The following is a 208085-nucleotide window of genomic DNA, read 5'->3' as shown; positions in this document are numbered from 1 at the left end:
GCCGTCGCTCACGCGCTCAACAATCGGCCCCGCAAGATCCTCGGCTGGAGGACGCCGGCTGAGGTCTTCGAGGAGCAGCTACGCTCCCTTCAACAACCCGGTGTTGCATCGACCGGTTGAACCTGCCTTGTACCCACCTGGATATGTCCGGGTGGGTACAGCTGCTAACCCGGCGTTACAGCGGGGCTGGGCGGGCCAGCAATCGTCCACAACAGCCCCGCCTCCGCGCCTGTCCACAGGCGAGTGCTGTGCCGCGGCCCGTGCGTCGGTGACCACCTCGATGCTCGGCTGGCATGTACTTGCCGACCGTCTCCCTCATGGACTCCCAGCACGGACTCATTGCCGCGCGCCAGCTGCGTGCGGCCGGCCTGACGGCCAACGACGTCCGCAGCCTCCTTCGTGCCGGCAGCCTCCGCCGGATCCGACATGGCGTGTACGTCGACAGCGACGCCTGGGCGGCCCTGGACGAATACCGCCAGCGTCCGGTCATGCGCATCCGCGCGGCCGCGATGACGCTCGCGTCGCCGACGTACGCGTTCAGCCACGACTCGTCGGCGATCGTGCTCGGAATGGGTGCCCCGGACCCGCGCACGGCGCTGGTCCACGTCAGTCGGCCCAAGGTGCACGGCGACGCCGTCCGAGCGGGGGTGAAGCACCACCTCGCGCCTTACGCAGCCACGGACACCCTGACCATCGATGGTCTGGTCGTGCTCGACCGCGCGCGGACGGCTCTCGACATGGTCCGTGAGCACGGACGGGCCCACGGGCTCGCGGCCTGCGACTCCGCGCTCCGGGCGGGGGTGTCACGGTCGGCGCTGCTCGAGGTGCTGTCGACGATGGGCTGCTGGCCGCACAGCCGGTGCATGCGGTGGTGCATCGAGCACGCCGACCGCCGCGCCGAGAGCTACCTCGAGTCCTTGGTGCGCGACTTCGTGCTGGAGCTGGGCATCGGCCGGCCCGAGCTCCAGTTCGGGCTGACCGACGGGCACACCACGGCGTTCGCCGACCTCTGCGTCAGACGGCACTTCTTCGAGGCCGACGGACTGTTCAAGTACCCGCTCGGCAATCCCAGCGGAAAGGAGCCCGATGCTGTCCTGGCGGAGGAGAAGCGTCGGCACGACTTCCTGACCGGCTTCAAGCTGGGCGGCTCGCGGCTGACGTACGTCGACCTGTTCAGCGGGCGTCGGGCGGCGCTCGCGCGGGCGGCTCGCGAGTACGCCGACACGTGCGCGCGCTTCGGAACGAACGTCGACGACCTCGCGCCCTACCGAGTGCACCGGCGCTGACCGCCCGTTGTAACGCCGGGTTGGTGCTTATACCCACCTGGATATATCTGAGTGGGTACAGCACCTAACCCGGCGTTACAGCGGAGCCGGCGCCCGGACCGGACCGAAGCCCGCAGAGCCGACGCCCCGCCGCGTGTCGTCCCCGGCCCCACCGCCGGGGCGGGTTAGCGTGGGCACACGAACACGTGTTCGGACGGACTGACGGGACGAGGTGGGACAGCGTGCGGGTGCTCGGCATCGACCCCGGTCTCACCCGGTGCGGCGTGGGCGTCGTCGACGGCAGCGTCGGGCGCCCCCTGACGATGGTCGACGTGGGCGTCATCCGCACCAGCTCCAGCCTCCCGATCGCGGAGCGGCTGGTCAGCATCGAGCGCGGCCTCGACGCGTGGATCGAGGAGCACCGCCCCGACGCGGTGGCGGTCGAGCGTGTCTTCGCCCGCTCCGACGTCAGCACCATCATGGGCACCGCCCAGGCCAGCGGCATCGCCCTCGTGGTCGCCGCACGGCGCGGACTGCCCATCGCGCTGCACACCCCCAGCGAGGTCAAGGCCGCCGTGTCCGGCAACGGCCGCGCTGACAAGGCGCAGGTCGGCGCGATGGTGGTGCGCATCCTGCGCCTGACCGAGCTCCCCAAGCCCGCCGACGCCGCCGACGCACTGGCCCTGGCCATCACCCACGTGTGGCGCGGCGGTGCGCAGTCCCGCCTCGACGCCGCCGTGGCCGCCAACCGACGACCTGTGAGGACCCGATGATCGCCTTCGTCCGCGGCGAGGTCGCCGCCGTCACGCTCAACAGCGCCGTGCTCGAGGTCGGCGGTGTCGGCCTCGAGCTGATGTGCACCCCCGGCACCCTCGCCACGCTGCGGGTGGGCCGGCAGGCCACGCTGCCCACGAGCATGGTGGTCCGCGAGGACAGCCTGACCGTCTTCGGCTTCCTCGACGACGACGAGAAGCAGGTCTTCGAGATCGTGCAGACCGCCTCCGGGGTCGGGCCGAAGGTCGCCCAGGCGATCGTCGCGGTCATGAGCCCCGACGACGTACGCCGTGCCATCACGACCGAGGACGTCAAGGCGCTCACCCGGGTCCCCGGCATCGGCCAGAAGGGCGCCCAGCGCATCATCCTCGAGCTGAAGGACCGCATCGGTCCTCCCGTCGGCGTCCATCCCTCGCCCGCCGCTCACCCGGCTGGCGCGCCGTGGCGCGACCAGGTCCAGCAGGGTCTCGTCGGCCTCGGCTGGTCGGCGAAGGAGTCCGAGAAGGCTGTCGAGGCCGTCGCGCCCGACGCGGGGGAGATGCCCGACGTCGGCGCCCTCCTGCGCGCCGCGTTGCGCACGCTGAGCAAGGCGTGAGGACCCCGCGCCGATGAACTGGGACGACACCGACGAGGACACCTACGACGACGTCGCGCTGAGCCAGGCCGAGATCGGCCACCTCCAGCGGCTCACCGACGCCGATGCCGACGGCGACGAGCGTGCCGTCGAGGCGGCGCTGCGTCCGAAGACCCTGGACGAGGTCGTCGGGCAGGTCCGCGTACGCGACCAGCTCGGGCTCGTCCTCGAGGCGGCCCGCCGCCGTGGCCGGGCGCCCGACCACGTCCTGCTCTCCGGTCCGCCGGGACTCGGGAAGACGACGCTCGCGATGATCATCGCCGCCGAGATGAGCACCCCGCTGCGCCTCACCAGCGGTCCGGCCATCACCCACGCCGGCGACCTGGCCGCCATCCTGTCGGGGCTCAACGAGGGCGACGTGCTCTTCGTCGACGAGATCCACCGGATGTCGCGCCCGGCCGAGGAGATGCTCTACATGGCCATGGAGGACTACCGGGTCGACGTGATCATCGGCAAGGGCCCCGGCGCCACCGCGATCCCGCTGGAGATCCCGCCCTTCACCCTGGTCGGCGCCACCACGCGCGCGGGCCTGCTGCCGGGCCCGCTGCGCGACCGCTTCGGCTTCACCGCCCACCTCGAGTTCTACGAGCCCCACGAGCTCGACCAGATCGTGCACCGCTCGGCCGGGCTGCTCGGCGTGCACCTCACCGTCGACGGCTCCAGCGAGATCGCCTCCCGCTCGCGCGGCACGCCGCGCATCGCCAACCGGCTGCTGCGCCGGGTCCGCGACTACGCCCAGGTCCGCGCCGACGGCGTGCTCACCCTCCCCGTGGCGCAGGCGGCGCTCGAGCTCTTCGAGGTCGACGAGTCGGGGCTCGACCGCCTCGACCGCGCCGTCCTCGACGTGCTGTGCCGCCGCTTCGGCGGGGGACCGGTCGGCATCTCGACCCTCGCCGTCGCCGTCGGCGAGGAGCGCGAGACCGTCGAGGAGGTGGCCGAGCCGTTCCTGGTCCGCAGTGGCCTGCTCGCCCGTACGCCCCGCGGACGCGTCGCGACGCCCGCGGCGTGGCACCACCTCGGGCTCACGCCGCCCGCGATGCCCACGGTCGACTCCACGCTGTTCGACGACGTGTGAGGCCCCGGGTGGGCGCCGCGTAGACTCCACGCGCTCCGTCCCCCACTCCTCAGGAGAGCCCCGACCGTGAACGACATCGCCGCCCTCATCCCCCTGGTGGCCATCCTCGCCCTCTTCTGGTTCATGGTGGTCCGCCCGCAGCAGCGCCGTCAGAAGGAGGTCGTGCGCCTGCAGGAGAGCATCCAGGTCGGGCAGCGCGTGATGATGTCGTCCGGCATCTTCGGCACCGTCGTGTCCCTCACGGATGACCGGGCCCACCTCGAGATCACCAACGGCACGACCATCGAGATCGCGCGCGCCGCGATCGCCAAGGTCGACCAGCCCGTGGCCGTCGAGCCGGGCGAGCCCGGCGATGCCTGACCGGCGTACGGCCCAGGAGGCGCTGGAGCGCCTCACCGTCGACGTGCCGGACTGGCCCGAGAAGGGCGTGACGTTCAAGGACATCACCCCGGTCCTGGCCGACCACCACGCCTTCTCCGCGATCATCACCGCGCTCGCCGCGGCCGGTCGTGACGACCACGGCAACGTCGTGGTCGACAAGGTCGTGGGCATGGAGGCCCGCGGCTTCATCCTCGCCGCGCCCGTCGCGCTCGCGCTCGGCATCGGCTTCGTCCCGGTCCGCAAGGCCGGCAAGCTGCCGCGCGAGGCCCACGCGGTCTCCTACTCGCTGGAGTACGGCGAGGCGATCCTCGAGGTCCACCGAGACGCCATCGGCGCGGGGGAGCGGGTGCTCATGGTCGACGACGTGCTCGCCACCGGCGGCACCGTCGAGGCCACCCGCCAGCTCATCGAGGCCTGCGGCGGCGTCGCCACCGGCGCCTCGGTGCTGATGGAGCTGTCCTTCCTCGACCCGCGCGCGGTCACCGGCGACCTCCCGATCTCCACCCTGCTGACCGTCTGAGGGCGCTCACGGGGGTCGTCGGCGCACGGCTGCGCCACGGGGCTCACTAGACTGGGGTGATGGCCGAGGAGCAGGTGCCCACGCAGGAGCCGAAGGCGCCCCTGACAGCGCGCAGCATGCGTGCGCGCCTGGCCCGCGTCGGCACCAAGCCGCCCTCGTCGAACCCGGTCCTGGAGCCGCTCTTCCGCGCCGTGCGCGCCAACCACCCGAAGGCCGACCTCGCGCTCCTCGAGCGCGCCTACGCGGTCGCCGACAAGTGGCACACCGGCCAGATGCGCAAGAGCGGCGACCCCTACATCACCCACCCGCTCGCGGTCACCACGATCCTCGCCGACATCGGCATGACCGAGCCGACCCTGGTCGCCGCGCTGCTGCACGACACGGTGGAGGACACCCCCTACACGCTCGACGCGCTGCGGGCCGACTTCGGCGACGAGGTCGCCGTGCTGGTCGACGGCGTGACCAAGCTCGACAAGGTGCAGTACGGCGCCTCGGCGCAGGCCGAGACGATCCGCAAGATGATCGTGGCGATGTCGCGCGACATCCGGGTGCTGGTCATCAAGCTCGCCGACCGCCTGCACAACATGCGGACGCTCCGCTACGTCCCGGCGGCCTCGCAGGAGCGCTCCTCGCGCGAGACCCTCGACATCTACGCCCCCCTCGCGCACCGCCTCGGCATGAACACGCTGAAGTGGGAGCTGGAGGACCTCGCCTTCGCCACGCTGCACCCGAAGATCTACGACGAGATCGTGCGGATGGTCGCCGAGCGGGCGCCGTCGCGCGACCAGTTCCTCACCGAGGTGGTCGAGGACATCGAGGAGGACCTCAAGAGCGCGCGCATCACCGCGAAGGTCACCGGTCGCCCGAAGCACTACTACTCGATCTACCAGAAGATGATCGTGGGCGGTCGCGACTTCTCCGACATCTACGACCTGGTCGGCATCCGGATCCTCGTCGAGGAGGACCGCGACTGCTACAGCGCTCTCGGCGTGATCCACTCGCGGTGGAACCCCGTGCTGGGGCGCTTCAAGGACTACGTCGCGATGCCGAAGTTCAACATGTACCAGTCGCTCCACACCACGGTGATCGGCCCGCAGGGCAAGCCGGTCGAGGTGCAGATCCGCACCTTCGCCCAGCACCGTCGCGCGGAGTACGGCGTCGCGGCGCACTGGAAGTACAAGGAGAACTCCAAGGCCGGCGTCGACACCGACCGCCTCGGCGACAAGGACGACCTCACCTGGCTGCGCCAGCTCCTCGACTGGCAGAGCGAGGTCGAGGACCCGGGCGAGTTCCTGGAGTCCCTGCGCTTCGAGATGAACCAGCAGCAGGTCTACGTCTTCACCCCGCGCGGCGACGTCATCCCGCTGCCGATGGGCGCCACCCCCGTCGACTTCGCGTACGCCGTCCACACCGAGGTCGGCCACCACACGATCGGCTCGCGGGTCAACGGCCGCCTCGTGCCGCTGGAGTCGACCCTCGACAACGGCGACGTGGTCGAGGTCTTCACCTCCAAGGCCCCGACGGCCGGCCCGTCGCGCGACTGGCTCAACTTCGTGCAGTCACCGCGCGCCCGCTCCAAGATCCGCCAGTGGTTCACCAAGGAGCGGCGCGAGGAGGCGATCGATCACGGCAAGGACCAGATCGCCAAGCTCATGCGCAAGGAGGGCCTGCCCCTCACCCGCCTGATGACCCACGACGTCCTGGCGTTGGTGGCCGAGCACTTCCACCACGCGGACGTCTCCGCGCTCTACGCCGCTGTCGGGGAGGGCAACCTCAGCGCCCAGGCCGTCGTACGCCGCGTCATCGACCTGCACGGTGGCGACGACGGCGCGGCCGAGGACATGTCCGAGGCCGTCACGATCACCGGCCGCTCGCGCGCCAAGCGCGCCCCGACCGACTCGGGCGTCATCGTCCCCGGTGTCGACGACCTCTGGGTCAAGCTCGCCAAGTGCTGCACCCCGGTGCCGCCCGACCCGATCCTGGGGTTCGTGACCAAGGGCGGGGGAGTGTCGGTGCACCGCCGCGACTGCACCAACGCCTCGAGCCTGCTGGGCCAGCCCGAGCGGGTGCTGGAGGTCGAGTGGGCGCCGACGTCGCAGTCGACCTTCCTGGTCAACATCCAGGTCGAGGCGCTCGACCGGGCGCGGCTGCTCTCCGACATCACGATGGCGCTGTCCGACGCCCACGTGAACATCCTCAGCGCCACCCTCTCGACCACCCGCGACCGGGTGGCCAAGAGCCGGTTCTCCTTCGAGATGGCCGACGCCGCCCACCTCGATGGCGTGCTGCGTGCCGTACGCGCCGTGCCGGGCGTGTTCGACGCCTACCGCGTCACGAGCTGACCTGCTCAGCCGAAGTCGGCGGCCGCCTTGCGCGCCATGTCGAGGAAGGCCTGCTTGTTGGCGAGCTCGGACTCGAGGTCCTTGGCACGCTTGGTGTCGCCGGCGGCGGAGGCCTTGTCGAGCTTGGCCTGCGTGTCCGCGATGCCCGCCTCGAGCTTGCCGATCATGTCGTCGGCGCGCGCGGACTTCTCGGGGTCGCTGCGGCTCCACTGCTCGTCCTCGACCGCACGGATGGCCTGCTCGACCTTGCGCATGCGGCCCTCGAGGTCCTTCATCCGGTCGCGCGGCACCTTGCCGGCGGCGTCCCAGCGGTCGGCGAGGTCGCGGAAGGCCTTCTTGGTGGCCTCGAGGTCCGTGACGGGGACGAGCTTCTCGGCCTCGACCAGGATCTCCTCCTTGACCACGGCGTTGGCGGCGAACTCCTCGTCGAGCGCGGCGTTGGTCGCGTCGCGGGCACCGAAGAACGTGTCCTGCGCGCCACGGAAGCGCTGCCAGAGCTGGTCGTCGACCTCGCGGGGGGCGGGGCCGGCGGCCTTCCACTCGCGCATCAGGTCGCGGTACTTGCCGGCCGTGGGACCCCACTCGGTGGAGCCCGACAGCGCCTCGGCCTCCTTGACCAGCCGCTCCTTGATGACCCGCGCGGAGTCGCGGCGCTCGTGCTCCTCGGCGAAGTGCGCCTTGCGGTGGCGGGTGTAGGTCGTGCGGGCGGTGGAGAAGCGGCGCCACAGCGCGTCGTCGGTGGCGCGGTCGAGGCGGGGGAGCTCCTTCCACGTCGCGAGCAGGTCGCGCAGGCGGTTGGCGCCGTTGCGCCAGTCGGTGCCGGCGGCGAGCTTCTCGGCCTCCGCGACCAGCTTCTCCTTCTCCGCCTTGGACTCCGCGGCCTTCTGCGCGCGCTCCTCCTTGCGGGCGGCGCGCTGCACGGCGATCACCGGGCCGAGCGCGTCGAGCCGCGCGGCGAGGGAGACGAGGTCACCGACCGCGTGGGCGTCGACGACCTGCTCGCGCAGCGACTTCACCGACGACGCGGCCTCCTCGGGGGCCAGGCGGCCCGACGCGACGCGCTGCTCGAGGAGGTGGACCTTGCCCTCGAGCTCGTCGAAGCGCTTGGTGAAGAACTCCAGTGCTTCCTCGGGCGTGCCGGCCTCGTAGGAGCCGACGGAGCGCTCCCCGTCGGCGGTGCGGACATAGACGGTGCCGTCCTCGGCCACCCGACCCCAAGGCATCTCAGCGGGGGCCGAATCGTCTCGGGACTGCTTGTCGGCGCTCATGGTCGCCCATCGTAGTCATGGCCCGCAGCGGCCTCGGTAGGCTTCCCACCCGAGGCGGGCACCACCACGCCCCACCGACCACCGACACGCGAGACAAGCAAGGACTGACGCCCGTGTTCATCGCCGGCTTCCCCGCCGGGCCCTGGGGGACCAACTGCTACGTCGTGGCGACGGGTCCCGGGTCCGAGTGCGTCGTCATCGACCCTGGCATGGACGCCGCCGAGGGCGTCGCCCAGGTGGTGCGCGAGCACAACCTCAAGCCCGTCAGTGTGCTGGTCACCCACGGCCACGTCGACCACATGTGGTGCGTCGCGCCCGTCGCCGGCACGTACGACGCCACCGCCTGGGTCCACCCGGCCGACCGCCACCTGCTCAGCGACCCGATGGCGGGGATGAGCCCCGAGACCACCCAGATGCTGCTCGGCGGCGACTACTCGTGGGCCGAGCCCGACGACGTACGCGAGCTCGCCGACCTCGCCGAGCTCGAGCTGGCCGGCCTGAGGTTCGTCGTCGACCACACCCCGGGCCACACCGAGGGCTCGGTGACCTTCCGCTCGCCGTACGCCCAGCAGGACGTCTCCGAGGTGATGTTCTCCGGCGACCTGCTGTTCGCCGGCTCCATCGGTCGCACCGACCTGCCCGGCGGCGACCACGCCACGATGCTGCGCAGCCTCGCCGACAAGGTGCTGCCGCTGGCCGACGACATCGTGGTGCTGCCAGGCCACGGTGAGCAGACCTCGATCGGGCGCGAGCGCGCCACGAACCCCTATCTCCAGGACCTGTGATGAGCAAGATCAGCCCGCTGAGCGGGTTCCCCGAGCTGCTGCCTGCGCAGCGTGCCGTCGAGCGCGAGGTCATCGCGTCGGTCTCGCGCACCTTCGAGCTGCACGGCTTCGCCAACATCGAGACGCGTGTCGTCGAGCCGATCGAGCGGCTGGCCAAGGGCGGCGAGGTCGACAAGGAGATCTACGTCCTCCAGCGCATCGCGGCGGAGCCCGACGCGAAGGCCGACCTCGGCCTCCACTTCGACCTCACCGTCCCCTTCGCGCGCTACGTCCTCGAGCACGCCGGTCACCTCCAGTTCCCGTTCCGGCGCTTCCAGGTGCAGCCGGCCTGGCGCGGGGAGCGTCCGCAGGAGGGCCGCTACCGCCAGTTCACCCAGGCCGACGTCGACATCGTCGGGCGCGACGAGCTGCCCTTCCACCACGACGTCGAGGTGATGTCGGTGATGGTCGACGCGCTCGGCCGGCTGCCGATCCCGCGGGTGTCCTTCCAGTTCAACAACCGCAAGCTCATCCAGGGCTTCTACCGCGGCCTGGGCATCGACGACGTCACCGAGGCGATCCGCGTCATCGACAAGCTCGACAAGCTCCCCGAGGCCGAGGTCGCCAAGCTGCTCGTCGAGCGCGTCGGCACCACGCCCGAGCAGGCGCAGCGGTGCCTGGAGCTGGCCACCATCCGCGTGCAGGACACCTCGTTCGTCGAGCAGGTCCGCGCGCTCGGGGTGAGCGACGAGCTGCTCGACCAGGGCCTCGACGAGCTCGCCGCCGTGGTGGAGGGCTGCCGCGCAGTGGCGGGTGACCGCGTCGGCGTGGAGGCCAACCTGCGCATCGCGCGCGGCCTGGACTACTACACCGGCACCGTCGTCGAGATCTTCATGGAGGGCTACGAGCGCCTGAAGTCCGTCGGCGGGGGAGGGCGCTACGACGCGCTCGCCAGCGACGGGCGTACGACCTATCCCGGCGTCGGCGTCTCCTTCGGCGTCTCGCGCACCCTCATCCCGCTCCTCACCGACGGCGTGCTGTCCGGCAGCCGACCGGTGCCGAGCGCCGTGCTCGTCGCGCTCAACACCGAGGACGACCGCGCCGCCAGCACCGCGGTGGCCGCCGCACTGCGCGCCCGCGACATCGCCTGCGAGGTCGCCCCGGAGCCGGCGAGGTTCGGCAAGCAGATCCGCTTCGCCGAGAGGCGCGGCATCCCCTTCGTCTGGTTCGTCCAGGCGGACGGGACGAACCAGGTCAAGGACATCCGCTCCGGTGAGCAGGTCGACGCCGACCCCGCCACCTGGGCCCCGCCGGAGGCAGACCTCCGGCCGACCATCAACACAGTCAGCACATCTGAGGAGACCCCCAAGTGATCCGCACCCATGACGCCGGCGCCCTGACGCTGCCTGCGCACGTCGGCCAGACCGTCACGCTCGCCGGGTGGGTGGCGCGCCGTCGCGACCACGGCGGCGTGGCGTTCATCGACCTGCGCGACGCATCCGGTGTCGTCCAGGTCGTCATCCGCGACCCCGAGGTGGCGCACCCGCTCCGCAGCGAGTTCTGCCTGAAGGTGACGGGCGAGGTGGTCGAGCGCTCCGAGGGCAACATCAATCCGCAGCTGGCCACCGGGCACTACGAGGTCGTCGCCACCGACGTCGAGGTCCTGTCCACGTCCGAGCCGCTGCCCTTCCCGATCGACGACGCGTCCGGCCACAAGGGCGGCGAGGTCGGCGAGGAGGCCCGGCTCAAGCACCGCTACCTCGACCTGCGCCGCTCCGGCCCGAACGCCGCCCTGCGCCTGCGCAGCAAGATCAACAAGGCTGCGCGCGACGTGCTCGACGCCCGCGACTTCGTCGAGGTGGAGACGCCCACGCTCACCCGCTCCACCCCCGAGGGCGCCCGCGACTTCCTCGTGCCCGCGCGCCTGGCGCCCGGCAGCTGGTACGCCCTGCCGCAGAGCCCGCAGCTGTTCAAGCAGCTGCTGATGGTCGGCGGCATGGAGCGCTACTACCAGATCGCGCGCTGCTACCGCGACGAGGACTTCCGCGCCGACCGCCAGCCCGAGTTCACCCAGCTCGACATCGAGATGAGCTTCGTGGACCAGGAGGACGTCATCACGCTGATGGAGGACGTCCTGGAGGCCATGTGGGCCCAGGCCGGCCACACCATCGAGCGGCCGCTGCCGCGGATGACGTACGCCGACGCGATGGCGAGGTTCGGCTCCGACAAGCCCGACCTCCGGATGGGCCTCGAGCTCGTCGATTGCACCGACTACTTCAAGGAAACCACCTTCCGGGTCTTCCAGGCCCCCTACGTCGGTGCGGTCGTCATGCCCGGCGGCGGCAGCCAGCCGCGTCGCCAGTTCGACGCCTGGCAGGACTGGGCCAAGCAGCGCGGGGCCAAGGGCCTGGCGTACGTCACCGTCGCCGAGGACGGCGAGCTCGGCGGGCCGGTGGCCAAGAACCTCACCGACGCCGAGCGCGACGGCCTCGCCGCCCACGTGGGCGCCCAGCCGGGCGACTGCATCTTCTTCGCCGCCGGTCCGGCCAAGAGCAGCCGTGCGCTGCTCGGCGCCGCCCGCCTCGAGATCGGCCGCCGTGGCGACATGCTCGACGACTCGGTCTTCGCCTTCACGTGGGTCGTCGACGCGCCGCTGTTCGAGCCGAGCTCCGACGCGGTCGCCAGCGGTGACGTCGCGGTGGGGGCGGGCGCGTGGACCGCGGTCCACCACGCCTTCACCAGCCCCAAGCCCGAGTTCGTCGACACCTTCGACACCGATCCCGGCAGCGCGCTGGCCTACGCCTACGACATCGTCTGCAACGGCAACGAGCTCGGCGGCGGGTCCATCCGTATCCACCGCGGTGACATCCAGAAGCGTGTCTTCTCGGTGATGGGCCTGGGGGAGGAGGAGGCGCAGGAGAAGTTCGGCTTCCTGCTCGACGCCTTCAAGTTCGGTGCCCCGCCGCACGGCGGCATCGCCGTGGGCATGGACCGCATCGTGGCGCTGCTCGCGGGCACGGACTCGATCCGCGACGTCATCGCCTTCCCCAAGTCGGGCGGCGGCTACGACCCGCTCACCGCCGCTCCCGCGCCCATCACGCCCGAGCAGCGCAAGGAGGCCGGCGTGGACGCCACGCCGGAGAAGGACGAGTCGGAGAAGGACGAGCCGGAGAAGGACGGGTCCGACCCGGCCTGACAGCCACGCCCGCGCACCGCACCACCACGACGGCGCCCGCGCCGACCGCCACCGCGGTCGGGGCGGGCGCCGTCGGCGTACGGGGTCGAACGCCACAAGGACGAGCGTCGCGGCCACCGCTGGTGACAGGTTCTTCCGTGCACGCGCTCCACTGGCGCAGGTTTCACCGCGCGGCGGGGGTGAACGCGTCGTAACTGGATCGTTACCCGTCGGTGATCGTCCATGCGGTGCGGGTCACATAGAGTCCCGTTTCGGCGCTGGCCTCGGGGGACCCCCGGAGCGCGCCGGGACAGTCCCGAACCAGATGGGGAGAGCATGTCGGCAGACACCGCAGGGCCGGAGACGCTGGGCTCGTTGAGCAACGAGCCCGCGCCGCAGGATCCCAACAGCGAGCAGGCGAAGGAGATCGCCGGCAAGTCGCCGCTGCGGATCGCGCTGGGTCGTCTGGCCCGCGACAAGGTCGCCGTGGTCTGCGCGCTGGTGGTGCTCTTCTTCATCATCTGCGCCGTCTTCGCCGGCACGATCAGCAACCTCTTCGGGGTCAGCCTCGACACGCCGCTGGCCAGCGAGCGCGTCGACGGCCTCAACAACAACCTGCCGAAGCCCGAGATGGGCCCGCCCAACGGCCCCTTCACGTGGGACCACCCGATGGGCGTGGCGCCGCGCACCGGCCAGGACAACATGGCCTACTGGCTCTACGGCTGCCGCGTGTCGCTCACGATCGCGACCACGGCGGCGATCATCGCCTCGATCGTGGGCGTCGTCGTCGGGCTGCTCAGCGGCTTCCTCGGCGGCAAGGTCGACAAGGTCCTGTCGTTCTTCATCGACATGTTCCTCACCATCCCCTTCCTGCTCGCCGCGCTGACGCTGGCGCCGATCCTCAACGAGCGGTTCAACACGGCCGACAACTACGCGACGATCCAGAAGTTCAGCCTCGTGGTGGTGCTGTCGGTGTTCGGCTGGATGGGCACCGCGCGACTCATCCGCGGCGAGGTGCTCTCGCTGCGTGAGCGCGAGTTCGTCCAGGCGGCCCGCGTGATGGGCATGCCCACCTCGCGCATCCTCTTCAAGGAGCTGCTGCCCAACCTGGCGGCGCCCATCATCATCAGCGTCTCGCTGATGCTCCCCGCGTTCGTCGCCCTCGAGGCGGGCCTTGCCTTCCTCGGCATCGGCGTGACCGACGGCGTGTCGTGGGGCCAGATGATCCTCGACGCGGCGACCCCGGTCTACTTCCGCGACTACCCCCAGTACCTGTGGCAGCCGATGATCGGTGTCGTTGCCCTGGTGCTCTCCCTCAACCTCCTGGGTGACGCGATCCGCGACGCCCTCGACCCCAAGACCCGACGCTGAGCACTCCTCGGTCAAGGTCGCAGCACGTCGCCGGAGACGCCGTCCTCGGTGAGAACAAAAAGGAAAGGCTGGACAGCATGAAGCGGAACAAGCCGCTCGCGCTCGTCGCTGGCGCCGCTCTTCTGACCCTCGCTGCCTGTGGCGGCGGTTCGTCGGAGAACGGTGATGGCGATGGAGGCACGGACCGAGAGATCGGCGCACAGGAGGGAGGGACCAAGGACGCTGAGCGTCAGGGCCCCGCTCCCGAGGTCGAGGGCGCAGCCGCCGGAGGCACCATCACGGTGTACCTCCCCGGCGACCCGGGCCCCGACTCGCTGGACCCCACCGGTGGTTGGTCCGTCACGGGCAACTCCATCCAGCAGGCGCTCACGAGCCGTTCGCTGACCCAGTACTCGCGTGACGAGGAGGGCCAGCCCGTCCTGGTTCCCGACCTCGCCACCGACCTGGGCACCCCCAACGAGGACTTCACCGAGTGGACCTTCACGATCCGTGAGGACGCCACGTGGGAGGACGGCAAGCCCGTCACCGCCGAAGAGGTCGCGTTCGGCATCTGCCGCTCGCTCGACTCCGAGGCGTTCCCGTCCGGTCCCGGCACCGAGTACTCCAAGACGTACTTCGCCGGCGCCGCTGACTACGAGGGTCCCTACACCGGCAAGGACCCCAACTGCGAGAACTACGACGGCATCACCGTCGAGGGCCAGGACATCACCATCGCGATGGAGACGCCCTTCCCGGACATGGACTACTGGGGCTCCTTCATGGCCATGGGCCCGGCCCCGCTCGGCAACGCCTCCAAGCCGCCGAACTACGGCAACCAGCCGCTGTCCAACGGCCCCTACAAGATCGCTCCCGGTGGCTACAAGCCCAACGAGGAGCTGCGCCTGGTGAAGAACGAGCAGTGGGCGGCTGAGTCCGACCCGGCCCGTCACCAGTACGCCGACGAGTGGGTCTTCAAGTTCAACCAGGACCAGGCCAAGGTCGACGAGATCATGCTCTCGGACAACTCCGACAGCCAGACCGCCGTCGCGACCTCGCTCGGTTCGGGCAACTACAACGACGCCAACTCGCAGCTCGGCGAGCGCCTCGTGCAGCAGACGTCGCAGTGTGTCTCCACGCTGACGCCTGACTACAACAAGATCAAGGAGATCGAGGTCCGCAAGGCCCTCGCCTACGCCTACCCCTACGAGGACGTGTGGATCTCGGGCGGTGAGGTTCCGGGCGTGACCCGTGACTACGCCAACTCGATCATGCCCCCCGGCATGGCGGGCAAGAAGGACTTCCAGGTCGACGGGGAGCAGATCAAGTACGACCCCGAGAAGTCGAAGGAGCTCCTGGCCGAGGCCGGCTACGGTGACAAGCCCTACGAGATCACCATGGTCTACTACGAGGTCGACCCGCTCGCCAAGGACGCCCAGGACCAGATCACCAAGGGCTTCGAGGCCGGTGGCTTCTCCGTCAAGGCCATCCCGGTCCAGGAGTCGCCGTACAACATCTGGCTCGACCCCGACAACAAGGTCAACAAGCAGCTCAACATGCGTGGCGTCAACTGGTGCTCGGACTGGCCCGCCGGTTCGACCATGCTCCCGCCGCTGCTGAAGGGTGGCGCTGTCTACAACACCGCCGGCTTCGACGAGGCCTCGATCAACGACGAGATGGACTCCATCGCGACGCTGCCCCTCGAGGACCAGGCTGCTGCCTGGGGCGACCTGGACGAGAAGATCATGACGGAGTACTTCCCGATCATCCCGACCGCGTTCCGCAACGACCTGTTCGTCTTCGGCACCAAGATCGGCAACCCGACGGGCGATGGCTCGATCGGTGCGCCGAACTACAAGGACCTGTTCGTCATGCAGTGATCCTGGTGCTCCTGTCCGGGTCCGTGACCCGGTCCTGGGGGCACCGCCCAGCAACAAGTAGCAACCACTGACGGGTGGGGGCTCCCGAACCCGGGAGCCCCCACTCGCCAGCCCGGACCCAAGTAGGCTCTCCTGCCTCGGGGGGTCCGACTCATCCACCATCCCCGGAGAGTGATCTGCGATGTTCGCGTATGTCGTGAAGCGGCTGATCTCGGGAGTCCTCGTCGTGGCCTTGGTCTCGATGGCGATCTTCCTGTTGTTCTGGTACGGCCCTTCAAGTCCCGCCCAGACCGTGTGCGACCGAGAGACCAGCAACCGATGCGGTGACCGCATCGAGATCTACGAGCGCACCCTCGGCTACGACAACCCCGTCTACGAGGAGTACGGCAAGTTCGTCCAGGGCGTCTTCGTCGGCCGCACGATCACCGTCGCCTCCAACGAGTACGAGTGCACCGCACCGTGCCTCGGCCTGAGCTTCGTCACCAAGCAGCCCGTGAAGGAGGCGCTGGTCGATCGCATCCCGGCCACCTTCTCCGTGGCCATCGGTGGCGCTTTCCTCTACCTCCTCTTCGGCATCCCCATCGGCGTGGCAGCAGCGCGACGCCGCGGGACGCTGGCCGACAAGGCCCTTGTCTCGAGTTTCCTGTTCATCAGCTCGATCCCCTACTACCTCTTCGCGCTGCTGACCTGGCTCTACCTCACGATCACCTTCGAGATCCCGTTCTTCAGCAACACCGGCTACTTCTCGCCGATCACCGAGGGCCCGTGGGCGTGGTTCAGCGGCCTGTTCCTGGCCTGGGTCGCGCTCGGCATCTTCGGCTGCACCCAGTACACCCGTTTCACCCGTGGCGCGATGGTCGAGGCGCTCAGCGAGGACTACATCCGCACCGCCAAGTCCAAGGGCCTGCCGACGCGCACCATCGTCTACAAGCACGGGCTTCGCGCGGCGCTGGTGCCGGTCGTCACGATCTTCGGCATCGACTTCGGCACCCTGCTCGCCGGCACGATCTTCACCGAGCGGATCTTCGAGATCCAGGGCATCGGCTGGTGGAGCCTGCAGGCCGTGCAGAACAGGGACCTTCCGGTGGTCATGGCGACCGCTCTCTTCAGCGCCGTCGTCCTGATCATCTCCAACCTGCTCGTGGACATCGTCTACAGCGTGCTCGACCCGAGGGTGAGGCTTTCGTGACCAGCGTTCCCATGACCCAGTCCTCCATGAGCGAGGGCTCGGCGAGCGAGGGTCCCCTCCTCGTGGTCGAGGACCTCAAGGTGACGTTCCCGACCGAGGACGGTCCGGTGACCGCCGTCAGCGGCCTGTCCTACTCGGTCGAGCGGGGCAAGACCCTCGGCATCGTCGGCGAGTCCGGCTCGGGCAAGTCCGTCTCGAGCATGGCCGTGATGGGCCTGCACGACGCGAAGTCCGCGCAGATCTCCGGGTCTATCCGGGTCGGCGGCACCGAGCTCGTGGGCCTCAACGAGTCGAAGATGCGCGCCCTGCGCGGCAACTCGATGGCCATGATCTTCCAGGACGCCCTTGCCGCGCTGCACCCGTTCTACAAGATCGGCAAGCAGCTCGAGGAGGCCTACCTCGTCCACCACTCGAGCGCGTCGAAGCGCGACGCCCGCCGCAAGGCGATCGAGATGCTGGACCGGGTCGGCATCCCGCAGCCGGACCGCCGCGTCGACGACTACCCGCACCAGTTCTCCGGCGGCATGCGCCAGCGCGCGATGATCGCGATGGGTCTCATCAACGACCCGGCGCTGCTGATCGCCGACGAGCCGACGACGGCGCTCGACGTGACCGTCCAGGCCCAGATCCTCGACCTGCTCCAGGACCTCCAGCGCGAGTTCAACTCCGCGGTCATCATCATCACCCACGACCTCGGCGTCATCGCCGAGATGGCCGACGACGTGCTCGTGATGTACGCCGGTCGCTGCGTGGAGTACGGCACGGTGAAGCAGATCCTCACCGCGCCCGAGATGCCCTACACGTGGGGCCTGCTCTCGAGCGTGCCCGACGTGCTCGCGTCCACCGACGCGCGCCTGATCCCCATCCCGGGCAACCCGCCGAGCCTGCTGCGTCCGCCGTCGGGCTGCTCGTTCCACCCTCGCTGCGTGCACTCCGACAAGGTCCCCGGTGACCTGTGCAGCACCGAGCTGCCCCCGCTGCTGCCGGCGAGCGTCGGCGCGGCCCATCTCCGGCGCTGCCACCTCGCCGACCCCAGCGCGGTCTACCAGTCCGAGGTGCTGCCCGAGATCGCCCCCGACCTGGTCGAGGAGACCCGATGACCCAGGACCCCAACGCCGACGCCCAGGTCGCCCCGACCGAGGTCGGTGCCAACGCCGCTGAGTCCGGCGAGCGCCAGCTCACCCCCGAGGCGAGCGACGCCTACGCCTCCCACGAGGTCCCGGGGGACCGCCCCCACTCGGTCGCTGAGCTGGGCCACGCGGCCTCGAGGCTCGACCCCGACGCACCTGCCGTGCTGACGGTCGACAACCTCAAGATGTACTTCCCGGTCCGCTCCTCGGGCGTCGTACGCCGCACCATCGGCCACGTGCAGGCCGTGGACGGCATCTCCTTCGAGGTGCCCAAGGGCGGCTCGCTGGGCCTGGTCGGCGAGTCCGGCTGCGGCAAGTCGACGACCGGTCGCCTCATCACCCGGCTCTACAAGCCGACCGGCGGCTCGATGATGTTCGAGGGCAACGACCTGGCCAAGCTCTCCAACAAGGAGATGAAGCCGCTGCGCCGTGACGTGCAGATGATCTTCCAGGACCCCTACACCTCGCTGAACCCGCGCCACACCGTCGGCACGATCGTGGGTGCGCCCCTCGAGGTGCACAAGATCGTCCCGAAGAACCAGGTGCTCTCGCGCGTCCAGGAGCTGCTGGAGGTCGTGGGCCTCAACCCCGAGCACTACAACCGCTATCCCAACGAGTTCTCCGGCGGCCAGCGCCAGCGCATCGGCATCGCCCGCGCGCTGACGCTGAACCCGAAGGTGCTCGTCGCGGACGAGCCGGTCTCGGCGCTCGACGTCTCGATCCAGGCGCAGGTCGTCAACCTGCTCCAGGACATCCAGCGCGAGTTCGACGTGGCGTTCCTCTTCATCGCCCACGACCTGGCCATCGTGCGTCACTTCTGCCCCGAGATCGCCGTGATGTACCTCGGCAAGATCGTGGAGATCGGTGACCGCGAGACGATCTACAGCCGCCCGCACCACCCCTACACCCAGGCGCTGCTCTCCGCGGTCCCCGACGTGAAGCAGGCGGCAGTGGGCGGTCGTCGCGAGCGCATCCGCCTGGAGGGCGACGTGCCGAGCCCGATCAACCCGCCGTCCGGCTGCCGGTTCCGCACCCGCTGCCAGTTCGCCCAGGAGATCTGCGCGAAGGTCGAGCCGCCGCTGCTGCAGATCGGCAAGCGCCACAAGGTCGCCTGCCACTTCGCCGGCGAGCTCGGTGCCCACCCGGCCACCCCGGTCACGACCGAGCTGCTCGGTGTCGACGACCAGGGCAGCCCGGTCCCGGGCGCCACGCCCAGCAACACGCAGCTGACCATCCCGGGCTACGAGAAGACCTGGTACGACCTGCACACCAAGCAGACGACCGGCGTCTGAGCCCACCTGCCGTGCCGCGCGCGGCACGGGGGATACTCACCGACGTGGACGGCTTGTTCGAGATTCCGGGCGCGGGGCAACCCGCGCCCGGATCCATGTCCGGAGCCGGCACGCCGGGGGCCGGATCGCTGGGCGCCAACACGTTCGCGTCTGCCCCGCTCGCGGTGCGGATGCGTCCGCGCACCATCGACGAGCTCGTCGGTCAGCAGCAGCTGCGTGCCGCCGGCTCCCCGCTGCGACGCCTCATCGAGGGCGACCAGTCGATGTCGCTGCTGCTGTGGGGGCCGCCGGGGACGGGCAAGACCACGATCGCCGCCATCGTGAGCCAGCAGACGCGCCGACGCTTCGTCGAGGTGTCCGCGGTCGCGGCCGGCGTCAAGGAGGTCCGTGCCGCCATCGACGGCGCCCGGGCCGAGCTGGTCCGCAGCGGCCAGGAGACCGTGCTCTTCGTCGACGAGGTGCACCGCTTCACCAAGGCCCAGCAGGACGCCCTCCTGCCGGGCGTGGAGAACCGCTGGGTGACGCTCATCGCGGCGACCACCGAGAACCCGTTCTTCTCCGTCATCAGTCCGCTGCTCTCGCGCAGCCTGCTGCTGCGCCTGCAGTCGCTGACCGACGACGACGTCGCGGAGGTCATCGGCCAGGCGCTGGAGGACGAGCGCGGGCTGGCCGGTGAGACCGGTCTCGACGAGGAGGCCCGCGCGCACCTCGTACGCCTCGCGGGTGGCGACGCGCGCCGGGCCCTGACCTACCTCGAGGCCGCGGCCGGGGCGGCGGCGAGCAACGGCCTCGACACCATCGACCTCGCCACCGCCGAGACCGCGGTCGACCAGGCCGCGGTGCGCTACGACCGTCAGGGCGACCAGCACTACGACGTGATCTCGGCCTTCATCAAGTCGATCCGCGGCTCGGACCCGGACGCGGCGCTGCACTACCTGGCCCGGATGATCGAGGCGGGGGAGGACCCCCGCTTCATCGCCCGCCGGCTCGTGGTGCACGCCAGCGAGGACATCGGGCTCGCCGACCCGACCGCGCTCCAGGCGGCGGTCGCGGCCGCGCAGGCGGTGCAGCTCATCGGGATGCCGGAGGCCAGGATCAACCTGGCCCAGGCGACCATCCACCTCGCGATCGCGCCCAAGTCCAACGCCGTCATCGCCGCGATCGACGCCGCCATCTCCGACGTGAAGGCCGGCAAGATTGGCCAGGTGCCACCGCACCTGCGTGACGCCCACTACGGCGGTGCGAAGGACCTGGGGCACGGCAAGGGCTACGCCTACCCCCACGACGAGCCGTTCGGTGTCGTCGAGCAGCAGTACCTCCCCGACGTGCTGGCCGACGCGACCTACTATTCACCCACCAGCCTCGGCGCGGAGTCCGCGGTCCGCGAGCGCTGGGAGCGCGTACGCCGCATCGTTCGCGGCTCGTGAGGGAACAGGGGGAGGCATGAGAGCGTCGCGGACCCTTGCGTGTGCGCTCGGTGCTGCCGTGGTGGCGCTGGCCGCCTGCAGCGGTGGAGTGTCCCGACCGGGCACGCCCCCCATCGGCGGCGGCAAGGCCCGGTCCCAGATCCCGTTCTCCGGCGGTTCGAAGGACTTCGGCCGCCAGGGCCCGGCCGCCCCGGTCGAGGGCGCGACGCCGGGCGGCACGATCACCGTCCACCTGCCGGGTGCGCCCGGCCCCGACTCCCTCGACCCGACGGCCGGCTGGTCGGTCGTCGGCAACGCGATCCAGCAGGCGCTGGTCAGCCGGTCACTGACCCAGTACGCCCGCGACGCGGACGGCAACCCGGTCCTGGTGCCGGACCTCGCAACGGATCTCGGCTCGCACAACGAGGACTACACCGAGTGGACCTTCACGATCCGTGACGACGCGACCTGGCAGGACGGCTCGCCCGTCACGCCCGCGGAGGTCGCCTTCGGGATCTGCCGCTCGCTCGACGTGGAGCAGTTCCCTGCCGGACCGGGCGCCCAGTACTCCCGCACCTACTTCGCCGGGGGGAGCGATTACGACGGCCCCTACACCGGGAACGACCCCGGCTGCGACGACTACGACGCCATCACCGTGGAAGGCCAGGACGTCACCATCGAGATGGAGCAGCCCTTCCCCGACATGGACTACTGGGGTGCCGTGATGGCGATGGGCCCCGCGCCGCTCGGCGACGCTGCGGATCCGATCGCCTACAGCCAGCAGCCGATGGCCACCGGCCCCTACCTGGTCGAGAGCTGGTCACCGGACGAGGAGCTGGTGCTGGTGCGCAACGACGCCTGGGACGCCCGCTCTGACCCGGCCCGCCACCAGTACCCCGACCGCTGGGTCTTCAAGTTCAACGCGGACCAGACCATGGTCGACGAGATGATGCTCTCCGGCACCTCCGAGAGCAGGACCTCGCTGGCCACGTCCCTCGGCCCCGGTCGCTACACCGAGGCCGACGCCGTGCTCGGTGAGCGCCTGGTGCAGCAGAGCTCCCCGTGCGTCACCACCCTGGCGCCCGACTACTCGAAGATCGAGGAGATCGAGGTCCGCAAGGCTCTTGCCTACGCCTATCCCTACGAGGACGTGTGGATCGCGGACGGTGAGGTCCCCGGCGTGACCCGCGACTATGCGAGCTCGGTGATGCCGCCGGGCATGGTCGGGCGGCACGTCTTCCAGGTGGACGGCGAGCAGATCACCTACGACCCGGCTCGCTCGCGCGCGCTGCTCTCCGACGCCGGCCACGGCGACGAGCCCTACCCGATCACGATGATCTACTACGAGCTCGACCCGCAGGCGCGGGACGCGCAGGACCAGATCACCAAGGGCCTCGAGGCCGGCGGCTTCGAGGTCAGGGCCTTCCCGGTGCAGGAATCTCCCTACAACACCTGGCTCAACCCCGACGACGAGCTCAACCAGCGGCTCAACGTCCGCGGTGTGAACTTCTGCCCGGCCTGGCCGGCCGGCGCGGCGCTGCTGCCGGCCCTGCTGGAGGGCGGCGCGGTCTTCAACACCGCCGGCTTCGACGAGCCCGAGGTGGACGAGGCGATGGACCGGCTCGCGACGCTCCCGATCGGGGAGCAGCCCGAGGCGTGGGGCGAGCTCGACGAGCAGGTCATGACCGACTACTTCCCGATCATCCCCACGGCCTACGTCAACAAGCTCTTCGTCTTCGGCGCCGACATCGGCAACCCCACGGGTGACGGCTCGATGGGCACCCCGAACTACAAGGACCTCTACGTCGTGCAGTGACTCTCGCGCCTTCTATAGGGTGTCCCGGTGACGACGGAGCAGGTGTGGATCATCGCGGCAGGCGCCGTGGCGCTCGTGGCGCTCGCCCTGTCGGCGCTCGCCCTGTCGGCACTCGCGCTCCGTCGCGCACGCCGCGCGGAGTCGCAGGCCGCGGCCCTCGCCGTACGCGTGGCGGTGCTGGAGTCGCCGGTCACTGCCGCGCCGCAGCCGGTGGTCGACGACGCCCCGGCCACCTTCGTGATCACCGGCATGGGCGCCGACGAGGCGCCGGCCGTCGAGGTGCCCGTCGCGCGACCGGTGGACGGGCGGCTGTTCGCCGACATCGTCGCGCGCGAGAGCGTCGTGATGGCCGCGTCGTGGACCCACGGCCTGCGTCGCGCCCTGTCCCCGGCGAGCCGCAACCGCATCCGTTTCGAGGTGCGCCAGGAGACCCGGCGCGCCACCCGGCAGCGCCGCGCCGAGACCAAGCAGGCGCTGCGCGAGTTCCGGGCGCGCGAGCGTGCGGACCTGGGGCGCGACCTGAACCGGGATGTCGGGGAGGACGTCGCCTGATGGGTCGCCCACTCTGGTTCGTGGCCGGGGCGGGAGTCGGCGTGTACGCCGCCGCCCGCGCCCGCCGTGCCGCCGAGGCGCTGACCGCCGACGGCCTGCGCGACCGCGTGCGCGGCTGGCAGGTCGGTGCCCGGCTCTTCGCCGAGGAGGTCCAGCAGGGCCGCGCCGAGCGGGAAACCGAGTTGCGCGAGCAGCTCGGCCTGCGGCCTCATGGCATCCCCGAGCTCACACGTGGTGGCGAGGCCCCTCCGGCTCGCACCTCACCCACCGATGCACCCAAGGAGAACGAGAACTGATGGACACCGCCGAGATCCGCCGCCGCTTCCTCGCGCACTTCGAGGCCGCCGGACACGCCGTGGTGCCCTCCGCCTCGCTGCTCGCCGACGACCCCAACCTGCTCTTCGTGCCGGCCGGCATGGTGCCCTTCAAGCCCTACTTCCTGGGCCAGGAGACGCCGCCGTGGCCGCGCGCCACCAGCGTCCAGAAGTGCGTGCGCACCCCCGACATCGAGGACGTCGGCAAGACCACCCGCCACGGCACGTTCTTCGAGATGTGCGGCAACTTCTCCTTCGGCGACTACTTCAAGGAAGGCGCCATCGAGCTCGCGTGGGAACTGCTGACCAAGTCGGTCGACGACGGCGGCTTCGGGCTCGACGAGTCGCGGCTCTATCCCTCGGTCCTCGTCGGCGACGAGGAGGCCATCGGCCACTGGATGAAGGCCACCGGGCTGCCGCGCGAGCGGATCGTCCAGCTGGGCAACAAGGAGAACTACTGGTCGATGGGCGTGCCCGGTCCCGGCGGGCCGTGCTCGGAGATCCTCTACGACCGCGGCCCCGAGTGGGGCCCGGACTTCGACGTCACGACCCTCGGCCCGGACATGCCCTTCGAGCTCGAGGACCGCCTGCTGGAGATCTGGAACCTGGTCTTCATGCAGGACGAGCTCTCCGCGGTGCGCTCGAAGGAGGACTTCGACGTCGCCGGCTCGCTGCCGAAGAAGAACATCGACACCGGCATGGGCCTGGACCGGGTCGCGTTCCTGCTCCAGGGCAAGAACAACATGTACGAGATCGACGTGATGTACCCCGTGATCGAGAAGGCCGAGCAGCTCACCGGCCGCCGCTACGGCGCCGACCCCGAGGACGACGTACGGTTCCGCGTCGTCGCCGACCACGTGCGCTCCTCGATGATGCTCATCGGCGACGGCGTCACCCCCGGCAACGACGGCCGCGGCTACGTCCTGCGCCGCCTGCTGCGTCGCGCGGTGCGCTCGATGCGCCTGCTCGGCTGCGAGGACCGGGTGCTCCCCGAGCTGATGCCGGTCTCGCGCGACCGGATGGGGGAGACCTACGACAACCTCATCAGCGACTGGCCGCGCATCTCGCAGGTGGCCTTCGCCGAGGAGGACGCCTTCCGCAAGACCCTCCAGGCCGGCACCCAGATCTTCGACGTCGCCGCCTCCGAGGTGAAGCAGACCGGCGGCTCCACGCTGTCCGGCGAGCGTGCCTTCGCCCTGCACGACACCTACGGCTTCCCGATCGACCTCACGCTGGAGATGGCGGCCGAGCAGGGCCTGCAGGTCGACGAGCAGGGCTTCCGCGGCCTGATGGCCGAGCAGCGCGAGCGGGCCAAGGCCGACGCGCGCGCCAAGAAGGGCGCCCACGGCGACACGGGCGTCTACCGCGGCGTCTTCGACGAGCACGGCCCCACCGAGTGGCTGGCCTACGAGACGCTCGAGACCGAGTCGCGCCCGCTGGCCCTCCTGAGCGGTGGCGCGTCCGTCCCGCGGCTGGCCGAGGGGGAGGTCGGCGAGCTCGTGCTCGACCGCACCCCCTTCTACGCCGAGTCCGGCGGCCAGGCCGCCGACGCCGGCACGATCGTCTTCGACGGCGGCCGCCTCGAGGTCCTCGACGTTCAGCGCCCGATCAAGGGCCTCGTCGTGCACCAGGTGCGGGTGCTCGAGGGAGAGCTCGAGGCCAGCCGCGAGGTGCACGCCCGCGTCGACCCGGAGTGGCGTACGGGCGCGCGCCAGGCGCACTCCGGCACCCACGTCGTGCACGCCGCCCTGCGCGAGGTGCTCGGCCCCACGGCGCTGCAGTCCGGCTCCTACAACCGCCCCGGCTACCTCCGCCTCGACTTCGGGTGGACCCAGGCGCTGACGCCCGCGCAGGTCCGCGACGTCGAGACGGTCTCGCAGCAGGCGCTGCGCGCCGACCTCGCGGTCGCGTGGGACTACATGACGCTCGAGCAGGCCAAGGAGTGGGGCGCGATCGCCCTCTTCGGCGAGACCTACGACAACACCAAGGTGCGCGTCGTCGAGATCGGCGGCCCCTGGTCGCGCGAGCTCTGCGGTGGCACGCACGTCGACCACTCCTCGCAGATCGGCACGGTCGTGGTGACCGGCGAGACCAGCGTCGGCTCGGGCAACCGCCGCATCGAGGCGCTGACCGGGGTCGAGGGCTTCGGCTACCTCGCCCGCGAGCGCGACGTGGTCGCCCAGCTCACCGGCCTGCTCAAGACGCAGCCCGACGACCTGGTCAGCCGCGTCCAGGGGCTCACCGAGCGCCTGAAGAACGCCGAGAAGGAGCTGGAGAAGGCGCGCCTGGCCCAGCTGCTCGGTGCCAGCGCCGACCTGGCCGCCGGTGCGACGCAGGTCGGCCCGGTCCGGCTGGTGGCCCACCGTGCCGACGGCGCGGGCGGCGGCGACGTACGCAACCTGGCGATGGACGTGCGTGGACGCCTGCCGCAGGGTGAGCCCGGCGTCGTGGTGATCATCGGACAGGCCGACGGCAAGGTGTCCGTGGTGGCCGCGACCAACGACGAGGCGCGTGCCCGTGGGCTCTCGGCCGGCGAGCTGGTCCGCGCTGTCGGCCCGCTGCTCGGTGGCAAGGGCGGCGGCAAGGACGACGTGGCGCAGGGCGGCGGCACCGACGCCTCCCGCATCGACGAGGCGCTCGCGCTCGTCGCGCGCGAGGTCGACTCGTTGGCGCAGGCCTGAGGGTGCGGTTCGGGGTGCGGCTCGGCATCGACCCGGGGGACGCCCGGATCGGGGTGGCGAGCAGCGACCCCTCCGGCTTCCTGGCGACGCCCGTCGAGACCGTGCGCGCCGGCAGGGGCGACGTACGCCGGATCGCGCAGCTCGTCACCGAGCTCGAGGCCGTCGAGGTCGTCATCGGCCTGCCCCGCTCGCTCAACGGCACGGAGGGTCCCGCGGCCGACAAGGCGCGCGACCTCGCCCGTCGGGTCGCGCGCCGAGTTGCACCCGTCCCTGTCAGACTGTGTGATGAACGCCTGACCACGGTCTCGGCCGAGTCGATCCTGCGCGAGCAGGGACGGCGTGGCGCCAAGCGACGCGCCGTGGTGGACCAGGCAGCAGCGGTGCTGATCCTGCAGACGGCGCTCGACACCGAGCGCATCGGCGGGCAGGCGCCTGGAGAGATCGTCGAGGTGACTGATGAGTGAGCACGAGTCCGAGCAGGACGTGCTGAGTGACGACGACTACGAGTACGTCCCGGGCGGGCGGCGCCGCAAGGGCCGTGGCGCGAAGGGGTGCATCGCGGTCCTCGTCGCGCTGGCAGTGCTCGTCGGAGGCTTCTACTTCGGCCTGACCAAGGGCGTCTCGTGGGTGGCCGACCAGTTCCAGGGCCCCGAGGACTACCCCGGCCCCGGCACCGGCTCGATCGAGTTCACCGTCAACGAGGGTGACGTGGTGGCCGAGATCGGTCGCAACCTCAAGGAGGAGGGCGTCACCGCCTCGGTGCAGGCGTTCATCGACGCCGCCGCGGGCGAGCCCGCCTCCAGCGGCATCCAGGTCGGCGACTACGAGCTCCAGAAGGAGATGAAGGCCGCCGACGCGCTCGAGGTCCTCATCGACCCGGACAACATGATCAGCTTCCCCACGGTGACCATCCCCGAGGGCCTGCGACTCGTCGACATCGTCTCGACGCTCGCCGAGAACACCGACATCCCCGAGGCCGCGTGGAACCGCGCCCTCCAGCAGCCCGACAAGCTCGGCCTGCCCGACTACGCCGAGGGCAACGCCGAGGGCTACCTCTTCCCGGCGACGTACGAGATCAAGCCCGGGCAGCGGCCGGTGCGGATCCTCAAGATGATGGTCGACCGCTGGCGCGAGGCCGCCGACCAGGCCGGCCTGGAGGAGAAGGCCGCCGAGCTCGGCAAGACCCCGGGCGAGCTGATGATCATCGCCTCGCTCATCGAGGCCGAGGGCCGCGGCGACGACATGCCCAAGATCGCGCGGGTCATCTACAACCGCCTCGACGGTCCCGGCGACAAGGGCGGCACCAACGGCACGCTCGGCATCGACGCCTCCAACGCCTACGGCCTCGGCCTGTCCGGCACCACGGCGCTGACCACCGAGCAGCTCGCGGTCGACACCCCCTACGACACCCGTCGCCGCGCGGGCCTGCCGCCCACGCCGATCGAGGCGCCGGGTGACGACGCCATCGAGGCGGCGGCCAACCCGGCTGACGGCCCCTGGTACTACTACGTGACGGTCAACCTGGAGACGGGCGAGACGAAGTTCTACGAGGACTACGACGACTTCCTCGTGGGTCGCGACGAGTACCGCGCCTACTGCGAGACCTCCGACCGGTGCTGAGGCCGGGGCCGAGGCAGAGGTGAGCGGCGGCTCTCCTGCGGGCCGGCGCTGCGGCGTGCTGGGCGACCCGATCGCCCACTCGCTCTCGCCGGTCCTGCACCGGGCGGCGTACGCCGAGCTCGGCCTGGACTGGTCCTACGACGCGCACCGGGTGCCGTCGGGCGGGCTGGGGTCCTTCCTCGCCGGGCTCGACGACACGTGGCGCGGCCTGTCGCTGACGATGCCGCTCAAGCGGGAGGCGGTGCCGCTGGTCGACCGGCTCACCGACCGCGCGCGGTGCGCGGGTGCGGTCAACACGCTCCTGCTCGAGCCGGGTGGCGAGCTCGTCGGGGACAACACCGACCTGCCCGGCGCGGCTGCCGCGGTCCGGGAGCGTACGTCGGACCCGCTGGCCTCCGCGGTCGTCCTGGGCGGGGGAGCCACGGCGGCCTCGGTCGGCCTGGCGCTCGCGGACCTCGGGGTGCGGACGATCGACCTGCTCGTGCGCGACGTCACGCGCGCCGGTGACACGGTCGAGGTGCTGCGCTCGCACGCCGCCGACGTCGACGTACGCACCGGGGTGCTGCACGCGTCGGAGGCGCTGGCGGCCGACATCGTGGTCTCCACGATCCCCGCGGCCGCGCAGGTGCCCGGGCTGCTGCACCGCGTCGCCGGGGTGCCGGTGGTCTTCGAGGCGCTCTACGACCCGTGGCCCACGCCGCTCGCTGCCGCCGCGCTCGCCTCGGGCCGGGTGCTCGTGGGCGGGCTGGACCTGCTGGTGCACCAGGCGGCGCTGCAGCACGAGCTCTTCACCGGCGGACCGGCTCCTCTGGACGTGATGCGGGAGGCCGGTCGCGCCGCCCTCGAGGCGCGGAGCCACGGGTGAGCGACGTCGTGCTGGCGGCCGTGCTCGCCGCGCTGGTCGCCGGGCTGGGCGGACTGCTGGTGCCGACGCTGATCGCCCGCGTGCCGGAGCCGAAGCCCAAGCCGGAGTCGGAGTCGGGACCCGAGGATTCTTCAGAGGCCGAGCCTCCGAAGACGGCGTACGCCGACATCGCCGCGCGGCCGGGGCTGGGGTGGCGCAGCGCTGCTGTCTCCGCGGCCACGGGTGCGCTGCTGGGCGCCGCGGTCGGCCTCGACTGGTCGCTGATGTGGCTGGTGCCGCTGACCCCGGTGGCGGTCGCGCTGTCGGTCGTCGACTGGCACACGCGGCTGCTGCCGCGCGTCGTCGTGGTGCCCGCGACCCTCGCCGCGCTCGTCGTGGTGACCGCGGTCGGGCTGGCCACCGACCAGCGCGAGGCGCTGGTGCGGGCGTTGTGGGCGATGGTCGCGGTGCGGTCGTTCTTCTGGGTGCTGTGGGCGGTGCGGTCCGCCGGCATGGGCTTCGGCGACGTCCGCCTCGGTGCGCCCGTCGGGCTGGTGCTCGGCTGGGTCGGCTGGGGAGCGGTGGCGATCGGCGTGTGGACCAGCTTCGTCGCCTTCGTCGTCCCCGCCCTCGCGCTTGCCCTCTGGCGACGCGACCGACTGATGCTCAAGAAGTCGTTCCCGTTCGGCCCGTTCATGGTGATCGGCGCGCTGGTGGGTCTCGTCTGGGGGACTGCGCTCGCTGGGCGCATCTGGGGCTGAGAGACTGGGGCCATGCTCCGATGGCTCACAGCAGGCGAGTCCCACGGTCCCTCGTTGGTGGCGATCCTCGAGGGGCTTCCCGCCCATGTCCGCGTCACGACCGACGACCTCGCCGACTCACTGGCCCGGCGCCGTCTCGGCTACGGCCGCGGCGCTCGGATGAAGTTCGAGCAGGACCAGATCCGCGTGCTGGGCGGCGTCCGGCACGGCGAGACCCAGGGCGGCCCGGTGGCCATCGAGGTGGGGAACACCGAGTGGCCGAAGTGGGAGAAGGTCATGTCGGCCGACCCGGTCGACCCGGTGGAGCTCGAGGCGCTGGCCCGCAACGCGCCGCTGACCCGCCCGCGCCCCGGTCACGCCGACCTCGCCGGGATGCAGAAGTACGACTTCGACGAGGCTCGCCCGATCCTCGAGCGGGCATCGGCTCGTGAGACCGCGGCGCGCGTCGCGCTTGGCCGGGTGGCCTCCAACTTCCTCGAGCAGGCCACCGGCGCGCGGATCGTCTCGCACGTGGTGTCCCTCGGCGGCGTCAAGGCGCCTGCGGGCGTCGTACCCGCTGCTGACGACGTCGAGCGGCTCGACGCCGACGAGGTCCGCTGCCTCGACACCGAGGCGAGCGCCGCGATGGTCGCCCGCATCGACCAGGCCCACAAGGACGGCGACACCCTCGGTGGCGTCGTCGAGGTCGTCGTCCACGGCCTGCCGCCGGGTCTCGGCTCGCACGTCCACTGGGACCGGCGCCTCGACTCCCGCCTCGCCGGTGCCCTGATGGGGATCCAGGCGATCAAGGGCGTCGAGGTCGGCGACGGCTTCGAGCTCGCCGACACCCCGGGCTCGCTCGCCCACGACGAGATCGTCCCGACCGACGAGGGCCTGCGCCGCACCACGGGTCGCGCCGGCGGCACCGAGGGCGGCATGACGACCGGTGAGGTGCTCCGCGTGCGCGCGGCGATGAAGCCGATCGCCACCGTGCCGAAGGCACTGGCGACCGTCGACGTCGCGACCGGAGAGGCAGCAGTCGCGCACCACCAGCGCTCAGACGTCTGCGCGGTCCCGGCCGCCGGAATCGTCGCCGAGGCGATGGTCGCGCTGGTGCTCGCCGACGCCGTCGTCGAGAAGTTCGGCGGCGACTCCGTGGCCGAGACGAAGCGCAACGTCGAGTCCTACCTCGACACCCTGCGGTTCCGCTGATGCCGCCCCGCGTGGTGCTGGTCGGGCCGATGGGTGCCGGCAAGACGACGGTGGCAGGCCTGCTCGGTGACGCCTGGGGCGTCCCAGTGCGTGATACCGACGCCGACATCGAGGCCACCACCGGTCGCGAGATCTCCGACATCTTCGTGGAGTCGGGGGAGGACGCCTTCCGTGAGCTCGAGGCGGCGGCGGTCGCCGCGGCGGTCGCCGAGCACGACGGCGTGCTGGCCCTCGGCGGCGGAGCGGTGCTGCGCGCGGAGACGCGCGACCTGCTCGCCGACGTGCCCGTGGTCTTCCTGCGCGTCGGGCTCTCCGACGCGGTCAAGCGAGTCGGCATCGGTGTGGGCCGCCCGCTCCTGCTCGGCAACGTCCGCTCGCGGATCAAGGTGCTGCTCGACGAGCGCACCCCGGTCTACGAGTCGGTCGCCACCCACGTCGTCGACACCGACGGCCGCACCCCCGACGCGGTCGCGGCCGCCATCCGGGAGCTGCTGGCATGAGCGACACGGTCATCCACGTCGGCGGCGCCTCGCCCTACGACGTCGTCATCGGCCACGGGATCACCGGTCGCCTGCCCTCGATCCTCGGCGACTCGGTCGAGCGCGTGGCCGTGCTCTACGCCGGCACGCTCGGGGCGTTGGTCGACCCGATCGTCGACGCCCTCGTCGAGCACTACGACGTCCTCGCGCTGGGGCTCCCGGAGGGGGAGCGCGCCAAGACCGCGCCCGTCGCCTCCGACTGCTGGGAGGCGCTCGGCGAGTCCGGCTTCACGCGCAGCGACGCCGTGGTGACGATCGGCGGCGGGGCGACCACCGACCTCGGCGGCTTCGTGGCCGCCTCCTGGCTGCGCGGCGTACGCGTCGTGCACGTGCCCACGACACTGCTCGCCATGGTCGACGCCGCCGTCGGCGGCAAGACCGGCATCAACACCGGCGCCGGCAAGAACCTCGTCGGCGCCTTCCACGAGCCCGCCGGCGTGCTCTGCGACCTGTCGCTGCTGGAGTCGCTGCCGCGCGAGGAGCTCGTCGCCGGCCTGGGCGAGGTCGTCAAGTGCGGCTTCATCGCCGACCCCGCGATCCTCGACCTCGTGGAGCGCACCGATCCCGCGGCGCTGACCCACGACTCGGCCGAGCTGCGCGAGCTCGTGGAGCGTGCGGTCCGCGTCAAGGTGGACGTCGTGGTCGACGACCTGAAGGAACAGGGCGGCTCGGACGGTCATCCCGGTCGCGAGGTGCTCAACTACGGCCACACCCTCGCGCACGCCATCGAGCGCACCAGCGACTACTCCGTACGCCACGGCGAGGCCGTAGCGATCGGCTGCGTGTTCGTCGCCGAGCTCGCCGCCCGGGCCGGATCCCTCGACCCGGCGCTGGTCGAGCGGCACCGCGCCGCGTTGTCGCGGGTCGGGCTGCCGACGACGTACGACGCCGCGTCCTTCGATGACCTGCACGCCGCGATGAAGGTCGACAAGAAGGCGCGGGGCTCGCAGCTGCGCTTCGTCGTGCTGGACGACCTCGCCTCCCCGCGGATCCTCGCGGGGCCCGGCGAGGACGACCTGCGGGCGGCGTACGCCGCGCTATCGTCCGCCGGGTGACGGACACCTCGGGGGACGACGACACGACGGTCAGCGAGTCTGGCGGCACCATGACCCGTCTCATCGGCGGCGCAGCCGCGATCCGGCCGGTCGACCTCGAGGTGCTCGAGTCGCACCGGCTGCCCGGCACCGAGGGTTGGCCGGACGCCGGGCAGGGCCCGTTCCTCGAGCCCGGGGATGTCGTGCTGTGGCGCTACGGCCACGGCATCGACCCGATGCGGGTGGTGCGCGACGACGCGCGCGGGCTGGTGGCGTGGCTCGCCGAGGGCACCGAGCAGGTCGCCATGGCGCCCGTCGACGGACGCTCGCTGCGCGAGGTCCCGCTGGCCGAGCGCTTCGGCGTCGAGCGCGGTCCGGTCTTGCGTCGCTGGAACGGCACTGGCGTGCTGCGGATCGCGCCGAGCGGCCGGCCCTGGTCGGTCTGGGTGTTCACCGAGGGCGACGGCACCTTCGCGGGGCACTACGTGAACCTCGAGCTCACCCACCGTCGCCGCGGCGACGTGACTGCGACGCGCGACCTGGTGCTCGACCTGTGGCTCGAGCCGTCCGGCGAGCTGTGGCTCAAGGACGCCGACGAGCTCGAGGCGGCGGTCGGCTCCGGCCACTGCTCGTCCGCGACGGCGGCCGAGGTGCACGCCGCCGCGGAGTGGGCCCGGGCCGAGCTGGTCGGCGGTGCCCACTGGGCGCTGGACGAGGAGTGGCGCTCGTGGCAGTCGCCCGCGGACTGGACCGTGCCTTCGCTCCCGGACACCGCGGACGTGCGAGCAGCGCGGAGCCGTACGCTCTCGTCATGACGCGTGTGCTCGTCCTCAACGGACCCAACCTGGGTCGTCTCGGCCGCCGGCAGCCGGAGATATACGGCTCGACCACCCACGCCGAGCTCGCCCACCAGTGCGTCGAGTGGGGACGTGCGCTCGGCCTCGAGGTCGAGGTGCGCCAGACCAACCACGAGGGCGAGCTGCTCGACTGGCTCAACGCCGCCGCCGACGACCTGACCCCGGTGGTGCTCAACGCGGGCGCGTGGACGCACTACTCGCTCGCACTCTGGGACGCCTGCGCGCAGCTGGAGGCACCCCTCGTCGAGGTCCACATCTCCGACCCCAAGCAACGTGCCGAGGAGTTCCGCCACACCTCGGTGGTCGAGCCCCACGCGGCGGTCACGATCGCGGGGCAGGGGATCGACGGCTACCGCCAGGCGCTGGAGCACCTCGCCGCCTCGTGACCCGCATGGCACGATCGGGGACGTGGACGCACCGGTCGAGGTCAGCGCGATGGCGATCAACGTGGTCATCCCCGAGGACCTGCGCTGGCGCGACACCCGCCGCGACGAGGAGTTCGAGCTCCAGTCGCTGACCATCCGGATGCTGCCGGACGGCTCGCTCGCCGCGAAGGCCTACGGCCGCCCCGTCGCCGGCGGTCGCGGCGCCTACGTCTCCTTCCCGGTCCCGGACCGGCCCGAGCTCGCGGGGCTCATCGCGGCTGCGGCCGACCAGGCCGGCCGGCGGTGGAGCGCGCACGGCTGACGCTGTGCTTGGATCGGCCGGTGCTGCCCTTCCGCCAGGTCGATGTGTTCAGCGCCGAGCCGTGGCTCGGCAACCCGCTCGCGGTCGTCCACGACGCCGACGGCGTGGATGATGCGCAGATGGCGCACTTCGCGCGCTGGACGAACCTGTCCGAGACGACGTTCCTCTGCGCGCCGACCGACGACCGCGCCGACTACCGGGTCCGGATCTGGACGCCCACCGGTGAGCTGCCGTTCGCCGGTCACCCGACGATCGGCAGCGCGCACGCCTGGCTCGAGGCCGGGGGAGTGCCGCAGGGCGAAGTCGTCGTGCAGGAGTGCGGCGCCGGCCTCGTCGACGTACGCCGCTCGCCGCGGCTCGGCTTCGCGGCACCCCCGCTGCGCCGCTCGGGGTCGGTGGACACCGATCTGCGCGCCCGGATCGTGCGCGCGCTCGACATCGCGGATGCTGACGTGCAGGACATGGCGTGGATCGACAACGGGCCCGGCTGGGTCGGCGTCGACCTCGGGACGGCGCAGTCCGTCCTCGACGTGGTGCCCGACATCGCCGCCTTCACCGACCTCAAGGTGACGGTCCTCGGACGCTGGGACGCCGCGCGAGCGGCGGACCTCGGCGCGGACGTCGAGGTGCGGGCGTTCTACGCCGACGGCCGTGACTTCGGTGAGGACCCGGTCACGGGCAGCGCCAACGCCGGCCTGGGCCAGTGGCTCACCGGCACCGGCGCGCTGCCGTCGGCGTACACCTCCCGCCAGGGCTCGGTGATCGGCCGCGAGGGCCGCGTGCGGATCGAGGCCGACGGCGACCAGGTCTGGGTCTCCGGGGACGCCGTCACGCGGGTCGTGGGCGAGGTCGACCTCGATTGAGCGTGTCCGCTCGGCGAACCTCGCCGCCCGGGTGAGGACAGGGAGCACCCGGGCGCCCATCATGGACCCATGACAGGTGGTGTCACCGAGCTGATGCTCCGCTCGCCGATCGTGCTGGCGGCGTCCGAGCCGCTGGACGAGGTGCGGAGGGTCTTCGACAGCTCCCACGTGCACATGGTGCTGCTCACCGGCACGGGGCGCGTCGGCGAGCGGCTCCTCGGCACCCTCGTGCGCGACGACCTGCCGCCCGCCGGGTCCGGGTCCGACGCACCGGGCTCGGCTCTCGCGCACGCGCGGGTCGAGGGCCGCACGGTGAACGCCTCACGGGCGTCGGAGGACGCACGGCGGGCGATGCAGGCTGCGGGTGAGAGGCGGCTCGCCGTCGTGGACGACGACGGGCGGCTGCTCGGCCTGCTGTGCCTCAAGCGGAGCGGGGACGGCTTCTGCACCGACTCCGGCGTGGCGTCACGCCGTGCGGCGCGCCTGGTGCGCTGAGGGCGGAGCTCGCCGTCCTGGCGGGACTCACGACCCGGGCAGGGCACCCCTGACCGCGTCCGCCACCCTGGCGAGGGCTCCTCGCCCGTCCCCGCCGCCGGCCCAGACCGGATCCTGGGGCATCGGACCCATGGCGTCCGACTGCTCGGGACCGGTCGACGCGGGCACGAGCGAGCGCCGCAGCGCCTCGTCCACCCCCACGAGCACGTGACCGTCGGGGAGCAGCGCCAGGAAGGCGTCGTCGGCTGCGACCATGTCGTGCTGCAGGCTCTCCACCAGCGCTCCGACGGTGGGACGTGGCACATCGGTGAGGCTGCCCACCAACGTCCCGACGAGTGCTGTCGGGAGCAGCGGCACGGTGAGCTGCGTGCGGTCGAGACCCGCGTGCGCCGTGTACCTCTCGAGGAGCTCGCCGTAGCGCAGGCGGGCCGGTCCGCCGACGTCGAAGTGCCGTGAGGGCCCGGTGTGGTCGAGTGCTCCGACGAGGGCCTCCAGCGCGTCCACGACCGCCACCGGCTGCACCAGTGAGTCCATCCACCGGGGGACGGTGTGCACGGGCATCCGTTCGCTGACCTGACGGATGATCTCGAACGACGTCGACCCGCTGCCGATGAGCACGGCTGCGCGCAGCACGACGACCGTGTCGGCTGCGCCCTCGAGGATCTGCTCCACCTCCCGGCGGGAGGTGATGTGCTCCGACAGCTCGTCGTCCGGGACATCGGGGACGATGCCGGAGAGGTAGACGACCCGGTCCACCGCTGCCGCGCGCGCCGCAGCGGCGACGTTGCGGGCCGCCTTGCGGTCGGTCTCGGCGAAGTCGTCGCCACCCATCCCGTGGATGAGGTAGTAGACCGCGTCGACGTCCTGGCAGGCGGCTGCGACCTGCTCGGGATCGAGCACGTCCATCACCACGGTCTCGACGCGACCTGCCCACCACGGGGCGTCGCGCCCCGGGTCACTGGTGGTCGTGCGGACCGTGTGACCTCGGTCGAGGAGCAGGGGCACGAGGCGTCCGCCGACGTAGCCGGTGGCTCCCGTGACGAGGATCCTCACAGAGAGGACAGCCAGTCGTCGATCGGCACGTCGCCCTTGCCGAAGACGAGCGTCGTGCGCGAGGCACGGTCGTCGGCCAGCACGGCGGCCGCGACCTGGGCGACCAGCTCACGCGGCGACTCGTCGCCGTCGCGCGAGCTCGCGGCCGGGTTGACGCGTCCGTCGGCCGGGTCGTCGGTGAGCGCGCCGGGGCCCAGGACCGTCCACCCGAGCTCGGTGCCGCGCAGGTGCTCGTCGGCGGCGATCTTGGCGTCCTGGTAGCGACGGAACGAGTCGTCCTCGGGCACGAGGTGCTCGACCGACGCGCCGGAGAAGGACACCATCACGTAGCGCTTCACGCCGGCGGCGACCGCAGCGTCCATCGAGCGGATCGCGGCGTCACGGTCCACGGCGTCGGTGCGCTCGGGGCTGCCGCCACCGGCGCCGGCGGACCAGACGACGCCGTCCTGGCCGGACAGCAGCTCAGTGAGGGCTGCGGTGTCAGCGTCCTCGAGCGAGGAGACGACCGCGGTCGCACCGGTGGCCTCGACGTCGGAGACGTGGTCGGGGTTGCGGATGACCGAGGTGACCTCGTGTCCGGCCTCGACGAGCAGGGGAGCGAGCAGGAGGGCCACCTTGCCGTGGCCGCCGAAGATCGTGATGCGCATGGTGGCGACGCTAGCGCGGCTACGGTGAGCCGGTGCAGACCTCGACCCACGGCCTCACCCTTGGTGAGCGTGAGGTGCGCAAGGTGTTCGTCGCCGACCACCAGCTCCAGGCCGAGCGGGAGTGGGCCTGCCTCACGCTCCTCGCCGAGCACGCGCCCGGCCTCGCACCGCGGCCCCTGCGCCGCGAGGACGGTGGGACGCCGGTCATCGTGATGGAGCGGATCCCCGGCGACCCGCTCGCGCCACGACCGCTGACGCCCGTCCAGACGCAGGCGCTCGGCGCCGCGCTGCGCCGGCTGTACGACGTACCGGTGCAGGCGGTGACGGATGCGGGCATCGGCCCGCGGAGGTACGGCGCTGCCGAGCACCCGCGGGTCCTGGTCGAGTGGCTGGCGGACGACCACGACCTCCGGGAGTGCCGCGACCCGGGGCTGGTGGCCGATGCGCTCGACGCCGCACGGGCGTTCGTCGCCGACCCGCCGGTGCCGGAGCCGCGGCTCACCGCGCTCGGGATCGCCGACCTCAACCCGGCCAACGTGCTCTGGGACGGGCGCGACGTACGGCTCGTCGACTTCGAGGACGGCGGCCTCAGCGACCCGGCGTACGAGCTCGCCGACCACGTCGAGCACCTCGGCAGCCGCCTGCCGGGGGTGTACGACGCCCGCGCACTGGCCGACGCGGTCGGGATCGACGCCGAGGACCGCGAGCGGATGGGGGCCTACCGCCCGCTCTTCGCCGCGTTCTGGCTGGCGATGCTCCTCCCGGGCAACGGCGGGTGGCGGCGCAACCCACCGGGCACGACGGAGGCGCAGGCCGAGCATTTCATGGCTCTCGTCGGCCACCACTAGACTGGCGCGTCGGCGCCGACCGCCCAGCGGAGGGTGCCTACTCATCTTTGACAACTCGACGGAGGCGGAACACAGCATGGCAAGCACCAACGACCTCAAGAACGGCATGGTCCTCAAGATCGAGGGCCAGCTCTGGGCCGTCGTCGAGTTCCAGCACGTGAAGCCCGGCAAGGGCCCGGCCTTCGTGCGCACCAAGCTCCGCAACGTGGAGTCGGGCAAGAACGTCGACAAGACCTTCAACGCCGGCACCAAGGTCGAGACGGCCAACGTCGACAAGCGGACCATGCAGTACCTCTACAACGACGGCTCGTCCTACGTCTTCATGGACACCAGCACCTACGAGCAGCTCGAGGTCGCGCCCGAGATCGTGGGCGACGCCAAGAACTTCATGCTGGAGAACCAGGAGGCGATCGTCGCCACCAACGAGGGCCGCGTGCTCTTCATCGAGCTGCCGGCCTCGGTCGAGCTGCTCATCGCCGAGACCGAGCCGGGCCTGCAGGGCGACCGCTCCACCGGCGGCACCAAGCCCGCCACGCTCGAGACCGGCCACCAGATCGCCGTGCCGCTCTTCATCACCTCCGGCGAGAAGGTCAAGGTCGACACCCGCGACTCGTCCTACCTCGGCCGCGTCAAGGGCTGAGCGCACCACGTGGCTGCCCGTTCGAAGGCGCGCAAGCGCGCGCTGGACATCCTGTTCGCCTCCGAGCTCCGCTCCGAGGACCCCGTCGTCGCGCTCGAGCGCGCCATCGAGGCCGGTGAGGGCCCGACCAACGCCTACACCGGCACGCTGGTGCGTGGCGTGGTCGAGCACCTCGAGCGCATCGACGAGGTGCTGAGCACCTACAGCAAGGGCTGGACCCTCGCGCGGATGCCCGCGGTCGACCGCAACGTGCTGCGCATCGGCGTCTACGAGCTGCTGTGGGGCGACGCCGACGTCCCCGACACCGTCGCGGTGAGCGAGGCGCTGCACCTCGTGCAGGACCTCTCCACCGACGACTCGCCGGCCTTCGTCAACGGCCTGCTCGGCTCGATCCAGCGCGACCGCTCCACCCTGGTCTGACCCACCCCACCCCCACGGGCGACACCGCTCGCGGTCCCGTCCCCGGCGGGTCTAGGTTGGCGTCATGAACGCCGCCGCAGACACCGCCGACTCCGTGCACCGCAGCGGCTGGCTCGACCACGCGATCCGCGCCGGCCTCGTGGCGTACGGCGTCGTCCACCTGCTGGTCGCCCTCCTCGCCGTGCAGCTCGCCTTCGGCGGGAAGCAGGAGGACGCGTCCAACAGCGGCGCCCTGCACTACCTCGCCGAGCAGCCGTTCGGCGAGGTGCTGGTGTGGGGGGTCGCGGTCGGGATGCTCCTCCTGGTCGTCTGGCGGCTCCTGGAGTTCGCCTTCGGCTACCCGGAGGAGTCCGACGACACGAAGCGCTGGCGCAAGCGGGCGACGTCGCTCGGCAAGGCGGTCATCTACGGCGCGCTGGGCTGGAGCGCGGTCAAGGTGGCCATCGGCGACGGGTCCAAGGGTGGCACCGACGGCACGACGGCCAAGATCATGCAGCTGCCCGGCGGTCAGCTGATCGTCGGCGCGATCGGCCTGGCGATCATCGGCTACGGCATCTCGCTCATCGTCCGCGGCTGGACCGAGAAGTTCCGCGAGCACCTCGACGCACAGGGGCAGTCCGGCCAGGACGGCTCGGCCTACGTCACGCTCGGCAAGGTCGGCTACATCGCCAAGGGCGTGGCTCTCGGCGTCATCGGCGGCCTCTTCGGATACGCCGCGATCACCCATCGCGCCAAGGAGTCCGGCGGTCTCGACCAGGCGCTGCAGACCGTGCTCGAGCAGCCCTTCGGTCCGGTCATGCTGACGGCCATCGGCCTCGGCATCGGGGCGTACGGCCTGTTCTGCTTCGCGCGCGCCAGGCACCTCTCGCGCTGAGGTCGTCCGCTCTCAGCGGGGCGGGGCCGACGCGACCGCGAGTGCGGTGGTGACCATGTGGTCGCGGACCTGCTGGGCGGTGACCCGGCTGATGCGGGGTACGCCGGGCGCGTCCTCGGACACGAGCATGGCCACGCGGCCGAGCTGGAGGGTCCCGAGGCCGCTGGCGTAGAGCATGTTGGCCAGCAGCCGCGGGTCGTCGACGCGGAAGTCGCCGCTGGCGGCCCCGGCCTCGATGGTGCGGGTCAGCACCGACAGGCAGCCGTTGATCGCCTGGCCGAGGCGGAACATCGCGCTCTCGCTGACCTCCTCGAGGAGGTCGCCGCCGGGGCGCCGCATGATCGCCTGCGCGCAGTCGACGAAGGCGGGGTGGGCCAGGCCGTAGTCGACGAATGCCTCCACCAGCGCCTCGAGCTGGGCGCGGGGCTCGTCCGTCGAGGCGGCGCCCTGCTCGAGCGCGACGCGCAGCTCGTCGAGGTACTCCACCAGCGTGAGGCTGAAGAGCTCCTCCTTGCCGGTGAAGTGGCGGTAGATGATGGCCCGGTTGATGCCGACGGCCTTGGCGATGTCCTCGATCTGGGCGTCGCGGACGCCTCGCTCGTCGAAGAGACCGCGGGTCGCGGAGATGATCTCGGCCTCGCGCACCCGGCGCCGCGCCGCAGCGGTGCCGCTGCGTCCGGTGGTCGGCGGGGCGGACGGCTCGGAGGTCATGGGGGTCAGTCTAGGGAGCGGGGTGACTGCGCCCTCCCGGGCACGCGTCAGGTGGCGATGTGGGCGCGGACCTGCTCGATCGTGTCCGCCTCGGTCGCTGCCTTGTCGTCGCGGTAGCGGATCACCCGTGCGAAGCGGAGCGCGACGCCACCGGGGTAACGGGTGGAGCGCTGGAGGCCGTCGAAGGCGATCTCGACGACCTGCTCGGGCCGGACGTGGACGACGTAGGAGCTGCGGTCGACCGGTGAGGTGGCCAGCTCGGTGAAGCGCTCGGTCTGCCAGGCGAGCATCTCGTCGGTCATGCCCTTGAAGGTCTTGCCCAGCATCACGAACCCGGACGGCGTGGAGTCGTCGCGGGCACCCAGGTGGATGTTGGAGAGCCAGCCCTCGCGCCGCCCCGACCCCCACTCGACCGCCAGCACGACGAGGTCGAGGGTGTGGACCGGCTTGACCTTCACCCAGGCCGAGCCGCGACGCCCGGCGGCGTACGGCGCCGACAGGTCCTTGAGCACGACGCCCTCGTGGCCCGCGGCGACGGTCTCCGTGGCGAAGGCGTCGGCCTCGCCGGGGTCGGAGGTGACGAGGCGGCGCACGCGGTGCTGCTCGGGCACCAGCGCGTCGAGGGCGGCGAGGCGCTCGTGCCCGGGGGAGTCGAGCAGGTCGCGGCCGTCGACGTGGAGCAGGTCGAAGAAGTGCGGGGTGACGGCGACGCCGGTGTCCTGGGCGGTGCGGCTCGCGGTGTCCTGGAAGGCCATCGGCCGCCCGTCGTCGGTCAGCGCGAGCGCCTCGCCGTCGAGGACGAAGCGCTCGGCGGGCAGCGACCGGGCGACCTCGACGACCTCGGGCAGCCGTCCCGTTATGTCGTCGAGGCTGCGGGTCACCACGACCACGTCGTCGCCGTCGCGGTGCACCTGGATGCGGATGCCGTCGAGCTTGGCGTCGATCGCGACCTCGGTGGTGCCGTCGGGGGAGAGGCCGGCCATCGCCGCGGCGACGTCGGGGGCGCTGGAGGCGAGCATCGGCATGATCGGTCGCCCCACCTCCAGGCCGATCTCGGCCAGGGCCTCCTCGCCCGCGAACGCCGCCCCGGCCGCTGCGACCGTGCTGCCGGCGAGCATCGCGGCGCGGCGTACGGCTGTGAGCGGGACGCCGGCGACCTGCGCGACCGCCTCCTGGGTGACGGCGTCGAGTGCGCCCTGACGGACGTTGCCGGTGACGACGGCGCGCAGCCATGCCTGCTCCGGCGCGGTGGCGCGCCCGAAGAGCGCGGTGACCGCGTCGCGTCTGGCCTGCTGGGAGCCCGGCCCGGCGAGGGTCGACATCGCCTCGAAGGCCTCGTGCACCTCGAGCACGGACAGCGACGGCTCGTCGGCCGGCGTCGGGAGGTCGGTGAGGCCCCGGTGTCCCAGACCCGTACGCCGCTGGCGCAGCGCACCGCCGAGGTAGGACACGACCACCTCGAGCTCGGCAGGCTCCACGCGGGCGAGCGTCTCGGCGAGGGCAGCGACCTTGGCCTTGCGGGAACGGGTGGCAGCCACCGACGTGGACGTGGCGACGAGCTCGGCGAGCAGCATGGACCCATCCTGCCGCCCGGCACCGACAGTCCGGTGCCTCCCAACGGGCAGGATGGGGGCGTGACCGACCCTGAGCTCTACGTCCCGCGCTTCAACGTGATGGACCCCGACGACGTACGCCCCTTCGTCTCGGCGGTCGCGACTGCGCAGCTTGTCACCGTCGGCGCCGACGGCCTGCCCGATGCGACTTTCCTCCCGGTGCTGTGGGAGGGCGACCGGCTCGTCGGCCACCTGGCCCGCGCGAACGCCCACTGGCGGCGCATCGTGGACGGCTCGCCGGCGCTGGCGATCGTGACGGGGCCGGACACCTACGTCTCGCCGAGCTGGTATGCCACGAAGGCCGAGCACGGCAAGGTCGTCCCGACGTGGAACTACTCCGTGGTCCACCTGCGCGGCAGCGTCGTCGTGCACGACGACCCCGCGTGGGTGCGCGACCTGGTGACCCGGTTGACCGACCACCACGAGCAGCCGCGCGTCGAGCCGTGGGCGGTCAGCGACGCCCCGGACGACTACGTCACGAAGAACCTGCGTCCAATCGTCGGCGTCGAGCTCGTCGTCTCATCGGTCGAGGCGAAGGCGAAGCTCAGCCAGAACCGCTCCGACGAGGACCGCGCCGGCGTCGCCCGCGGACTGGCTGCGGACGGGCGGGACCCGTCGGGACTGGTCGAGCAGTGAAGCCGGGCCGCGTCCGCGAACGCTTCACCGGCCGGATCGCCGGGGTGGGCAGCACCAGCGGTGTCTGCGTCGTCGTCGGTCGTTGGGACGACTCGCCCTGGGGCGCCTTCGCCGACGTGATGGTCGAGGACGCCTCCGGGCATCGGGTGCTCCTGGCTCCGGACGAGCGGGTGCGCGACTTCGTGACCGCGACCTACTCCTTCGACGAGCACGTCATCGAGCCGGTTTCTGTGGAGGACACCGCCGACGGCTGGCAGGTGTCGACCCCGTCGCTCTCGCTGCGCCTGGAGGTCGGAGGCCGTACGCCGCTGGGCGCGGCGCTCGGCCTCGTGCCTGCACGTGTCGCGACGGCGCCCGCGTGGTGCACGGTGATCGATCCTGTCGCGCGCGTGGTGATGCGTGGGGTGCGGACGCGGGGGACGGCCGGCAACAACCGGAGGGAGTGGTACGGCGCGACTTCGGTGCGGGCCGTCGTTGGAATTGCGGGGGAGTGGCGTGGCGCTGGTCTCGGGTCGCTTGCACCCGTGGACCCGCCGTGCCGGTTCGGGTTCTCGTCGACGCCTGCCCGGCCGTCGGTGACCTCTGTGGTGACGACGGTCGAGCGGTAGGGCAGTTCGCCGCCTGCCGGCGCGCCCTGAAACGGCCCCAACTGACAAGTTGTACGGCGGCATGTGTCGTGTGGGCGGATGGCGTGAGCCCACAGCCGCCGACGCAAATCCATGATTCGGCACAGGCGGATCGCAACGCTCGAGACTGAACTTCTAAACCTCGATGGCCAGCAGGTCTGAGAGCGCGGCGTCCACCTCGGCGGTGTAGGAGGGCTCGAAGCCGAACAGCCCGAAGTGACCGGCGATGCTGTGCAGCATTCTGAGTTCGGCGCCCGGGATCATCTCCTGCTCGGGGATGCAGTCGCGGGGTGGGAAGAACATGTCCTGCTCGATCGGCATCACGAACGTCTTGGCGGTGATGCTGCCGAGCGCAGCTGCGAGGTCCCCGTTGGTGTTGCGCGCCACGTCCCCGCGTTGCCACTTCCAGCCCATCGACAGCAGCGCGTTGGGGTCCATCATGCCGAAGATGAGCGCGGTGAAGTTCTGCTGGAACTCCTCGAACGTCTCCCACCCGACGCCTTCCACCAAGGGAGTGATGTCCCTCCAGAACTCCGTCTTCCAGAAGTCCGTGGTCAGTCCCATGACCGCCCAGATGTCGGCATGGCGCCGCAACCCAGCAGCCACGTCGGTATTCGCGGCGTACTCCCCACCGTTCCAGGCAGGATCTGACGTGATCGCGTCCATCAAGGTCTGGGTGTAGAGGAAGTCGTGCGGCAGGTTCTGGGCCGTACCTGCGATGGGAGCTGCACGCAGCACCTTGTCGGGGAACCGAACCGCCCACTCGTAGGTCTGCTGAGCGCCCATGGAACCGCCCACTACAAGCGCAAGTCGTTCGATGCCGAAGTGTTCGCGCAGCAGTTGCTCCTGTGCGCGGACGTCGTCGCCGATGCGCACATGAGGGAACTTCGACATCGCGATCGATGGGTCCTCGGTGTTGTGCGGTGAAGTCGAAAGGCCATTGCCGATCTGATTGATGACCGCGATGAAGTACTTGTCGGGGTCCAGGGCCCGCCCCGAACCGATGTAGACCTGCTCCCAGGTGGCATGGGTCCCTGAGAACCACGTCGGAATGCAGATTGCGTTGGACTTGTCCTCGTTGAGGGTGCCGTACGTCGCCACAGCCAACCGAAGATCCTCGATCACCCCACCCTCTTCCAACTCGAAGCGGCCGATCGAGATCAGCTCGTAGGCTCCCTGGCCCTCGGGTGTGTAGAAGTCGTTCTGCAGCGGCATGAGATTCTCCTTGTAGTCAGGTGCCAAGCCGACGGGCCGGTCGCGTCCAAGATCGCGGTGATGAAGGGGCCGCCGCGTGACCCAATTGCACTGTAGGCAGTGCGCGCGCCAGGTGCTAGGCCCTCCTCCTCGGTGTGGGGTCGGTGATGCCCGGCGGCCGCGAGGCGATACCTATTGAGGGGCCATGGGCGCCAAGAGCTCTCGCGGGTTGGTGAGTGGGGTCTCGTCACATGGTGCGTCAAACCGCCGCTTGTCGGGGACAACCGGATCTGGTACCCCTCTGTGTCAAGGAGCGGCTGGAGTGAGGGTCTTCCGACCGGCTGGTCGTCGGCGTAGCGTCGGCTGCGCGGGTCCGGGAAGTGGCTGATCCGAAGTGTCGATGAGCGGGTGCGAGTCGGCCGCGCTGGATTGAAGAGTCGCCCCGCAGTGCCCTCCCGGACCCGCTCCATCCCGCAGCTGGGCGTCCGCGACGAGCTGGCGGTAGACGACGTCGGACAGACGTCGCTTGAGGCACCGCAGTGCTTCCATCGGGGTCTTGCCCGCGGCGAGCTTGCGCCGGTAGTAGGCGCGGCCCTCGGTGTCGTGGCGGATCTGCACGACCGCGGCGACGTGAAGGACGTGGTTCATCCGCCGGTTCCCAGCCCGCGACAAGCGGTGGCGGGTCTGCTCCCCCGAGGAGGCGTCCAGGGGTGCGGTCCCGGTCCAGGACGCAAACCGGTTGCGGTCGGCGAACCGGGCCACGTCACCGACGTCGGCCAGGACCCGCGCAGCGCCGGCTGGTCCGACGCCGTAGAGGTCCATCAACGTTGAACCGCGTTCGACGACTGCTGCCTTCAGTTCGGCCTTGATCTTCTTCAGCTTCGCGTCGACCGCGACCAGGTCGGTGATCTCCTCGGCTGCCATCCGACGGCGGGTCTTGCCGGCGATGTCTCGGGGCCGCACTGTTGCGAGCATGGTCTTGGCCTGGGTGGCTGACAGGTCGCGTTTGCGCTGGCCAGGCAGCAGTTCGCTCAGTAGACGTTGCAGCCGGTTGACGGTCTGGACCCGTTGGTGGGCGAGCTCGTCGCGGCGGTCGGTGAGCATCCGCAGCGCTTCGAGCTCACCGTCATCGGCCACCACCCGCAACCCTTCGGTGCGCACGGCGACAGCCGCGATGGAGTGGGCGTCCAGCGCGTCGGTCTTACGGTTGTGGCCGGTGTCGAAGAGCCGCACCCGCGCCGCGAGCTTCGCTGGGACGTCGACCACGTGTTCGCCGGCGGCGACCAGACGTTGGGCCAGCGGCCGGCCGACGCCGTTGGCTCCCTCGACAGCCCAGAGGCGCTCAGGCCACTGCTTCACATACCGGCGCATTTCGGCGTAACCGGTGTTGGTGGTGTCGAACCGACCTGTGCCGAGCAGCTGCTCGTGGGTGTCGACGACCTCGTTCGTCACCGACATCTTGTGGGGATCGACCCCGATGATCACGCCCTTCTTCGTGTTGCTCATCTGCTCACCTCGTCTTGTGGCTGGTGCCAATGGACGACGAGGTGGGCATTGCTACTACGAGCTGGGCAAACCCCTCTGGAGCCACTCCTCGTCACGGTGGTCGGCAGGTCGCAGTCCAGATGAGAGCCACACCGCAGATGGTGGGCAGCCGATAAGAGAGCGTCCCGCCGATCACCTAGATCGAAGTCTGGCCAGACCCCGATCCTGCGGGAAGTCTCTTAGTAGCCGAGATGCGGATGGTCCTCAGCCCAGTTGCCTCGTAGTCGGCTACTTCGTAACACCCCGCGTCATGTGGCGGATCGCTTTAACGTCCCGACGCTCCAGCACGACCGAAGCCCGCGTGTCGGTAGCGCTGAAGGCTTCATCGGACTGCAACGATCCCGGTGCGGCGAAACTCGTGGCACCAACCGACGGTTAGTCCACTAAAGCCGCAGACCATCTGAACTTCGGCAAAGAAGGACCACTACGCATGGGTTGGCTCAGATCTGCATTCGCGACGCTCGTAGCCGTCTTCGCTGCGGTCACCGGAACCGTCGTAACACCCTCGAACTCCTGTGATGCGCCATCGGCACGTTGCGGGCACTCACGAGGAGCAACCGTGCTCATGGACACGCGGACCGGTGAGGTCCTGAGTCGGTACTTGACTGGAACGAGCAAAGCCGTCTACATCCGCATGGACACGAGGACGGGCGAGGTTCTGCGGTAGGTAGGTCACGAGTAACGCGTCACCCGCCACACCGCGAACATCAGGCTTCCGGCGAAGACTCGGCGCACTGGGCGATCGGTGGGCCAACTTCGGATGCGTGTCCTGACTTGCCGCGTTGAGGGCGGCTACGCTCGCCCGGATCGGCCGCGATGTGGCAGGCCGTGGGTGCCTGGGCATAGCGCTGTCTACTCGTTGACCGTGGACGGACCAGCGGTCGCGGACTCGGTCGCGGCCGGGGCCTGCGGCCAGTAACTAGGCACGGTGATGGTGTCGAAGATGTCCGCAGCGTCGGACCGCCAGCGCACTTCGGTGGCGAGGACGTACAGGGTGCGGTTGTCGTAGGACCAGGCCGTCATGACGGGGCTACTGGCTGTGCATCGACCCGAATACGTGCTGGTGCCCGGCGTGTCGTGCGTAACCTCGACGAACTGCGGGTCGTCGGCTTGGCAGGTACTCATCAGGTCGGCTACGACGTCCAGTCCGTTCTCCAGCGCCGTCTGCGGGTCATTCGCGACGGCCATGAGGACGGGGCAACTGGTGCCGGGTTCGGTGGCATCGCCGACGCATACCTGGCTCACAGATGGCCGGTTGAGAACCGCCCAGCCGGGCGGAAGGTCGAACTCTGCTCCGTTGAGGTTCTCCGCGTTGAACGGGACGTCGGTGGCTACCTGATCGGGATTGCGATTGTTTATGGGTCCAACCACGGCATAGACGATGGCGATGGACACCAAGGCGGCGGCAGCGCCTGAGGCACGGCGGACCCGTGTGCGCCGGTTGCCACGTGCGCGGACCTCGTGCGGAGTGAGCAGGTCGTGCTCCCAGCGCGTGTCGCGGGCACTCTCTAGCAGGTCAAGATCGTTCATGTGGTTGCCCCTCCTAGAGCAAACGCTTCACGCAGCGCATCGCGGCCCCGAGAGAGGTGGGACTTGACCGTCCCTTCGGGCATACCAAGGAGCGCCGAGACATCCCGCACAGGCATGTCCTCGAAGTAGTGCAGGACCAGGACATCGCGTTGCGCTGGGGTCAACTTGGCCAACGCTTGGTGCAGGTGCAGTAACTCATCCGGCGGGCGGATGTGCTCGCGTGACCTCGCCTCCAGGCCCAGCCGCGCTGCGGCTTCTCGCAGGGTGCGCCGCCAATCCCGAATGGCTAGCCTCCACGCCACCGTGGTCACCCACCCCACCGGATCGTCATTCTCCAACCGATCCCACCTGCGCCAGGCCCGCACGAATGCTTCCTGCACGGAGTCCTCCGCACGTGTGGCGTCGCCTGTGCGCAGGTAGATGTTGCGCACCAGTCTCGGGGCCCGCGCGGCGTAGAAGGCATCGAAACTCTCTGAGTTGCTCATATCCCTCCTGCCGTTGGTAGACCCTCTGCCCACTTATAGCCCCACGGGGGCCGCCCAGGTTGCAATCAGCATCAACAATGAAGCCAGCATCACCGCCGGTTCCGTGTGGCGCGAGACGTCCGGATCTGCCGCGACGAGTGCGTCTTATCGCTGCTGAAGGGCTGCGATCGCACGTCACCTCGCGGTGAGGGCTCGCACCGACGCACCCGCTCAGCACGGCGGAGGTCCGTGGAGTCATGCCCGCCGTCCGCACGCTCCCGGGACGGTCGCTGGCGCGTGAGGTGTAGCCCACATCTCGTCCCGACATGCGCGTAGCGCCAAGGGGTACGGGGGAGCAGCACTCAGGCTCGAGACAACGGGCCGGCACGTTCGAGAACCACCGGAGACACGCATGTCGACCATCCCCACGCCCCCGCTCCACCCGACCGACTGCTCTGGCACGGTGGACCGGTGACCCCGGTGTACGTCCGCTCGATCGGACACCTGATGGGCATGGTCAGCGCGGCGGTGCTCCACGCGGCGACGTCGGTGCTCCCGGCAGGCCGCCGGAGTCTCTGATGTTCCTCTTCTTCAGCAACCGCCTCGGCTGTGCCGGCTCGCTGCTCGTCTCGCTGGCCATCACCGCGCTCGTGCTGCTGATCTTCTTCGTCCTTTGACGGCTGGGCGGCCTCAGTCGTCAAGGCCCCGCATCGTCTCCACGAGCGCGTCGCGGGCGAGCAGGTGCGGGGGAGGAGGCAGCTCCTCGAGTCCGAACCACTTCATGCCGTCGTGCTCCTCCGGAGCGACGTTCGCCGGCGTCCCGTGCCAGTCGCGCACCAGCCAGGCGCTCAGGACGGCGGGCTCGCCTGCGGAGCCCACGCTCAGGCGGCACAGGTGGGACGCAGACGACGTGTCGACCCGGACACCCAGCTCCTCGTGCAGCTCGCGGGCGAGCGCCTCGAGCTCTGACTCGCCGGCCTCGACGAGGCCCCCGGGCAGGTCCCACACGTCGGGATTGGCATGCTTGTCCGGCCGACGGTGGACGAGCAGGACCTGGCCCTTCCGGACCAGCGCTCCCACGACGACTTCAGGCACCGGACCACCCAAGCACAGACAGCCCGCGAACGAATTACACGATTGATCTTCACTCATCGGCGTGGCGGCCTTGACTTCTGGCCCATACGATCACTCAGTGCAACAACTGCCTCACGAGTCACAGCCGTCACAGAGCGCCCCCGCAGGACGGGCCGCGCTCGCCTCCGTCGTACGCCGTGCCAGCCGCACTGCCGGCCTGCTCACGGCGCTGGTGGCGCTCCTCGTGGTGGCCCTCCCGACGACCACCGCGAAGATCAACCTGGTCACGTCGACGTACCTCTGCTCCGGCTACGCCGGGTGCCAGGACGCCGGCTACGGGCACGCGGGCTACCGCCAGGCGTCGTCGACGATGTTCTGGCGGATGTACGCCGGGCACAACTGCACCAACTACGTCGCCTACCGGCTGATCCAGTCCGGCATGCCCGACGTCCGCCCCTGGTCGGGCAGCGGCAACGCCTCGAACTGGGGCGTGGCGATGGCTCCCATCACCGACCAGACCCCGACCGTCGGGTCCGTCGCCTGGTACAAGCCGAACGTGACTCCGGCTGGCGGGAGCGGGCACGTCGCCTACGTCGAGCAGGTCATCTCCGACACCGAGATCATCGTCTCGGAGGACTACTGGGGCGGCGACTTCTACTGGCGCCGCATCACCAAGACCGGCGGCGGCTGGCCCTCGGGCTTCATCCACTTCAACGACCGCGTGGTCGCACCGACCACGGCTCCTGCCATCGTCGGGTCCCCGGCGGTCGGCGCACCGCTCGAGGTCGCGACCGGCGCGTGGACGCCCACGCCCAGCAGCGTCGCCATCCGGTGGCTCGCCGACGGTGCGGCCATCCCCGGCGCCACCACCCCGTCCTACGTGCCCACGCCCGACGTGAAGGGCAAGACCCTCACTGCCGAGGTGACCGCCGAGCTGAGCGGCTACACCGCCGGCCGGGCGAGCCTCGCGACCGCTCCCGTCGCACCGGGCGTCTTCCAGCCCACGGCGCAGCCGACGATCCAGGGTGTGCCGGAGGTCGGCCAGACGCTGAGCCTGACGCCCCCGTCGTGGGCGCCGCAGCCCAAGAAGGTCGCGACGCAGTGGTACGCCAACGGTGCACCCCTCGACGGCGCCACTGGGGCCTCGCTCGTCCTCACCCGTGACCACATCGACAAGCGCATCAGCGCGCGCACCATCGCCAGCGCGAGCGGCTACAAAAAGTCGCGGGCCACCGCGGTCGAGACCGGTCCGGTCCTCGCCAAGCCGGTGCAGATCACCAGCCCGTCCCGCGTGAAGGGGACGGCGACCGTCGGCAGCAAGCTCACCGTCCGTGCCGGGAGCGTCAAGCCCACCGACGCGACGGCCACCTACAGATGGCTCCGGGACGGCGTGCGCATCGCGAAGACGACGAGGCCGACCTACACGGTCCGCAAGGCCGACGTCGGTCGCAACCTGTCGGTCGAGATCACCCTGTCGCGACGCAACTTCCGCAGCACCACCGAGACCGTCGCCGTGCCGATGGTCACGACGACCCCCACCCTCAAGGTGCGCGCCGACGCCTCGCGCAAGCGTGTCGCCGTGGACGTCCGCGTGCGCGCCGTGGGTGCGCCCCGCCTCGACGGCACGATGACCGTCAGCGTGGGCAAGCGCACCGTGGAGGTCCAGGTCGTCGCAGGCAAGGCACGCGCCGTGCTGCGCGGGCTCCGTCCCGGCACGAAGCCGGTGGTCGTGCGCTACGCCGGGACCGAGGTCGTACGAGCAGCCGTCGACCGCTCCACCGTCACGGTGCCGAAGCGTCGCTGACCTCGCTGGACCCGGGCCCCGCCAGGTCCGTGTCTAGGCTGGATCCATGCGATACCGACTGCTGGGCAAGAGTGGCTGTGCTGTCTCCGAGCTGTGCCTCGGCACGATGACGTTCGGCGCCGAGACCGACGAGGCGGGCTCCCACGAGCAGCTCGACCTGTTCGTCGAGGCCGGCGGCACGCTCGTCGACACGGCTGATGTCTACTCCGCCGGGGTGTCGGAGGAGATCATCGGTCGCTGGCTCGCCGACCGCCCCGCCGACGTCACCGAGTCCGTCGTGCTCGCCACGAAGGGCAGGTTCGCCACCGACTCCCGCCCCAACGGCAACGGGCTGTCCGCGCGGCACCTCACCCGCGCGCTCGACGCGTCGCTCGGCCGCCTCGGGGTGGACACGGTCGACCTCTACCAGGTCCATGCCTTCGACCCGCACACGCCGATGGAGGAGACACTCCGCACGCTCGACGGGTTCGTCCGGGCCGGCAAGATCCGCTACTACGGCCTGTCCAACTTCACCGGCTGGCAGCTCACCAAGGCGGTGCTGACCGCCCGCGCCCTCGGCCTGCGCGAGCCGGTGACGCTCCAGCCGCAGTACAGCCTGATCGTCCGCGAGATCGAGTGGGAGGTCGTGCCGGCCGCTCTCGACGCCGGGATGGGCCTGCTGCCCTGGAGCCCGCTGGGCGGCGGCTGGCTGTCGGGGAAGTACACCCGCGACCAGCGCCCCACCGGCGAGACCCGGCTGGGGGAGGACCCGGGCCGCGGGATGGAGGCGTACGACCGTCGCGGCAGCGACCGCACCTGGCGGATCATCGACGCCGTCGAGCGTGTCTCCACCGATCGTGGCATCTCGATGGCCGAGGTCGCGCTCGCGTGGGTCAACAACCGCCCGGCCGTGGTGTCCACGATCCTCGGCGCGCGCACGACCGAGCAGCTCGCCGCCAACCTGAAGGCCGCTGACCTGGAGCTCACGGTTGAGGAGCAGGCGAGCCTCGACGAGGCCAGCGACCTCGCCGCGACCGACTACCCCTACGGCGAGCTCGGCATCGAGCAGCGCAGCCGCGAGCTCGCCGGCGGCTGATCCGCCCATTCCCGATCGCGACGGTGTGACTCCTCACCCCGTCGGGCCCTTGTGATGCCCGAGCACGACCGTACGTTCGGACAGGGGAGCACGCCCGTCCCCGCCCCGTTCGAGAGGAGTCACCATGAGCGACTACCAGGTCGTCAACCCGTCCACCGGTGAGGTCGAGAAGGAGTTCCCCACCGCCACCGACGCCGAGGTGCAGGACGCGCTCGCGCGCAGCCACGCGGCGTACGGCGAGTGGCGCACCACCACCCTGGACGAGCGCGCGACGATCCTGCGCAAGGTCGCCGACCTCTACGACGAGCGCGCCGACGAGCTCGCGGCGATCATCGCCCGCGAGATGGGCAAGCCGCTCCGCGAGGGCAAGGGCGAGCTCAAGCTCGTCTCCTCGATCTTCCGCTACTACGCCGACCAAGGCGCCGCGCTGCTGGCCGACACCCCGCTGGACCCCGCCATGGGCGGCAACGCGGTCGTGCGCAAGGAAGCGATCGGCCCGCTGCTCGGGATCATGCCGTGGAACTTCCCCTACTACCAGGTGGCCCGCTTCGCCGCGCCCAACCTGATGGTCGGCAACACCATCCTGCTCAAGCACGCGCCCCAGTGCCCCGAGTCGGCGCTCGCGATCGTGCAGGTCTTCGCCGACGCCGGACTGCCGGCCGACGCCTACATCAACCTCTTCGCCACCAACGACCAGTCGGCCGACATGATCGCCGACCCGCGCGTGGTGGGCGTCTCGGTCACCGGCTCCGAGCGGGCCGGCTCCGCCGTCGCCGAGGTCGCCGGTCGCCACCTCAAGAAGGTCGTCCTCGAGCTCGGCGGCTCCGACCCCTTCATCCTGCTCGACGCCGACGACCTCGGCGCCGCGGTGAAGTCCGCCGTCCGCGGCCGGATGGGCAACGCCGGCCAGGCGTGCAACGGCGCCAAGCGGATGATCGTCGTGGACGGGCTGTACGACGACTTCGTCGAGCAGTTCACCGCCGCGATGTCCGGTCTGAAGCCCGGCGACCCCTTCGACACCACCACCGGATTTGGTCCGCTGTCGTCGGAGCAGGCCGCGTCGAACCTGCTCGAGCAGGTCGAGGACGCCGTCTCGAAGGGCGCGACGCTCCGCACCGGCGGCAAGCGCCTCGACCGTCCGGGCGCCTTCGTCGAGGCCACCGTGCTCACCGACGTCACCCCCGAGATGCGCGCCTACAGCGAGGAGCTCTTCGGTCCCGCGGCCGTCGTCTACCGAGTCAAGGACGCTGCCGAGGCCGTCGCGCTGGCCAACGACTCGTCCTTCGGGCTGGGCGGGGTGGTCTGGAGCTCCGACACCGAGCAGGCGCAGCAGGTCGCCGACCAGCTCGACACCGGCATGGTGTGGATCAACAGCGCCCAGGGCTCGGCCGCCGACCTCCCGTTCGGCGGCACGAAGCGCTCCGGCGTCGGTCGTGAGCTCGGCCCCTACGGCATCGACGAGTTCGTCAACAAGAAGCTGATCTACACACCCGCTCGCTGAGCACGGGTTGACCGGGGTCGCGCTGCGTGAGGTCACTCACACGGCGCGACCCCGGCAGCCGTGGACGGGCAAGGTCGATTCGACACTCGCGCGCGCACCGTGTTCTGGTGGAGCCACCGCAGCCGCCCCCTCGACGACGAGGCGCCTCCCTTCGCGAGGCGAGCGCTGGCCGTGGTCCCGGCGCCCGAGACGGCGCCGTGTCCGAGCGCCCCGGAGGCGTACCCCCGATCATGTGAGGTCCGAAGCACGTGCGTGCCACCACCACACCTGCCCTGTTCGCCCGCTCCCGCGGCGTCGCCGCCACCATCGCCGCGTCCGCGCTCGCGCTGACCCTCGTCCCCGGCAGCGCGTCCGCCGCCTCGAGTGCTGAGCCGGTCGACGTACGCCTCAAGGTCGCCGACGCGGCCCCCGTCGAGGTCGCCTTCACGCCCCGGGCGTGGCCCGGCGAGCTCCTCGAGGCCTACGGCGTCCCCGCCGACGGCAACGACCTGGTCGACGTCGTGCGCGACGGCCGCGAGGTCTCGGGCAAGCGCAAGCGCCTGCGCCAGGGTGACGTCGTACGCGTCACCGACGTGGTCAAGGAGCGCAAGACCAAGCGCACCAAGGTCCGTCGCGGCACCGTCGAGGTCTTCACCACGAAGCTGAAGCCCGGCGTCCGCAAGGTCGTGCGCGAGGGCCGTCCCGGTGTCCGCAAGGTCGTCGCGATGAAGACGCTGCACAACGGCGAGCCGGTGAAGTACCGCGTGGTGAAGAAGAAGATGCTCCGCGACCCGCGTCCGCGCCGCGTCCTCGTCGGGCGCAAGGCGTACGCCGTCGCCGGCGCCGACGGCCTCAACTGGGGCGCGCTGGCCAACTGCGAGTCGGGTGGCAACCCGCGTGCGGTGAACCCGGCCGGCTACTACGGGCTCTACCAGTTCGACCTCGGCACGTGGCGCAGCGTGGGCGGCTCCGGCCTCCCGACCGCCGCGTCGGCCGGCGAGCAGACCTTCCGCGCGAAGCTGCTCTACAAGCAGCGCGGCCGCTCGCCGTGGCCCACCTGCGGTCGGCTCCTCTGACCCGGACCGATCACTCGGCGCCGGGGAATCCCTGCTGGCGCCACGCCTCGTAGGTCACCACGGCTGCGGAGTTCGACAGGTTGAGTGACCTGCGGCCCGCCAGCATCGGGATCCGGAGCCGATCGGTGACCCGGGGGTGCGCCAGCACCTCGTCCGGGAGTCCGGTCGGCTCCGGCCCGAAGAGCAGCACGTCGCCGGGCTCGAAGGCCACGTCGGTGTGCCAGCGCGTCGCGTGCGCGGTGAACGCGAAGACCCGCGAGCCCGCCAGCGCCTCGCTCGCGAGCGCCGTGTCGAGGTCGGGATGGACCACCACCGACGCGAGGTCGTGGTAGTCCAGCCCGGCGCGCCTGAGCTGCGGCTCGGACAGGTCGAAGCCCAGCGGCTCGACCAGGTGCAGGGTCGCTCCGGTCCCGGCCACCATGCGGATCGCGTTGCCCGTGTTGGGCGGGATCCGGGGCTCGAGGAACATCACGTGGAACACGGCGTCAACCTAGCCGCCGACCCGGTGGCCGGGCGGCCGGGGGAGTGGTCCACACTTGTCACCTGTGGGCTCGCAAGGGCCGGTCCTGCGGACGTGGTGTAGTTGCAGCACGGCTCCCTTCCAGGGAGATGGTCGAGGTTCAAATCCTCGCGTCCGCTCCACTTCTTCCTCCTCAGCAGGCCGCGCCTAGGCTCGGGGCATGACTGAGCAGACGATGGCGGGCCGTACGGTCCTGGTGACCGGGGCGAGCGACGGGATCGGCGCCGAGGCGGCACGCGTGCTGGCGGCGCGGGGCGCGACGGTGCACGTCACCGGCCGCTCCCTCGACAAGCTGCGGCCGGTCGCGCAGGCCGTCGGCACCGAGCCCCTGATCGCCGACTTCTCCCGCCTCGACGACGTACGCCGCTTGGCCGAGCAGGTCACCGAGCGCGTCGGCACGCTGGACGTGCTGATGAACAACGCCGGCGGCACCTTCTCCCCGTCGCGCCTGACCGCGGACGGCCACGAGCCGAACTTCCAGGTCAACCACCTCGCGCCCTTCCTGCTCACCAACCTCCTCCACCCGAAGCTCGCCGCCGCAGGTGGCTCTCTCGTGGTGAACACCTCCAGCATCGCCAACCTGCTGGGCAAGGTCGTGCTCGACGACCTCGACTACGAGCACCGCAAGGCGCGCGAGTTCCCGGCCTACGGCACCGGCAAGCTGATGAACATCGTCTTCACCCGTGGTGCGTCGGCCCGCTGGTCCGGCGACGGCATCGTCTCGGTCGCCGTCCACCCCGGGCCGGTGGGGAGCTCCTTCGGTCGCGACTCGCGGGTCGTCGGGCTGCTCTACCGCACGCCGCTGAAGCGCTTCGCCACGATCAGCGTCCCCGAGGGTGCGGCGCCGCTGGTCGCGCTCGCCGAGCGCGGGGCCGACCGGGACCTCGACGGCCGCTACTTCAGCCGCTTCACCCCCGACGGTCGGGAGAACAAGCAGGCGAGCGACCGCGCGATCATCGACGGGCTGTGGGAGCGGTCCGCCGCACTCGCCGGGCTCGGCTGAGCCCCGCCCTCAGAGCGCGCGGGCGCGCAGCATCCGCAGCACCAGCTCGGAGCGCTCGGTGAGCGAGCCGACCACGACCGGCGCCGCCTCGGCGGCCGCCACCTCGCGGGCCCGCGCGACCCACGCCTCGTCGACGGCGTACACCGGGAAGAGGCTGGCGGTCAGGGCGAGGCCCGGGATCATCCCGCCCTCGTGCAGGGTCGGGACGGCCTCGAGGTAACGCGCGGCGTAGGGCGCCAGCACGTCGTCCTGGCCGGGGCGCCAGAACGCGGCCGCCACGGTGCGCGCGGCCTGGATGGGCACGGTGCGCCCCACCACGGCGGTCCACGCCTCCTCCTTGGCCTCGGCCGACGGCGAGCTGGCGCGTACGGCGAGGGCGCGGACCCACGCGTCGGGGTCGGGGTCCCGCTCCTGCAGCGCCTGCACGGCGTCGGCGTCCACCTCGCCGAGCTCGGCCCGGCGCTCGAGGACGTACCACTGCAGGTCGAGGTCGTCGCCGGCCAGCTCGCGCACGGCGGCGAGGTCGTCCGCGCCGGTCGCGGTGCCCGCCAGCGCGCGCAGGGCCGCCTGCCGGGACACTCCGGCATCGACCATCTGGCGCGCGGTGGCGGCGACCTGCGCCTCGAGGCCGGCGCGCTCGGACTCCGGTGCCCATCCCTGGGCGGCGTAGAGGGCGAGCTCGAGGCAGGGCTCAGCCACCGTCTCGACGGTCTCGACCCGGAGCACGTCGGTGAGCGCGCCCACCGCCTCGGCCGCCGTGGCGGCGCCGTTGCAGAGCATGTCCCACACGGTGGCCATCGCCACGGCCCGGGCCAGGGTCGTGGGCAGGCCGGAGGGGTGGCTGACCAGCACCTCGCGCCCGGCGGCGTCGGGTCGGGTGGTGGCGAAGGTGGTGTCGTCGTGGTTGACGAGGTAGAGGTCGGCGTCGGGCAGGCCCTCGACCGGGGTGCGCTCGACCGCCACCTCCACGCGGACCGAGCCGACCTCCTCGAGCGTCTCCCCGGAGCGGCGGTAGGCGCCCACGCCCACCACCTGCGGGTGCGGTGTACCGTGCGCGCCGAGCGCGGTGAGCACGAGCCCGTCGTCGGTCTGCTCGATGCCGAGCCGGTCGACACCGGCGGTCTCCAGCCAGGCCGTACGCCACGGCTGGAGGTCGCGGCCGCTGGCCCGCTCGAGCGCCCCGACGAGGTCGTCGAGGGTGGTGTTGCCCCACGCGTGCTCGGCGAAGTAGGCACTCATGCCGACGCAGAAGGTGTCCTCGCCGACGAAGTGCATGAGCTGCTTGAGCACCGCCGCGCCCTTGGGATAGGTGATGGAGTCGAAGATCGACTCCGCGTCCGCGACGGTCGGCACGGGCTGGCGGATCGGGTGCGAGGCCGGGCCCTGGTCGGCGAGGTAGGCGTTGAGCTTGTCGCCGACGAGGTTGTTGGCGGCGGTGTCGCCGTAGGTGGTGGCGCGCTCGGCGGCCCACATGCAGGCGAACTCGGCGAAGGCCTCGTTGAGCCAGAGGTCGTCCCACCAGCGCATCGTGACGATGTTGCCGAACCACATGTGCGCCATCTCGTGCAGCAGCACGTTGGCGAACACCTGCCACTCGGCGGTGGTGGGCTCGTGGCGGCGCAGGATGCTGTCGGACCACGTGACGCAGCCGTAGTTCTCCATCGCCCCGCCGAACTCGGGCAGGAACACCTGGTCGTAGGACCGCTGGGGGAAGGGCATGCCGAAGCGGTCACCGAAGAACTCCAGACCCTGCGCGGTGAGGGTGAAGAGCTGCTCGGCGTCGCGCTCCAGCGCCGAGGCGAGCGTCTGGCGGGCGTAGAGGCCGAGGTCGTAGCCACCGGCGTCCTGTCGCACCTCGACGAACGGCCCGCCCACCACGACCGGGTTGTACGTCGACAGCGCCGGGGTCGGCTCGAACGTCCATCGCCGGCCACCGTCGACGTCCTCGACCAGCGGGTCGCCGGAGTTGCTCACGACGGTCCACGCGGCCGGCGCGGTGACGGTGAAGGCGTGCGGCGCCTTGAGGTCGGGCTGGTCGAAGCAGGCCCAGACGTAGCGCGCCTCGTCGGGCTCGAACGAGGTCCACAGGTAGACGTTGTCGTCGCCGGGGTCGACCGCGCGGTGGACACCGCGACCGTGCTGGGTGTCGCGCTGGACGGTGGCGATGACCAGCTCGTTGTCCTCGGCGAGCCCGTCGAGTCCGATCCGGCCCTCCTGCGGCTCGGGCAGCGGCTGGCCGTTGAGCGTGGCCGACTCGACCTCGGCGCAGCAGTCGACGAACGTCGACGCGCCCGCGGTGGCCGTGAAGCGGATCGTGCTGACCGCGCGGAAGTCAGGGCCCTCGACCAGGCCGGTGAGGTCGATCGCGATGTCGTAGGAGGTGACCGACAGGAGGGCCGCGCGCTCGACGGCCTCCTCCTGCCGAAGGCTGCGGACGGGCACGGGGTGGTCCTCACTCGAGGGCGGGCGGTGCGTACGACGCCCGAGGCGAGCGACGTGTGCAGCCTAGGCCGACACCGCCCGGCACGCGCAGGGCCGCGACCTGATTGCCCCCAATTGGGTGGGCGGACGCAGCCGGCGCCTCACTGCCCGATGCGCGTGCGGACCTCGTACAGCTCGGGGAAGAACGTGAGCGAGAGCGCGCGGCGGAGGAAGTCCACGCCCGACGACCCACCGGTGCCGACCTTGTGCCCGATCACCCGCTGCACGACCTGGAGGTGGCGGAAGCGCCACTGCTGGAAGGCGTCCTCGATGTCGACGAGCTCCTCGCAGGTCTCGTAGACGCCCCAGTGCTCGGCGGGCGCGGCGTAGACAGAGGCGAAGACCTCGACGAGGTCGGGGTCGGTCGTGTGCGGCTGCGTCCAGTCACGGTCCAGCAGCCGCTGCGGGACGGCGTACCCCTGCCTGGCCAGGTGGGCGAGGAACTCGTCGTAGAGCGACGGCTCGTGCAGCAGCTCGTCGAGCGCGGCGCGCGCGCCCTCGTCGTGGGAGAAGACGTCGACCATGTCGGCGTTCTTGTTGCCGAGCAGGAACTCGACCTCGCGGTACTGCGCGGACTGGAAGCCCGAGCTGGTGGCGAGGAACGGGCGGATCTCGGCGTACTCGCTCGGGGTCAGCGTCGCCAGCACCGACCACTGGTCGGTGAGCGTGTGCTGGATGTGCTTGATCCGCGCCATCCGCTTGAGGGCGGGGGACAGGTCGTCGGAGCGCAGCAAGGCGCGGGCCGAGCGCAACTCGTGGATCATCAGCTTGAGCCACAGCTCGCTGGTCTGGTGCTGCACGATGAAGAGCAGCTCGTCGTGCTGCTGGGGGTCCGACAGGGGCTGCTGGGCGGAGAGCAGGACGTCGAGCCGCAGGTAGTCGCCGTAGGACATCGAGCGCGAGAAGTCCTTCTCGATGCCGTCCTCGAGGTCGCGCCTGTTCGGTGATTCACCCATGGGCGGCAACCTATCCTTCGTCGCGGTCGGTGGCCTCGTCTACCGTCGACGCCATGCCCCCCGCCGAGCCCGAGCGCACCCGCACCTGGGTGCCGGACTGGCCGTGCTCTCCTGCGCAGGTGCTGCGACCGCAGCGTCGCGGCGCGGGCGACCCGACCCAGCGCCACGAGGACTCGGGACGGGTCTGGCGCGCCATGCGTACGCCGACCGGGCTGGCGACGCTGGCGATCCTGCCGCGCCCCTCGACGGGCGACGTCCTCGGCCGGGCGTGGGGACCGGGCGCCGACTGGGCGCTCGAGTCGATGCCGGGCCTGCTCGGCGCCGACGACGACCCGACCGGGTTCGAGGCGCACCACCACCCCGAGGTCGCAGCCGGCTGGCGCAGCCACCAGCACTGGCGCATCGGCCGCACCGGCCTGGTCATGGAGTCGCTGGTGCCGTCGATCCTCGAGCAGAAGGTGACCGGCAAGCAGGCCTTCGGCTCCTTCCGCGAGCTCGTACGCCGCCACGGCGAGCCCGCGCCGGGCCCCGTCGCGGCCCTGCGGCTGATGGTGCAGCCGACGCCGGCGACGATCGCCGCGATCCCGTCGTGGGAGTGGCTGCGGCTCGGCGTCCAGCCCGCCCAGTCCCGCACCCTCGTCACTGCGTGCCGGCTCTCGTCGTCGCTGGAGCGGATCACCGAGGTGTCGGTCGAGGAGGCCGACAAGCGGCTGCGCTCCGTGCGCGGCATCGGCGTGTGGACCAGCGCGGAGGTGCGTCAGCGGGCTCTCGGCGACCCCGACGCGGTGAGCTTCGGTGACTACCACCTCGCCAACTGGATCGGCTGGACGCTCGTGGGCCACGACATCACCGACGACGAGATGGCCGAGCTCCTCGAGCCCTACCGCCCCCACCGCGGCCGGGCGGCTGCGATGGCGATGGCCGGCGGTCAGCAACGACCCCGCCGCGGGCCGCGGATGAGCGTCCCGACGCACCTGCCGACGAGGTGAGGCGGAGTGCGGTCATCTTGGTGCGTTTGCCGCACCACGGTGACCGCACAGTCGTCCTGGCGTGGGCGTCCCGGACCTCGTGGCCCCAGATGGCTACCTCAATGTGCGACCACCTGCACCAGCAGCACGTCGGAGACTCATCGACCATGCTCGACCTGCACAAGTCGAGTTCACGTTCCGCATGCCCATCGACCGGAGGACGATCGTGCCCATCTTCCACACGCTGAGCCGACGGGAGGCCCAGTCCTACCTGGACCAGTTCCTGGCAGAGATGCCGGCCGGTGCAGCGCGGTTGGCGGAGACTCTCCAGGACCAGGGCGCCGACTCCGCTCTCGTCAGCGACTTCGCCCCCTCATCCCTCAGCAACGTCTGGGTTGCGGTCGCGCCCTTGTTCTCTTGGCAGGACCTCTATCAACCTGCGAATCCTCCGGAGCGCTGGTCGCCGGCGGCCCCGGTGGAAGGCCTCGGTGACCTGAGCGCGCTGCCGTCGTGGTTCACCACCTCGACGGGCTACGGGCTGGAACACTTCTCTCCGCACACTCTGTGGCTCATCGACGGCGTGGCGCGACACCTCGGCAACGTGCTCGCCCACACCAACGGATGGGTGTGGAAAGTCGGAAGCGGTCGATCCGGAGACGTGTTCCACAACCAGCCCGTCATCGCGGGGCCCCTGAACGAGCACAGCCCCCTGATGTCAACGGCCGTCATCGTGAGTCGTCACCTCAAGGGCGGCGAAGGTCGGGACACGCTGCTGGAGACCTACGAGAACTGGGTCGATCCGCCGCCAGTCGCATAGGCCGGCCCAGCGGCCCACGACCGGAAGGTTGCGGCATCCGGGGGTGCCAACAGGGACACACCTGTTCAGAGCAGCGGGCGCAGCGGCGCCAGGAAGCTCTCGGTGAACTTCCTGTTGAGGTCGCGCGCCTCCCACTCGTGGAGCGTGAGCTCGAGGCAGTTGCCCTCGTCGGTGAGGAAGACCCGCTCCATCACCGCGGCGAAGTCCGGGTCGATGACCTCGATGTTGATCTCGTAGTTGCCCTGCAGGCTGAGCCGGTCGATGTTGGCCGTGCCGACCGTGGCCCAGCTGCCGTCGATGGTGGCGGTCTTGGCGTGCACCATCGCGTCCTTGAAGCGCAGGATGCGCGCACCCGACGCGAGGAGCTGGCCGTAGTAGCCGCGCGAGATCCAGTCCGCCACGATGTGGTTGGACTTCAGCGGCAGCAGGATGCGTACGTCGACCCCGCGGCGCGCCGCGTCGGTCAGCGCGTCGACGAAGTCCTGGTCGGGCAGGAAGTAGGCGGTGGTCAGCCAGATGTTGCGGCTGGCGCGGTTGATCGCCTCGAGGTACATGCTGCGGATCGGGAAGTTCCACTGCCGCGGGCTGTTGCGGTGGATGCGGATCTGCGGGTCCCAGTGCGAGGCCGTCTCCAGCAGGAGCGGGCGCTCGCTGCGGCGCAGGCGGTGCCGGCGGTTGAGGTTCCAGAAGTCGGCGAAGGCACGCTTGAGGTCCCACACGCCCGGGCCGGTGATCCGCACGTGCGTGTCGCGCCACTCGGTGGCGTACGCCGAGCCGATGTTGTAGCCGCCGAGGAAGGCGACCTCCTCGTCGACGACCAGCATCTTGCGGTGGTTGCGGCCGTAGTGGCGCAGGTCCCAGAAGCGCAGGCCGGCGGTCCAGACGGGGTAGCGCAGCACCTTCAGCGAGGGGGAGAACCGCTTGAAGGCGGGGGAGACGACCATGTTGGCGAAGCCGTCGTAGATGCAGTGGACGTCGACGCCCCGGTCAGCGGCGGCGGTGAGGGCGGTCTTGAACTTCCACCCGATCTCGTCGCCCTTCCAGATGTAGGTCTCGAAGAGGATCTGCTTCTTCGCCCCGTCGATCGCGGCGAGCATGTCGTCGTAGAGGTCGCGCCCGAAGGTGTAGGTCGTGATGAGCCCGTCGCCGACCGGCACCGTCTCCGGGCCGGTCACGGGGAACGGCTTCGGCTTCTTGCCGCGGCGGCGGTAGGAGTCGACCAGCGACAGCGCGACGGCCAGCCCGACCTGCAGTCCGAGGAGGCCGAGCAGGGTCCGCCGCGCGGTGGTCAACAAGCGGGCGACGGTCACGCGGACAATCTAGCCACGGAGTCCACTCCAGCACCTGCACGACGCGGTCGGCACGGTGAAGCCATGCGTCCGGGTGGTCACCCTCGACCGATGGCGCTGAGCCGCTGGGTCAGCGCTTCTTCGGGAAGAGCGGAGCATCCATCCGGGCCGCGGCCCGGGGGGAGAGCAGTACGGCGACGTTGAGCCCGGCGAGCGCAAGCCACATCACGCCGATCCACCGGTCGCCGGCTGACAGCGACCACACGCCGAGCAGGGCCCACCCGCAGGACACGAAGATCGTCCACTGGCGCCGGGTGGCGCCCGCCGCCTCGTCCTTCGGGTCCTCCATGGCTCCAGCCTAGGGCTCAGGCCAGCCCGAGAGCGGCGTATCGCGCCACGTCGCACGGCTGGTCCGAGAAGACCCGGAAGAGCGCTGCCCGCAGCATCGCCTGCCGCCGGACACCGGCCCGCCAGTCGTCGAGCGCGTCGTCGGGGGCGCCGAACCAGAGCACGGCGTCGAGGACGCAGACCGCTTCCGCCCACAGCGGCGAGCGCCACGCGGGGGACAGGTCGATGACGAACGGGGTGAGCGACGCGTCGAGGAGCAGGTTGCCGGCGAGGTCCGCGTGGACGAGCTGCTCGCGGCCGAGGTCGGTGGCATCCAGTCCGGCGACCAGCGCAGCGACGAGGTCGTGGTGTCCCGGCTCGGGTCGCAGGCCGGTTGCCCGGAGCGCCGCGTCGCCGTCGTGGGCCAGGCGCTCGGCGACCGCCCACTGGTCGGTGCGGGCGTCGAGGTCGTCCGGTCGCTCCGCCACCGCGACGGCCAGACGCGCGTGGAGGAGGTGGGCGGTGGCCCGCAGCGTTGCGAGGTCGTGGCACGGCATCGTGCCGGGCTCGAAGCGGGTGGCTGCCCAGCCGTCGATGACGATCCTCCCGTCGCGGGCTGGGACGGGCAGGGCCAGTCGGAGCGAGCGTGGGAACTCCTGGTCGAGCCGGACCGCGAGTCGCGCCTGGGCGAACGCCAGCCAGCCGAGCTGGGTCGCGTCACGGTCGGGGGAGAGCACGAGGTCCCCGGCCCGCCAGCTGGTGCCCTGCCCACCCGCGAGAGGCTCGAGGACACCGTCGGCCACGAAGAGGTCGAGCACGTGGTCCGGTGGCCGCATGGCAGCGAGGGTAGTGCTCGGCGTCCGTTGTCGGTGGCGGCCCGTAGGCTCGACGCATGCGTCCAGTCACCGATCTCCAGCGCCGGGTGGCCCCCTTCAAGGTGGTCTCCGACTACGAGCCCTCCGGCGACCAGCCGGCGGCGATCAAGGAGATCGTCGAGCGGATCAACGGCGGCGAGCAGGACGTCGTGCTGCTCGGCGCGACCGGCACCGGCAAGACCGCGACGGTGGCGTGGGTGGCCGAGCAGGTCCAGCGCCCGGTGCTGGTGCTCCAGCCCAACAAGACCCTCGCCGCCCAGTTCGCCAACGAGCTGCGGCAGCTCTTCCCGGAGAACGCAGTCGAGTACTTCGTCTCCTACTACGACTACTACCAGCCCGAGGCCTACGTCCCCCAGACCGACACCTACATCGAGAAGGACTCCTCCATCAACGAGGAGGTCGAGCGGCTGCGCCACAGCGCGACCAACAGCCTGCTGACCCGTCGCGACACCATCGTGGTCTCGACGGTGTCCTGCATCTACGGCCTCGGCACCCCGCAGGAGTACGTCGACCGGATGCTGCGCCTCAAGGTCGGTGAGGAGCACGACCGCGACTCGGTGCTGCGCCGCCTGGTGGAGATCCAGTACACGCGCAACGACATGTCCTTCACCCGCGGCACCTTCCGCGTGCGCGGCGACACCCTCGAGATCTTCCCGGTCTACGAGGAGCTGGCGGTCCGCGTCGAGTTCTTCGGCGACGAGATCGAGCGGCTGATGACGCTCCACCCGATCACCGGCGAGGTGATCTCCGAGGACACCGAGCTCCACGTCTTCCCCGCCACCCACTACGTCGCCGGCCCGGAGCGCATGGAGAAGGCGATCACGGGCATCGAGCTCGAGCTCGCTGACCAGCTCGCGACCTTCGAGAAGCAGGGCAAGCTGCTCGAGGCCCAGCGGCTGCGGATGCGCACCACCTACGACGTCGAGATGATGCGCCAGGTCGGCTCGTGCTCGGGCATCGAGAACTACTCGATGCACATGGACGGCCGCAAGCCCGGCAGCGCGCCCAACACCCTTCTCGACTACTTCCCCGAGGACTTCGTGCTCGTCGTCGACGAGTCCCACGTCGCGGTGCCGCAGATCGGCGGGATGTACGAAGGCGACATGTCGCGCAAGCGCAACCTCGTCGACCACGGCTTCCGCCTGCCCAGCGCGATGGACAACCGGCCTCTGCGGTGGGAGGAGTTCCTCGAGCGGATCGGCCAGACGATCTACCTCTCCGCGACCCCCGGCAACTACGAGCTCGACCGGGTGGGCGGCATCGACGGCACGGTGCAGCAGATCATCCGCCCGACCGGCCTGATCGACCCCGAGGTCGTCGTCAAGCCGACCAAGGGCCAGATCGACGACCTGATCCACGAGATCCGCACCCGCGCCGACAAGAACGAGCGCGTCCTGGTCACCACGCTGACCAAGAAGATGTCCGAGGACCTCACCGACTACCTCCTCGACGCCGGCATCCGCACCCGCTACCTCCACTCCGAGGTCGACACGCTGCGCCGCATCGAGCTGCTCCGCGAGCTGCGCATGGGCGAGTACGACGTCCTGGTCGGCATCAACCTGCTCCGCGAGGGCCTCGACCTCCCCGAGGTGTCGCTGGTCGCGATCCTCGACGCCGACAAGGAGGGCTTCCTGCGCTCCGACAAGTCGCTCATCCAGACCATCGGTCGCGCAGCGCGCAACGTGTCGGGCCAGGTCCACATGTACGCCGACAAGATCACGCCCTCGATGGAGAACGCGATCGGCGAGACCAACCGTCGTCGCGCGATCCAGGTCGCCTACAACACCGAGCGCGGGATCGACCCCCAGCCGCTGCGCAAGAAGATCGCCGACATCACCGAGATGCTCGCCCGCGAGGACGAGAACACCGAGGAGCTGCTCCGCACCTGGGCCGACGTCGGCCAGAAGGGTCGCGCCGGGGGAGTGAAGGCCGGGAAGTCGCCGACGCCCGCCCTGTCGCGGATCCACGCGGAGGCCCCCGACACCGCCGGCATCCCCAGCAGCGACCTCGCCGAGCTGATCCAGGGCCTGACCGACCAGATGAAGACCGCGGCCGCCGAGCTGCAGTTCGAGGTGGCCGCACGCCTGCGCGACGAGATCAGCGACTTGAAGAAGGAGCTCCGCCAGATGATGGAGGCGACGAAGTGAACGCCCAGCACGCACGCTGGCTGCGTTCTCGTGCAGTGAGTCGCGGCTAGAGGTCGTCCTCGCGGCGCTTGAGCTCCTTGCGCTCCTTCTTCTCGATGCGCTTCACGTGCTCCTCGACGATGTCGCGCTTGTTCACGACGACCCGCGCGAGGTTCATCAGGGCGAAGCCCATGGGGAACAGCGGCCAGGGGAACTCGCCCCACATGGTGACGGCCCAGATGGTCCAGAGCAGCGCGGACAGCCCGATCAGCCCCAGCAGCGCCTCCCGACGGTCGGCCTCCCACTTCCGGACGGCCTGCTGCTGGAGGTCGACACTCCCTGCCCGCGGCGCCCGTGCGACGGGCAGGTCCTCGACGAGGGGCACCAGGTCGCCGAGCGTGCGGCTGGAGAGCGCGGCCTCGGTGCGCTCGTCGTACTCGGCGCGGGTGAGGCGTCCCTCGGCGAAGGCGTCGGCGAGGACGCCCTCGATCACGGCGCGGTCGCGGTCCGAGGCCCGGATCGGGGCGTTGTCGGGGCGGCGCGGGTCGTGGTCGAACTGGCTCCACACCTCGATGCCCGGCACTCCTCCAGCATAGGGACAGCCCACCCGGTCGGGCGGTCGTGTGGTGCCGCTGTCGCACGAAGTGGCTAGGTTCGGGTCATGAGCACCTCCATCGACCTCGGTCGCCCCGTCTCCGGCGACGTCATCGACCTGATCCTCGACGACCACCGGCGCTTCGAGGCGCTGCTGCGCGACCTGCGCGACAGCACCTCCGACCGCGACGCCGTGCGCCGCGCGCTGGCCGCGCTCCACGTCGCGCACGCCGAGGCCGAGGAGCAGCACGTCTACCCCAAGCTGCGCCGCAAGGACGCGATCACCGAGCACGAGGCGGAGCACGGCGAGGAGGAGCACGCCGAGGGCCACGAGGCGATGCTGGCCGTGCTGGAGCTCAAGGGCACCGACACCCAGGCCTTCGACGACGCCGTCGAGGAGCTCGCCAAGGTGCTCAACCACCACCTCACCGAGGAGGAGCTCACCATCCTCAACCCCGCCCGCGAGGAGGTCGGCGAGCAGGTGCGTGCCGAGCTCGGCACCGCCTTTGCCACCGAGCGCAACAAGCAGCTCGACGCCGACTGCGGCTCGATCGACAACGTCCGCCGCATCGTCGCCGCCGCCGAGCGCGAGGGCCTTCTCGACGACGAGGACGACGACTCCGAGGAGTGAGCCCTCAGCGCTGACGCAGGATCGTCAGCCCGACCATGCGCGAGACCACCATCGCGATGTAGAACACCCCGGTCATCATCTCGACCATGACGATCGACCTGGCCTGCGCGCCCACGGCGACGATGTCCGAGAGCCCTACGCTCGTCAGGACCGAGAAGGACAGGTAGAGCAGCTCGAACCAGCTCTGGTCCGAGCCGGACGGACTGGAGAACGAGTCCGGCCACAGCACCTGCACGACGGAGTAGGCGTAGGCGAAGGCCCACGCCACGACGGTGAAGGCCGCGCCCGTGGCGTAGTACTCGTCGGTGGTCACCTTGTCGTCGTGAAACAGGTAGCGCAGCATCGCGTACGAGACGTAGACGTAGAACGGCGCGTGGAGCAGTCCGGAGACGAGCACGACTGCGTCGTTGTCGGGGAAGACCGGCTCGACGAGCGTCAGCACCATGGCCGGGGCCCCGAGGAACAGGACGACGCGGCTCGCTGACGGCGTACGCCGCACGGCAAGGACGGCGGCGCCCACCGCGAGCATGCCGATGGTCCCGAGTCCGGCCCGGCCCACCACCGAGTCGTCGAGGAACGGCCACAGCAGCACCTGGAGGAGCTGGGCGCCCAGCAGCAAGGCGGACGGGTGCGTGCCCAGTTGTCCCAGTGGTCGCTTCACGAGGAGGGAGTCTAGGCACGCAGATGTGCACCGTCGCGGCGCTCGGCTGGGCTAGGTTCGGCTCGTGGTGGGACGAGCAACTGGGCGAGCGGATCGCTGGGTGGTCGGTGGCCTGACCGTCGTCCTCGTCGGGCTGCTGGTGGCCATCGGCCTGGTCTGGTCGTCGCGGGGCGACGTCGATGCCGGGCTCTCGGCCGCCCAGCGCGAGGTCTCCGCGGCCGCGCGCGCCGAGGCGGTCGCTTTTCTCACCGTCGACCACGAGGACATGGACGCCGTCGTCGACGCCGTGCTCGCCGGCGCGACGGGCGACTTCGCCGAGCAGTACGCCGCCCAGCGCGACACGCTCGTCAGCGAGGCCGAGCGCACCGAGGCCACCTCGACCGGCGAGGTCGTGGCCCTCGGGGTCGGCGACCTCGACGACGACTCCGCGACCGTCCTCGTCGCGGCCAACAGCACCGTGACGAACAGCGGCACCGGAGCCGAGGGGCAGGTGCGCTACTACCGCCTGCGCCTGGACCTGGTGCGCGAGGACGGGCGCTGGCTGACCAGCGCGGTGGAGTTCGTCCGATGAGCGCGGTCAGGCGCGCGGGCGTCGTGCTGACAATCCTGGTGGTCGCTGCTGCGGTCGCCCTCGTCTGGCTGGTGCGTGAGGGGAGTCCCGACACGACGTCGGTCACCTCCGCCGAGGCCGGCGATGCGACCGTCGCCTCGCAGGCCGTGAAGCAGGAGGTCCGGGCGGTCGCCGCGGAGGCCGCCGCCTGGGCCTACAGCTACTCCTGGGACACCCTCGCCGAGGACAAGGCACAGGCGCGCGCGCTGATGACCGCCGCGATGCAGACCCGTTACGACCGCACGATGGCCGGCACCGGCACCACCGGCCGGCGCGACCGGACGGTCGTCTCCGCGGAGGTCGTCGACACGGCACTTGTGACCGCCACGGCCAACGCAGCGCGGGTGCTGGTCTTCGTCAACCAGCGCACCACCGGTCGCGGGCTCGAGGAGCCGCTCCTCGACCTGGACCGGGTGCTGGTGACCCTGGAGGACGTGGACGGCGCGTGGAAGGTCAGCGAGCTCGATGCCTTGTGAGCAGGGCGTCCCGGACGCGAGGATCACAGCGTGGACGACGTGACGACCGACCTGCTGATCATCGGAGCCGGTCCGACCGGCCTGTACGCCGCCTACTACGCGGGCTTCCGTGGGATGTCGGTGACGGTCGTCGACTCCTTGCCCGAGCTCGGCGGGCAGATCACCGCGATGTACCCCGAGAAGGCGATCCTCGACGTCGCGGGATTCCCCAGCATCAAGGGACGTGACCTCGTCGAGGGGCTGGTCGCGCAGGCCGCCACCGCCGCGCCGACGTACCTCCTGGACCGCACCGCGACCACTCTCGAGCACGGTGAGGACCAGGTGGTCGTCACCCTCGACGACGGCACCGCGGTCACCGCGCGTGCCGTGCTGATCACCTCCGGCATCGGCAAGTTCAGCCCCCGGCCGCTCCCGGCGGGTGAGGGCTGGGTCGGGCGCGGCATGGAGTTCTTCGTGCCGAGCTTTGCGCCCTACGCCGGCAAGGACGTGGTGATCGTCGGGGGAGGCGACAGCGCCTTCGACTGGGCCCAGCACCTCGAGCCGGTCGCGTCCACGGTGACCCTGGTGCACCGGCGCGAGGCCTTCCGCGCCCACGAGCGCACGGTCGCGGAGGTGAAGGCCTCGAGCGTCGAGATCATCACCAGTGCCCAGGTCACCGAGCTGCGCGGCGACGCCCACCTCGAGGAGGTGGAAATCACCGTCGACGGCCACGAGCCGCGGGTGGTCCCGGCGCAGGCCCTCGTGGCCGCGCTCGGCTTCATCGCCGACCTCGGCGCGATCCAGCGCTGGGGGCTGGTGACCGAGAAGCGCCACGTCGTCGTCGACTCCGCCATGCGCACCAACCTGCCGCGCGTCTTCGCCGCCGGCGACATCACCGACTACCCCGGCAAGGTCCGGCTGATCGCCGTCGGCTTCGGCGAGGCCGCCACCGCGGTCAACAACGCCGCTGTCGTCCTGGACCCGTCGGCCCACGTCTTCCCCGGTCACTCCAGCGAGGCGTGAGGGTCATGGGCCTCTTCACCCGCCAGCCCTCGGGCGTCGACCTGCGCGACCGCGACTACGTGCTCACCGGGTGCCCGGTGGTGGCGCAGGACGACCTGCTCGTGCTCGTCGACCTCACGGTCCGCCTCGCCGTGCGGCCGCCTCGCGACGACGAGTCCTACGCGCTGGGCTACGACTCCGCCGACGAGCGGGCGATCCACGCGGTCTGCGTCCTGGTCCTCCGCCAGCTCGGGATCGCGGCGCCGTCGGACGAGCTGCTCGTGGGACGCGGGCGCATCGTCGAGGCGGTGGAGCAGGGGCTCACGTACGCGCCGGTCGGCGCCGGCGTGAAGGGCCGGGTGGCGCACGTGGAGGTCCGCCCGTACGACGCCGCCGGTGCGACGTTCGACCACGAGTTCCGGGTCGTGTCGCGTCCCTGACCCTGCGCGGTCGGCACCTACCGACGAGTAGGCATAATGGGGGCTTCATCGAGCGCGAAAGGCAGACCACAGTGCGCATCGCCATGCTGTCGTACCGCAGCAAGCCGCACTGCGGCGGCCAGGGTGTCTACATCCGCCACCTGAGCCGGGAACTCGTACGCCTCGGGCACGAGGTCGAGGTGTTCTCCGGCCAGCCCTACCCCGACCTCGACGAGGGCGTGCGGCTGACCAAGGTGCCGAGCCTGGACCTCTACCGCGAGCCCGACCCCTTCCGCGTGCCGAAGCTGCGCGAGTTCCGCGACCGCATCGACGTCGAGGAGTTCCTCACGATGTGCACGGCCGGGTTCCCCGAGCCGAAGACCTTCGGGTCGCGCATCGCGCGGCTGATGGAGGAGCGCGCCGGGGAGTTCGACATCGCCCACGACAACCAGGTCCTGGCGCCGGGCGTCCTCGAGCTCGAGTCCTACGGCCTGCCCGTGGTCGCGACCATCCACCACCCGATCACCATGGACCGCCGCATCGACCTCCAGACGGCGCCCACCTGGCGCAAGCGGATGACGCTGCGCCGGTGGTACGGCTTCCTGCGCATGCAGACCAAGGTGGCGCGCCGCCTCCGCAAGGTGCTCACGCCCTCGGAGTCCTCGCGACGCGACGTGGCGCGTGACTTCGGCGTGGACCCCGACCGGATGCAGACCATCCTGCTGGGCGTCGACGACGTCTTCGCGCCGCCGACCGCGCCGCGTGTGCCGGGCCGGATCCTGGCCATGGCGAGCGCCGACGCCCCGATGAAGGGCATCGCGACCCTGCTCGAGGCCTTCGCCAAGCTGAGCGTCGAGCGCGAGGTGTCGCTGGTGCTGGTGACCCGCCCCGAGCCGGGCGGGCGCACCGAGCAGCTGATCGACCAGCTCGGCATCGCCGACAAGGTCACCTTCGTCAGCGGCGTCACCGACGAGGAGCTCGTCGCGGTGATGGGCTCCGCCGAGGTGGCCTGCGTGCCGTCGCTCTACGAGGGCTTCTCACTGCCCACCGCCGAGCTGATGGCCTGCGCCACGCCGCTGGTGGTCTCGCGCGCGGGTGCCATCCCCGAGGTCGTCGGCCCCGACGGCGAGTGCGCCGACCTCGTCACCCCGGGCGACGTCTTCGAGCTGGAGCAGGCCATCGCCGCGCTGCTCGACGACCCCGAGCGGCGTACGACGATGGGCGCGGCCGGGCGTGCGCGCGTCGAGGAGCTGTTCAGCTGGCGCGCGGTCGCCGAGGCCACCGCCGCCGCCTACGAGGAGACCATCGCCGACTTCCGCCGCGAGCGGGGTCCGCGCGAGCAGGAGGAGAGCCACCGTGCTGACCGTTGACTTCGACCGCCTGGGCCTGCGCCCCGGCGACCGGGTGCTGGACATGGGCTGCGGCGCCGGGCGCCACGCCTTCGAGATGTACAAGCGGGGCGCGGACGTCATCGCCTTCGACCGCGACGCCGACGAGCTCGCGACCGTGCGCGAGTGGTTCGCCGCGATGCGCGACGCCGGTGAGGTGCCGGCCGGGGCCGAGGCCGACGTGAATGAGGGCGACGCGCTCGCCCTGCCCTTCGCCGACGGCGAGTTCGACCGCATCGTCGCCGCGGAGGTGCTCGAGCACATCCACGCCGACGTCGACGCGATCAAGGAGCTGGTCCGGGTGCTGCGCCCGGGGGGCACGCTCGCGATCTCGGTCCCGCGCTGGCTGCCGGAGATCGTCAACTGGAAGCTCTCCGACGACTACCACAACGCCGAGGGCGGCCACATCCGCATCTACACGTCCGAGGAGCTCGTCGACAAGGTCACCAAGGCCGGCCGCTCCAACGACGGCACGCCCGGCGACGCGATGGTCTTCACCGGCAAGGACTACGCCCACGGCCTGCACACGCCCTACTGGTGGATCAAGTGCGCGGTGGGCGTCACCAACGACGAGCACCCGCTCGCCAAGGGCTACCACAAGCTCCTGGTGTGGGAGATCATGAAGAACCCCAAGGCGCTCCAGTACGCCGGCAAGGTCCTCGACCCGCTCATCGGCAAGAGCATGGTGCTCTACTTCCGCAAGCCGGCATGACGCAGGTCCTCACCCGCGCCCAGGTCGAGCAGACGGCGGCCACGATCGTGGCGATGCAGGAGCCGTCCGGCGCGATCCCGTGGACGCCGGGGGAGCACACCGACGTGTGGAACCACCTCGAGTCGGCGATGGCGCTCATGGTCGGCGGCGAGCGCGAGGCCGCCGAGCGCGCCTTCGCGTGGGCGGTCTCCACGCAGCGGGCCGACGGGTCGTGGCCGATGAAGATCGTCGTCGGCGAGGTCGAGGACCACTCCGGCGAGACCAACATGTCGGCGTACGTCGCCGTGGCGACCTGGCACCACTGGCTGGTCGCGCGCGACGAGGGTTTCGTACGCCGGATGTGGCCGACGGTGCGTCGGGCGCTCGACTTCGTCGTGTCCCTCCAGCTGCCGTTCGGCGGCGTCGCGTGGTCGCAGGAGTGGCGCGACGGTGCTCCGGCCCGCGTGAACGAGGACGCGCTGCTGGCCGGGTCGTCGAGCATCTACCACTCGCTGCGCGCAGGCGTGGCGCTCGCCGAGCTGGTCGACGAGCCGCAGGTCGAGTGGGAGCTGGCCGGCGGCCGCCTCGGCCACGCGCTGCGCGAGCACCGCGACCTCTTCCTGGACAAGTCGACCTTCTCGATGGACTGGTACTACCCCGTCCTCGGCGGCGCCGTCCGTGGGCCGGCCGCCCACGCCCTGCTGTCTGAGCGTTGGGACACCTTCGTCGAGCCCGGCCTCGGCATCCGCTGCGTGTCGACCAACCCCTGGGTGACCGGCGCGGAGACGTGCGAGCTGGTGCTCGCGCTCGACGCGATCGGCGACCGCGAGCGGGCCCTGCGCCTGCTCGCCGACATGCAGCACCTGCGGACCGACGAGGGGTCCTACTGGACCGGCTACGTCTGGCCGGACGAGGTGAACTGGCCGCACGAGCAGACCACCTACACCGCGGCGGCGGTGATCCTCGCGGTCGACGCGCTCTCCGACGGGACGCCGGGTGCCGACATCATGCGCGGCACCACGCTGGCCCCCGACTTCGCGGAGATCGGCCTCGAGTGCGGGTGCCTGCCCGAGGACGGCTCAGTCGGCGACCGGGTCGCCGGCGGCCCCCGCCGTACGACGTAGGACCCGCATCGAGCCGACCGCCTCCACCTCGGTGAAGGCACCACCGGCCAGCGCGGGGAGGTAGATCTCCTCGTAGGGCGGGCGACCGCCGTCCGCGGGGTCGGGGAAGACGTCGTGGATGAGCAGCACGCCGCCGGGCATGACCCACTGCGGCCAGCCGCGGAAGTCGGCGCGGGCGGGCTCGACGCCGTGGCCGCCGTCGATGAAGAGCAGCGAGAGCGGCGTACGCCACCAGCGGCTGACCGTCTCCGAGCGACCGACGACGGCGACCACCTGGTCCTCGAGCCCCGCAGCGGCGATGGTGCGGCGGAAGGTGGGCAGGGTGTCCATCACGCCGAGCTCGGCGTCCACGAGGGTGTCGTCGTGGTGCTCCCAGCCAGCCTGGTTTTCCTCCGACCCGCGGTGGTGGTCGACGGTGAAGACGGTGCCGCCGGCCTCGCGGGCCGCGCCGCCGAGCCAGACGGCGGACTTCCCGCAGTAGGTGCCGACCTCGAGAGCAGGGCCGTGCGGGAGCCGCTCGACCGCCCAGCGGTGCAGGAGGGCGCCCTCGTCCTCGGGCATGAAGCCCTTCGCGGCGCGGGCGTGCTCGAGCAGGTCGGCGGGAAGCGTCACCTAGGCGCTCCGGTCGGTGCGGGCGTCGCCGTCGAGGTCGCCGGGTTCGACGCCGCTGTCCGCGTCGAGGCCGTGGCGCCAGGTGTTCCAGTGCCAGGAGAGGTAGCGGTCGACCGCGCGCACGGCGTACGTGCTGCGGATCGAGTGGTAGACGTCGAAGGCGTGCTGCGCCCCGGGCAGCTCGGCGTAGACCACCGACTTGCGCGACGTGCGCCGCAGCTCGGCGACGAAGAGCCGCGCCTGGTCCACGGCCACGAGGGAGTCGAGGTCGCCGTGGATGACGAAGAAGTCGGGGGCGTCCGGCGTGATCCGCAGGATGGGGGAGGCGGCCTCGTAGACGTCGGGGGAGTCGGTCCACGTCGTCTGCATGACGCGCGGGCCGAGGAAGGCGTCGCGCATCCCGATCGCGTTCGTCAGCCCGGTCGAGCCGGCGAAGTCGTAGACGCCGTAGAAGGGGACCGCGGCCCGGACGCTCGTGTCGGCGTCCTCGAAACCGGGCTGGAAGGCCGGGTCGCCAGGGGTCAGCGCGGCCAGCGCGGCGAGGTGGCCGCCTGCGGAGCCGCCGGTGATGGCGAGGTAGTCGGGGTCGCCGCCGTAGTCGGCGATGTGCTCGCGCACCCACGCGATCGCGCGCTTGACGTCGACGATGTGCGCGGGCCAGGCGTCGCGCGGGGCGAGGCGGTAGTTGATCGCGACGCAGACCCAGCCGCGAGCCGCCATGTGGTTCATCAGCGGGCGGGCCTGGTGCTCCTTGGCGCCAACGGTCCACGCGCCGCCGTGGACCTGGAGCAGGACCGGGGCGTCCTTGATCGCGTCCTCACCGGCCGGGAGGTAGATGTCGAGGTGCCCGCGCTTTCCGGCCTCGGTGTAGGGGACGTCGCTGATCACACGCACGCCCTCGTCGGCGAAGTTGAAGGGGCGGGCCAGTCGGCGCCACGCCGTGGCCAGGTCCGCCGGGTCGGGCACGGCGTCGAGCTGCTCGACGTAGTCGACGCCGAGGCCCTCGACGAGCGCGTCCTCGAAGCGGTCGGCCGACCTGCGGCTCTGGCGCACCACCTTCGCGAGGCCCAGCGCGCTCGCGCCGGCCAGTGCGAGTCCGGCCTTCGCCCGGAACCCCGACCGGCGCCCGGCGGTCAGGTGCGTGGCGGCGTCGAGCGCCGTCACCGCGAGCACCTGGGGCGCGGCCTCGTTGAAGAGGAACCCGGCGAGGAACGAGCCGAGGCCGGAGCGGCGACCGCGGCTGGGACGCAGGGCGTTGGCGGTCAGGGCGGCGACGACGCCTTGGCGCAGCAGGAAACTCACCTGCTCAATCTACTGGCCGGTACTACTGTCCTGTCCGATGACCGGGATGCATGACGACGAGGTGCTCGTCGACGAGGGAGTCGTACGCCGTCTCCTGGCGGCGCAGCACCCGCAGTGGGCCGACCTGCCGCTGCGACGGCTGCCTCCGGTCGGGACGGACAACCAGCTCTGCCGCCTCGGCGACGACCTCCTCGTGCGGCTGCCGAGGATTCCCGGGCCCGCGGAAACCGTCGCCTTCGAGCACACCTGGCTGCCGCTCGTCGCGCCCCACCTGCCGCTGCCGATCCCCGCGCCCGTCGCCCTCGGCGAGCCGGGGGAGGGCTACCCGTTCCCCTGGACCGTGGTGCCGTGGATCGAGGGGGCGACGCCCACGCCGGCGACGTACGACCCCGAGGAGTGGGCGGTGTCGCTCGGCTCCTTCGTGCGGGCGTGCCGCGAGGTGCCGGCGCTCGACGGGCCGGTGACGACCGATGGGCGCGGGGGACCGCTCGCCGCGATGGACGAGTGGGTCCGTCGGTGGACCGCCCGCGCCGACCCCACCGAGGTCTCGCGCGACGCGGTGCTCGCTGTCTGGGACGACGCGCTGGCCGCACCGGCGTACGACGGCGAGCCGCGCTGGTTCCACGGCGACCTCCACGAGGGCAACCTGCTCGTGCGCGACGGCGCTCTCGCCGCGGTGATCGACTGGGGCTGCGCCGGACGCGGCGACCCGGCGATCGAGCTCAACGCGATGTGGGGCTCGCTGCCTCCTTCCGTGGCGGGGCTCTACCGGGAGACCGTCGGTCTCGACGACGCGGCCTACCGCCGCGCGCGTGGCTTCGCGCTCGCGCCCGCGATCAGCGGCTGGACCTACTACCGCGACACCGCGTCGCACATGTCGCAGCTGGGGCTGCGTACGGTGCGACAGCTGATCGCGTCTATGGGCTGAGGGCGTCGGTGGTCGAGTAGCTCGCGAGCGCCAGCGAGCGGCGTATCGAGACGCCTCGGCCGAGCTGGGTCTCGATACGCCTCACTCGTTCCTCGCTCGGCTACTCGACCACCGAGTGGCCAGTCATTGGTGGTCGAGTAGCTCGCGAGCGCCAGCGAGCGGCGTATCGAGACGCGTCGGCCGAGCTGGGTCTCGATACGCCTCACTCGTTCCTTGCTCGGCTACTCGACCACCGAAGGGGAAGTGACCGCTCGGCTACTCGACCACCGAGTGGCCCGTCATCGGTGGTCGAGTAGCTCGCGAGCGCCAGCGAGCGGCGTATCGAGACGCCTCGACCGAGCTGGGTCTCGATACGCCTCACTCGTCCCTCGCTCGGCTACTCGACCACCGAAGGGGAAGTGACCGCTCGGCTACTCGACCACCGAGTGGCCCGTCATCGGTGGTCGAGTAGCTCGCGAGCGCCAGCGAGCGGCGTATCGAGACCCCTTGACCGAGCTGGTCTCGATACGCCTCACTCGTTCCTCGCTCGGCTACTCGACCACCGAGGGTGGACGAACCGTCAGCCGGCGCCCAGCTTCTCCCGGAAGAAGTCCAGCACCGCGTCCACCCCGGCCTGCTGGCGGTGGGTGGTGACGGTGGAGTGTCCCTTGCCCTCGAACTCCACGCGGATGAACGCCTCGCCGAGCTCGGTGGTGAGGGTGTCGAAGCGCTTGCCGACGGCCGGGTCGGAGCGGAAGCGCAAGCCGAGGACCTGCTGGCCGGCGGCGCAGCGCCCCTTCACGATGTCGAGGTCACCGGGGGAGAGGTTGAGGTCGCGCGACCGGCCGGGCGTCACGGCGAAGGGCGCGCTGGGCTGGCAGAGCACGGGGGCGGTGACCGAGGGGTCGACCATCATGGCGAGGGCGAAGCCGCCGGTGAAGCACATCCCCAGCGCACCGACGCCCGGGCCGCCGACCTCGGCGTGCAGGTCGCGCGCCAACGAGCGGAGCCATCCAGCGACCGGGGTGGTCTCCGCGGTGCTGAGCTTGGTGAACTCCCGGCTCACGCACACCCGACCGAGCGCCTTGGCAGTGCTCGTGGCCGTCATCGGCGCAGCGTCGGTGCCGAAGAGGCTGGGCATCAGCACGGTGTGGCCGGCCGCCACGACCTCCTCGGCGAACGCCACCACCTCGGGGGTGATGCCGGGGATCTCGTGCACCACGATCACGCCCGGCCCGACGCCCTTGCGCCAGACCGGGTGGGTGGTGGGCCGTCCCGCCACGTCGGCGGTGTGCTCGGTCCTGGTCCAGCTCGCGAGTGCGTCCACGACCAGAAATCTGCCAGCGGTGCGCGCCCGACGGAAGAGGACGTCCACCGCAGCGGGCGTACGAGGGTCTGTTCATCCGGCCTTCGGCACGACTAGGTTGCTGGCCACAATCCCCCCAGAAGAACAGGTTGATCTCGGATGCAACACTCCCGTTCCCTTCGCGGCCTCGTGGTGGCCGGCTCGCTGGCCCTCGCCGGCACGACGCTCTCCGCCACCGCTGCCGTTCCCGCCATCGCGCTCGCCCCCTCTCCCGGTGCGGCTGCGTGCGTCGACGAGCACGACCACGCCGCCGACGAGGCCCGCGTGCGCGCGGGCTCCAAGAAGCTCGAGCCCGAGCTCTTCCAGGGCCGCGGCGACCAGTACGCCAAGCTCGACAACGCCGCCACGCTCGCGGCGGGCTCGGTCTCGGTCCCCACCTACTTCCACGTCGTCGTGCCCGTCGGCACCTCGCAGGCCGCCAAGGACCGTCTCGGCCAGCTCGTCCAGTCGCAGGTGGCCGTCCTCAACGAGGCCTACACCGGCCGCACCGGCACCCAGTCCTCGGCCGCGACGCCGTTCAGCTTCGACCTCGTCGACATCAACTTCCTCGAGAACGACACGTGGGCCACGGTCACGCCGGGGCCGGTGGAGAAGGAGATGAAGGCCGCCACCCGCGTCGGCGGCAAGGACACCCTCAACGTGTGGACCGCCGACATCGGCGACGACCTGCTCGGCTGGGCGACCTTCCCGACCAGGAAGCTCAACAGCAGCGACGGCGTCGTGATCCTCGACGAGTCGATGCCCGGCGGCACCGCCGGGAAGTACGCCCTCGGCGACACGCTGACCCACGAGGTCGGACACTGGCTGGCGCTTTACCACACGTTCCAGGGCGGCTGCAAGGGCCAGGGCGACCAGGTCGCCGACACCCCGGCGGAGGCCGGACCGCAGTTCGACTGCCCGACCGGCGCCGATACCTGCACCTCTCCCGGGCTCGACCCGATCCACAACTACATGGACTACACGCAGGACTCCTGCATGTACCAGTTCACCGCCGGTCAGGTCGCCCGCATGAGCGACGCCTGGCTGCAGTACCGCGCGGCCTGACGCGCGGCCCGACTCAGAACGTGTAGCCGAAGGCGTCGAGGTCTGCTGCGTAGACCTCGGCGACCTTCGCTCGCGCGGCGTCCGAGTAGTAGTCGCGGTAGCTGCCGTGCGGCGACTTGTTGCGGTGCGGGATGCGGGTCGGCTCGACGCCGAGGCGGCGCTCGACCTCCTGCAGGTCCTCGGCGAACGACTCGGTGCGCCCGATGAAGTCGACCTCGCGGTCCGGCGCGCGGAGGTAGTCGACCTGCGGCCGACCCACGCGCGGCAGCTCGGCCGTCCCGCGCAGCACGAACTCCTCGAAGCCGGAGTACGCCGCGGCGGCGCGCCACATGTCGTTGCCGCGCATCTTCTCGGCGTCGGCACCCTGCGGCCGCCCGCTCGACGGGCCCCACTCGCGGTCCCAGTCCTGGATCATCGACCACCACGAGACCATCCGCGCCCACGGGTTGCGCACGAACGCGAACGACCAGTAGCCGACCGTCTGCGGCTCCGCGCGCAGGATCCGCTCGTACGGCGCATGCCGGCCCAGCGGCGGCCGCACGCCGGGCGCCTTGCTGCGCGCATCGGGGCAGGCGCGCTCGAAGGCGACGCCCACCGACACCCCGCCCGTCTTCGGCACGTGCACGAAGAGCGCACGTTTGGCGTCGGAGATCAGCACGGGCGCGAGGCTAGCCCACGCACCCGTGGCAGGCGCAGCCGCGCGCGAGGCGATGCGGGATGATCTGCGGGTGATGACGTTCCTCGAGCTCGGTCCGGGGCGGGACTTCGTGCTGCTCGCGCTGCCGAAGACCGCGAGCACGACGCTGGAGCGCACGCTGGCGCCGTACGCCACCGAGGTCGTCAGCGCCCCGCCGGCCCGCAAGCACCTCCCGGCCCGGGGCTTCGTGCACACCCGGGCGGCCGGCCTTGCCGAGCAGGGGCACCCGCGGGAGTCCTACGAGCTGGTGACGATGTTCCGTGAGCCGATCGCCTGGCTGGAGTCGTGGTGGCGCTACCGCGCCCGCGACGACAGCCGGCAGTCGACGGCCGACATGTCCTTCGAGCAGTTCGCCCTCCACTACCTCGCCGGCGACGACGACGCACCGATCCCGAAGGGACGACCGGCGAAGTTCCTCCACGCCCAGGGCGCCGTCGCGGTCGACCGCGTCTTCAGCGTCGAGCGTCCCGACGTCTGGTCGGCGTGGTTCAGCGAGCGGATCGGCGCACCTCTGGAGTTCGAGCGCCGCAACACGTCGGGCGCCGCCCGCGGTGAGCTGTCCTTCGCCACCCGCGAGGCTCTCGCCGCGCACTTCGCCCCGGAGTACGACGTGTGGCGCCGGCTCGAGGCCACGGGGGAGTGGTCGCGAGCCCGGGGGACCCGGCTGGAGAGCCAGGCTCAGTAGGTGTAGCCGAAGAGCTCGATGTCCTCGGCGTAGACCTCGGCGATCCGCTGGCGCGTCTCGTCGGTGTAGTAGTCGTGGTAGGTCCCGTGCTTGGACTTGTTCTTGTGCACCGGCGTCGACGGCTCGAGCCCCAGCTGCACCTGGACGCGCTGGAGGTCCTCGACGAAGTTCTCGGTGCGGCCGATGAAGTCGACCTCGCGGTTGTGCTTGGGCGCGCGGAGGTACTTGATCTGGGGCGTGCCGACGCGAGGCAGCTCCTCGGTGCCGCGCATCACGAACTCGTCGAAGCCGGAGTACGCCGCTGCGGCGCGCCACATCTCGTTGCCGTCACGCATCGACCCGTGCTTGACGTCCTGGGGCTTGCCGCTCGCGGGTCCGTGGCGCCGGTCCCACGCCGAGATCATCGAGTACCACGACACCATCCGTGCCCACGGGTTCCGCACGAACCCGAAGGTCCAGTAGTCCACGACCTGCGGCTCGTGCTTGATGATCTTGCCGAGCGTGGCGTGCCGGCCGATCGGCGTGCGCGCCTTGCGGGCGTCCGGACAGGCTTCCTTCACCGTGTCCTCGACCGAGACACCGCCGGTCTTGGGGACGTGGACGAAGAGCACCTGCCGGGAGTCGCTGATGAGCACGCGCCGAGGTTATCCCACGCGTGAGACGCCTCCGGCGGACGGCTCACGCGCGCGTTCCTGCGCCGAGCCGAGGCGCGGACGTGCCGAGTGGTCCAGTCCAGCGACGCCCCAAAGCCGAGGAAAACCGCAGGAACTCTCAAGAACAGCAGATCTGTCCGTGGTTCCCCGCACGAACCTCCTACCGTCGACAAAGTCATCGTGGGGATGACATCACTGTCATCGAACCGTGGGGGTTCAGCATGTCGCAGTACAGCCGGCGCACCGTTGTACGTGGAGCAGCCTGGAGCATCCCGGTCGTGGCGGTCGCCGCCAACGCACCGGCCTTCGCCGCGTCCACCGATGCCCCGAGCATCAGCGGCGTCCTGTCCTTCAACGTGTGCAAGCTGGCTGGCGCTGGTCAGAACTGCCAGAGCTATCGAGCCACGCTGACCCTCACGGTCCAGCCCGGTGACCCGTGGACCATCGACATCACCTCGCTGAAGGCAGACGGGACCGACTTCTTCAGCACGGTCGACGTCAAGCAGTTCGCCAACGTGACGAGCAGCAGCAACCTCATCACGTTCACGTTCTGCACCAGCAAGAGCCCCAGTCAGTTCAAGCTGACGCTCGGCTACACCGCTACCAACCAGCGCACCCTGGTCAGCACGGCCAACCTGGGCGGCTCGTACGACCTGACCGGCGTCTCGAACTGTTGATCGCAGGTCGGTCCGCGGTGCAGCTCAGGCCTCGAGCGGCCAGCCGCGCTGCGCCCAGCCGCCGGTGCCGCCCACGACGTTGAAGGCGGGCACGCCCTGGGCGCGCAGGTGGTCGACGACCTGACGGCTGCGGCCACCGGACTGGCAGATCACGAAGACGGGCTGGTCCTGCGGCAGCTCCGCGACCCGGTTCGGGACGTCGTTCATCGGGATGTGCACGGCGCCGGGGACGCGCCCGCCGGCCACCTCGTCGGCCTCGCGCACGTCGACGACGTACGCACCCTGGCTGTGCGCGGCGGCGAACTCGTCGAGGCCGATCTCGTCCTGGGGGCCATTGGCAGCTGCCTCCTGCGCGGCCTGCACCTCCTGGCGTACGGCGTCCATGTCGAGCTCGCGGGCCTGCTCGATCACGCCGGCGAGCGCCTGCGGCGGCAGGGCGCCGGCCTGGTTGAAGAGCAGGACGCCGTCGCGGAAGAGCATCAGGGTAGGGATGGAGGTGATGGCCGCCATCTGGGCGAGCTGCTGCTCGGCCTCGGTGTCGACCTTGCCGAAGACGATGTCGGGGTTGTCCTCGGACGCCTTCTCGTAGACCGGTGCGAACTGCCGGCACGGTCCGCACCAGGCAGCCCAGAAGTCGACGAGGACGATGCCCTCACCGCTCACGGTCTGCTCGAAGTCGGCCAGGGTCAGCTCACGGGTGCTCATGCGTCCAGCCTGCCACGACGACGCCGCGGACTCACGTCGTCGGCGCAGAGGTGGCGGGGGTCACCAACCGCGGGCGCGCCACTCGGCCAGCGAGCCACGCTCCGCGCCGAGGGTCGAGTCGTTGCCGTGGCCGGGGTAGAACCACGTGTTATCGGGCAGCCGGCCGAAGACCTTCTCCTCGAGGTCGTCCATCAGCGAGGTGAAGTCCTCCGGGCTCGTCGTCCGGCCCGGACCGCCCGGGAAGAGCGAGTCCCCGGTGAAGAGGTGGGGGTGCGGCGACACCGCCTCGTCGTCGAGGAGCAGCGCGATCGAGCCCGGGGTGTGGCCGGTGAGCGGGATGACGTGGAGGTCGCACGTGCCGACCGCGACCTTGTCGCCCGCGCCGACGCGCCGGTCGACGCTCACGCCGGTCTGCTCCTCGATCGCTTCCGCGTCGGGGGCGCCGGCGACGACCGTGGCCCCCGGGTGGGCCGCCTTCACCGCGGCCAGCGCGCGGTGGTGGTCCCAGTGCTGGTGGGTGGTGACGATCGAGGTCAGCGGACCGTCGCCGATGAGCTCGAGCAGCCGCTCGGGCTCCGCCGCGGCGTCGACGAGGACGCGCTCGTCGGTCTCGCTGCAGTGCAGGAGGTAGCAGTTGTTGGACATGTCCGAATCGACCGCGACCTTGGTCACCGTCAGGCACCCGGCACGGCGTACGTCGGGTGCGCCGCCGGGGGAGACGTCCCCCGTGTAGTCGGTCGGGCTGTCGTTCACCATGACTCCACCTCCGGGAGGTCGTTCGTGTCGGATTCGAGCCCCTCGCCCGTCCCGCGACCGGTGAGCCACCAGCCGAGGTCGGCGGACGTGCCGGTGACGACGGCGCCCCCGGTCCCCTCGCCGTAGTGCCAGGTCCGGTCCAGGTCGGTGGGGTGCACGCTGAAGGGCGCCGGGTAGGGGCGCTTCGTCATCGAGTCGAGCAGCAGGACCCGGAAGGGCTCCGGCCAGTCGACGGGGGAGTAGCCGGCGCCGAGGTCGGCGTGGTGGATCTCCACCTCGCGCACCCGCATCAGCGCCACGTGGACGAGGGCGAAGTCGGGTCCGCCGGGCGTGCGCTCGAAGCGGCCGGCCCAGTCGTCCTCGTGCATCGCGGCGAGCGCGTCGGAGAAGGTCGCGGTGCCGGCGAGGAGGCGCTCGCGCAGCTCGGCGGGGTCGGCGGCGGCGAGCTCGGCGATGTCGGAGTCGCGGCCCTCGGGGGAGGCGTACATCGGCTGCGGCTCTCCGATGTGCGCCCCGTGGAGGACGCCCGCGAGTCCCTCGGCGTTGAGCGCGAGGTGGGCCACGACGTGGGCGCGGGTCCAGCCCGGCAGCAGCGACGGCTCGGCGTACGCCGCCTCGTCGAGGCGGTCGACGGTCCGGACGAGCGCCCGGTCGGCGTCCGTGATCAGGTCGGCGGCCCGGGCCGCGGAGTCGGTCACGGGGCCATCGTGCCACCTCTGCGGCACCCACCCCCGTGGGTGGACGATCGGGGCGGTGTGGGTGCCGCGTGAGAAGGTGGAACGGTGCGTCGGCTTGACCGCGGGCGCCGTCGAGACGAACATGTGTTCGACTCCACCGACCTGCCCGCCACGAGGACCGACGAGGACATCCGTGACCGACCAGCTCATCATCCGGGGCGCTCGCGAGCACAACCTCAAGGACGTCTCGCTCGACCTGCCGCGCGACGCGCTCATCGTCTTCACCGGCCTGTCCGGGTCCGGCAAGTCCAGCCTCGCCTTCGACACCATCTTCGCCGAGGGCCAGCGCCGCTACGTCGAGTCCCTGTCGGCCTACGCGCGCCAATTCCTCGGCCAGATGGACAAGCCCGACGTCGACTTCATCGAGGGCCTGAGCCCCGCGGTCAGCATCGACCAGAAGTCCACGTCGAAGAACCCGCGCTCGACCGTCGGCACCATCACCGAGGTCTACGACTACCTCCGTCTGCTGTACGCCCGCGCCGGCCGCGCCCACTGCCCCACCTGCGGCGCGCCGATCGAGCGCCAGACCCCGCAGCAGATCGTCGACCGCATCCTCGGCCTCGAGGACGGTCGGCGCTTCCAGGTCCTCGCGCCGGTCATCCGGGGCCGCAAGGGCGAGTACGTCGAGCTGTTCCGCCAGCTCCAGCAGCAGGGCTTCAGCCGCGCCCGTGTGGACGGCGAGACCCACTCCCTCGACGAGCCGCCGACGCTCGACAAGAAGCTCAAGCACACGATCGAGGTCGTCGTCGACCGCCTCGCGGTCAAGGAGTCGTCGAAGCGCCGCCTGACCGACTCGGTCGAGACCGCGCTCGGGCTCGCCGGCGGCCTCGTGGTCTTCGACTTCGTCGACCTCGACGCCAAGGACCCGGGCCGGGAGATGAAGTTCTCCGAGAAGATGGCCTGCCCCAACGACCACACCATCGACACCGACGACCTCGAGCCGCGCTCCTTCTCGTTCAACTCGCCCTTCGGCGCGTGCACGGTCTGCTCAGGCCTCGGCACCAAGATGGAGGTCGACCCCGAGCTGGTGGTCCCCGACACCGGCGCCACGCTGGGCGAGGGCGCCATCGCGCCGTGGAGCGGCGCCCACGTCGCCGACTATTTCCTCCGCCTGATCAACGCGCTCGGCGAGGAGCTCGGCTTCGACCTCAACACCCCGTGGGACCAGTTGACCCCCAAGCAGCGCACGTCGCTGCTCGAGGGCCACTCGACCAAGGTCCACGTCGTCACCAAGAACCGCTACGGCCGCCAGCGGGCCTTCTACGCCGCCTTCGAGGGCGTACGCCCCTACGTGGAGCGCCGGCACCGCGAGGCCGAGTCCGACACCAGCCGCGAGCGCTTCGAGGGCTTCATGCGCGAGGTGCCGTGCCCGGCCTGCCAGGGCTCGCGCCTCAAGCCGGTCTCGGTGTCGGTCACCCTCGGCGCCCGCGACCAGGGCGGCAAGAACATCGCCGAGGTCTGCGCGCTGCCGATCAACGAGGCCGCCCACTACCTCCGCACCGTCGACCTGTCGGTGCGCGAGCGCCAGATCGGCGAGCGGGTGCTCAAGGAGATCCAGGAGCGCCTGCAGTTCCTCCTCGACGTCGGCCTCGACTACCTCTCCCTCGACAGGCCCAGCGGGTCGCTGTCGGGCGGTGAGGCGCAGCGGATCCGCCTCGCCACGCAGATCGGCGCGGGCCTCGTCGGTGTCCTCTACGTCCTCGACGAGCCGTCCATCGGCCTGCACCAGCGCGACAACAAGCGCCTCATCGAGACCCTCCTGCGGCTGAAGGACCTCGGCAACACCCTCATCGTCGTCGAGCACGACGAGGACACCGTCCGCGTCGCCGACTGGGTCGTCGACATCGGCCCCGGCGCCGGCGAGCACGGCGGCCAGGTCGTCCACTCGGGTTCGGTCGAGGACCTGCTCAAGCACCCCGACTCGATGACCGGCCAGTACCTCTCCGGCCGTCGCGAGATCCCCGTCCCCGCCGTACGCCGCCCGCGCACCGTCGGCCGTGAGCTCACGGTCCACGGAGCCCGCGAGCACAACCTCCAGGACGTCGACGTCAGCTTCCCGCTGGGCGTCTTCACCGCCGTCACCGGCGTTTCCGGCTCGGGCAAGTCCACGCTGGTCAACGACATCCTCTACACCTCGCTGGCCAAGCAGATCTACAACGCCCGCACGGTCCCGGGGCGGCACACGAAGATCACCGGCCTCGAGCACGTCGACAAGGTGATCCACGTCGACCAGTCGCCGATCGGTCGCACCCCCCGGTCCAACCCGGCGACCTACACCGGCGTCTTCGACCACGTCCGCAAGCTCTTCGCCTCCACCCCGGAGGCCAAGATGCGCGGGTACCTCCAGGGCCGGTTCTCCTTCAACGTCAAGGGCGGGCGCTGCGAGGCGTGCTCGGGCGACGGCACGATCAAGATCGAGATGAACTTCCTGCCGGACGTCTACGTCCCCTGCGAGGTGTGCCACGGCGCGCGCTACAACCGCGAGACGCTCGAGGTCCACTACAAGGGCAAGACCATCGCCGAGGTCCTCGACATGCCGATCGAGGAGGCCGCGGACTTCTTCGCCGCGGTGCCGGCCATCTCCCGCCACATGAACACCCTCCAGGAGGTCGGCCTCGGCTACGTCCGCCTCGGCCAGCCCGCGACGACCCTGTCGGGCGGCGAGGCGCAGCGCGTCAAGCTCGCCAGCGAGCTGCAGAAGCGCTCGACCGGCCGCACCGTCTACGTCCTCGACGAGCCCACGACGGGCCTGCACTTCGAGGACATCCGCAAGCTGCTCCACGTGCTGTCCGGCCTGGTCGACAAGGGCAACACGGTCCTGGTGATCGAGCACAACCTCGACGTCATCAAGACTGCCGACTGGCTCATCGACATGGGTCCCGAGGGCGGCTCGCGCGGCGGCACCGTCGTCGCGGAGGGCACTCCGGAGGAGGTCGCGGTGGTCGAGGCGAGCCACACCGGCACCTTCCTGCGTCCGATCCTCGAGGGCCGTGGGGCCGAGCAGCCGGGCAAGCCGCGACGCGCGGCTGCAGCCACCTCGGCGCCGGCCGGCAGGACGACGAAGAAGACGGCGGCGGCCAAGAAGCCCGCGAAGAAGGCGGCCGCCACGAAGGCCACGGCGAAGAAGGCAGCACCCCGGAAGGCCGCGGCGAAGAAGTAGTCGTCACAGCATTCTCACAGGTGCGCTGGCTAGCCTCTGGCCGCATGACCGCCATCAACAGACGTCGCGCCCTGTCCGGCTCCGCCGCCGTCGCCGTGGGTGTCCCGCTCCTCGCCGCGTGCGGTGACGACTCGGACACCTCGGCCACCGACCCCGCCACCTCCTCCGGCTCCGACACCCCGGACGCGTCGTCGTCCCCTTCCGAGGAGGGAGGGGCCGCTGCCGGCGGCGCGGTCCTCGCCAGCGCCGCCGACGTACCGGTGAACGGGTGCCTGGTGGTCCCCGACGCCAAGGTCGTGATCACCCAGCCCACCGAGGGCGACTTCAAGGCCTTCACCGCCGTCTGCACCCACCAGGGCTGCCTCGTCGAGACCAGCAGCGACGGCGAGATCCCCTGCCCGTGCCACGCCAGCCGGTTCTCCCTCGAGGACGGCTCGCCGCTCGGCGGTCCGGCCACGGCCGCACTGGCCGCCGTGGAGATCACCGTCGACGGGGACTCCATCACCCGCGCCTGACCGGCCTGTCACGACTGTCGGGGGCCGCCCGTAGGGTTGACGGGTGGCCAACCCGAGCACCTATCGACCCGCGCCGGGGTCGATCCCGACCAAGCCGGGGGTCTACCGGTTCCGGGACGCCAAGGGTCGCGTGATCTACGTCGGCAAGGCCAAGAGCCTGCGCCCGCGCCTGTCGTCGTACTTCCAGGACATCGGCAACCTCCACCCCCGCACCGCGTCCATGGTGACCACCGGCGCCAGCGTCGAGTGGACGGTCGTCGACACCGAGGTCGAGGCGCTCCAGCTGGAGTACAGCTGGATCAAGGAGTTCGACCCGCGCTTCAACGTCAAGTACCGCGACGACAAGTCCTACCCCTGGCTCGCGGTCACCGTGGGCGAGGAGTTCCCGCGCGTGATGGTCGGGCGCGGGGCCAAGCGCAAGGGCACCCGCTACTTCGGCCCCTACAGCCACGCCTGGGCGATCCGCGAGACCGTCGACCTGCTGCTGCGGGTCTTCCCGATGCGCTCGTGCAGCAACGGCGTCTTCAAGCGGTCCGCGCAGATCGGGCGCCCGTGCCTCCTGGGCTACATCGACAAGTGCTCGGCCCCGTGCGTCGGCAGCGTGACGCCGGAGGAGCACCGCGAGATCGTCGACGACTTCTGCGACTTCATGGCCGGGAGCACGACCGCCTTCACCAAGCGCCTCGAGCGCGAGATGTACGCCGCCTCGGAGGCGCTGGACTTCGAGAAGGCCGCGCGGCTCCGTGACGACCTCGGCGCGCTGACCAAGGCGCTGGAGAAGCAGGCGGTGGTGCTGGGCGACGGCACCGACGCCGACGTGATCGCGCTGGCCGAGGACCCGCTCGAGGTGGCCGTGCAGATCTTCTACGTCCGCGGCGGGCGCATCCGCGGCCAGCGGGGCTGGGTGGCCGACCGCTCCGACGACAGCGACACCGCCGGCCTGGTGCAGGAGTTCCTGCTGCAGCTCTACGGCGGCGCCGACCCCGACGCGGGCGACACGATCCCGCGCGAGGTGCTGGTGCCGGCGCTGCCGCCGGACCACACGGTGATGGAGGAGCTGCTCACCGAGCGGCGCGGCAGCCGGGTCGCGATCCGGGTGCCGCAGCGCGGCGACAAGCGCGACCTCCAGGAGACCGTCGCGAGCAACGCCGCGCAGGCGCTCGCGCTCCACAAGACCAAGCGCGCCAGCGACCTCACCACCCGCAACCGCGCGCTCGAGGAGATCCAGCAGGCCCTCGCGCTCGACGAGGTACCGCTGCGCATCGAGTGCTACGACGTGTCCAACCTCCAGGGCACCGAGGTCGTCGCGTCGATGGTCGTCTTCGAGGACGGGTTGTCGCGCAAGTCTGAGTACCGGCGGTTCGTGATCCGCGGCGTCGACGGCCAGAACGACGTGGCGTCGATGCACGAGGTCATCACCCGGCGCTTCAAGCGGCTGCTCGACGAGCAGGCGCGGAGCGAGACGGTGTCGACCGACTCCGGTCCGATGCTCGTCGATCCGGAGACGGGTCGGCCACGGAAGTTCGCCTACGCGCCCTCGCTCGTCGTCGTCGACGGCGGCCCGCCGCAGGTCGCCGCGGCCCAGCAGGCGCTGGCCGAGCTCGGCGTCACCGACATCCCCGTCTGCGGGCTGGCCAAGCGGCTCGAGGAGGTGTGGCTGCCGGGGGAGGAGGACCCCGTCATCATGGCCCGCACCAGCGAGGGCCTCTACCTCCTCCAGCGGATCCGCGACGAGGCCCACCGCTTCGCCATCAACCACCACCGCGGCCGGCGGTCCAAGTCGATGGTGGAGAGCATGCTCGACGACGTGCCCGGCCTCGGCGAGGTCCGGCGCAAGACGCTGCTCAAGCACTTCGGGTCGCTGAAGAAGCTGCGCGAGGCCGAGCCCGATGCGATCGCGCTCGTCCCCGGCATCGGCCCGCGCACGGCTGCGGCGATCAAGGAAGCGGTCGCGAAGGCCGACGCGACCCGCAAGACTGCCCCCAGGGAGCCGGCGGTCAACACCGCCACCGGCGAGCTCATCGAGGAGGACTGAATGGTCGAGGCGACCCCCGGCGAGCTGGTCATCGTCACCGGCATGACCGGCGCCGGACGGAGCACGGCGGCCAAGGAGCTGGAGGACCTCGGCTACTTCGTGGTCGACAACCTCCCGCCGACCCTGGTGCGCGACGTCGTACGCCTCGTCGACGACAGCCGCGGCATCGACCAGCCGATCGCGGTGGTCGTCGACGTGCGCTCGGGCTCGTTCTTCGACTCGCTCCAGGCCAACCGCCACCAGCAGGTCACCGGACGGCCGACGACGCTGCTGTTCCTCGAGGCCACCGACGAGGTGCTCGTACGCCGCCAGGAGGCGGCCCGCCGTCCGCACCCGCTGCAGGGGAGCGGTCGCCTGCTCCACGGATTGCAGCGCGAGCGCGAGGCGATGGCCGACATCCGCGGCGACGCCGACGTGCTGCTCGACACGTCCAACTTCAACGTCCACCAGCTCCAGGACCGGATCACCGAGCTGTTCGGCACCGCGGCGACGACGCGCCTGAAGGTGACCGTCATCAGCTTCGGCTTCAAGTACGGCATCCCCGTCGACGCCGACTGGGTCGCCGACATGCGGTTCCTGCCCAACCCGCACTGGGTCCCCGAGCTGCGCCCGCAGAACGGCCGCGACCCCGACGTGTCCGCCTACGTGCTGTCCCAGCCCGGCGCGGAGACGTTCCTCGACCAGTACCTCCCCGTGCTGCAGACCGTCGCCCAGGGCTACCTGAGGGAGGGCAAGCGCTTCATGCAGGTCGCCGTCGGCTGCACCGGCGGCAAGCACCGCAGCGTGGCCATGACCGAGGCTATCGCCGGGCTCATGCGGCAGGCGGGCTACGACGTGCGCACCGCGCACCGCGACCTCGGCAGGGAGTGAGGTGGCGCGCGAGACCGCGCAGGCTGCGGTCGCCCTCGGTGGCGGCCACGGTCTGGCCGCCACGCTGTCGGCGCTGCGCCGGCTCCACGACGAGCTCACGATCGACGACCTGACAGCGGTCGTCACGGTGGCGGACAACGGCGGGTCGTCGGGCCGCCTGCGCGGCGAGTTCGGCGTACTGCCGCCCGGGGACCTGCGGATGGCGCTCGCCGCGCTCTGCGGGGACGACGAGTGGGGCCGCACCTGGGCCGACGTGGTCCAGCACCGCTTCGCCGGCCAGGGGGACCTCAACGGTCACGTCGTCGGCAACCTGCTGATCGTCGGCCTGTGGGAGCTCATGGGCGGTGATCACGTCCGCGGCCTCGACTGGGTCGGTCGCCTGCTCGGCGCGCACGGCCGGGTGCTGCCGATGGCCACCACGCCGATGGACATCACCGCGCGCGTGCGCGGCGTCGACCCGGCGTCCCCGGACGCCGTCACGGTCGTACGCGGCCAGGTCGAGGTCGCCACGACCGCCGGCCAGATCGAGTCGGTCGCCCTGGTCCCGGAGGACCCGCAGGCCTGCGCGGAGGCGGTCGAGGCTGTCCTGGCCGCCGAGTGGGTCGTGCTCGGCCCCGGGTCGTGGTTCAGCTCGGTGATCCCGCACCTGATGGTGCCGGGCCTGCGCCGGGCACTGGCCGAGACGCCGGGGCGTCTCGTGGTGGTGCTCAACCTCGAGGAGCAGGCGGGCGAGACCACCGGCTTCGGTCCCGAGGAGCACCTCGCGGCGCTCTTCGAGCACGCACCGGACCTCAACGTGCACGCCGTGCTGGTCGACGCCGGGTCGCTGGCGGGGGAGCGCGAGGTCCTCGAGAAGGCGGTCTCGGAGCGAGGCGCCCGACTGGTCGTCGAGGACATCGCCGTGCCGGGCGAGCCGCGCCACGACCCGGACCGTCTCGCGGCCGCCTTCCGGCGCATCGTCGACGAGGCCTGAGCGGCGCAGACCCGGTCGCCCGGGCCGTCGAGGGTCGTTGACCAGCATGGCAGGATTCGGCCCATGGCTATGACGGCACAGGTGAAGGCAGAGCTCGCCTCCACCCAGATCACCAAGACCTGCTGCCGCAAGGCCGAGGTCGCCTCGATGCTCCGCTTCGCAGGCGGCCTGCACATCGTGAGCGGCCGCATCGTCGTGGAGGCCGAGCTCGACACCGGAGCCGCCGCGCGGCGCCTGCGCAAGGACATCTCCGAGGTCTACGGCCACCCCTCCGACGTGGTCATGGTGCAGGGCAACGGCATCCGCAAGGGCAGCCGCTACATCGTGCGGGTGACCAAGGACGGCGAGGCGCTGGCGCGCCAGACCGGCCTGCTCGACCAGCGCGGTCGCCCCGTACGCGGCCTGCCGCCCGCCGTCGTCAGCGGTGGCGGCTGCGACGCCGTCGCGGCGTGGCGCGGTGCGTTCCTCGCCCACGGGTCCCTGACCGAGCCCGGTCGTTCGTCGTCGCTGGAGATCACCTGCCCCGGCCCGGAGGCCGCGCTCGCGATCGTCGGCGTCGCCCGCCGCCTCGGCATCTCCGCGAAGGCGCGCGAGGTGCGCGGCGTGGACCGGGTCGTGATCCGTGACGGCGACGCCATCGGGGCCCTGCTCACCCGGCTCGGCGCCCACGAGTCGCTGATGGCGTGGGAGGAGCGACGGATGCGCCGCGAGGTCCGCGCCACCGCCAACCGCCTGGCCAACTTCGACGACGCCAACCTTCGCCGGTCCGCCCGGGCAGCGGTTGCCGCGGGCGCCCGCGTGGAGCGCGCGCTGGAGATCCTCGGCGAGGAGATCCCCGACCACCTGCGCCAGGCCGGCCACCTCCGCCTCGAGCACAAGCAGGCCTCGCTCGAGGAGCTCGGCCAGCTGCACGACCCGGTCCTGACCAAGGACGCGATCGCCGGGCGGATCCGCCGGCTGCTCGCGATGGCGGACAAGCGCGCCGAGGAGCTCGGCATCCCCGACACCGAGGCGTCGCTGACCCCGGAGATGCTGGCTGAGGAAGAGTGAGGCCGGGGGCTTTGGATCGATCCAAAGTTACCTGTCCGTACCGCGGTCGACCGCGCTCCGCGGCTCCGGCGTGACCCGATAGGGTCGGTGATGCTGGTCACCGAAGGCCAGAGCTGTCGACGGGGTCACCGAAGGCCCCGCACCTAGGAGGCATCCACCATGACCGTTCGCGTAGGCATCAACGGCTTCGGCCGCATCGGCCGCAACTTCTTCCGCGCCGTGCGCGCCTCGGGCGCCGACATCGAGATCGTCGGCGTCAACGACCTCACCGACAACGCGTCGCTGGCCCACCTGCTCAAGTTCGACTCGATCCTCGGGCGCCTCGACGCCGACGTCTCGAGCGACGACACCTCGATCATGGTCGGCGACCAGCGGATCGCCGTGTCCGCCGAGCGCGACCCGGCGAACCTGTCGTGGGGCGACCTGGGCGTCGACGTCGTCGTCGAGTCCACCGGCTTCTTCACCGACGCGACGAAGGCCAAGGCCCACGTCGACGCCGGCGCCAAGAAGGTCATCATCTCCGCGCCGGCGTCCAACGAGGACATCACCATCGTGATGGGCGTCAACCACGAGCTCTACGACCCGTCGCAGCACACGGTCATCTCCAACGCGTCGTGCACCACCAACTGCCTGGCGCCCATGGCGAAGGCCCTGCACGACGGCCTCGGCATCAACAAGGGCCTGATGACCACCATCCACGCCTACACCGCCGACCAGAACCTGCAGGACAACATCCACAAGGACCCGCGTCGCGCCCGTGCCGCCGCGCTCAACATGGTGCCCACCTCGACCGGTGCCGCGAAGGCCATCGGCCTGGTGCTGCCCGAGCTCAAGGGCAAGCTCGACGGCTACGCCATGCGCGTCCCGGTCCCGACCGGCTCGGCCACCGACCTCACGTTCGAGGCCTCGCGCGAGACGTCGGTCGACGAGGTCAACGAGATCGTCAAGGCTGCCGCCGACGGCCGCTACCTGCGCTACTCGACCGACCCGCTCGTCTCCACCGACATCGTCACCGACCCGGCCTCGTGCATCTTCGACGCCCCGCTGACCAAGGTCATCGGCAACCAGGTGAAGGTCCTCGGCTGGTACGACAACGAGTGGGGCTACTCCAACCGCCTCGCCGACCTCATCACCCACGTCGGCTCGAGCCTCTGAGCTCGATGTCGGACATCACCTCGCTGGGGGACCTGTCGGGCAAGCGCGTGCTGGTCCGCTCGGACCTCAACGTGCCGCTCGACGGCACCACCATCACCGATGACGGCCGGATCCGCGCGAGCGTGCCGACCATCACGCAGCTGTCCGACGCGGGGGCCCGGGTGGTCGTCACCGCCCACCTGGGCCGCCCGGACGGCTCGCCCGACCCGAAGTACTCCCTCGAGCCGGTCGCGCGCCGGCTCTCCGAGCTGCTGGGGCGTCCGGTGGCGTTCGCGTCCGACACCGTCGGCGCGAGCGCGTCGGAGACCGTCGCGGGTCTCGAGGACGGCGGCATCGCGCTGCTGGAGAACGTCCGGTTCAACGACGGTGAGACGTCCAAGGACGACGCCGTCCGCGGGGCGTTCGCCGACCAGCTCGCGCAGCTGGCCGACGCGTTCGTCTCCGACGGCTTCGGCGTCGTGCACCGCAAGCAGGCCAGCGTGTACGACGTCGCGCTGCGGCTGCCGTCCGCGATGGGCGGTCTGGTCGCGGCCGAGGTCGACGTGCTGCGACGGCTGACCGAGCACCCCGAGCGTCCCTACGTCGTCGTCCTCGGCGGCTCGAAGGTGTCGGACAAGCTCGGCGTCATCGACAACCTCATCGACAAGGCCGACAAGCTGCTCATCGGCGGCGGCATGGTCTTCACCTTCCTCAAGGCCCAGGGCCACGAGGTCGGCAAGAGCCTGCTCGAGGCCGACCAGCTCGACACCTGCACCCGCTACCTCACCGAGGCGGCGGACCGCGGGGTGGAGATCCTGCTCCCGACCGACGTCGTGGTCGACACGGCCTTCCCGTCGGGCGACCGCGAGCCCGAGCCCCGCGTCGTACCCGCCTCGGAGATCCCGTCGGACGCCCTCGGGCTCGACATCGGGCCCGGCTCGGCGGCTGACTTCGCAGCGGCGCTGAGCGACGCGCGTACGGTCTTCTGGAACGGGCCGATGGGCGTGTTCGAGGTCGAGGCCTTCGCCGACGGCACCCGTGCCGTCGCCGAGGCGCTGACGAAGGTCGACGGCCTGTCCGTCGTCGGTGGCGGCGACTCAGCTGCCGCCGTACGACAGCTGGGCTTCGACGAGGCCGCCTTCGGCCACATCTCCACCGGCGGTGGCGCGTCGCTGGAGTTCCTGGAGGGCAAGGAGCTCCCGGGCATCGCCGTACTCGAGAGGGACTGACCCGTGGCCAAGAACGACCGCACGCCGCTGATGGCGGGCAACTGGAAGATGAACCTCAACCACCAGGAAGCGGTGGTGCTCGTCCAGAAGCTCGCCTGGACGCTGTCGGACAAGCGCCACGACTTCGGCAAGGTCGAGGTGGTCGTCGTGCCGCCCTTCACCGACATCCGCTCGGTGCAGACGCTGGTCGACGGTGACCGCCTCTCGATCCGCTACGGCGCGCAGGACGTGTCCGTGCACGACGAGGGCGCCTACACCGGCGAGATCTCTGCGGGCATGCTCAGCAAGCTGGGCTGCTCCTACGTCGTGGTCGGGCACTCCGAGCGCCGGATGTACCACAACGAGTCCGACGAGCTGGTCAACGCCAAGGCCCACAAGTCCCTCTCGGCCGGCATGACGCCGATCGTGTGCGTCGGGGAGGGCCTCGACGTACGCCAGGCGGGCGAGCACGTGCCGTTCACGCTCACGCAGGTGGACGGCTCGCTCGACGGCTTCACCGCCGAGCAGGTCGCCGGCCTCGTGGTCGCCTACGAGCCCGTGTGGGCCATCGGGACCGGCGAGGTCGCCACCCCCGACGACGCTCAGGAGGTCTGTGCGGCCATCCGTGGGCGCGTGCGCGAGGTGCACGGCGACGCGGCCGCGGACGGCCTGCGGATCCTCTACGGCGGGTCGGTCAAGGCCGCCAACGTCGGCGGGATCATGGACAAGTCGGACGTCGACGGATGCCTCGTGGGCGGCGCCAGCCTGCAGGTCGACGAGTTCGGTGGCATCTGCCGTTTCTACGACATGCCGGTGCTGTGAGGGCGCTCACCGGTTCCGCGTGGACGTGACGTAGGCTTCCGCTCGTGATTCTGCTCTTCACCATCCTGCTCGTCACGACGAGCGCGATCATGATCCTGCTGGTGCTGCTCCACAAGGGCCGCGGTGGCGGCCTCTCCGACATGTTCGGCGGGGGCGTCTCCAGCAGCTTGGGGGGATCGTCGGTGGCCGAGCGCAATCTCGACCGCTTCACGGTCGGCGTCGGTGTCATCTGGTTTGCGTGCATCATCGCCCTGGGCCTGCTCAAGGCCTACGCGGGCAACTAATCCCCCTCAGCTTTCTTTCGAAGGAGTCGTCGTGGCTGGTGCTGGAAATGCGATCCGCGGTAGTCGAATCGGTGCCGGCCCCATGGGCGAGGCGGAGCGCGGCGAGGCCGCGCCCCGCCAGACGGTCACCTACTTCTGCAGCCACGACCACCGGTCGGTGGTGACGTTCTCGATCGAGGCCGCCGTGCCCGACTCGTGGGACTGCCCCAAGTGCGGTCTCCCCGCGAGCCTGGACTCGGAGAACCCGCCCCCGGCGCCGAAGATCGAGCCCTACAAGACGCACCTCGCCTACGTGAAGGAGCGTCGCAGCGAGACCGAGGCGGCCGACATCCTCGACGAGGCCGTCGCCCTGCTGCGCAGCCGCCGCAAGGCCGGCGAGATCATCTTCTGACCGAGTCGAGGCGGCGCGTCTGCACGCCACCCTGACGTCGAGTCGGCGCGTGTGTGCGCCAGTCAGCGTCGAGTCGGCGCGTCTGCTCACGCGGCGCCTCGCCGGCGAGCCCGACGGACCCCGTCCAGTATGATGTCGTCGATCCGAGCGTGGCGTCCGTAGACATCCGGCGTCCAGACGGGTTCGATGACCCAGTCTGCATCGGTCCGGAGCCAGTCGAACCGCTCCTCGTCCTTGGCCTCGTTGTCGGCCCCCGTGTGCCAGTCCAATCCCTGGAACTCCACGCCGAAGCGCAGGTCACCGTTGCCGACGTCGACGAAGGCGAGCCGCCCTTCCGATCGCACGGCCACCTGTGGCTCTGGCGGCGGGACAGGCAGGTTGCGCCATCGCCATCTCACCACGGTCTCGCCACCTGACTGCGAGCGTCCGTCGGTGAACGGCGCCATGTGGCGGAGCGTCGTGACCCAGCGCATGCGCTTGAAGCGGTCGACTTCCGACATCAGCTCCTCGACGCTGAACTCGCCGAGCCGGTGGAGTGCATCGAGAGCAGTGAGCGCTGGCTCGGGCCACCGCTGTCGACCGAGGTCCAGGGCAGTGCGAAGCGGCGTGGTCATACGTACGCCGTCCACCTCCGTCAGGTCGGCTTCGCGGAACGTGCGCTCTCCGCTATCGGCCAGCTTGTTGCGCAGGCGGCCTCGACCCTGGGGCAGGTACATCGCGATCGGCAGCGCGCTCAGGTGCTCGTTGGGGAGCAGCAACATGTTGGCGCCCTGCGCCCATCCGGCGTGCCGGTCCACGACCACCGCGTCGGCGGGCATCACGAGACGCAAGCACGCCAGGCGGGATGCGGTGCTGTCCGGAAGCTGCGCAGGGAGGTACACGCCCTTGATCGGGTGCCGCAGCAGTCCGGCGCGCGTCAGGTCGTTCAACCAGCGGTGTGGGACGCCGGCGGCCAGGGCCTGCTGGAGGGTGAATGGCTCGTCCGTGGGGAGCGGGAAGCTTTCGCCCAGCTGGGGCAGGCGAAGCCATTGCGAGATGTCCATGCCACGTCGCATGCCCCGCGCCGGCTCATCTCAGTCTGCTCGCCATCGCGCTGTGGAGAACCGTGCAGATGCGCCGACTCGACGGGCCTGGGCGTGCAGATGCGCCGGCTCGGGGGTCAGGGGAGGGCGGAGGCGGCGTCCTCGTCGAGCCACCACACGGTCTCCTCGCCGCGTACGCCGCGGGCGGGGGTCTCCTCGACCGAACCGTCCTCGGCCAGAGCTCGCGCGACGGCCTCGGCCTTGCCCTCACCGCTGGCGATGAACCACACCGCGCGGGAGCGCCCCAGGGTCTCGAAGGTGAGGGTCACCCGGTCCGGCGGCGGCTTGGGGGAGTCGTGGACCGCGACCGCGATCGCGTCGCGGGCGCCGAGGGCGGGGTGGCCGGGGAAGAGCGAGGCGCAGTGACCGTCCGGTCCGATCCCGAGCATCAGCACCTCGAAGAAGCCGGCGCCGTGCTCGCGCAGCGCGTCGCTGTAGGCAGCAGCGGCGTCCTCTGCGGTGGCGACCTGGTCGCTGGCGGGCACCTCGTGGACGTTGGCGGCGTCGACGTCGACGTGGTCGAGCAGCGCCTCGCGGGCCTGGCGGGCGTTGCGGTCGGGCGAGTCGGCGGGCACGAACCGCTCGTCACCCCACCAGAAGACCACGCGCGACCAGTCGAGCGAGGAGTCGGCCGCGCGCCGCGCGAGCTCGCGGTGCAGCGCCTCGGCGATGCTGCCGCCGGTGAGTCCGACCTGCGGGACCTCACCGCGCGCCTGGGCGGCCTCGAGCCGGTCCAGCAGGGCGGAGGCGATGTCACCGACGAGGAGGTCGGCGTCGTCGTGCCGGCGGATCTCCGGGGCGCTCACTTCGGGCTCCGCAGCTTGACCAGCTTGGCCGCGACGGCGGCGTAGACGTCGTCCTCGTCGAGGCGGCGCAGCTCCTCCGACAGCAGGGCCGGCACCTCGCGCCGCTTGAGCGCGACGGGCCGGTCGGGCCGATGCGGGGAGGTGAACGTCGCCAGGCGGCCGTCGGCACGCGAGATGCGGATCGCCCCCTCCTTGGTGTCCATGCTCACTTCGGTGATGCCGGGACCGTCGGAGCTGCCGCGGGTCACCTCGACCTTGAGCCGGTCGCAGAGCCACGCCACGAGGAGGTCCGCGCTCGGGCTGACCCGCTCCGCGGTCACCCTCGCGCCGGTGACCTTGAGCGGGTGCTGGTCGAGCGCCGCCGCGAGCAGTGCCCGCCACGGTGTGAGGCGGGTCCAGCTGAGGTCGGTGTTGCCGGGCGCGTAGTGCTGGCACTGGGTGAGCATCGCGGTGGCCTTGCCCCGCGAGACCCCGGCCGAGTCGGTGATCCGGCGCTGGGCCAGCGCGCCGAGCGGGTCGGACGCCGGGTCGGCGGGTGCGGCGGTGGGCCACCAGATGGCGACGGGGGAGTCGGGCAGGAGCAGGGGCAGCACCACCGACTCGGCGTGCTTGACCACCTCGCCCTTGAGCCGGATGAGGGCGGTCTCGCCGCCCCACCCGTCACCGCTGCCGACCTGCGCGTTGACCACGGCGGAACCCCGCGCGTCACCCAGGATCACGCCGAGCACGCGCGACGGGTGCTCGCGCGAGGCCCGCTTGGCCGCCAGCATCGCCTCGGCGGCGTCGTCCTCGGGCGCCACGATGATCAGCGTCATCACCATCCCCATCGCAGGGCTGCCGGCGCGGGTGCGGGACCGGACGAACTCCGCGGCGATCTTGGCCGAGTTGGTGTCGGTGAGCTCGATCATCAGGGCCTCCTCCAGGTGCGGCCGTCGCGGGCCAGCATCTTCTCAGCGGACGGGGGACCCCAGGTGCCGGAGTCGTACGCGTCGGGCCGGCCCTTCTTCGCCCAGTGGTCGATGACCGGGTCGAGCAGCTTCCACGACAGCTCGACCTCCTCGTGGCGCGGGAAGAGCGGCGGGTCGCCGAGCAGCACGTCGAGGATGAGTCGCTCGTAGGCCTCGGCGCTCGCCTCGGTGAAGGACCCGCCGTAGGCGAAGTCCATGTTGACGTCGCGGATCTCCATGGCGGTGCCGGGCACCTTCGACCCGAACCGCATCGTCATGCCCTCGTCGGGCTGGACCCGGATGACGAGGGCGTTCTGGGTGAGGTCCTCGGTGGAGGTCTGCGAGAAGGGCAGGTGCGGCGCCTTCTTGAACACGACGGCCACCTCGGTGACGCGTCGGCCGAGGCGCTTGCCGGTGCGGAGGTAGAACGGCACGCCGGCCCAGCGCCGCGTCTCGACGTGGACGGTGATCGCGGCGAAGGTCTCGGTCGTCGAGGTCTTCTTGATGCCCTCCTCCTCGAGGAAGCCGGTCACCTTCTCCCCGCCGGCCCAGCCGGCGGCGTACTGGCCGCGCGCCGTGGTCGTGTCGAGCCGCGGGGGCAGCTGCGCGGAGGCGAGCACCTTGAGCTTCTCGATGCGCAGGCTCTCGGCGTCGAAGGCGATCGGCTCCTCCATGGCGACCAGCGCCATCAGCTGGAGGAGGTGGTTCTGGATGACGTCGCGAGCGGCGCCGATCCCGTCGTAGTAGCCGGCGCGACCGCCGATGCCGATGTCCTCGGCCATCGTGATCTGCACGTGGTCGACGTAGTTGGCGTTCCAGATCGGCTCGAACATGTTGTTCGCGAAGCGCATCGCGAGGATGTTCTGCACCGTCTCCTTGCCGAGGTAGTGGTCGATGCGGAAGATCGAGCCCGACGGGAAGACGTCGGCGAGGACGTCGTTGAGCTCACGCGCCGACTCGAGGTCGTGGCCGAACGGCTTCTCCACGACCACCCGGCGCCACTGGTCACCGTCCCGGTCGGCGAGGCCGTGCTTCTTCAGCTGGCCCACGACCGTGCCGAAGAACGACGGCGGGATCGCGAGGTAGAAGGCCATGTTGCCGCCGGTGCCGCGGAGCTGGTCGAGCTCCTCGACGGTGCGGCGCAGCTGCTCGAAGGCGTCGTCGTCGTCGAAGTTGCCCGGCACGAAGCGGAAGCCCTCCGACAGCTGGTTCCAGACCTCCTCGCGGAACGGCGTACGTGCGTGCTCCTTGACCGCGTCGTGCACGATCTGCGCGAAGTCCTGGTCGGCCCAGTCGCGGCGGGCGAACCCGACGAGGCTGAAGCCCGGCGGGAGCAACCCACGGTTGGCCAGGTCGTAGATGGCCGGCATGACCTTCTTGCGCGACAGGTCGCCGGTCACGCCGAAGAGCACCATCCCGCAAGGCCCGGCGATGCGGGGGAGCCGGCGGTCCTGCGGGTCGCGCAGCGGGTTCACGTGCGTCATCAGCCTCGGTGCTCCTGGTAGTAGCCGATCAGGGACTGGGTGGAGGGGTCCTGCTGCGCGAGCACGTCGGCATCACCCGACACGGCGGGGCCCAGCTCCTGGGCGAGCTGCTTGCCGAGCTCGACGCCCCACTGGTCGAAGCTGTCGATGCCCCACACCGCGCCCTCGACGAAGGTGATGTGCTCGTAGAGCGCGACCAGCTGCCCCAGCACGCCCGGCGTCAGCAGCGGCGCCATGATGGACGTCGTGGGCCGGTTGCCGGGGAACGTGCGGGCCGACACCAGCGCCTCGTCCACGCCTTCGGCACGCACCTCGTCGGCGGTCTTGCCGAAGGCCAGCGCCTTGGTCTGGGCGAAGAAGTTGGCGAGGAACAGCTCGTGGACGTCGACCTGCCGTCCGTCGACCTCGTCGACGAGGGGGTACGCCGGACGCGCGAAGGCGATGAAGTCCGCCGGCACGAGCCGGGTGCCCTGGTGGATCAGCTGGTAGAAGGCGTGCTGCCCGTTCGTGCCGGGCTCGCCCCAGAAGACCTCGCCGGTGTCGTAGCCGACCGGAGTGCCGTCCCACCGCACGCCCTTGCCGTTGGACTCCATCGTCAGCTGCTGGAGGTAGGCGGGGAAGCGGTGCAGCAGCTGGGAGTAGGGCAGCACTGCGTGGGTGTGCGCACCGAGGAAGTTGGTGTACCAGACGTTGAGCAGCCCCATCTTCAGCGGGACGTTGGCGGCCGGGGGCGCGGTGCGGAAGTGCTCGTCCATCGCGTGGAAGCCCGCCAGCAGCTCGGCGAAGCGCTCCGCACCGATGGCGATCACCAGCGAGAGGCCGATGGCGGAGTCCATCGAGTAGCGTCCGCCGACCCAGTCCCAGAAGCCGAAGGCGTTGTCGGTGTCGATGCCGAAGTCGGCGACCTTGTCGAGCGCGGTCGAGACGGCGACGAAGTGCTGCGCGACCGCAGCGTCGGCGTCGGTGCCGACGGGCAGGTGCTCGAGCAGCCAGGCCTTGCAGAGCCGCGCGTTGGTCAGTGTCTCGAGCGTCCCGAAGGTCTTGCTGGAGACGATGAAGAGCGTCGACTCGGGGTCGAGACCGGACAGCGACTGCCCGGCGTCGGTCGGGTCGATGTTGCTGATGAAGCGGCAGGACAGGCCGTCCCGGCGGTAGGGCTCGAGGGCCTCGTAGGCCATCACCGGGCCGAGGTCGGAGCCGCCGATGCCGATGTTGACGACCGTCTCGATGCGACGCCCGGTCACCCCGGTCCACTCGCCCGAGCGCACGCGTCCGGCGAAGGCGTACGCCCGCTCGAGCACCTCGTGCACGTCGGCCACCACGTCCTGGCCGTCGACCGTCAGCGACGCGCCCGCCGGGAGGCGGAGCGCGGTGTGGAGCACGGCGCGGTCCTCGGTGACGTTGATGCGCTCACCGGAGAGCATCGCGTCGCGGCGCCCCAGGACGTCGACCTCGTCGGCGAGCGCCAGCAGGGCCGACTCGACCTCGGCGTCGAGGAGGTTCTTCGACAGGTCGACGTGCAGGTCGCCCGCCGCGAGCGTCTGCTGCGCGACCCAGTCGGGCGTGAGGGAGGAGCGCAGGTCGGGCTCGTAGGAGCCGGCCAGCTGCGCCAGCCGGCTCCACGCGGCCGTGGTGGTGGGGTCGACCGCGCCCGTGCTCATGCCCGCGCGGCCTCGAGCGACGCCGCCAGGGTGGTCTGGAGCTCGTCCCAGGCGACGACGAACTTGTCGACGCCCTCCGCGATGAGCACCGCGATGACGTCGTCGTAGTCGATGCCCGCGTCGGCGAGCGCCTGCATGTGCGCGGCGGCGTCGTCGTAGAAGGGACGTACGCGGTCCCCGCGCACCTCGCCGTGGTCGGCCACCGCGTCGAGGGTCTTCTCCGGCATGGTGTTGACGGTGTCCTCGACGACGAGGTCGACGACGTACATCGTGTCGTCGTAGTCGGGGTTCTTCACGCCGGTCGAGGCCCACAGCGGCCGCTGCTTGCGCGCGCCCTTGGCCTCCAGCGCCTCCCAGCGGGAGCCGGAGAAGAACTCCTCGTACATCTGGAACGCCAGGCGGGCGTTGGCCACGCCGGCCTTGCCGCGCAGTGCCGGGTCGGTGCCGGGACCCTCGGTGGTGGCCTCGAGCCGCTTGTCGATCTCGGAGTCCACGCGCGAGACGAAGAACGAGGCGACCGAGTGGATGTCGGCGAGCTCGTGGCCGTTCTCCAGCGCCTTCTCGAGGCCGGAGACGTAGGCCTCCATCACGTTGCGGTACTGCTCGAGGCCGAAGATCAGCGTCACGTTGACCGAGATGCCGGCGGCGATCGTGTCGGTGATCGCAGGCCAGCCGGCCTCGGTGCCGGGGATCTTGATCATCACGTTCGGCTCGTCCACGGTCTTCCACAGCGCGGCGGCCTCGGCGACGGTCTCGTCGGTCGAGTGGGCCAGGCCGGGGGAGACCTCGATCGAGACGCGGCCGTCGACGCCGTCGGTGGCGTCGAAGACCGGACGCATGACCTTGCAGGCCTCGCGCACGTCGTCGGTGGTGATGACCATCGTGGCGCGGTCGACGTCGGCACCGTCGGCGGCGAGCTCGCGCACCTGGGCGTCGTAGCGCTCGCCGTCGGCCAGCGCGGTCTGGAAGATCGCCGGGTTGGACGTCACCCCGACGATGCTGCCGTTCTGCACGAGGTCGGCGAGGTTGCCGGTCTCGAGGCGCTCGCGGGACAGGTCGTCGAGCCAGATGGACACCCCGGCGTCAGCCAGGGCCTTGAGGCGGTCGTTCATGGGGTTCCTCCCGTGGATGGGGTCTGGGCGGTCGGGGTCGCTCAGGCGTTGACGACGGCGACGCTGTCGCGTGCGGCGTCGGCGACGGCCTGGGCGGTGATGCCGAGCTCGGTGTAGATCCGGGCGTAGTCGGCCGACGCGCCGTAGTGGTCGATGCTGATGATCCGGCCGTTGTCGCCGACGATCTCGCGCCAGCCCTGCCTGACGCCGGCCTCGACGGAGACACGCGCCTTCACGGTGGGGGGCAGGACGGTGTCGCGGTAGGACTCGTCCTGCTCGTCGAACCACTCGAGGCAGGGCATCGAGACCACACGGGCGTCGATGCCGTCCTCGGCGAGCAGCGCCCGCGCCTCGACGGCGAGCTGCACCTCGGAGCCGGTGCCGACGAGGATCACGTCGGGCGTGCCCTTGTCGGCGTCGAGCAGCACGTAGGCGCCGCGGGCCACGCCCTCGGTCGAGCCCCACGTCTGCCCGGAGTCGGCGTCGTCGCCGCGCGGGAAGACCGGCACGTTCTGGCGGGTCAGGGCGAGTGCGGCGGGGGAGTCGGTGCGGCCCAGGATCGTCTGCCACGCGGCGACGGTCTCGTTGGCGTCCGCGGGGCGTACGACGTCGAGGCCGGGCATGGCGCGCAGGGCGGCGAGGTGCTCGACCGGCTGGTGGGTCGGGCCGTCCTCGCCCAGGCCGATGGAGTCGTGGGTCCACACGTAGGTGACGGGCAGCTTGCTGAGCGCGGCCACGCGCACCGAGCCGCGCATGTAGTCGGAGAACGTGAGGAACGTGCCGCCGAACACGCGGGTGAGCCGGTCGGCCGCGATGCCGTTCATGATCGCGCCCATGCCGTGCTCGCGGATGCCGAAGTGGAGGACGCGGCCGGCGTGGGGGTCGGTGCTCCACTCGCCGATCTCGGCGACCTCGGGACCGACGGACGGGGCGCTGGTGATCGTGGTGTTGTTGGAGCCGGCGAGGTCGGCGGAGCCGCCCCACAGCTCGGGCAGCACCGGCGCGAGCGCGTTGATCACCTTGCCGGAGGCGGAGCGGGTGGCGACGCCCTTGGCGTCGGCCGGGAAGGTCGGCAGCGCCTCGGCGAGCTCGGTGGGCATCTCGCGGCGCTTGAGCCGGTGCAGCAGCTCGGCGGACTCCGGGTGCTTGTCGGCCCAGGCGGCGTACGCCTCGTCCCACTCGGCTCCCCACGCGGAGCCGCGCTCGCGCAGCTCGCGGGTGCGCTCGAGCACGCCCGGCGGGACCTCGAAGGTCTGGTCGGGGTCGAAGCCGAGGACCCTCTTGGTGGCGGCGACCTCCTCGGCGCCGAGGGCGCTGCCGTGGGCCGCTTCGGTGCCCTGGGCGTTGGGTGCGGGCCACGCGATGACAGTGTCGAGCACGATGAGCGAGGGCTGGTCGCTCACGCCGCGGGCCTCGCGGATGGCGGCGTAGAGTGCCGGGACGTCCTCGACGTAGTCGGTGCCGCCGTTGGTCCAGTCGACGGTCTGGACGTGCCAGCCGTAGGCCTCGTAGCGGGCGGCGACGTCCTCGGTGAAGGCGATGTCGGTGTCGCCCTCGATGGAGATCCGGTTGCGGTCGTAGATGACGGTGAGGTTGCCGAGCTTCTGGGTGCCGGCGATCGAGCTCGCCTCGGAGCTCACGCCCTCCTGGAGGTCGCCGTCAGAGGCCACGACGTAGACCTGGTGGTCGAACAGGCCCTCACCGGGAGCCGCGTCGGCGTCGAGCATGCCGTGGACGCGTCGTCCCGAGAGCGCCATGCCGACGGCGTTGCCGACGCCCTGGCCCAATGGTCCGGTCGTCACCTCGACGCCGGCGGTGTGGCCGAGCTCGGGGTGGCCGGGGGTCTTCGAGCCCCACGTGCGCAGTGCCTTGAGGTCGTCGAGCTCGAGGCCGAAGCCGCCGAGGTAGAGCTGGGTGTAGAGGGTGATCGAGCTGTGGCCGCACGACAGCACGAACCGGTCGCGGGCGATCCACTCGGGGTCGGCCGGGTCGTGGCGCATGACCTTCTGGAACAGCAGGTACGCCACCGGCGCGAGGCTCATGGCCGTGCCGGGGTGGCCGTTGCCGACCTTCTGGACCGCGTCCATCGCCAGGACCCGGGAGGTGTCGACCGCGCGCTGGTCGACGTCGTCCCACTCGAGGGTGGTGGGCAGGGCGGACTTCTCGGTCAACGCGGTTCCTCTCGGTGGAGTGCGGCCCGAGGCTCGGGCTGGAGCTCGGGCTGGAGTGCAGGATCACAGGTGCGTGAGGTGGCCTCGACTGCGAGCCTATCGCCGTGGCCGAGTAGACTCGACCCCGCCCGACGGGCCGTCCGGATGCCGGTTCATGTGCTCCTCATCCACCTCGGTTCCCCGAAGTCGGGATCGCATCCGTCCAGTCCCGCCCCCTCCTGTCACCGAGGTCCCCACCGTGTCCCACGCCGGTCCGCATGCAGCATCCGCGCGGCCGTCGACCGGTGACGAGCGCGGGGCTGACGGTCCGCCCACCTGGCGCGACGTCGTCGCCGCCTACGTCGGGCTGACCAAGCCGCGCGTCATCGAGCTCCTGCTGCTCACGACGGTGCCGGTCATGTTCTACGCCGCGCGCGGCGTGCCGGACCTGTCCACGGTCGTGTGGACGGTCCTCGGCGGCACGTTCTCCGCGGGCTCCGCGTCGGTCTTCAACTGCGTCTACGACCGCGACATCGACGAGCAGATGCGCCGGACCAGGCGACGGGCGCTGCCGCGGCACATCGTGTCCCCGCGCGCCGCTCTCGTCTTCGGGGCCGTGCTGGGCGTGCTGTCGACGGTGATCCTCTGGGTGGGGGTCAACACCCTGTCCGCGGTGCTGTCGGTGACCGCGATCGCGTTCTACGTCTTCGTCTATACGATGCTGCTCAAGCGCCGGACCACGCAGAACATCGTCTGGGGTGGGATCGCCGGCTGCTTCCCGACCCTCATCGGGTGGACGGCCGTGACCGGCTCGCTCGCGTGGACACCGGTCGTGCTCTTCATGGTCGTCTTCTTCTGGACCCCGCCCCACACCTGGGCCCTGGCGCTGCGCTACCGCGAGGACTACCGCAACGTCGACGTGCCGATGCTGCCGGTCGTGAAGCCCGCCGCAGAGGTGGGCCGCCAGGTGGTGGTCTACAGCTGGGTGATGGTCGCGACCTCACTGCTGCTGTGGCCGGTGGCCGGCACGAGTCTGGTCTACCCCGTGGCCGCCGCCGTCCTCGGCGCGGTCTTCCTCGTGGAGGCCCACCGCATGTGGGGCCGTGCGAAGCGCTTCGACGCGCTGTCCGAGATCAACCCGATGCGCCTGTTCCACGCATCGAACCTCTACCTCTCGCTCCTCTTCGTCGCGGTGGCGCTCGACCCGCTGCTGGGCTGACCGCCCGGCCCGAGGGCCGGACCCGGCCTCAGCCGAGGTGGGTCGCGGGGTGCGGCTGCGTGCCGGCGTCGGCCTCCGCCTCGTTGGTCGAGGCGTGCGGCAGCACCGCGAGCCCGAGCCGCGCAAGCCCCGCGGCGAGGAGCCCCGCGCCCAGCATGTGCAGGGCGACGAGCGCGACCGGCAGGTCCAGCCAGTACTGCACCCACCCGAGCACCCCCTGCAGGACCTCGACGAGGAGCACGAGGCCGGTCACCCGGGCCAGCCACTGGTGGCCACCGCGGACGGCGACGACCAGCAGCGCGACGGTGAGGGCCACCAGGACGTAGACGGAGACGGCGTGCGCCTGCGAGACCGTTGCGGGGTCGAGGCCGTTGCGGGGCGAGTCGGTGTCGCCCGCGTGCGGACCGGCGCCGGTGACGACGGTGCCGAGGTAGAGCGCCACCCAGCCCGACGCCAGCGTCGCCCAGGCCAGCCTGCGCGGCAGCCGGGGGGCGGCTGCGCGGTCGGGGCTGCGCAGCTCGTCGAGGAGTGCGACGCACACCATGATCATCGCCATCGACAGCAGGAAGTGCCCGGCGACGATCCACGGGTTCAGGTCGGTCAGCACCGTGATGCCGCCGATGACGGCCTGGAGCGGGATGCCGAGGCCGATGACGAGCGAGAGCCGCGTCGCGCGGCGGTGCCTCGCGCCGAGGGCGGCGAGGAAGCACAGGAGCGCGATCGCGACGAGCACGAAGGTGAGCAGCCGGTTGCCGAACTCGATGGCGCCGTGGAGCCCCAGCTCGCCGTGGGCGACGTAGGACTCGTCGGTGCAGCGCGGCCAGGTCGGGCAGCCGAGACCGGAGCCGGTGAGGCGTACGGCGCCACCGGTGACCACGATGCCGATGTTGGCGAGCAGGTTGGCCACCGCGAGTGGCCAGAGGTACCGGGAGAGCCGGGCGAGCAGGGTGTGCATCATTCCCACCTGAAGGTTCGAGCAGTGAGCAGCGTGCCCAGGGCGGCCCAGGCAGCGAGGACGAGCAGGGAGCGGCCGTCGACGCCCGCGTCCACGAGAGCCGTACGCATCGCCTCGCCGAGCGCGCCGGACGGGAGCCACTGGATGACAGTGGACGCAGCGCCGTAGGTGCTGGCCGGGAGGACCACGCCGCCGCCAGCCATGAGCAGGAGGTAGACGAGGTTGGCCAGGGCGAGGGTCGCCTCGGCGCGCAGCGCACCGGCCACGAAGAGGCCGAGGGCGGCGAAGGCGGCGGTGCCGAGCGCGACCGCCAGCACCACGCCCAGAACCGTGCGTGCCGGTGCGGCCGGCGTCGGCTCCCAGCCGAGCAGCAGCCCCACGACCACCAGCACGACGAGCTGGAGCGCGACCACGTTGAGCAGGGCCAGCACCTTCCCGAGCAGCAGGCCGTGGCGCGGCAGCGGCGAGGCGCCGAGGAGCTTGATCACGCCGTAGCGGCGCTCGAAGCCGGTCGAGATCGCCACCGAGGTGAAGGCGGTGGACATCACCGCCAGCGCGAGCACGCCGGGCGTGAGGATGTCGACCGCGCGGTGGCCGTCGAGGTCGATCCCGATCCGCCCGGCCGCGGCCACGCCGCCGACGAGCACGATGACCGGGATGACGATGGCGAGCAGCAGCTGCTCGCCGTTGCGCAGCATGAGCCGCGCCTCCATCCGGGACTGGGCGAGCACCATGCGGCGCAGTGACGCACCACCGGGGGCCGGGGCGAAGGTGTGGGGGCTCACGACGCGAGCTCGCGTCCGGTGAGCTCGAGGAAGACGTCCTCGAGGGTGCGCTGACCGAGGTTGAGGGTCTGGGGGAGCACCCCGTGCTCCTCGCACCAGCGCGAGACCCGGCCCAGCGTGGTCGAGTCGGCGGGTCCGTGGATGAGCATGCTGACCTCGTCGAGCTGGCGCACCTCGGTCTCGGGGCCGAGCTCGGCGCGCAGCGACTCGGGGGCGCCCTCGGGGAACGGGCGGTTGACCACGAGGCGGATGGTGGCCGAGCGGCCGCCGCGGGTCAGTTCGGCCGGCGTGCCGCTGGTGATCACGCGGCCGCGGTCGATGATGTGGATGCGGTCGGCGAGTTGCTCGGCCTCGTCCATGTGGTGGGTCGTGAGCACCACCGTCACGCCGTCGGCGCGGATCTCCTCGAGCAGCTCCCAGGTCGTGCGCCGGGCCTGCGGGTCCATGCCCGCGGTCGGCTCGTCGACGAAGACAAGCTCGGGGCGGCCGACCAGCGCGATGGCGAGCCCGAGGCGCTGCTTCTGCCCTCCTGAGAGCCGGCGGTAGGGCGTACGCCCGCAGTCACCCAGGCCGAGGCGCTCGACCAGCATCCGGGTGTCGAGCGGGTGGGCGTGCAGGGAGGCCATGTGCTCGAGCATCTCCACCGCGCGTACGCCGCTCCACGCACCGCCGGCCTGGAGCATCACACCGATCCGGGGGAGCAGCGCCGCGCGGTCGCGCTGCGGGTCGAGCCCCAGCACCCGCACGGTGCCGCGCTGGGGGACGCGGTAGCCCTCGCAGGTCTCTAGGGTCGTGGTCTTCCCGGCCCCGTTGGGACCGAGGACGGCGGTGACGGACCCGCGGGTCACCTCGAGCGAGAGGCCGTCGACGGCCACCTTGTCGCCGTACGCCATCACCAGGCCGTCGATCTCGACGGCGGGGGAGGCGGTTGGCACGGTCCAATCCTAGGTGCGGGTTAATGAGCGGCGGCTGTCGGTCCCCGCCGCTAGCGTGGCGACCATGACTCGCCCAGCGATCGAGGCCGAGGGCCTCGTCAAGCACTTCGGGGACACCGTGGCCGTGGACGGGGTGTCCTTCGTCGTGCCGGAGGGCACCGTGCTCGGCCTCCTCGGGCCCAACGGAGCCGGCAAGACCACGACGGTCCGCATGATGACCACGCTGACCCGCCCCACCTCCGGCACCGCCCGTGTCGCCGGCCACGACATCCTCGACGACCCCGCGGCCGTGCGCCGCAGCATGGGCCTGACCGGTCAGGCGGCCACCGTCGACGAGCTGCTGACCGGCCGGGAGAACCTCCGCCTCATCGGCCAGCTCTACGGCCTCGACGCGGGCTACATCACCCGCGCCAGCGCCGAGCTGCTCGAGCGCTTCTCGCTCGCCGAGGCCGGTGACCGCATCGCGAAGACCTACTCCGGCGGCATGCGTCGGCGACTCGACCTCGCCGTCAGCCTGATCGCCACGCCGCCGGTGCTCTTCCTCGACGAGCCGACCACCGGCCTCGACCCGCGCTCACGCGTGGAGCTGTGGGAGGTGCTGCGAGAGCTGGTGAAGGACGGCACCACGCTCCTGCTGACCACGCAGTACCTCGAGGAGGCCGACCAGCTGGCCGACAACATCGTGGTCATCGACCGGGGCACGGTGATCGCCGAGGGCACACCGCTCCAGCTCAAGGACCGGTCCGGCGCTGCGGCCCTGGTGGTCACGGTGTCGCACGCCGACGACCTGGCCGCGGCCGAGGCGCTGATGCGCCCGCACGTGCGCGAGGTGCACCTCGACGCCGGTGCCCGGCAGCTCACCGCGCCGGCCGAGGGGCTGGGGCACATGACCCGCGTGGCCGGCATCTTCGACGAGAGCGGGATCGTGCTCGACGACATCGGGCTCAAGCGCCCGAGCCTGGACGACGTGTTCCTCCACCTCACCGGCCACCGGGCCGAGGACGGCGCCGAGGACGACCAGACCGCCGGCCAGCCGGCAGGGGAGGTGACCCGATGAGCACGATCGAGCGACCAGAGATCCGCACCACGGGCCTGCTCACGCAGTCGTGGGCGATCGCGCGCCGCAACTTCCGCCACATCCGCCGGATGCCGGAGATGCTGCTCGACGTCACGATCCAGCCGGTGATGTTCGTGCTGCTCTTCGCCTACGTCTTCGGCTCGTCCATCGACGTGGCCACGCCCGCCGGCTACCGCGCCTTCCTGCTTGCCGGGATCATGGCGCAGACGGTGGCCTTCGCCTCCTTCATCGTCGCGGTCGGGCTCACCGCCGACCTCGACAAGGGCATCGTCGACCGGATGCGCTCGTTGCCGATCAACCCGGCCGCGGTGCTGGTCGGTCGCAGCATCTCGAGCCTTGCCCACGCGTCGATCGGCCTGGTGGTGATGTCGCTGACCGGCCTCGTCATCGGCTGGCGCATCCACACCAACGTCTTCGAGGCCGCACTGGGCTACCTCCTGCTGCTCGGCTGGGGATTCGCGATGATCTGGGTGGGCATCTGGGTCGGCTCCGCCATGCGCTCGGTCGAGGCGGTCAACGGGGTCATGTTCGCGACGATGTTCCCGATCACGTTCCTGGCCAACACCTTCGCGCCCACCGACCGGATGCCCACGGTGCTGCGCTTCATCGCCGAGTGGAACCCGATCTCCTCGCTCACCCAGGCGGTGCGCGAGCTCTGGGGCAACGACCAGCCGCTGGCCGAGGGCGCGGCCTTCCCGATGCACCACCCGATCCCGTTCACGATCGGCTGGATCATCCTGATCACCGCCGTGGTGGCCCCGCTCGCGATCCGCACCTTCCGCAGCCGCACGGCCGGATGAGCGGCGTGGGGCGGCGAGTTCGTCAGGTGGCCTCGGCCCCGGGTGGCCTCAGCCCTTGGTGAGCCGCACGTAGTCGATGTCTCCGGCGAAGTAGTCGCAGCTGTCGGCCCCGACCGTCGGGTCGCTGGTGTCGCAGTCGAACTTGCCGCCGATGGTCCAGGGCTTCCTGTTGTCGATGACGCCGGTCGTCTTGCGGATCCGGTTGCGGTAGACACCGTCGACGTACATCGTCACCTGCGTCGTCGTGCGCTCGCAGCGCACCACGTGCCACTGTCCGTCGTTGAGCGGCGTCTTGGAGTTGACTGCGGCCTGGCCGGTCGGTGACTTGAACATGCAGCTGATGATGCCCTTCGGCTGCTGGAACTTGACCTGGCCGCCGTAGTCCTTCGACTGGCCCTTCTGGATCACGTTGCCGAACTTCACCGTCGAGCGGTAGCGGATCTCGACCGAGAAGTTGCCGCCACCAGGGTCGAGTGATCCGTTCGCCGCATCGGGGACCATCACCAGGTGGGCGCCGCCGTAGTAGATGCCGGCGGCTGGATCGTGTCGGTCCCAGGTGGCGTACGACCCGCGGAGCCTCAGGTGGCTCCCGATCGCTCCGTGGTTGCCCATGCCGGAGCTGTCCGTGGCGACCGTCGCCCCTTGCGCCTCATTGAGCTCCAGTGCCAGCGTGGTCACGGGTGCGAGGCGGGCAGACGTGCGACCCACCTCCGCCTGCGCCATCGGGGCCACGAGGCACAGCCCCGCCACCAACGCGACGCCCGTGGCTCCTCGTCGTGCTCTCATGGTCATCCTCCTCCCCGTCGGCCGAAGATCGGCCTCCCGGTCCAGAGAACGCCTCTCGGGCCGGCTCCTGCCCGGCTCTCTGCACGATTACCGACTTTCGGGGACGACAGAGCCGTGCGCGGGACGCCGGCGCCCCCAGAGGGATGTCGTCAGGTGACTTAGGGGACCCTTCCTTGAAGCGGGTGGGGCAATAACGTCACACTGTCGTTGTGGAATTGTCCGGATCGACCGCAGGAGCGCCCAGCCGCGCTTCGGCGAGCCCTGACGGGGACGCGCCGACGCGCGACCGCGTGGCGCGCACGATCCTGGAGAACGGGCCCTCCACCGCAGCCGACCTCGCCGGTCGCCTCGACCTGACGCCCGCCGCCGTACGCCGCCACCTCGAGCACCTGCTCGCGGAGGGCATCGTGGAGTCGCGCGAGCAGAAGGTCTACGGCACCCGCGGTCGCGGCCGCCCGGCGCGGGTCTTCGCGCTCACCGAGGCGGGACGCGACAGCTTCGACCAGCAGTACGACGACCTCGCCGTGCAGGCGATGCGCTTCCTCGCCGAGACCCAGGGCGAGGACGCGGTGGTCGAGTTCGCCCGCCGCCGTGTCGCCTTCGTCGAGCGCGACTACGCCGTCGTCACGGCCGCCGACCCCGACCTGACGCCTGCGGAGGCGCTCGCGCGGGTCTTCACCCAGAACGGCTACGCCGCCTCGGTGCGCGACCTGCCGGTCGTGGGGGAGCAGCTGTGCCAGCAGCACTGCCCGGTCGCCCACGTCGCCCACGAGTTCCCGCAGCTGTGCGAGGCCGAGACCGAGGCGATCGCCTCCGTGCTCGGCACCCACGTCCAGCGCCTCGCGACCATCGCCCACGGCGACGGCGTGTGCACCACCTGCATCCCCCAGACCCTCAAGACGGACCCTCAGACGGACCCCAAGAAGGAGCAGTCATGACCCAGAACCTGAGCATCGAAGAAATGAACCCGGAGCTCAAGGGCATCGGCCGCTACGAGTTCGGCTGGTCCGACAGCGACGCGGCGGGCTCCGTCGCCAAGCGCGGCCTCAGCGAGGACGTCGTACGCGACATCTCCGGCCTCAAGAGCGAGCCGCAGTGGATGCTCGACCTGCGCCTGAAGGGCCTCAAGCTCTTCCACCGCAAGCCGATGCCAACCTGGGGCTCGGACCTCTCGACGATCGACTTCGACAACATCAAGTACTTCGTGCGCTCCAGCGAGAAGCAGGCGGCCACGTGGGACGACCTCCCCGAGGACATCAAGAACACCTACGACAAGCTCGGCATCCCGGAGGCGGAGAAGCAGCGCCTCGTCTCGGGCGTCGCCGCGCAGTACGAGTCCGAGGTCGTCTACCACTCGATCCGCGAGGACCTCGAGGAGCAGGGCGTCATCTTCGTCGACACCGACACCGCCCTGAAGGAGCACGAGGAGCTCTTCAAGGAGTACTTCGGCACCGTCATCCCGGTCGGCGACAACAAGTTCGCCGCGCTCAACACCTCGGTGTGGTCGGGCGGCTCGTTCATCTACGTCCCGAAGGGTGTCCACGTCGACATCCCGCTGCAGGCCTACTTCCGGATCAACACCGAGAACATGGGCCAGTTCGAGCGGACGCTGATCATCGTCGACGAGGACGCCTACGTGCACTACGTCGAGGGCTGCACCGCGCCGATCTACTCGTCCGACTCGCTGCACTCCGCGGTCGTCGAGATCATCGTCAGGAAGGGTGGTCGCTGCCGCTACACGACCATCCAGAACTGGTCGAACAACGTCTACAACCTCGTCACCAAGCGCGCCACCTGCGAGGCCGGCGCGACCATGGAGTGGGTCGACGGCAACATCGGCTCCAAGGTGACGATGAAGTACCCCGCCATCTACCTCATGGGCGAGCACGCCAAGGGCGAGACGCTGTCGATCGCGTTCGCCGGTGAGGGCCAGCACCAGGACGCCGGCGCCAAGATGGTGCACGCAGCGCCGCACACGTCGAGCTCGATCCTGAGCAAGTCGGTGGCGCGCGGCGGTGGCCGTACGTCGTACCGCGGCCTGATCCAGGTCAACGAGGGCGCCCACGGCTCGAAGTCCAACGTGCTGTGCGACGCGCTGCTGGTCGACCAGATCAGCCGCAGCGACACCTACCCCTACGTCGACATCCGCGAGGACGACGTGTCGATGGGCCACGAGGCGAGCGTCTCGAAGGTCTCCGACGACCAGCTCTTCTACCTCATGTCGCGCGGCATGGAGCAGGACGAGGCGATGGCGATGATCGTGCGCGGCTTCGTCGAGCCGATCGCCAAGGAGCTGCCGATGGAGTACGCCCTCGAGCTCAACCGCCTCATCGAGCTCCAGATGGAAGGGGCCGTGGGCTGACGCTCGCGCCCGTCCCCGTCCGATCCGCACGTAGAAAGAGAAGTAGTGACCGTCACCACTGATTCAGTCCGCTCCGCGCTGGAGCAGGCGCCGCTCGACAAGGTGGAGAGCCACCTCCACCCGGCCGGCTCCTACGACGTCGCCGACCACCTGGTCCCGACCGGCCGCGAGGAGATCTGGCGCTTCACGCCGCTCAAGCGGCTCAAGGGCCTGCACGCCGACGCCCCGCTCGACGGGCGCAACACCCGCGCCACCTGGAACGCCCCCGAGGGCGCGAAGGTCGGCGTGGTGACCGGCGACGAGGCCACCTCGCTGCGAGGCGTCAGCGGCTGGGCGCCCAACACGCGCTTCACCGCCCGGATCCTCGCCGAGGTCCCGGCGACGCTGCTCGTGGACGTGCCGGCCGACACCGAGGTCTCCGAGCCGATCGTCATCGACGTCGACGGCACAGACGCCGACGTGACCAGCGGCGCCCACGTGGTGCTGCGCTTCGGCACCCACAGCAAGGCCGTCGTGGTGCTCAACCACACCGGCTCGGCCGCGGTCGCGGCCGTCGTCGAGGTGGTCGTGGCCGACGGAGCCGACGCCTCGGTCGTCTCGATCCAGGACTGGGCCGACGACGCCGTGCACCTCTCGCACCACCAGGCGCGCGTGGGTCGCGACGCGTCCTACAAGCACGCCGCGATCTCCTTCGGTGGCGACGTGGTGCGCATGGACGCCAACGTGACCTACGACGGCCCCGGCGGCTCCGCCGAGCTGCTCGGTCTCTACTTCGCCGACGCCGGCCAGCACATCGAGCACCGGATCTTCGCCGACCACACCGCGCCGCGCACGAAGTCGCACGCCGTCTACAAGGGCGCGCTGCAGGGCGAGAAGGCGCACACCGTGTGGGTCGGCAACGTGCTGATCCGCAAGGTCGCCGAGGGCATCGAGACCTACGAGGAGAACCGCAACCTCGTCCTCACCGACGGCTGCCAGGCCGACTCGATCCCCAACCTCGAGATCGAGACCGGCGAGATCGAGGGTGCTGGGCACGCCTCGGCCACGGCCCGCTTCGACGACGAGCAGCTGTTCTACCTCCAGGCGCGCGGGATCTCCGAGAAGGAGGCCCAGCGCCTGGTCGTCCACGGCTTCTTCAACGACCTCATCCGCAAGGTCGGCGTGCCCTCCATCGAGGAGCGGCTGCTGGCCACGGTCGAGGCGGAGCTGGCCAAGAACGTGCTGAAGGAGCTCTCCTGATGGGCTTCGAGCGCGTCTGCGCCCTCGACGAGGTGCCGACCGACCAGGCCCTGCCCGTCACCGTCGGCCGCTACGAGATCGCCATCGCCCGCGACGGCGACGAGGTCTTCGCGGTCGAGGACCTCTGCAGCCACGCCGAGGTCGCCCTGAGCCAGGGCGAGGTCGCCACCAACGACGGCGGCTGCCAGATCGAGTGCTGGCTGCACGGGTCGATGTTCGACCTGCGCACCGGCAAGCCGACCAACTTCCCCGCGACCGAGCCGGTCGCCACCTTCCCCGTCGACGTACGCGCCGGTGCCGACGGCACCAGCGACGTCTACGTCGACATCGAGACCACCCTGAACGGAGTCACCCCCGCATGAGCAAGCTCGTCATCACCGACCTGCACGTCACCGTCGACACCGAGGACGGCCCCAAGGAGATCCTCAAGGGCGTCACGCTGACCATCAACGACGGCGAGACGCACGCCATCATGGGCCCCAACGGCTCCGGCAAGTCGACCCTGGCCTACTCCATCGCCGGCCACCCGAAGTACACGATCACCGGCGGCTCGGTCACCCTCGACGGCCAGGACGTGCTGTCGCTCTCGGTCGACGAGCGCGCCCGCGCCGGGCTCTTCCTCGCGATGCAGTACCCCGTCGAGGTCCCCGGCGTCTCCGTGTCGAACTTCCTCCGCACCGCCAAGACCGCCATCGACGGCGAGGCGCCCAAGCTGCGCACCTGGGTCAAGGACGTCAACGCGGCCCTGGAGCAGCTGAACCTCGACCCGACCTTCGGCACCCGCAACGTCAACGAGGGCTTCTCCGGTGGTGAGAAGAAGCGCCACGAGATCGCGCAGCTCGAGCTGCTCGACCCCAAGGTCGCCGTCCTCGACGAGACCGACTCCGGCCTCGACATCGACGCGCTGAAGATCGTCTCCGAGGGCGTCAACCGCTTCCGGGCGCGCGAGGGCAAGGGCGTCCTGCTGATCACCCACTACACCCGCATCCTGCGCTACATCGAGCCCGACCACGTCCACGTCTTCGTCGACGGCAAGGTCGCCGCGTCCGGCGGCAAGGAGCTCGCCGACGAGCTCGAGGCCAACGGCTACGACAAGTACCTCAGCAAGGCCGCGTCGGTCTGATCCGGCCACGCCAACGCACCGAAGGGAGACCATGATGGAAGGACTGCTTCCGGATCTCGACGTGATCCGCAAGGACTTCCCGATCCTCGAGCGCACGCTCGCGGGCGGAGTGCCGCTGGTCTACCTCGACAGCGCCAACACCTCGCAGAAGCCGCAGGTCGTCATCGACACGATGGTCGACCACCTCGAGCGCCACAACGCCAACATCGCCCGCGCCATGCACCAGCTCGGCGCGGAGTCGACCGAGGCCTACGAGGGCGCTCGCGACAAGGTGGCGGCCTTCCTCAACGCGCCGTCGCGCAACGAGGTGGTCTTCACCAAGAACGCCACCGAGGCGCTCAACCTGCTGGCGCGCACGATCGAGCTCGGCCCCGGCGACAACGTCGTCATCACCGAGATGGAGCACCACTCCAACATCGTGTCGTGGCAATTGGCCTGCGAGCGCTCCGGCGCGGAGCTGCGCTGGTTCGGGCTGACCGACGAGGGGGAGCTCGACCTGGGCAACGCCGACCAGCTCGTCGACGAGAACACCAAGGTCCTGGCCTTCACGTGGGTCTCCAACATGCTCGGCACGATCAACCCGGTGACCGACCTCGTCGAGCGCGCCCGCGCCTTCGGCGCGCTGTCGGTGATCGACGCCTCCCAGGCCGCGCCGCAGCTCCCGGTCGACGTGCAGGCCGTCGGCTGCGACTTCCTGGTCTTCACCGGCCACAAGGTCTGCGGCCCGACCGGCATCGGCGTGCTGTGGGGTCGTGAGGACCTGCTCAACGCGCTCCCGCCCTTCCACGGCGGCGGCGAGATGATCGAGACCGTGACCATGGCGCGCTCGACGTACGCCAAGGTGCCCCACCGCTTCGAGGCCGGCACCCCGCCGATCGTCGAGGCGGTCGGGCTGGGCTGCGCGGTCGACTACCTCGGCCACATCGGGCTCGACGCGATCCACGCCCACGAGCAGGCGATCACGGCGTACGCCCTCGAGGGGCTCCAGACCGTGCCCGGGCTGCGGGTGATGGGTCCGCTCGACGCCACGCGGCGCGGCGGCGCGATCTCCTTCGAGCTCGACGGCGTCCACCCCCACGACATCGCCCAGGTGCTCGACTCGCGCGGTGTCGCCGTGCGCGCCGGCCACCACTGCGCCAAGCCCGCGCACGCCCGCTTCGGCGTGCAGAGCTCGACGCGGATGTCGTCCTACCTCTACACGACGCCGGCGGAGATCGACGCGCTCGTGGAGGGCCTCCACCACACCCGCAGCTACTTCAAGGTGGGATGAACCGATGAGTGCCGAGCTGGACTCGCTCTACCAGGAGATCATCCTGGACCACTACAAGAACCCGCACCACAAGGGACTGAGGGGCGACCCGTCCTCCGCCGGCACTGCCGAGGTGCACCACGTGAACCCCACGTGCGGCGACGAGGTCACCCTGCGCGTGCACCTGGCCGACGGCGCGGAGGGTCGCGTCGTGCAGGACGTGTCCTACGACGCGGTCGGGTGCTCGATCTCCCAGGCGTCGACGTCGGTGATGGCCGACCTCGTGATCGGCAAGCCGGTCGACGAGGCGATGTCGATCCACCAGACCTTCCTCGAGCTCATGCAGGGCAAGGGACAGGTGGAGCCCGACGAGGACGTCCTCGAGGACGGCATCGCGTTCGCCGGTGTCGCCAAGTTCCCCGCGCGCGTGAAGTGCGCGCTGCTCTCCTGGATGGCGTGGAAGGACGCGACCGCCCAGGCCCAATCAGATTCGGCCCAGACCGGAGGAGTCACCCATGACTGACCAGCAGATCGACCACAGCGACCTGCCCGAGGTGCCCGAGGCGAGCGCCGGAGGCGGCACGTCGACGGTGACCGTCGACGACGTCACCGAGGCGATGAAGGACGTCGTCGACCCCGAGCTGGGGATCAACGTCGTCGACCTCGGCCTCGTCTACGACGTGCACCTCGACGAGCACGCCAACGCCGTCCTCGACATGACGCTGACGTCGGCCGCCTGCCCGCTGACCGACGTCATCATGGACCAGACCAACGCCGCCCTCGAGGGCCTCGTCAACGACGTGGCGATCAACTGGGTCTGGATGCCGCCGTGGGGTCCGGACAAGATCACCGACGACGGCCGCGAGCAGCTGCGCGCCCTCGGCTTCAACGTCTGAGGTCGGTCGGGCGCGGAGCGCCTGACCGAACCCGAAGAGGTCGAGCGAGCCCCGCGGGTGAGCTTGCGAACCCGCGACGGGCGGGTCGAGACCCGGCGACCCGGCATAAGGCCCGCCGTGGTCAAGGCGCTCCTGACCTGCGGATATTCCGTGGCGGAGGGGGTGCTCGGGGGCGCACACTCCATCCGTGCTCAACCCCCACCCCACGCGCTACGCCGAGCTCAACGGCGTGCTCCACGTGCTCGTCACCGGCGCCCGGCAGGCGCTGGGGGAGTCGTTCGTGGGTGCATACCTGCAGGGCTCGTTCGCGCTCGGCGCGGGTGACCTGCACAGCGACTGCGACTTCGTCGTCGTGGTGCGGGATCGTCCCGACGCCGCGCAGGAGGCGGCGCTGCGGGCGCTGCACCGGGACCTGCCGCACCGCGAGGGGCACTGGTTCGGCCACCTCGAGGGGTCCTACGCCGTCGCCGCCGACCTGCGCTCGATCAAGGGCCTGGGTCGGGAGTGGCTCTACGTCGACCACGGTCACGACGAGATGACGTGGTCCACCCACTGCAACCAGCCGTGGACCCGTTGGGTCCTGCGCGAGCACGGCATCACGCTCGTCGGTCCGTGTCCCGCCGAGGTGGTCGGGGAGGTGCCCGACGAGGTGCTGCGTGAGGGCGCGCGCGCAGGTCTCGCGAGCCTCGTCGACGACATCGCGTCCTGGTGCTCCGCGGACGTCGCGTGGTGCCAGCGCTACCTCGTCGTCCAGGCCAGCCGCAGCCTCTACACCGTCCGCACCGGCGAGGTCGCGAGCAAGCGGGACGCACTGCGCTGGGCGATGGTGCACGGTGACCCGCGGTTTCGACCGCTGCTCCAGCAGGTGCTGGCCGACCGCGACCTCGGCCTGGACCCGCAGGCCGCACCGCGCCCCGGCTCGATGGAGGCCGCGCGGGACTTCGCGGCGTACGTCGCTGCCGTGGCCTGAGCGGATCGGGGTCGGCTCGCTAGGCTCCGGTCATGGATGAGCCCGAGGTCGACCTGTCCGAGACCGACTTCGACCACGAGGAGCTCCGCGTCTTCTGGGAGCTCGCCCGCTTCCACGCCAAGCTCAACGCGGCGCCGTCCTACTTCGGGCCGACCACGCTGGAGTCGGTGCCGCCGCCGGCGTGGGCGTACGGCGACTCCGCGCAGGAGTCCGACGCGTTCGTCGAGCAGGTGCTGGCCGACGAGCGCGGTGAGACGACGGCCGACGCCGCGGACTACCTCGGCGACCTGCCGCAGGTGGGTGTGCTGTCGATCCTGTGCGACGGCTCCGGTGTGCCGCGCGCGCTGGTGGAGGTCAGCGAGGTCCGCACGACCGGCGACGAGGTCGTCGAGGCGTTCCGGGTCGTCTACCGCGCCTGAGTGCCTCGCCCGGGTGTGGGAGAGTCCTCGCATGGCCGAGCGGATGACCTACCTCCTCGTCGACGGGGAGAACATCGACGCCACCCTGGGCACCTCGATCCTGGGGCGGCGCCCCCGGCCCGAGGAGCGGCCCCGGTGGGACCGGCTGCTGGAGTGGGCCGAGCGGGCCTTCGACCAGGACGTCACCGGTCTGTTCTTCCTGGCCGCCACCACCGAGATGCCGATCAGCTTCGTGCAGGCGCTCCTCGCGATCGGCTTCAAGCCGGTCCCGCTGAGCGGTGAGGGCAAGATCGTCGACATCGCGATCCAGCGCACCGCCGAGGCGCTCGTCGACCGTGACGCCGACGTCGTGCTGGTCAGTCACGACGGTGACTTCGTCGACCAGGTGGCCCAGCTGTGCGACGGCTCACGGCAGGTCGGCGTCATCGGCTTCACCGAGTTCATCAACTCGCAGTTCCGCAACCTGCCGGGCCTGCGGATCTTCGACCTCGAGTACGACCTCGGCGCCTTCAACACCCCGCTGCCGCGCGTGCGGATCATCCCGATCGACCAGTTCGACCCGCTCGACTTCCTCTGAGGCGGGACGGCGGGCGCCGTCCGGGCACCGAGCCCGGGTCGACGCCCGCCGCAGCCGTCACGGCTTCGCGCGGACCTTCGTCACCCAGTAGTCGGTGTCGGGGGTCGCGGTGGTGCCGAAGCGCGCGTTGGGCAGGTAGAGCTTCCCGCCGAACTTCGCGACCGTGGTCGGCACGTCGAAGCTCGTCGACTCGGCGAGGTCGTCGGCGGTGATGGTGCGCACGAGCTCGCCGCTGGACCCGGTGCGGTCGAGGCGGATCACGGCGATCTCGTTGATGCGGTTGCGCACGACGTAGAGCAGCCGGCCGTGGCGGAGCATGCCGTCGCCCATGGTGAGCGAGGCGCCACCGAGGTCCACCGCGGTCGCGACACCGGTCGACGGGTCGACGCGGTAGAGCACGCCGGTGCCGGAGTTGATGACGAGCAGGTCGCCGCCGGTGGGGGTGGTGCTGATGCCGTTGGCGCCGAAGCCGGTGCCCTGCACCCACTCGCCGGTCAGGGGGAGCGTCGTCGCCGTCGCAGCAGCAGCGCCCTTCGCGTCGCGTGCGACGCGGTAGAGCTGCGGCAGGCCGGAGTCGGTGAACCACGCGGCCTGCTTGGTGAGGACCACGTCGTTGACGAAGGCGCCGTCGAGGTCGTAGTCGGTGACGTCGCCGGAGCGGGTCTCGACCACGCGGGCCGTGCCGGAGTCACCGCCGGCGACGAAGAGCCGGGCGCGACGGTCGGACTTGAGGCCGACGGCGGGGGTGCCGGTGCCGTCGACGACGACCTCGCCCTCGCCGGTGCGCAGCGAGACGCGGTAGATGTCGCCGTCCGCGAGCGACCCGAGCCAGGCCTTCGCGCCGGGACCGATCGCGATGCCCTCCGGCTCGAAGCCGTCGGGCAGCTCGATGCGTGAGGGGAACGGCTTGTCGCGCTCGGCGGGTGCCGCGGACGCGGGGGACGTCGCGGTCAGGGCGCTGAGCCCGAGGACGGCGGTGAGGGCGGGGACGAGGATGCGGCGCACGGTGGGACCTCCCGGAAGTGGTGGATCTCCGACTGTAACCACGGGAGCGAAGGGGGTGAGGCTCGTCCTCAGACGCCGAAGATCGTCGCCAGCGTCAAGAACACGGCGCCGAACCCCGCCAGCGCGGGCGGCCCCGCCCCCCACGCGATCGCGCGCTGCTGCCCCGTGTCTGCGCCGGCGGCAGCGAGGTGGGACCTCCAGGTCGTGTACGCCGTGAAGTCGATGGGCGCCATCGCCAGGACCACGGGTGCGTAGGCCAGCATGGCCGGCCCCGAGAGCAGCAGGGCCCACAGCGGGTGGCCGAGCCCGGTCGCCAGCAGGTCGCCGAGCCACGCGACGACACTGTAGATCGCCAGCAGGAGGGTCGACCTGATGAACGACACCGGACCCGCCGCCGCTCCCAGGTCCCGCGCGCCGTCCACCCACCACGTCGCGAGGCGGTGCTCGTAGTCGAGGCGGTCCCCCAGCACGAACGCCCAGCCGATCAGGCCCACCGAGATGATCCCGATGTAGACCCAGCCGGTCACGACGCCACCGCGGGACGCGGGGCGACGGGAGGACCCGGTGCGTGCATGACGGGGACCATAGACGAGGTGGGCGGGACGCGGACACCTCCTCGCGAGGCACAACGGCTAGGTTCGGCCCGTGCCCCACGTCCTCGTCCCCGCCGCCCGCTGGCCACGATGGGTCGACAACTTCACGACCGGCCACGGCGACACCGACCTGCAGGTCCGGGACGGCGACCTGTCGGGGCGCGCCGCGGACGGCTCGCACTTCACCGCCCACCTGCCGTTCGCGACGGCGTACGCCGGACCGGTCGACGCCACCGCTTTCGCCGAGGCCGCCGTGCCGCCGGGGGAGTGGGGCGTCCTGCTGGTGCGCAAGGGCGGCTTCGCCGTCGCCCGCCTGCGCGGCACCGGTCTCGTCGGGCACAAGATCGGCCAGCGCCACGTGCAGGGTCGCACCAAGGCGGGCGGCCAGAGCCAGCAGCGCTTCGCGCGCCGACGCGACAACCAGGCGCGGCAGGCCTACGAGGCGGCGGCCGAGCACGCCGCGCGGATCCTCGCCGGCGTCGGGCCGGTCGTGACCGGGGGCGACCACGGCGCGGTCGAAGCGGTGCTGACCGACCCGCGGCTGGCGCGGCTCACGGTCGTCGAGCCGTGGCTGGCCGTGCCCGACCCCCGGCGCGCGGTGCTCGACCAGGCGGTCCTCGACGCGCAGGCGATCCGCGTCGAGGTCATCAACGCCGGCTGACCTGCGCGCGATCCTGCGCCGCAGCGACCGCGGGGTGCGCTAGGTTCGCGCCCATGGACGGCTCCCGCTGGCAGCCCGAGCCCGGGTGGCGAGCCCTCCCCGGTGCCGGACCGGCCACCGCCGGGGTCTGGTCGGCCAGCATCGGCGGGCGTGACGTGGTGGTCAAGCGGCTGCAGGCTCCGGACCCGTACGCCGCCGGTGGCGCCCTCGCGCCACGCGACGTGAACTACTGGCGGCGCGCTGCCGACGTCGCGCTCAGCGGCGTGGTCGCCGGTTCGCCGGGGCTGCGCGAGGCGGGCGTCGTACGAGTCGAGGAGGACGACGAGGGCGTCACGCTCGTCCACGAGCGCGTCGAGCACCACGACGCGCCCGGCCTCTGGCTCGCCGCCTGCCTCGGTCGCTTCGCAGCCGTCGACCTGGGAGAGCACCCGTGGCTCGCCCGCGACCAGCTCCGCACCCGACTGGCGCTGGTCGACCGACGCGGAGGATGGCGCACCCTCGCCCGCACGCCCGTCGCCGACATCGCCGACCACCTCTGGCGGCACCGCGAGCCCTGGCTCGACCGCTGTGACGCGCTGCCGCAGGTCGCCCAGCACGGCGACCCCTCCGCGGCCAACATCCCCGGGCGCGTGCCCGAGGGCGAGGGTGCGATCGCCATCGACTGGGCCCACCTGGGACGTGGACCGGTCGGCTCCGACCTGGGCTACCTCTCCCTCGCGACCCGCGAGGACGTCGAGCCGCTCGTGGAGGCGTACGTCGACGCGCTGCCGGCAGGCCTGGCCACCATCGAGCAGGTGATGACAGGCGCCCGGGTGATGGCGGTCTACACCGCGCTCACCCGCCTGGACTGGGCCCTGGCGCGCGTCGCCGACGGTAATGGAGCCCTGGTCGGGAAGTTCCGCCACCCGGCCGTCGCCCCTTACATCCGTGCGATGCAGCGCCAGGTCACCCAGATCGAGGCGCTGCTCGCCTGAGGGTGCCGCGGCTCAGAGGTCGCTGGCCGAGAAGGTGTCGCACGCCTCGAGCGAGCCCTCCTCGTAGCCACGGGTGAACCACGCCATCCGCTGCTCCGACGAGCCGTGCGTCCAGCCCTCGGGGTCGACGCCCTGCCCGGACTTCTGCTGGATCCGGTCGTCGCCCACGGCCTTGGCGGAGTCGAGCGCCTCTTCAATGTCGGCAGGGTCGAGAGTGATCAGCTCGCTGTCCTCGGCGTGGGCCGTCCACATCCCGGCGTAGCAGTCGGCCTGGAGCTCGAGGCGTACGGCGTCGGAGTCAGCGCCCTGCTGGGTGCGGACCCGGCCCATGGTGCCCATCAGGTTCTGCACGTGGTGGCCGTACTCGTGGGCGAGGACGTAGGGCTCGACGAAGTCGCCGCCCTGGCCGCCGAGCTGGCCTTCGAGGACGTCGGCGAAGAAGGTGGTGTCGAGGTAGATGCCCTGGTCGGGCGGGCAGTAGAACGGTCCGACCTGCGAGGAGGCCTGGCCGCAGCCGGTGGGCACGGCGCCGCTGAAGGTCGTCATCGACGCGGGGGAGAACTGGGTGTCCGACTGGCTGGGCAGCGTGTCGGCCCAGTAGTCGACGAGCGAGTTCTCGACCGCCACCCGCGCGCAGTCCACGTCGGTGTTGGCGTCGTCGCCTGTCTTGCAGTTGTCGTAGCGCTCGGTGTCCTGCATCCGGCTGGTGTCGGTGCCCGACGAGGTGCCGCCGCCGGGGCTCGGGAGCCCGCCGCCGGCGCACTGCTGCAGGATGAGGAAGAGGATGACGATCAGCACCGCACCGATGCCGCCACCGGCCTTGGTCCCGCCGGGCAGCGGGATGCGCATCGGACCGCCGGAGGCGCCACCGCCGCCACCGTCGCGGACGCGAGAGGTGTCGAGACGGGCCTTCGGGTTGAAGCGCATGGGTGGTGCCTTTCCGCAGGTCGTGACGGTCGGAGCGACCACAGCGCAGATTAGCGCCTGCGCCGCCGATGGGGCTCCTGCCTCCACCCCTTCGTAGGATGTGGCCCGATGATCACCGCCCAGAAGCTCGAGGTCAGAGCCGGCGCGCGGCTCCTCATGGAGGACGTCACCTTCCGCATCGCCGCGGGCGACAAGGTGGGCCTCGTGGGGCGCAACGGCGCCGGCAAGACGACCCTCACCCGCATCCTCGCCGGCGAGGGCACCCCCGCCGACGGGCAGGTGCTCCGCAGCGGCGAGGTCGGCTACCTCCCGCAGGACCCGCGCGTCGGCGACCCCGAGGTCATCGCGCGCGACCGGATCCTGTCCGCGCGCGGCCTCGACGAGGTCGTACGCCGCCTGCGCGACGCCGAGGTCGACATGGCCGACCCCGACCCCAAGGTCCACGAGCGCGGCATGAAGCGCTGGGCCCGCGCCGACGCCGAGCTTCACGCCGGTGGTGGCTACGCCGCCGAGTCCGAGGCCGCGCAGATGGCCGCAGCCCTCGGCATCGAGGAGCGCATCCTCGCCCAGCCGATCGGCACCCTCTCCGGTGGCCAGCGCCGCCGGGTCGAGCTCGCGCGCATCCTCTTCTCGGGCGCCGAGATCATGCTGCTCGACGAGCCCACCAACCACCTCGACGCCGACTCGATCGTGTGGCTGCGCGACTTCCTCAAGGCGCACCGCGGCGGGTTCGTGGTCATCAGCCACGACAACGCCCTGCTCGAGGCGACCGTCAACAAGGTCTTCCACCTCGACGCCAACCGTGCCGTCATCGACGTCTACAACATGGGCTGGCACAACTACCTCACCCAGCGCGAGGACGACGAGAAGCGCCGCAAGCGCGAGCGCTCGAACGCCGAGAACAAGGCCAAGGTGCTCACCGACCAGGCCAACAAGATGCGCGCCAAGGCCACCAAGGCCCAGGCCGCGCAGTCGATGCTCAAGCGCGCCGAGAAGATGATGGCCGGCATCGAGGGCGAGCGCACGGCCGACAAGGTGGCGCGGATCGCCTTCCCCGAGCCCGCCCCGTGCGGCAAGACGCCGCTCATGGGCTCGGAGCTGTCGAAGTCCTACGGCTCGCTCGAGGTCTTCACCGCCGTCGACCTCGCGATCGACCGTGGCAGCCGCGTGGTCATCCTAGGCCTCAACGGCGCCGGCAAGACCACGATGCTGCGCATCCTGGCCGGCGTCGACCAGCCCGACACCGGCGAGGTCGTGCCGGGCTACGGCCTCAAGATGGGCTACTACGCCCAGGAGCACGAGACGCTCGACGTCAACCGCACGGTGCTGGAGAACATGCACAGCGCGGCTCCGGAGCTCACCGACACCCAGGCGCGCTCGGTGCTCGGCTCGTTCCTCTTCTCCGGAGACGACGCCCACAAGCCCGCCGGTGTGCTGTCCGGCGGGGAGAAGACCCGCCTCGCCCTGGCGATCCTGGTCGTCTCCAGCGCCAACGTGCTGCTGCTCGACGAGCCCACCAACAACCTCGACCCCGCCTCCCGCGAGGAGGTGCTCCACGCGATCCGCAGCTACACCGGCGCGATCATCCTCGTCACGCACGACGAGGGCGCGGTGCGGGCGCTCGACCCTGACCGGGTGCTGCTGCTGCCCGACGGCGACGAGGACCTGTGGAACGAGGACTACGCCGACCTGGTGTCGCTCGCCTGACCTGCTGTCGGTGGTTGAGGTGCGAGCGCAGCGAGCCTCGAAACCACTGTTACCCGTGAGTAGTAACCTCGGTGCATGACTCCCGCAGACCTCGCCGCCGTCGGACTCCGCCTCGACATCGAGGGCCCGGTGGCGACGGTGACGCTCGACCGTCCCGACGTGCGCAACGCCCAGACGCCGGCGATGTGGATCGCGCTCGGCGAGATCGGGCGCACCCTGCCCGACGACGTACGCGTCGTGGTGGTGACGGGGGAGGGCGACACGTTCTCCGCGGGCCTGGACCGGGCGATGCTCGACCCGTCGACGGCGGGCCAGGAGAGCGTCGTCGGCCTGCTCGCGCTCAGCGACGAGGAGGCCTCTGCGCGGATCGACGAGTTCCAGGGCGGCTTCACCTGGCTGCGCGACCCGCGCTTCGTCTCGATCGCCAAGGTGCGCGGCTATGCCATCGGTGCGGGCTTCCAGCTCGCGCTGTCGTGCGACCTGCGGGTGGTGGCCGACGACGCCAAGTTCTCCATGAAGGAGTCCGCCCTCGGTCTCGTGCCCGACCTCACCGGCACCAAGCCGCTGGTCGAGCACGTCGGCTATGCCCGCGCGCTCGAGATCTGCGCCACCGCGCGGGTGGTCGGGGCCGAGGAAGCGGTGCGGATCGGCCTGGCGACCTCGGCGGTGCCGTCGGCCGACCTCGACGCCGCGGTCGCCGACCTCGCCGCGGCCCTCACGGCACCGATGCCCGGGGTCGTCCCCGAGACCAAGGCCCTGCTCCAGGGGGCGGGGGAGCGCGACCTCGACGAGCAGCGCCGCCTCGAGCGCGAGGCGCAGGTACGCCGCTTCCGCGCCGTCGCGGCCGCCCTCGCCGGCTGATCGTCGTACCCCTCAGGAACACTGGGGTCGATGCGGGCGTTCTGCCTGCGTCGGACGGGCTGAGGGAGTGGACGCATGTCGATGGGACCGGGAGCGGGAGGACCGCCGTGGCGGCACCTGCGCAGTGACCGGAGCGTCGTCGACAACAAGATCGAGCGCCGCACGCTGCGCCGGGTCCTGACCTTCGCGAGACCGCACCGAAAGCTGATCGCGGGCTTCCTCGCCGTGACCGTGGTCGACGCCGCGCTGGTCGTCGCGCCGCCGCTGCTGCTGAAGATGATCATCGACGACGGCGTCAGCTCCGGCGACACCTCGCTGGTGGTGTGGCTGGCCCTGCTGGTCGCGCTCGTCGCGATCGTGGACTCCGGGTTCGGCCTCATCACCGGGTGGCTCTCCAGCCGCATCGGCGAGGGCCTGATCTACGACCTCCGCACGCAGGTGTTCGCCCACGTGCAGCGCCAGTCGCTCGCCTTCTTCACCCGCACCCAGACCGGCGCACTCGTCAGTCGGCTCAACAACGACGTCATCGGCGCCCAACGCGCCTTCACCTCCACGCTCCAGGGCACCGTCTCCAACGTGATCTCCGCCGTCGTCGTCGGCGTGACGATGCTCTTCCTCAGCTGGCCGGTCACGGTGCTGTGCCTGGCACTGTTCCCGATCCTGCTGATCGCCTCGCGCCTCGTCGGCGCGCGCCTGGCCGACCTGTCCCGCGCGCAGATGGACGGCAACGCCGACCTGGGCAACGCCATGACCGAGCGCTTCAACGTCGGCGGCGCGATGCTGCTCAAGCTCTTCGGCCGCCGTGACGTCGAGGACGTGGCCTACGCGCAGAAGGCGGCGGTCGTGCGCGACCTCGGCATCCGGATCTCCCTGCTGACCCGCATCTTCTTCGCCGCCATGACGCTGGTGCCGTCGCTCGCCACGGCACTCGTCTACGGCATCGGCGGCTACCTCGCGATCCAGGGCGACCTGTCCGTCGGCACGATCGTCGCCCTCGGGGTCCTGCTCACCCGCCTGCTCGGCCCGCTGCAGGGGCTCTCCAACGTGCGCATCGACGTGATGACCGCCCTCGTGAGCTTCGACCGGGTCTTCGAGGTCCTCGACCTGCCGTCGCTGATCCAGGAGAAGCCCGACGCCGTCGCGCTGGCGCCCAGCGCCTCGAAGCTCGAGTTCGACCACGTCGCCTTCACCTACCCCCGCGCCGACCAGATCTCGCTCGCCTCGCTCGAGACCGTGGCGCGCACCGAGTCGCGCGACACCGGGCAGGTGCTCCACGACGTCACGTTCACAGCCGAGCCGGGACAGATGGTCGCGCTCGTCGGTCCCTCCGGCGCCGGCAAGACCACTGTCACGCACCTCGTCGCGCGCCTCTACGACGTCGAGTCCGGTGCCGTGCGGGTGGGCGGCCACGACGTGCGCGACGTGACGCTGCAGTCGCTGGAGGACGTCGTCGGCTACGTCACCCAGGACGCGCACATGTTCCACGACACCATCCGGGCCAACCTGCTCTACGCCCGCCCCGGCGCCGACGACACCGACGTGTGGGCGGCGCTCGAGGCGGCGCAGATCGCCACGCTGGTGAAGTCGCTGCCCGACGGGCTCGACACGGTCGTCGGCGACCGCGGCTACCGCCTCAGCGGCGGCGAGCGCCAGCGTCTGGCCATCGCGAGGTTGCTCCTCAAGGCGCCCGCCATCGTGGTCCTCGACGAGGCGACCGCCCACCTCGACAGCGAGTCCGAGGCAGCCGTCCAGCAGGCCCTCGACGCCGCGCTCGAGGGGCGTACGTCCCTCGTGATCGCCCACCGGCTCTCGACGGTCCGCAACGCCGACCTCATTCTCGTCCTCGAGGACGGGCGGGTCGTCCAGCAGGGGACCCACGCCGAGCTGCTGGCCGCGGGCGGCCTCTACGCCACCCTCCACGCGACCCAGTTCCGCGAGGGCAGGACCGAGTCCACCGTCGCTGGTTGAGGTGCGAACGCAGCGAGCCTCGAAACCCGATGACTAGGCTCGGGAGATGGACCTCCGCCTGACCGACCGCGTCCTCATCGTCACCGGAGGGGCCCGCGGCCTGGGCCGCGCGAGCGCCGAGGCGCTCGTCGGCGAGGGTGCCCGGGTCGTGCTGTCGGGCCGGTCGCAGGAGTCCCTCGATGAGGCTGTCCGTGCCCTCGACGACTCCGCCGGCCGTCAGGCCGCCGTGGCCGTCGTGGCCGACAACGCCGAGCGCGAGACCCCGGCCAGGTTGCTTGCGGCGGCCCACGACACGTGGGGCCGCGTCGACGGCGCGCTGATCAGTGTCGGCGGTCCGCCGAAGGGCCCGGTGTCGACCATCACCGACGAGCAGTGGAGCGCGGCCTTCGAGTCGGTCTTCCTCGGAGCCGTACGCCTGGCCCGTGAGGTCGGCGCCGCGCTGGCCTCGGGTGGTGCGCTCGGGCTGGTGCTGTCATCGAGCGTGCGGGCGCCGTTGCCGGAGATGGCGATCTCCAACGGGCTGCGACCCGGTCTGGCGATGGTGGCCAAGACCCTCGCCGACGAGCTCGGCCCCCGCGGCGTACGGGTCAACGGCCTCCTGCCCGGCAGGATCGCGACGGACCGCGTCGCCGAGCTCGATGCCTCCACCGGGGACCCGGAGGAGGCGCGTCGGGCGGCGGAGGCGACCATCCCGCTGGGACGCTACGGCGAGCCGGCGGAGTTCGGTGCGGTCGCGGCGTTCCTGCTCTCGCCCGCGGCGTCATTCCTGACGGGCGTGATGCTTCCGGTCGACGGCGGGCTCCTGCGCAGCCTCTGACGCAGGCCCCCGGTCGGCAGCAACCCCGGTCCGGGCGGCCTCGTCACGGGTCTTGCCCCACGGGCCACGCCCGCCCCGCCACTCGTCGTACATCAGGTAGAAGAAGCCGAAGATCGCGAGCGCGCCGAAGAACCACCACTGCAGCCCGTAGAAGAAGTGCGGGCCCTCGTTGAGCTCGGGCATCTCCACCGGGGCGAGCGGCGTCGCTGCCTCGGGCGACTCGGTGCGCAGGTCGATCCACCCGCCGAGCACCTCGCGGTCGAGCGCCTCCGCGATCTCGGCGCTGTTGACCGCGCGCGTGGACTGGTCGCTGACCTGGGTGCTGTCGCCCTCGGCGTCCTGGCGCACGAAGCCCGTCACCGTCACCTCGCCGGTCGGCGGCTCGGGGACGTCCTCGGAGGTGGCGCCCCGGTTGTCGGTGCCGAACCATCCGCGGTCGACCAGCACACTGGAGCCGTCGGAGAGCTCGAGGGGCACGACGACGTCGACGCCGGCCGCGCCCTCGCGGGTGCGGTAGCGCACGATCACCGTGTCCTCGACGGCGTAGGTGCCGGTCGCCTCCACGATCCGCCACTCGGTGTCCCGGGTGACGTCCCGTCCCGGCGCCATCACCTCGAGGATCGGGTCGGCGCCGGCCTTCTCGTTGCGCTCGATGGTCGCGTTGCGGTCCTGACGCTCCTCGAGTCGGTCGAACTGCCACTCACCGAGGCGCCAGGCGACCCAGCCGAGGAAGACGACCACGAGCGCGAAGGCGACCCAGCGGCGTGAGACCAGGAACCGCAGCTTGTGCACGAGGACGAGGTTATCCGGCGCGTCCTGAGCGCGTGGGGGGTGCCTCGCTAGGGTGGTGGGTGTGACGACACCTCTGGCAGACCGATTCGGCCGCGTGGCCACGGACCTGCGCGTGTCCCTGACCGACCGGTGCAACCTGCGGTGCAACTACTGCATGCCGGCCGAGGGCCTCGACTGGCTGCCCACGGACCAGACGCTCACCGACGACGAGGTGGTGCGCCTGATCACGATCGGGGTCGAGCGCCTCGGGATCCGCGAGGTGCGCTTCACCGGCGGCGAGCCGCTGCTGCGACGCGGCCTGGTCGACATCGTCTCCCGCACGCACGCCCTCGGCGTCGAGACCTCGCTCACCACCAACGCCCTCGGCCTCAACCGCACCGCGCAGGCCCTCGCCGACGCCGGCCTCGACCGGATCAACGCCAGCATCGACACGGTCCGCGCTGAGACCTTTGCGACGATCACCCGCCGCGACCGGCTCCAGGACGTGGTCGCGGGCCTCGAGGCGGCCAAGGCTGCCGGCCTCGGCCCGATCAAGCTCAACGCCGTCCTGCTGCGCGGCACCAACGACGACCAGGCCGCCGAGCTGCTGCGCTGGAGCATCGAGCACGGCTACGAGCTGCGGTTCATCGAGCAGATGCCGCTCGACGCCCAGCACGACTGGAGCCGTGCGGCGATGGTCACCGCCGACGAGATCTACGCCCAGCTCACCGACGAGTTCACCCTGACGCCGCACGGCGAGCCGCGCGGCAGCGCCCCGGCCGAGCTGTTCGACGTCGACGGGGGGCCGGCCACCGTCGGCATCATCGCCTCGGTGACGCGACCCTTCTGCGGCGACTGCGACCGCGTACGCCTCACCGCGGACGGCCAGGTGCGCAACTGCCTCTTCGCTCGCGAGGAGTCCGACCTCCGCACCGCTCTGCGCTCGGACGCCACGGACCAGGAGATCGCCGAGCGCTGGGTGATCGCGATGCTCGGCAAGCGCGCCGGCCACGGCATCGACGACGTGACCTTCCTGCAGCCCGACCGGCCGATGTCCGCCATCGGCGGCTGAGACCATCCACATCCACCTGCGGGTGGGTGCCGTTGCCCTCCGGGCGACTAGAATCTGCTCGTGAACGACGTGCACGTGATCGCCTACTTCGCGGGCGACCCCACCAGGACCTACCAGCTCGTGCAGTGGCTGGAGGTCCTCGAGATCCTCGACGGGTCCCACCGCGTGGGTCTGGTGCTGCGCGACCCTGACTCCGCCGCGCTGGTGGCGGCCCGCACCGACCTGCAGGTCTTCACCGCCCCGACCTTCCCCGAGCTGACCGAGCTTTACGCCGAGCTCGACGCCAAGGTCGTGCTCTACTGCAACAACTCGGTCCTCAACTTCGAGTCGCTCCTCGACAGCCGCCGCCTGCACGTCCACATCAACCACGGCGAGAGCGACAAGCAGTCCATGGCGAGCAACAACGCCAAGGCCTACGACCGGGTGTTCGTCGCGGGTGGCGCCGCGGTCGAGCGCTACCTCACCGGCCTCCTCGACTTCGACGCCGGACGACTCGTGCGGATCGGTCGCCCGCAGCTCGACCTGCCGCGTACGCCGCTCCTGGCGCCGAGCCCGCGACGCACGGTCATGTACGCCCCGACGTGGGAGGGCGACGCCGACTACAACGACTACACCTCGGTGGACCTCTTCGGCGAGTCGATCGTGCGGGGGATCCTCGCCGTGCCGGACGTACGGCTGGTCTACAAGCCGCACCCGAAGGTGACGACGAGCCGCGCCCCGGCGATCGCCGCTGCGCACCAGCGCATCATGGACCTCGTCGGTGAGGCCGCGGAGGACGAGCCCGCTGCGGGCCACACGCAGGTCCTCAACGGGGACATCCTGGCGGTGATGCCCGGCTGCGACGCCATCGTCACCGACGTCTCCTCGGTGGGCCTCGACTGGCTCTACCTCCACACCGACAAGCCGATCCTCCTCACCGACCGCCACGGCGACACCGAGTCGCTGCGGCAGGAGGTCCCGGTCAGCCACTGCGCCGACGTCCTCGACCACTCCAACGTGGACGACCTCAGCGCGCTGCTGGCCGAGCGGCTCGACCACGACACGCGCCACCTCGACCGCGTGGCGATGCGCCACCACTACTTCGACGACCTCCACGTCGGCGACAGCACCACGCGCTTCCTAGCCGCCGTGGCCGAGGTCGTGGCACTGCGCGATCGGCTGGTCGCCGACGCCACCTCCGGCACGGCCATCACCGCCTGAGCCGACGGGGCTCCCGCAGGAAACGGGTGCGTCAGGCGTCGTGCTCGTGCGCGACGACGTCCTTCAGGAAGCCGCGCGCGCCGAGGAAGTCCGCGAGCGACTGGCGGTGGTCATCGCACGCCAGCCACGACTTGCGTCGCTCGGGCGTGTGGATCTTCGGGTTGTTCCACTGCAGGTCCCACACGGCGTCGGCCTGGCACCCCTTCGCCGAGCAGATGGGGCGATCGGGATCCATGGAGACCTCTCGGGGCGTGGGAGGGGACAAATGTAGAGGTGCCGGACAGCCACGGGGGGAAGCTGTCCGGCACCTCGGAAGCGAACACAGACGGGGGATGCTGCGCTCGCGTGGAAGATCATGCCACCGGGGTCGGTGAAAACCAAACCTTCTGAGCAGAAGTCGCCGGACTTTTTTTCCTCAGTCCGGACGCTCGCCGGCCGTCAGTTCAGGGGCCGACGGGCCCGACGGCAGGGTGAATCCGTCGTCTCGCTGGTCGACAGCGTTGGCGATCACCACGGCGAAGAGCGGGAGGAAGACCGCGCCGGCGATGAGGAGCCACATGAACACGCCGGATCCGACGATCACCGCGGCGAGGAAGCAGACCAGCCTGATCGACATCGACCACGCGTAGCGTCGCTTGCGCAGCTTCATGTCGTCCGCGGCGCTGCTGCGTGCCGTCGTGATGCGTACGACGTCGGGCTCGGCCATGCGTTCCACTGTACGTCGCTAGGCTCCACAATCCACGGGCCGTGTCGCACCCCACAGCGGCGCCCGGCGGCCCGGCGTACAGGAGGAACCATGTCCAACCGCACCTACCGCGTCACCGAGATCGTCGGCACCTCGCCGGACGGCATCGACCAGGCGATCCGCAACGGCATCGACCGTGCCGGCCAGACCCTGCGCCACATCGACTGGTTCGAGGTGACCCAGATCCGTGGCCAGGCCAAGGACGGGTCCGTGGAGCACTTCCAGGTCGGGATGAAGGTCGGCTTCCGCCTCGAGGACGAGTAGTCGCCACCGGTGGTTTCGGCCTACCCCCCGGTAATCACTAGCGTCGTCGGAGTGAGCGAGATTCCCGCACCCAGCGCCCCCCGTTCCGTCCTGGTCGCCGGCGGCAACCGCGGCATCGGTCGCGCCATCGCCGAGGCCTTCATCGCCCAGGGCGACAAGGTCGCGGTGACGACCCGCAACGGAGGCGCCCCCGAGGGTGCGCTGGACGTGCGGTGCGACATCACCGACCCTGACGCGGTCGAGGCTGCGTTCAAGCAGGTCGAGGAGGCCCACGGGCCGGTCGAGGTGCTGGTCGCCAACGCGGGCATCACCAAGGACACCCTGCTCCTCCGGATGAGCGAGGACGACTGGTCGTCGGTCATCGACACCAACCTCACCGGCACCTTCCGGCTCGCCAAGCGTGCGGCCAAGGGGATGCTGCGCCTGCGCCGCGGCCGGATCATCCTCATCTCGTCCGTGGTCGGCATGCTCGGCTCGGCCGGTCAGGTCAACTACGCCGCGTCCAAGTCCGGCCTCGTCGGCCTGGCGCGCTCGCTGGCCCGGGAGCTGGGCAGTCGCTCGATCACCACCAACGTCGTCTCGCCCGGCTTCGTCGAGACCGACATGACCGACGTGCTCACAGACGACCAGAAGGCCCTCATCAAGACGCAGGTGCCGCTGGGCCGCTACGCCTCTCCGGCAGAGGTCGCCTCCGCTGTCACCTGGCTCGCCTCCGACGGCGCCGCCTACGTCACCGGGGCCGTGATCCCGGTCGACGGCGGCCTCGGCATGGGCCACTGACGCACCCACCCCGCTCCTCGACGCCACACGAAAGGCACACGCACATGGGAATCCTCGACGGCAAGCGCATCCTCGTCGCCGGCGTGACGATGGACAGCTCGATCGGCTTCGCGACCGCGAAGATCGCGCAGGAGCAGGGCGCCACGGTGCTGATCTCCAACTTCGGCCGTGCCCTCGGCATCACTCGGCGCATCGCCAAGCGGCTGCCGCAGACGCCGCCCGTGCTGGAGCTCGACGTCACCGACGAGGACCACCTCGCCGGCCTCGCCGACCAGGTCCGCGAGCACGTCGACGGGCTCGACGGTGTCGTCCACTCGATCGCCTACGGCAACCCCGAGACCCTCCTGGGCGGCAAGTTCATGGACGGCCCGTGGGAGGACGTGGCGCAGGCCGTCCAGGTCTCCGCCTACTCGCTGAAGTCGCTCGCGGTCGCCACGCGCCCGCTCATGTCGCGCGGCGGCTCGATCGTGGGCCTCACCTTCGACGCCACCACCGCGTGGCCGGCGTACGACTGGATGGGCGTGGCGAAGGCCGCGCTGGAGAACACCTCCCGCTACGTCGCCCGTGACCTCGGTCCCGACGGCATCCGCTGCAACCTCGTCTCCGCCGGACCCCTCAAGACCCTCGCCGCCAAGGCGATCCCGGGCTTCGAGGACCTGGAGTCGGCGTGGAAGGACCGCGCCCCGCTCGGCTGGGACGAGACCGACCACGCCCCAACCGCACAGGCCGTGTGCGCGCTGCTCAGCGACTTCTTCCCGGCCACCACGGGCGAGATCGTGCACGTCGACGGCGGCTTCCACGCGATGGGGCTGTAGGGCCGGACGCGCGTCGTCGGAGATGGCACCGGCCGTGCGGGACCGGTGCCACCTTTGATCCGTGGGTCAGCTGAGCGGGCAGCCGAGGTTGTTGTCGGCGTCGAGACGCGCGGCGAGCGCCAGCATCGTGTCGCGGTCTCCGCTCGCGAACGCTGCGTTCACCGTGGCGACGAGGGCCGGTCTGTCGTCCTTGCCGGTCGTGAGGCGGCGCCACGGGTACCCGAGTCCCTCGTGTGCCGCATTGAGGTACGCCGCCGCGGAGGCACGCGCGAGGATCTGCGCGGCCCCGTCCGCCCCCGCCCCGCCCCTGGCCTGCAGCGCCTGGAGGAAGGTGAGGCCTGAGACGCTCGTGGGAGCCGACGTGTAGACGACCCCGAACAGGCGCTCGGACTTCATCTCCTGCCAGTTGTCGGTGTGGTTCTTCCAGTAGCCGGGGGTGCAACCCTCGTAGCCGATCTCGGTCGCCTGGGCCGAGGGGGTCACGGAGAGCGTGGTGAGGGCGGCCACCACAGTGGCCGCCGAGACGAGGAACTTCCTCATGGTCGCCTGTCCTTTCGTCGATGTCGTGGAGCGAGGTGCTCCGTGTCATCGCCGCCCCCCAGATCGACGCGTCCTCCAGCATCGTCGTCTCGCGCCGGCCGCACATCCACCAGATCGGGTACTCGCAGGTCGTCGGGCGGGGCTCGGATAGCGTGCGCTGCGTGACGTCACTCCTCGAGCTGCGCATCCTCGAAGGCCCCAACCTCTACTTCCCTCGGGCCGCGGTGAAGCTCACGCTCGACGTGTCCTCCATCAGCGAGGCCAGCGACGACGCAGTGCTGCGCTTGGCGCGCCGCATCGGGCTGCGGACCACGCGCCCCGGTGCGCCCGGTTCGGGCTTCCGGCAGCGCTTCGCCCTGCGCGCGGTCGAGCGATTGGTGCGGGCCATCGCCAGCGAGGCCGGCACCCGCCGCCTCGCGGTGCGCGTACGCCCCACCTCGGACCCCGACGTCCTCGTCGTCGCCTTCCCGTGGCGCCACCGCGGCCGGGCGCGCGCGCTGGGTGAGGCCGTGGCGCACGCGCTGGACGCCCTGCCCACCCCCGACGTCGAGGCAGCGGTGAGCGCCGCTGCCGAGGAGGTCGCAGCCGCGGAGCCGGGCAGCCGCCCGACGACGATCACCCCGACCATCCCGGTCGTGGCCGTGACCGGCACCAACGGCAAGACGACCACCAGCCGGATGGTCGCCCACATCGCCCGCACGAGCGGCCTCGTCGCGGGGTGGTCCAACACCGACGGCATCTACCGCGACGGCGTGCTGGTGGAGGCCGGCGACTACTCCGGCCCCTCCGGTGCGAGTCGCGCGCTCGGCCTCGAGGGCGTCCAGCTCGCCGTCACCGAGACCGCCCGCGGCGGCATCCTGCTCAAGGGCATCGGCGTCACCCGCAACGACGTGTCCGTGGTGACCAACGTGACCGCCGACCACCTCGGCCTCCAGGGCATCGACACCGTCGACCAGCTCGCCGAGGTGAAGTCCGTGGTCCCGCGGATCACGCGCAAGGACGGCTGGGCGGTCCTCAACGGCGACGACCCCCGCGTGCTTGCGATGCGCGCCGTGGTCAGCGCCCAGCCGTGGATCTTCAGCCGCGACCCCGACTCGCCCGCCGTGCGCGAGGTGCTCGGCCACGGCGGCGGTCGCGCGACCACGGTGATCGACGGCTGGATCACCGTCCTGACGCCCGGCGCGGACCCGGACCCGCTCGTCGAGCTCGTGGACGTCCCGATGACGCTGGCCGGGCTGTCGCGCTTCAACATCGAGAACGCCCTCGCCGCAGCCTCCGCAGCCCTCGCGATCGGGCTCGACCGCGCCGACGTGGTCGCCGGGCTGCGGTCCTTCCTGCCCGACGCCGAGCACAACCCGGGCCGGATGAACTTCTTCTCCCTGCCGGGGGAGGTCAGCGTCGTGATGGACCTCGCCCACAACGAGGCCGGCCTCGAGGCGCTGCTCGAGATCATGGGCGGCGTACGCCGTCCCGGTGCGCGCCTGCTGCTCGGCCTCGGCGCCGTGGGCGACCGCACCGACGAGCTGATCGATGCGCTCGGCGAGATCGGCGCCAAGGGCAGCGACGTGGTCGCGATCGGCCACAAGGAGTGGTACCTCCGCGGACGCACGATGGACGAGATCGACGCCCTGCTGCGTGCCGGTGCCGCGCGGGTCGGGGTCACCGACATCGACACCTACCGGACCGAGGTCGAGTGCCTGGCCGCGCTCGTCGAGCGCGCGGAGCCCGGCGACGTCGTCGGCCTGATGTGCCACGCGGAGCGCCAGGAGGCCTACGACTGGATCGCCGCCCACGGCGGCACCCCGGACAGCGCGGAGACGCTCTCGTCGAAGGTGCGGGCGGCCGGCGAGGGCTGACCCGACTCCGGAGCGGTGCGTGAAGGGGGATTCCAGATTGCGGAACGCTCCTCACGCGCCGCTGGCCGGCGCGTCGCCGCGCGACTCCCGTTGAGCGGTGCGTGAGGGGGTTTGCGTGCCCTTGGAATGCCCCTCACGAACCGCCCAGCGGGACGGCCTCAGACGTCGCCGGGGTCCACCTGCTCGCCGGGGGCGCCGATGTCGAGGTCGCCCTCGACGATCATCGCCGTCATCCCGCGCGGTGACCGCGTCTCGTGCCCCTCGCCCGGCTCCCACACCGCGGCCTGGCCGGCGCCGAGGTGGCGTACGTCGCCCTCCGCGCCGGCGACCTCGGCCTCGCCCGACAGCACGACCAGCAGCTGGCGGCCGACCGCAGGGTGACGCCCGATGGTCCCGCCGGGCGCCAGCGACACGGCGACCAGGTGGGCGTCGGCGCAGATGCCGAAGGCGCCCACCGAGAAGCTGCGGCTGCCGTGCGCCTCGATCGGGCGGTGGGGCAGCTCCGCGAGGTCGAGGATCCTCACTCAGCGTCCACGGCGGGTGGGGTGTAGTCGGGGTCGGCCGAGGGCGCGTCGGGGTTCGCCGCCGAGCCGGCCTGGGCGGTGTCGGACCAGTTCTCCAGCTCCGACATCACCTCGGCGTGCTTGTCCACGCACACCACGACCAGATCACCGCGGTTGGCGCGCGTCATGGCATGGCGTACGGCCTCGATCTCCTCGACCACGAGCTCGGCCTGCTTGCAGCGGGCGCCCTCGTCCATCGCGGCGCGTACGCCCTCGAGCACCAGCTCCGCGGTGGCACCGCGCTCGCGCCCGCGCAGGGCCACGTCCTCGCGGACGATGCAGACGTCGAAGTGCTGGGCGGCGATGTGGCCGAGCTCGCGCATGTCCTGGTCGCGCCGGTCGCCGGCGGTGGCGATGATGCCGATCCGCGACGGCCGGGCCAGGTCGTGCGAGGACTCGAGCGAGTCGCCGACGCGGTCCACGAAGTCGCCGAGCATCTTCATGCCGGGGGCGTTGTGGCAGTAGTCGACGATGACGTTGACGCCGTTGACGTCCACCTCGTTGAGGCGTCCGGGGGAGAGGTAGTAGTTGGTCGAGAAGGTCCGCAGGCCCTGACGGATGTCGTGCAGGGGCGCCCCGGCGGCGAACGCAGCCGCAGCCGCGGCGAGCGCGTTCTGGACGTTCATCCGCGCGCGGCCGTTGAAGGTGGCCGGGAGGAGGTGGGTCCAGGCCAGCTGCATCTCGCGCCGACCGTGCTGGACGACCATCATCTCGCCACGTTCGGTCGGGTTGAGCACGATCGCCTTGCCGCCGCGGCGGCAGTGGGCGTCGATCATGTCGCGCACCTCGGTGCCGGGCTCCTCCATGGAGAACCACACGACCTGCCCCGAGCACTTGCGCCGCATCTCGCGCACCAGCGGGTCGTCGGCGTTGAGGACGGCGTGGCCGTCGCGCGGCACCGCCTCGACGATGACGGCCTTGACGTCGGCGAGCTGCTCGACGGTGTCGATGCCGCGCAGGCCGAGGTGGTCGGGCTGGACGTTGAGGACCACGGCCACGTCGTTGCGCTCGTAGCCCAGGCCCTCGCGCAGGATGCCGCCGCGGGCCACCTCGAAGACGGCGAAGTCCACGCGGGGGTTCTGCAGCACCATCCGCGCCGAGCGCGGTCCGGAGGCGTCCGCACGGATCACCAGGCGCTCGTCGATGACGACGCCGTCGGTCGAGGTCATGCCGACCTTGCGACCGAGGCCCTTGAAGATGTGGGCGATCATCCGGCTCGTCGTGGTCTTGCCGTTGGTGCCGGTCACCGCCACGATCGGGATCCGCGACGTCGCGCCGGGCGGGAAGAGCATGTCGACCACCGGCTTGGCGATGAACTGCGGCTCGCCGATGGTCGGGTGGGTGTGCATCCGGAAGCCGGGAGCGGCGTTGACCTCGCAGATCGCGCCGCCGGTCTCGCGCACCGGCTCGGTGATGTCGGGGCAGATGAAGTCGATGCCCGCGATGTCCAGCCCGACCATGCGGGCCGCCTCCTCGGCGATCTCGACGTTCTCCGGGTGGGCCTCGAAGGTGCGGTCGATCGAGATGCCGCCGGTCGACATGTTGCCGGTCAGCGCGAGCTTGACCATCTCACCCTCGGCGGGCACCGAGTCGAGCCTGTGGCCCTGGTCGGCCAGCACCTCGATCGCAGCGTCGTCGACCTTGATCCGGGTCAGCACCTTCTCGTGCCCCACGCCGCGGCGCGGGTCGGCGTTGGTGAGGTCGACCAGCTGCTCGACCGTCGAGGTGCCGTCGCCGGTCACCGAGGCGGGCACGCGCTCGGCGATCGCGACCATCCGGCCGTCGATGATCAGGCAGCGGTAGTCCTTGCCGGTGACGAACGACTCGACGATGACGGTGCCGCGACGTGACTGGCCCTCCGCGATCGGGAAGGCGGCGCGTACGTCGTCGTCGTCCTGCAGGTCGAGGCACACACCGCGGCCGTGGTTGCCGTCGAGCGGCTTGAGCACGACGGGGAAGCCGATGCGGCGCGCGGCGGCCACCGCGGCGTCCACCGAGCGCACCGACTCCTGCTTGGGGACCGGGAGACCGGCCGCGCCGAGCAGCTTGGTCGTGAGGTCCTTGTCGGAGGCGATGTCGACCGCGATCGAGGAGGTCTCCGAGGTCATCGTGGCGCGGATGCGCTTGGCGTGCACGCCCTGGCCGAGCTGGACGAGGGAGTACTGGTTGAGCCGGATCCACGGGATGTCGCGGGAGACCGCCTCGTCGACGATGGCCTGCGTGGACGGGCCGAAGGCGGTGCGCTCGGCACGCCGGATGAAGTCGTCGCGCTCGGTCTCCCAGTCGAAGTCGGGGTCGCCCTCGACGAGGTGGTTGACCAGGCGCACGGCGAGGCGACCGGCGGTGAGCCCGACGTTCTCGTCGATGTAGCCGTAGATGATGTTGTAGTGCCCCGGCTGACCCTTGACCTGGCGGGTCTTGCCGCGCCGGATGTCGTGGCCCACCAGCTGCTGGAGCGCCAGGGCGACGTGCTCGGCGACGTGGCCGAGCCAGGTCCCTTCCTTGAGCCGCTCGAGGAACCCGCCGCGACGCCCCCGGGAACAGGAGTGCTCGCGCAGCCCGGGCAGCATCGCGACGAGGTCGTCGGAGAAGCCGGGGATCGTGTTGGTGGGGAACTGCTCGAGCGAGCCGAGGTCCACCACGAGGTGGATCGACTTGTCGTAGGACCAGACGTTGGCGCCGCGGTAGACGCGGGTCTCGACGATCTCCAGGTCGGGAGTGGGGCGCTCGCTCATCAGTGGTCTCCCTCGGGGGTGGGGGGCGTGGTGTCGGAGGCTCGGGGCGTACGCCTCAGCTTGAGGCGGCGCCTGATCGCGGCGGGTGTGGCGTCGGCCGCGGCGATGTCGCGCACCAGCTGGCGCAGGTCGCGCCCGGCCTCGGCGAGCTCGTCGGCGTCCTCGGGGTCGACGGCCTGCTCCTGCGGCAGCAGCTCGCGGGTGGTCAGGTTGAACACCGCCCCCTCGGGCAGCGAGTGGAACACCACGCCGCTGGCGAGCAGCGGCGAGGACCGGGTCGCCTCGTAGGCGTTGGACACCATCCGGGCGCCGTCGAAGACGGTGACCGCACCCTTGCCCATCACCCGCATGACGAGGTCGCCGTCGACGTCCTCGACCAGCCCGCAGGTGTCCTCGTCGACGCCGATCCCCAGCAGCTGCGGGCTCTGCGCGACGATCATCAGCAACCGGCCGTAGCGGTTGCGCTGGTCGAAGTGCTGGTCGATGACGGCGGCGTCCACCAGCCCCAGTCCCGCGGCGACCTGCGTCATCCGCTGCTTGGGCGTGGCGCCGCCGACCCCGAAGGCGACCATGTGCGAGGACTGGATGCTGGCGCCGGCCGAGGTGCCGGCGACCACGGCGCCGCGCTCGTGGGCGCGCAGGATCGCGTCGCCCACCGGCGTTCCGCACACGATCGACGACAGCTTCAGCTGGTTGCCGCCGGTCATGAAGACGCCGGTCGAGTCGTCGATGGCCTTGACCAGCGCGGGGTCGTGCGCCTGCTCGCGTGACTCGGGGCGTACGGCGTCGACGCGCGCGGCGCCGAACTTCATGAAGAGCGCGTCGTAGACGTCGACCACCTCCTGCCCGAGCGACGACGCGGTCGGGATCACGGCGATGCGCGCATCCGGACCCCCGCTGAGTGCGACGAAGTGCTTGAGGATGGTCGGCTTGCGCACCTTGTCCTCGGCACCACCGATGATCATGAGTGGTCCGTTGGGCATGACAGGCAGGCTAGCGGCTGGAAGGGTGGACGGATGCAGCAGCCGAGGGGAGACGAGATGCGACGGCTGGTGGTGATGCGGCATGCAAAGGCGGTCGCGACGGCACCGTCGGACCACGAGCGCGGGCTCGCGGCCCGCGGACGCGACGACGCAGAACAGGTCGGTCGGTGGCTGCGAGAGCGGGGGATCGCGCCCGACGCCGCGCTCGTCTCGGACGCACTGCGGACCCGCGAGACCTGGGAGCACGTCACCGGCGCGGCAGGGTGGGACCTCGAGGCCGACTTCTCCGCCGCGCTCTACGCCGCCGGCTCCGACTCCGCCTTCGACCTCATCCGCGAGACCGACGCAGGTGTGGGGACGCTCGTCGTCGTCGGGCACAACCCGACGATGGCCTCCATCGCCGAGCTGATCGACGACGGCGAGGGTGACGTCGAGGCGACCACGGGCCTGGTCACCCGCGGCTTCCCCACGTCCGCCCTCGCGGTCTTCACCGTCGAGGCCGCGTGGGCCGACCTCGGCCCGGGCTCCGGCCGCATCGAGGCCTTCCACCCCGGTCACGGATGACCGACCCGCTCGTGGTGGCGCGCCTGCGCGCCGCCGGGTGCGTCTGGGCCGAGGACGAGGCGGCGGCGCTCGAGCGGTCGGCCGCGACGCCCGACGAGCTCGAGGCGCTGGTCGCCCGGCGCGTCGCGGGCGAGCCGCTCGAGACCGTGCTCGGGTGGGTCGAGTTCCTGGGTCGGCGGCTGGTGGTCGCGCCCGGCGTCTTCGTCCCGCGACGGCGTACGCAGCTGCTGGCGCGCCTGACGCTCACGCAGGTCGCGGACCGGGGGCGACCCGATGAGCTCTCCCCGGTGGTGGTCGAGATGTGCTGCGGGGTCGCGCCGGTCGCGTCCTGCTTCGGCTGGCGCGGGGCGGAGGTGCACGCCGCCGACGTGAGCACCGACGCGCTGGCGTGCGCGCGTGCCAACGCGCCCACCGCGGACCTGCACCTCGGCGACCTCTACGACGCGCTGCCGGACCGCCTCCTCGGTCGCATCGACGTGGTCGCGGCCAACGCGCCGTACGTCCCGTCCGACCGGATCGCCACGATGCCGCCCGAGGCGCGCGACCACGAGCCCGTCGTCGCGCTCGACGGCGGACCCGACGGTGCCGACCTGCACCGCCGGCTCGCAGCCGGTGCCGCTGACTGGCTGGCACCGGGCGGGGTCCTGCTCGTCGAGACCAGCCTCGCGCAGGCCGACCTGACGAGTCACGCGATGGCGTGTGCCGGGCTGGTGGCGGAGGTCGTCACCGACGACCAGGTCGGCGGCTGCGTGGCGGTCGGGGAGCGACCGCTCAGCTGAGCTCCTCCAGCGGGGGCGCCGGGGTGACGATGCCGACGGCCGCGTCGGCCTCCTCGATCTGCTCGCGCGAGATGCCGAGCAGGTAGAGGATCGCGTCGAGGTAGGGCACGTTGACGGCCGTGTCGGCGGCGTCGCGCACCATCGGCTTGGCGTTGTAGGCGATGCCGAGCCCGGCGGCGTTGATCATGTCGAGGTCGTTGGCGCCGTCGCCGATGGCGATCACCGCGTCGAGCGGTACGCCGACCTCGGCGGCGAACTCGCGCAGCGCGATCGCCTTCCCGGCGCGGTCGACCACGTCGCCCAGGATCCGGCCGGTCAGGACGCCGTCCACGATCTCGAGCTCGTTGGCCCGGGCGAAGTGGATGCCGAGGTCCTCGGCGAGCCGGTCGGTGATCTGGGTGAAGCCGCCGGAGACGATCGCGAAGCGGTAGCCCAGCCGGCGCAGGGTGCGCACCATCGTGCGGGCACCGGGGGCGAGCACGATGGAGGAGTAGACCTCGTCGAGCGCGGTGGCCGGCACCCCCGCGAGCAGCGCGACGCGCTCGCGCAGGGACTGCTCGAAGTCGAGCTCCCCACGCATCGCCGCCTCGGTGACCCGGGCGACCTCCGCCTCCTGGCCGGCGTGCGCGGCGATCATCTCGATCACCTCACCCTGGATGAGGGTGGAGTCGACGTCCATCACGATCAGCCGGATGCCGCGGCGGTGCAGGGAGTCGCGCTGCACCGCGAGGTCGATGCCCTGCTTGACCGCCTCGGCGGCGAGCAGCGGGCGGAGCCGGTCGGCGGGCGCGCCGGAGACGTGCAGCTCGATCGCGGTGACGGGATAGCGCGCCATCCGCTCGATCTTGTCGATGTTGGCACCGGAGTCGGCGATCCGGCCGGCGATGGCCGACATCGCGGAGGCGCGCAGCGGGTTGCCGATCAGGGTGATGTGCGAGCGGTCGCCGGCGCGGCTGCGGTTGTCGCCGGCACCCCGCTCGACCTCGACGCTCATGTCGAGCTCCTCGGCGGTGCGCACGATGACGTCGCGGAGCTTCTTCCAGTCCCGCGGGGCGGTCACGAGGATGCCGAGCACCAGCCGGCGACGCAGCACGATCTGCTCGATGTCGACGACCTCGACACCGGCCGCGGCCAGCGCGGCGAACATCGCGGAGGTGACGCCGGGCCGGTCCTTGCCCGTGAGGGTGACCAGGAGGGTCTTCGGCTCGTCTTCCATGGTGGGGGAAGGCTAGTCGCGCACCTGCCCGGACCGCGGGGGAGTCCGCCGATCGGTCCGACGTGTCACGCGCGCCGGGGCGTGGTCGCTAGTGCGGCCACACCTCGGGCGAGCAGGCAGCCACGACGGCACGGCGCGCGGCCCGGCCCAACGGCTGCAGCAGCCCGGCACGGCGCTGCACCTCGTAGGACGACAGCGCGCCACCGTCGTCGTCGAGCGCGAGGTCCACGATCGCCCACGCCTGCAGCCCGCGCGCGGCGAGATCCGCGCACCGTGGCGGGGTGCCGAGCGGCGCCTCGAGCGCAGGGCGGTGGTGGAGGTTCATCAGTGCGTCGGCAGCCTCGGGCCGCCACTTCGCCACGTCGAGGTCGGCGAGGTCGCCGGCGGTCGAGACCAGCGTCTCCCGCAGCCCGCGGTCGGCCTCGCCCACGTCCGGCAGCTGGCGCGGACCGGCCTCGAAGACCTGCCACTGCACCGTCTCGCCCTGCTCCACGGGCACGAGACCGAGGCCCCCGGCGACGACTGCCTGCCCGGCCTCCAGCGCAGCGGCGTTGAAGTCCCGCGGCCCGCCCAGGCCGAGCGGGTCACCGTCGACGGGCAGTGCCAGTCCGGCGTACGTCGCCCCGCCTGCGCGCGTCCTGGCGAGCAGGTCGAGCGCCGAGCCGCCCTCGAGGAGGTGGGTGTCCTCGGCCAGCACGTCGAGGACGTGGTCGGTCTGCTCGTGCCCGCGCAGCCACGCCGTGAGCCACCACGCCAGCGTGGCGGAGTGGGGCAGGGACGGGACGTGGCCCGGGGAAGCGGTCGACACCGGGGCGAGGCTACTCGGGCGCGCACACCCGACGTGTCCGGCCCTGCAGCGCGCCTGCTGCTGGATAGGGTGACGACGTGGTCGCCGTCATCGAGTTCGCGGGAGTCACGGTGCGCCGTGGCAGCGCGCTGCTGCTCGACGAGGTGAGCTGGGAGGTCGAGGAGGACGAGCGCTGGGTGGTGCTCGGTCCCAACGGCGCCGGCAAGACCACCCTGCTCCAGGTCGCCGCGGCCCAGCTGCACCCGACCTCCGGGGTCGCCGGCATCCTCGACGAGGTGCTCGGCACCACCGACGTCTTCGAGCTGCGCCCGCGCATCGGCCTGACCAGCGCAGCGCTCGCCGACCGGATCCCCCGGGACGAGCTGGTCAGGGACGTCGTCGTGTCCGCCTCCTACGGCGTGGTCGGCCGCTGGCGTGAGCACTACGCCGACCTCGACCACGACCGTGCCGCCGACCTCCTCGCCGAGGTCGGTGCCGCCCACCTGCTCGACCGCACCTTCGGCACGCTCAGCGAGGGCGAGCGCAAGCGGGTGCAGATCGCCCGCGCGCTGATGACCGACCCCGAGCTGCTGCTGCTCGACGAGCCGGCTGCCGGGCTCGACCTCGGCGGCCGCGAGGACCTCGTCGCCACCCTGTCCGACGTCGCGCTCGACCCGGACTCGCCGGCGACCGTGCTGGTCTCCCACCACGTGGAGGAGATCCCGCCGGGCTTCACCCACGCCCTGCTCCTGCGGCAGGGCCGTGTGGTCGACGCCGGACCGGTGGAGGACGTGGTCACGGCCGAGACGCTGTCGGAGACCTTCGGCATGCCGCTGCTGCTGAGCCGGGCCGACGATCGGTTCGCCGCGCGGCGCCGTCCGCCGCAGCGCATCCTCGATCACTGACTGGATAGGGTCGGGACATGGACTGGATCCGCGACCACCTCTGGGAGACCTGGCTGGCGCTGTCGATCGCGCTCGGCGTCGCCGAGATGTTCAGCCTCGACCTGATCCTCGCCATGCTCGCGGCCGGTGCCGTGATCGGGATGGTGGCGGCCCTCATCGGGCTGCCCGTGGTCGCGCAGATCCTGCTGGCGCTCGCCGCGTCCGTCGCCGCCCTGGCGCTCGTGCGCCCCGCCTTCGTCAAGCGACTGCACGGCGGCCCGGAGCTCTCGCTGGGCCACGGCAAGCTGGTCGGCACGCGGTGCCTGGTCACCGAGGAGATCACCGGGCTCAACGCGGGCCGCATCAAGGCCGGCGGCGAGACGTGGACCGCCCTCCCGTACGACGACAACCTGCGGATCGCGCCCGGTGAGACGGTCGAGATCCTGCAGATCAAGGGTGCGACGGCCTACGTCCACCCCGTGGCCACGCTCGAGTCCTGAGCGGACGCCACACCCAGCCGAACCAACCCGGGGGAGAACCGAATGCCCACAGCCCTGCTGGTCCTGTTCCTGCTCGTCATCGTCTTCGTGGTCGTGATGCTCTCGAAGACGGTGAAGATCGTGCCCCAGGCACGCGCCGCCGTCGTCGAGCGCTTCGGCAAGTACAAGGCCACGCTCCCTGCGGGCCTCAACATCCTGGTGCCGTTCATCGACAAGCTGCGTTACCTCATCGACCTGCGCGAGCAGGTCGTGAGCTTCCCGCCGCAGCCGGTGATCACCGAGGACAACCTCGTCGTGTCGATCGACACCGTCATCTACTTCCAGGTCACCGACCCGGTCGCTGCGACCTACGAGATCGCCAACTACATCCAGGCGATCGAGCAGCTCACCATGACCACGCTGCGCAACATCGTCGGTGGCATGGACCTCGAGGAGACGCTGACCAGCCGTGACTCGATCAACTCCGGCCTGCGCGGCGTCCTCGACGAGGCGACCGGCAAGTGGGGCATCCGCGTCAATCGCGTCGAGCTCAAGGGCATCGACCCGCCGCCCTCCATCAAGGACTCGATGGAGAAGCAGATGCGCGCCGACCGCGAGAAGCGCGCAGTGATCCTCACCGCCGAGGGCCAGCGCCAGGCCGCGATCCTCACGGCCGAGGGCTCCAAGCAGTCGCAGATCCTCAACGCCGAGGGTGACCGCGAGTCGCAGATCCTGCGCGCGCAGGCCGACCGCGAGGCCTCGATCCTGCGTGCACAGGGTGAGGGCCAGGCCATCCAGACCGTCTTCCAGGCGATCCACGACGGCCAGCCCGACCAGTCCCTGCTGGCCTACCAGTACCTCCAGATGATGCCGAAGATCGCCGAGGGCAGTGCCAACAAGGTCTGGGTCATCCCCTCGGAGATCACCAAGGCGATGGAGGGCCTCGGGTCCTCGATCCACGAGATCGCGGGCATCCCCAAGGACGCGACGCCGCGCACCCGGGTCGACATGGGCCCGTCCGAGGCGCAGCTGCCGTCGACGCAGCGCCCGGACGCCGAGGTCTCTGCGACCAACAAGGCCGTGCAGGACGCGATCGCGGCCGCCGAGTCGGCGAGCAAGGTCTCCCGTGGATCGGCTCCGGTGGAGCCGCCGCCGGCTGACACCGCGGCCACCACGCCCGACGCGGGTCAGGAGCCCCCGCCGGCGTGAGCCTGCTCGAGGCAGTGCTGGTCACCCTCGCAGGAGTGGCGGCCGGCACCATCAACACCGTGGTGGGGTCGGGAACGTTGATCACGTTCCCGACCCTGCTGGCGTTCGGCGTGCCCCCGGTGACCGCCAACGTGAGCAACACCGTCGGCCTCGTGCCGGGAAGCATGTCCGGGGTCTTCGGCTACCGACGCGAGCTCGCCGGCCAGCGCTCGCGCGTGCTGCGCCTCGGCTCGGCGTCGCTGCTCGGCGGGATCCTCGGCGCCCTGCTGCTGCTGTGGCTGCCGTCGGCGGCGTTCGACGCGATCGTGCCGGTGCTGATCCTGCTCGGCGTCGTGCTGGTCGTCGTCGGCCCGCGCGTCCAGCGGGCCGTGGCCGCCCGGGCCGAGGCGCGCGGCGGCATCCCGGACCACGGTGTCTGGTGGGTGTGGCCGGCGGTCGCCGCGACGGGCGTGTACGGCGGCTACTTCGGCGCCGCCCAGGGCGTGCTGCTGATGGCCGTGCTCGGCATCGGCGTCGCCGACTCCATGCAGCGCCACACCGCCACCAAGAACGTGCTTGCCCTCATCGTCAACGCCGTCGCGGCGCTGGTCTTCATCGCCGTCGCCGACGTGGACTGGGAGGTCGCCGGCCTCATCGCCCTCGGCTCGGTCGTCGGCGGACAGCTCGGTGCGACGGTCGGCCGGCGCCTCCCGCCGCCACTGCTGCGCGCCGTGATCGCCGTCGTCGGCCTCACCGCGCTGGTGGCCCTGCTCGTGTGAGTCACTCGACCGCCGAGGCCGGCTCCACCCAGGCGCGCAACCACGTGTCGAGGGCGGCGTACGCCGTCGCCCTGACCTCGGGACGCGAGAGCACGATGTCGTGGATGGCGCCCTTCACTGCCACCGAGGTGACGTGGCGACCGACCGACGAGGCCCACTTCCTGATCTGCTGCACGTCGAGCACGATGTCGTGGGTCGTGGCGGTCTCGTCGGTCTGCTCGCCGAACCAGGAGCGGGCCGAGGAGAGCACCAGGGTGGGGCAGGTGACGTCGAGGCCGGCGTGCAGCTGCGCGTGGCCGCGGCGGACCGCCCGCAGCCAGCCGATGTAGACCGGGCGCGACTGCAGCGGCTTCCAGTCGAGGTCGTAGTCCCACTCGCCGCCGTGCTCACGGTGCAGGGTCCGGCCGTAGACGTCGTTGACCTTGCGCGGGATGGGCTGCATGGGTCGCCGCGTCCCGAGCCGCTCGAGCGCCACCCGCGTCGCAGGGCTGCGCAGCCAGGCGGCTCCCTGCATGTCGAACCACGGCGAGTTCAGCACCAGCGCCCGCAGCTCGGCGGGGCGCCGCTCGTGGACCCACAACGGCAGCGTCAACCCGCCGGTGGAGTGACCGGAGGCGATGACGTCGGTGAACCCGTCGCGCTGGGTGATGCGCCACCAGGCCAGGTCGATCTCGCCGAAGTACTCCGCCAGGTCGCTGACGTAGTGGGGCGTCTGGTGCTCACGCAGGGACCGGCCGTACTTGCGCAGGTCGAGGGCGTAGAAGGTGTAGCCCCGATCGGCCCACCAGCGGGCGTACTCGTCGTGGAAGAAGTAGTCGGCGAAGCCGTGGACGTGGAGCACCGCGCGGCCGTTGGGGCGCTCCGGCTCGAGCGTGACGAGGGTGGCGACGACGGGGCCCTCGTCGTCGGGCGGGAGGGAGAACGTCTCGACCCGGTAGTCCGGCCCGAGGACGTCGGCCTGCAGCGGTTCCAGGGGCATGGGCGGAGCCTATCGAGAGGGGGCGACGGATTTCGGGGTTCGACCGCGGGAGGCCTCGGGTGAGCCCTACCCTTCGGACGTGTCGGGAACGGTCGGAGCGGTGATGCGCGCGTGCGGCGCCTACGTCCGCCAGCGGGTCGAGGGCTGGCGCACCGGCTCCCGCGGCAGCCAGGCGTTCCTGCTGCTCGTGCTGCTGACCCTCGTGGCCCTGGCGGTCGCGCTCGGTTCGCTGACCCACCTCCTCATGCCGGTGTCGCTCTGGTTCCTCTTCCTCATGCTCGGCACCATGCTGCTCCGCTTCCTGCCGCTCGTGGTGCTGGTCGCCGTCCTGCTCGGTGTCTCGGTGTGGACCTCGGTCGAGACCAGCTTCGCGACCGCGAGCCGAGCGTCGGCGCTGCTGATCTTCGCGGTGGCGGTCGTGCTCGCGCTCTACCAGTCCAGCCGGCAGCGCTCGGGCCTGCCGATGGCGCTGAGCGAGGCCGTGCTGACCCAGCTGCGCGACCGCCTGCAGCGCCAGGGCGTGGTGCCGCCGCTGCCGGAGGGGTGGCGCTCGCAGTCGGCGACGATCACCGCCAACGGCCCGAGCTACGCCGGCGACTTCCTCGTCGCGGACCTGCGCGAGGGCAGGTGGCTCGAGATGGCGCTGGTCGATGTGTGCGGCAAGGGCACGTCGGTGGGCCCGCAGGCGTTGCAGTTCGCCGGCGCCCTGGGCGGTCTGATCGGCGCGCTGCCGCCGGCCGAGCTCATGGCGGCGGCCAACAACTTCCTGCTGCGCCAGGAGTCCGACGAGTCGCTGGCCACGGCCGTGCACATCAAGGTCGGCCTGGTCACCGGCGACTACACGATCACCAGCGCCGGCCACCCGCCGGCGCTGCACTGGCACCTGGGGCAGCGCGGCTGGTCGGTCGACAACGCCCGCGGGATGGCCCTGGGCGTGATCGAGGAGGCCGACTTCACCCCCAGCCATGGGCGCCTGCGCCCCGGCGAGGCGCTGATGTTCTACACCGACGGCGTCATCGAGACATCAGGTCGCGACATCGACGACGGCATCGACTGGCTGCGCCAGGTCGCGCTCCAGGCCGTCGACGCCCGCGGCTTCACCGGCATGCCGCAGCGGGTCCTGAAGAAGGTCCCGCGAGGTGACGACGACCGCGCGATGCTCGTGCTCGAGCGCCAGCCACTGACCTCGCCGGAGCGCGACTCCGAGCGCAGCCGCGCCCTCGGCGGCTGAGCCGCCGGCGCCTCAGGCGCCGCGGGAGTAGAGGTCGCGGATGACGTCCTCGATGTCGGGCTCCTGGATCGAGAGGTCCGCCACGTCGTACGACGCCGCCACCGCCGCCACGACCGGGGCAGCGCTCGCCTCGGTCGGGAACGACAGCCACTGACGCGGGCCCTCGACCTTCTTCACCCGCGCTCCCGGTACGTCGATGGGCGGGCCCTCGTCGACCAGGTCGACGACCAGGGTGCGGCTCGACCCGCCCTGCGCGTGCAGGCCGGCGAGCGAGCCGTCGTACACCGACGTGCCGTGGTCGATCACGATCACCCGGTCGCACAGCGCCTCGATGTCCTGGAGGTCGTGCGTGGTGAGCAGCAGCGTGGTGCTGCGCTCGGCGTTGAGGGCGCGGAGGAACTCGCGCAGCCGGCCCTTGCTCACCACGTCGAGCCCGATGGTCGGCTCGTCGAGGTAGAGGATCTCGGGGTCGTGCAGCAGCGCTGCGGTGATGTCGCCGCGCATCCGCTGGCCCAGGCTGAGCTGGCGCACCGGGGTGTCGAGCTGGTCGCCGAGGTCGAGCAGCTCGACGAAGCGGTCGAGGTTCTCGCGGTAGCGCGCGTCGGGGATGCGGTAGATCTTGCGCAGCAGCTCGAAGGAGTCGCGCAGCGGCAGGTCCCACCACAGGGTGGTGCGCTGCCCGAAGACCACGCCGATGCGCTGGGCGAGCTCCGTGCGCTGCCGGCTCGGGTCGAGCCCGGCCACCCGCAGCGAGCCCGCGGTCGGGACCAGGATGCCGGTCAGCATCTTGATCGTCGTGGACTTCCCCGCACCGTTGGGACCGATGTAGCCGACCATCTCGCCGGTCTCCACCGAGAAGGTCAGGTCGTGGACCGCGCGCACCTCGGAGCGCGTGCGGCGCATGAAGCCCGCGCGACGGCGTACGACGAAGGTGCGCTCGAGGCCGGAGACGTCGATCAGTGGCATGGGGCTCAGCTCCCGGTGGAGGTGTAGCGGCGCACACCGGTGCGCCAGACGAGGAGGGCGGCGGCCACGACCAGCGCGGCGGCGAGCGGTGAGCAGAACTGCAGCCACTCGGGGAAGCCGAACGGGTCGGGTCGCCCGAGGAGGTAGAGGCAGGGGTACCAGTTGACGAAGGCGATGGGCAGCACGACGGTCAGCGCGATCGCCAGCTCGCGGGGGAAGACCGTCAGGGGGTACTGCGTCAGCGTGTTGCCGCCGTAGGTGAAGGCGTTGGCGAACTCGCTGGCGTCGCTGGTCCAGAACTGGACGCAGCTGAAAAGGACGAACAGGCCGAAGAAGAGCGCGCTCGAGCTGACCACCATCAGCAGCGCCACGAGCACGCGCGACGGGGTCCAGTCCACGATCGGCAGCGCCCAGGCCATCACGACGCTCGCCTGGGTGATGCGCCCGAGCCGCCGCAGCGTGAAGCGGTCGGAGCAGACCTGGACGAGGAGCGGCACCGGCTTGGTGAGCATCTGGTCGAGGCGGCCGGTGCGGATGAACTCGCCGATGCGCTCGACGCTGCCGATCAGGGTGTCGGCGATGCCGATGCCGACCCCCGTCGCGCCGTAGAGCAGGGCGATCTCGCGCAGCCCGAAGCCGCCGAGCGAGTCGATGCTGGAGAACATGATCGCGATGCCGGCGAAGTCGAGGGCGTTGATCAGCATGCTGCCCACGACGAGCATCGCGAAGGACGCGGGGTAGGACAGCTCGGCGCGGACCCACAGCCGCACCATGTCGCCGTAGCGCGCGACCGGGTGCCACAGGCGCGCGGTCACCGAGGTCGTCGAGGTCTCAGCCACCCTGCACCACCAGCTTGCGGGTCGCGAGCGCGAGCACGAAGCGGCAGGCAAGGAGGAGCGCGAGCGCCCAGCCGGCCTGGAAGGCCAGCGCGCCGACGAGGTCGAGCCCGGTGTGGCGGCCCAGCCAGATGTCGTTGGGGACCTGGATCATCGCCGAGAAGGGGAGCGCCTCGGCGAGGCCGCCGAGCCAGCCGGGGAAGAGGACGAGCGGGAGCGACATGCCGCTGAAGAAGATCGCGAGGGCGCCGGTGAGGATGCGCGGACCGCTGGCGTCGAGCAGCCAGAAGGCCGTCGAGGCCACGAGGAAGCGGATGGCGAAGCTGACCACCACCGCCAGCGGGATGCTGAGCGCGAACCCCAGCGCGGCGGCGGGGGAGTCGGGCAGGGCGATGTCGAAGAGGAGGAGCCCGATCACCGTCGGGGCGAGTCCGCGCGTGAGGAAGTGGTACGCCGCACGGCCGAGGTCGCTCGCGAGGTACCACCCGACGAGGTCGACGGGGCGGTAGAGGTCGATGGCCACGTCACCGGTGCGGATCCGCTCGGCGAGGTCGTCGGTGGCGCCCCCGCCCCACAGCGCGACGGTCATCAGCAGCGCCTGGCCGAGCCAGACGAAGGTGACGGCGTCGACGGCGTCGTAGCCGCCCGCGTCGGGGTTGGCCTTCCACAGCGCGAGGTAGGCGAAGGAGTAGATGACGCCGAAGACGGAGTTGGTGAAGACCCCGGCGACGGTGGCCGCGCGGTAGGTGGAGTAGCGGCGGAAGGCGCGTGACGCCACGGCGACGTGCAGCATCCGCTCTCCCCTCACACGAAACGATCCCCGGCCCACCCACGAGGGGGCCGGGGATCGTCTCACACCTGAGGGGTACGGCGCACGCGGATGTGCGCCGGCCCTCGCGTCAGCGGTGCCGCACGAGGTTGACCACGCCGACCACCCGGCCGTACGCGTCCTCGGTGATCGCCACGCCGGCCCGGCGGGCGTCCGGGTTGAGCAGGATCGCGCGGTGGTCGGGGGAGTCGAGCCACAGCCGCACCATCTCGTCGGGGGTCAGGGCGGTCCCGCGCACCAGTGTCTCCCCGGCCCACGCGTGGCGGCAGCGGCGGATCACCTCGCCCTGGTCGCGGTGGGCGAAGACACCGGTGCGGGCGATGCGGGTGCCCCACTGCTCGGCCAGCTCGTCGGTGCAGACGTCGAAGTTCCAGATCTTGCGCAGGCCGAGCGCCGCACGCGCGTCGTTGATCCGCACCATCAGCGCGTCCTCGAGCCGGTCGCGGTCGCGGCTGGACGTCGCGTCCTCGAGGAGCACGGTGGGCACCGACCACGTCCGTGCGGTGGGCTCCCAGCGCGACGTCGCAGCGACGGCGCCGGAGGGCCCGGTCAGGACAGCTGCGCCCAGCACCGCGGCAGTGGCGGCGCGCGCCAGCGACCGTCGCGAGCGAGGTCGGGGGTGGCGCACGTCGGTCCTCCAGTGCGGGATCCGCGTCGGGGTGTCGGATCTTGAGGAGATCTCAGGGGATTTCCCACCACGGATCACAACAGTTTGACCGTTTCTGCATGACAGGAACACGAAAAGGGGGCCCGGTGGTCTGGACCGCAGGGGGTCGGGACCACCGGGCCCCGGAGGCTCGGCGCAGGCGGATCAGTGCTGGTAGGTGCCGTGGATGATCGCGCGGCCCAGCGTCTTGAACGCGAGGTTGAAGGACACGACGGCGTTGGAGGCACTGTCGTCGACGCCGAGCGACTCCTCGCCGACGGCGTGCACGACGAAGAAGTAGCGGTGCGGCTGGTCGCCCTGCGGCGGCGCCGCGCCCATGAAGCCGGCCTCGCCGCCGTCGTTGCGCACGTGGAAGGCCTTGCCGGGCAGGTCGCCTGCCGCGGCACCGGTGTCGAGGGAGGTGACGTCGGCGGGAACGTCGACCAGGCACCAGTGCCAGAAGCCGCTGGGCGTCGGCGCGTCGGGGTCGAAGCAGGTGACCACGAAGGACTTCGTGCCGTCGGGCGCGCCCGACCAGCTCAGCTGGGGCGAGGTGTTGCCGAGGGCGGCCACCTGGTCGTCCTTGAGCGGCGCACCATCGGTGACGTCGTCGCTGGTGACCGTGAAGGACGCGGTCGCCGGCAGGTAGTCGTACGGGTTCGGGCTGACAGGTCGCTCGATGCTCATTCCTCGAACCTAGCCACGGGGCCAAGGCGCCGACCAGAGACAATGCAGCATGCTCGACAACGGTTCCTCGGAGACCCATCCCTACCTGGCCGGGCTCGTCCTGGCCGGACGCCGGGTGGTCGTGGTCGGTGGCGGGCACGTCGCCCAGCGCCGCGTCCCCACGTTCCTGGCCACTGGCGCGGACGTGGTGGTGGTGAGCCCGGAGGTGACCCCCGCGATCGAGGGCCTGGGCGGAGAGCTGACCCTGGTGCTGCGCGAGTTCACCGAGTCCGACCTCGACGGCGCGTGGTACGTCGTCGCCGCCACCGACGACCCGGAGGTGAACGCGCGCGTGGCCACCGCGGCCGAGCAGCGCCACACCTTCTGCGTGCGCGCCGACGACGCGCTCGGGGGGTCGGCGTGGACCCCGGCCGTGGGTCACCACGGCAGCGTGACGGTCGGCGTGCTGGGCAACCGGGAGCCGAAGAAGTCCGCGGCGCTGCGCGACGACATCGTCACCGCGCTGCGCGACGGTCAGCTGAGCGCCACCGACGCCCACGACCGCACCCCCGGTGTGGTGCTCGTGGGCGGCGGTCCCGGCGAGCCGGAGCTCGCCACGGTCGCCGCGCACCACGCCCTGGCCTCGGCCGACGTGGTGGTCGCCGACCGTCTCGCGCCGCGCGAGCTGCTCGACGGCCTCGGGTCGCACGTCGAGCTGATCGACGTCGCCAAGCTGCCGCGCGGCCGGTCGGCCTCCCAGGAGCAGATCAACCAGGTCATCGTCGACCGGGCGCTGGCGGGCAAGCGCGTGGTGCGCTTCAAGGGCGGCGACAACTTCGTCTTCGGTCGCGGCTACGAGGAGATCCAGGCCTGCGCGGCCGCAGGCGTCCCGGTGACCGTCGTCCCCGGCCTCACCTCCGCCATCGCGGTGCCGGCCCGCGTGGGCATCCCCGTCACGCACCGCGGGGTGGCGCACGAGTTCACGGTCATCTCCGGCCACCTGCCGCCGGGCCACCCCGAGTCGCTCGTCGCGTGGGACTCGGTCGCCGGCCTGCGGGGGACGCTCGTGCTGCTGATGGCGGTCGACAACGCTCCCGCCATCGCCGCGGAGCTGCTCCGGGGCGGACGCGCGGGCGACACCCCGGTCGCGGTGATCGTCGACGGCACCATGCCCACCGAGCGCACCGTGCTCAGCACGCTGGCCTCGCTGGCCGACGACCTCGCCGCCCACGAGGTGGTCCCGCCCGCGATCATCGTGATCGGCGAGGTGGTGGCGGTGGCCCGTCCGGCACACTACGGACGTGCCTGAGACCGTCGAGATCACCGACCCCGACGACCCCCGCCTCGCCGACTACCGCGACCTGCGCGACGTCGAGCTGCGCAAGAGCCTCGAGGCCGAGCACGGGCTCTTCCTCGCCGAGGGCGAGAAGGTCGTGCGCCGCGCGGTCGAGGCCGGCTACGACGCCCGCTCGTTCCTGATGGCGCCGCGCTGGCTCGAGGGCCTCGAGGACGTCATCTCGCGGAGTGCCGGTCCCTGCTACGTCATGCCCGAGCGGCTGATCGAGCAGGTGACGGGCTTCCACGTCCACCGTGGCGCGCTCGCCTCGCTGCAGCGTCGGCCGCTGCCCACGCTCGACACCGTGCTGGCGGACGCGAGGTCGGTGCTGGTCCTCGAGGACCTCGTCGACCACACCAACGTCGGTGCCGTCTTCCGCTCGGGCGCCGCCCTCGGCTTCGACGCCGTGCTGCTGGCGCCGCGCTGCGCCGACCCGCTCTACCGTCGCTCGATCAAGGTCGGCATGGGTGCGGTGTTCACCACGCCGTGGACCCGGCTGCCCGACTGGTACGACGCGCTGCCGGACCTGTCGGCTCGCGGCTTCACCACCGTGGCGCTGACCCTGTCGGCCGACTCGGTGCCGATCGAGGACGCGGTCGCCGGTGTCGACCGGCTGGCGCTGGTGCTCGGCTCGGAGGGCCACGGCCTGTCGTCGCGCTGGGAGGCCTCCGCCGAGAGGCGGGCCATCATCCCGATGCGGGCCGGCATCGACTCGCTCAACGTCGCTGCGGCGAGCGCGGTCGCCTGCTACGCCGCGGCGCGCCGCTGACCGGTGCCGTCGCTCAGCCGCGCTGGCGCAGTGCTTCGTGCAGCACGATCGACCCGGCGACGGCCGCGTTGAGCGACGACGCGGTGCCAGTCATCGCGATGCTCACGACGTCGTCGCAGGCCGTACGCCATCCCGAGGAGATGCCGTGGGTCTCGTTGCCGACCACGACGACCACCCGGCCCGAGAGGTCGACCTCCGCGAGCGGGCTGCCCTCCTCGTCGGTGCCGACGATCCGGTAGCCGCGGGCCTGGGCGTGCTCGACGACCGGTCCGGGGCCGGGGACGCGCAGGACCGTCAGGGCGAAGAGCGACCCTGTGCTGGCGCGCACCGACTGCGGGTCGTAGGGGTCGGCGGCGTGCCCCGTGACGACGAGCGCGGACGCGCCGAAGGCGTCCGCGGAGCGGGCCAGGGTACCGATGTTGCCGGGGCTGGTCGGCCGGTCGAAGACCACGATCGGTCCGTGCGGGCGTGAGGAGTCGGCGAGGCGCGCGACGCCGTCGTCGGGCATCTCCACGACGGCGACCAGCTCGGAGCCGTCCTTGCCGCTGAGGCGGGCGTGCAGGTCGGGGGAGAGGTCGACGCGCTCGCCGTCGGTGGTGGACCACAGCGCGTCCGACCAGGCCGAGGAGGCGCCGTCCGCGCGCAGGAGCGCCCGCACGGTCCAGCCCTCGTCGACGGCACGCGTGATGGGGCGTACGCCCTGCACCAGGAACTCGCGGTTGCGGTGGCGCTTGGAGCGGTTGGTCAGCAGCGCCTCCCACTGCTGGAAGCGCGCGTTCTCACGGGTGATGCGCAGGTCGCTCATCCGGCGGGCCAGGTGAGGGGGAAGTCCTCGGCTGCGGCGTCGTGCTTCTTGGTCAGCCGCTTGCGCGACTTCGCCGAGAGCCGGTCGCCGAAGACGGTGCCGAGGGTGTGGTCGGTCTCGTGCTGGAGGCAGCGGGCCAGGAGTCCGTCGCCCTCGAAGGTCACCGGCTCGCCGTCGAGGCCGGTCCCGTCCACGCGCGCCCAGTCGGGTCGCGGGCACGACTCGAAGGAGCCGGGGAACGACAGGCAGCCCTCCTCGTCGTCCTCGAGGCGACGGTCGCGGCCCTCCGGCAGCGTCAGCACCGGGTTGCACACGACACCGACGGTGCGGGTGCCGGTGTCGTCGGGGCAGTCGAAGACGAACATCGCCACGTCCTCGCCGACCTGGCAGGCCGCCAGGCCCACGCCCTCGGCGGCGTACATCGTGGCGACCATGTCGGCCGCGAGCGTGCGCAGCGCCTCGTCGTACGCCGTCACCGCGGCCTGCGGCCGGTGCATGACGGGGGTGCCCCAGCGGGTGATCGGGCGCACCGACCCACCGTCGGGAAGGGGGCCGTGGGGCGCCCGGAGGTCGAGGTCTGCGTCGGTCGGCTGGTCCTCGGGCATGACGAGGATCCTAGCGAGGACCGGCAGGTGACCCGCACCACGCCGGACGTGCTCTGGTCAAAGATGTAACTCAGAGTTACATTGGACGCATGAGCCCACTGTTCCGCCTGCGGCCGGGAGGCCGCCACGGGGTGTCCTCGCGCGAGACCCGCGACCCCATCGGCTTCGCCGTCGCCGCCGTCAACCGGCTGGCGCAGAGCGAGCTCATCGACCGCGTCGGCCTGCGCAAGCAGGCCGAGCAGGCCGTCTACTCCACCACCCGCAACGGCTTCCGCGTCGCCACTGCCGCCGGTCGCACGTTCGCCCGTGCCGGACGCAGCGCCCCCGGCGCGCGTCCGGCCAGCGCCGGGTCGAGCGGGGTCTTCGACCTCACCCCGACCGAGGACGAGGCGATGCTCGTGGCGGTCGTCGACGAGCTCGCGACCGAGCTGCTCCGTCCTGCCGCGTCCGCCGCCGACGAGGCGTGCACCGCGCCGACGGAGGTGCTGGCCGCGGCCCAGGAGATCGGGCTGCCCGGCCTTGGCGTGCCCGACGCCCTCGGCGGCATCATGGAGGAGCGCTCCGCGATGGCCGGCACGCTCGTCGCCGAGGCGCTCGCCAAGGGCGACATGGGCCTGGCCGTCGCGACGCTCGCACCCGGTGCGGTGGCGACGGCGATCGGCCTCTGGGGCACCGAGGCCCAGCAGCAGACCTACCTCCCCGCCTTCACCGGTGACGACGTCCCTGTCGCCGCCCTCACGATCGCCGAGCCCACGGTCCTGTTCGACCCGTTCTCGCTCGCCACGACCGCCCGGCGCGAGGGCGACGGCTTCGTCCTCGACGGTGTGAAGTCCGCGGTCGTCCGCGGCGCCGACGCCGAGCTCTTCGTCGTCGCCGCCCAGCTCGAGGGCACTCCGGCGCTCTTCATCGTCGAGTCGGGGGCCGTCGGCCTCGAGGTCGAGGCCGACCCGTCGATGGGTGTGCGCGCCGCGGGCCTGGCCCGCCTGCACCTCAGCGGCGTACGGGTCGGGGCGGATGCCCTGCTCGGCGACACCGACGGCACCGCCTATCGCGAGTGCGTACGCCTCTCCCGCCTGGCGTGGTGCGCCCTCGCGGTCGGGACCGGGCAGGCGGTGCTCGACTACGTCAAGGACTACGTCAACGGTCGCGAGGCGTTCGGCGAGCCGATCAGCCACCGGCAGTCGGTCGCCTTCATGGTGGCCGACATCGCGATCGAGGTGCAGGCGATGCGGCTGCTGACGTGGAAGGCCGCCTCGCGTGCCACCCGAGGCCAGGACTTCGCCCGCGAGGTCGCGCTGGCCCGGCAGCTGTGCACCGAGAAGGGCATGCGGATCGGCCTCGACGGCGTCCAGCTGCTCGGCGGGCACGGCTTCGTCAAGGAACACCCGGTGGAGCGGTGGTACCGCGACCTGCGGGCCGTCGGCGTGATGGAAGGTGCGGTGCTGGTCTGATGATCAACCTGGAGACCCCCAAGAAGCAGGCCGGCCTGATCGATCAGGCGCACCAGCTCGCGATGAACATGCTCCGCCCGATCTCGCGCAAGTACGACCGCGCCGAGCACGACTACCCCCACGAGCTCGACATGCTCGCGGCCCTGATCGACGGCGTGTCCGAGACCGGCGCGACCGGCGGTGCCGGCGCGGGCGGCGTACGCCGCGACGACAAGCCGTCGGGTGCGGACAGGGCCACGGTGCGCAACGGCGCGAACCTCGCGTCGGTGCTGTCCGTCGCCGAGATGTGCTGGGGCGACACGGCCCTCCTGCTGTCGATGCCCCGTCAGGGCCTCGGCAACTCGGCCATCGCGTCGGTGGCCAACGACGAGCAGCTCGAGCGCTACAAGGGCACGTGGGCCGCGATGGCGATCACCGAGCCCGGCACCGGTTCGGACTCCGCCAACATCACCACGACCGCGGTGAAGGACGGCGACGAGTACGTCATCAACGGCGAGAAGATCTACGTCACCTCCGGCGACCGCGCCGACAGCGTCGTCGTGTGGGCCACCCTCGACAAGGAGCTCGGCCGCGCGGCCATCAAGTCCTTCCTGGTCCGCAAGGACAACCCCGGCCTCAAGGTCGAGCGGCTCGAGCACAAGCTCGGCATCCGTGCCTCCGACACCGCGGCGATCACCTTCACCGACTGCCGGGTGCCGGCCGAGGACCTGCTCGGCTCGCCCGAGATCGACACCAAGTCCGGCTTCGCCGGTGCGATGGCGACCTTCGACAACACGCGGCCGCTCGTCGCCGCGATGGCCGTCGGGTGCGCCCGCGCCTCGCTCGACCTCACCCGCGACCTGCTCGAGCAGGCGGGCGTCGTCATCGACTACGACCGACCGGCCCAGTCGCAGAGCGCGGCAGCAGCGACCTTCCTGCGCCTCGAGGCGGACTGGGAGGGTGCCCAGCTGCTGATGATGCAGGCGGCGTGGATGGCCGACAACCGGCTGCCCAACTCGCTCGAGGCCTCGATGGCCAAGGCGAAGGCCGGACGCGTGGGCTCTGACGTCACGCTCTCGTGCGTGCAGCTGTGCGGGACGCTCGGCTACAGCGAGGGCGAGCTGCTGGAGAAGTGGGCGCGTGACTCGAAGATCCTCGACATCTTCGAGGGCACCCAGCAGATCCAGCAGCTGATCGTCGCCCGCCGGATCCTCGGGCTGACGAGCTCGGAGCTGAAGTAGGGCGCACGTACGCCGCCCGGTCAGTGGTGCGTAGCGCGAGGAAGTGCCCGGTCGGCGAGGTCAGGAGACGGCGCGGAAGGGGTCGTGCTCGGCGAGCAGCTTGTCGACGCGGGCCTGGTCGATGCGGTGGAAGACCTTCTGGTCCTCCTGCTGGTCGCGGATCACCTTGGCGAGGGTGAAGGCCGACGTCGTGAGGTAGAGGGTGCCGAGGGCGAGGAAGCCCTTGATCCACGGGTCGGCCGGCATGAAGTAGACGGCGACCAGCATCGCGAAGAGCGAGGCGCCGAAGGAGATCGCGGCCTGGGCGGCGAAGGCAGTGGTGTTCTTGGCGGTGGAGTCGGTCTTGGAGGTCATGGCAGGAGTCTCGTGACGCCGTTGCCCCTGCGGACCCGGCCGGCTACCCGACCTGCGCTGAGTACGCGCACCCGACCCGCCCGGTACGTTCGGGCCATGCCAGAGGAGCACGCCGGCCACATGTCGCCCGAGGAGTTCCGTCGTCACGGCCACGCGGCCATCGACTGGATCGCCGACTACTGGGCCTCGCTCGACGACCTTCCGGTGCGCGCCCAGGTCGCGCCCGGCGACGTACGCCGCCAGCTGCCCGCGTCGGCTCCCGAGCAGGGGGAGCCGTTCGACGATGTGCTGGCCGACCTCGATCGTGTCGTCGTGCCCGGGCTCACCCACTGGCAGCACCCGCGGTTCTTCGCCTACTTCCCGGCCAACTCCTCGCCGGCCGCCATCCTCGGTGACCTGCTCTCCAGCGGCATCGGCGCGCAGGGGATGATCTGGGCCACCAGCCCGGCGGTCACCGAGGTCGAGCAGGTCGTCCTCGACTGGTTCGCCGAGGCGCTCGGCCTGCCCGACGGCTTCCGCAGCGACAGTGCCGGAGGCGGCGTCATCCAGGACACCGCGTCGACGGCGACGTTCACGGCGCTGCTCTCTGCGCTGCACCGGGCGAGTGGGGGAGCGGTGCGCACCGACGGCGTGGGCAGCGGGGCGTGGCGGGTCTACGGCTCGACGCAGGCCCACTCCTCGCTGGTGAAGGCCGCGATGATGGCCGGGCTGGGAGAGGGCGCGGTGCGCACAGTCGCCGTCGACCCGGCCACCCAGGCGATCGACGTCGACGCCCTGCGCGACGCGATCGTCGAGGACGTGGAGGCCGGCCTGCGCCCGGTGATGGTGCACCTCGCCGCGGGCTCGACCTCGACGGGTGCGATGGACGACGTGGACGCGGTGGCCGCGAGGGTGCGCGAGTGGGGAGTGTGGCTGCACGTGGACGCCGCATGGGCGGGCGTCGCTGCGGTCTGCCCGGAGCACCGCGGGTTCCTGGCCGGGGTCGAGGCGGCCGACTCGTTCGTCACCAACCCGCACAAGTGGCTGCTCACGACCTTCGACTGCAGCACCTTCTGGGTCCGTGACCGCGCGGCGCTCACCGGTGCGCTGTCGATCCTGCCGGAGTACCTCCGCAACGCCGCGACCGAGTCGGGCGAGGTCGTCGACTACCGCGACTGGCACCCGCAGCTCGGGCGCCGCTTCCGCGCGATCAAGCTGTGGGCGGTGCTGCGGACCTACGGACTGGAGGGCCTTCGCGCCCACATCCGCAGTGGCATCGCCCTCGCCGAGCGTGTCGCCGCGCTCGTGGCCTCGGACGACCGCTTCGAGATGGTCACCGAGCCGTCGCTGTCGCTGGTGGTCTTCCGGTTGCGCGCCGGGGACGAGCAGACGCTCGCGGCGATGGAGGCGGTCAACGCCTCGGGCGAGGCGTACCTCTCCCACACCACGGTCGAGGGCCGCGCGGCGATCCGGCTGGCGGTCGGCAGCTGGCGCACCACCGAGGCCGACGTCGACCGCACGTGGCGGGCGCTGCAGGAAGCCGCCGCGGCTCAGGCCTGACGGTCCTCGCGGAGGGGGCGGCGTCCGGCCGGGTCGCGACGGACCATCTCGATCGTCCGCTCGACGTCCTGGATGCCGAGGTGCTCGAGGTGGAAGCGCCCGTCCCGGGCCACGCGGAAGGACGTGTCCACCACCGGGTGCACGTCCGGCGCCTGCCGGTCCCGGTGGAGTACCAGCACGGCGAGCGGCCGGCCCCGCCCGCGGCGTACGTCGCCCTCGCGCAGCACCCACGTCGTCGGGGCGCCCTCGATGCTCATCCACCTGCCCCCGTTGCAGATGGCCGTGACGAGCGTCGCCACGGTCGGGTGCGCGGTCCGGTCGTCCAGCACGAGCACGCGGCTGTTGTCATGGGCGTCGTCCCCCATCGACACCGCGTCCCGCGTCAGCACGACGGTGAAGCCGGACGGTGCCGGCGCGACGCTCTGGTGCTGGACCTCGCGGACCAGCTCGCGCAGGCGTTGCTGCGACGCGGCCCAGCCGCGCACCTGCTCTCGTGAGACGACAGCGGCGTCGCGACGCGCGCCGAGGTCCCTGACCTCGAGCTCCCACGGCAGGACCCGGAGCAGGCGCAGCAGCACGACGACCGGGACGAGCGCCACCCGCAGCGCCAGCTCGAGCCCGGCCAGGACGGTGACGAGGAGGATCGTGTCGACGGGGATCCGCTGGCGCCACGGCAGCCAGCGGCGGTGGACGGCGTACGAGCGTCCGTGCGGCGCGCTGACGATCACGTCGTCCACCCGAGCTGGAGCATGGCCGACAGTGTGGACCATCGACGTCGGACTGCCGCTCGGCAGGGAGACCGTTGCGTAGAGTGCGGCCAGTGCAGTTCCTCACCACGCCGCCCGGGCACGACCTGACCTACGACGACGTCTTCATGGTGCCGCGGCACTCGGCGGTCGCGAGCAGGTACGACGTCGACCTCGCCACCTCCGACGGCACCGGGGCGACGCTCCCGCTCGTCGTGGCCAACATGACCGCCATCGCGGGGCGCCGGATGGCCGAGACAGTGGCCCGTCGCGGCGGCATCACGGTGATCCCGCAGGACATCCCGATCCCGGTGGTCGCCGACGTCGTGGCGTGGGTGAAGCAGCGCCACCGTGTCTTCGACACCCCCATCGAGCTGCGCCCCGACCAGACGGTCGCCGAGGCACTGTCGCTGATCCCGAAGCGCGCGCATCGCGCCGCCGTGGTCGTCGAGGACGGTCGGCCCGTGGGCGTGGTGTCCGAGGCCGACTGCGCCGACGTCGACCGCTTCGCGCAGGTGTCGCAGGTGATGAACCCGGCCGTGGTGACGGTGTCGGCCTCCACCGACCCGCGTGAGGCCTACGACGCGATCGAGCGTGCCAAGGCACCCGTGGCCGTGGCCGTCTCGGAGACCGGTGAGCTGATCGGGGTGCTGACCCGCCTCGGCGCGCTGCGCGCCACCCTCTACGCCCCGGCGCTCGACGCACGCGGGGGCCTGCGCATCGCCGCGGCCGTCGGTGTCAACGGCGACGTCGAGGCCCGTGCGGGCGAGCTGCTCGCTGCAGGGGTCGACTGCCTCGTCGTCGACACGGCCCACGGGCACCAGGACCGGATGCTCCAGGCCCTGAAGGCGGTCCGCGGCCTGTCCCCGACGGTCCCGGTCGTCGCGGGCAACGTCGTCTCTGCCGACGGCACCCGCGCGCTCATCGAGGCCGGCGCCGACATCGTCAAGGTCGGCGTGGGACCCGGCGCGATGTGCACGACCCGGATGATGACCGGAGTGGGCCGACCGCAGTTCTCCGCCGTGCTGGAGTGCGCGTCCGCCGCACGCGAGCTCGGCAAGCACGTCTGGGCCGACGGCGGCGTACGCCACCCGCGCGACGTCGCGCTCGCCCTGGCCGCGGGTGCCTCGTCGGTGATGATCGGGTCGTGGTTCGCCGGCACGCACGAGTCGCCCGGCGACCTCATGCACGACGCCGACGGCCGGCCCTTCAAGGTGTCCTTCGGCATGGCTTCGGCGCGGGCCGTCGCCAACCGCACCTCCGGCGAGTCGTCGTACGACCGGGCCCGCAAGGGCCTCTACGAGGAGGGCATCTCGTCCTCGCGGATGTACCTCGACCCCGACCGGCCCGGCGTCGAGGACCTCATCGACCAGATCTGCTCGGGCGTGCGCTCGGCGTGCACCTACGCCGGTGCCGCCAGCCTCGCCGAGCTCCACGACCGGGCCGTGGTCGGCGTCCAGTCCGCCGCGGGGTTCCACGAGGGCCGCCCGCTCGCCAGGTCGTGGTGACGTGGGGGAGCTCCGGCACGTCTTCGTGATGACCTACGGCAGGTCGGGCTCGACCCTGCTGATGGGCATCCTCAACTCCATCCCGGGCTGGCTGCTGCGCGGGGAGAACCGCCACGCGATGCGCCACCTCTACGACTTCCACCGCAGCGGCCTGGTGGAGAAGGCACGAGTCGACGCACGCCGCGCGAGCCAGCCCACGCACCCGTGGTTCGGCATCGAGGCGTTCCCCGAGGACGTGTCGCTCCAGCACATCCGGGCGCTGGCCGAGGCGACGCTCCTGCGCCCCGAGCCGGACACCCGGGTCACGGGCTACAAGGAGATCCGGTGGTACGACGAGGACCTCCCGGACTACCTCGAGTTCCTCCGGCAGGTCTTCCCCGGGGCGCGGTTCGTGCTCAACACCCGCAACCTCGAGGACGTCGCCGCCAGCAACTTCTGGACCCACAAGGACGACCCGCTCGGCCGCGTGCAGCGCATCGAGGAGCGGATGCTCAGCGCGGCCGAGGGACTGGGCGACGCCGTCCACCGCGTCCACTACGACGACTACGTCGCCGACCCCGAGGTGCTGCGCGGGCTCTTCGACTGGCTCGGCGAGGACTACGACCCGGTGAAGGTCCACGAGGTCATGGCCACGCCCCACTCCCGACGGGGCAAGCACCGCGACTGACCGGCCGGGACTCCCGCGCCGGGACCGGACTCAGCGCGAGGACCGCGCCGTACGCCCCTTCGTGACGCCGACGAAGGTCTGGGTCACCTCGTCGTCGCGCTCGATGCGCCACACGAGCGCGATCGTGGTGGGGGCGAGATCGGTGACGACGCGCGTGACGACGTCCTTGCGCTGGTGCAGCCGCGCCACCGACATCGGGAGCACCACGACACCGGTGCCGGCGGCGACGGTCTCGACGGCGTCCCGCTCGGTCATCGGTGGCCAGTCCAGCTGCTCGGCGTCGGGCTGCCACCCGCTCGCGTGAGGGCGGACGAGCTGCTCGTCCGCCAGGTCCGCGGTGGTCACCTCCGCGTCGGCGGCGGCCAGCAGGTGGTCCCGGGAGGCGACGACGACCGGGAGCTCGTCGTAGAGGCGCACGCAGTGGAGTCCGTCGGTCTCGGCGGGCAGCCGGACCAGCGCCATGTCCAGGCTTCCGTCGAGCACGCCGTCCAGCTGCTCGGGCTCCGTCACCGGCACGAGCTCCAGGGGCTCGCGCCGCTGGTCGCGCCAGCTGCGCGCCCACTTGTCGGGGGTCGCGCCGGTGACGAAGCCGATGCGCAGGGGGGCGATCATGCGCCCGACCCTACGGTGCGTCGGCTCAGGCCTTGACGTCCTTGTCGACCTCGGCCTTGTCGACCTCGGCCTTCTCGACCGACAGCACGAAGTCGTCGCCGTGCTCGGTCACGCCGGTGATGACCGCGGCCTCGACGGCCTCGATGGCGTACTGGCGGCGCACCACCAGCGGGTCCTGGGCCAGGTCCTTCACCAGGGCCACGGCGAGGCCGATCATGATCAGCACGAACGGCAGGGCGGCGATGACCGTGATCGTCTGGAGCCCGCTGAGCGCGTCCGTACCGCCGACCAGGAGCATCACGGCGGCGACGGCGCCGGTCGCGACGCCCCAGAAGATGACGGTCGGACGGCTCGGGTGGATCGTGCCGCGCTCGGAGAGCGAGCCCATCACGATCGAGGCGGCGTCGGCGCCGGAGACGAAGAAGATGCCGACGAGCACCATCACCACGATGCTCGACACCGTGGCGAGCGGGTAGGCCTCGAGGGTGCTGAAGAGCTGGTTCTCGAGCCCGCCCGCGCCGGCGATGTCGGTGCCGTTCTTCTGCAGGTCGATGGCCGCGCCGCCGAAGATGCAGAACCACACGACGCTGACGAGGCTGGGCACGAGGAGGACGCCGGTGACGAACTGCCGGATGGTGCGACCCCGCGAGATGCGGGCGATGAACATGCCGACGAACGGCGTCCAGGAGAGCCACCAGGCCCAGTAGAAGACCGTCCAGGCCGAGAGCCACTCGCTGGTCTCGTTGCCCTCGGCGGCGGTGCGCGCGGCCATCATCGGCAGGTCGGCGACGTAGCTGCCGATGGAGGTCGGCACGAGGTTCAGGATGAAGACCGTCGGACCGACGATGAAGACGAAGAGCGCCAGCGCGATCGCGAGCACCATGTTGATGTTGGACAGCCACTGGATGCCCTTGGCCACGCCGGAGACGGCGGACAGCACGAACGCGGCGGTGAGCACGGCGATGATGCCGACCAGGACGGCGTTGCCGGTGTCGCCGAGGCCGGCGACGATCTGCAGGCCGGACTCGATCTGGAGGGCGCCGAGGCCCAGCGAGGTCGCGGAGCCGAAGAGCGTGGCGAAGATGGCGAACATGTCGATCGCCCGGCCGCCGAGGCCGTTGGCGTGGCGGCCCAGCAGGGGCTCGAAGGCCGAGCTGATGAGCTGCAGACGGCCCTTGCGGTAGACGCCGTACGCCACCGCGAGGCCGACGACGGCGTAGATCGCCCACGGGTGCAGGGTCCAGTGGAACATCGTGGTGGCCATCGCGTTCTGCGCGGCCTCGGGGTTGCCGGCCTCGCCGGTGCCCGGGGGCGGCGTCGCGAAGTGCGTGATCGGCTCGCTGACGCCGTAGAACATCAGCCCGATGCCCATGCCGGCGCTGAACATCATCGCGATCCACGAGACGGTCCGGAACTCGGGCTGCTCGTCGTCGCGGCCCAGCGGGATGTTGCCGAACTTGCCCAGGGCCAGCCAGATCACGAACACGACGAAGGCGCTGGAGGTCAGCACGAAGAGCCAGCCGGTCTTCTCCATCGTCCATGCGAGGCCCGAAGCCGAGGCGTCGGCGAGGCTGCTGGTGCTGGTGAAGCCCCACACGAGGAAGGCCAGGCTCACGACGGCGGTGACGCCGAACACGAGCTTGTCCAGGCCCGACTCCCGGTGCACGCTGGAGTCGATCACGCTGTCGAGGGCCGGGTGCGGCTCGTCGACGGGGTCGGGTGTGGGCAGGTCGCGGGGGTGCTCGATTCCTGTGGCCATCCGTCGACCAGACCAACATTCGCCGCTGCTCGCAAACCGGGAGTACGCCGTCGCGCTCAGGATGAGAGGACTCTCACGGTCCTCGGCGTCCTGGAGGCGCCGAGATCCGCGAGCCGCCGGGACCCCTCGTGTCCGCGGTTGTGAAACAGTCCTGAGGTGCCGGGATCGAGGGGGACGCAATGAGGACCGACCACCACGCCTTCGTCGACGGGGACGCCGGTCGGTGCGGCGCAATCCTCCGCCACGTGGGCTCCCGCAGCCTGCGGACGCGCACCGTGTTCAGGATGGGCGACGAGGCTCCTGTCTACCTCGTGGACCACGTCGTCGACCACGACGGTGACGTCCGGCGGTGGGAGCGGTTCACCTACGACGCGCCCGGCTCGGAGTGCCATCGCACGGGCACCCGTGACACCGGTGGCAGCGTCCACGTCGACGGGACACCGGCGCCGCACCTCGCCGACGCCGTCGGTGGGTACGGCGAGCACCTGGTGCTGGCGCAGATGCTCGACGACGAGCTGGACACCGTGTCGTACGTCCAGTTCGACGAGAGCGAGCCCGGAGCGGCCACGCAGGAAGCGGAGCTGCACAGGCGCGGCTTCGAGGAGACAGAGCTGCTGGACGGGTCCACGGTGGAGGCCGAGCGCATCCAGCTCGTCGTGGCGGGGCGCCCCACCAACACGCACTGGTGCGTCGAGGGGCGGGTGGTGAAGTCCGACTGGTGCGGGGCGGAGTCCTTCCTGGTCGACGACCTCGACGCCCTGTGCGCGGGACTCGACCGGGAGGTGGCTGCGCGGATCAGGGAGTTCGCGGCAGTTCGGTCCGGGGCAGCCGCAACCGGGGCGTCGTAGCGCTCAACGCGGGTGCGCGGCGGGGACGAGCGAACGCGCCCATGCCCGTGCCCTCTCCACCTCTCCCTCGAGCAGCGGTCCGGACACGTCCTCGACGTAGAACGACTCGACGGCGACCACCCGTCCGAGCCCGCGCCGCGCGATCACCTTGCCGGCCGCCCGTGCCGCCGAGCCCGGGAGCCGGCGCACCTTGGTGACGCGGGTGTCGAAGGCTGCCACGGCCACGTGCGGCGTACGGGGCAGGCCGCCGAGCCACTCGCGGATGCCGCGGACCTCGTGCTCGTGCGCCGCACCCTGCCCGACGGCGTCGCGTCGTGTGCCCGCCCGGCTCATGGAGAAGGCGTGGGTGGGGCCACCGACGACGAGCAGGTCGACGTGGGCCGGCAGCGGTGTGGGTGCGTCCGTCACGTCGACCACCTCGACGTGGCCGGGCAGGTCCGCGGCGATGGCCTCGGCGATCGCCCGGGTGTTGCCGAACATGGACTCGTGCACGACGAGCGTGGTCATGACGGGGTGTCCTTCCTCGAGGGTGCCTCCACCACCAGCCTCCTGCAGGCGTGCGGCGCTGCGCAGGGGCGAGTGGCGCCGCGGCGGAGGACCTAGGTCCCGCTCTCGTCCATGGCCTTGTCCTTGTCCTTGCCCGCGTCGGCGTACGACGAGACCACCGAGATGCTCAGGGGGAAGTCCACGGCGAAGTCGCGGAAGACCAGGCGTCCCGCGCCCGCAGCAGCCTGCTCCAGCTCGGCGGCGACGTCGTCGGCGAGCGCCGCAGGCGTGTGCACCACCACCTCGTCATGGAGGAAGAGGACCAGGTGCGGACGCTCGTCGAGCGCGCCGGTGCTGCCGAGTCGCCAGAGCCGGTTGCGCAGGTCGGCGATCCAGCACAGCGCCCACTCCGCACCCGTGCCCTGGACGACGAAGTTGCGGGTGAACCTGCCATAGGCCCGCCGTCGCCGGTCGAGCGCCTGCAGGTCGGAGGGGGGCTCGTCGGGCTCCTCCTGCCACGAGCCGCCCAGGGAGGGCGAGCCACGCCCGAGGAGGGTGCGGACCACCTGCCCGCGCTCGCCGGCGCGTGCGGCCTCGTCGACCAGCGCGAAGGCGGCGGGGTAGCGCCGGGTGAGCCCGGCGACCATGCGTCCGCTCTCGCCGCTGGTGGCGCCGTACATCGCGCCGAGCAGTCCGAGCTTGGCGTCCTGCCGGGTCGCGACGGCGCCGTCGGCCACCATCCCCTGGTAGAGGTCGGCGCCCTGTGCGGCGCGAGCGAGGGCACCGTCGTGGCTCATCCCGGCGAGGACCCGCGGCTCGAGCTGCGCGACGTCGGCGACCACGAGCACCCACCCCTCGTCGGCGACCGCCGCGGAGCGCACCTGGACGGGGAAGGACAACGCACCACCGCCGTTCGAGGACCAGCGGCCCGTCGAGGAGCCCGCCGGCTGGTAGGACGGACGGAACCGGCCGTCGCTCACCCACTCGTCGAGCCACGCCCAGCCGTTCGTCTGGAAGAGGTGCGCGAGCTTCTTGTAGCGCAGCAGCGGCTCGATGGCCGGGTGGTCGACCTGGCGGAGCGTGGCCGCCCGGATGTCGGGGACCTCGACGCCCGCCCGACGCAGGGCGCCCAGCACGTCGGTCCGGGACTCGGGGTTGAGGCCGGGGGCCCCGAAGGCGCGGCGGACCTCGGCGACCACCTCGTCGAGCCGCTGGGGGAGCGCGTCGCGCAGGGGTCGCGGACCCAGCAGCTCGGTCAGGAGCCGCTCGTGCTGCTCGGTGCGCCACGGCACGCCGGCGTACGTCATCTCGGCTGCCGCCAGCGCTCCCGCGGACTCCGCCGCGAGGAGCAGCCCGAGACGGGTCGCCTCCGCGCACGCGGCGACGGCCGCGAGCTGGCGGGCGTCCTCGACATCGGCGCGCAGGTGCTCCGCGGTGTCGTCGGCGGCGAACAGCGTGGGGTGGCTCGGCGCCGCGGCCGGACCCAGCCGGTCCCAATGGGCAGAGTCGTCGCCGTCGAGCAGGCGTCCGTCCACTGCAGGGGCGCGGCGCAGCAGGCGCCGGCACAGCCGCAGGTCGTGGCAGCGCGCGACCCGCACCCCGGCGGCCAGCAGCGGGGGATACCACCGCGCGGTGTCGTCCCAGACCCACCTCGGTGTCTGTGCCGGGTCGTCCTCGCGCGCGCGGACGTACGCCGGCAGCGCGGCGAGGTCGAGCTCCTGCTGGACGTCGCCAGCGGTGACGAGCACGCGCTCGCCCGGCAGGCGGGAGAGCTGGACCCGGGTCATGGGGGACACCCTCTCCCACGACACCGACGACGCGGTCGACTTGGTCCACCCGGATGATGGTCAGGTGCTGCACCGACATCCCTTCCTGAGCCTGCTGACCCTGGCCTACCTCGGGTTCGTCGGCCTCGTCACCCTGACGCCCGCATCCGAGCAGCCCGACTACTACGGCCTCGCCGCCCGCGTCCTGGCCCGGCTGGAGCGCTATCCCGACCTGGACCCGCTGACCAGCCGGCTGAACGTGGACCGGGTCGAGTTCCTGGCCAACATCGGGCTCTTCGTGCCGGTAGGGGTCTTCCTCCTGCTGCTCGTCGGCGCCCGGCTGTGGCCCGTCGCGCTCGGCCTGGGGGTCGTGCTGACGTCGGTGATCGAGAACGTCCAGCGGGGGATCCCCGGACGGGTACCGGACCCGCGCGACGTCGTGGCCAACTCGCTCGGCACGGTCGTCGGCGTCGCCCTGGCGCTGGTGCTCACCCTCCCGGCCACGCTCCGGCGGCGGCGCGAGGCCCGCGCCCGCTGACCCGCACCCGCCGAAGTACCCGCGCGGTCGGGACGATGGGCACTCCCCGCGGGAGGTCGTGCTGCCTAGCGTCGAGTCATGGCGACCCTCGACGGCCACGGCCCGACCCTGTCCCCGCGCGTGCCGGTCGGCACCCCCGGCCACGCGGAGGAGCTCGACGAGCTCCGCGACCTGACCGACGAGCTCCACGGCGAGGGCGAGGAGTCCGACGACCGGCCCGGCCCCGCCGGCGTACCTCCGTGGCGCCAGGGCTACCCGTACGCCTCGAAGCTCGGCCGCCGCGACTACGAGCGCACCAAGCGGTTGCTGCAGATCGAGCTGCTCAAGCTCCAGGCGCACGTCAGGGACACCGGGCAGAAGGTGGCGATCCTCTTCGAGGGCCGCGACGCCGCAGGCAAGGGCGGGGCGATCAAGCGGTTCATGGAGCACCTCAACCCGCGTGGCGCCCGGCTCGTCGCGCTCAGCGTGCCGACCGAGCTGGAGAAGTCGCAGTGGTACTTCCAGCGCTACGTCGCCCACCTGCCGAGCGCCGGTGAGATCGTGCTGTTCGACCGGTCCTGGTACAACCGCGCCGGTGTCGAGCGGGTGATGGGCTACTGCACCCCCGTCCAGTACCTCAACTTCATGCGCGAGACGCCGGACTTCGAGCGGATGCTCACGCACGCCGACATCCACCTGGTGAAGCTGTGGTTCTCGGTCTCGCGTGCCGAGCAGGCGGCGCGGTTCGCCGCGCGCTCGTCCGACCCCGTGCGCCAGTGGAAGCTGTCGCCGACCGACCTCGCGAGCCTCGACAAGTGGGAGGCCTACACCGAAGCCAAGGAGACGATGTTCTTCCACACCGACACCGGTGACGCGCCGTGGACGGTGATCAAGTCCAACGACAAGAAGCGCGCCCGCCTCGAGGCGATGCGGGTGGTGCTCTCGCAGCTGGACTACCCCCAGAAGGACCACGACGTCGTGGGCACCCCCGACCCGCTCCTGGTGGGCCCGGCTGCCCGCGTCCACGAGGACGACGAGGACCCCGCCCGGTTCTTCCCGCCGATCGAGTCGCTGGGGAGGTGAGCGGTCCAGGCGCCCCGCCAACGACGAAACCCCAGGTCAGGGACCTGGGGCTTGCGTGTCGAGCTGGTGTCCGAGGGGGGACTTGAACCCCCACGCCCTAATACGGGCACTAGCACCTCAAGCTAGCGCGTCTGCCAATTCCGCCACCCGGACGAGTGCTGGGAAACAGTAGCAAAGCGGCTCCCCACCAACGAATCGGGGCTGCTGCTTGCTCGTGGGGCAGGATGGACGGCATGGAACAGGTGCCCACTGACCCCTCGGCAGTCAGCTCGCCGGAGCGTTCGTACGACCCTGCGAAGGAGGTCGTGCAGCTGTGCCAGGACCTCATCGCGATCGACACCTCCAACTACGGCACCGACGACGGTCCGGGGGAGCGCAAGGCCGCCGAGCACGTCGCCACGCTGCTCGACGAGGTCGGCATCGAGAGCCGGATCATCGAGGGCCGACCGGGCCGGGCCAACGTCGTGGCGCGCTGGGGCGGCGGCGACGGCCGTGCCCCGCTGCTGCTGCACGGGCACCTCGACGTCGTACCTGCCGAGGCATCGGACTGGCAGGTCGACCCCTTCGCCGGTGAGATCAAGGACGGCCAGGTCTGGGGCCGCGGCGCGGTCGACATGAAGGACTTCGACGCGATGCTGCTCAGCGTCGTGCGGGCCCGCGCCGCCGCCGATGCCGCGCCCGACCGCGAGGTCGTGCTCTGCTTCACCGCCGACGAGGAGGCGGGCGGCCACCACGGCGCCGGGATCCTGGTCGACCAGCACGCCGACCTGTTCGCCGACTGCAGCGAGGCCGTCGGTGAGGTCGGCGGATTCTCCGCGACGGTCCGCGGGCGTCGGGTCTACCTCATCGAGGCAGCCGAGAAGGGCATGGCGTGGATGCGGCTGACCGCCCGCGGCCGCGCGGGACACGGGTCCATGATCAACGACGACAACGCAGTCACCCGGCTCGCCGGTGCGGTCGCGCGCATCGGCGCGCACCAGTGGCCGGTGCGGCTCACCCCCACCATGGAGGTGCTGCTGGCCACCGTCGGCGAGCTCGCCGGCACCGAGGCGACCCCGGACAACGCCGAGGCCCTCGTCGAGGAGTTCGGCGACGCGGCGCGCATGCTCGGCGCGGTCATCCGCAACACCGCCAACCCGACGATGCTCAAGGCCGGCTACAAGACCAACGTCATCCCCACCGAGGCGCACGCGACCATCGACGGCCGCTTCCTGCCCGGCTACGAGGACGAGTTCTTCGCCACCCTGCACGAGCTCGCGGGCGACGGCATCGAGTTCGACTTCGAGTCCAAGCAGGACCCGTGGGAGACGCCGTACGACGGCGACCTGGTCACTGCGATGAGCCGCAGCCTCCTCGCCGAGGACCCCGACGCCCTCGTCGCCCCCTACCTCATGAGCGGGGGCACCGACGCCAAGCACTTCCGCAAGCTCGGCCTGCGCTCCTACGGCTTCGCGCCCCTGCGCCTGCCCGCCGAGCTCGACTTCACCGCGCTGTTCCACGGCGTCGACGAGCGGGTCCCGGTCGACGCGCTCGAGTTCGGCGCGCGCGTCTTCGACCGCTTCCTCGACCAGGTCTGACCTCCGGCGGGCCGTTGCGTCGGTGCCAGTCGGCGCCGTCCACCCTCTCGGCAGGTGTTGCACACGTCACGACCGGACAGCGGTGAGGGAATCATCCGCGCTGTGGCACAGTTGCGCCCACGAAGAGCTTGCGTGCTCTGGGGGCGGTGAAATTCCGCACCGGCGGTCACAGTCCGCGACCCGACCACATCCAGTGGCCGGTTGACCAGGTGGAACTCCTGGACCGACGGTCACAGTCCGGATGAGAAGTGCACGCTGACGGCTCCACGCCCTCCCGCCACGGCGAGGGGCGTACGCCGTCGCCCGCCCCCCGGAGTCCCACCACGGACCGGAGGCGGCGATGACAACGACCAGCGAGGCGGAGCGTCGCGCCATGCAGCGCGCGCTGGTGCTCGCCGTCACCCCCGGAGTGCCGCTCGGTCCGAACCCCCGCGTCGGCTGCGTGCTCCTCGACCCCGACGGCGCCACGATCGCCGAGGGGTTCCACCGCGGCGCGGGCACCGCCCACGCCGAGGCCGCCGCGCTCGCGGAGGCCGGTGACGCCGCCCGTGGTGCGACCGCCGTCGTCACCCTCGAGCCCTGCAACCACACCGGCCGCACCGGACCGTGCAGCGAGGCGCTCGTCGCAGCAGGCGTACGCCGTGTCGTCTACGCCCAACCCGACGCCAACCCCGTCGCCGTGGGGGGTGCGGGACGGCTGCGCGACGCAGGCATCGAGGTCGTCGGGGGCGTGATGATCGAGGAGGCACAGGCGATCAACCGCGCCTGGACCTTCGCCGTCGCGCGCCGGCGTCCCTTCGTCACGTGGAAGTTCGCCACCACCCTCGACGGCCGCAGCGCAGCCCCCGACGGCACCAGCCGCTGGGTCTCCAGCCGCGCCGCCCGGCTCGACACCCACCGCCTGCGCGGGCTCTGCGACACGATGCTGGTCGGCACCGGGACCGTCGAGGTCGACGACCCCGAGCTCACCGTCCGTGACGAGGTCGACGAGCCGGTCGCTGTGCAGCCGCTGCGCGCGGTGATGGGGTTGCGCGACCTCGCGCCCGACCGCCGGATCTTCAACGACCGCGCCGAGACGGTCCACCTCCGCACCCGCGACCCCGAGGAGGCGCTGGCCCGGCTCCACGAGCTCGACCGCCAGCACGTCTTCCTCGAGGGCGGACCCGCGCTCGCGCGCGCGTTCCTGTCCGCGGGCCTCGTCGACGAGGTCGTCGCCTACGTCGCGCCGATGCTGCTCGGCGCCGGGACCAGCGCCGTCGCGGACCTCGGCATCACCACCATCGCCGATGCCCTGCACCTGCACGTCACCGACGTGGCCGTGCTCCAGGGCCACGACGGCGAGGACACCAACGTGCGACTGACCATGAAGCCGCTCACGACCCCCAGGAGGGCCTGATGTTCACCGGAATCGTCGAGGAGCTCGGCACGATCGCCGAGGTCGCCGACCAGGGAGACGCGATCCGCCTCACCATCGAGGCGTCCACCGTGCTCGACGGCACGATCCTGGGTGACTCGATCTCGGTCAACGGCTGCTGCCTCACGGTCGCCGAGCTCGGGGAGGGCCGGTGGACCGCCGACCTGATGCAGGAGACCCTCGACAAGACCTCGCTGCGCGGCGCAGCCCCCGGTGACCGGGTCAACCTCGAGCGCGCCGTCACTGTCGACAAGCGCCTCGGCGGCCACATCGTGCAGGGCCACGTCGACGGCGTCGGCGAGATCGTCTCCCGCTCGCCCAGCGAGCACTGGGACGTCGTCGAGGTCTCGCTGCCCGCCCACCTCGCGCGCTACCTCGTGGACAAGGGCTCGATCACCGTCGACGGGGTGAGCCTCACCGTCGTCGAGGCGGGGGAGTCCTCCTTCACCGTCAGCCTGATCCCCGAGACGCTCGCCCGCACCACGCTCGGCACCCGCCGCCCCGGCGACCTGGTCAACCTCGAGGCCGACGTCATCGCCAAGCACGTCGAGAAGCTGCTGGGCGCCTACTCCTCCACCCACCTCCCGGCCCACATCCAGAAGGACTCCTGATGCCCCTGATCGAATGGCTCCTCGACGGCACCATCCCGGTGCCGGGCGGGGAGCTCAGCGCCCGGGAGGTCGTCGGCAACCTCTTCGGCCTCGCCAGCGCGATCCTCGGGATGCGGCGCGTGGTGTGGGCGTGGCCGGTCGGCCTGGTCGGCAACGTCCTGCTCTTCACCGTCTTCGCGACCGGTGAGCTCTCCGGCGCGGTCGCCGAGCCCTTGTGGGGCCAGGCCGGCCGCCAGGTGTTCTTCGCGGCCGTCTCGCTCTACGGCTGGTGGCGCTGGTCCCGGCTGCGTGACGCCGGCGGCGCCTCGGACGGTGGCGCGATCGCCCCGCGGTGGGCGACCGGTGCCGAGCGGGCCCAGCTGCTCGTGCTCGGCGTCGTCGGCTACGCCGTGGCGTACGTCGTGCTCCTTCAGGTCGGGTCGTGGGGCCCGAGCACCGAGGCGTGGATCCTGGCCGGTTCCATGCTCGCGACCTACGGCATGGCCCGCGGGTGGGTGGAGTTCTGGCTCGTCTGGGTCCTCGTCGACGTCGTCGGCGTGACCACCCTCGTCCAGGCCGGCTACTACCCCACGGCGGGGATGTACCTCGTCTACGCCGTCTTCGTCGTCATCGGCTTCGTGGTCTGGCTGCGCGCCAGCCGCACCGTCGTCGAGACCAGCGGCACCGAGAAGACCGAGGAGGTCGTCGCAGCATGAGCACCACTCCCGACAGCAGGGTCCGGCTCGACCCCGTCGAGCGCGCCGTCGCCGACATCGCGGCCGGCAGGGCCGTGGTCGTCGTCGACGACGAGGACCGCGAGAACGAGGGCGACATCATCTTCGCCGCCGCCAAGGCGACGCCCGAGCTGATGGCCTTCACGATCCGCCACTCCAGCGGCGTGATCTGCGTGCCGATGCCCGGCGACATGCTGGAGCGGCTCGAGATCCCGCTGATGACCCCGCACAACAAGGACAAGCTGCGCACGGCGTACACGATCTCGGTGGACGCCCGCGACGGCGTCAGCACCGGGATCAGCGCCGCGGACCGCGCCCACACCGCGCGCACGTTGGCCGACTCGGCGACCGAGCCGTGGGAGCTGACCCGGCCCGGGCACGTCTTCCCCCTGCGCTACCGCGAGGGCGGCGTGCTCGTGCGCCGCGGGCACACGGAGGCCGCCGTCGACCTCGCCGTCCTGGCCGGCCTGACGCCGGCCGGCGTCCTCGTCGAGGTGGTCAACGACGACGGCACCATGAAGCGCGGCCCCGAGCTGCGGGAGTTCGCCGACGAGCACGGGCTCGCGATGATCTCGATCGAGGACCTCGTGCGCTACCGCCGTCGGCACGAGCGCCACGTCGAGCGGGTCGCGGAGACGCGCCTGCCCACGCGTCACGGTGACTTCACCGCCTACGGCTACCGCATCACCATCGACGGCAGCGAGCACGTCGCGCTCGTGCACGGAGACATCAGCGGCGACGAGCCGGTGCTGACCCGCGTGCACAGCGAGTGCCTCACCGGCGACGTCTTCGGCAGCGAGCGGTGCGACTGCGGGCCCCAGCTCGACGAGGCCCTCGCCCGGGTCGTCGCCGAGGGCAGGGGAGTGGTGGTCTACCTCCGCGGCCACGAGGGCCGCGGCATCGGCCTGGTCGCCAAGCTGCAGGCCTACCAGCTGCAGGACGGCGGGCGCGACACTGTCGACGCCAACCTCGACCTGGGCCTGCCCGCCGACGCCCGCCACTACGGCACCGCGACCCAGGTCCTGCGCGACCTGGGGATCGCCTCGGTCCGCCTGATGACCAACAACCCCGCCAAGACCGCCAGCCTGGAGGACTTCGGGATCGCTGTCGCCGAGCGGGTGCCACTCACACCGCACCCCAACGACCACAACCTCGCCTACCTGCTGACCAAGCGCGACCGGATGGGGCACGACCTGCCCGACCTGGCCGGCGACGAGCCCCTGCACGAAGGAGGACGCCCATGAGCGGCGCCGGAGCACCCACGTCACAGCCCTTCGACGCGAGCGGGCTGAAGGTCGCCGTCGTCGCGGCGAGCTGGCACACCCAGGTCATGGACGGACTGGTCGCCGGCGCAGAGCGCGCGCTGGCGGCGTACGGCGTCACCGAGCCGGAGCTGGTCCGGGTCCCCGGCACCTTCGAGCTCCCCGTGGTCGCCGCAGCGCTTGCCCAGCAGGGGTACGACGCCGTGGTGGCGCTGGGCGTGGTGATCCGCGGCGGCACCCCCCACTTCGACTACGTCTGCTCGGCCGCGACCGACGGCCTCACGCAGGTGAGCGTGACGCACGCGGTCCCGGTGGGCTTCGGCGTGCTGACCTGCGACACCGAGGAGCAGGCCCTCGACCGGGCCGGGCTCGACGGCTCGTCGGAGGACAAGGGGTGGGAGGCCACCGCGGCGGCCCTCGACACCGCGCGCGTCCTGCAGGGACTGCGCGGGCGCTGAGGGCGGTCGGTCAGGACGTGCGGTCGGTCGCGCCCTGGAGCCGGTCGATGTGCTCGGAGGCCTGCGCCTTGGTGAGGTCTCCGGGGAGCTCCTCGCCGGCCTCGCGGGCGAGGGTGTCGAGGTAGCTGCGCTGCGCCCCGGTCATCGGCTCGTCGCCGGTGACCCACTCCTCGGGGTCCTTGCGGGTGGTGTCCCCCTGGGGGCCGCCCAGGGTGTCAGAGGCCGGAGCGTCAGCGGCCCGGTCGTCGGTGGCGCCGGGGTCCGAATGCATGTTCGATTCAGTCATGCTGCGACTGTAGCCCGGGCGCCGGCCCGGGCAACCCTCCCGTGGGGTGGTCCGCAGGCGGGACCGGTCACGGTGAGCGTGGTGCCGCGCCGTAGGCTTGCCCCTCGTGAAGACGTTCGAGGAGCTGTGGGCAGAGCTGTCCACCAAGGCCGTGGAGCGCCCCGAGGGCTCCGGCACCGTCGCCCAGCTCGACGCCGGCGTCCATGCCATCGGCAAGAAGCTGCTGGAGGAGGCCGCCGAGTCCTGGATGGCCGCCGAGCACGAGGGCAAGGACGCCACGGCGCTGGAGATCAGCCAGCTGCTCTACCACGCGCAGGTGCTCATGCTCGCCTCCGGACTGACCCTCGACGACGTCTACGCACACCTGTGAGCCACTGATGACCCTTCGCATCGCCGTCCCCAACAAGGGATCGCTGTCCCAGGCAGCCACCGACATCCTGCGCGAGTCCGGCTACCGCCAGCGCAGCGACTCCAAGGAGCTCGCGCTCGTCGACTCCGAGAACGACGTCGAGTTCTTCTACCTCCGCCCGCGCGACATCGCGCTCTACGTCGGCGAGGGCACCCTCGACGTCGGCATCACCGGCCGCGACCTGCTGCTCGACTCGGGTGCCAAGGCCGACGAGGTGATGGACCTCGGCTTCGGGCGCTCGCGCTTCCACTTCGCCGGCCCCGCCGGTCGCTACTCCTCGCTGGAGGACCTGCGCGGCCTGCGCATCGCGACGTCGTACGTCGGCGTGGTCGAGGACTACCTCTTCCGCCACGGCATCGACGCCTCCGTCACGCGCCTCGATGGTGCTGTGGAGACCAGCATCCAGCTCGGCGTCGCCGACGTGATCGCCGACGTGGTCGAGACCGGCACCACCCTGCGCGCCGCCGGCCTGGCGACCTTCGGCGAGATCATCCTCGAGTCCGCGGCCGTGCTGGTCACCCGCGGTGGAGTGGTGCACGACGACTTCGAGATCTTCCGCCGTCGCATCGAGGGCGTCCTGGTGGCGCGCAGCTACGTGATGATGGACTACGACATCGAGGAGGCCCACCTCCCGCGTGCGACCGAGCTCGCACCCGGGCGCGAGGGGCCGACGATCTCCCCGCTGGGCAAGGCGGGCTGGGTCGCGGTGCGCGTGATGGTGCCGCGCGCCGGGTCGCAGCGACTGATGGACGAGCTCTACTCGATCGGTGCGCGCGCCATCCTCCTCACGGACATCCATGCCTGCCGCCTCTGACCCGGTCGGTCCCGTCGACCTGCCCCGCACCTGGCGGCCGATGGGCGTGCGCTACGCGGTGGTCGGCTTCGGGCTGATGCTGTTCGTGGTGTGCGCGGCGGCGTGGTTCGGCTTCGACGAGTCCGTGCGCGACCGCTTCACCTGGCTCCAGCGGTTCACGCTGCTGGTGCTGGGCGGGTGCCTGGCCGCGTGCGGCTGGGCGCTGGGGCGCGCCCGCGTCACCGCGGAGCCGGACGCCCTCGTGGTCGTCAACGGCTTCCGGACGCGCCACCTCGCGTGGGAGCAGGTCGTGGCGATCCACCTCCCCGCCGGTGCGCCGTGGGCCGTGCTCGACCTCGCCGACGGCACCACGATCTCCGCGATGGCCTTCCAGGGCTCCGACGGCAAGGTCGCACGCGACGGCGTACGCCAGGTGCGGGCGCTGCTCGACCGCTAGGCCGGCTGGAGGGCGTGGATGCCCCACGACACCGACAGCTCGTCGCCGGAGCTCCCCGCGGGGGCGAGGGTCACCAGGTCGGTGCCGGAGTTGAACGCGTCCGCGGGAGCCGTCATCGGCTCGACCGCGATCGCCGGACGTCCGCCCTCGGCGGGAGGGGTGAAGACCTGCAGCCACCGGTGGCGCTCGTCGACCCACAGCGCGACGCCGCGCCCGGTCCGCGGGTCGAGGAGGGTGACGGTGGCGCGGCCGTCCTCGTGCTCGAGGTCGCCGAAGCCGTCGTCCAGCACGGTGTCGCCGATGCGGCGCGGGGTCGTGAAGTCGTACGCCCCGGCGACCGCCTCGCTGCCGGTCGGCAGCTGCCGCTCGTCGACGACCAGCCGGGTGTGCGCTGGCAGCCGCAGCTCGAGGTCCTCGATGGTGGCCCCGACCGCGAGGTAGGGGTGCGCCCCGCTGGCGTACGGCGCCGGCTCGGTCGCGAGGTTCGTGGCGGTCTGGGTGACGACGAGCCCGTCGGCGGAGAGGTCGTAGAGCACGTGCAGGTCGAGCGCCCAGGGGTAGCCGCTCTGCGCCATCACCCGATGGACCAGCGAGACCGACGTGCCGGTGTGCTCCTCGAGCGTCCACGACGCCCACCGGGCCAACCCGTGGGAGGCGTTGCCGCGGGTGGGGTCGGTGAGCCCCAGCTGGTGCTCGCGACCGCCGAAGGAGTAGCGGCCGTCGCGGATCCTGTTGGGCCACGGCATCAGCAGCTGCCCGCGACCACCGCCGGACATCTCGGTCTCGGCGAAGCCGTCCACCAGGTCGCGTCCGTGGTGCGACAGGGTCCGCAGCGCGGCGCCGCTCTCGGTGACGGTGGCGACGTAGCCGGCCGCACGGATCTCGTACTGCTCGCCGCTGGGGAGGACCATGGCGGCCACCCTAGTGACGGACGTCAGCCGGTGGTGACGACGAGGTCCGCGTGTTCCCTGGTCCGCAGCCGGGCGAAGAGCTGCTCCTCGTCGGTGCGCCACTGCTCCCAGTGCGGGCGCATGTGCTCGCCGTCGCGGGCCAACCCCCGCTCGAGCCGGAGGTCGGGTGCGGCCTCGACCCAGACCAGTACACCGACCCGGTGGGCGATGGCCGGCGACCAGCACCCCACCCCCTCGAGCACGAGCAGTCCGCCCGGGGCCACGGCGTGCCACTCGGCCCAGCCGTCGGCGACCCAGTCCCAGCGGCGCCACCGGCCGACCTCGCCGACTGCGAGCGGGTCCAGCAGCCGCTCGACCGAGCCGGCCAGGCCGGGGAGCCCGCGCCAGCCCTCGAGCAGCTCGTCGCAGTGCACCACGTGCGCGTGCGGGGCGAGGTCGGTGATCGCGGCCGCCAGGGTGGTCTTGCCCGACCCGGCCGGCCCGTCGACGCAGACCAGCCGCCCCGTGCCGAGCGTGGGCGGAGCGTCGAGCACGCGCCCGGCGACGAGGCCGGCGGTGGTGCGGGGGTCTGTGCCGGAGCCAGCGCTGGAGTCAGCGCTGGAGTCAGAAGGCACGGTCGCAGCCGCGGTAGGACGGCACGACCTCGGTGACCGTCGCGTCCCGGACCAGGTGCACGTCGCGCACGTGCTCGAAGAGCTCGCCGGACTTGGCGTGGCGGAACCACACCAGGTCGCCGATCCGCAGCAGTGCGGCGGGGTGGCCGGTGAGCGGCGTCTGGACCTCACCGGCACCCTCGAGCCCGGTCAGGTGCAGCCCCGGCGGTGCCCACGGCACCGGGGAGCGGTCCGCCCCGGTCGCGCCGCTCGCGATGAGGCCGCCGCCGTGCACGGTCGCCATGTTCGGCGTCGGCTTGCGGGTCACCCGCAGCCCGAAGTACGCCGCCGGGCGGGGCTCGAAGGATGCGTAGTGGTCGAAGATCCCGGGCACGAGCAGTCCCGACCCGGCGGCGATCTCGGTGACGGCGGCGTCGGCGGCAGTGGCCTCGACGGACCCGGACCCGCCGCCGTTCCAGAACTCCAGGTCGGCGACACGGGACAGTGCCTCGGCGATCTCGCGTCGTCGCACCTCGAGCTGCGCCATCGATGCCTGCTTGAGGCGGCGTACGAGCAGTGACCTGGTCCGCTGGTCCGGGACGTCGTCCTGCACGCCGGCGACCTGCCCCTCGTAGGTCATCACGCCGACGAGACGGAACCCGTCGCGCTCGACGACCCGCCGTGCCAGGGCCACGACGTCGGCGGTGTCGAACAGCGGGGAGCGCTTGGGACCGATGTGCTGACCGCCGAGGCGCAGTCCTGCGTCGAGGTCGAGTGCGATGCGGACCTGCACGTCGTGGGAGTCCCGTGCTGCGTCGACGACGTCGAGGTGCGCAGGGTCGTCGACCATCAGGGTGATCGCGGCTGCGGCAGAAGGGGAGGCGAGGAGGCGGCGCAGTGCCGCGACGTCGACCGACGGGTAGGCCACGACGATGTCGTCGCTGACGCCGGTCTCGTGCAGCCACAGCGCCTCGGCGACGGTGAAGGCCAGGACGCCGGAGAAGCCGTCGTGGGCCAGGGCGCGCCGGATGAGCGCCGGGACCCGCAACGACTTGGACGCGACCCGCAGCGGCTTGCCCCCGGCACGGCGCACGAGGTCGTCGGCGTTGGCGTCGAACGCGTCGAGGTCCACGACAGCGATCGGGGTGGACGGCGGCTCGGGCAGGGCAGCGACCGCCTGGTCGAGCCGCGCCCACAACCGGTTGCGCCCGACGAGGTGGTCGCTCACTCGATGCCCCGCTTGCGCAGCAGCGCCTCGATGTCGGCCAGGTCGTCGTCCACCGGGGAGCGCCCTGCGGCACCGGACGCAGACGAGCGGGGGAGGGCGTCCGGGGCCTTGCGGTCCCGGCTCGGGGCGCTGCCCCCGGCCTGGGCGCGGCCGAGCTGGCGGTCGCGCAGGAAGCCACTGACCACGAACAGGACGACGGCGAGGCCTGCCAGGCCCACGCCTGCCCACGTGAAGACGTCGAAGACCAGCCCGGTGGCCCAGTCGGTGACCGATCCCGCGATCTCGACCACGACCTCCAGGGTCCCGGTGAGCCACGCGGCAGCAGGCAGGAGCGTGAAGCCGAGCGCGCGCAGCCCGTTGACCGCGCCCCGGCGTCGGAAAGCGATCCACGTCCAGATGCCTCCCGCGACGGTGAGTGCGGCGGTCAGAGCGGCCCACGTAGTCCCATCCACGGCCCCAGAGTCCCACAGCGCGCCACACCTCCGGGAGAATGAGGGTGTGCCCCACGACGACCCGCGACCCCAGACCGCCGCCCCGGACGAGCCGGTCCGGACGATCCCGGACCCCGGCTTCGCCGACGACCGCGGCGAGGCCGACCCGCGCGTGGGCCGGGCACTGGCCGACCACGTCGCCGGACGGGCGAGCTCGGGAGCCGTGCTCGCCACCCTGCAGGACTCCCGGCTCCTCGTGCCGGTGGTCGCGGTCCTCGGCGAGGTGGAGCACGACGCTCGGGGCCTCGCCCACGACAAGTCGTCCGACATGGCGGCCGTGCTGGTGCAGGCCGCGGACGGCAGCACGGGGTTGCTGGCCTTCACCTCCACGGAGACCATGGCGCGGTGGGACCCGACCGCCCGCCCGGTGCCCGTCACCACCGCCACCGCCGCGACCGCTGCGGTCCAGGACGGTGCCGAGGCGCTGCTCGTCGACCTCGCCGGACCCGCGACGTACGTCGTCGACGGCGAGGACCTCACCCGGCTGGCCGCGGGCTGGCGCCTGGTGGGCGTCGGGCAGGGGTTCGGCTGGATTGGCCCCTCGACGGAATGATCGGCTAACCTTCCGTGTTGACCGATCAGTGCCACCACAGATCCACGGTGGCGCCGATCCCGCCAAGCGGAGGCAGCACCACCGTCTCCCACCCGCACCGATCGCCCTGCACCACAGATCGTCGGGTCAAGGTCCCAGTGAGCACAGGAGTCGCGCGACCTCTGTGACCACGAGCTCCTCCGAGAGGGGGACGTGTCGTGACTGGCTCCCGCTTGGCACCAGCGGGAGCCGTTGTGCATTTCCGGGCGAAGTGATTCGACAGGGCACAGTGGAGCTCCCACCCACCGAACCACTGGAGGACCCATCAGCACCGAGCTGCGCATCAACGAGCGGATCCGCGTACCCGAGGTCCGGCTCGTCGGACCCAACGGCGAGACCGTTGGCATCGTGCCGACCGACCAGGCACTCAAGCTGGCCGTGGAGGCCGACCTCGACCTCGTCGAGATCGCTCCCCAGGGACGCCCCCCGGTCTGCAAGCTCATGGACTACGGCAAGTTCAAGTACGAGAACGCCCAGAAGGCCCGCGAGTCGCGCCGCAACCAGACGAACGTGATCATCAAGGAGATGAAGCTTCGTCCCAAGATCGACAAGCACGACTACGAGACCAAGAAGGGTCACGTCGTGCGCTTCCTGGGAGCCGGCGACAAGGTCAAGATCACGATCATGTTCCGCGGTCGTGAGCAGCACCGCCCCGAGCTGGGCTTCCGCCTGCTGCAGAAGCTGGCCGAGGACGTGCAGGAGCTCGGCTTCGTCGAGTCCTCGCCCAAGCAGGACGGCCGCAACATGACGATGGTCATCGGCCCGCACAAGAAGAAGGCCGACGCCAAGATCGACGCCGACGCCGCCCGCGCCACCAAGGAGCAGGAGCGCGCGGAGCGCAAGGCCGAGGAGGACGCCGAGCGCGAGGCAGCCCACGCCGCCGGCCCCGTGGCGCAGAAGAAGGAGCGCGGCCGCTCCGAGAACCTGGATCCGGAGATCGAGGCGTAAGCCTCGCTCCCACAGACACACGCAATCGAAGGAAGAGACAACATGCCGAAGAACAAGACCCACTCGGGCGCGAAGAAGCGCTTCAAGGTGACCGGCTCGGGCAAGATCATGCGCCTGCAGGCCGGCCGCAAGTCCGGCGCTGCGTTCGCGTCCGCGCCGACCACGGGCAGCCGCAAGAAGCACCGCCGCAACGCCGGCATGGTCGAGCTCGAGAAGGGCGACGTCTCGCGCGCCAAGAAGATGCTCGGCATCTGAGCCTCATCCCCTGGTGGCCCAGCCGCCGTCCCATCCTGATTTTCCTCTGCACCAAGGAGTAGCACCATGGCACGCGTCAAGCGCGCAGTGAACGCCCAGAAGAAGCGTCGTACCACCCTCGAGCGCGCCAGCGGTTACCGCGGCCAGCGCTCGCGCCTCTACCGCAAGGCGAAGGAGCAGGTCACCCACTCCCTCGTCTACAGCTACAACGACCGCCGCAAGAACAAGGGCAACTTCCGCAAGCTGTGGATCCAGCGCATCAACGCCGCTGCCCGCGCGAACGGCATGACCTACAACCGCTTCATCCAGGGCCTCGGCCTGGCCGGCATCGAGGTCGACCGCAAGATCCTCGCCGAGCTCGCCGTCAACGACGCGCCGGCCTTCGCCGCGCTCGTCGAGGCCGCCAAGGCCGCGCTGCCCGAGGACGTCAACGCGCCCAAGGTCTCCGCCTGATCCACATGAGCACTCCACTGACCGCTGGCAACAGTCGCGTCAAGGAGGCTCGCAAGTTGAGCCGCCGCTCGGTACGCACCGAGCGGCGGCTCTTCCTCGCTGACGGCCCGAAGGCCGTCGAGGGTGCCCTCTCCGTCGAGGGTTGCGTCGTCGAGGTCTTCGCGACGCCTGCCGCGCTCGACCAGCACGCGTCCCTGCTCGGCGGTGTCGACGTCACGCTGGTCGACGACCGCGCGCTCGCCTCGCTGTCGGACTCGGTGAGTCCCGCCGGCGTGGTGGCCGTGTGCCGCCACTTCGACGCCCCGCTCGAGCACGTGGTCACCGCGTCCCCGCGCTTGCTCGCCATCTGCGCCGACGTCCGCGACCCCGGCAACGCCGGCACCGTGATCCGCACCGCCGACGCGGCGGGGGCCGATGCCGTGGTGCTGGCCGGTCAGTCGGTGGACCCCTACAACCCCAAGACCGTGCGCGCGACGGTCGGCAGCCTGTTCCACCTGCCGTTCGCGATCGAGCCCGACCCGGCCGCGGCGGTCCGCGCCGCGCAGGCCCGCGGGCTCACCGTCCTCGCCGCCGACGGCAGTGGCGAGGTCGACCTGTTCGACGCCGACCTCTCCGGCCCGACGGCGTGGCTGTTCGGCAACGAGGCGTGGGGGCTGCCCGAGCAGCTGGCGTCGCTGGCCGACCATCGGGTGTCCATCCCCATCCACGGCCGCGCGGAGAGCCTCAACCTCTCCACGGCGGCAGCGGTCTGCCTCTACGCGAGTGCACGGGCCCAGCGGTCCTCGCGATGATCCTCATCGACCCGCCGTCGGTGCCCCGCTGGGACCGGCTCTGGTCGCACCTGGCGAGCGACACCTCCTACGACGAGGTGCACGCCTTCGCCGCGGCCCACGGCGTCCCCCTCCGCGGCTGGGACCGCGACCACTACGACGTGCCCGCTGACCACTACGACGCGATGGTGGCCGCCGGGGCCGTCCCGGTCAGCTCGCGCGAGCTGGTCCTCGCCCTGCGCGCCGCGGGGCTGCGACGGCCGAAGGCGCAGTCGCGCGACTAGGGTTGCCGACGTGACGGACGAGCGCGGCCGACGGGTCGAGAGCACCCCCAGCAGGCTGCGTTCGCTGGCCGACTTCTACCCCGACGGGATCCTCGGCGCCACCCGCGACGGCGTCGTGACGATCCTGAACGCCCAGGGAGCCGCGCTGCTCGGTGTCGACGCCCACGACGCGCTCGGGATGCCGCTGGCCGACGTGCTCAGGCTGCTCGACCAGGACGGTCGCACCTGGCTCGACGTGAACCGGCCCTTCGACAGCATCTCGATCGTGCGCGCGATGCCGGAGCAGTCGTGGCTGAGCGCCGCCGGCGAGGAGGTCCTCACCACCGCGACGCTGATCCGCGACCAGCCGCTCGCGCCGGTGGCAGGCATCGCCGTGGGCCTCCGCAGCGGTCGCGGACGGGCGCGTCTGGACCGGGAGCGCTCCGACCTCGTCGCCACGGTGGCGCACGAGCTGCGGTCACCGCTGACCGGTGTCAAGGGCTTCGTCCAGGCGCTGCTGAACCGGTGGGACAAGCTCAGCGACGACCAGCGCAAGCTCATGCTGATGACGGTCAACGCCGATGCCGACCGGCTGGCCCGGCTGATCGCCGAGCTCCTCGACGTCGCGCGCATCGACACCGGCCGGCTCCAGCTCTACCCCCGGGAGTCCTCCGCCGAGGTGCTGGTGCGCCGGGTCGTCGACTCGATCGAGGCCGGCACCGCCCGCGACGTCGGGCTCGACGTCGAGGACGACCTGCCTGAGGTCTTCGCCGACCCCGACAAGTTCACCCAGGTCGTCACCAACCTCGTGGAGAACGCCGTACGACACGGCCAGGGCCGGGTCCGCGTGCGGCTCGCCGCCCTGCCCGAGCTGCCGGGCGTGCGGATCACGGTCGACGACGAGGGCGACGGAATCCCGGCGGAGCTGCGCCGGCGGGTCTTCACCAAGTTCTGGACGACGGGGGAGTCCGGCGGCACCGGGCTCGGCATGTACATCGTCGGCGGACTGTCGCGCGCGCACGGCGGGTGGGTCACGATCGACGACGCGCCCGGCGGCGGCGCCCGGGTGATGGTCGACTGGCCCAGCGTGGACCTGCGCGAGGCCTGAGCCTCCACACAACCTTCACGAGTCGTCCCCGCCTCCACCCCGTCCGGGCTCCTAGGGTCGGAGCATGACTTCACGCAGGGCCCTCGTCGTCGAGGACGAGCGCACCATCAACGACGCGCTCGCCGACCGGTTGCGGGCGGAGGGCTACACCGTCGACCAGGCCTTCGACGGACCGTCGGCCGTCGACCTCGCGTCCGCGACCCACCCCGACGTGGTGCTCCTCGACGTGATGCTTCCCGGCTTCGACGGCCTCGAGGTGTGCCGCCGCATCCAGGCGGACCGGCCGGTGCCGGTGCTGATGCTGACCGCGCGCGACGACGAGGCCGACGTGCTGGTGGGGCTGGGCGTGGGTGCCGACGACTACCTCACCAAGCCGTTCTCGATGCGGGAGGTGGTGGCGCGCGTCTCCGCCCTGCTGCGACGCGTGGAGCGGGCGGCCGCCCTGGCCGACGAGCGTCCCGCGGTGCTGGAGGTCGGTGGGGTGCGCATCGACCCCGGCGCCCGACGTACGACCGTGGCGGGCGAGACGGTGCACCTCACACCGACCGAGTTCGACCTGCTGCTCTGCCTGGCCCGCGAGCCCGGGCAGGTGCTCAGCCGCGAACGGTTGCTGCGCGAGGTGTGGGACTGGGGTGACTCGTGGGGGAGCCCGAGTGCGTCGCGCACCGTCGACAGCCACGTGAAGGCCCTGCGCAGCAAGGTCGGCCCCTCGCGGATCCGCACCGTGCACGGCGTCGGCTACGCCCTCGAGGAGCAGCCGTGAGCACGGCTCCGGCGAGCGCGCCGCTCCACGCGATCTCGAGCCTCAAGGTCAAGCTGGGACTCCTGGTCGCGACCTCGGTCGTCGTCGCGGTGCTGCTGACCCTGCTGGGCTCCGCCGCTGACGTCTCGCCGCTGCTCGTGCTGCCGGTCAGCGTGGCGCTGGCTCTCGGCGTCACCCAGCTGCTCGCCGCCGGCATGGTCGCGCCCTTGCGTCGGATGACCGAGGTGTCGCGGGCGATGGCCCGCGGTGACTACACCGGACGGGTGCACACCACGGCGACCGACGAAGTGGGCCTGCTCGCCGACGCCTTCAACCGGATGGCCGCGGACCTGGCCACGGTCGACCGCGAGCGTCGCGACCTCATCGCCACCGTGTCCCACGAGCTCCGGACCCCGCTCACCGCCATGACCGCGCTCCTGGAGAACCTCGCCGACGGAGTGGTCGAGCCGGACGCCGACCGGCTGGGCGCCGCGCTCGACCAGGCCCACCGCCTCGCCGACCTCGTCGACGACCTCCTCCAGCTCTCCCGGCTCGAGGCAGGGGTGGTCGAGCTCGACCGGCAGGAGGTCGACCTCCGTGCGCTCGTCGCCGACTCGGTGGCCCAGGTGACGTCGGCGGGCCGGCCGGGCTCGTTCGAGGTCGGCGTTCCCGACGACCTGGTCGTGCGCGCGGACCCGGCCCGGCTGCGCCAGCTGCTCGTCAACGTCCTCGACAACGCCGGTCGCCACGCACCGCCCGACACGCAGGTGCGGGTCAGCGCCGGCACGGTGGGCGGCGGTTGGTGGCTCGAGGTCATCGATCGCGGCAGGGGAGTGGCGCCCGAGGACCGCGAGCGGGTCTTCGCGCGCTTCGGGACCGACGGGGCCGGTGGCACCGGCCTGGGCCTGGCCGTGGCCCGGTGGGTCGCCGAGCTGCACGGCGGCACGCTGCGTTTCGTCGACCCCGAGGGTGACCGGGGCGCCCGTCTGCGGCTGGAGGTCCCGGCGCATCAGGCGAGGACGCACGCATCGGTCGTCGCAGCACCCGCACCCGCTCCTGCCGGCCCTCCGTCGGCGCGCCAGCCCGACGGCGTACGTCCGCAGCCGGGGCTCGACGTCCTCTTCGGCCGGTTCTGGCCCGAGCGCGGCCTCCCCGGCGGGCTGCGCACCGTGCTGGCCGCAGCGGCGGCGGGACTGGTCGCGGGGATCGCGCTGTCGTTCACCGCTGTCGGGATCACCTGGACGCTGGTGGCGATCGTCAGCGGCGCGGCCGCACTGCTCACCGCGCGTCGCCGACGCGAGCCGTGGACCCTGGGCTGCGCCGCCCTGGCGCTCCTGCTCGTCCTGCCGATGACCCTGCTCGACGCGTGGTGGATCCAGATGCTCGGCCTGGTCGCCGCGACTGCGGTGTTCCTGTGCGGCGTGACGGGCGCCCGGACCATGCCCGGCATCCTCCTGTCCGGGCTCGCCTGGCCCCTCGCCTCCCTGCGCGGGCTCCCGTGGTTCGGACGGTCGCTGCGGTTGGCGGGGACCGGGACGCGGACCCCGGCGGTGGTGCGTACGGCTGCGTGGTCGCTGCTGGCGCTGGGCGTCTTCGGCACGATCTTCGCCAGCGCCGACCCGGTGTTCGGCTCGTGGGTCGACCAGCTGGTGCCCACCCTGACGTTCAACGACCTCGTCGGTCGGGCGTTCCTGGCCTGCTTCGTCTTCGCCACGACGCTCGGCGCGGGCTACCTCGCCCTCAACCCTGCAGACGTCGAGGTCCTGGGGGACCGGCGCGGCGCCCCGCTGGGCAACCGCTTCGAGTGGCTGGTGCCGGTGCTCGTGGTGGACGCCGTCTTCCTGACCTTCATCGCCGCGCGGGCCCGTGCGCTCGTCGGCGGTCGGGACTACATCGAGGAGAGCACCGGGCTCACCTACGCCGACTTCGTCCACCAGGGGTTCGGGCAGCTGACGCTCGCCACCGCCCTCACCGTCCTCGTGGTGTGGGTCGCCGCGCGGCGGGCCGGTCGGTCCCGCGAGGACCGTCGCTGGCTGCTCGCCTCGCTCGGCCTGCTCTGCGTCCTGACCCTGCTCGTCGTCGCGTCGGCGCTGAGGGGCATGGCGGTCTACCAGGACGCCTACGGCTTCACCACGCTGCGGCTCTTCGTCGACGTCTTCGAGGGGTGGCTCGGCTTCGTGGTGCTCGCGATCATGGTGGCCGGCGCCCTCGGCCTCGGTCGTTGGCTGCCGCGCGTGGCGCTCGTGTCCGGGGCGGTAGCACTCGTCGGGCTGGCCGCGATCAACCCCGACGCCTGGGTCGCGGAGCGCAACCTCGACCGTTGGGAGGCGACGGGGAAGCTCGACCTCTCCTACCTCCAGACCCTCTCGGCCGACGCGGCACCCGTGATCGTCGACCGGCTCCCCGAGGACGTCGCCCGGTGCGTGCTCGAGCCGTCGTCTTCCGACGTGCTGCGCGAGGAGTCGATCGAGGACGCCCGTGCGTGGAACCTGGCGCGCGCCCGAGCGGTGGACGCGCTGGCCGCGATCGGGCTGGAGCCGGTGTCGAGCACCGTCGCGTCGTACGGCTCGCTGGAGGAATGCAGTGGCGTGTGGATCGCCTTCGGCGAGTAGAGTCGCGGCCGTGGACACGTGCTTGCGATTTCTGCGCCCCGGACCTGGTCCGTCGGGCAGCTGACGTCATGGGTCCGGGGAGTGCCCCGTCCGACCCGATGTCCCTCCACTTCTAGACTCTGCGGCGACCTGATGCCGCCGCGCGAAAGGGAGCCATGTCCGGCCCCAACACCGACTACGACCCCGTCGAAGTGACCCCGCTCAAGTCCGAGGAGGTCGAGGCGATGCGCGAGGCGGCCCTGGCCGCCGTCGCCGCCGCCGCCGACCTCGACGCGCTCAAGCAGGTGCGCCTCGACCACGCAGGCGACCGGTCGCCCCTGGCGCTGGCCAACCGCGAGATCGGCGCGCTGCCCCCGCAGGCCCGCAAGGAGGCCGGCCAGCGCGTCGGCCAGGCGCGCGGCGCGATCAACCAAGCCATCGCCGCCCGCCAGGTCGTGCTCGAGGCCGAGCACGAGGAGCGCATGCTCGCCGACGAGACCGTCGATGTCTCGCTGCCCACGACGCGGCGCCGCCGCGGCGGGCGTCACCCGCTCACCCTGCAGTCCGAGCTCATCGCCGACCTGTTCGTGGCCATGGGCTACGAGGTCGCGGAGGGCCCTGTCGTCGAGGCCGAGTGGCTCAACTTCGACGCGCTCAACCTCGGCCCCGACCACCCGGCCCGCACGATGCAGGACACCTTCTGGACCGAGCCGGCCGACCACCACGTTGTGCTCCGGACGCAGACCTCGCCGGTGCAGGCGCGCACGATGCTGACCCGCAAGCCGCCGATCTACGTCGTGTGCCCGGGTCGCGTCTTCCGCACCGACGAGTACGACGCCACGCACTCGCCGATGTTCCACCAGGTCGAGGGCCTCGTGGTCGACGAGGGCATCACGATGGCCCACCTCAAGGGCACGCTCGACCACTTCGCGTCGCAGCTCTTCGGCGACGGCATCACTACCCGCTTCCGCCCGTCCTACTTCCCCTTCACCGAGCCGTCGGCCGAGGTCGACGTGAAGTGCTTCGTGTGCCGCGGCACTGGTGTCGACGCGGGGGGCTCCGACGCCTGCCGCACGTGCCGCGGCGAGGGCTGGATCGAGTGGGGTGGTTGCGGCGTGGTCAACCCGCGGGTGCTCGTCGCCTGCGGCGTGGACCCCGAGGTCTACAGCGGCTTCGCGTTCGGGATGGGCATCGACCGCTCGTTCATGTTCCGCCACAACCTGGAGGACCTGCGTCCGCTCTTCGAGGGCGACGTCCGGTTCAGCAGCGCATTCGGCACCGAGATCTGAGAGGGGAGAACTGAGATGAAGGCACCCCTGTCCTGGATCCTGGACCACGTCGACGTACCCGAGGGCACGACGACCGACGACATCACCGACCGGCTCACGCTGACCGGCCTCAAGCTCGAGGCCGTCGAGAGCCCGGGACGCGACATCACGGGCCCGCTCGTCGTCGGTCGCGTGCTCACCATGGAGCCCGAGCCGCAGAAGAACGGCAAGACCATCAACTGGTGCACCGTCGACGTCGGCGACGCCAACGGCACGGGCCAGCCGCAGGGCATCGTCTGCGGCGCCCACAACTTCGCGCCCGGCGACCTCGTGGTGACGGTGCTGCCCGGCGGCGTGCTGCCCGGTGGCTTCGAGATCTCCGCGCGCAAGACCTACGGCCATGTCTCGGCCGGCATGATCTGCTCCGCGGCCGAGCTCGGCCTCGGCGAGGACCACGACGGCATCATCGTGCTGCCCGCCGACGCCGGCACGCCCGGCGAGGACGTACGCCCCCTGCTCGGTCTCGACGAGGAGACCATCGAGTTCGAGATCAACCCCGACCGCGCCTACGCGCTGTCGATCCGCGGCATCGCCCGCGAGGTGCTGGTCTCGGTCGAGTGCGCGAGCGGCTTCCGCGACCCGGCGCTGCGCGACACCCCGGCCGCCAACGCCGAGGGCCACCCGGTCGTGGTCGAGGACGCCGAGGGCTGCCCGGTCTTCGTCGCCCGCACGGTCACCGGCTTCGACCCTGCTGCGCCCACCCCGGACTTCATGGTCCGCCGCATCACCGCGGCCGGCATGCGCCCGATCTCGCTGGCCGTCGACGTCACCAACTACGTCATGCTCGAGACCGGCCGTCCCATCCACGGCTACGACGCCGACAAGGTGCAGGGCGCGCTCGTCGTACGCCGTGCGCGCGACGGCGAGCGGCTCACCACCCTCGACGGCACCGACCGCACGCTGGACCCGGGCGACCTGGTCGTCACCGACGACTCGGGGATCATCGGGCTCGGCGGAGTGATGGGCGGTGAGACGACCGAGATCTCGGGGACGACGACCTCGATCCTCGTCGAGGCCGCCCACTGGGACGCGGTGTCGATGTTCCGCACCGGCCGCCGCCACAAGATCACCTCCGAGGCCGGCAAGCGCAACGAGCGCGGGGTCGACCCGACCATCTGCGAGGCCGCCGCCGACCGCGTCGTCGAGCTGCTGGTCGAGCACGGCGGTGCCCAGGCGCACCCCGGCGTCACCGTCGTCGGGTCCGCACCGGCCATCGCGCCCGTCGAGGTCCCTGGTGACCTCGCCGCCCGCGTGTCCGGCATGGACATCACCGAGCAGCGCAGCGTCGAGTGCCTGCGCGCCATCGGGTGCGACGTGACCGGCTCGGGCACCCTGTCGGTCACCCCGCCCCCGTGGCGCCCCGACCTCACCGACGCCCAGGACTTCTCCGAGGAGGTCATCCGCCTCGTCGGATACGACCTGGTCCCGTCGGTGCTCCCGACGCCGCCCTCGGGCCGTGGCCTCACCCGGTCGCAGCAGCTGCGCCGCCGGGTCGGCCGCACGCTTGCGGGAGAGGGCTTCGTCGAGGTCGTCACGTTCCCGTTCATCGGCACCGAGGACCTCGACGCCCTCGGCCTCGCCGCCGACGACCCACGCCGTGACCTGCTCCGGCTGTCCAACCCGCTGAGCGCCGAGGCCGGCTACATGACGACGACCCTGCTGCCGGGCGTGCTGCGCGCGGCCGGCAAGAACGTCGGGCACGGCAACACCGACCTGGCGATCTTCGAGACCGGCACGGTCACCCTGCCCCGTCACGCTGGACCGGCTGCGATCCTGCCGGTCGACCGGCGCCCGAGCGAGGAGGAGTTCGCCGCACTCGACGCAGCGCTCCCCGCGCAGCCGCTGCACCTCGCCGTCGTCGCCGCCGGCGACGCGGTCGCGGGCGGCTGGTGGGGCGAGGCGCGTCCGGTCGCGTGGTCCGACGCGGTCGACGCGGTCCGCTCAGTCGCCGACGCGCTCGGGCTCGAGGTCACCGCCTCCGCCGTCGAGCTGGCTCCCTGGCACCCCGGCCGCTGCGCCGAGCTGTCGGTCGACGGGGAGGTCGTCGGGCACGCCGGCGAGGTTCACCCGAAGGTGTGCGACACCTTCGGCCTGCCCAGGCGCACGGTCGCCGCGGAGATCGACCTCGACCTGCTCATCGCGCGTGCGGTCCACCTGCGCCAGGCCCCGACATTCTCGTCCTACCCCGTCGCCAAGGAGGACGTCGCGCTGGTCGTCGACGCCTCGGTGCCGGCCGCGGACGTCGAGTCGGCGCTGCGCGAGGGTGCGGGCGAGCTGCTCGAGTCGATCCGGCTCTTCGACGTCTACACCGGCGAGCAGGTCGGCGAGGGGAAGAAGTCGCTGGCCTTCGCGCTGCGGTTCCGTGCCCCGGACCGGACCCTCAAGGAGGGTGAGTCAGCCGCCGCTCGCGACGCCGCGATGGCACTCGCCGCCGAGCGCACCGGGGCGGTCCAGCGCGCCTGATCGACATGGCACTGGGCCTTGAGTCTGCTGGAGACTCAAGGCCCAGTGCGTGATCAGCGGGTCTCGCAGGTACGCCGTACCTCGGCCGAGCACCGGTCCCGGTCGTCCTTGCCGACGGCCTTGTCGCGGCCGGTGCCGCCCAGCAGGGTGTCGTCGCCCCTCTGGCCGAACAGCTTGTCGTCGCCGGGGCCGCCGCGGAGGCGGTCCGCCACGTAGCTGCCCAGGACCCGGTCGTCCCCGCGGCCGCCGGAGACCACGACCGGCGTGTCGTGGGCCTGCCAACCTTGGGCGACGCTGGCATCCAGCACGTCGGCGCCGCCGAGGCCCCGCAGACGGATCCGGGCCCCGACCACCTTCATCTTCTCGGCGCGGTCAGAGCCCCGCAGGGACACCTCGCCTCCCTTGACGAACAGGTCCTCCCAGCCGGCGAAGTCGAAGGTGCGGCTGCCGTCGGGGGTCGCCCGCGAGCCACAGGTGAAGGTGCCTCCGAGACGGGCGCGCACCGTCGAGCAGGTGTCGCTGTAGAACCGGTCGCGGCCGCCCCCGCCCTCGACCCTGCCGGATCCGGTCACCGCCAGGACGAGGGAGTCGTCGCCGCCCCCCATCAGGGCTGTGCGGCTGCCGTCCCCCGGTGCGGTGGCGCCGGTGAAGGCCGTGGGCGCCATGACGAGCGACTCGGCGGCATCGGTGCCCACGTAGGTCACGTCGCGGTTGTCCAGCTGCAGGGTGACGTCCGTGAGGTCTCCCGCCCACTGCAGCACCGGCCGGCCGTCGCCGGTGGCCACGCGCCTGCTGGCGTCGACGACCACGGAGGTGGCCTGCCAGCCCTGGTAGAGCTTCATCGTGTTCGCGCCGGTGCCGAGGTCCAGCCCGGACCCCTCCCGCTCACCCGCCCAGTGGACGGTGTCCGCGCCGGGCCCGGTCCCTACGACGTCGGCGTTGGGTGCTCCGGGCGTGGTCGCTCCCGAGTAGACGATGTCGTCGCCGCCGCCCGTGTCGATCGTGTCGGGCGCGGAGTCCTGCATCTGGTAGGTCTCCAGCCCGGCGTGGACCTCCTCGCTGACCGTCGGAGGCTCCGGTCCCTCCGGCACCGACGCGAGGAGACCCCGATAGGTGTCCGCCCCCTCGCCGAGGACGATCCCGTACCTCACCGCGTCGACGTCCGTGCTCTCGTTGACGACCGTGTCATCGCCGGGACCCGCGTCCACGCCGACGTTGCGCCACTCGTCCAGTGGCGTCGCCACGAGGCAGATCAGGTCGTCGCCGCCGAGGCCCCGCACCGTGGTGTACTGCGCCGGCTCGACGGCCATGACGTCGTCGCCCTCGGTGCCGACGATGCCGGTGACCGTCACGGGCTGGCCCTGGCAGGTGGTCGGCGCGGCCGTGGCCGGCAGCGCGAGCGCCGCGAGGCTCCCGCAGGCCAGTGCCGCGGCCACCGCCGCGGACGCAGTCGATCGAGCGGTTCTCATGGATGTCCCCCTGTGAAGCCGATGCACTCTCGCGCGTGGGACGCAGCCCCCGCGTGATTGGTTGCGAGCAGTTCCGGTCAGTCGATCGGCGAGTCCACGACCGCGCGGAACCGATCGTAGGTCGCCCGATCGCCGGCGACGGAGACCTCCTCGTCGCCTCCTCGGCTCCACAGCCACAGGTCGAGTGCCGCGGCCGGACCGTCGATGACGACGTCCGGCTCGACGTCGGCATCCCCCGGCGGGTCGACCACGTGGAAGTCCTCCTCGCCGCCGTAGGTCGTCCCGCTCTCGGGGCTGGTGCCGGAGAACGTGCCGAACCGCAACCAGAACTGGGAGCCCGTGTCGGTGGCATCCACCCGCACCAGGCCCTCGCCGGGCTCCCACGACCCCCACGGCGGGCACCCGCCGTACATCACGTCGAGGACCTCGTGGACGCCGTCGGCGGCCAGCACGGCATTGACACCGGAGGGGGCACCAGCGGTGAGCTCGGCATCGACACGGTGGATCAGCGCCTCGTGCGCCTGCCGGCGCAGGATGAAGCCGACCGTGTGGTCGTCGGACCAGCACCACGCCTTCTCGGCCGGATCCGCGCCGTCGAGGACCCCCACGAGCAGGGCGGACCACGCGTCGTACGCCGCCAGCACGTCGGTGTACTTCTCGGGCCGGGACGGTTCGACCTCCTCGGGGCGCGCGGGTCGGGCAGCCAGCACCTCGGCCCACCAGCGCTGCACCGTCGCCAGGTGCCAGAGCAGGTCAGCGGCGCTCCAGTCGGGACAGGTCGGCACGCGTGCGGCGGGGTCGCAGCCGGTGAGCACCTCGCGGAACCGGGCGGACTCCTCCCGGAGGTGGGTGAGGTAGACGTCCGGGGCCAGGCGGGTGTGGGGTGGGGTCATCCGTGCACGGTAGGCGAACCGGTCCGGTCGGTGCGCGCCCTTTCCGTCCACCCCGGTCGAGCAGTGCATACAGAGCACTGTATAGTCATGCACATGTCCGTGAGAGTCGCCGTTGCCGGAGCCAGTGGGTACGCCGGGGGAGAGGTCCTGCGCCTCCTCCTGGGCCATCCTGACGTCGAGATCGGCGCGCTGACCGCCGGCTCCAACGCGGGCGAGCGCCTCGGCTCGCTCCAGCCGCACCTGCTGCCGCTGGCCGACCGTGTCCTCGCCGACACGACGCTCGAGTCCCTGTCCGGCCACGACGTGGTCTTCCTCGGGCTGCCGCACGGCCAGTCCGCTGCGATCGCGCAGGCGCTCGGTGACGACACAGTGGTCATCGACTGCGGCGCCGACTTCCGGCTGTCGGACCCGGGGGAGTGGGAGACGTTCTACGGCGGCGAGCACGCCGGCTCCTGGCCCTACGGCCTGCCTGAGCTCCCGGGACAGCGCGAGCTGCTGCGCGGCGCGCGGCGCATCGCGGTCCCCGGCTGCTACCCCACCGTGTCCACCCTCGCGATCGTCCCCGCCCTGGCTGCCGGCCTGGTCGAGCCCGACGTGACCGTCGTGGCCGCGTCCGGCACGAGCGGCGCGGGCAAGGCCGCCAAGCCGCACCTGCTCGGCAGCGAGATCATGGGCAACGCCAGCGCCTACGGAGTGGGCGGCTCGCACCGGCACACCCCCGAGATCGTCCAGAACCTCAGCGGCGTCGCCGGCTCGCCCGTGACGGTGGGCTTCACGCCGCTGCTCGTCCCGATGTCGCGCGGGATCCTGGCCACGGTGCAGGCGCCCCTCCGCGACGGGGTGGGGGAGGCCGACGTCCGCGCCGCCTACGAGACGGCGTACGCCGACGAGGCCTTCGTCCACCTGCTCCCCGAGGGCCAGTGGCCCCAGACGCAGTCGGTGCTCGGCTCCAACGCCGTGCAGGTCCAGGTCGCCGTCGACAAGCGCGTACGCCGCCTCGTCGCGGTGGCCGTGGTCGACAACCTGGCCAAGGGCACCGCCGGTGCTGCCGTCCAGTGCATGAACCTCGCCCTCGGCCTCGACGAGGCCACCGGCCTCTCCACGATCGGACTCGCACCATGACCGCACGGACGCACGAGATCGAGCAGTTCCCCGAGACCCTCGCGGTGGTGCGGCTCGCGCCCGGCGCGGAGATCCCGGAGTGGGCCGAGTCGTCCTCGATCTTCTCGATCACCGCGACCAGCGACGAGACCTCGCTCGTGTGCGCCGCGCGCAGCGTGCCGAAGAAGTCCGTGCACCGCGGTCCGTTGACCGCCTTCGCGGTGAAGGGTCCGCTCGACCTCGACCTGGTCGGCGTGCTTCACGGACTGCTCGGCCCGCTCGTGGATGAGGAGGTCAGCGTCCTGACGCTCTCCACCTACGACACCGACTGGATCCTCGTGGCCCGGGACGACGCCGAGCGCGTGGCGGAGGCGTGGCGACGACAGGGCCACACCGTCGCCCCCGCCGATCCCTCCCGGAAGAAGAAGTCATGACCGTCACCCACCCTGCGGGCTTCACCGCCTCCGGCGTCGCCGCCGGGCTCAAGTCGACCGGTGCCCGCGACCTGGCCCTCGTCGTCAACCAGGGCCCCACCCACGACTCCGCCACCGTCTTCACCGCCAACCGCTGCAAGGCCAACCCGATCCTGTGGAGCCAGGAGGTCGTCAAGGACGGCGTCGTGCGCGCGGTGGTGCTCAACTCCGGCGGCGCCAACTGCTACACCGGCCCCGAGGGCTTCCAGACCACGCACGCCGTGGCCGAGAAGGTCGCCGACGGACTGGGCATCGGCGCGATCGACGTCGTCGTCTGCTCGACCGGGCTGATCGGCCTGGCCAACGACCGCGACGACCTGCTCGCGGGCGTCGAGGCCGCCACCGCAGCGCTGTCGCAGGACGGCGGTGCCCTGGCGGCGGAGGCCATCATGACCACCGACTCGGTCAGCAAGAACACCGTGGTCGAGGGCGCCGGGTGGTCGATCGGCGGCATGGCCAAGGGCGCCGGGATGCTCGCGCCCCAGCTGGCGACGATGTTGGTCGTCCTCACCACCGACGCCGTGGTGCCGGCCACCGAGCTCGACGCCGCACTGCGCGCCGCCACCCGGGTCAGCTTCGACCGGCTCGACTCCGACGGCTGCATGTCGACCAACGACACCGTGACAGTGATGGCCAGCGGCGCGAGCGGCATCACGCCCACCCCGGAGGACTTCACGGCCGCGCTCACCCAGGCGTGCACGGACCTTGCGATGCAGCTGCTCAAGGACGCCGAGGGCGCCGACCACGAGATCGCGATCACCACGCTGCACGCCGCGAGCGAGGACGAGGCCGTCGAGGTCAGCCGCAGCGTCGCGCGGAGCAACCTCTTCAAGGCCGCGATCTTCGGCAACGACCCCAACTGGGGCCGCGTGCTCGCCTCCATCGGCACCACGAGCGCGACCTTCGACCCCGCCGACCTCGACGTCGCCATGAACGGCGTCTGGGTCTGCCGGCAGTCCACTCCCGCCGAGGACCCGGCCACCGTCGACCTCACGCCCCGCGAGGTCAGCGTGACCATCGACCTCAAGTCCGGCGACGCCCGCGCGACCGTCTGGACCAACGACCTCACCCACGCCTACGTCCACGAGAACAGCGCCTACAGCTCATGACTGACGAGATGACGAACCAGAGCCCCCGCCGCCCCGACCCCGCCAAGGCACGCACGCTCGCCGCCGCGCTGCCGTGGCTCAAGCGCTACCACGGTCAGACGATCGTGGTGAAGTACGGCGGCAACGCCATGACCGACGAGTCCCTCAAGGTCGCCTTCGCCGAGGACATCGCCTTCCTCCGCTTCGCCGGCTTCAAGCCCGTCGTCGTGCATGGTGGCGGCCCCCAGATCTCCCGGATGCTCGACAAGCTCGGCATCGAGTCGGAGTTCCGTGGCGGCCTGCGGGTCACCACCCCCGAGGCGATGGACGTCGTCCGAATGGTCCTGGTCGGGCAGGTCCAGCGGGAGCTGGTCGGCCTGATCAACCAGCACGGCGCGCTCGCCGTCGGCCTCTCCGGCGAGGACGCGGGACTCTTCACCGCCGAGGCGACCAACACCATCGTCGACGGTGAGGAGGTCGACCTCGGGCTGGTCGGCGAGGTCGCCCGGGTGCGCCCTGAGGCGGTCCTGGACCTCATCGAGGCGGGCCGGGTGCCGGTGGTCAGCTCGGTGGCGCCCGACGTCGACGGCGTGGTCCACAACGTCAACGCCGACACCGCGGCCGCGGCGCTCGCCATCGCTCTCGGCGCCGAGAAGCTGCTCGTCCTCACCGACGTCGAGGGCCTCTACCGCGACTACGGCAACTCCGACGACCTCATCCAGGAGATCAGCCCGGAGGCGCTGGGGGAGATGCTGCCGAGCCTCGACGCTGGCATGGTCCCCAAGATGCGGGCCTGCTACGAGGCGGTCACCGGCGGCGTCCCACGCGCGACGGTGGTCGACGGCCGCGAGCCGCACTCGGTGCTGCTCGAGATCTTCACCGACGAGGGCGTCGGCACCCAGGTGCTGCCCGGCGTCGCGACCCGGATGCGCAAGCCCTACGCCCCGCAGGACGAGTCATGAGCATCCAGGAGCGCTACACCGGCGCCGTGATGAACACCTTCGGCCCGCCTGCGCTGGCCCTGGTCCGTGGCCGCGGCGCGCACGTGTGGGACGCCGACGGCAAGGAGTACGTCGACCTGCTCGGCGGCATCGCCGTGAACGCCCTCGGCCACGCGCACCCCGTTTTGGTCGAGGCCGTGACCACCCAGCTCTCGACCCTGGGCCACGTCTCGAACTTCTTCGCCACCGAGCCCCAGGTCGCCCTCGCCGAGCGCCTCCAGGCGCTGCTCGGCTGGGACGAGTCGCGCGTCTTCTTCAGCAACTCCGGCGCCGAGGCCAACGAGGCCGCGATCAAGCTGACCCGGCGCACCGGCCGCACCCGGATCGTCGCCGCCGAGGGCTCCTTCCACGGTCGCACGATGGGCGCGCTGGCGCTCACGTCCAAGGCGGCCTACCGCGAGCCGTTCGAGCCCCTCCCCGGCCACGTCACCTTCGTCCCGTACGACGACGTGGCGGCCCTCGAGGACGCGGTGGACGAGACCGTCGCCGCCGTCGTCCTCGAGCCGATCCAGGGAGAGGCGGGCGTCGTCGTCCCGTCAGCCGACTACCTCCGCGCCGCCCAGCGCATCGCGCACGACCACGGCGCCCTGCTGTGGCTCGACGAGGTGCAGACCGGCATCGCCCGCACGGGCGCCTGGTTCGCCCACCAGCTGCTGGACGGGGTCGAGCCCGACCTCGTGACGCTCGCCAAGGGCCTCGGTGGAGGCATCCCCATCGGGGCCACCGTCGCCCGGAGACGGGCCGCGACCCTGCTCCAGCCCGGCAACCACGGCACGACGTTCGGGGGCAACCCTGTCGCGTGCGCCGCCGCGCTCGCCGTCCTCGACACCGTCGAGGCCGAGGGCCTGCTCGCCGCCGCGGTCGAGCGTGGCGACCAGCTCGCCGACCTGCTCGCGAGCCAGGAGGGGGTCGTCGAGGTCGCCGGGGCCGGGCTGATGCGCGGCGCCGAGCTCGACGGGCCGTACGCCCCGCACGTGGTCGCCGCCGCCCGCGACGCCGGCTTCATCCTCAACGCGACGGGGCCCTCGCGCCTGCGGTTCGTGCCGCCGCTGGTCCTCACCTCCGACGACGTCGACGCGCTCGGACGCGCCCTGCCCCAGATCCTCGAGTCCGCCCGGACCGCTGCCCAGGAGACCACCCCATGACCCGCCACTTCCTCCGCGACGACGACCTGTCGCCCGCAGAGCTGCTCGAGGTGCTCGACCTGGCCGACGCGATGAAGGCCGACCCGTTCGGGCCCAAGCCGCTAGCCGGTCCGCACACCGTCGCGCTGGTCTTCGACCGTCCGACCCTGCGCACGCAGGTCTCCTTCGCGGCCGGCATCGCCGAGCTCGGCGGCAACCCGATGACCGTCGACGGCGGGCTGGCGGCCATGGGCTCGCGTGAGGGCGTCGAGGACGTGGCCCGCGTCCTGGGTCGCCAGGCCTCGGCGATCGTGTGGCGCACCGCCCACCAGAGCGACGTGGTGACCATGGCCGAGCACGCCGGCGTACCGGTCCTCAACGCGCTCACCGACGAGTTCCACCCGTGCCAGCTGCTCGCCGACCTGCAGACGGTGCGCGAGCACAAGGGGCGCCTCGCCGGCGTCCGCGCCGCCTTCGTCGGTGACGGTGCCTGCAACATGGGCAACTCGTGGGTGCTGGCCGGTGCCTCGGCCGGGATGCACGTCGTCGTCGGCGCGCCCGAGGGCTTCGCCCCCGACGCCACGGTCGTGGCGCAGGCGCGCGAGCTCGCCCAGCAGACCGGCGGCTCCATCGAGATCACCACCGACCCCGTCGAGGCGGTCGCCGGCGCCGACGTCGTCATCACCGACTCGTGGGTCAGCATGGGTCGCGAGGAGGAGTCGCAGGACCGCCTCCGCGTCTTCCCGCCCTACGGTGTGACCGAGGAGCTCCTGGCCCACGCTGCGGCGGACGCCATCGTGATGCACTGCCTCCCGGCCTACCGCGGCAAGGAGATCGACGAGGCCGTCATCGAGGGCCCGCAGTCCGTGGTGTGGGACGAGGCCGAGAACCGCCGCCACGCCCAGAAGGCCGTCCTCACCTGGCTCCTGGAGCACCCGTGAGCGCGATGACCCCGCTGACCAAGGGCGCACGGCACCAGCGGATCATCGACCTCGTGACCTCCCGGCCGGTGCGCTCCCAGACCGAGCTCGCCGACCTGCTGGCCGGCCTCGGCGTACGCGTCACTCAGGCCACGCTGAGCCGCGACCTCGTCGAGCTCGACGCGGTCAAGGTCCGCGGCGCCGACGGAGCGCTGGTCTACGCCGTCCCCGGCGAGGGCGGCGACCGCACGCCGACTGCCCCGCGCGACTCCGCCGCCGGGCGCGACCGGCTCGCCCGGCTCTGTGCCGAGCTGCTGGTCAGCGCGGAGGCCAGTGCCAACCTCGTCGTGCTGCGCACCCCGCCGGGGGCCGCCCAGTTCCTGGCCAGCGCGTTCGACAAGGCCGACCTCGGCGACATCCTCGGCACGATCGCCGGCGACGACACCCTGCTCGTCATCGGCCGTGAGCCGCTCGGCGGGGACGCACTCGCCCAGCGGTTCCTCGACCTGGCCAACCATCCGCACCACACCACCACCTCTGCAAAGGACGTCCTGTGAGCAAGGTCCTCACCTCCCTCCCCGTCGGCGAGCGCGTCGGCATCGCCTTCTCCGGAGGCCTCGACACCTCGGTGGCGGTCGCCTGGATGCGCGAGAAGGGCGCGGTGCCCTGCACCTACACCGCCGACATCGGGCAGTACGACGAGCCCGACATCTCCGGGGTGCCCTCGCGGGCGATGCAGTACGGCGCCGAGATCGCACGCGCGGTCGACTGCCGCGCCTCGCTCGTCGAGGAGGGCCTCGCCGCGATGGTCTGCGGCGCCTTCCACATCCGCTCCGGCGGTCGCACCTACTTCAACACCACGCCGCTCGGTCGTGCCGTGACGGGGATGATGCTGGTCCGCGCGATGCACGAGGACGGTGTCGACATCTGGGGCGACGGGTCGACCTTCAAGGGCAACGACATCGAGCGGTTCTACCGCTACGGCCTGCTCGCCAACCCCGAGCTGCGCATCTACAAGCCGTGGCTCGACGCCGACTTCGTCCACGAGCTGGGTGGCCGCGACGAGATGAGCCAGTGGCTCACCGAGCGCGACCTGCCCTACCGCGACAGCAAGGAGAAGGCCTACTCCACCGACGCCAACATCTGGGGCGCCACCCACGAGGCCAAGACCCTCGAGCACCTCGACGTCTCGCTGGAGACCGTCGAGCCGATCATGGGCGTGAAGTTCTGGGACCCCTCCGTCGTGATCGACACCGAGGACGTGACGATCCGCTTCGACCAGGGCCGGCCCGTCGCGATCAACGGCCAGTCCTTCACCGACGCCGTCCAGCTGGTGCTGAAGGCGAACGAGATCGGCGGGCGCCACGGGCTCGGCATGTCCGACCAGATCGAGAACCGGATCATCGAGGCCAAGTCCCGCGGCATCTACGAGGCACCCGGCATGGCGTTGCTGTGGATCGCCTACGAGCGACTGCTCAACGCGGTGCACAACGAGGACACCATCGAGAGCTACCACAGCCAGGGGCGCCGCCTGGGCCGGCTGCTCTACGAGGGCCGCTGGCTCGACCCGCAGGCGCTGATGATGCGCGAGGCGATCCAGCGCTGGGTGGCTTCCCTGGTGACCGGTGAGGTGACGCTCCGGCTGCGGCGCGGCGAGGACTACACCGTCCTGGCCACCGAGGGTCCGGCCTTCTCCTACCACCCCGACAAGCTCTCCATGGAGCGCACCGACAACGCCGTCTTCGGCCCGACCGACCGGATCGGCCAGCTCACGATGCGCAACCTCGACATCGCCGACTCGCGCAGCAAGCTCGAGCTCTACGCCTCCCAGCCGCAGGACCAGGGCCACGTCCTGGTCGAGAACGGCAACCTGTTCGGTGAGATCGAGCCCGGGGGAGCCGACCGCATCGCCCGGCGCAACGGCGCCGACCAGCTCGACGACGAGGCGCTCGACCACGCGGCGATGGACGTCGGGACCGACTGATGGGCGAGCACGGCACCACCAACGAGGGCGCGCTCTGGGGTGGCCGCTTCGCCAGCGGGCCGTCGCCCGAGCTGCAGGCGCTGTCGCGGTCCACGCACTTCGACTGGCAGCTCACCCCGTACGACCTCGCGGGCTCGCGGGCTCACGCCAACGCGCTGCACCGGGCCGGCCTGCTGACCGACGCCGACCACGCGGAGCTGTTGCGCGGGCTCGGGGTGCTGGGCGAGAGGTACGCCGCCGGCCACCTGCGCCCCTCCGACACCGACGAGGACGTGCACGGCGCCCTCGAACGCCTGCTGCTCGACGAGGTCGGCACCGAGATCGGGGGCCGGCTGCGGGCCGGCCGCTCGCGCAACGACCAGGTCGCGACGCTGTTCCGGGCCTACCTCCGCGACCACGCGCGCACGATCTCAGCGCTGCTGCTCGACCTCGTCGACGTCCTGGCCGGCCAGGCCGAGGCGCACCTCGAGGTCGTCATGCCGGGCCGCACCCACCTCCAGCACGCCCAGCCGGTGCTGCTCGCGCACCACCTGATGGCCCACGCCTGGCCGCTGCTGCGCGACGTCAGCCGGATCCGCGACTGGGATGCTCGAGTGGCCGACGACTCGCCGTACGGCTCCGGTGCCCTCGCGGGTCAGACGCTGGGGCTCGATCCCCTGGCCGTCGCCGCCGAGCTCGGGTTCTCGGGATCCTCGGCGAACTCGATCGACGGGACCTCGGCCCGTGACTTCGCGGCCGAGTTCGCCTTCGTGACCGCGCAGGTCGGGGTCGACCTCTCGCGGCTCGCGGAGGAGGTCATCCTCTGGACCACTCGCGAGTTCGACTTCGCCCGGCTGCACGACTCGTGGTCGACCGGGTCGAGCATCATGCCGCAGAAGAAGAACCCCGACATCGCCGAGCTCGCGCGCGGCAAGGCCGGGCGCCTCATCGGCAACCTGTCCGGGTTGATGGCGACCCTCAAGGGCCTCCCGCTCGCCTACAACCGCGACCTGCAGGAGGACAAGGAGCCGGTCTTCGACTCCGTCGAGACCCTCGAGGTGCTCCTGCCCGCGGTGACCGGCATGGTCGCGACACTCACGTTCAACGGCGAGCGCATGGCCGAACTCGCGCCGCAGGGCTTCTCGCTCGCCACCGACATCGCCGAGTGGCTGGTCCGCCAGGGCGTTCCGTTCCGCGACGCCCACGAGGTGGCCGGTGCGTGCGTACGCCGCTGCGAGGAGCTCGGCTGCGACCTCCCCAACCTGACCGACGACCAGCTCGCCGCCGTCTCGCCGGCACTGACCCCCGACGTACGCGCGGTCCTCACCGTCGACGGTTCCGTCGCCTCCCGCTCGGGACGGGGCGGCACCGCCCCGGTGCGCGTGGGGGAGCAGCTCGACGAGCTGCGCTCGGCGAGTGCCGACCACCGTGCCCGCCTGGGCTGAGGGCGACCCCCTCGAGGTCGCCCCGCGACTCCTCGGCGCGGTGCTGACGCACGGGGGAGTCGCACTGCGGATCACCGAGGTGGAGGCGTACGCCGGCCCGGCCGATCCTGGGTCGCACGCCTTCCGTGGGCGTACGCCTCGCAACGAGGTCATGTTCGGACCGCCCGGTCGCTTGTACGTCTACTTCGTCTACGGCATGCACCACTGCGCCAACATCGTCACCGGTGGCGACGGCGATCCCGGAGCTGTGTTGCTCCGCGCCGGTGAGGTCGTGTCCGGGATCGAGCTCGCACGGGAGCGCCGGGCAGGCAGTCCCGACCGCGAGCTGGCCCGCGGACCGGCGCGGTTGTGTCGCGCGATGGGCATCGATCTGACGCACAACGGGTCGGAGGTGGAGCTGCAGGCGGGGGAGCAGGTGGTCCAGATCAGTACCGGTCCACGCGTGGGACTGCGCCAGGCGGCCGACCGTCCGTGGCGGTTCTGGGTCACCGGCGACCGCACGGTCAGCTCGTACCGCCCCGCCCTACCACGCCGCGCAGGCCGCTGACCTGCGGTTATGCGTGAAGGCGACCCCCGGTTTGTCATGTCGCCCGATCGTCGTCTAATGTTTCACCTGTCGCCGCAAGCGGCGCCGCCTCCTGGCCAGAAGGTCAGATGAAGCGGAAACCAGCTGCGACCACCGAAGCACGAAGTTCCGCCGAGTTTGACGCGGGATGGAGCGCCCGGTAAGTTTCTGCAGGTTGCCCCGCGACCAACCCGGCCAAGCCGGTGAGGAACGTGTGCGTCTGATTCTTGAGAACTCAACAGTGTGTTTGATTAGTCGACGAATTAGTTTGTTATGCCCCGTTGGCTCTTCTTCTTCAGCCTTTTTGGGGTTGGGGTGGTTGGGTCGCGGTTTCTTTGACAATGATTCTGACAGATGTCAGTTTTGTTCAGTCAGGGGATGTGGCTCTTATTGATTGTGGCTGGCCTGGCCTTTGGTTGGGTTGGTTCA

At 71.4% G+C, this 208085-nt stretch carries 213 protein-coding genes, 2 tRNA genes and 1 riboswitch; of the genes, 144 read left to right on the top strand and 71 right to left on the bottom strand.

The genetic code is table 11. The features are described from left to right. The first annotated feature begins 317 nt into the window (after positions 1 to 317). The 7 genes from IRX98_RS13700 to IRX98_RS13670 all read left to right on the top strand — a co-directional run bounded on the left by IRX98_RS13700 (position 318) and on the right by IRX98_RS13670 (position 6991). Positions 318 to 1286, top strand: coding sequence for a type IV toxin-antitoxin system AbiEi family antitoxin domain-containing protein (locus IRX98_RS13700; protein ID WP_235745625.1), 969 nt, complete (start codon positions 318 to 320; stop codon positions 1284 to 1286). 221 nt (positions 1287 to 1507) lie between these two features. After that, positions 1508 to 2038 carry a crossover junction endodeoxyribonuclease RuvC gene (ruvC, locus tag IRX98_RS13695; protein WP_224277641.1) on the top strand — a complete coding sequence of 177 codons (531 nt, stop codon included), beginning with the start codon at positions 1508 to 1510 and terminating at the stop codon, positions 2036 to 2038. Further along, positions 2035 to 2634, top strand: coding sequence for a Holliday junction branch migration protein RuvA (ruvA, locus tag IRX98_RS13690; RefSeq protein WP_224277620.1), 600 nt, complete (start codon positions 2035 to 2037; stop codon positions 2632 to 2634). The genes ruvC and ruvA overlap by 4 nt, the downstream gene beginning before the upstream one ends. Before the next feature lie 13 nt (positions 2635 to 2647). Next, positions 2648 to 3748 carry a Holliday junction branch migration DNA helicase RuvB gene (ruvB, locus tag IRX98_RS13685; protein ID WP_224277618.1) on the top strand — a complete coding sequence of 367 codons (1101 nt, stop codon included), beginning with the start codon at positions 2648 to 2650 and terminating at the stop codon, positions 3746 to 3748. A 66-nt stretch (positions 3749 to 3814) separates the two neighbouring features. Next, positions 3815 to 4108, top strand: a complete 294-nt coding sequence (yajC, locus tag IRX98_RS13680; RefSeq protein WP_224277616.1) for a preprotein translocase subunit YajC — start codon at positions 3815 to 3817, stop codon at positions 4106 to 4108. Continuing rightward, a complete protein-coding gene (locus IRX98_RS13675; RefSeq protein WP_224277614.1) occupies positions 4101 to 4649 on the top strand; it encodes an adenine phosphoribosyltransferase in 549 nt (182 codons plus the stop codon). Before yajC ends, IRX98_RS13675 begins: the two co-directional genes overlap by 8 nt. A gap of 59 nt (positions 4650 to 4708) precedes the next feature. Continuing rightward, entirely contained in the window at positions 4709 to 6991 is a 2283-nt protein-coding gene (locus tag IRX98_RS13670) for a RelA/SpoT family protein (protein ID WP_224277612.1), read from the top strand. Between the two features lie 5 nt (positions 6992 to 6996). Here the strand turns inward: IRX98_RS13670 and IRX98_RS13665 are convergent, their stop codons facing one another. Then, positions 6997 to 8259, bottom strand: coding sequence for a DUF349 domain-containing protein (locus tag IRX98_RS13665; protein ID WP_224277610.1), 1263 nt, complete (start codon positions 8257 to 8259; stop codon positions 6997 to 6999). Between the two features lie 113 nt (positions 8260 to 8372). On the opposite strand from IRX98_RS13665, the gene IRX98_RS13660 reads away from it, so the two are divergent. From IRX98_RS13660 to IRX98_RS13540, 25 genes are all read left to right on the top strand, one after another. Next, complete coding sequence (locus IRX98_RS13660; RefSeq protein WP_224277608.1) at positions 8373 to 9044, top strand: MBL fold metallo-hydrolase; 672 nt, start codon at positions 8373 to 8375, stop codon at positions 9042 to 9044. After that, positions 9044 to 10396 (top strand): histidine--tRNA ligase, encoded by a 1353-nt coding sequence (hisS, locus tag IRX98_RS13655; protein WP_224277606.1) that lies wholly within the window; start codon positions 9044 to 9046, stop codon positions 10394 to 10396. Before IRX98_RS13660 ends, hisS begins: the two co-directional genes overlap by 1 nt. Then, positions 10393 to 12219 (top strand): aspartate--tRNA ligase, encoded by a 1827-nt coding sequence (gene aspS, locus IRX98_RS13650; RefSeq protein ID WP_224277604.1) that lies wholly within the window; start codon positions 10393 to 10395, stop codon positions 12217 to 12219. Before hisS ends, aspS begins: the two co-directional genes overlap by 4 nt. Before the next feature lie 315 nt (positions 12220 to 12534). Next, positions 12535 to 13569: an ABC transporter permease gene (locus IRX98_RS13645; protein WP_224277602.1), complete on the top strand. Its 1035-nt coding sequence runs from the start codon at positions 12535 to 12537 to the stop codon at positions 13567 to 13569. Between the two features lie 77 nt (positions 13570 to 13646). Continuing rightward, entirely contained in the window at positions 13647 to 15425 is a 1779-nt protein-coding gene (locus IRX98_RS13640) for an ABC transporter substrate-binding protein (RefSeq protein ID WP_224277600.1), read from the top strand. A gap of 181 nt (positions 15426 to 15606) precedes the next feature. Continuing rightward, a complete protein-coding gene (locus IRX98_RS13635; RefSeq protein WP_224277599.1) occupies positions 15607 to 16614 on the top strand; it encodes an ABC transporter permease in 1008 nt (335 codons plus the stop codon). Positions 16615 to 16625: 11 nt separating this feature from the next. Beyond that, positions 16626 to 17714, top strand: coding sequence for an ABC transporter ATP-binding protein (locus tag IRX98_RS13630; protein ID WP_224277598.1), 1089 nt, complete (start codon positions 16626 to 16628; stop codon positions 17712 to 17714). Further along, the gene (locus IRX98_RS13625) at positions 17711 to 19036 is read left to right on the top strand and encodes an ABC transporter ATP-binding protein (RefSeq protein WP_224277597.1); all 1326 of its coding nucleotides are present in this window, start codon (positions 17711 to 17713) and stop codon (positions 19034 to 19036) included. The genes IRX98_RS13630 and IRX98_RS13625 overlap by 4 nt, the downstream gene beginning before the upstream one ends. Before the next feature lie 95 nt (positions 19037 to 19131). Continuing rightward, positions 19132 to 20463, top strand: a complete 1332-nt coding sequence (locus tag IRX98_RS13620) for a replication-associated recombination protein A (RefSeq protein WP_224277639.1) — start codon at positions 19132 to 19134, stop codon at positions 20461 to 20463. Positions 20464 to 20479: 16 nt separating this feature from the next. Then, positions 20480 to 22258, top strand: a complete 1779-nt coding sequence (locus tag IRX98_RS13615) for an ABC transporter substrate-binding protein (protein ID WP_224277596.1) — start codon at positions 20480 to 20482, stop codon at positions 22256 to 22258. Positions 22259 to 22285: 27 nt separating this feature from the next. Then, a complete protein-coding gene (locus IRX98_RS13610; RefSeq protein ID WP_224277595.1) occupies positions 22286 to 22810 on the top strand; it encodes a hypothetical protein in 525 nt (174 codons plus the stop codon). Next, positions 22810 to 23106, top strand: coding sequence for a DUF6167 family protein (locus IRX98_RS13605; protein ID WP_224277594.1), 297 nt, complete (start codon positions 22810 to 22812; stop codon positions 23104 to 23106). The genes IRX98_RS13610 and IRX98_RS13605 overlap by 1 nt, the downstream gene beginning before the upstream one ends. Then, positions 23106 to 25805, top strand: a complete 2700-nt coding sequence (gene alaS / locus IRX98_RS13600; RefSeq protein ID WP_224277592.1) for an alanine--tRNA ligase — start codon at positions 23106 to 23108, stop codon at positions 25803 to 25805. The genes IRX98_RS13605 and alaS overlap by 1 nt, the downstream gene beginning before the upstream one ends. Positions 25806 to 25819: 14 nt before the next feature. Then, positions 25820 to 26269 carry a Holliday junction resolvase RuvX gene (ruvX, locus tag IRX98_RS13595; protein ID WP_224277590.1) on the top strand — a complete coding sequence of 150 codons (450 nt, stop codon included), beginning with the start codon at positions 25820 to 25822 and terminating at the stop codon, positions 26267 to 26269. Then, positions 26262 to 27425: an endolytic transglycosylase MltG gene (mltG, locus tag IRX98_RS13590; protein ID WP_224277588.1), complete on the top strand. Its 1164-nt coding sequence runs from the start codon at positions 26262 to 26264 to the stop codon at positions 27423 to 27425. The genes ruvX and mltG overlap by 8 nt, the downstream gene beginning before the upstream one ends. Positions 27426 to 27444: 19 nt before the next feature. Further along, positions 27445 to 28290 (top strand): shikimate dehydrogenase, encoded by an 846-nt coding sequence (locus IRX98_RS13585; protein WP_224277586.1) that lies wholly within the window; start codon positions 27445 to 27447, stop codon positions 28288 to 28290. Further along, on the top strand, positions 28287 to 29030 hold the full coding sequence (locus IRX98_RS23510; RefSeq protein WP_224277584.1) for a prepilin peptidase: 744 nt from the start codon (positions 28287 to 28289) through the stop codon (positions 29028 to 29030). The genes IRX98_RS13585 and IRX98_RS23510 overlap by 4 nt, the downstream gene beginning before the upstream one ends. A 12-nt stretch (positions 29031 to 29042) precedes the next feature. Beyond that, entirely contained in the window at positions 29043 to 30221 is a 1179-nt protein-coding gene (aroC, locus tag IRX98_RS13575; protein ID WP_224277583.1) for a chorismate synthase, read from the top strand. Next, positions 30221 to 30721 (top strand): shikimate kinase, encoded by a 501-nt coding sequence (locus IRX98_RS13570; RefSeq protein WP_224277581.1) that lies wholly within the window; start codon positions 30221 to 30223, stop codon positions 30719 to 30721. Before aroC ends, IRX98_RS13570 begins: the two co-directional genes overlap by 1 nt. Further along, complete coding sequence (gene aroB / locus IRX98_RS13565; RefSeq protein WP_224277579.1) at positions 30718 to 31815, top strand: 3-dehydroquinate synthase; 1098 nt, start codon at positions 30718 to 30720, stop codon at positions 31813 to 31815. Before IRX98_RS13570 ends, aroB begins: the two co-directional genes overlap by 4 nt. Then, complete coding sequence (locus IRX98_RS23505; RefSeq protein ID WP_224277577.1) at positions 31812 to 32609, top strand: ribonuclease FAU-1 family protein; 798 nt, start codon at positions 31812 to 31814, stop codon at positions 32607 to 32609. Before aroB ends, IRX98_RS23505 begins: the two co-directional genes overlap by 4 nt. Further along, positions 32606 to 33037, top strand: coding sequence for a type II 3-dehydroquinate dehydratase (locus IRX98_RS13555; RefSeq protein WP_224277575.1), 432 nt, complete (start codon positions 32606 to 32608; stop codon positions 33035 to 33037). The genes IRX98_RS23505 and IRX98_RS13555 overlap by 4 nt, the downstream gene beginning before the upstream one ends. A gap of 22 nt (positions 33038 to 33059) precedes the next feature. Continuing rightward, positions 33060 to 33338 (top strand): hypothetical protein, encoded by a 279-nt coding sequence (locus tag IRX98_RS13550; RefSeq protein WP_224277573.1) that lies wholly within the window; start codon positions 33060 to 33062, stop codon positions 33336 to 33338. 20 nt (positions 33339 to 33358) lie between these two features. Further along, positions 33359 to 34201, top strand: a complete 843-nt coding sequence (locus IRX98_RS13545; protein ID WP_224277571.1) for a PhzF family phenazine biosynthesis protein — start codon at positions 33359 to 33361, stop codon at positions 34199 to 34201. A 69-nt stretch (positions 34202 to 34270) separates the two neighbouring features. Continuing rightward, positions 34271 to 34696, top strand: a complete 426-nt coding sequence (locus tag IRX98_RS13540; RefSeq protein WP_224277569.1) for a CBS domain-containing protein — start codon at positions 34271 to 34273, stop codon at positions 34694 to 34696. Between the two features lie 27 nt (positions 34697 to 34723). Here the strand turns inward: IRX98_RS13540 and IRX98_RS13535 are convergent, their stop codons facing one another. Beyond that, positions 34724 to 35749: an NAD(P)H-binding protein gene (locus IRX98_RS13535; protein WP_224277567.1), complete on the bottom strand. Its 1026-nt coding sequence runs from the start codon at positions 35747 to 35749 to the stop codon at positions 34724 to 34726. Beyond that, entirely contained in the window at positions 35746 to 36396 is a 651-nt protein-coding gene (locus IRX98_RS13530; protein WP_224277564.1) for an NAD(P)H-binding protein, read from the bottom strand. Before IRX98_RS13530 ends, IRX98_RS13535 begins: the two co-directional genes overlap by 4 nt. 32 nt (positions 36397 to 36428) lie before the next feature. On the opposite strand from IRX98_RS13530, the gene IRX98_RS13525 reads away from it, so the two are divergent. The 4 genes from IRX98_RS13525 (at position 36429) to IRX98_RS13510 (ending at position 39178) form a co-directional block, all read left to right on the top strand. Then, the gene (locus tag IRX98_RS13525; RefSeq protein WP_224277562.1) at positions 36429 to 37244 is read left to right on the top strand and encodes an aminoglycoside phosphotransferase family protein; all 816 of its coding nucleotides are present in this window, start codon (positions 36429 to 36431) and stop codon (positions 37242 to 37244) included. A gap of 76 nt (positions 37245 to 37320) precedes the next feature. Beyond that, positions 37321 to 37884 (top strand): elongation factor P, encoded by a 564-nt coding sequence (gene efp / locus IRX98_RS13520; RefSeq protein WP_207081710.1) that lies wholly within the window; start codon positions 37321 to 37323, stop codon positions 37882 to 37884. A gap of 9 nt (positions 37885 to 37893) precedes the next feature. Then, entirely contained in the window at positions 37894 to 38304 is a 411-nt protein-coding gene (gene nusB, locus IRX98_RS13515; RefSeq protein WP_224277560.1) for a transcription antitermination factor NusB, read from the top strand. Between the two features lie 64 nt (positions 38305 to 38368). Then, positions 38369 to 39178 carry a DUF1206 domain-containing protein gene (locus tag IRX98_RS13510; protein ID WP_224277557.1) on the top strand — a complete coding sequence of 270 codons (810 nt, stop codon included), beginning with the start codon at positions 38369 to 38371 and terminating at the stop codon, positions 39176 to 39178. 12 nt (positions 39179 to 39190) lie between these two features. On the opposite strand, the gene IRX98_RS13505 is transcribed toward IRX98_RS13510, so the two are convergent. Together IRX98_RS13505 and IRX98_RS13500 are read right to left on the bottom strand one after the other, a co-directional pair. Next, positions 39191 to 39889, bottom strand: coding sequence for a TetR/AcrR family transcriptional regulator (locus tag IRX98_RS13505; RefSeq protein WP_207081707.1), 699 nt, complete (start codon positions 39887 to 39889; stop codon positions 39191 to 39193). A 47-nt stretch (positions 39890 to 39936) separates the two neighbouring features. Further along, positions 39937 to 41463 carry an ATP-dependent DNA ligase gene (locus tag IRX98_RS13500; protein ID WP_224277555.1) on the bottom strand — a complete coding sequence of 509 codons (1527 nt, stop codon included), beginning with the start codon at positions 41461 to 41463 and terminating at the stop codon, positions 39937 to 39939. Between the two features lie 60 nt (positions 41464 to 41523). Here IRX98_RS13500 and IRX98_RS13495 point away from each other — a divergent pair, with 60 nt between their 5' ends. Both IRX98_RS13495 and IRX98_RS13490 read left to right on the top strand, forming a co-directional pair. Continuing rightward, positions 41524 to 42138, top strand: a complete 615-nt coding sequence (locus IRX98_RS13495; protein ID WP_224277552.1) for an FMN-binding negative transcriptional regulator — start codon at positions 41524 to 41526, stop codon at positions 42136 to 42138. Further along, on the top strand, positions 42135 to 42746 hold the full coding sequence (locus tag IRX98_RS13490; protein WP_224277550.1) for a hypothetical protein: 612 nt from the start codon (positions 42135 to 42137) through the stop codon (positions 42744 to 42746). The genes IRX98_RS13495 and IRX98_RS13490 overlap by 4 nt, the downstream gene beginning before the upstream one ends. Before the next feature lie 153 nt (positions 42747 to 42899). On the opposite strand, the gene IRX98_RS13485 is transcribed toward IRX98_RS13490, so the two are convergent. From IRX98_RS13485 to IRX98_RS13465, 5 genes are all read right to left on the bottom strand, one after another. Further along, entirely contained in the window at positions 42900 to 43979 is a 1080-nt protein-coding gene (locus IRX98_RS13485) for an alpha/beta fold hydrolase (protein WP_224277549.1), read from the bottom strand. A 285-nt stretch (positions 43980 to 44264) separates the two neighbouring features. Beyond that, complete coding sequence (locus IRX98_RS13480) at positions 44265 to 45464, bottom strand: IS110 family RNA-guided transposase (RefSeq protein WP_224277546.1); 1200 nt, start codon at positions 45462 to 45464, stop codon at positions 44265 to 44267. An 891-nt stretch (positions 45465 to 46355) separates the two neighbouring features. Further along, entirely contained in the window at positions 46356 to 47033 is a 678-nt protein-coding gene (locus tag IRX98_RS13475; RefSeq protein ID WP_224277543.1) for a hypothetical protein, read from the bottom strand. After that, positions 47030 to 47518, bottom strand: a complete 489-nt coding sequence (locus IRX98_RS13470; RefSeq protein WP_224277541.1) for a SigE family RNA polymerase sigma factor — start codon at positions 47516 to 47518, stop codon at positions 47030 to 47032. Before IRX98_RS13470 ends, IRX98_RS13475 begins: the two co-directional genes overlap by 4 nt. A 669-nt stretch (positions 47519 to 48187) precedes the next feature. Continuing rightward, positions 48188 to 48592, bottom strand: a complete 405-nt coding sequence (locus IRX98_RS13465; protein WP_224277539.1) for an NUDIX domain-containing protein — start codon at positions 48590 to 48592, stop codon at positions 48188 to 48190. Positions 48593 to 48689: 97 nt separating this feature from the next. Here IRX98_RS13465 and IRX98_RS13460 point away from each other — a divergent pair, with 97 nt between their 5' ends. From IRX98_RS13460 to IRX98_RS13445, 4 genes are all read left to right on the top strand, one after another. After that, positions 48690 to 50375, top strand: a complete 1686-nt coding sequence (locus IRX98_RS13460) for a CHAP domain-containing protein (RefSeq protein WP_224277537.1) — start codon at positions 48690 to 48692, stop codon at positions 50373 to 50375. 46 nt (positions 50376 to 50421) lie between these two features. Continuing rightward, positions 50422 to 51450, top strand: a complete 1029-nt coding sequence (locus IRX98_RS13455; RefSeq protein WP_224277534.1) for an aldo/keto reductase — start codon at positions 50422 to 50424, stop codon at positions 51448 to 51450. Between the two features lie 124 nt (positions 51451 to 51574). Beyond that, positions 51575 to 52951 carry an NAD-dependent succinate-semialdehyde dehydrogenase gene (locus IRX98_RS13450; protein ID WP_224277527.1) on the top strand — a complete coding sequence of 459 codons (1377 nt, stop codon included), beginning with the start codon at positions 51575 to 51577 and terminating at the stop codon, positions 52949 to 52951. Between the two features lie 248 nt (positions 52952 to 53199). Next, complete coding sequence (locus IRX98_RS13445; RefSeq protein ID WP_224277525.1) at positions 53200 to 54006, top strand: resuscitation-promoting factor; 807 nt, start codon at positions 53200 to 53202, stop codon at positions 54004 to 54006. Between the two features lie 10 nt (positions 54007 to 54016). Here IRX98_RS13445 and IRX98_RS13440 read toward each other — a convergent pair whose 3' ends face one another. Beyond that, complete coding sequence (locus tag IRX98_RS13440) at positions 54017 to 54487, bottom strand: tRNA (cytidine(34)-2'-O)-methyltransferase (protein WP_224277522.1); 471 nt, start codon at positions 54485 to 54487, stop codon at positions 54017 to 54019. Positions 54488 to 54574: 87 nt separating this feature from the next. Here IRX98_RS13440 and IRX98_RS13435 point away from each other — a divergent pair. Together IRX98_RS13435 and IRX98_RS13430 are read left to right on the top strand one after the other, a co-directional pair. Then, positions 54575 to 54648 (top strand) — tRNA-Gly (locus IRX98_RS13435). 38 nt (positions 54649 to 54686) lie between these two features. Then, positions 54687 to 55529, top strand: coding sequence for an SDR family NAD(P)-dependent oxidoreductase (locus IRX98_RS13430; protein ID WP_224277520.1), 843 nt, complete (start codon positions 54687 to 54689; stop codon positions 55527 to 55529). A gap of 9 nt (positions 55530 to 55538) precedes the next feature. Here IRX98_RS13430 and pepN read toward each other — a convergent pair whose 3' ends face one another. Together pepN and kynA are read right to left on the bottom strand one after the other, a co-directional pair. Further along, on the bottom strand, positions 55539 to 57971 hold the full coding sequence (pepN, locus tag IRX98_RS13425) for an aminopeptidase N (RefSeq protein ID WP_224277518.1): 2433 nt from the start codon (positions 57969 to 57971) through the stop codon (positions 55539 to 55541). Between the two features lie 140 nt (positions 57972 to 58111). Further along, on the bottom strand, positions 58112 to 58966 hold the full coding sequence (kynA, locus tag IRX98_RS13420; RefSeq protein WP_224277516.1) for a tryptophan 2,3-dioxygenase: 855 nt from the start codon (positions 58964 to 58966) through the stop codon (positions 58112 to 58114). A 53-nt stretch (positions 58967 to 59019) separates the two neighbouring features. Between kynA and IRX98_RS13415 the strand changes: the two genes are divergently transcribed. Then, positions 59020 to 59955: a DNA-3-methyladenine glycosylase family protein gene (locus IRX98_RS13415; protein WP_224277514.1), complete on the top strand. Its 936-nt coding sequence runs from the start codon at positions 59020 to 59022 to the stop codon at positions 59953 to 59955. Positions 59956 to 60160: 205 nt separating this feature from the next. Continuing rightward, complete coding sequence (locus IRX98_RS13410) at positions 60161 to 60751, top strand: hypothetical protein (protein ID WP_224277512.1); 591 nt, start codon at positions 60161 to 60163, stop codon at positions 60749 to 60751. A gap of 65 nt (positions 60752 to 60816) precedes the next feature. On the opposite strand, the gene IRX98_RS13405 is transcribed toward IRX98_RS13410, so the two are convergent. From IRX98_RS13405 to IRX98_RS13395, 3 genes are all read right to left on the bottom strand, one after another. Further along, entirely contained in the window at positions 60817 to 62061 is a 1245-nt protein-coding gene (locus IRX98_RS13405) for a phospholipase D-like domain-containing protein (RefSeq protein ID WP_308044965.1), read from the bottom strand. A 109-nt stretch (positions 62062 to 62170) separates the two neighbouring features. Further along, positions 62171 to 62389 carry a hypothetical protein gene (locus tag IRX98_RS13400; RefSeq protein ID WP_224277511.1) on the bottom strand — a complete coding sequence of 73 codons (219 nt, stop codon included), beginning with the start codon at positions 62387 to 62389 and terminating at the stop codon, positions 62171 to 62173. A 16-nt stretch (positions 62390 to 62405) separates the two neighbouring features. Next, positions 62406 to 63203 carry a hypothetical protein gene (locus IRX98_RS13395; RefSeq protein WP_224277509.1) on the bottom strand — a complete coding sequence of 266 codons (798 nt, stop codon included), beginning with the start codon at positions 63201 to 63203 and terminating at the stop codon, positions 62406 to 62408. Between the two features lie 56 nt (positions 63204 to 63259). Between IRX98_RS13395 and uvrB the strand changes: the two genes are divergently transcribed. Further along, on the top strand, positions 63260 to 65389 hold the full coding sequence (uvrB, locus tag IRX98_RS13390; RefSeq protein WP_224277507.1) for an excinuclease ABC subunit UvrB: 2130 nt from the start codon (positions 63260 to 63262) through the stop codon (positions 65387 to 65389). A 46-nt stretch (positions 65390 to 65435) separates the two neighbouring features. Here the strand turns inward: uvrB and IRX98_RS13385 are convergent, their stop codons facing one another. Beyond that, positions 65436 to 65951 (bottom strand): DUF1707 SHOCT-like domain-containing protein, encoded by a 516-nt coding sequence (locus IRX98_RS13385; RefSeq protein WP_224277505.1) that lies wholly within the window; start codon positions 65949 to 65951, stop codon positions 65436 to 65438. Positions 65952 to 66029: 78 nt separating this feature from the next. Here IRX98_RS13385 and IRX98_RS13380 point away from each other — a divergent pair, with 78 nt between their 5' ends. Then, entirely contained in the window at positions 66030 to 66593 is a 564-nt protein-coding gene (locus IRX98_RS13380; RefSeq protein WP_224277503.1) for a hemerythrin domain-containing protein, read from the top strand. A gap of 4 nt (positions 66594 to 66597) precedes the next feature. Here the strand turns inward: IRX98_RS13380 and IRX98_RS13375 are convergent, their stop codons facing one another. Further along, the gene (locus IRX98_RS13375; protein WP_224277501.1) at positions 66598 to 67254 is read right to left on the bottom strand and encodes an ion channel; all 657 of its coding nucleotides are present in this window, start codon (positions 67252 to 67254) and stop codon (positions 66598 to 66600) included. Positions 67255 to 67354: 100 nt separating this feature from the next. On the opposite strand from IRX98_RS13375, the gene IRX98_RS13370 reads away from it, so the two are divergent. The 7 genes from IRX98_RS13370 (at position 67355) to IRX98_RS13340 (ending at position 72943) form a co-directional block, all read left to right on the top strand. Beyond that, complete coding sequence (locus tag IRX98_RS13370) at positions 67355 to 67825, top strand: Rv1363c family protein (RefSeq protein ID WP_224277499.1); 471 nt, start codon at positions 67355 to 67357, stop codon at positions 67823 to 67825. After that, on the top strand, positions 67822 to 68340 hold the full coding sequence (locus tag IRX98_RS13365; RefSeq protein WP_224277497.1) for a hypothetical protein: 519 nt from the start codon (positions 67822 to 67824) through the stop codon (positions 68338 to 68340). The genes IRX98_RS13370 and IRX98_RS13365 overlap by 4 nt, the downstream gene beginning before the upstream one ends. A gap of 30 nt (positions 68341 to 68370) precedes the next feature. Continuing rightward, a complete protein-coding gene (locus tag IRX98_RS13360; RefSeq protein WP_224277495.1) occupies positions 68371 to 69342 on the top strand; it encodes an NAD(P)/FAD-dependent oxidoreductase in 972 nt (323 codons plus the stop codon). A gap of 5 nt (positions 69343 to 69347) precedes the next feature. Continuing rightward, entirely contained in the window at positions 69348 to 69761 is a 414-nt protein-coding gene (locus tag IRX98_RS13355; RefSeq protein ID WP_224277493.1) for a hypothetical protein, read from the top strand. 71 nt (positions 69762 to 69832) lie between these two features. Then, entirely contained in the window at positions 69833 to 71110 is a 1278-nt protein-coding gene (locus IRX98_RS13350) for a glycosyltransferase family 4 protein (protein ID WP_224277491.1), read from the top strand. Next, entirely contained in the window at positions 71097 to 71840 is a 744-nt protein-coding gene (locus tag IRX98_RS13345; RefSeq protein WP_224277489.1) for a class I SAM-dependent methyltransferase, read from the top strand. The genes IRX98_RS13350 and IRX98_RS13345 overlap by 14 nt, the downstream gene beginning before the upstream one ends. After that, positions 71837 to 72943, top strand: coding sequence for a glucosidase family protein (locus tag IRX98_RS13340; protein ID WP_224277487.1), 1107 nt, complete (start codon positions 71837 to 71839; stop codon positions 72941 to 72943). Before IRX98_RS13345 ends, IRX98_RS13340 begins: the two co-directional genes overlap by 4 nt. Here IRX98_RS13340 and IRX98_RS13335 read toward each other — a convergent pair. Together IRX98_RS13335 and IRX98_RS13330 are read right to left on the bottom strand one after the other, a co-directional pair. Beyond that, entirely contained in the window at positions 72899 to 73555 is a 657-nt protein-coding gene (locus IRX98_RS13335) for a class I SAM-dependent methyltransferase (protein ID WP_224277485.1), read from the bottom strand. The genes IRX98_RS13340 and IRX98_RS13335 overlap by 45 nt on opposite strands. Then, positions 73556 to 74857 (bottom strand): alpha/beta hydrolase, encoded by a 1302-nt coding sequence (locus tag IRX98_RS13330; protein WP_224277483.1) that lies wholly within the window; start codon positions 74855 to 74857, stop codon positions 73556 to 73558. Between the two features lie 37 nt (positions 74858 to 74894). Between IRX98_RS13330 and IRX98_RS13325 the strand changes: the two genes are divergently transcribed. Then, positions 74895 to 75785, top strand: coding sequence for an aminoglycoside phosphotransferase family protein (locus IRX98_RS13325; protein WP_224277481.1), 891 nt, complete (start codon positions 74895 to 74897; stop codon positions 75783 to 75785). A 559-nt stretch (positions 75786 to 76344) separates the two neighbouring features. On the opposite strand, the gene IRX98_RS13320 is transcribed toward IRX98_RS13325, so the two are convergent. Continuing rightward, on the bottom strand, positions 76345 to 77091 hold the full coding sequence (locus IRX98_RS13320; RefSeq protein WP_224277479.1) for a dienelactone hydrolase family protein: 747 nt from the start codon (positions 77089 to 77091) through the stop codon (positions 76345 to 76347). Positions 77092 to 77229: 138 nt separating this feature from the next. Between IRX98_RS13320 and IRX98_RS13315 the strand changes: the two genes are divergently transcribed. Next, entirely contained in the window at positions 77230 to 78174 is a 945-nt protein-coding gene (locus tag IRX98_RS13315; RefSeq protein WP_224277477.1) for a zinc metalloprotease, read from the top strand. A gap of 13 nt (positions 78175 to 78187) precedes the next feature. On the opposite strand, the gene IRX98_RS13310 is transcribed toward IRX98_RS13315, so the two are convergent. Continuing rightward, the gene (locus IRX98_RS13310; RefSeq protein WP_224277475.1) at positions 78188 to 78832 is read right to left on the bottom strand and encodes a sulfotransferase family 2 domain-containing protein; all 645 of its coding nucleotides are present in this window, start codon (positions 78830 to 78832) and stop codon (positions 78188 to 78190) included. Between the two features lie 25 nt (positions 78833 to 78857). Here IRX98_RS13310 and IRX98_RS13305 point away from each other — a divergent pair, with 25 nt between their 5' ends. After that, positions 78858 to 79556, top strand: coding sequence for a hypothetical protein (locus tag IRX98_RS13305; protein WP_224277473.1), 699 nt, complete (start codon positions 78858 to 78860; stop codon positions 79554 to 79556). On the opposite strand, the gene IRX98_RS13300 is transcribed toward IRX98_RS13305, so the two are convergent. Continuing rightward, positions 79550 to 80191 (bottom strand): sulfotransferase family 2 domain-containing protein, encoded by a 642-nt coding sequence (locus IRX98_RS13300; protein ID WP_224277471.1) that lies wholly within the window; start codon positions 80189 to 80191, stop codon positions 79550 to 79552. The genes IRX98_RS13305 and IRX98_RS13300 overlap by 7 nt on opposite strands. A 239-nt stretch (positions 80192 to 80430) precedes the next feature. Between IRX98_RS13300 and IRX98_RS13295 the strand changes: the two genes are divergently transcribed. Beyond that, on the top strand, positions 80431 to 80886 hold the full coding sequence (locus IRX98_RS13295; protein ID WP_224277469.1) for a hypothetical protein: 456 nt from the start codon (positions 80431 to 80433) through the stop codon (positions 80884 to 80886). A gap of 24 nt (positions 80887 to 80910) precedes the next feature. On the opposite strand, the gene trxA is transcribed toward IRX98_RS13295, so the two are convergent. From trxA to IRX98_RS13275, 3 genes are read right to left on the bottom strand one after another with little or no spacing between them, the layout of a single operon-like run. Beyond that, complete coding sequence (gene trxA, locus IRX98_RS23500; protein ID WP_308044955.1) at positions 80911 to 81591, bottom strand: thioredoxin; 681 nt, start codon at positions 81589 to 81591, stop codon at positions 80911 to 80913. Between the two features lie 60 nt (positions 81592 to 81651). Next, on the bottom strand, positions 81652 to 82347 hold the full coding sequence (locus tag IRX98_RS13280) for an MBL fold metallo-hydrolase (protein ID WP_224277467.1): 696 nt from the start codon (positions 82345 to 82347) through the stop codon (positions 81652 to 81654). Beyond that, complete coding sequence (locus IRX98_RS13275; protein ID WP_224277465.1) at positions 82341 to 83045, bottom strand: maleylpyruvate isomerase family mycothiol-dependent enzyme; 705 nt, start codon at positions 83043 to 83045, stop codon at positions 82341 to 82343. The genes IRX98_RS13280 and IRX98_RS13275 overlap by 7 nt, the downstream gene beginning before the upstream one ends. A 172-nt stretch (positions 83046 to 83217) precedes the next feature. Here IRX98_RS13275 and uvrA point away from each other — a divergent pair, with 172 nt between their 5' ends. The 11 genes from uvrA (at position 83218) to IRX98_RS13220 (ending at position 95526) form a co-directional block, all read left to right on the top strand. After that, complete coding sequence (gene uvrA, locus IRX98_RS13270; protein ID WP_224277463.1) at positions 83218 to 86244, top strand: excinuclease ABC subunit UvrA; 3027 nt, start codon at positions 83218 to 83220, stop codon at positions 86242 to 86244. 44 nt (positions 86245 to 86288) lie between these two features. Next, a complete protein-coding gene (locus IRX98_RS13265) occupies positions 86289 to 86759 on the top strand; it encodes a Rieske (2Fe-2S) protein (protein WP_224277460.1) in 471 nt (156 codons plus the stop codon). A gap of 43 nt (positions 86760 to 86802) precedes the next feature. Then, positions 86803 to 88794 (top strand): excinuclease ABC subunit UvrC, encoded by a 1992-nt coding sequence (uvrC, locus tag IRX98_RS13260; RefSeq protein WP_224277458.1) that lies wholly within the window; start codon positions 86803 to 86805, stop codon positions 88792 to 88794. Further along, complete coding sequence (rapZ, locus tag IRX98_RS13255; RefSeq protein ID WP_224277456.1) at positions 88795 to 89664, top strand: RNase adapter RapZ; 870 nt, start codon at positions 88795 to 88797, stop codon at positions 89662 to 89664. 1 nt (position 89665) lies between these two features. Further along, positions 89666 to 90637, top strand: a complete 972-nt coding sequence (locus IRX98_RS13250; protein WP_224277454.1) for a gluconeogenesis factor YvcK family protein — start codon at positions 89666 to 89668, stop codon at positions 90635 to 90637. Between the two features lie 63 nt (positions 90638 to 90700). Then, complete coding sequence (whiA, locus tag IRX98_RS13245; protein ID WP_224277452.1) at positions 90701 to 91687, top strand: DNA-binding protein WhiA; 987 nt, start codon at positions 90701 to 90703, stop codon at positions 91685 to 91687. Positions 91688 to 91846: 159 nt separating this feature from the next. Beyond that, positions 91847 to 92842 (top strand): type I glyceraldehyde-3-phosphate dehydrogenase, encoded by a 996-nt coding sequence (gap, locus tag IRX98_RS13240; RefSeq protein WP_224277450.1) that lies wholly within the window; start codon positions 91847 to 91849, stop codon positions 92840 to 92842. A gap of 5 nt (positions 92843 to 92847) precedes the next feature. Then, entirely contained in the window at positions 92848 to 94050 is a 1203-nt protein-coding gene (locus tag IRX98_RS13235; protein ID WP_224277448.1) for a phosphoglycerate kinase, read from the top strand. Positions 94051 to 94080: 30 nt separating this feature from the next. After that, a complete protein-coding gene (gene tpiA, locus IRX98_RS13230) occupies positions 94081 to 94851 on the top strand; it encodes a triose-phosphate isomerase (protein WP_224277632.1) in 771 nt (256 codons plus the stop codon). Between the two features lie 44 nt (positions 94852 to 94895). Further along, positions 94896 to 95135: a preprotein translocase subunit SecG gene (gene secG / locus IRX98_RS13225; RefSeq protein WP_224277445.1), complete on the top strand. Its 240-nt coding sequence runs from the start codon at positions 94896 to 94898 to the stop codon at positions 95133 to 95135. Positions 95136 to 95166: 31 nt separating this feature from the next. Beyond that, complete coding sequence (locus IRX98_RS13220; RefSeq protein WP_224277443.1) at positions 95167 to 95526, top strand: RNA polymerase-binding protein RbpA; 360 nt, start codon at positions 95167 to 95169, stop codon at positions 95524 to 95526. 86 nt (positions 95527 to 95612) lie between these two features. Here IRX98_RS13220 and IRX98_RS13215 read toward each other — a convergent pair whose 3' ends face one another. The 7 genes from IRX98_RS13215 to tkt form a co-directional block, all read right to left on the bottom strand. After that, positions 95613 to 96569, bottom strand: coding sequence for a type IV toxin-antitoxin system AbiEi family antitoxin domain-containing protein (locus IRX98_RS13215; RefSeq protein ID WP_224277441.1), 957 nt, complete (start codon positions 96567 to 96569; stop codon positions 95613 to 95615). A gap of 116 nt (positions 96570 to 96685) precedes the next feature. Continuing rightward, positions 96686 to 97414, bottom strand: coding sequence for a 6-phosphogluconolactonase (gene pgl, locus IRX98_RS13210; protein ID WP_224277439.1), 729 nt, complete (start codon positions 97412 to 97414; stop codon positions 96686 to 96688). Then, the gene (locus IRX98_RS13205) at positions 97411 to 98322 is read right to left on the bottom strand and encodes a glucose-6-phosphate dehydrogenase assembly protein OpcA (protein ID WP_224277437.1); all 912 of its coding nucleotides are present in this window, start codon (positions 98320 to 98322) and stop codon (positions 97411 to 97413) included. The genes pgl and IRX98_RS13205 overlap by 4 nt, the downstream gene beginning before the upstream one ends. Continuing rightward, entirely contained in the window at positions 98322 to 99845 is a 1524-nt protein-coding gene (gene zwf / locus IRX98_RS13200) for a glucose-6-phosphate dehydrogenase (RefSeq protein ID WP_224277435.1), read from the bottom strand. Before zwf ends, IRX98_RS13205 begins: the two co-directional genes overlap by 1 nt. Then, positions 99845 to 101506: a glucose-6-phosphate isomerase gene (pgi, locus tag IRX98_RS13195; RefSeq protein ID WP_224277433.1), complete on the bottom strand. Its 1662-nt coding sequence runs from the start codon at positions 101504 to 101506 to the stop codon at positions 99845 to 99847. The genes zwf and pgi overlap by 1 nt, the downstream gene beginning before the upstream one ends. Then, positions 101503 to 102618, bottom strand: coding sequence for a transaldolase (tal, locus tag IRX98_RS13190; RefSeq protein WP_224277431.1), 1116 nt, complete (start codon positions 102616 to 102618; stop codon positions 101503 to 101505). Before tal ends, pgi begins: the two co-directional genes overlap by 4 nt. 41 nt (positions 102619 to 102659) lie before the next feature. Further along, positions 102660 to 104789 (bottom strand): transketolase, encoded by a 2130-nt coding sequence (gene tkt / locus IRX98_RS13185; RefSeq protein ID WP_224277429.1) that lies wholly within the window; start codon positions 104787 to 104789, stop codon positions 102660 to 102662. Positions 104790 to 104943: 154 nt separating this feature from the next. Between tkt and IRX98_RS13180 the strand changes: the two genes are divergently transcribed. Further along, positions 104944 to 105987 carry a heme o synthase gene (locus IRX98_RS13180; protein WP_372456085.1) on the top strand — a complete coding sequence of 348 codons (1044 nt, stop codon included), beginning with the start codon at positions 104944 to 104946 and terminating at the stop codon, positions 105985 to 105987. Between the two features lie 28 nt (positions 105988 to 106015). Here the strand turns inward: IRX98_RS13180 and IRX98_RS13175 are convergent, their stop codons facing one another. From IRX98_RS13175 to IRX98_RS13165, 3 genes are read right to left on the bottom strand one after another with little or no spacing between them, the layout of a single operon-like run. Continuing rightward, positions 106016 to 106942, bottom strand: coding sequence for a COX15/CtaA family protein (locus tag IRX98_RS13175; RefSeq protein ID WP_224277427.1), 927 nt, complete (start codon positions 106940 to 106942; stop codon positions 106016 to 106018). Next, a complete protein-coding gene (locus IRX98_RS13170) occupies positions 106942 to 107727 on the bottom strand; it encodes an ABC transporter permease (protein ID WP_224277426.1) in 786 nt (261 codons plus the stop codon). The genes IRX98_RS13175 and IRX98_RS13170 overlap by 1 nt, the downstream gene beginning before the upstream one ends. Continuing rightward, positions 107724 to 108662 carry an ABC transporter ATP-binding protein gene (locus IRX98_RS13165; protein WP_224277425.1) on the bottom strand — a complete coding sequence of 313 codons (939 nt, stop codon included), beginning with the start codon at positions 108660 to 108662 and terminating at the stop codon, positions 107724 to 107726. Before IRX98_RS13165 ends, IRX98_RS13170 begins: the two co-directional genes overlap by 4 nt. A 64-nt stretch (positions 108663 to 108726) precedes the next feature. Here IRX98_RS13165 and IRX98_RS13160 point away from each other — a divergent pair, with 64 nt between their 5' ends. Continuing rightward, on the top strand, positions 108727 to 109719 hold the full coding sequence (locus tag IRX98_RS13160; RefSeq protein ID WP_224277424.1) for an ATP-binding cassette domain-containing protein: 993 nt from the start codon (positions 108727 to 108729) through the stop codon (positions 109717 to 109719). After that, positions 109716 to 110540 carry an ABC transporter permease gene (locus IRX98_RS13155; protein WP_224277423.1) on the top strand — a complete coding sequence of 275 codons (825 nt, stop codon included), beginning with the start codon at positions 109716 to 109718 and terminating at the stop codon, positions 110538 to 110540. Before IRX98_RS13160 ends, IRX98_RS13155 begins: the two co-directional genes overlap by 4 nt. A gap of 48 nt (positions 110541 to 110588) precedes the next feature. Here the strand turns inward: IRX98_RS13155 and IRX98_RS13150 are convergent, their stop codons facing one another. Further along, positions 110589 to 111326 (bottom strand): laminin G domain-containing protein, encoded by a 738-nt coding sequence (locus tag IRX98_RS13150; protein WP_224277422.1) that lies wholly within the window; start codon positions 111324 to 111326, stop codon positions 110589 to 110591. Positions 111327 to 111535: 209 nt separating this feature from the next. Between IRX98_RS13150 and IRX98_RS13145 the strand changes: the two genes are divergently transcribed. The 11 genes from IRX98_RS13145 to IRX98_RS13095 all read left to right on the top strand — a co-directional run bounded on the left by IRX98_RS13145 (position 111536) and on the right by IRX98_RS13095 (position 120161). Continuing rightward, positions 111536 to 112264, top strand: coding sequence for a helix-turn-helix transcriptional regulator (locus tag IRX98_RS13145; protein WP_372456084.1), 729 nt, complete (start codon positions 111536 to 111538; stop codon positions 112262 to 112264). Then, the gene (gene sufB, locus IRX98_RS13140; protein ID WP_224277418.1) at positions 112261 to 113688 is read left to right on the top strand and encodes a Fe-S cluster assembly protein SufB; all 1428 of its coding nucleotides are present in this window, start codon (positions 112261 to 112263) and stop codon (positions 113686 to 113688) included. The genes IRX98_RS13145 and sufB overlap by 4 nt, the downstream gene beginning before the upstream one ends. A 45-nt stretch (positions 113689 to 113733) precedes the next feature. Further along, positions 113734 to 114927: a Fe-S cluster assembly protein SufD gene (sufD, locus tag IRX98_RS13135; RefSeq protein WP_224277416.1), complete on the top strand. Its 1194-nt coding sequence runs from the start codon at positions 113734 to 113736 to the stop codon at positions 114925 to 114927. Then, a complete protein-coding gene (locus IRX98_RS13130; RefSeq protein WP_224277414.1) occupies positions 114927 to 115289 on the top strand; it encodes a non-heme iron oxygenase ferredoxin subunit in 363 nt (120 codons plus the stop codon). The genes sufD and IRX98_RS13130 overlap by 1 nt, the downstream gene beginning before the upstream one ends. Continuing rightward, positions 115286 to 116050, top strand: a complete 765-nt coding sequence (gene sufC / locus IRX98_RS13125; RefSeq protein ID WP_224277412.1) for a Fe-S cluster assembly ATPase SufC — start codon at positions 115286 to 115288, stop codon at positions 116048 to 116050. The genes IRX98_RS13130 and sufC overlap by 4 nt, the downstream gene beginning before the upstream one ends. Positions 116051 to 116084: 34 nt before the next feature. Then, positions 116085 to 117320 (top strand): cysteine desulfurase, encoded by a 1236-nt coding sequence (locus tag IRX98_RS13120; RefSeq protein ID WP_372456083.1) that lies wholly within the window; start codon positions 116085 to 116087, stop codon positions 117318 to 117320. A gap of 4 nt (positions 117321 to 117324) precedes the next feature. Then, the gene (gene sufU, locus IRX98_RS13115) at positions 117325 to 117822 is read left to right on the top strand and encodes a Fe-S cluster assembly sulfur transfer protein SufU (RefSeq protein ID WP_224277410.1); all 498 of its coding nucleotides are present in this window, start codon (positions 117325 to 117327) and stop codon (positions 117820 to 117822) included. Then, positions 117815 to 118195 carry a metal-sulfur cluster assembly factor gene (locus IRX98_RS13110; RefSeq protein ID WP_224277408.1) on the top strand — a complete coding sequence of 127 codons (381 nt, stop codon included), beginning with the start codon at positions 117815 to 117817 and terminating at the stop codon, positions 118193 to 118195. The genes sufU and IRX98_RS13110 overlap by 8 nt, the downstream gene beginning before the upstream one ends. A 187-nt stretch (positions 118196 to 118382) precedes the next feature. Next, positions 118383 to 119165, top strand: a complete 783-nt coding sequence (locus tag IRX98_RS23495) for an aminoglycoside adenylyltransferase domain-containing protein (RefSeq protein ID WP_224277406.1) — start codon at positions 118383 to 118385, stop codon at positions 119163 to 119165. Between the two features lie 32 nt (positions 119166 to 119197). Then, positions 119198 to 119584, top strand: coding sequence for an ASCH domain-containing protein (locus tag IRX98_RS13100; protein WP_224277404.1), 387 nt, complete (start codon positions 119198 to 119200; stop codon positions 119582 to 119584). A gap of 31 nt (positions 119585 to 119615) precedes the next feature. Next, positions 119616 to 120161: an NYN domain-containing protein gene (locus tag IRX98_RS13095; RefSeq protein WP_224277402.1), complete on the top strand. Its 546-nt coding sequence runs from the start codon at positions 119616 to 119618 to the stop codon at positions 120159 to 120161. A 57-nt stretch (positions 120162 to 120218) separates the two neighbouring features. Here the strand turns inward: IRX98_RS13095 and IRX98_RS13090 are convergent, their stop codons facing one another. Then, positions 120219 to 121166, bottom strand: coding sequence for an SMP-30/gluconolactonase/LRE family protein (locus IRX98_RS13090; protein WP_224277400.1), 948 nt, complete (start codon positions 121164 to 121166; stop codon positions 120219 to 120221). A gap of 68 nt (positions 121167 to 121234) precedes the next feature. Continuing rightward, positions 121235 to 121693 carry a hypothetical protein gene (locus tag IRX98_RS13085; RefSeq protein WP_224277398.1) on the bottom strand — a complete coding sequence of 153 codons (459 nt, stop codon included), beginning with the start codon at positions 121691 to 121693 and terminating at the stop codon, positions 121235 to 121237. 118 nt (positions 121694 to 121811) lie between these two features. Here IRX98_RS13085 and IRX98_RS23105 point away from each other — a divergent pair, with 118 nt between their 5' ends. Further along, positions 121812 to 122420 carry an acVLRF1 family peptidyl-tRNA hydrolase gene (locus tag IRX98_RS23105; protein ID WP_224277396.1) on the top strand — a complete coding sequence of 203 codons (609 nt, stop codon included), beginning with the start codon at positions 121812 to 121814 and terminating at the stop codon, positions 122418 to 122420. 53 nt (positions 122421 to 122473) lie between these two features. Then, positions 122474 to 123394, top strand: a complete 921-nt coding sequence (locus IRX98_RS13075) for a phosphotransferase (protein ID WP_224277394.1) — start codon at positions 122474 to 122476, stop codon at positions 123392 to 123394. Between the two features lie 12 nt (positions 123395 to 123406). Here IRX98_RS13075 and ypfJ read toward each other — a convergent pair whose 3' ends face one another. Then, a complete protein-coding gene (ypfJ, locus tag IRX98_RS13070; protein WP_224277392.1) occupies positions 123407 to 124321 on the bottom strand; it encodes a KPN_02809 family neutral zinc metallopeptidase in 915 nt (304 codons plus the stop codon). 108 nt (positions 124322 to 124429) lie between these two features. Here ypfJ and IRX98_RS13065 point away from each other — a divergent pair, with 108 nt between their 5' ends. The 4 genes from IRX98_RS13065 to IRX98_RS13050 all read left to right on the top strand — a co-directional run bounded on the left by IRX98_RS13065 (position 124430) and on the right by IRX98_RS13050 (position 129674). After that, positions 124430 to 126028, top strand: coding sequence for an ABC-F family ATP-binding cassette domain-containing protein (locus IRX98_RS13065; RefSeq protein ID WP_224277389.1), 1599 nt, complete (start codon positions 124430 to 124432; stop codon positions 126026 to 126028). 75 nt (positions 126029 to 126103) lie between these two features. Further along, positions 126104 to 126889: an enoyl-CoA hydratase/isomerase family protein gene (locus tag IRX98_RS13060; protein ID WP_224277387.1), complete on the top strand. Its 786-nt coding sequence runs from the start codon at positions 126104 to 126106 to the stop codon at positions 126887 to 126889. An 81-nt stretch (positions 126890 to 126970) separates the two neighbouring features. Beyond that, positions 126971 to 128857, top strand: a complete 1887-nt coding sequence (locus IRX98_RS13055; RefSeq protein WP_443683701.1) for an ABC transporter ATP-binding protein — start codon at positions 126971 to 126973, stop codon at positions 128855 to 128857. 46 nt (positions 128858 to 128903) lie between these two features. Then, entirely contained in the window at positions 128904 to 129674 is a 771-nt protein-coding gene (locus tag IRX98_RS13050) for an SDR family oxidoreductase (RefSeq protein ID WP_224277383.1), read from the top strand. Here IRX98_RS13050 and IRX98_RS13045 read toward each other — a convergent pair. Then, positions 129618 to 130466, bottom strand: coding sequence for an SURF1 family cytochrome oxidase biogenesis protein (locus IRX98_RS13045; RefSeq protein WP_224277381.1), 849 nt, complete (start codon positions 130464 to 130466; stop codon positions 129618 to 129620). The genes IRX98_RS13050 and IRX98_RS13045 overlap by 57 nt on opposite strands. Between IRX98_RS13045 and IRX98_RS23770 the strand changes: the two genes are divergently transcribed. From IRX98_RS23770 to IRX98_RS22675, 3 genes are read left to right on the top strand one after another with little or no spacing between them, the layout of a single operon-like run. After that, positions 130461 to 130517, top strand: a complete 57-nt coding sequence (locus tag IRX98_RS23770) for a hypothetical protein (protein WP_224277628.1) — start codon at positions 130461 to 130463, stop codon at positions 130515 to 130517. The genes IRX98_RS13045 and IRX98_RS23770 overlap by 6 nt on opposite strands. A 10-nt stretch (positions 130518 to 130527) precedes the next feature. Then, entirely contained in the window at positions 130528 to 131517 is a 990-nt protein-coding gene (moaA, locus tag IRX98_RS13035; protein WP_224277379.1) for a GTP 3',8-cyclase MoaA, read from the top strand. Positions 131518 to 131577: 60 nt separating this feature from the next. Further along, on the top strand, positions 131578 to 132717 hold the full coding sequence (locus IRX98_RS22675; protein WP_224277377.1) for a CDP-glycerol glycerophosphotransferase family protein: 1140 nt from the start codon (positions 131578 to 131580) through the stop codon (positions 132715 to 132717). Between the two features lie 31 nt (positions 132718 to 132748). Here the strand turns inward: IRX98_RS22675 and IRX98_RS13025 are convergent, their stop codons facing one another. Together IRX98_RS13025 and IRX98_RS13020 are read right to left on the bottom strand one after the other, a co-directional pair. After that, complete coding sequence (locus IRX98_RS13025; protein ID WP_224277376.1) at positions 132749 to 132952, bottom strand: acetone carboxylase; 204 nt, start codon at positions 132950 to 132952, stop codon at positions 132749 to 132751. Positions 132953 to 133132: 180 nt separating this feature from the next. Next, a complete protein-coding gene (locus IRX98_RS13020) occupies positions 133133 to 133423 on the bottom strand; it encodes a DUF3099 domain-containing protein (protein WP_224277374.1) in 291 nt (96 codons plus the stop codon). Between the two features lie 90 nt (positions 133424 to 133513). Between IRX98_RS13020 and IRX98_RS13015 the strand changes: the two genes are divergently transcribed. From IRX98_RS13015 to fabI, 3 genes are read left to right on the top strand one after another with little or no spacing between them, the layout of a single operon-like run. Then, complete coding sequence (locus IRX98_RS13015; protein WP_224277372.1) at positions 133514 to 133726, top strand: dodecin; 213 nt, start codon at positions 133514 to 133516, stop codon at positions 133724 to 133726. 60 nt (positions 133727 to 133786) lie between these two features. Then, entirely contained in the window at positions 133787 to 134506 is a 720-nt protein-coding gene (locus tag IRX98_RS13010; RefSeq protein WP_372456087.1) for a beta-ketoacyl-ACP reductase, read from the top strand. Positions 134507 to 134550: 44 nt separating this feature from the next. After that, positions 134551 to 135321, top strand: coding sequence for an enoyl-ACP reductase FabI (fabI, locus tag IRX98_RS13005; protein WP_207081619.1), 771 nt, complete (start codon positions 134551 to 134553; stop codon positions 135319 to 135321). Positions 135322 to 135387: 66 nt separating this feature from the next. Here fabI and IRX98_RS13000 read toward each other — a convergent pair whose 3' ends face one another. Continuing rightward, positions 135388 to 135861, bottom strand: coding sequence for a hypothetical protein (locus tag IRX98_RS13000; RefSeq protein ID WP_224277368.1), 474 nt, complete (start codon positions 135859 to 135861; stop codon positions 135388 to 135390). A gap of 20 nt (positions 135862 to 135881) precedes the next feature. Here IRX98_RS13000 and IRX98_RS12995 point away from each other — a divergent pair, with 20 nt between their 5' ends. Beyond that, on the top strand, positions 135882 to 137717 hold the full coding sequence (locus IRX98_RS12995) for a Mur ligase family protein (RefSeq protein WP_224277366.1): 1836 nt from the start codon (positions 135882 to 135884) through the stop codon (positions 137715 to 137717). A 158-nt stretch (positions 137718 to 137875) separates the two neighbouring features. On the opposite strand, the gene IRX98_RS22670 is transcribed toward IRX98_RS12995, so the two are convergent. The 3 genes from IRX98_RS22670 to IRX98_RS12980 are packed head-to-tail and all read right to left on the bottom strand — an operon-like array spanning position 137876 to position 141998. Next, on the bottom strand, positions 137876 to 138241 hold the full coding sequence (locus IRX98_RS22670; protein ID WP_224277364.1) for a cupin domain-containing protein: 366 nt from the start codon (positions 138239 to 138241) through the stop codon (positions 137876 to 137878). Then, positions 138238 to 141015, bottom strand: a complete 2778-nt coding sequence (gene cphA / locus IRX98_RS12985; RefSeq protein WP_224277362.1) for a cyanophycin synthetase — start codon at positions 141013 to 141015, stop codon at positions 138238 to 138240. Before cphA ends, IRX98_RS22670 begins: the two co-directional genes overlap by 4 nt. Next, positions 141015 to 141998: a cyanophycinase gene (locus IRX98_RS12980; RefSeq protein ID WP_224277360.1), complete on the bottom strand. Its 984-nt coding sequence runs from the start codon at positions 141996 to 141998 to the stop codon at positions 141015 to 141017. Before IRX98_RS12980 ends, cphA begins: the two co-directional genes overlap by 1 nt. A gap of 33 nt (positions 141999 to 142031) precedes the next feature. Between IRX98_RS12980 and IRX98_RS12975 the strand changes: the two genes are divergently transcribed. After that, positions 142032 to 142562, top strand: a complete 531-nt coding sequence (locus IRX98_RS12975) for a SixA phosphatase family protein (protein ID WP_224277358.1) — start codon at positions 142032 to 142034, stop codon at positions 142560 to 142562. Further along, positions 142559 to 143341, top strand: coding sequence for a putative protein N(5)-glutamine methyltransferase (locus IRX98_RS12970; RefSeq protein ID WP_224277356.1), 783 nt, complete (start codon positions 142559 to 142561; stop codon positions 143339 to 143341). The genes IRX98_RS12975 and IRX98_RS12970 overlap by 4 nt, the downstream gene beginning before the upstream one ends. Here IRX98_RS12970 and serB read toward each other — a convergent pair. Then, the gene (gene serB / locus IRX98_RS12965) at positions 143334 to 144557 is read right to left on the bottom strand and encodes a phosphoserine phosphatase SerB (protein WP_224277354.1); all 1224 of its coding nucleotides are present in this window, start codon (positions 144555 to 144557) and stop codon (positions 143334 to 143336) included. The two genes, IRX98_RS12970 and serB, sit on opposite strands and share 8 nt — an antisense overlap. 88 nt (positions 144558 to 144645) lie before the next feature. Then, positions 144646 to 145365, bottom strand: coding sequence for an Rv1486c family protein (locus IRX98_RS12960; protein ID WP_224277352.1), 720 nt, complete (start codon positions 145363 to 145365; stop codon positions 144646 to 144648). 77 nt (positions 145366 to 145442) lie between these two features. Between IRX98_RS12960 and IRX98_RS12955 the strand changes: the two genes are divergently transcribed. Genes IRX98_RS12955 through IRX98_RS12940 form a run of 4 tightly spaced genes read left to right on the top strand, consistent with a single transcriptional unit; the run spans position 145443 to position 148674 of the window. Beyond that, positions 145443 to 146249 (top strand): ABC transporter ATP-binding protein, encoded by an 807-nt coding sequence (locus tag IRX98_RS12955; RefSeq protein ID WP_224277350.1) that lies wholly within the window; start codon positions 145443 to 145445, stop codon positions 146247 to 146249. 17 nt (positions 146250 to 146266) lie between these two features. Continuing rightward, complete coding sequence (locus IRX98_RS12950) at positions 146267 to 146728, top strand: NfeD family protein (RefSeq protein WP_224277349.1); 462 nt, start codon at positions 146267 to 146269, stop codon at positions 146726 to 146728. A 42-nt stretch (positions 146729 to 146770) separates the two neighbouring features. Beyond that, positions 146771 to 147916 carry an SPFH domain-containing protein gene (locus IRX98_RS12945; RefSeq protein WP_224277348.1) on the top strand — a complete coding sequence of 382 codons (1146 nt, stop codon included), beginning with the start codon at positions 146771 to 146773 and terminating at the stop codon, positions 147914 to 147916. Beyond that, positions 147913 to 148674: a sulfite exporter TauE/SafE family protein gene (locus tag IRX98_RS12940; RefSeq protein ID WP_224277347.1), complete on the top strand. Its 762-nt coding sequence runs from the start codon at positions 147913 to 147915 to the stop codon at positions 148672 to 148674. Before IRX98_RS12945 ends, IRX98_RS12940 begins: the two co-directional genes overlap by 4 nt. A gap of 1 nt (position 148675) precedes the next feature. Here the strand turns inward: IRX98_RS12940 and IRX98_RS12935 are convergent, their stop codons facing one another. After that, complete coding sequence (locus IRX98_RS12935; protein ID WP_224277346.1) at positions 148676 to 149653, bottom strand: alpha/beta hydrolase; 978 nt, start codon at positions 149651 to 149653, stop codon at positions 148676 to 148678. 79 nt (positions 149654 to 149732) lie between these two features. On the opposite strand from IRX98_RS12935, the gene IRX98_RS23490 reads away from it, so the two are divergent. After that, complete coding sequence (locus IRX98_RS23490) at positions 149733 to 150884, top strand: PP2C family protein-serine/threonine phosphatase (RefSeq protein ID WP_224277345.1); 1152 nt, start codon at positions 149733 to 149735, stop codon at positions 150882 to 150884. Between the two features lie 12 nt (positions 150885 to 150896). Here the strand turns inward: IRX98_RS23490 and IRX98_RS12925 are convergent, their stop codons facing one another. From IRX98_RS12925 to IRX98_RS12905, 5 genes are all read right to left on the bottom strand, one after another. Continuing rightward, the gene (locus tag IRX98_RS12925) at positions 150897 to 151850 is read right to left on the bottom strand and encodes an ABC transporter ATP-binding protein (protein WP_224277344.1); all 954 of its coding nucleotides are present in this window, start codon (positions 151848 to 151850) and stop codon (positions 150897 to 150899) included. A gap of 5 nt (positions 151851 to 151855) precedes the next feature. Further along, positions 151856 to 152689, bottom strand: a complete 834-nt coding sequence (locus IRX98_RS12920; RefSeq protein ID WP_224277343.1) for an ABC transporter permease — start codon at positions 152687 to 152689, stop codon at positions 151856 to 151858. Beyond that, entirely contained in the window at positions 152682 to 153479 is a 798-nt protein-coding gene (locus tag IRX98_RS12915) for an ABC transporter permease (RefSeq protein ID WP_224277342.1), read from the bottom strand. The genes IRX98_RS12920 and IRX98_RS12915 overlap by 8 nt, the downstream gene beginning before the upstream one ends. Before the next feature lie 106 nt (positions 153480 to 153585). Beyond that, positions 153586 to 154143 carry a CAP domain-containing protein gene (locus IRX98_RS23485; protein WP_224277341.1) on the bottom strand — a complete coding sequence of 186 codons (558 nt, stop codon included), beginning with the start codon at positions 154141 to 154143 and terminating at the stop codon, positions 153586 to 153588. A 183-nt stretch (positions 154144 to 154326) separates the two neighbouring features. After that, a complete protein-coding gene (locus IRX98_RS12905; protein WP_224277339.1) occupies positions 154327 to 154848 on the bottom strand; it encodes a YbhB/YbcL family Raf kinase inhibitor-like protein in 522 nt (173 codons plus the stop codon). A 49-nt stretch (positions 154849 to 154897) separates the two neighbouring features. Between IRX98_RS12905 and cobA the strand changes: the two genes are divergently transcribed. After that, positions 154898 to 156136 carry a uroporphyrinogen-III C-methyltransferase gene (gene cobA / locus IRX98_RS12900; protein ID WP_224277337.1) on the top strand — a complete coding sequence of 413 codons (1239 nt, stop codon included), beginning with the start codon at positions 154898 to 154900 and terminating at the stop codon, positions 156134 to 156136. After that, a complete protein-coding gene (locus tag IRX98_RS12895; RefSeq protein ID WP_224277335.1) occupies positions 156129 to 156932 on the top strand; it encodes a TrmH family RNA methyltransferase in 804 nt (267 codons plus the stop codon). Before cobA ends, IRX98_RS12895 begins: the two co-directional genes overlap by 8 nt. Positions 156933 to 156945: 13 nt before the next feature. On the opposite strand, the gene IRX98_RS12890 is transcribed toward IRX98_RS12895, so the two are convergent. After that, the gene (locus IRX98_RS12890; RefSeq protein WP_224277333.1) at positions 156946 to 157737 is read right to left on the bottom strand and encodes a TrmH family RNA methyltransferase; all 792 of its coding nucleotides are present in this window, start codon (positions 157735 to 157737) and stop codon (positions 156946 to 156948) included. After that, on the bottom strand, positions 157734 to 158342 hold the full coding sequence (gene def / locus IRX98_RS12885; RefSeq protein WP_224277331.1) for a peptide deformylase: 609 nt from the start codon (positions 158340 to 158342) through the stop codon (positions 157734 to 157736). The genes IRX98_RS12890 and def overlap by 4 nt, the downstream gene beginning before the upstream one ends. Before the next feature lie 89 nt (positions 158343 to 158431). Between def and IRX98_RS12880 the strand changes: the two genes are divergently transcribed. Both IRX98_RS12880 and IRX98_RS12875 read left to right on the top strand, forming a co-directional pair. After that, the gene (locus IRX98_RS12880) at positions 158432 to 159793 is read left to right on the top strand and encodes an acyl-CoA dehydrogenase family protein (RefSeq protein WP_224277330.1); all 1362 of its coding nucleotides are present in this window, start codon (positions 158432 to 158434) and stop codon (positions 159791 to 159793) included. Then, a complete protein-coding gene (locus tag IRX98_RS12875; protein WP_224277329.1) occupies positions 159793 to 161013 on the top strand; it encodes an acyl-CoA dehydrogenase family protein in 1221 nt (406 codons plus the stop codon). Before IRX98_RS12880 ends, IRX98_RS12875 begins: the two co-directional genes overlap by 1 nt. 60 nt (positions 161014 to 161073) lie before the next feature. On the opposite strand, the gene IRX98_RS12870 is transcribed toward IRX98_RS12875, so the two are convergent. Next, entirely contained in the window at positions 161074 to 161367 is a 294-nt protein-coding gene (locus IRX98_RS12870; RefSeq protein ID WP_224277328.1) for a YiaA/YiaB family inner membrane protein, read from the bottom strand. A 96-nt stretch (positions 161368 to 161463) separates the two neighbouring features. Here IRX98_RS12870 and IRX98_RS12865 point away from each other — a divergent pair, with 96 nt between their 5' ends. Beyond that, the gene (locus tag IRX98_RS12865) at positions 161464 to 162906 is read left to right on the top strand and encodes a pyridoxal phosphate-dependent decarboxylase family protein (RefSeq protein WP_224277327.1); all 1443 of its coding nucleotides are present in this window, start codon (positions 161464 to 161466) and stop codon (positions 162904 to 162906) included. Here the strand turns inward: IRX98_RS12865 and IRX98_RS12860 are convergent. Next, complete coding sequence (locus tag IRX98_RS12860) at positions 162897 to 163643, bottom strand: hypothetical protein (RefSeq protein ID WP_224277326.1); 747 nt, start codon at positions 163641 to 163643, stop codon at positions 162897 to 162899. The genes IRX98_RS12865 and IRX98_RS12860 overlap by 10 nt on opposite strands. 83 nt (positions 163644 to 163726) lie before the next feature. Between IRX98_RS12860 and IRX98_RS12855 the strand changes: the two genes are divergently transcribed. Both IRX98_RS12855 and IRX98_RS12850 read left to right on the top strand, forming a co-directional pair. Beyond that, positions 163727 to 165160, top strand: a complete 1434-nt coding sequence (locus tag IRX98_RS12855; protein ID WP_224277325.1) for a GuaB1 family IMP dehydrogenase-related protein — start codon at positions 163727 to 163729, stop codon at positions 165158 to 165160. 1 nt (position 165161) lies between these two features. Then, positions 165162 to 165827 (top strand): sulfotransferase family protein, encoded by a 666-nt coding sequence (locus tag IRX98_RS12850; protein ID WP_224277323.1) that lies wholly within the window; start codon positions 165162 to 165164, stop codon positions 165825 to 165827. A gap of 30 nt (positions 165828 to 165857) precedes the next feature. Here IRX98_RS12850 and IRX98_RS12845 read toward each other — a convergent pair whose 3' ends face one another. Next, positions 165858 to 166439 (bottom strand): LysR substrate-binding domain-containing protein, encoded by a 582-nt coding sequence (locus tag IRX98_RS12845; RefSeq protein ID WP_224277321.1) that lies wholly within the window; start codon positions 166437 to 166439, stop codon positions 165858 to 165860. Positions 166440 to 166464: 25 nt separating this feature from the next. Then, positions 166465 to 168198, bottom strand: a complete 1734-nt coding sequence (locus tag IRX98_RS12840) for a BCCT family transporter (RefSeq protein ID WP_224277319.1) — start codon at positions 168196 to 168198, stop codon at positions 166465 to 166467. Positions 168199 to 168377: 179 nt separating this feature from the next. Here IRX98_RS12840 and IRX98_RS12835 point away from each other — a divergent pair, with 179 nt between their 5' ends. Further along, entirely contained in the window at positions 168378 to 169046 is a 669-nt protein-coding gene (locus IRX98_RS12835; protein WP_224277317.1) for a hypothetical protein, read from the top strand. 3 nt (positions 169047 to 169049) lie between these two features. Here the strand turns inward: IRX98_RS12835 and IRX98_RS12830 are convergent, their stop codons facing one another. Together IRX98_RS12830 and IRX98_RS12825 are read right to left on the bottom strand one after the other, a co-directional pair. Further along, positions 169050 to 169553: a flavodoxin family protein gene (locus IRX98_RS12830; RefSeq protein WP_224277315.1), complete on the bottom strand. Its 504-nt coding sequence runs from the start codon at positions 169551 to 169553 to the stop codon at positions 169050 to 169052. Positions 169554 to 169645: 92 nt separating this feature from the next. Then, on the bottom strand, positions 169646 to 171319 hold the full coding sequence (locus tag IRX98_RS12825) for a bifunctional 3'-5' exonuclease/DNA polymerase (RefSeq protein ID WP_224277313.1): 1674 nt from the start codon (positions 171317 to 171319) through the stop codon (positions 169646 to 169648). Here IRX98_RS12825 and IRX98_RS12820 point away from each other — a divergent pair. Then, a complete protein-coding gene (locus IRX98_RS12820; protein WP_224277311.1) occupies positions 171318 to 171836 on the top strand; it encodes a VanZ family protein in 519 nt (172 codons plus the stop codon). The genes IRX98_RS12825 and IRX98_RS12820 overlap by 2 nt on opposite strands. 78 nt (positions 171837 to 171914) lie before the next feature. Beyond that, the gene (gene ppk2, locus IRX98_RS12815; RefSeq protein WP_224277309.1) at positions 171915 to 172898 is read left to right on the top strand and encodes a polyphosphate kinase 2; all 984 of its coding nucleotides are present in this window, start codon (positions 171915 to 171917) and stop codon (positions 172896 to 172898) included. Between the two features lie 64 nt (positions 172899 to 172962). Here ppk2 and IRX98_RS12810 read toward each other — a convergent pair. Further along, positions 172963 to 173051 (bottom strand) — tRNA-Leu (locus IRX98_RS12810). 80 nt (positions 173052 to 173131) lie between these two features. Here IRX98_RS12810 and IRX98_RS12805 point away from each other — a divergent pair. The 6 genes from IRX98_RS12805 (at position 173132) to ribH (ending at position 178933) form a co-directional block, all read left to right on the top strand. Next, positions 173132 to 174475, top strand: a complete 1344-nt coding sequence (locus IRX98_RS12805; protein WP_224277307.1) for a M20/M25/M40 family metallo-hydrolase — start codon at positions 173132 to 173134, stop codon at positions 174473 to 174475. A 128-nt stretch (positions 174476 to 174603) separates the two neighbouring features. Continuing rightward, positions 174604 to 174733, top strand: a riboswitch (FMN riboswitch). Between the two features lie 82 nt (positions 174734 to 174815). Beyond that, complete coding sequence (gene ribD / locus IRX98_RS12800) at positions 174816 to 175871, top strand: bifunctional diaminohydroxyphosphoribosylaminopyrimidine deaminase/5-amino-6-(5-phosphoribosylamino)uracil reductase RibD (protein WP_224277305.1); 1056 nt, start codon at positions 174816 to 174818, stop codon at positions 175869 to 175871. Further along, the gene (locus IRX98_RS12795) at positions 175871 to 176500 is read left to right on the top strand and encodes a riboflavin synthase (protein WP_224277303.1); all 630 of its coding nucleotides are present in this window, start codon (positions 175871 to 175873) and stop codon (positions 176498 to 176500) included. The genes ribD and IRX98_RS12795 overlap by 1 nt, the downstream gene beginning before the upstream one ends. Continuing rightward, a complete protein-coding gene (gene pnuC / locus IRX98_RS12790; RefSeq protein WP_372456086.1) occupies positions 176497 to 177195 on the top strand; it encodes a nicotinamide riboside transporter PnuC in 699 nt (232 codons plus the stop codon). Before IRX98_RS12795 ends, pnuC begins: the two co-directional genes overlap by 4 nt. Next, positions 177192 to 178457 carry a bifunctional 3,4-dihydroxy-2-butanone-4-phosphate synthase/GTP cyclohydrolase II gene (locus tag IRX98_RS12785; protein WP_224277299.1) on the top strand — a complete coding sequence of 422 codons (1266 nt, stop codon included), beginning with the start codon at positions 177192 to 177194 and terminating at the stop codon, positions 178455 to 178457. Before pnuC ends, IRX98_RS12785 begins: the two co-directional genes overlap by 4 nt. Next, the gene (ribH, locus tag IRX98_RS12780; RefSeq protein ID WP_224277297.1) at positions 178454 to 178933 is read left to right on the top strand and encodes a 6,7-dimethyl-8-ribityllumazine synthase; all 480 of its coding nucleotides are present in this window, start codon (positions 178454 to 178456) and stop codon (positions 178931 to 178933) included. The genes IRX98_RS12785 and ribH overlap by 4 nt, the downstream gene beginning before the upstream one ends. 10 nt (positions 178934 to 178943) lie before the next feature. Here ribH and IRX98_RS12775 read toward each other — a convergent pair whose 3' ends face one another. After that, positions 178944 to 179219, bottom strand: a complete 276-nt coding sequence (locus IRX98_RS12775) for a DUF3072 domain-containing protein (protein WP_224277295.1) — start codon at positions 179217 to 179219, stop codon at positions 178944 to 178946. A 106-nt stretch (positions 179220 to 179325) separates the two neighbouring features. Between IRX98_RS12775 and IRX98_RS12770 the strand changes: the two genes are divergently transcribed. The 3 genes from IRX98_RS12770 to IRX98_RS12760 are packed head-to-tail and all read left to right on the top strand — an operon-like array spanning position 179326 to position 180878. Further along, on the top strand, positions 179326 to 179589 hold the full coding sequence (locus tag IRX98_RS12770; RefSeq protein WP_224277293.1) for a phosphoribosyl-ATP diphosphatase: 264 nt from the start codon (positions 179326 to 179328) through the stop codon (positions 179587 to 179589). 7 nt (positions 179590 to 179596) lie between these two features. Further along, positions 179597 to 180442, top strand: coding sequence for an ATP phosphoribosyltransferase (hisG, locus tag IRX98_RS12765; RefSeq protein WP_224277291.1), 846 nt, complete (start codon positions 179597 to 179599; stop codon positions 180440 to 180442). Next, a complete protein-coding gene (locus IRX98_RS12760; protein ID WP_224277289.1) occupies positions 180426 to 180878 on the top strand; it encodes a PH domain-containing protein in 453 nt (150 codons plus the stop codon). Before hisG ends, IRX98_RS12760 begins: the two co-directional genes overlap by 17 nt. Here the strand turns inward: IRX98_RS12760 and IRX98_RS12755 are convergent. From IRX98_RS12755 to IRX98_RS12740, 4 genes are read right to left on the bottom strand one after another with little or no spacing between them, the layout of a single operon-like run. Continuing rightward, on the bottom strand, positions 180875 to 181789 hold the full coding sequence (locus IRX98_RS12755; RefSeq protein ID WP_224277287.1) for an aldose 1-epimerase family protein: 915 nt from the start codon (positions 181787 to 181789) through the stop codon (positions 180875 to 180877). The two genes, IRX98_RS12760 and IRX98_RS12755, sit on opposite strands and share 4 nt — an antisense overlap. Positions 181790 to 181812: 23 nt before the next feature. Continuing rightward, positions 181813 to 182403, bottom strand: coding sequence for a nucleoside/nucleotide kinase family protein (locus IRX98_RS12750; protein WP_224277285.1), 591 nt, complete (start codon positions 182401 to 182403; stop codon positions 181813 to 181815). Next, positions 182393 to 183610, bottom strand: a complete 1218-nt coding sequence (locus tag IRX98_RS12745; protein WP_224277283.1) for an amino acid deaminase/aldolase — start codon at positions 183608 to 183610, stop codon at positions 182393 to 182395. Before IRX98_RS12745 ends, IRX98_RS12750 begins: the two co-directional genes overlap by 11 nt. Beyond that, positions 183607 to 184062, bottom strand: a complete 456-nt coding sequence (locus tag IRX98_RS12740; RefSeq protein WP_224277281.1) for a hypothetical protein — start codon at positions 184060 to 184062, stop codon at positions 183607 to 183609. Before IRX98_RS12740 ends, IRX98_RS12745 begins: the two co-directional genes overlap by 4 nt. A 46-nt stretch (positions 184063 to 184108) precedes the next feature. Between IRX98_RS12740 and IRX98_RS12735 the strand changes: the two genes are divergently transcribed. From IRX98_RS12735 to pheT, 11 genes are all read left to right on the top strand, one after another. Beyond that, complete coding sequence (locus IRX98_RS12735) at positions 184109 to 184654, top strand: SseB family protein (protein ID WP_224277279.1); 546 nt, start codon at positions 184109 to 184111, stop codon at positions 184652 to 184654. 231 nt (positions 184655 to 184885) lie between these two features. Beyond that, positions 184886 to 185641 (top strand): translation initiation factor IF-3, encoded by a 756-nt coding sequence (gene infC / locus IRX98_RS12730; protein WP_372456081.1) that lies wholly within the window; start codon positions 184886 to 184888, stop codon positions 185639 to 185641. A 42-nt stretch (positions 185642 to 185683) separates the two neighbouring features. Beyond that, on the top strand, positions 185684 to 185896 hold the full coding sequence (locus tag IRX98_RS12725; protein ID WP_056606600.1) for a large ribosomal subunit protein bL35: 213 nt from the start codon (positions 185684 to 185686) through the stop codon (positions 185894 to 185896). Positions 185897 to 185962: 66 nt separating this feature from the next. Further along, entirely contained in the window at positions 185963 to 186349 is a 387-nt protein-coding gene (gene rplT / locus IRX98_RS12720; protein WP_090971165.1) for a 50S ribosomal protein L20, read from the top strand. Between the two features lie 5 nt (positions 186350 to 186354). Beyond that, the gene (locus IRX98_RS12715) at positions 186355 to 187140 is read left to right on the top strand and encodes a TrmH family RNA methyltransferase (protein WP_224277277.1); all 786 of its coding nucleotides are present in this window, start codon (positions 186355 to 186357) and stop codon (positions 187138 to 187140) included. After that, the gene (locus IRX98_RS12710; protein WP_224277275.1) at positions 187137 to 187403 is read left to right on the top strand and encodes a DUF4031 domain-containing protein; all 267 of its coding nucleotides are present in this window, start codon (positions 187137 to 187139) and stop codon (positions 187401 to 187403) included. Before IRX98_RS12715 ends, IRX98_RS12710 begins: the two co-directional genes overlap by 4 nt. A 10-nt stretch (positions 187404 to 187413) precedes the next feature. Then, on the top strand, positions 187414 to 188490 hold the full coding sequence (locus tag IRX98_RS12705; protein ID WP_224277273.1) for a sensor histidine kinase: 1077 nt from the start codon (positions 187414 to 187416) through the stop codon (positions 188488 to 188490). Positions 188491 to 188554: 64 nt separating this feature from the next. Next, positions 188555 to 189253, top strand: a complete 699-nt coding sequence (locus IRX98_RS12700; RefSeq protein ID WP_224277271.1) for a response regulator transcription factor — start codon at positions 188555 to 188557, stop codon at positions 189251 to 189253. Further along, complete coding sequence (locus tag IRX98_RS12695) at positions 189250 to 191844, top strand: DUF4153 domain-containing protein (protein ID WP_224277269.1); 2595 nt, start codon at positions 189250 to 189252, stop codon at positions 191842 to 191844. Before IRX98_RS12700 ends, IRX98_RS12695 begins: the two co-directional genes overlap by 4 nt. A 155-nt stretch (positions 191845 to 191999) precedes the next feature. Next, positions 192000 to 193112 (top strand): phenylalanine--tRNA ligase subunit alpha, encoded by a 1113-nt coding sequence (pheS, locus tag IRX98_RS12690; RefSeq protein WP_224277267.1) that lies wholly within the window; start codon positions 192000 to 192002, stop codon positions 193110 to 193112. Positions 193113 to 193127: 15 nt separating this feature from the next. Further along, the gene (gene pheT / locus IRX98_RS12685; RefSeq protein WP_224277265.1) at positions 193128 to 195614 is read left to right on the top strand and encodes a phenylalanine--tRNA ligase subunit beta; all 2487 of its coding nucleotides are present in this window, start codon (positions 193128 to 193130) and stop codon (positions 195612 to 195614) included. Positions 195615 to 195667: 53 nt separating this feature from the next. Here pheT and IRX98_RS12680 read toward each other — a convergent pair whose 3' ends face one another. Beyond that, the gene (locus IRX98_RS12680) at positions 195668 to 197083 is read right to left on the bottom strand and encodes a calcium-binding protein (protein WP_224277263.1); all 1416 of its coding nucleotides are present in this window, start codon (positions 197081 to 197083) and stop codon (positions 195668 to 195670) included. Between the two features lie 77 nt (positions 197084 to 197160). Beyond that, the gene (locus IRX98_RS12675; protein WP_224277261.1) at positions 197161 to 197976 is read right to left on the bottom strand and encodes a maleylpyruvate isomerase family mycothiol-dependent enzyme; all 816 of its coding nucleotides are present in this window, start codon (positions 197974 to 197976) and stop codon (positions 197161 to 197163) included. Positions 197977 to 198069: 93 nt separating this feature from the next. Between IRX98_RS12675 and argC the strand changes: the two genes are divergently transcribed. From argC to IRX98_RS12625, 10 genes are read left to right on the top strand one after another with little or no spacing between them, the layout of a single operon-like run. Then, positions 198070 to 199098, top strand: a complete 1029-nt coding sequence (argC, locus tag IRX98_RS12670; protein WP_224277259.1) for an N-acetyl-gamma-glutamyl-phosphate reductase — start codon at positions 198070 to 198072, stop codon at positions 199096 to 199098. After that, complete coding sequence (locus IRX98_RS12665; RefSeq protein ID WP_224277257.1) at positions 199095 to 199511, top strand: ACT domain-containing protein; 417 nt, start codon at positions 199095 to 199097, stop codon at positions 199509 to 199511. Before argC ends, IRX98_RS12665 begins: the two co-directional genes overlap by 4 nt. Next, positions 199508 to 200659 carry a bifunctional glutamate N-acetyltransferase/amino-acid acetyltransferase ArgJ gene (gene argJ, locus IRX98_RS12660; protein ID WP_224277255.1) on the top strand — a complete coding sequence of 384 codons (1152 nt, stop codon included), beginning with the start codon at positions 199508 to 199510 and terminating at the stop codon, positions 200657 to 200659. Before IRX98_RS12665 ends, argJ begins: the two co-directional genes overlap by 4 nt. An 8-nt stretch (positions 200660 to 200667) precedes the next feature. Beyond that, on the top strand, positions 200668 to 201600 hold the full coding sequence (argB, locus tag IRX98_RS12655) for an acetylglutamate kinase (RefSeq protein WP_224277253.1): 933 nt from the start codon (positions 200668 to 200670) through the stop codon (positions 201598 to 201600). Beyond that, positions 201597 to 202784: an acetylornithine transaminase gene (locus IRX98_RS12650; RefSeq protein ID WP_224277251.1), complete on the top strand. Its 1188-nt coding sequence runs from the start codon at positions 201597 to 201599 to the stop codon at positions 202782 to 202784. The genes argB and IRX98_RS12650 overlap by 4 nt, the downstream gene beginning before the upstream one ends. Further along, positions 202781 to 203704: an ornithine carbamoyltransferase gene (gene argF / locus IRX98_RS12645; protein WP_224277249.1), complete on the top strand. Its 924-nt coding sequence runs from the start codon at positions 202781 to 202783 to the stop codon at positions 203702 to 203704. Before IRX98_RS12650 ends, argF begins: the two co-directional genes overlap by 4 nt. Before the next feature lie 5 nt (positions 203705 to 203709). Continuing rightward, positions 203710 to 204240: an arginine repressor gene (locus IRX98_RS12640; RefSeq protein ID WP_224277624.1), complete on the top strand. Its 531-nt coding sequence runs from the start codon at positions 203710 to 203712 to the stop codon at positions 204238 to 204240. Continuing rightward, positions 204237 to 205667 (top strand): argininosuccinate synthase, encoded by a 1431-nt coding sequence (argG, locus tag IRX98_RS12635; protein ID WP_224277246.1) that lies wholly within the window; start codon positions 204237 to 204239, stop codon positions 205665 to 205667. The genes IRX98_RS12640 and argG overlap by 4 nt, the downstream gene beginning before the upstream one ends. Then, positions 205667 to 207091 carry an argininosuccinate lyase gene (argH, locus tag IRX98_RS12630; RefSeq protein ID WP_224277244.1) on the top strand — a complete coding sequence of 475 codons (1425 nt, stop codon included), beginning with the start codon at positions 205667 to 205669 and terminating at the stop codon, positions 207089 to 207091. The genes argG and argH overlap by 1 nt, the downstream gene beginning before the upstream one ends. Beyond that, the gene (locus tag IRX98_RS12625; protein ID WP_224277242.1) at positions 207063 to 207638 is read left to right on the top strand and encodes a DNA-3-methyladenine glycosylase; all 576 of its coding nucleotides are present in this window, start codon (positions 207063 to 207065) and stop codon (positions 207636 to 207638) included. The genes argH and IRX98_RS12625 overlap by 29 nt, the downstream gene beginning before the upstream one ends. Positions 207639 to 208085: the final 447 nt, after the last annotated feature.

Source organism: Nocardioides lacusdianchii (assembly GCF_020102855.1).
In the GTDB taxonomy this organism is placed as follows: Bacteria; Actinomycetota; Actinomycetes; order Propionibacteriales; family Nocardioidaceae; genus Nocardioides; species Nocardioides lacusdianchii.
The sequence above is the reverse complement of the archived record's forward strand: the minus strand, read 5'-3'. Positions and strand labels throughout refer to the sequence as shown.

Bases quoted from the DNA above. Each gene is read 5' to 3' on its own strand.
- IRX98_RS13160 (WP_224277424.1), top strand. From the start codon at position 108,727: ATGACTCGCCCAGCGATCGAGGCCGAGGGCCTCGTCAAGCACTTCGGG.
- IRX98_RS12995 (WP_224277366.1), top strand. From the start codon at position 135,882: ATGTCGTGGAGCGAGGTGCTCCGTGTCATCGCCGCCCCCCAGATCGAC.
- IRX98_RS12775 (WP_224277295.1), bottom strand. From the start codon at position 179,219: ATGACTGAATCGAACATGCATTCGGACCCCGGCGCCACCGACGACCGG.
- IRX98_RS13530 (WP_224277564.1), bottom strand. From the start codon at position 36,396: ATGCGCATCACGATCTTCGGCGGCCACGGCAAGGTGGCCCTCCTGCTC.
- tpiA (WP_224277632.1), top strand. From the start codon at position 94,081: ATGGCGGGCAACTGGAAGATGAACCTCAACCACCAGGAAGCGGTGGTG.
- IRX98_RS13450 (WP_224277527.1), top strand. From the start codon at position 51,575: ATGAGCGACTACCAGGTCGTCAACCCGTCCACCGGTGAGGTCGAGAAG.
- IRX98_RS12710 (WP_224277275.1), top strand. From the start codon at position 187,137: ATGATCCTCATCGACCCGCCGTCGGTGCCCCGCTGGGACCGGCTCTGG.
- argB (WP_224277253.1), top strand. From the start codon at position 200,668: ATGACGAACCAGAGCCCCCGCCGCCCCGACCCCGCCAAGGCACGCACG.
- cobA (WP_224277337.1), top strand. From the start codon at position 154,898: ATGCTCGACAACGGTTCCTCGGAGACCCATCCCTACCTGGCCGGGCTC.
- rplT (WP_090971165.1), top strand. From the start codon at position 185,963: ATGGCACGCGTCAAGCGCGCAGTGAACGCCCAGAAGAAGCGTCGTACC.
- IRX98_RS13665 (WP_224277610.1), bottom strand. From the start codon at position 8,259: ATGAGCGCCGACAAGCAGTCCCGAGACGATTCGGCCCCCGCTGAGATG.
- IRX98_RS13355 (WP_224277493.1), top strand. From the start codon at position 69,348: ATGGGCCTCTTCACCCGCCAGCCCTCGGGCGTCGACCTGCGCGACCGC.
- IRX98_RS12820 (WP_224277311.1), top strand. From the start codon at position 171,318: ATGGGGGACACCCTCTCCCACGACACCGACGACGCGGTCGACTTGGTC.
- IRX98_RS12945 (WP_224277348.1), top strand. From the start codon at position 146,771: ATGCCCACAGCCCTGCTGGTCCTGTTCCTGCTCGTCATCGTCTTCGTG.
- IRX98_RS13020 (WP_224277374.1), bottom strand. From the start codon at position 133,423: ATGGCCGAGCCCGACGTCGTACGCATCACGACGGCACGCAGCAGCGCC.
- IRX98_RS13480 (WP_224277546.1), bottom strand. From the start codon at position 45,464: ATGAGCAACACGAAGAAGGGCGTGATCATCGGGGTCGATCCCCACAAG.
- IRX98_RS13455 (WP_224277534.1), top strand. From the start codon at position 50,422: ATGCGATACCGACTGCTGGGCAAGAGTGGCTGTGCTGTCTCCGAGCTG.
- IRX98_RS12950 (WP_224277349.1), top strand. From the start codon at position 146,267: ATGGACTGGATCCGCGACCACCTCTGGGAGACCTGGCTGGCGCTGTCG.
- IRX98_RS13475 (WP_224277543.1), bottom strand. From the start codon at position 47,033: ATGAACGATCTTGACCTGCTAGAGAGTGCCCGCGACACGCGCTGGGAG.
- IRX98_RS12880 (WP_224277330.1), top strand. From the start codon at position 158,432: ATGAGCCCACTGTTCCGCCTGCGGCCGGGAGGCCGCCACGGGGTGTCC.
- IRX98_RS13280 (WP_224277467.1), bottom strand. From the start codon at position 82,347: ATGGTGAACGACAGCCCGACCGACTACACGGGGGACGTCTCCCCCGGC.
- argF (WP_224277249.1), top strand. From the start codon at position 202,781: ATGACCCGCCACTTCCTCCGCGACGACGACCTGTCGCCCGCAGAGCTG.
- IRX98_RS13570 (WP_224277581.1), top strand. From the start codon at position 30,221: ATGCCGCCCCGCGTGGTGCTGGTCGGGCCGATGGGTGCCGGCAAGACG.
- argJ (WP_224277255.1), top strand. From the start codon at position 199,508: ATGACCGTCACCCACCCTGCGGGCTTCACCGCCTCCGGCGTCGCCGCC.
- IRX98_RS13380 (WP_224277503.1), top strand. From the start codon at position 66,030: ATGAGCACCTCCATCGACCTCGGTCGCCCCGTCTCCGGCGACGTCATC.
- IRX98_RS13505 (WP_207081707.1), bottom strand. From the start codon at position 39,889: ATGACCTCCGAGCCGTCCGCCCCGCCGACCACCGGACGCAGCGGCACC.
- IRX98_RS13365 (WP_224277497.1), top strand. From the start codon at position 67,822: ATGAGCGCGGTCAGGCGCGCGGGCGTCGTGCTGACAATCCTGGTGGTC.
- hisS (WP_224277606.1), top strand. From the start codon at position 9,044: ATGAGCAAGATCAGCCCGCTGAGCGGGTTCCCCGAGCTGCTGCCTGCG.
- IRX98_RS12870 (WP_224277328.1), bottom strand. From the start codon at position 161,367: ATGACCTCCAAGACCGACTCCACCGCCAAGAACACCACTGCCTTCGCC.
- IRX98_RS12970 (WP_224277356.1), top strand. From the start codon at position 142,559: ATGACCGACCCGCTCGTGGTGGCGCGCCTGCGCGCCGCCGGGTGCGTC.
- IRX98_RS13050 (WP_224277383.1), top strand. From the start codon at position 128,904: ATGGACCTCCGCCTGACCGACCGCGTCCTCATCGTCACCGGAGGGGCC.
- IRX98_RS13095 (WP_224277402.1), top strand. From the start codon at position 119,616: ATGGCCGAGCGGATGACCTACCTCCTCGTCGACGGGGAGAACATCGAC.
- tal (WP_224277431.1), bottom strand. From the start codon at position 102,618: ATGAACGACCGCCTCAAGGCCCTGGCTGACGCCGGGGTGTCCATCTGG.
- IRX98_RS13630 (WP_224277598.1), top strand. From the start codon at position 16,626: ATGACCCAGTCCTCCATGAGCGAGGGCTCGGCGAGCGAGGGTCCCCTC.
- IRX98_RS12795 (WP_224277303.1), top strand. From the start codon at position 175,871: ATGTTCACCGGAATCGTCGAGGAGCTCGGCACGATCGCCGAGGTCGCC.
- serB (WP_224277354.1), bottom strand. From the start codon at position 144,557: ATGGAAGACGAGCCGAAGACCCTCCTGGTCACCCTCACGGGCAAGGAC.
- IRX98_RS12760 (WP_224277289.1), top strand. From the start codon at position 180,426: ATGCCTGCCGCCTCTGACCCGGTCGGTCCCGTCGACCTGCCCCGCACC.
- pheS (WP_224277267.1), top strand. From the start codon at position 192,000: ATGTCCGGCCCCAACACCGACTACGACCCCGTCGAAGTGACCCCGCTC.
- IRX98_RS13015 (WP_224277372.1), top strand. From the start codon at position 133,514: ATGTCCAACCGCACCTACCGCGTCACCGAGATCGTCGGCACCTCGCCG.
- rapZ (WP_224277456.1), top strand. From the start codon at position 88,795: ATGGTCGAGGCGACCCCCGGCGAGCTGGTCATCGTCACCGGCATGACC.
- IRX98_RS13700 (WP_235745625.1), top strand. From the start codon at position 318: ATGGACTCCCAGCACGGACTCATTGCCGCGCGCCAGCTGCGTGCGGCC.
- IRX98_RS13000 (WP_224277368.1), bottom strand. From the start codon at position 135,861: ATGAGGAAGTTCCTCGTCTCGGCGGCCACTGTGGTGGCCGCCCTCACC.
- IRX98_RS13670 (WP_224277612.1), top strand. From the start codon at position 4,709: ATGGCCGAGGAGCAGGTGCCCACGCAGGAGCCGAAGGCGCCCCTGACA.
- uvrB (WP_224277507.1), top strand. From the start codon at position 63,260: ATGCGTCCAGTCACCGATCTCCAGCGCCGGGTGGCCCCCTTCAAGGTG.
- IRX98_RS13150 (WP_224277422.1), bottom strand. From the start codon at position 111,326: ATGAGAGCACGACGAGGAGCCACGGGCGTCGCGTTGGTGGCGGGGCTG.
- IRX98_RS12830 (WP_224277315.1), bottom strand. From the start codon at position 169,553: ATGACCACGCTCGTCGTGCACGAGTCCATGTTCGGCAACACCCGGGCG.
- argC (WP_224277259.1), top strand. From the start codon at position 198,070: ATGTCCGTGAGAGTCGCCGTTGCCGGAGCCAGTGGGTACGCCGGGGGA.
- IRX98_RS12840 (WP_224277319.1), bottom strand. From the start codon at position 168,198: ATGGCCACAGGAATCGAGCACCCCCGCGACCTGCCCACACCCGACCCC.
- whiA (WP_224277452.1), top strand. From the start codon at position 90,701: ATGGCTATGACGGCACAGGTGAAGGCAGAGCTCGCCTCCACCCAGATC.
- IRX98_RS13415 (WP_224277514.1), top strand. From the start codon at position 59,020: ATGCCCCCCGCCGAGCCCGAGCGCACCCGCACCTGGGTGCCGGACTGG.
- sufU (WP_224277410.1), top strand. From the start codon at position 117,325: ATGAGTGCCGAGCTGGACTCGCTCTACCAGGAGATCATCCTGGACCAC.
- IRX98_RS13675 (WP_224277614.1), top strand. From the start codon at position 4,101: ATGCCTGACCGGCGTACGGCCCAGGAGGCGCTGGAGCGCCTCACCGTC.
- IRX98_RS13060 (WP_224277387.1), top strand. From the start codon at position 126,104: ATGACTCCCGCAGACCTCGCCGCCGTCGGACTCCGCCTCGACATCGAG.
- IRX98_RS12890 (WP_224277333.1), bottom strand. From the start codon at position 157,737: ATGAGCGACCTGCGCATCACCCGTGAGAACGCGCGCTTCCAGCAGTGG.
- IRX98_RS13395 (WP_224277509.1), bottom strand. From the start codon at position 63,203: ATGCGGCCACCGGACCACGTGCTCGACCTCTTCGTGGCCGACGGTGTC.
- IRX98_RS13625 (WP_224277597.1), top strand. From the start codon at position 17,711: ATGACCCAGGACCCCAACGCCGACGCCCAGGTCGCCCCGACCGAGGTC.
- IRX98_RS12805 (WP_224277307.1), top strand. From the start codon at position 173,132: ATGGAACAGGTGCCCACTGACCCCTCGGCAGTCAGCTCGCCGGAGCGT.
- cphA (WP_224277362.1), bottom strand. From the start codon at position 141,015: ATGAGCGAGCGCCCCACTCCCGACCTGGAGATCGTCGAGACCCGCGTC.
- IRX98_RS13100 (WP_224277404.1), top strand. From the start codon at position 119,198: ATGGATGAGCCCGAGGTCGACCTGTCCGAGACCGACTTCGACCACGAG.
- IRX98_RS13635 (WP_224277599.1), top strand. From the start codon at position 15,607: ATGTTCGCGTATGTCGTGAAGCGGCTGATCTCGGGAGTCCTCGTCGTG.
- trxA (WP_308044955.1), bottom strand. From the start codon at position 81,591: ATGAGCACCCGTGAGCTGACCCTGGCCGACTTCGAGCAGACCGTGAGC.
- fabI (WP_207081619.1), top strand. From the start codon at position 134,551: ATGGGAATCCTCGACGGCAAGCGCATCCTCGTCGCCGGCGTGACGATG.
- IRX98_RS12875 (WP_224277329.1), top strand. From the start codon at position 159,793: ATGATCAACCTGGAGACCCCCAAGAAGCAGGCCGGCCTGATCGATCAG.
- ruvB (WP_224277618.1), top strand. From the start codon at position 2,648: ATGAACTGGGACGACACCGACGAGGACACCTACGACGACGTCGCGCTG.
- IRX98_RS13400 (WP_224277511.1), bottom strand. From the start codon at position 62,389: ATGGAGGACCCGAAGGACGAGGCGGCGGGCGCCACCCGGCGCCAGTGG.
- IRX98_RS13325 (WP_224277481.1), top strand. From the start codon at position 74,895: ATGACCGGGATGCATGACGACGAGGTGCTCGTCGACGAGGGAGTCGTA.
- efp (WP_207081710.1), top strand. From the start codon at position 37,321: ATGGCAAGCACCAACGACCTCAAGAACGGCATGGTCCTCAAGATCGAG.
- IRX98_RS13555 (WP_224277575.1), top strand. From the start codon at position 32,606: ATGACGCGTGTGCTCGTCCTCAACGGACCCAACCTGGGTCGTCTCGGC.
- zwf (WP_224277435.1), bottom strand. From the start codon at position 99,845: ATGACGCACGTGAACCCGCTGCGCGACCCGCAGGACCGCCGGCTCCCC.
- IRX98_RS13265 (WP_224277460.1), top strand. From the start codon at position 86,289: ATGACCGCCATCAACAGACGTCGCGCCCTGTCCGGCTCCGCCGCCGTC.
- IRX98_RS12700 (WP_224277271.1), top strand. From the start codon at position 188,555: ATGACTTCACGCAGGGCCCTCGTCGTCGAGGACGAGCGCACCATCAAC.
- IRX98_RS13025 (WP_224277376.1), bottom strand. From the start codon at position 132,952: ATGGATCCCGATCGCCCCATCTGCTCGGCGAAGGGGTGCCAGGCCGAC.
- IRX98_RS12865 (WP_224277327.1), top strand. From the start codon at position 161,464: ATGCCAGAGGAGCACGCCGGCCACATGTCGCCCGAGGAGTTCCGTCGT.
- IRX98_RS13540 (WP_224277569.1), top strand. From the start codon at position 34,271: ATGACAGGTGGTGTCACCGAGCTGATGCTCCGCTCGCCGATCGTGCTG.
- alaS (WP_224277592.1), top strand. From the start codon at position 23,106: ATGGACACCGCCGAGATCCGCCGCCGCTTCCTCGCGCACTTCGAGGCC.
- IRX98_RS12845 (WP_224277321.1), bottom strand. From the start codon at position 166,439: ATGATCGCCCCCCTGCGCATCGGCTTCGTCACCGGCGCGACCCCCGAC.
- IRX98_RS13500 (WP_224277555.1), bottom strand. From the start codon at position 41,463: ATGCTGCTCGCCGAGCTCGTCGCCACGTCCACGTCGGTGGCTGCCACC.
- IRX98_RS12680 (WP_224277263.1), bottom strand. From the start codon at position 197,083: ATGAGAACCGCTCGATCGACTGCGTCCGCGGCGGTGGCCGCGGCACTG.
- IRX98_RS13295 (WP_224277469.1), top strand. From the start codon at position 80,431: ATGTCGCAGTACAGCCGGCGCACCGTTGTACGTGGAGCAGCCTGGAGC.
- kynA (WP_224277516.1), bottom strand. From the start codon at position 58,966: ATGGGTGAATCACCGAACAGGCGCGACCTCGAGGACGGCATCGAGAAG.
- IRX98_RS13235 (WP_224277448.1), top strand. From the start codon at position 92,848: ATGTCGGACATCACCTCGCTGGGGGACCTGTCGGGCAAGCGCGTGCTG.
- IRX98_RS13470 (WP_224277541.1), bottom strand. From the start codon at position 47,518: ATGAGCAACTCAGAGAGTTTCGATGCCTTCTACGCCGCGCGGGCCCCG.
- IRX98_RS13430 (WP_224277520.1), top strand. From the start codon at position 54,687: ATGACTGAGCAGACGATGGCGGGCCGTACGGTCCTGGTGACCGGGGCG.
- IRX98_RS13645 (WP_224277602.1), top strand. From the start codon at position 12,535: ATGTCGGCAGACACCGCAGGGCCGGAGACGCTGGGCTCGTTGAGCAAC.
- IRX98_RS12755 (WP_224277287.1), bottom strand. From the start codon at position 181,789: ATGGTCCTCCCCAGCGGCGAGCAGTACGAGATCCGTGCGGCCGGCTAC.
- IRX98_RS13180 (WP_372456085.1), top strand. From the start codon at position 104,944: ATGTGCTCCTCATCCACCTCGGTTCCCCGAAGTCGGGATCGCATCCGT.
- pgi (WP_224277433.1), bottom strand. From the start codon at position 101,506: ATGAGCACGGGCGCGGTCGACCCCACCACCACGGCCGCGTGGAGCCGG.
- IRX98_RS13130 (WP_224277414.1), top strand. From the start codon at position 114,927: ATGGGCTTCGAGCGCGTCTGCGCCCTCGACGAGGTGCCGACCGACCAG.
- def (WP_224277331.1), bottom strand. From the start codon at position 158,342: ATGCCCGAGGACCAGCCGACCGACGCAGACCTCGACCTCCGGGCGCCC.
- IRX98_RS13075 (WP_224277394.1), top strand. From the start codon at position 122,474: ATGGACGGCTCCCGCTGGCAGCCCGAGCCCGGGTGGCGAGCCCTCCCC.
- sufC (WP_224277412.1), top strand. From the start codon at position 115,286: ATGAGCAAGCTCGTCATCACCGACCTGCACGTCACCGTCGACACCGAG.
- IRX98_RS13485 (WP_224277549.1), bottom strand. From the start codon at position 43,979: ATGCCGCTGCAGAACGACTTCTACACACCCGAGGGCCAGGGAGCCTAC.
- aroC (WP_224277583.1), top strand. From the start codon at position 29,043: ATGCTCCGATGGCTCACAGCAGGCGAGTCCCACGGTCCCTCGTTGGTG.
- aroB (WP_224277579.1), top strand. From the start codon at position 30,718: ATGAGCGACACGGTCATCCACGTCGGCGGCGCCTCGCCCTACGACGTC.
- IRX98_RS13315 (WP_224277477.1), top strand. From the start codon at position 77,230: ATGCAACACTCCCGTTCCCTTCGCGGCCTCGTGGTGGCCGGCTCGCTG.
- ypfJ (WP_224277392.1), bottom strand. From the start codon at position 124,321: ATGCGCTTCAACCCGAAGGCCCGTCTCGACACCTCTCGCGTCCGCGAC.
- ruvA (WP_224277620.1), top strand. From the start codon at position 2,035: ATGATCGCCTTCGTCCGCGGCGAGGTCGCCGCCGTCACGCTCAACAGC.
- IRX98_RS12650 (WP_224277251.1), top strand. From the start codon at position 201,597: ATGAGCATCCAGGAGCGCTACACCGGCGCCGTGATGAACACCTTCGGC.
- IRX98_RS12825 (WP_224277313.1), bottom strand. From the start codon at position 171,319: ATGACCCGGGTCCAGCTCTCCCGCCTGCCGGGCGAGCGCGTGCTCGTC.
- IRX98_RS12665 (WP_224277257.1), top strand. From the start codon at position 199,095: ATGACCGCACGGACGCACGAGATCGAGCAGTTCCCCGAGACCCTCGCG.
- IRX98_RS13120 (WP_372456083.1), top strand. From the start codon at position 116,085: ATGGAAGGACTGCTTCCGGATCTCGACGTGATCCGCAAGGACTTCCCG.
- IRX98_RS12725 (WP_056606600.1), top strand. From the start codon at position 185,684: ATGCCGAAGAACAAGACCCACTCGGGCGCGAAGAAGCGCTTCAAGGTG.
- pheT (WP_224277265.1), top strand. From the start codon at position 193,128: ATGAAGGCACCCCTGTCCTGGATCCTGGACCACGTCGACGTACCCGAG.
- IRX98_RS13510 (WP_224277557.1), top strand. From the start codon at position 38,369: ATGAACGCCGCCGCAGACACCGCCGACTCCGTGCACCGCAGCGGCTGG.
- IRX98_RS13175 (WP_224277427.1), bottom strand. From the start codon at position 106,942: ATGCACACCCTGCTCGCCCGGCTCTCCCGGTACCTCTGGCCACTCGCG.
- IRX98_RS13055 (WP_443683701.1), top strand. From the start codon at position 126,971: ATGGGACCGGGAGCGGGAGGACCGCCGTGGCGGCACCTGCGCAGTGAC.
- argH (WP_224277244.1), top strand. From the start codon at position 205,667: ATGGGCGAGCACGGCACCACCAACGAGGGCGCGCTCTGGGGTGGCCGC.
- IRX98_RS13205 (WP_224277437.1), bottom strand. From the start codon at position 98,322: ATGATCGAGCTCACCGACACCAACTCGGCCAAGATCGCCGCGGAGTTC.
- IRX98_RS12715 (WP_224277277.1), top strand. From the start codon at position 186,355: ATGAGCACTCCACTGACCGCTGGCAACAGTCGCGTCAAGGAGGCTCGC.
- ppk2 (WP_224277309.1), top strand. From the start codon at position 171,915: ATGGCGACCCTCGACGGCCACGGCCCGACCCTGTCCCCGCGCGTGCCG.
- ribH (WP_224277297.1), top strand. From the start codon at position 178,454: ATGAGCGGCGCCGGAGCACCCACGTCACAGCCCTTCGACGCGAGCGGG.
- IRX98_RS12935 (WP_224277346.1), bottom strand. From the start codon at position 149,653: ATGCCCCTGGAACCGCTGCAGGCCGACGTCCTCGGGCCGGACTACCGG.
- IRX98_RS12675 (WP_224277261.1), bottom strand. From the start codon at position 197,976: ATGACCCCACCCCACACCCGCCTGGCCCCGGACGTCTACCTCACCCAC.
- IRX98_RS12785 (WP_224277299.1), top strand. From the start codon at position 177,192: ATGAGCACCACTCCCGACAGCAGGGTCCGGCTCGACCCCGTCGAGCGC.
- IRX98_RS12835 (WP_224277317.1), top strand. From the start codon at position 168,378: ATGAGGACCGACCACCACGCCTTCGTCGACGGGGACGCCGGTCGGTGC.
- IRX98_RS12905 (WP_224277339.1), bottom strand. From the start codon at position 154,848: ATGAGCATCGAGCGACCTGTCAGCCCGAACCCGTACGACTACCTGCCG.
- IRX98_RS13620 (WP_224277639.1), top strand. From the start codon at position 19,132: ATGTCCGGAGCCGGCACGCCGGGGGCCGGATCGCTGGGCGCCAACACG.
- IRX98_RS13615 (WP_224277596.1), top strand. From the start codon at position 20,480: ATGAGAGCGTCGCGGACCCTTGCGTGTGCGCTCGGTGCTGCCGTGGTG.
- IRX98_RS13640 (WP_224277600.1), top strand. From the start codon at position 13,647: ATGAAGCGGAACAAGCCGCTCGCGCTCGTCGCTGGCGCCGCTCTTCTG.
- IRX98_RS12975 (WP_224277358.1), top strand. From the start codon at position 142,032: ATGCAGCAGCCGAGGGGAGACGAGATGCGACGGCTGGTGGTGATGCGG.
- IRX98_RS13110 (WP_224277408.1), top strand. From the start codon at position 117,815: ATGACTGACCAGCAGATCGACCACAGCGACCTGCCCGAGGTGCCCGAG.
- IRX98_RS12925 (WP_224277344.1), bottom strand. From the start codon at position 151,850: ATGCCACTGATCGACGTCTCCGGCCTCGAGCGCACCTTCGTCGTACGC.
- mltG (WP_224277588.1), top strand. From the start codon at position 26,262: ATGAGTGAGCACGAGTCCGAGCAGGACGTGCTGAGTGACGACGACTAC.
- hisG (WP_224277291.1), top strand. From the start codon at position 179,597: ATGACCCTTCGCATCGCCGTCCCCAACAAGGGATCGCTGTCCCAGGCA.
- IRX98_RS13065 (WP_224277389.1), top strand. From the start codon at position 124,430: ATGATCACCGCCCAGAAGCTCGAGGTCAGAGCCGGCGCGCGGCTCCTC.
- IRX98_RS13605 (WP_224277594.1), top strand. From the start codon at position 22,810: ATGGGTCGCCCACTCTGGTTCGTGGCCGGGGCGGGAGTCGGCGTGTAC.
- IRX98_RS13340 (WP_224277487.1), top strand. From the start codon at position 71,837: ATGACGCAGGTCCTCACCCGCGCCCAGGTCGAGCAGACGGCGGCCACG.
- sufB (WP_224277418.1), top strand. From the start codon at position 112,261: ATGACCCAGAACCTGAGCATCGAAGAAATGAACCCGGAGCTCAAGGGC.
- IRX98_RS12915 (WP_224277342.1), bottom strand. From the start codon at position 153,479: ATGCTGCACGTCGCCGTGGCGTCACGCGCCTTCCGCCGCTACTCCACC.
- ribD (WP_224277305.1), top strand. From the start codon at position 174,816: ATGACAACGACCAGCGAGGCGGAGCGTCGCGCCATGCAGCGCGCGCTG.
- IRX98_RS13215 (WP_224277441.1), bottom strand. From the start codon at position 96,569: ATGGACATCTCGCAATGGCTTCGCCTGCCCCAGCTGGGCGAAAGCTTC.
- IRX98_RS12640 (WP_224277624.1), top strand. From the start codon at position 203,710: ATGACCCCGCTGACCAAGGGCGCACGGCACCAGCGGATCATCGACCTC.
- IRX98_RS13155 (WP_224277423.1), top strand. From the start codon at position 109,716: ATGAGCACGATCGAGCGACCAGAGATCCGCACCACGGGCCTGCTCACG.
- gap (WP_224277450.1), top strand. From the start codon at position 91,847: ATGACCGTTCGCGTAGGCATCAACGGCTTCGGCCGCATCGGCCGCAAC.
- IRX98_RS12980 (WP_224277360.1), bottom strand. From the start codon at position 141,998: ATGCCCAACGGACCACTCATGATCATCGGTGGTGCCGAGGACAAGGTG.